The sequence below is a fragment of the Gelidibacter salicanalis genome, assembly GCF_007997285.1.
Classification (GTDB): Bacteria; Bacteroidota; Bacteroidia; order Flavobacteriales; family Flavobacteriaceae; genus Gelidibacter; species Gelidibacter salicanalis.
Map to the genome: position 1 here is coordinate 57,672 of NZ_VORX01000002.1, position 230,686 is coordinate 288,357.

The 230,686-nt window shown below is 38.7% G+C and carries 171 protein-coding genes, 2 tRNA genes and 1 pseudogene (2 of these 174 only partly in view); 134 read left to right on the forward strand and 40 right to left on the reverse strand.

Annotated features, from left to right (window positions below; translation table 11 throughout):
- The 4 genes from ES711_RS03490 to ES711_RS03505 all read left to right on the forward strand — a co-directional run.
- Positions 1-84, forward strand: the 3' end of a protein-coding gene (locus ES711_RS03490; protein WP_146890075.1) for a porin family protein. Its footprint begins 471 nt before the window's first position; 84 of the gene's 555 nt are visible here — the last part of the coding sequence; its start codon lies off the left edge, out of view; it ends in the stop codon at positions 82-84.
- A 282-nt stretch (positions 85-366) separates the two neighbouring features.
- Entirely contained in the window at positions 367-3,405 is a 3,039-nt protein-coding gene (locus tag ES711_RS03495; protein ID WP_146890077.1) for a leucine--tRNA ligase, read from the forward strand.
- A 232-nt stretch (positions 3,406-3,637) separates the two neighbouring features.
- On the forward strand, positions 3,638-4,345 hold the full coding sequence (locus ES711_RS03500; protein ID WP_246139112.1) for a zinc metallopeptidase: 708 nt from the start codon (positions 3,638-3,640) through the stop codon (positions 4,343-4,345).
- 100 nt (positions 4,346-4,445) lie between these two features.
- Positions 4,446-5,171 (forward strand): Bax inhibitor-1/YccA family protein, encoded by a 726-nt coding sequence (locus ES711_RS03505; RefSeq protein ID WP_146890080.1) that lies wholly within the window; start codon positions 4,446-4,448, stop codon positions 5,169-5,171.
- 165 nt (positions 5,172-5,336) lie between these two features.
- Here ES711_RS03505 and ES711_RS03510 read toward each other — a convergent pair whose 3' ends face one another.
- Together ES711_RS03510 and ES711_RS03515 are read right to left on the reverse strand one after the other, a co-directional pair.
- A complete protein-coding gene (locus ES711_RS03510) occupies positions 5,337-5,807 on the reverse strand; it encodes an Lrp/AsnC family transcriptional regulator (RefSeq protein WP_146890082.1) in 471 nt (156 codons plus the stop codon).
- Positions 5,808-5,878: 71 nt separating this feature from the next.
- Complete coding sequence (locus ES711_RS03515; RefSeq protein ID WP_146890085.1) at positions 5,879-7,243, reverse strand: saccharopine dehydrogenase family protein; 1,365 nt, start codon at positions 7,241-7,243, stop codon at positions 5,879-5,881.
- Positions 7,244-7,327: 84 nt separating this feature from the next.
- Between ES711_RS03515 and ES711_RS03520 the strand changes: the two genes are divergently transcribed.
- Both ES711_RS03520 and pckA read left to right on the forward strand, forming a co-directional pair.
- Complete coding sequence (locus tag ES711_RS03520) at positions 7,328-7,723, forward strand: DUF423 domain-containing protein (RefSeq protein ID WP_146890088.1); 396 nt, start codon at positions 7,328-7,330, stop codon at positions 7,721-7,723.
- A 61-nt stretch (positions 7,724-7,784) separates the two neighbouring features.
- Complete coding sequence (gene pckA, locus ES711_RS03525; protein ID WP_146890091.1) at positions 7,785-9,401, forward strand: phosphoenolpyruvate carboxykinase (ATP); 1,617 nt, start codon at positions 7,785-7,787, stop codon at positions 9,399-9,401.
- Between the two features lie 304 nt (positions 9,402-9,705).
- Here the strand turns inward: pckA and ES711_RS03530 are convergent, their stop codons facing one another.
- Together ES711_RS03530 and ES711_RS03535 are read right to left on the reverse strand one after the other, a co-directional pair.
- Positions 9,706-10,455 carry a uroporphyrinogen-III synthase gene (locus ES711_RS03530; protein ID WP_146890093.1) on the reverse strand — a complete coding sequence of 250 codons (750 nt, stop codon included), beginning with the start codon at positions 10,453-10,455 and terminating at the stop codon, positions 9,706-9,708.
- 15 nt (positions 10,456-10,470) lie between these two features.
- Positions 10,471-11,124: a DUF4271 domain-containing protein gene (locus ES711_RS03535; protein ID WP_146890096.1), complete on the reverse strand. Its 654-nt coding sequence runs from the start codon at positions 11,122-11,124 to the stop codon at positions 10,471-10,473.
- An 88-nt stretch (positions 11,125-11,212) separates the two neighbouring features.
- On the opposite strand from ES711_RS03535, the gene ES711_RS03540 reads away from it, so the two are divergent.
- The 3 genes from ES711_RS03540 to ES711_RS03550 all read left to right on the forward strand — a co-directional run bounded on the left by ES711_RS03540 (position 11,213) and on the right by ES711_RS03550 (position 13,798).
- Positions 11,213-11,935 (forward strand): polyprenol monophosphomannose synthase, encoded by a 723-nt coding sequence (locus tag ES711_RS03540; protein WP_146890099.1) that lies wholly within the window; start codon positions 11,213-11,215, stop codon positions 11,933-11,935.
- A 91-nt stretch (positions 11,936-12,026) separates the two neighbouring features.
- Positions 12,027-13,373 (forward strand): dihydroorotase, encoded by a 1,347-nt coding sequence (locus ES711_RS03545; protein ID WP_146890102.1) that lies wholly within the window; start codon positions 12,027-12,029, stop codon positions 13,371-13,373.
- The gene (locus tag ES711_RS03550; RefSeq protein WP_146890105.1) at positions 13,370-13,798 is read left to right on the forward strand and encodes a DUF4296 domain-containing protein; all 429 of its coding nucleotides are present in this window, start codon (positions 13,370-13,372) and stop codon (positions 13,796-13,798) included. Before ES711_RS03545 ends, ES711_RS03550 begins: the two co-directional genes overlap by 4 nt.
- On the opposite strand, the gene ES711_RS03555 is transcribed toward ES711_RS03550, so the two are convergent.
- Entirely contained in the window at positions 13,795-14,823 is a 1,029-nt protein-coding gene (locus tag ES711_RS03555; protein WP_146890108.1) for an NAD-dependent epimerase/dehydratase family protein, read from the reverse strand. The genes ES711_RS03550 and ES711_RS03555 overlap by 4 nt on opposite strands.
- Before the next feature lie 93 nt (positions 14,824-14,916).
- Here ES711_RS03555 and tyrS point away from each other — a divergent pair, with 93 nt between their 5' ends.
- Positions 14,917-16,227, forward strand: coding sequence for a tyrosine--tRNA ligase (tyrS, locus tag ES711_RS03560; RefSeq protein WP_146890111.1), 1,311 nt, complete (start codon positions 14,917-14,919; stop codon positions 16,225-16,227).
- A gap of 221 nt (positions 16,228-16,448) precedes the next feature.
- Here tyrS and ES711_RS03565 read toward each other — a convergent pair whose 3' ends face one another.
- Complete coding sequence (locus ES711_RS03565; RefSeq protein ID WP_146890114.1) at positions 16,449-17,429, reverse strand: LuxE/PaaK family acyltransferase; 981 nt, start codon at positions 17,427-17,429, stop codon at positions 16,449-16,451.
- Between the two features lie 76 nt (positions 17,430-17,505).
- Positions 17,506-17,838, reverse strand: a complete 333-nt coding sequence (locus tag ES711_RS03570) for a T9SS type A sorting domain-containing protein (RefSeq protein ID WP_146890117.1) — start codon at positions 17,836-17,838, stop codon at positions 17,506-17,508.
- Positions 17,839-18,040: 202 nt separating this feature from the next.
- On the opposite strand from ES711_RS03570, the gene ES711_RS03575 reads away from it, so the two are divergent.
- A complete protein-coding gene (locus ES711_RS03575) occupies positions 18,041-18,724 on the forward strand; it encodes a response regulator transcription factor (protein WP_146890120.1) in 684 nt (227 codons plus the stop codon).
- A complete protein-coding gene (locus ES711_RS03580; RefSeq protein ID WP_146890123.1) occupies positions 18,724-19,767 on the forward strand; it encodes a sensor histidine kinase in 1,044 nt (347 codons plus the stop codon). Before ES711_RS03575 ends, ES711_RS03580 begins: the two co-directional genes overlap by 1 nt.
- Here the strand turns inward: ES711_RS03580 and ES711_RS03585 are convergent.
- Positions 19,741-20,796, reverse strand: coding sequence for a glycosyltransferase (locus tag ES711_RS03585; RefSeq protein WP_146890126.1), 1,056 nt, complete (start codon positions 20,794-20,796; stop codon positions 19,741-19,743). The genes ES711_RS03580 and ES711_RS03585 overlap by 27 nt on opposite strands.
- A gap of 226 nt (positions 20,797-21,022) precedes the next feature.
- On the opposite strand from ES711_RS03585, the gene trmB reads away from it, so the two are divergent.
- The 7 genes from trmB (at position 21,023) to ES711_RS03620 (ending at position 25,863) form a co-directional block, all read left to right on the forward strand.
- The gene (gene trmB / locus ES711_RS03590; RefSeq protein WP_146890129.1) at positions 21,023-21,697 is read left to right on the forward strand and encodes a tRNA (guanosine(46)-N7)-methyltransferase TrmB; all 675 of its coding nucleotides are present in this window, start codon (positions 21,023-21,025) and stop codon (positions 21,695-21,697) included.
- A 2-nt stretch (positions 21,698-21,699) separates the two neighbouring features.
- Positions 21,700-22,329, forward strand: coding sequence for a LysE family translocator (locus ES711_RS03595; RefSeq protein ID WP_170245232.1), 630 nt, complete (start codon positions 21,700-21,702; stop codon positions 22,327-22,329).
- Positions 22,326-22,655, forward strand: a complete 330-nt coding sequence (locus ES711_RS03600; protein ID WP_146890132.1) for an MGMT family protein — start codon at positions 22,326-22,328, stop codon at positions 22,653-22,655. The genes ES711_RS03595 and ES711_RS03600 overlap by 4 nt, the downstream gene beginning before the upstream one ends.
- Before the next feature lie 227 nt (positions 22,656-22,882).
- A complete protein-coding gene (locus tag ES711_RS03605) occupies positions 22,883-24,019 on the forward strand; it encodes an Mrp/NBP35 family ATP-binding protein (RefSeq protein WP_146890135.1) in 1,137 nt (378 codons plus the stop codon).
- Between the two features lie 47 nt (positions 24,020-24,066).
- A complete protein-coding gene (locus ES711_RS03610) occupies positions 24,067-24,309 on the forward strand; it encodes a NifU family protein (protein ID WP_146890138.1) in 243 nt (80 codons plus the stop codon).
- Positions 24,310-24,466: 157 nt separating this feature from the next.
- On the forward strand, positions 24,467-25,528 hold the full coding sequence (locus tag ES711_RS03615) for an NAD(P)/FAD-dependent oxidoreductase (RefSeq protein WP_146890141.1): 1,062 nt from the start codon (positions 24,467-24,469) through the stop codon (positions 25,526-25,528).
- A 2-nt stretch (positions 25,529-25,530) separates the two neighbouring features.
- Entirely contained in the window at positions 25,531-25,863 is a 333-nt protein-coding gene (locus ES711_RS03620) for a 2Fe-2S iron-sulfur cluster-binding protein (protein WP_146890144.1), read from the forward strand.
- A gap of 128 nt (positions 25,864-25,991) precedes the next feature.
- On the opposite strand, the gene ES711_RS03625 is transcribed toward ES711_RS03620, so the two are convergent.
- The 4 genes from ES711_RS03625 to ES711_RS03640 form a co-directional block, all read right to left on the reverse strand.
- Positions 25,992-27,170, reverse strand: a complete 1,179-nt coding sequence (locus tag ES711_RS03625; protein ID WP_146890147.1) for an acyl-CoA dehydrogenase family protein — start codon at positions 27,168-27,170, stop codon at positions 25,992-25,994.
- Positions 27,171-27,236: 66 nt separating this feature from the next.
- Entirely contained in the window at positions 27,237-27,971 is a 735-nt protein-coding gene (locus ES711_RS03630) for a tRNA1(Val) (adenine(37)-N6)-methyltransferase (protein WP_146890150.1), read from the reverse strand.
- A gap of 27 nt (positions 27,972-27,998) precedes the next feature.
- Positions 27,999-28,526: a ribosome maturation factor RimM gene (rimM, locus tag ES711_RS03635; protein ID WP_146890153.1), complete on the reverse strand. Its 528-nt coding sequence runs from the start codon at positions 28,524-28,526 to the stop codon at positions 27,999-28,001.
- 205 nt (positions 28,527-28,731) lie between these two features.
- Complete coding sequence (locus ES711_RS03640; RefSeq protein ID WP_146890156.1) at positions 28,732-29,301, reverse strand: 30S ribosomal protein S16; 570 nt, start codon at positions 29,299-29,301, stop codon at positions 28,732-28,734.
- A gap of 632 nt (positions 29,302-29,933) precedes the next feature.
- Between ES711_RS03640 and dnaE the strand changes: the two genes are divergently transcribed.
- From dnaE to ES711_RS03665, 5 genes are all read left to right on the forward strand, one after another.
- On the forward strand, positions 29,934-34,322 hold the full coding sequence (gene dnaE, locus ES711_RS03645) for a DNA polymerase III subunit alpha (RefSeq protein ID WP_146890159.1): 4,389 nt from the start codon (positions 29,934-29,936) through the stop codon (positions 34,320-34,322).
- A 249-nt stretch (positions 34,323-34,571) separates the two neighbouring features.
- Positions 34,572-34,889, forward strand: a complete 318-nt coding sequence (gene trxA / locus ES711_RS03650) for a thioredoxin (RefSeq protein WP_146890162.1) — start codon at positions 34,572-34,574, stop codon at positions 34,887-34,889.
- Positions 34,890-35,054: 165 nt separating this feature from the next.
- A complete protein-coding gene (locus ES711_RS03655) occupies positions 35,055-35,600 on the forward strand; it encodes a ClpP family protease (RefSeq protein ID WP_146890165.1) in 546 nt (181 codons plus the stop codon).
- A 257-nt stretch (positions 35,601-35,857) separates the two neighbouring features.
- Complete coding sequence (locus ES711_RS03660) at positions 35,858-36,787, forward strand: DUF58 domain-containing protein (RefSeq protein WP_146890168.1); 930 nt, start codon at positions 35,858-35,860, stop codon at positions 36,785-36,787.
- 81 nt (positions 36,788-36,868) lie between these two features.
- Positions 36,869-36,942: transfer RNA gene (locus tag ES711_RS03665), tRNA-Asp, on the forward strand.
- Between the two features lie 333 nt (positions 36,943-37,275).
- On the opposite strand, the gene ES711_RS16545 is transcribed toward ES711_RS03665, so the two are convergent.
- On the reverse strand, positions 37,276-37,383 hold the full coding sequence (locus ES711_RS16545; protein WP_262713415.1) for a transposase: 108 nt from the start codon (positions 37,381-37,383) through the stop codon (positions 37,276-37,278).
- Between the two features lie 370 nt (positions 37,384-37,753).
- Between ES711_RS16545 and ES711_RS03675 the strand changes: the two genes are divergently transcribed.
- From ES711_RS03675 to ES711_RS03705, 7 genes are all read left to right on the forward strand, one after another.
- Positions 37,754-37,933 carry a hypothetical protein gene (locus ES711_RS03675; protein ID WP_146890171.1) on the forward strand — a complete coding sequence of 60 codons (180 nt, stop codon included), beginning with the start codon at positions 37,754-37,756 and terminating at the stop codon, positions 37,931-37,933.
- Positions 37,934-38,079: 146 nt separating this feature from the next.
- The gene (locus tag ES711_RS03680) at positions 38,080-40,110 is read left to right on the forward strand and encodes a tetratricopeptide repeat-containing sensor histidine kinase (RefSeq protein WP_146890174.1); all 2,031 of its coding nucleotides are present in this window, start codon (positions 38,080-38,082) and stop codon (positions 40,108-40,110) included.
- Positions 40,111-40,116: 6 nt separating this feature from the next.
- Positions 40,117-40,785 (forward strand): response regulator, encoded by a 669-nt coding sequence (locus tag ES711_RS03685; protein ID WP_146890177.1) that lies wholly within the window; start codon positions 40,117-40,119, stop codon positions 40,783-40,785.
- 431 nt (positions 40,786-41,216) lie between these two features.
- Entirely contained in the window at positions 41,217-41,579 is a 363-nt protein-coding gene (locus tag ES711_RS03690; RefSeq protein ID WP_146890179.1) for a BlaI/MecI/CopY family transcriptional regulator, read from the forward strand.
- A 2-nt stretch (positions 41,580-41,581) separates the two neighbouring features.
- Positions 41,582-44,251: a M56 family metallopeptidase gene (locus tag ES711_RS03695; RefSeq protein WP_146890182.1), complete on the forward strand. Its 2,670-nt coding sequence runs from the start codon at positions 41,582-41,584 to the stop codon at positions 44,249-44,251.
- An 11-nt stretch (positions 44,252-44,262) separates the two neighbouring features.
- Positions 44,263-45,399, forward strand: a complete 1,137-nt coding sequence (locus ES711_RS03700; protein WP_146890185.1) for a tetratricopeptide repeat protein — start codon at positions 44,263-44,265, stop codon at positions 45,397-45,399.
- A 97-nt stretch (positions 45,400-45,496) separates the two neighbouring features.
- Positions 45,497-45,970 carry a hypothetical protein gene (locus ES711_RS03705; protein WP_146890187.1) on the forward strand — a complete coding sequence of 158 codons (474 nt, stop codon included), beginning with the start codon at positions 45,497-45,499 and terminating at the stop codon, positions 45,968-45,970.
- Between the two features lie 22 nt (positions 45,971-45,992).
- Here the strand turns inward: ES711_RS03705 and ES711_RS03710 are convergent, their stop codons facing one another.
- Together ES711_RS03710 and ES711_RS03715 are read right to left on the reverse strand one after the other, a co-directional pair.
- The gene (locus tag ES711_RS03710) at positions 45,993-47,126 is read right to left on the reverse strand and encodes a glycosyltransferase family 2 protein (RefSeq protein ID WP_146890190.1); all 1,134 of its coding nucleotides are present in this window, start codon (positions 47,124-47,126) and stop codon (positions 45,993-45,995) included.
- Positions 47,123-48,091: a hypothetical protein gene (locus tag ES711_RS03715; protein WP_146890193.1), complete on the reverse strand. Its 969-nt coding sequence runs from the start codon at positions 48,089-48,091 to the stop codon at positions 47,123-47,125. Before ES711_RS03715 ends, ES711_RS03710 begins: the two co-directional genes overlap by 4 nt.
- Before the next feature lie 27 nt (positions 48,092-48,118).
- Here ES711_RS03715 and ES711_RS03720 point away from each other — a divergent pair, with 27 nt between their 5' ends.
- The 26 genes and pseudogenes from ES711_RS03720 to ES711_RS03840 all read left to right on the forward strand — a co-directional run bounded on the left by ES711_RS03720 (position 48,119) and on the right by ES711_RS03840 (position 74,809).
- The gene (locus tag ES711_RS03720; RefSeq protein ID WP_146890195.1) at positions 48,119-48,760 is read left to right on the forward strand and encodes an outer membrane beta-barrel protein; all 642 of its coding nucleotides are present in this window, start codon (positions 48,119-48,121) and stop codon (positions 48,758-48,760) included.
- Positions 48,761-49,315 carry a crossover junction endodeoxyribonuclease RuvC gene (ruvC, locus tag ES711_RS03725; RefSeq protein ID WP_146890198.1) on the forward strand — a complete coding sequence of 185 codons (555 nt, stop codon included), beginning with the start codon at positions 48,761-48,763 and terminating at the stop codon, positions 49,313-49,315.
- A 239-nt stretch (positions 49,316-49,554) separates the two neighbouring features.
- On the forward strand, positions 49,555-50,700 hold the full coding sequence (gene hemW / locus ES711_RS03730) for a radical SAM family heme chaperone HemW (protein ID WP_146890200.1): 1,146 nt from the start codon (positions 49,555-49,557) through the stop codon (positions 50,698-50,700).
- A complete protein-coding gene (locus tag ES711_RS03735; protein WP_146890203.1) occupies positions 50,697-51,446 on the forward strand; it encodes a cyclase family protein in 750 nt (249 codons plus the stop codon). Before hemW ends, ES711_RS03735 begins: the two co-directional genes overlap by 4 nt.
- Positions 51,447-51,676: 230 nt before the next feature.
- A complete protein-coding gene (locus ES711_RS03740) occupies positions 51,677-55,654 on the forward strand; it encodes a hybrid sensor histidine kinase/response regulator transcription factor (protein WP_146890206.1) in 3,978 nt (1,325 codons plus the stop codon).
- Between the two features lie 116 nt (positions 55,655-55,770).
- Positions 55,771-57,075, forward strand: a complete 1,305-nt coding sequence (locus ES711_RS03745) for an OmpA family protein (RefSeq protein ID WP_146890209.1) — start codon at positions 55,771-55,773, stop codon at positions 57,073-57,075.
- A 35-nt stretch (positions 57,076-57,110) separates the two neighbouring features.
- Complete coding sequence (locus ES711_RS03750) at positions 57,111-57,926, forward strand: DUF4412 domain-containing protein (protein ID WP_146890212.1); 816 nt, start codon at positions 57,111-57,113, stop codon at positions 57,924-57,926.
- Between the two features lie 92 nt (positions 57,927-58,018).
- Positions 58,019-58,312 carry a hypothetical protein gene (locus tag ES711_RS03755; RefSeq protein WP_146890215.1) on the forward strand — a complete coding sequence of 98 codons (294 nt, stop codon included), beginning with the start codon at positions 58,019-58,021 and terminating at the stop codon, positions 58,310-58,312.
- Positions 58,313-58,438: 126 nt separating this feature from the next.
- Positions 58,439-58,582: a hypothetical protein gene (locus ES711_RS16245; protein WP_170245233.1), complete on the forward strand. Its 144-nt coding sequence runs from the start codon at positions 58,439-58,441 to the stop codon at positions 58,580-58,582.
- 61 nt (positions 58,583-58,643) lie between these two features.
- Positions 58,644-59,072, forward strand: a complete 429-nt coding sequence (locus ES711_RS03760; protein WP_146890217.1) for a DUF3592 domain-containing protein — start codon at positions 58,644-58,646, stop codon at positions 59,070-59,072.
- A gap of 137 nt (positions 59,073-59,209) precedes the next feature.
- Positions 59,210-59,752 carry a hypothetical protein gene (locus ES711_RS03765; protein ID WP_146890220.1) on the forward strand — a complete coding sequence of 181 codons (543 nt, stop codon included), beginning with the start codon at positions 59,210-59,212 and terminating at the stop codon, positions 59,750-59,752.
- Between the two features lie 148 nt (positions 59,753-59,900).
- A complete protein-coding gene (locus tag ES711_RS03770; protein ID WP_146890223.1) occupies positions 59,901-60,161 on the forward strand; it encodes a hypothetical protein in 261 nt (86 codons plus the stop codon).
- Positions 60,162-60,195: 34 nt separating this feature from the next.
- Positions 60,196-60,537, forward strand: coding sequence for a hypothetical protein (locus tag ES711_RS03775; protein WP_146890224.1), 342 nt, complete (start codon positions 60,196-60,198; stop codon positions 60,535-60,537).
- Positions 60,538-60,584: 47 nt separating this feature from the next.
- Positions 60,585-61,313: a hypothetical protein gene (locus ES711_RS03780; RefSeq protein WP_146890227.1), complete on the forward strand. Its 729-nt coding sequence runs from the start codon at positions 60,585-60,587 to the stop codon at positions 61,311-61,313.
- A gap of 6 nt (positions 61,314-61,319) precedes the next feature.
- On the forward strand, positions 61,320-62,240 hold the full coding sequence (locus tag ES711_RS03785) for a hypothetical protein (RefSeq protein WP_146890230.1): 921 nt from the start codon (positions 61,320-61,322) through the stop codon (positions 62,238-62,240).
- Positions 62,241-62,325: 85 nt separating this feature from the next.
- Positions 62,326-62,688 (forward strand): MmcQ/YjbR family DNA-binding protein, encoded by a 363-nt coding sequence (locus ES711_RS03790; RefSeq protein WP_146890233.1) that lies wholly within the window; start codon positions 62,326-62,328, stop codon positions 62,686-62,688.
- 74 nt (positions 62,689-62,762) lie between these two features.
- Positions 62,763-63,341 (forward strand): PhnA domain-containing protein, encoded by a 579-nt coding sequence (locus ES711_RS03795; RefSeq protein ID WP_146890236.1) that lies wholly within the window; start codon positions 62,763-62,765, stop codon positions 63,339-63,341.
- 324 nt (positions 63,342-63,665) lie between these two features.
- Entirely contained in the window at positions 63,666-64,484 is an 819-nt protein-coding gene (locus tag ES711_RS03800; RefSeq protein WP_146890238.1) for a hypothetical protein, read from the forward strand.
- A 416-nt stretch (positions 64,485-64,900) separates the two neighbouring features.
- On the forward strand, positions 64,901-65,815 hold the full coding sequence (locus ES711_RS03805; RefSeq protein WP_146890241.1) for a dihydrodipicolinate synthase family protein: 915 nt from the start codon (positions 64,901-64,903) through the stop codon (positions 65,813-65,815).
- 92 nt (positions 65,816-65,907) lie between these two features.
- Positions 65,908-67,491 carry an aldehyde dehydrogenase (NADP(+)) gene (locus tag ES711_RS03810; protein ID WP_146890244.1) on the forward strand — a complete coding sequence of 528 codons (1,584 nt, stop codon included), beginning with the start codon at positions 65,908-65,910 and terminating at the stop codon, positions 67,489-67,491.
- A complete protein-coding gene (locus ES711_RS03815; protein WP_146890246.1) occupies positions 67,488-69,218 on the forward strand; it encodes a DUF885 domain-containing protein in 1,731 nt (576 codons plus the stop codon). Before ES711_RS03810 ends, ES711_RS03815 begins: the two co-directional genes overlap by 4 nt.
- A gap of 55 nt (positions 69,219-69,273) precedes the next feature.
- Positions 69,274-69,638, forward strand: a pseudogene (locus ES711_RS03820) (endonuclease domain-containing protein).
- A gap of 187 nt (positions 69,639-69,825) precedes the next feature.
- Positions 69,826-70,833: a 4-hydroxyproline epimerase gene (locus ES711_RS03825; protein ID WP_146890249.1), complete on the forward strand. Its 1,008-nt coding sequence runs from the start codon at positions 69,826-69,828 to the stop codon at positions 70,831-70,833.
- 10 nt (positions 70,834-70,843) lie between these two features.
- Entirely contained in the window at positions 70,844-73,099 is a 2,256-nt protein-coding gene (locus ES711_RS03830; protein ID WP_146890252.1) for a S9 family peptidase, read from the forward strand.
- A complete protein-coding gene (locus tag ES711_RS03835) occupies positions 73,100-74,347 on the forward strand; it encodes an NAD(P)/FAD-dependent oxidoreductase (RefSeq protein WP_146890255.1) in 1,248 nt (415 codons plus the stop codon).
- A 180-nt stretch (positions 74,348-74,527) separates the two neighbouring features.
- Positions 74,528-74,809, forward strand: coding sequence for an STAS domain-containing protein (locus ES711_RS03840; RefSeq protein ID WP_146890257.1), 282 nt, complete (start codon positions 74,528-74,530; stop codon positions 74,807-74,809).
- Here the strand turns inward: ES711_RS03840 and ES711_RS03845 are convergent, their stop codons facing one another.
- The 4 genes from ES711_RS03845 to ES711_RS03860 form a co-directional block, all read right to left on the reverse strand.
- Positions 74,810-75,256 (reverse strand): YybH family protein, encoded by a 447-nt coding sequence (locus tag ES711_RS03845; RefSeq protein ID WP_146890260.1) that lies wholly within the window; start codon positions 75,254-75,256, stop codon positions 74,810-74,812. It lies immediately after the preceding gene.
- A 42-nt stretch (positions 75,257-75,298) separates the two neighbouring features.
- Positions 75,299-76,399: a DUF4407 domain-containing protein gene (locus tag ES711_RS03850; RefSeq protein WP_146890263.1), complete on the reverse strand. Its 1,101-nt coding sequence runs from the start codon at positions 76,397-76,399 to the stop codon at positions 75,299-75,301.
- Between the two features lie 150 nt (positions 76,400-76,549).
- Positions 76,550-78,613: a M56 family metallopeptidase gene (locus tag ES711_RS03855; RefSeq protein WP_146890266.1), complete on the reverse strand. Its 2,064-nt coding sequence runs from the start codon at positions 78,611-78,613 to the stop codon at positions 76,550-76,552.
- Position 78,614: 1 nt separating this feature from the next.
- Positions 78,615-78,980, reverse strand: coding sequence for a BlaI/MecI/CopY family transcriptional regulator (locus ES711_RS03860; RefSeq protein ID WP_146890269.1), 366 nt, complete (start codon positions 78,978-78,980; stop codon positions 78,615-78,617).
- Between the two features lie 140 nt (positions 78,981-79,120).
- On the opposite strand from ES711_RS03860, the gene ES711_RS03870 reads away from it, so the two are divergent.
- Positions 79,121-79,759 carry a DUF6563 family protein gene (locus tag ES711_RS03870; protein WP_146890272.1) on the forward strand — a complete coding sequence of 213 codons (639 nt, stop codon included), beginning with the start codon at positions 79,121-79,123 and terminating at the stop codon, positions 79,757-79,759.
- A gap of 134 nt (positions 79,760-79,893) precedes the next feature.
- Here ES711_RS03870 and ES711_RS03875 read toward each other — a convergent pair whose 3' ends face one another.
- Positions 79,894-81,282 (reverse strand): dipeptidase, encoded by a 1,389-nt coding sequence (locus ES711_RS03875; protein ID WP_146890275.1) that lies wholly within the window; start codon positions 81,280-81,282, stop codon positions 79,894-79,896.
- Positions 81,283-81,441: 159 nt separating this feature from the next.
- On the opposite strand from ES711_RS03875, the gene ES711_RS03880 reads away from it, so the two are divergent.
- The 13 genes from ES711_RS03880 (at position 81,442) to ES711_RS03940 (ending at position 93,544) form a co-directional block, all read left to right on the forward strand.
- Positions 81,442-81,523 (forward strand) — tRNA-Leu (locus ES711_RS03880).
- Positions 81,524-82,154: 631 nt separating this feature from the next.
- Positions 82,155-84,458: an outer membrane beta-barrel protein gene (locus ES711_RS03885; RefSeq protein WP_146890278.1), complete on the forward strand. Its 2,304-nt coding sequence runs from the start codon at positions 82,155-82,157 to the stop codon at positions 84,456-84,458.
- A gap of 4 nt (positions 84,459-84,462) precedes the next feature.
- Positions 84,463-85,470: an OmpA family protein gene (locus ES711_RS03890; RefSeq protein ID WP_146890281.1), complete on the forward strand. Its 1,008-nt coding sequence runs from the start codon at positions 84,463-84,465 to the stop codon at positions 85,468-85,470.
- Between the two features lie 1,081 nt (positions 85,471-86,551).
- Entirely contained in the window at positions 86,552-88,357 is a 1,806-nt protein-coding gene (locus ES711_RS03895; protein ID WP_146890284.1) for a cbb3-type cytochrome c oxidase subunit I, read from the forward strand.
- Between the two features lie 13 nt (positions 88,358-88,370).
- Positions 88,371-89,381: a cbb3-type cytochrome c oxidase subunit II gene (locus ES711_RS03900; protein WP_146890287.1), complete on the forward strand. Its 1,011-nt coding sequence runs from the start codon at positions 88,371-88,373 to the stop codon at positions 89,379-89,381.
- 3 nt (positions 89,382-89,384) lie between these two features.
- Positions 89,385-89,654 (forward strand): hypothetical protein, encoded by a 270-nt coding sequence (locus ES711_RS03905; protein ID WP_146890290.1) that lies wholly within the window; start codon positions 89,385-89,387, stop codon positions 89,652-89,654.
- Positions 89,655-89,656: 2 nt separating this feature from the next.
- Entirely contained in the window at positions 89,657-90,079 is a 423-nt protein-coding gene (locus tag ES711_RS03910) for a cytochrome C (protein ID WP_146890293.1), read from the forward strand.
- 2 nt (positions 90,080-90,081) lie between these two features.
- A complete protein-coding gene (locus ES711_RS03915; protein WP_146890296.1) occupies positions 90,082-90,468 on the forward strand; it encodes a group III truncated hemoglobin in 387 nt (128 codons plus the stop codon).
- Between the two features lie 334 nt (positions 90,469-90,802).
- Complete coding sequence (locus tag ES711_RS03920; protein WP_146890299.1) at positions 90,803-91,147, forward strand: cupin domain-containing protein; 345 nt, start codon at positions 90,803-90,805, stop codon at positions 91,145-91,147.
- Positions 91,148-91,405: 258 nt separating this feature from the next.
- On the forward strand, positions 91,406-91,822 hold the full coding sequence (locus ES711_RS03925; RefSeq protein WP_146890302.1) for an OsmC family protein: 417 nt from the start codon (positions 91,406-91,408) through the stop codon (positions 91,820-91,822).
- 23 nt (positions 91,823-91,845) lie between these two features.
- On the forward strand, positions 91,846-92,487 hold the full coding sequence (locus ES711_RS16605) for a carboxymuconolactone decarboxylase family protein (protein WP_394344879.1): 642 nt from the start codon (positions 91,846-91,848) through the stop codon (positions 92,485-92,487).
- Between the two features lie 166 nt (positions 92,488-92,653).
- The gene (locus ES711_RS03935) at positions 92,654-92,980 is read left to right on the forward strand and encodes a 2Fe-2S iron-sulfur cluster-binding protein (RefSeq protein WP_146890305.1); all 327 of its coding nucleotides are present in this window, start codon (positions 92,654-92,656) and stop codon (positions 92,978-92,980) included.
- A gap of 102 nt (positions 92,981-93,082) precedes the next feature.
- The gene (locus tag ES711_RS03940; RefSeq protein WP_146890308.1) at positions 93,083-93,544 is read left to right on the forward strand and encodes a carboxymuconolactone decarboxylase family protein; all 462 of its coding nucleotides are present in this window, start codon (positions 93,083-93,085) and stop codon (positions 93,542-93,544) included.
- Between the two features lie 588 nt (positions 93,545-94,132).
- Here the strand turns inward: ES711_RS03940 and ES711_RS03945 are convergent.
- Positions 94,133-95,647 (reverse strand): catalase, encoded by a 1,515-nt coding sequence (locus tag ES711_RS03945; protein WP_146890311.1) that lies wholly within the window; start codon positions 95,645-95,647, stop codon positions 94,133-94,135.
- 368 nt (positions 95,648-96,015) lie between these two features.
- On the opposite strand from ES711_RS03945, the gene ES711_RS03950 reads away from it, so the two are divergent.
- The 5 genes from ES711_RS03950 to ES711_RS03970 all read left to right on the forward strand — a co-directional run bounded on the left by ES711_RS03950 (position 96,016) and on the right by ES711_RS03970 (position 104,129).
- Complete coding sequence (locus ES711_RS03950) at positions 96,016-99,270, forward strand: SusC/RagA family TonB-linked outer membrane protein (RefSeq protein WP_146890313.1); 3,255 nt, start codon at positions 96,016-96,018, stop codon at positions 99,268-99,270.
- Between the two features lie 10 nt (positions 99,271-99,280).
- The gene (locus ES711_RS03955; protein WP_146890316.1) at positions 99,281-100,789 is read left to right on the forward strand and encodes a RagB/SusD family nutrient uptake outer membrane protein; all 1,509 of its coding nucleotides are present in this window, start codon (positions 99,281-99,283) and stop codon (positions 100,787-100,789) included.
- A 319-nt stretch (positions 100,790-101,108) separates the two neighbouring features.
- A complete protein-coding gene (locus ES711_RS03960; RefSeq protein WP_146890319.1) occupies positions 101,109-102,014 on the forward strand; it encodes a dihydrodipicolinate synthase family protein in 906 nt (301 codons plus the stop codon).
- A 196-nt stretch (positions 102,015-102,210) separates the two neighbouring features.
- A complete protein-coding gene (locus ES711_RS03965) occupies positions 102,211-103,377 on the forward strand; it encodes a sialidase family protein (RefSeq protein WP_146890322.1) in 1,167 nt (388 codons plus the stop codon).
- A 293-nt stretch (positions 103,378-103,670) separates the two neighbouring features.
- Complete coding sequence (locus tag ES711_RS03970; protein ID WP_146890325.1) at positions 103,671-104,129, forward strand: YhcH/YjgK/YiaL family protein; 459 nt, start codon at positions 103,671-103,673, stop codon at positions 104,127-104,129.
- On the opposite strand, the gene ES711_RS03975 is transcribed toward ES711_RS03970, so the two are convergent.
- A complete protein-coding gene (locus ES711_RS03975; protein WP_146890327.1) occupies positions 104,110-104,829 on the reverse strand; it encodes a FadR/GntR family transcriptional regulator in 720 nt (239 codons plus the stop codon). The genes ES711_RS03970 and ES711_RS03975 overlap by 20 nt on opposite strands.
- A gap of 135 nt (positions 104,830-104,964) precedes the next feature.
- On the opposite strand from ES711_RS03975, the gene ES711_RS03980 reads away from it, so the two are divergent.
- The 11 genes from ES711_RS03980 (at position 104,965) to ES711_RS04030 (ending at position 121,242) form a co-directional block, all read left to right on the forward strand.
- Positions 104,965-106,137 (forward strand): AGE family epimerase/isomerase, encoded by a 1,173-nt coding sequence (locus ES711_RS03980; protein ID WP_146890330.1) that lies wholly within the window; start codon positions 104,965-104,967, stop codon positions 106,135-106,137.
- A complete protein-coding gene (locus ES711_RS03985; RefSeq protein ID WP_146890332.1) occupies positions 106,130-106,903 on the forward strand; it encodes a creatininase family protein in 774 nt (257 codons plus the stop codon). The genes ES711_RS03980 and ES711_RS03985 overlap by 8 nt, the downstream gene beginning before the upstream one ends.
- Positions 106,904-106,924: 21 nt before the next feature.
- A complete protein-coding gene (locus tag ES711_RS03990) occupies positions 106,925-108,052 on the forward strand; it encodes a sialidase family protein (RefSeq protein ID WP_146890335.1) in 1,128 nt (375 codons plus the stop codon).
- A gap of 26 nt (positions 108,053-108,078) precedes the next feature.
- Positions 108,079-108,444: a CidA/LrgA family protein gene (locus ES711_RS03995; protein ID WP_246139113.1), complete on the forward strand. Its 366-nt coding sequence runs from the start codon at positions 108,079-108,081 to the stop codon at positions 108,442-108,444.
- Positions 108,437-109,147 (forward strand): LrgB family protein, encoded by a 711-nt coding sequence (locus ES711_RS04000; RefSeq protein ID WP_146890338.1) that lies wholly within the window; start codon positions 108,437-108,439, stop codon positions 109,145-109,147. Before ES711_RS03995 ends, ES711_RS04000 begins: the two co-directional genes overlap by 8 nt.
- Before the next feature lie 22 nt (positions 109,148-109,169).
- On the forward strand, positions 109,170-111,251 hold the full coding sequence (locus ES711_RS04005; protein WP_170245234.1) for a GDSL-type esterase/lipase family protein: 2,082 nt from the start codon (positions 109,170-109,172) through the stop codon (positions 111,249-111,251).
- 15 nt (positions 111,252-111,266) lie between these two features.
- The gene (locus tag ES711_RS04010) at positions 111,267-112,454 is read left to right on the forward strand and encodes a glycoside hydrolase family 27 protein (RefSeq protein ID WP_146890342.1); all 1,188 of its coding nucleotides are present in this window, start codon (positions 111,267-111,269) and stop codon (positions 112,452-112,454) included.
- Between the two features lie 7 nt (positions 112,455-112,461).
- Entirely contained in the window at positions 112,462-114,774 is a 2,313-nt protein-coding gene (locus ES711_RS04015) for a family 20 glycosylhydrolase (RefSeq protein ID WP_146890345.1), read from the forward strand.
- 47 nt (positions 114,775-114,821) lie between these two features.
- Entirely contained in the window at positions 114,822-115,961 is a 1,140-nt protein-coding gene (locus ES711_RS04020; protein ID WP_170245235.1) for a sialate O-acetylesterase, read from the forward strand.
- Between the two features lie 203 nt (positions 115,962-116,164).
- Positions 116,165-119,287, forward strand: a complete 3,123-nt coding sequence (locus ES711_RS04025; RefSeq protein WP_146890373.1) for a SusC/RagA family TonB-linked outer membrane protein — start codon at positions 116,165-116,167, stop codon at positions 119,285-119,287.
- Between the two features lie 41 nt (positions 119,288-119,328).
- Positions 119,329-121,242: a SusD/RagB family nutrient-binding outer membrane lipoprotein gene (locus tag ES711_RS04030; RefSeq protein ID WP_146890375.1), complete on the forward strand. Its 1,914-nt coding sequence runs from the start codon at positions 119,329-119,331 to the stop codon at positions 121,240-121,242.
- A 196-nt stretch (positions 121,243-121,438) separates the two neighbouring features.
- Here ES711_RS04030 and ES711_RS04035 read toward each other — a convergent pair whose 3' ends face one another.
- Both ES711_RS04035 and ES711_RS04040 read right to left on the reverse strand, forming a co-directional pair.
- On the reverse strand, positions 121,439-122,149 hold the full coding sequence (locus ES711_RS04035) for a LytR/AlgR family response regulator transcription factor (RefSeq protein ID WP_146890378.1): 711 nt from the start codon (positions 122,147-122,149) through the stop codon (positions 121,439-121,441).
- A 39-nt stretch (positions 122,150-122,188) separates the two neighbouring features.
- On the reverse strand, positions 122,189-123,250 hold the full coding sequence (locus ES711_RS04040; RefSeq protein WP_146890381.1) for a sensor histidine kinase: 1,062 nt from the start codon (positions 123,248-123,250) through the stop codon (positions 122,189-122,191).
- A 282-nt stretch (positions 123,251-123,532) separates the two neighbouring features.
- On the opposite strand from ES711_RS04040, the gene ES711_RS04045 reads away from it, so the two are divergent.
- The 24 genes from ES711_RS04045 (at position 123,533) to ES711_RS04160 (ending at position 168,531) form a co-directional block, all read left to right on the forward strand.
- Positions 123,533-125,791, forward strand: coding sequence for a GH92 family glycosyl hydrolase (locus tag ES711_RS04045; protein WP_146890383.1), 2,259 nt, complete (start codon positions 123,533-123,535; stop codon positions 125,789-125,791).
- Positions 125,791-127,668 (forward strand): sodium:solute symporter family protein, encoded by a 1,878-nt coding sequence (locus ES711_RS04050; RefSeq protein WP_146890386.1) that lies wholly within the window; start codon positions 125,791-125,793, stop codon positions 127,666-127,668. The genes ES711_RS04045 and ES711_RS04050 overlap by 1 nt, the downstream gene beginning before the upstream one ends.
- A gap of 5 nt (positions 127,669-127,673) precedes the next feature.
- Positions 127,674-128,639, forward strand: a complete 966-nt coding sequence (locus ES711_RS04055; protein ID WP_146890388.1) for a glycoside hydrolase family 130 protein — start codon at positions 127,674-127,676, stop codon at positions 128,637-128,639.
- A gap of 11 nt (positions 128,640-128,650) precedes the next feature.
- On the forward strand, positions 128,651-129,721 hold the full coding sequence (locus tag ES711_RS04060) for a carbohydrate-binding family 9-like protein (RefSeq protein ID WP_146890390.1): 1,071 nt from the start codon (positions 128,651-128,653) through the stop codon (positions 129,719-129,721).
- A 150-nt stretch (positions 129,722-129,871) separates the two neighbouring features.
- Complete coding sequence (locus ES711_RS04065; RefSeq protein WP_146890392.1) at positions 129,872-131,485, forward strand: alpha-L-fucosidase; 1,614 nt, start codon at positions 129,872-129,874, stop codon at positions 131,483-131,485.
- A 66-nt stretch (positions 131,486-131,551) separates the two neighbouring features.
- The gene (locus ES711_RS04070) at positions 131,552-132,709 is read left to right on the forward strand and encodes a glycoside hydrolase family 18 protein (protein ID WP_146890395.1); all 1,158 of its coding nucleotides are present in this window, start codon (positions 131,552-131,554) and stop codon (positions 132,707-132,709) included.
- A 17-nt stretch (positions 132,710-132,726) separates the two neighbouring features.
- Complete coding sequence (locus tag ES711_RS04075; protein WP_146890398.1) at positions 132,727-133,848, forward strand: putative glycoside hydrolase; 1,122 nt, start codon at positions 132,727-132,729, stop codon at positions 133,846-133,848.
- Between the two features lie 10 nt (positions 133,849-133,858).
- On the forward strand, positions 133,859-135,172 hold the full coding sequence (locus tag ES711_RS04080) for a sugar MFS transporter (protein WP_146890401.1): 1,314 nt from the start codon (positions 133,859-133,861) through the stop codon (positions 135,170-135,172).
- Between the two features lie 66 nt (positions 135,173-135,238).
- Positions 135,239-137,485 carry a GH92 family glycosyl hydrolase gene (locus ES711_RS04085; RefSeq protein WP_146890403.1) on the forward strand — a complete coding sequence of 749 codons (2,247 nt, stop codon included), beginning with the start codon at positions 135,239-135,241 and terminating at the stop codon, positions 137,483-137,485.
- A gap of 11 nt (positions 137,486-137,496) precedes the next feature.
- Positions 137,497-138,522, forward strand: coding sequence for an isoaspartyl peptidase/L-asparaginase family protein (locus ES711_RS04090; RefSeq protein WP_146890406.1), 1,026 nt, complete (start codon positions 137,497-137,499; stop codon positions 138,520-138,522).
- Between the two features lie 20 nt (positions 138,523-138,542).
- Positions 138,543-140,873, forward strand: a complete 2,331-nt coding sequence (locus ES711_RS04095; RefSeq protein WP_146890408.1) for a glycoside hydrolase family 20 protein — start codon at positions 138,543-138,545, stop codon at positions 140,871-140,873.
- Between the two features lie 2 nt (positions 140,874-140,875).
- Positions 140,876-142,225 carry an alpha-L-fucosidase gene (locus ES711_RS04100; RefSeq protein ID WP_146890411.1) on the forward strand — a complete coding sequence of 450 codons (1,350 nt, stop codon included), beginning with the start codon at positions 140,876-140,878 and terminating at the stop codon, positions 142,223-142,225.
- A 164-nt stretch (positions 142,226-142,389) separates the two neighbouring features.
- Positions 142,390-144,723, forward strand: a complete 2,334-nt coding sequence (locus tag ES711_RS04105) for a GH92 family glycosyl hydrolase (protein ID WP_146890414.1) — start codon at positions 142,390-142,392, stop codon at positions 144,721-144,723.
- Positions 144,720-146,942, forward strand: coding sequence for a GH92 family glycosyl hydrolase (locus ES711_RS04110; RefSeq protein ID WP_146890416.1), 2,223 nt, complete (start codon positions 144,720-144,722; stop codon positions 146,940-146,942). Before ES711_RS04105 ends, ES711_RS04110 begins: the two co-directional genes overlap by 4 nt.
- A gap of 55 nt (positions 146,943-146,997) precedes the next feature.
- On the forward strand, positions 146,998-148,176 hold the full coding sequence (locus tag ES711_RS04115; RefSeq protein WP_146890419.1) for a PNGase F N-terminal domain-containing protein: 1,179 nt from the start codon (positions 146,998-147,000) through the stop codon (positions 148,174-148,176).
- 233 nt (positions 148,177-148,409) lie between these two features.
- A complete protein-coding gene (locus ES711_RS04120; RefSeq protein WP_146890421.1) occupies positions 148,410-151,523 on the forward strand; it encodes a SusC/RagA family TonB-linked outer membrane protein in 3,114 nt (1,037 codons plus the stop codon).
- Between the two features lie 12 nt (positions 151,524-151,535).
- Positions 151,536-153,275 (forward strand): RagB/SusD family nutrient uptake outer membrane protein, encoded by a 1,740-nt coding sequence (locus ES711_RS04125; RefSeq protein WP_146890424.1) that lies wholly within the window; start codon positions 151,536-151,538, stop codon positions 153,273-153,275.
- A 362-nt stretch (positions 153,276-153,637) separates the two neighbouring features.
- Positions 153,638-156,991: a glycoside hydrolase family 2 TIM barrel-domain containing protein gene (locus ES711_RS04130; protein WP_146890427.1), complete on the forward strand. Its 3,354-nt coding sequence runs from the start codon at positions 153,638-153,640 to the stop codon at positions 156,989-156,991.
- Positions 156,992-157,018: 27 nt separating this feature from the next.
- Positions 157,019-160,132, forward strand: a complete 3,114-nt coding sequence (locus ES711_RS04135) for a glycoside hydrolase family 2 TIM barrel-domain containing protein (RefSeq protein ID WP_146890429.1) — start codon at positions 157,019-157,021, stop codon at positions 160,130-160,132.
- 92 nt (positions 160,133-160,224) lie between these two features.
- Complete coding sequence (locus ES711_RS04140; protein WP_146890432.1) at positions 160,225-161,478, forward strand: glycoside hydrolase family 27 protein; 1,254 nt, start codon at positions 160,225-160,227, stop codon at positions 161,476-161,478.
- Between the two features lie 62 nt (positions 161,479-161,540).
- Positions 161,541-163,970: a DUF4982 domain-containing protein gene (locus ES711_RS04145; protein ID WP_146891511.1), complete on the forward strand. Its 2,430-nt coding sequence runs from the start codon at positions 161,541-161,543 to the stop codon at positions 163,968-163,970.
- A complete protein-coding gene (locus tag ES711_RS04150; RefSeq protein WP_211363048.1) occupies positions 163,967-165,547 on the forward strand; it encodes an arylsulfatase in 1,581 nt (526 codons plus the stop codon). The genes ES711_RS04145 and ES711_RS04150 overlap by 4 nt, the downstream gene beginning before the upstream one ends.
- Before the next feature lie 7 nt (positions 165,548-165,554).
- Positions 165,555-167,156 carry a sulfatase family protein gene (locus ES711_RS04155; protein WP_146890435.1) on the forward strand — a complete coding sequence of 534 codons (1,602 nt, stop codon included), beginning with the start codon at positions 165,555-165,557 and terminating at the stop codon, positions 167,154-167,156.
- Positions 167,157-167,700: 544 nt separating this feature from the next.
- Positions 167,701-168,531: a glycoside hydrolase family 16 protein gene (locus ES711_RS04160; protein ID WP_146890437.1), complete on the forward strand. Its 831-nt coding sequence runs from the start codon at positions 167,701-167,703 to the stop codon at positions 168,529-168,531.
- 62 nt (positions 168,532-168,593) lie between these two features.
- On the opposite strand, the gene ES711_RS04165 is transcribed toward ES711_RS04160, so the two are convergent.
- From ES711_RS04165 to ES711_RS04205, 9 genes are all read right to left on the reverse strand, one after another.
- Positions 168,594-169,193, reverse strand: coding sequence for a hypothetical protein (locus ES711_RS04165; RefSeq protein ID WP_146890440.1), 600 nt, complete (start codon positions 169,191-169,193; stop codon positions 168,594-168,596).
- Positions 169,194-169,263: 70 nt separating this feature from the next.
- A complete protein-coding gene (locus ES711_RS04170) occupies positions 169,264-169,566 on the reverse strand; it encodes a type II toxin-antitoxin system RelE/ParE family toxin (RefSeq protein ID WP_146890443.1) in 303 nt (100 codons plus the stop codon).
- The gene (locus ES711_RS04175; RefSeq protein ID WP_146890446.1) at positions 169,559-169,804 is read right to left on the reverse strand and encodes a type II toxin-antitoxin system ParD family antitoxin; all 246 of its coding nucleotides are present in this window, start codon (positions 169,802-169,804) and stop codon (positions 169,559-169,561) included. The genes ES711_RS04170 and ES711_RS04175 overlap by 8 nt, the downstream gene beginning before the upstream one ends.
- A 239-nt stretch (positions 169,805-170,043) precedes the next feature.
- Positions 170,044-172,275, reverse strand: a complete 2,232-nt coding sequence (locus ES711_RS04180; protein WP_146890449.1) for a beta-N-acetylglucosaminidase — start codon at positions 172,273-172,275, stop codon at positions 170,044-170,046.
- A gap of 30 nt (positions 172,276-172,305) precedes the next feature.
- Complete coding sequence (locus tag ES711_RS04185; protein ID WP_146890452.1) at positions 172,306-174,072, reverse strand: DUF4091 domain-containing protein; 1,767 nt, start codon at positions 174,070-174,072, stop codon at positions 172,306-172,308.
- 174 nt (positions 174,073-174,246) lie between these two features.
- Positions 174,247-176,544: a family 20 glycosylhydrolase gene (locus ES711_RS04190; protein ID WP_146890455.1), complete on the reverse strand. Its 2,298-nt coding sequence runs from the start codon at positions 176,542-176,544 to the stop codon at positions 174,247-174,249.
- A gap of 3 nt (positions 176,545-176,547) precedes the next feature.
- Complete coding sequence (locus ES711_RS04195) at positions 176,548-178,194, reverse strand: beta-N-acetylhexosaminidase (protein ID WP_146890458.1); 1,647 nt, start codon at positions 178,192-178,194, stop codon at positions 176,548-176,550.
- 180 nt (positions 178,195-178,374) lie between these two features.
- Positions 178,375-179,331, reverse strand: coding sequence for a M20/M25/M40 family metallo-hydrolase (locus ES711_RS04200; RefSeq protein WP_146890461.1), 957 nt, complete (start codon positions 179,329-179,331; stop codon positions 178,375-178,377).
- A gap of 8 nt (positions 179,332-179,339) precedes the next feature.
- Positions 179,340-181,427, reverse strand: coding sequence for an alpha-L-fucosidase (locus ES711_RS04205; protein WP_146890464.1), 2,088 nt, complete (start codon positions 181,425-181,427; stop codon positions 179,340-179,342).
- Between the two features lie 515 nt (positions 181,428-181,942).
- On the opposite strand from ES711_RS04205, the gene ES711_RS04210 reads away from it, so the two are divergent.
- On the forward strand, positions 181,943-184,552 hold the full coding sequence (locus ES711_RS04210; protein WP_146890466.1) for a sodium:solute symporter family transporter: 2,610 nt from the start codon (positions 181,943-181,945) through the stop codon (positions 184,550-184,552).
- Between the two features lie 13 nt (positions 184,553-184,565).
- Here the strand turns inward: ES711_RS04210 and ES711_RS04215 are convergent, their stop codons facing one another.
- Positions 184,566-185,351, reverse strand: a complete 786-nt coding sequence (locus ES711_RS04215; RefSeq protein ID WP_146890469.1) for an Fpg/Nei family DNA glycosylase — start codon at positions 185,349-185,351, stop codon at positions 184,566-184,568.
- A gap of 159 nt (positions 185,352-185,510) precedes the next feature.
- Between ES711_RS04215 and ES711_RS04220 the strand changes: the two genes are divergently transcribed.
- Positions 185,511-185,939, forward strand: a complete 429-nt coding sequence (locus tag ES711_RS04220; protein WP_146890472.1) for a GNAT family N-acetyltransferase — start codon at positions 185,511-185,513, stop codon at positions 185,937-185,939.
- Between the two features lie 25 nt (positions 185,940-185,964).
- Here the strand turns inward: ES711_RS04220 and ES711_RS04225 are convergent, their stop codons facing one another.
- A complete protein-coding gene (locus ES711_RS04225) occupies positions 185,965-189,939 on the reverse strand; it encodes an ATP-binding protein (RefSeq protein WP_170245236.1) in 3,975 nt (1,324 codons plus the stop codon).
- A 388-nt stretch (positions 189,940-190,327) separates the two neighbouring features.
- On the opposite strand from ES711_RS04225, the gene ES711_RS04230 reads away from it, so the two are divergent.
- The 11 genes from ES711_RS04230 (at position 190,328) to ES711_RS04280 (ending at position 205,429) form a co-directional block, all read left to right on the forward strand.
- Positions 190,328-191,689 carry a Gfo/Idh/MocA family protein gene (locus tag ES711_RS04230; protein WP_146890478.1) on the forward strand — a complete coding sequence of 454 codons (1,362 nt, stop codon included), beginning with the start codon at positions 190,328-190,330 and terminating at the stop codon, positions 191,687-191,689.
- A 39-nt stretch (positions 191,690-191,728) separates the two neighbouring features.
- Positions 191,729-194,812 carry a SusC/RagA family TonB-linked outer membrane protein gene (locus ES711_RS04235; protein WP_146890481.1) on the forward strand — a complete coding sequence of 1,028 codons (3,084 nt, stop codon included), beginning with the start codon at positions 191,729-191,731 and terminating at the stop codon, positions 194,810-194,812.
- 18 nt (positions 194,813-194,830) lie between these two features.
- Positions 194,831-196,588, forward strand: a complete 1,758-nt coding sequence (locus tag ES711_RS04240; protein WP_146890484.1) for a RagB/SusD family nutrient uptake outer membrane protein — start codon at positions 194,831-194,833, stop codon at positions 196,586-196,588.
- Positions 196,589-196,601: 13 nt separating this feature from the next.
- The gene (locus ES711_RS04245) at positions 196,602-197,288 is read left to right on the forward strand and encodes a DUF3823 domain-containing protein (RefSeq protein ID WP_146890487.1); all 687 of its coding nucleotides are present in this window, start codon (positions 196,602-196,604) and stop codon (positions 197,286-197,288) included.
- A 135-nt stretch (positions 197,289-197,423) separates the two neighbouring features.
- Positions 197,424-197,738: a hypothetical protein gene (locus ES711_RS04250; protein ID WP_146890490.1), complete on the forward strand. Its 315-nt coding sequence runs from the start codon at positions 197,424-197,426 to the stop codon at positions 197,736-197,738.
- A gap of 63 nt (positions 197,739-197,801) precedes the next feature.
- Positions 197,802-199,112, forward strand: coding sequence for a DUF3472 domain-containing protein (locus ES711_RS04255; protein WP_146890492.1), 1,311 nt, complete (start codon positions 197,802-197,804; stop codon positions 199,110-199,112).
- A 350-nt stretch (positions 199,113-199,462) separates the two neighbouring features.
- The gene (gene nhaA / locus ES711_RS04260) at positions 199,463-200,794 is read left to right on the forward strand and encodes a Na+/H+ antiporter NhaA (RefSeq protein WP_146890495.1); all 1,332 of its coding nucleotides are present in this window, start codon (positions 199,463-199,465) and stop codon (positions 200,792-200,794) included.
- A gap of 358 nt (positions 200,795-201,152) precedes the next feature.
- Complete coding sequence (gene acnA, locus ES711_RS04265) at positions 201,153-203,933, forward strand: aconitate hydratase AcnA (RefSeq protein WP_146890498.1); 2,781 nt, start codon at positions 201,153-201,155, stop codon at positions 203,931-203,933.
- Between the two features lie 53 nt (positions 203,934-203,986).
- Positions 203,987-204,331, forward strand: coding sequence for a cupin domain-containing protein (locus ES711_RS04270; RefSeq protein ID WP_146890500.1), 345 nt, complete (start codon positions 203,987-203,989; stop codon positions 204,329-204,331).
- 70 nt (positions 204,332-204,401) lie between these two features.
- Entirely contained in the window at positions 204,402-205,073 is a 672-nt protein-coding gene (locus ES711_RS04275; protein WP_146890503.1) for a ferredoxin reductase domain-containing protein, read from the forward strand.
- Positions 205,074-205,078: 5 nt separating this feature from the next.
- Entirely contained in the window at positions 205,079-205,429 is a 351-nt protein-coding gene (locus tag ES711_RS04280; protein ID WP_146890506.1) for a DUF488 domain-containing protein, read from the forward strand.
- A gap of 756 nt (positions 205,430-206,185) precedes the next feature.
- On the opposite strand, the gene ES711_RS04285 is transcribed toward ES711_RS04280, so the two are convergent.
- The 5 genes from ES711_RS04285 to ES711_RS04305 all read right to left on the reverse strand — a co-directional run bounded on the left by ES711_RS04285 (position 206,186) and on the right by ES711_RS04305 (position 214,967).
- Positions 206,186-209,047, reverse strand: a complete 2,862-nt coding sequence (locus ES711_RS04285; protein WP_146890509.1) for an alpha-amylase family glycosyl hydrolase — start codon at positions 209,045-209,047, stop codon at positions 206,186-206,188.
- 25 nt (positions 209,048-209,072) lie between these two features.
- Positions 209,073-209,267 (reverse strand): hypothetical protein, encoded by a 195-nt coding sequence (locus ES711_RS04290; RefSeq protein WP_146890511.1) that lies wholly within the window; start codon positions 209,265-209,267, stop codon positions 209,073-209,075.
- 94 nt (positions 209,268-209,361) lie between these two features.
- The gene (locus ES711_RS04295; protein WP_146890514.1) at positions 209,362-210,423 is read right to left on the reverse strand and encodes a SusE domain-containing protein; all 1,062 of its coding nucleotides are present in this window, start codon (positions 210,421-210,423) and stop codon (positions 209,362-209,364) included.
- Positions 210,424-210,436: 13 nt separating this feature from the next.
- On the reverse strand, positions 210,437-212,035 hold the full coding sequence (locus ES711_RS04300) for a RagB/SusD family nutrient uptake outer membrane protein (RefSeq protein WP_146890517.1): 1,599 nt from the start codon (positions 212,033-212,035) through the stop codon (positions 210,437-210,439).
- Between the two features lie 31 nt (positions 212,036-212,066).
- Positions 212,067-214,967, reverse strand: a complete 2,901-nt coding sequence (locus ES711_RS04305) for a SusC/RagA family TonB-linked outer membrane protein (RefSeq protein ID WP_146890520.1) — start codon at positions 214,965-214,967, stop codon at positions 212,067-212,069.
- 285 nt (positions 214,968-215,252) lie between these two features.
- On the opposite strand from ES711_RS04305, the gene ES711_RS04310 reads away from it, so the two are divergent.
- The 10 genes from ES711_RS04310 to ES711_RS04355 form a co-directional block, all read left to right on the forward strand.
- The gene (locus ES711_RS04310; protein ID WP_146890522.1) at positions 215,253-216,293 is read left to right on the forward strand and encodes a LacI family DNA-binding transcriptional regulator; all 1,041 of its coding nucleotides are present in this window, start codon (positions 215,253-215,255) and stop codon (positions 216,291-216,293) included.
- A 126-nt stretch (positions 216,294-216,419) separates the two neighbouring features.
- Entirely contained in the window at positions 216,420-217,787 is a 1,368-nt protein-coding gene (locus ES711_RS04315; RefSeq protein ID WP_146890525.1) for an MFS transporter, read from the forward strand.
- The gene (pgmB, locus tag ES711_RS04320) at positions 217,780-218,442 is read left to right on the forward strand and encodes a beta-phosphoglucomutase (protein WP_146890527.1); all 663 of its coding nucleotides are present in this window, start codon (positions 217,780-217,782) and stop codon (positions 218,440-218,442) included. Before ES711_RS04315 ends, pgmB begins: the two co-directional genes overlap by 8 nt.
- Positions 218,443-218,621: 179 nt before the next feature.
- Positions 218,622-220,928: a glycoside hydrolase family 65 protein gene (locus ES711_RS04325; RefSeq protein WP_146890530.1), complete on the forward strand. Its 2,307-nt coding sequence runs from the start codon at positions 218,622-218,624 to the stop codon at positions 220,926-220,928.
- 41 nt (positions 220,929-220,969) lie between these two features.
- Complete coding sequence (locus ES711_RS04330) at positions 220,970-222,820, forward strand: glycoside hydrolase family 13 protein (protein WP_146890533.1); 1,851 nt, start codon at positions 220,970-220,972, stop codon at positions 222,818-222,820.
- Between the two features lie 59 nt (positions 222,821-222,879).
- The gene (locus ES711_RS04335) at positions 222,880-223,857 is read left to right on the forward strand and encodes an alpha/beta hydrolase (RefSeq protein ID WP_146890536.1); all 978 of its coding nucleotides are present in this window, start codon (positions 222,880-222,882) and stop codon (positions 223,855-223,857) included.
- 144 nt (positions 223,858-224,001) lie between these two features.
- Positions 224,002-226,389 carry a glycoside hydrolase family 31 protein gene (locus ES711_RS04340; RefSeq protein WP_146890538.1) on the forward strand — a complete coding sequence of 796 codons (2,388 nt, stop codon included), beginning with the start codon at positions 224,002-224,004 and terminating at the stop codon, positions 226,387-226,389.
- A 5-nt stretch (positions 226,390-226,394) separates the two neighbouring features.
- The gene (locus ES711_RS04345; protein WP_146890541.1) at positions 226,395-228,275 is read left to right on the forward strand and encodes an alpha-amylase family glycosyl hydrolase; all 1,881 of its coding nucleotides are present in this window, start codon (positions 226,395-226,397) and stop codon (positions 228,273-228,275) included.
- Between the two features lie 2 nt (positions 228,276-228,277).
- Complete coding sequence (locus tag ES711_RS04350) at positions 228,278-229,951, forward strand: alpha-amylase family glycosyl hydrolase (protein WP_146890543.1); 1,674 nt, start codon at positions 228,278-228,280, stop codon at positions 229,949-229,951.
- Positions 229,952-230,651: 700 nt separating this feature from the next.
- A protein-coding gene (locus ES711_RS04355; protein WP_146890546.1) for a GAF domain-containing protein crosses the window boundary here: on the forward strand, positions 230,652-230,686 show its beginning. Its footprint extends 2,350 nt past the window's final position; 35 of the gene's 2,385 nt are visible here — the first part of the coding sequence; the start codon lies at positions 230,652-230,654; the stop codon falls past the right edge of the window.

The window sequence follows — 230,686 nt, forward strand, 5'->3', positions numbered from 1 at the left end:
ATACGTTACAATCTTGGAATTAATACTGTTTACGGCGATTTCAAGAATAGTGTAGTTCAGTTTTCTTTAGGATATAAATTATAATTAAAACATTATAATTATAGAGCGTGCTGAAAATTCAGGACGCTTTTTTTTGTTTGAATAGTTGTACACTGTTTAATAGGCAGTATGAGCTCTAATTCTTAAATTTGCGCCTCTAAATTGGTGTAAGTTGCAGCCTTATCTGTGGATAAGTAAACTTTACGGTCAATGCATAATTGCAATCAATTTTAGAGACTTAGGTGTTTTCTATAATTCTCCGGAAAATGAATCAGTTAACACTAGTGATGAAAAATAAATTAAATACCTGTATCTGTAGGCGTTCATATGAATTACAACTTCAACGAGATAGAAAAGAAATGGCAAGACCATTGGGCTAAACAACAAACCTTTAAAGCCAAAAACACGAGTGATCTTCCAAAGTATTATGTGCTAGACATGTTTCCGTACCCAAGTGGAGCCGGTTTGCATGTGGGGCACCCATTAGGCTATATTGCGAGCGATATTTATGCGCGTTACAAGCGGCACAAAGGGTTTAATGTGTTGCATCCGCAAGGTTATGACAGCTTTGGGTTGCCAGCAGAACAATACGCAATTCAGACAGGGCAGCATCCTGCAGTTACTACTGAAGAGAATATTAAAACCTATCGTCGTCAACTCGATCAAATTGGATTTTCATTTGATTGGAGCCGAGAGGTGAGAACTTCAGATCCGTCGTATTATAAATGGACCCAATGGATTTTTATTCAGCTGTTTGAATCTTGGTACAACATTGATTCTAACAGAGCGGAATCTATTGATACCTTAATCTCTGTATTCACTGCTGAAGGGAATGCCAAGGTCAATGCGGTCTGCGATGATGCTATCAGCCTGTTTTCGGCGGCAGATTGGAATTCATTTTCATCAAAAGAACAACAAGAAATCCTTTTAAAATACCGTTTGACCTATTTAGCGGAAACTGAAGTTAACTGGTGTCCCGCTTTAGGAACTGTTTTGGCCAATGATGAAATTGTCAATGGCGTTTCAGAACGTGGCGGTCATGCCGTCATGCGAAAGAAAATGACCCAATGGAGCATGCGTATTTCTGCTTATGCGGAGCGCTTACTAAAAGGTTTAGATCAGATTGACTGGACAGATTCCTTAAAAGAGAGCCAACGCAATTGGATAGGGAAATCTGTGGGAGCTACTGTAAAGTTTAAGGTTATTCCTAATGACACCGCGAGCGTTGAGGGGGAATTACATCAAATTCCAGTATTTACAACCCGACCGGACACCATTTTTGGAGTCAGTTTTATGACCTTGGCACCAGAGCATGATTTGGTTTCGCAAATTACTACGGACGACCACAAAGCGGAAGTAGAAGCCTATATCAAAGCTACAGCAAAACGTAGTGAACGCGATCGGATAGCTGATGTTAAAACCATTACAGGAGCGTTTACCGGAGCATATGCAGAGCATCCCTTTACAAAAGAACCAATTCCCGTATGGATTGGCGATTATGTGTTAGCTGGCTACGGAACAGGTGCAGTTATGTCAGTACCATGTGGTGATCAGCGAGACTACGACTTTGCAAAACATTTTAATATTCCGATACCTAATATTTTTGAAGGCATTGACATTTCTGAAGAAGCCTATGGCGCGAAGGACAACGTCATCATCGCTAATTCTGATTTTTTGAACGGATTGTCGTATAAAGAAGCCACTAAGAAAGCTATTGTAGCGCTTGAGAAATTAGAGCAAGGGGAAGGAAAAACCAACTACCGATTACGTGGTGCTGTATTTTCACGTCAGCGATATTGGGGAGAACCATTCCCAGTGTATTACGTTAACGACATGCCGCAAATGATTGCTAAAGAACATTTGCCGATTCGTTTGCCAGAAATAGAAAAATACTTGCCCACTGAAACAGGGGAGCCGCCGTTAGGTCGCGCTGATGTTTGGGCGTGGTGCACAGAAACCAACACTGTTGTTGCCAATACTAAAGTAAACAACACAACGATTTTTCCGTTGGAGTTGAACACGATGCCAGGTTGGGCAGGAAGTTCTTGGTATTTCTTCAGATATATGGATGCTCAAAACGATGCCGTTTTTGCAAGTGAAAATGCCTTAAACTATTGGGAAAGTGTTGATTTATATATTGGAGGAAGTGAGCACGCTACTGGCCATTTATTATATTCTCGTTTTTGGGTAAAATTCTTAAAAGACAGAGGGTTTGTCAAAATTGAAGAGCCTTTTAAAAAGCTAATCAATCAGGGGATGATTTTGGGGACGAGCGCTTTTATGTATCGATTGAGCTACATTTATATTAATGAATCTGAGATAGATGAAACAGGAACTGAATTTTTATTTAAATTAAAGAATATTTATATATCAAGTTCAGAATCTCTTAACAATAATGAGTTTCAATCAAATATCGATTATTTAGGAAAGTTAAAGAGTACACTCAAAGAAATTGCTGGATTATCGAATAACAATAATTTAGAAGACTTAACCATTATTCCTTTACCAATTCATGTGAAGGTACAATATGTAAACGCATCAAATGAATTAGACATCCCGGGCTTAAAAAATGACAGTGAATTTGGTGAAGATTATAAAAACGCCATTTTTATTAGTGATGATGGAGGAATTATTTCTTTAGATGGCGATTCATCTGACGTATTTAAAGTCTCTCGCGAAGTCGAAAAAATGTCCAAATCTAAATATAACGTGGTCAATCCAGATCAGATTGTAACCGATTATGGAGCGGATAGTCTGCGGTTATATGAGATGTTCCTGGGGCCATTAGAACAAGCAAAACCTTGGAATACTGCCGGCATTACCGGCGTACATGGGTTTCTGAAAAAACTATGGAAATTGTATATGGGCGAAGATGGCTTAAATATTACTGAGGCTACACCAACCAAAGACAATCTTAAGACCCTTCATAAAACCATTAAAAAAGTTGAGGAAGACATCGAAAGTTTTTCGTTCAACACTTCTGTTTCAACCTTTATGATTGCGGTAAATGAATTAATCGCTCAGAAATGCACAAGTAAGGAAATATTAGAACCATTTTTAGTGTTATTATCACCTTATGCGCCGCATATTACGGAGGAGTTATGGCATCAATTAGGACATCAGCATTCGATTTCTACCACACCTTTTCCAGAATTTGATGCTCAGCATTTGGTAGAAAGCAGTAAAAATTATCCCATTTCATTCAATGGAAAAATGAAATTCACTTTAGAGTTGCCCATGGAGATGCAAAAAGAGGATATCGAAAAAACCGTCATGGCCCATGAAAAAACGATTGCACATTTAGAGGGTAGAACTCCTAAAAAAGTAATCATCATTCCTGGAAAAATCGTGAATATTGTAGGTTAAAAAGCTTTTAAATTCTGGTCTTTTTCAAGAGGGAGTGGCTTCTGTTTTAGTATAAAAAACGGAAGCCGAGGTAGTTGGAATCCGAAACCAAAGTGCTTTCAAGCATCTAAATAAATAGCTTTATTTTTTTTCTGAAATAAGCTCAATATTTAAAAAATAACTGACAAAATTTCCGCAAGGGAAATTGGCGTACTTTTTGTTATCTTTAATTTAAATTTTAAAAAAAAATACTATGGGAGGAATAGGCATGGGGTATTGGATTTTGATTGGTGCAATCGCACTTATCAGCTGGTTGGTTAGCAATCAATTAAAAAAGAAATTCAAAAAATACTCGCAAGTTCAATTGAGAAATGGAATGAGCGGAAAAGAAATTGCTGAAAAAATGCTGGCTGACAATGGCATTACCGATGTGGAGGTTATCTCTGTAAAAGGACAACTTACGGATCATTACAATCCAGCTAATAAAACGGTTAATTTAAGTGAATCCGTATATATGCAGCGTAATGCGGCCGCGGCTGCTGTAGCTGCCCACGAATGTGGTCACGCAGTGCAGCATGCTGAAGCGTACAGCGCTTTAAAATTGCGTTCGGCATTGGTGCCAGTGGTGAGTGTAACTTCTGGGTTATCCCAGTGGTTGGTCATTGGTGGATTAGTGCTTGGTGCAGCTGCGGGTGCTGGTTTTGGTTATTATATCGCTATTGCCGGATTGGTGTTTATGAGCTTCGCAACGCTGTTCAGTTTTATCACCTTACCTGTAGAGTATGATGCAAGTAACAGAGCCTTGGCCTGGTTAAAAGGCAAAAACATGTTGACTCCAGAAGAGTATGCAGGGTCTGAAGATGCGCTTAAATGGGCTGCGAGAACTTATTTGGTTGCTGCCATTGGTGCTCTAGCATCATTGTTATATTGGGCAATGCAAGTTTTTGGAGGCAGAGACTAATCATTTCATACCATTATACATTTAAACCGGACACTCACTTTGTTGTTCGGTTTATTTTTTTGCCTATTTTTATCTCAATACAAACTTAACTTTTTAACTTATGGAACAACAGTCTTCTGAAACCAATTTGAGTCATTTGGATGCCAAATTATTGGTGCACACTTCTGATGCTGAACGGGTGGCCTTCTATAAAAAGACCTATGCACACGTAGCAGTTGGTGTTCTGGTTTTTATCATTTTTGAATATTTATTGTTGCAGAGTGAGACGGTAGTCAATTTTGCACTTTCTATGACTGAAGGTTACAAGTGGTTAATCATGTTAGGAGGTTTTATGTTTATCACCAGTTATGCTGAACGAATGACCATGAAATCTACGGACAAGAATAAGCAATATTTGGCCTTCGGACTCTATATTTTGGCGCAAGCCTTTATCTTTGTGCCCTTAATTTATATTGCCGCCTTTTATATGGACTCTGGTCCGGAGATTTTAAATCAGGCCGCTATTGTTACCTTAGCGTTATTTACGGGTTTATCTGCAGTTGTATTTGTGACTAAAAAAGATTTCTCATTTTTAAGAACAGGATTAACCGTCGGTTTCTTTATAGCCCTGGGACTAATTGTGGCGGGAATTTTATTTGGTTTCAATCTCGGATTGTGGTTTTCAGTAGGGATGTGTCTTCTGGCCGGTGGATCGATTCTATACCAAACTTCCAATTTAGTAAACAAGTACTCTACTGACGACTATATTCCTGCGGCATTAGGATTGTTTGCATCTTTAATGTTATTATTTTGGTATGTGCTTCAAATCTTTATGTCGAGAGATTAATTTGTTAATATAATGTCTATAAAAAAGAATGTGTCTCAATAGTTGTGCAACCTATCTGAGAGTTGAATATTTGAGAACTATTCTCGAACAGCTGTCCGAGACATGAATATAAAAAAAGCCGTTTCAATTAGTTTTGAGACGGCTTCTTTTCATTTATAGAAGTTACTATATCTGAATCTGTCGGTCAATTTGCTGATTTAAGGAAATAAACGTTTCTGTTCTTGAGACACCTGCAATAGATTGAATTTCCTTATTGAGCAAATGCATTAGATGTTCATTGTCTTTACATAGAATTTTAATTAGAATACTCCAATTTCCGGTAGTGTAATGGCATTCTAAAACTTCCGGAATTTTTTGTAATTGTTTTACCGCTTCAGGATTGCTCATGGCCTTATCTAGGTATATACCAACAAAAGCCATGGTAGTATAACCTAATACCTTTGGATTGATCACGAATTTTGATCCTGAGATCAATCCAGATTTTTCCAATTTTCTCAGGCGTTGATGAATAGCGGCACCAGAAATCCCCACGCTTCGCGCTATTTCCAAAATGGGTGTTCGCGCATCTTCCATTAAGGCCCGAAGGATCTTTTTATCAATCCCGTCAATTTGTATGTTTTGATTGACTATTTTCATGTCGATTATTCCCCACTGACGGGAATTTATTTACTTAATTAATGGGAGGTTGCAATCGCAATTTTTGGACCCTAAACATTTAATGGATTGTAACCCAAATATGGGACTTCTTTTTCAGTAAACTTGATGTCGAATGCTTCCAATTCTGAAAGGATCGGACCATAAACTTCTTTGGTGATTGGGATTTGGACACCAGGAGTGACAATCTTTCCATTTAAGATCGCCAAGGTGGCCATAGCAACCGGCAATCCCACGGTCTTAGCCATTGCGGTATAGGTCATATCTTCGCCTAAGGCTACCATAGTGGAATCAATTTGATGCATCTTGCCTTCTAATTCGTAGCCAAACTTGTGGTACATAACCAACATGTCCTTATCATGATCATGAAGCATCCAGCTGTCCATTAATATTTTTTGCAGGATTTCGGCAGGAGTAGCTTTTTTAAGGCCCACCATTTTGTTGCGATTAAAAATGTCCAACTCTTCAAATTTTTCCCAAATAATATCATCTTGATCAATTTTAAGGGACAATCTAAATTTCAATTCTACGGAATCTGTAGTGCTATATGGTAAAAATGCATTTACAAAGTCACGGTAGCTCATGTTTTCACTATCATCTATCGTGTAACTATCATCAGTCATGCCTAATTGCACAAAAACATTCCATGCTCTACTAAAACCAACGCGTCGCATGGTGCCTCTGTATAAGGTTTTTATGTGGTCTAATCCATAAACACTTTGGTACTTTAACGAATCTCTATTGGCATACGCCTCAAATCGGCCGTAGCCATCAACGTCTAAAAATTCAGTTCTTCTAAACAAGCGGTGGTAAGGAATGTATTTATAATTGCCTTCTTGAATAAATTTTGCAGCACTTCCTTGTCCGGCAACCACCACATTTCGCGGGTTCCAAGTAAATTTATAGTTCCATAGATTATTATCGCTTTCTGGCGCAACCAATCCACCCGCAAATGATTCAAATAATACCATTTTTCCGCCTTTAGCCCTAATACTATCAATAACCTTCATGGCGCTCATATGATCAATACCAGGATCTACCCCAATTTCATTCATAAACACCAAGCCTTTATTTTTAGCCGCTTGGTCAAGGTCTTCCATTTCCTTGCTGACGTAAGAAGCGGTAACCATATTTTTGCCGTACGTAATACAATCTTTAGCCACTTCAATGTGATATCTTGCCGGCAGCATAGATATTACAATGTCGGCATTTTCAATAGCACTCTGTCGGGATTGCTTATCAAAAACATCTAAGTTAATGGCATGGGCATGCTCGTGATTATTGATGAGTTTGTTTGCATTTTGGAGATTGATGTCTCCTATTATAATATGTAGATTTTCAGATTCTGATTTTTCTAATAAATATTTGATGAGGTATGAAGAAGATTTTCCTGAACCTATGACTAAAATTTTTCGCATAATGGGAATTCTTGAGTAGTTTTGTGTTTATTAACTACGAATTTACTAAATAACTCTTGGTTATTGAAGGCATAATTTAATTATATGAACAGAACAATTTTAATAACAGCTGCTGCTTTGGGGATCATTGCCATAGCACTGGGCGCCTTTGGGGCACACGGTTTAAAGCAATTGATTTCAGTTGAGGCGCAACAAACTTTTGAAACGGGAGTGCGCTACCAAATGTACCATGCTTTATTATTGTTATTTGTTGGTTCTACTACGCTTATAAAAGCGAAATCTAAAACCATAATTTATTATCTGGTTGTAGTGGGCGTATTGTTTTTCTCTGGATCTATCTATGGCCTGGCGACGATGGATGTTACAAATATCAACTTTAAAAGCATTGGATTTATTACCCCATTAGGTGGTTTATTATTGCTGACGGCTTGGGTAATAATGATGGTAGGATTTTTTAAGGAAAAACGTTATAATTCTTAAAAAGAAGTGCATACTTTAAAATAATTGCTAATTTTGTAGCCACAAACAACACAATATTATTATGGCCAATAACACCCAAACTACGAAATCGATTTCGTTAGATGATTACGGTATTAAAAATGCCGAAGTACATTACCAATTACATCCAGATCGTCTTCATGACATTGCTATTGCCAAAGGGCATGGCGTTGAAGCCTCTTCTGGCGCGTTGGCAGTCAACACCGGAGAATTTACAGGACGGTCGCCTCAGGATCGATTTATTGTAAAGGATGAGGTTACTAAAGACCGTGTATGGTGGGGAAATGTAAATATTGCATTTGATCCGGACGACTTTCAGAAATTGTACGATAAGGTGACGGAGTATCTGTCAGGGAAAGAGCTTTTTGTAAGGGATAGTTACGCTTGCGCGGACGAAAATTACAAATTAAATATTAGGGTAATTACAGAATATGCTTGGAGTAACCAGTTTGCATATAATATGTTTTTACGTCCAACCGAAAAAGAGTTGGAAAACTTTACACCAGAGTGGACTATTGTCAATGCTCCTGGATTTATGGCTGATCCTAAAGTGGATAAAACACGCCAACACAACTTTGCAATCCTTGATTTTACCAGAAAAATAGCCTTAATCGGCGGTACCGGTTATACAGGCGAAATTAAAAAAGGAATTTTTTCTGCGTTAAATTTTATTTTGCCTGTATTTAAAAACACCTTGCCAATGCACTGCAGTGCGAATATTGGTAAAGATGATGATACAGCTATTTTCTTCGGATTATCGGGTACAGGAAAAACCACCTTATCTGCAGATCCAGGCAGACGTCTTATTGGAGACGATGAACATGGCTGGACAAAAGAAAACACGGTCTTTAATTTTGAAGGAGGCTGTTATGCTAAAGTCATCAACCTTTGTGAAGAGAACGAACCAGATATTTTTAAAGCCATCAAAAAAGGTGCAATTTTAGAGAACGTTATCTTGCATGCAGACGGAAAAGTTGATTTTGACGATGTTTCTATCACCCAAAACACCCGTGTCAGTTACCCGTTAGATCATATTGAGAATACCGTTATGCCATCCATTGGCGACAATCCTAAAAATATTTTCTTTTTAACAGCAGATGCTTTTGGTGTTTTGCCTCCAATTTCTAAATTGACTCCAAGTCAGGCAGCCTACCATTTTATTTCTGGCTATACTGCTAAAGTTGCGGGTACGGAAGCTGGAGTTGTTGAACCTACACCAAATTTCTCAGCGTGTTTTGGCGCGCCATTTATGCCATTACATCCAGCAAAATATGCTGAAATGTTGAGTAGTAAAATACAGGATACAGGTGTTAATGTTTGGTTAGTAAATACCGGTTGGACTGGTGGGCCTTACGGTGTAGGGACACGTATGAAATTGAAATATACCCGAGCAATGATCAATGCGGTATTAAACGGTGATTTAAAAGATTATACGTATGAAGATTATCATATCCATTCCGTGTTTGGAGTAGCACAACCAAGATCCTGTCCGGGCGTTCCAACAGAAGTCTTGAGTCCAAGAACAACATGGAATGATGATCAGGCTTACTATACTACAGCTTTTAAACTAGCGAATTCGTTCCGAGAAAACTTTAAGAAATTTGAAAGTTTTGCGAGTGAAGAAATTAGAAGAGGTGGCCCACAACGTTACGCGTTTTAAAAACTTAGTTTAGGTATCATTAGTGTGCGGTAAATATATATTAATTAACAAGCTCCTTTAGATCAAGAGACATTAGTAGATTCGAAATGATATTTTACTTTTTAAAATCTTTTTCTACCAAGAGTGATTGGATCATTTGAATTTAAATGATCGTAGTTTGTCAGTTCGTTGCAAGCGAGTCTTTATTCTTTATTCTAACAGCGCAGCGATCTAGATTCTTTATTGGACAAAACTGTTTAGTTATATAGAAAAAGGCGATTCAATTTACTGAATCGCCTTTTTTATGTTTTAAAAAATTTAAGATTTATTTGCCTTTATTTACTTTCTCAATATATTTCTCCAAAGCCATAGTCATGGATGGCGTTTCAGGTGTAGGCGCTAAGATGTCAACACGTAAGCCGTGTTCTTCAACCGCCTTGGCCGTTGTATTCCCAAAAACAGCAATACGGGTGTCGTTTTGCTTAAAATCTGGAAAATTATGAAACAATGATTCAATTCCTGATGGACTAAAGAATACTAAAATATCGTAATATACATCCGCTAAATCAGAAAGATCACTAATGACGGTCTTATAAAAAACACCTTCCTTCCACTTAATATTTAAAGCATTAAGGGTAGCCGGAACTTCATCTTTTAATTTGTCAGTCGTCGGTAGCAGAAAGCTTTCGTCTTTATATTTTTTAATTAAAGGGGAAAGGTCTTCAAAATTACGTTTTCCAACATAAATCTTTCGTTTTCTATAGACAACGTATTTTTGCAGATAGAAAGCGACCGCTTCACTCTGACAAAAATATTTTAAAGTATCTGGTACTTTAAAGCGCATTTCGTCTGCCACTCTAAAAAAATGATCCACAGAATTTCTGCTGGTTAAAATAATGGCAGTATATTGTGTTAAATCTACTTTTTGGTGTCTGACGTCTTTGGCGGCAACACCTTCTACATGAATAAATGGGCGAAAGTCAATCTTTACTTTTTGCTTTTCTTGGAGATCGAAGTAAGGCGAATTTTCGATTTTAGGTTCAGGTTGTGACACTAAAATTGTTTTCACTTTCATAGGCTTGGGATGGTTTTAAGCTTTATATTCTACAATTATTTTATACAAAATCAGATAAGGCCCAATTTCAAGTGTGCAAAGATACAAAATAAAATAGAATATGTTGTTAATCACAGTCTTTTGATGATTTTTAAAAGACGTGATGAACCCTACTACAGAGATCACAATAAGAAGCAAAATAACTGCAATAATTAAGATTTTTGACGGCTGCAATGTGTACAATAACAACGCATTAATGGGGAGCAGGATCAATCCTGCAAAGTTTTTATAACTGATTTTTTGAAAGAGGTAAGCATCAATTATTTTGTCAATTTCAAACACACTTCCTATAAGTCGTTCTATTAAAATTTTGATGAGCGAAAGGGTGCCAACACCAAAAATAAACTTCAAAAACACCGCCAACTCAAAGGTTTTCGTAGCTTCCAAAGTGAGGTAAGAAAGGTAGGAAAATACTGAAATTGAAATTACCAGATTTAAAAATAGGAGCCCGTCAAAAACATCAATAAATTTTTGTTCCTTGGTATAAATCTTTAAATATTTTGAATTCCCAAATACACCGAGGAAATCTATAAACCGATTGGTGAAGGTGACCTTGGCAATGGTGATGAAAATCAATCCCAAAACCAAAAAAATGGTAAACCATTCGTAAGATATGACCTCTCTTAGCATGCCGCTAAATTATAAAGAATATTTTATCTGTTCATTTCAATAAAATTAATCTTTTAAAAAAACTTACTTTTGCTAAAATTTTTCTCTGATGAAAGACGCTGTTGTCATCATTCCAACATACAATGAAATTGAAAACATTGAAGCCATTATCATTGCGGTTTTTGCGCAAGATAAAGCCTTTGATGTGCTTGTGGTAGATGACAATTCGCCCGATTTAACCGCAGAAAAAGTAGAATCTTTACAAAAGGAATTCCCAGACCGTTTATTTTTGCTAAAACGGAAGACTAAGACTGGTTTAGGGACGGCCTATATTGACGGATTTAAATGGTGTTTGGCCAAAGATTATGCGTATATTTTTGAGATGGACGCTGACTTTTCCCATAATCCAGACGATTTAGTTAAACTTTATAAGGCCTGTGCCACAGATGGGGCTGATGTTGCAATTGGTTCGCGATACATTACAGGGGTGAATGTGGTCAATTGGCCCATGAACCGGATTCTGTTGTCTTATTTTGCCTCCAAGTATGTCCGATTTATTACCCAAATGGACATTCAGGACACTACAGCGGGGTTTGTATGTTATAAAAATAAAGTGTTGCAGACCATTGATTTGGATGCCATAAAATTTGTGGGCTACGCGTTTCAAATTGAAATGAAATTTAAGGCGCATTTAAAAGGGTTCAACATTGTAGAAATTCCCGTAATTTTCACAGATCGGGCAAAAGGAAAATCGAAAATGAGCAGTGGGATTATCTCAGAAGCCATTTTTGGAGTTATAAACATGAAATTTAAAAGCCTATTTGGCAAGTAATATGAAACGAGCATGCTAAAAAATTCACCACCCAAGGGAATGATTAATTGCGAACACCATGTGTCCGTTAAAAAACAATAGAAATAAACACATGAAAGCAAGAACGGTACTTATTAAAAATGCTAAAATTGTTAATGAAGGACACATCTTTGAAGGCGATATTTTAATTGAAGGCGAATTTATAAAAGAAATAGACACATCCATCAGCGCTAAAACGGCCGATGTTGTAGTGATAGATGTAGAAGGTAATTATGTGTTTCCTGGGGTTATTGATGATCAAGTGCATTTTAGAGAACCAGGTTTGACGCACAAAGCAACTATCGAATCTGAATCGAGAGCCGCTGTGGCAGGAGGCATCACTTCGTTTATTGAAATGCCCAATACGGTACCGCAAACCACAACTATTGAAAAGTTGGACGAAAAATTTGCTATTGCTGCAGAGTCGTCTTACGCCAACTATTCCTTTATGTTTGGAGGCACCAACACCAACCTGGACGAAGTCTTAAAAGTGGATTCTAAAAATGTGGCCGGTCTTAAATTATTCTTAGGCTCATCAACTGGAGATATGTTGGTGGATAATACAGAAGTTTTGGAAAAGATTTTTAGAAGTACAGATTTGTTAATCTCTGTGCATTGTGAAGATGAAGCCACCATTAAAAAGAACCTTGAAGCACATATTGAAAAATACGGAAATGATATTCCTATGGAATGCCATCCGGATATTAGAAGCGCTGAAGCTTGCTACATTTCATCGTCTAAAGCCATTGAATTAGCTAAGAAAACTGGCGCTCGTTTACATATATTTCATGTGTCCACCGCTAAGGAGACGAAACTGTTTAGTAATAAAATCCCTTTAAAGGACAAAAAAATCACTGCGGAAGTTTGTATTCACCATCTATGGTTCAGCGATGAAGATTACAAGAAAAAGGGAACTTTGATCAAATGGAATCCTGCAGTAAAAACGACTAAAGATCGTGACGCCTTGTGGAAAGCTTTGTTAGATGGTCGTATTGATGTGGTAGCTACGGATCACGCGCCACATACCTTAGAAGAAAAGAAAAACATTTACACGGAAGCTCCTTCTGGTGGGCCTTTGGTGCAACATGCTTTAGTGGCTATGATTGAAGCGTATCATCAAGGAAAAATCAGCTTAGAGAAAATTGCGGAAAAAATGTGTCATAACCCCGCCATGCTCTTTCAAGTAGAAAAAAGAGGCTATATAAAAAAAGGGTATTATGCTGATTTGGCCATTGTAGATATCAACAACCCTTGGACGGTTAAAAAGGATAACATTCTATACAAATGTGGCTGGTCTCCTTTTGAAAATATGCTTTTTAAATCGAGAATTACCCACACCTTTGTAAATGGTTCCCTAGTCTATAAAAATTTCAAGTTTATGAATATTAAAGCTGGGAAACGCTTAACTTTTAAAAGATGAAACACCTTTTCTACAGTTTAATTTTGGTCATGGTTTTGGGATGTAGTGGGATTGATAAGCCCAAAAAACCTAAGAATTTAATCAGCAAGGATAAAATGTCAGAAATCATGTATGACTTGTATATGTTGAATGCTGCCAAGGGAATCAATCGAAAAATATTAGAAGCTAACGGCATTATGCCCCTAGAGTACCTTTACAAAAAATACAGTATAGATAGTTTGCAATTTGCAGAAAGTAACACTTTCTACGCCTATGATTCTAAAGCTTATTCCGCTATTATAGAGAAAGTCAAAAAGAATTTAGAGAAACATAAAGATCTTTACGAAACAATGAACCTGGCTGAACAGAAAACCAAAGATTCGATTAATCTGGCGAATAAGAAAGCCAAGGATACACTTAAGGTTAAAGAGCCGACTTTACCTTAAGAAGTCGGTTTATTCAAATCGTCCAAATAGCGCATTGCGGTTTCTTTAATAGATATTTCCATAGGCTTAAACTCAAAACCCAGAGCGTTTTTCAATTTTGAAGCATCATATCTCGTAATATTCCGTGCACTTTTAGTCATATGTTTGGACAGTCTACGGCGTCTTCCGGTAAACAAACGGTGCAGCCAATCCAATCGCCAACCTACTGCCAGCATGGTATTTGTAGCCTTTTTTGACGGCGGTTTCACATTCAGTGCCAATGCCGTTTGCTGCAGGAATGCTTTAAATGATAAGTTTTCTGAAATGATAATAAACCTCTCATTTTTTATGTTGCTCTCCATCAGCAACAGCATCGCTTTTACCACATCATCCACATCTACATAACCAGTGACGCCGGTCGTAAAATAGGGCATGCCTTTATATACCTTGTTTATAAGGCTACTGCTGCCGCCGCTTTTCCAAAAACCTGGTCCTATAATGATTCCGGGGTTTAAGATTACGGCATCAACACCTTCTTGGGTGCCCCGCCAAACTTCAATTTCAGCACCATATTTTGTGATGGCATAAATGCTGTTATCATCATCCTGATTCCAATGCGTTTCTTCAGTAATTAGTTGTTCCGAATTTTGATGGTGGCCAATGGTAGCAATGGAGCTAACGTAACACAGTTTTTTAATCTGGTGAGAAATACAAAGGTTCACCACATTTGCAGTGCCTATAATATTAATTTTGCGGAGTTGAGGATATTTGTCAGGTTCAAAACTTACAAATGCGGCACAGTGGTATACATAATCCACATTTTTAAAAGCCTCTTCTAAAGCCGGAACGTCAGTGATGTCCGCTTCAATCCAATCAATCCTTTGGTAATACGATGCAACATCATCAGTGTAATATGAAAATACTTTTTTTACCAGGGCTAATTTCTCTTCCCTTCTGTAAATCGCTTTTACAGTGGCATTGGTTTCCAGTAATTTAAAAAGCAAATGTGAACCCACTAAACCTGTACCTCCTGTAACTAATATCATGTGACTAAATTAAAGAATTATTACATAATAATTCCTAATTCTCTAGTGATGTTTATCTTTGCAGCCTAGATTAAAAATTAATAAAAAGAACACATGACAAATGCATTTGTAGAAGATTTACGTTGGAGAGGAATGGTCCACGATATTATGCCCGGAACCGAAGAACAACTTAGTAAAGGGATGACAAGTGCTTATATTGGGTTTGATCCTACTTCAGATTCTTTGCATATTGGGAGTTTAGTTCCTATTATTCTGTTAGTTCATTTAGAAAAAGCGGGTCATAAACCGTATGCGCTCGTTGGTGGTGCTACAGGAATGATTGGTGATCCTTCTGGTAAGAGCGATGAACGTAATTTGCTTGATGAAGTAGCATTGGCTAAAAATGTTGCAGGAATTAAATCAGTATTGTCCCGATTCTTAAATTTTGATTCTACCGAAAAGAATGCACCACGGTTGGTGAATAATTATGATTGGATGAAAAATTTCTCTTTCATAGATTTCGCCAGAGATGTTGGTAAACGCATTACCGTTAACTACATGATGTCTAAAGACTCCGTAAAGAAACGGTTTTCAGGAGAAGAAGGGAGTGTTGGGATGTCTTTTACAGAATTTACTTATCAACTGATTCAAGGTTACGATTTTTACCATTTATACAAACATGAAAATGTCATCTTACAAATGGGTGGCAGTGACCAATGGGGAAACATCACCACCGGAACTGAATTAGTAAGACGTATGAATGTTGGTGAAGAAGCAAAAGCTTATGCTATGACCTGCCCGTTAATTACAAAGGCTGATGGTTCAAAATTCGGAAAAAGTGAAGGTGGCAATATTTGGTTAGATCCAGATAAAACATCAGTGTATAAATTCTACCAGTTTTGGTTGAATACAAGTGATGAAGATGCTGAAAAATACATTAAGATATTTACATTTTTAGATAAGGAGGCAATTGAGACCTTAATTGCTGAGCATCAAGATGCACCACACTTACGTAATTTACAAAAGCGTTTAGCTGAAGAAGTGACCACGTTTGTGCACTCAAAAGACGATTTTGAAAATGCTGAACGCGCCTCTAATATTTTATTTAGTAGCAGTTTTAAGCAAGATATAAAGACCTTAAACGAAACCATGTTTCTAGAGGTTTTTGAAGGGGTGCCACTTGCTGAAATTTCTAAGTCAGAATTTGAAGAAGGAGTTGACATGATTGCGGCGCTTGCTGCCAAAACCAATTTCCTAAATTCTAATGGTGAAGCCCGTCGTGCGTTAAAGGAGAATTCAATTTCAGTGAATAAGGAAAAAGTGGGAGAAGACCATATTCTATCTGCTGACGATCTTATAAATGGTAAATACATCATTTTAAATAAGGGCAAAAAAAACACTTACATTATTAAAGTAACGGCTTAATTACAATCAGCTAGCGCATTCAAATCGATTTTAAAAAGCTTCCAATAAAAAACGCCTGTCGAAGTAAACTTCGAACAGGCGTTAAAAAAACCAACCAATCAACTTAAAAACTTTTCTTCTTCAATTATAGAATACTTTTTCTGGTTTCCCAGAACGTCAGTTTTTTTAAGTATTGATTTAGTCGTCTGTACTTCAATAGCATTACAGACTTTAACATACATTTATAATACCATAAGGTTACATCCTCTAATGTCCGAATTATCGAAGCGTCCAATAATCTCAAATTGATTATCAGGTAATACTTTGCCTAAATCTTGTGTGGCGATGAAGGCGCAAGCATTGATATTTGCCAAATCAATGACGTTTATGCCACCGGTCTTGTTTTTTGGGAGAATGGTCAATGCATCTTCCGGGTCTCTGGTGATGATGCCCATCCATTTCGGGCATTCAAAAACGCCGTGACCTTTAGAATAGGCTTGGCTCAGCAATTCTGTCATCCCATATTCACTATGGATGGCGGATACGCCAAATCCTTGTTGTAAAATAGCGTGGAGCTCGGCTCTTACCAATTCTTTCCGGCGTCCTTTCATACCTCCGGTTTCCATTACAATGGTGTTTTTGAGTTGAAATTGATAGGCCTCCACAAGATCTAAAAGGGCGAATGAAACGCCAATAAGCAATACTTTCTGTCCTTGTGTATCTAAGGAAATCAAGACGTCTTTTAATTCTGCTAAATTGTCAAGATAAAATCCGCTTTCTGGATGTTGCGACTGTTTTATCATGTCATCAACCATATAAATTAGGGATGAACCTTCGCGTTCCAAATAGGAAGGCAACAGGGCTAACACCACGTAGTCTTCTATTGGTCCATAAAAATGGGAAAAAGCGCGCCTGAAACTCTCTTCGTATACGGAGAGGTTAGTAACCTGATGTTTACTAGTTAAGGTTCCTGTGGTTCCTGAGCTTGTAAAAATCCGTTCAATTGGAGCCACGCTGCTCAAGACATCGTGAGATTTAAAGAATTGTATGGGCAAAAATGGAATATCCTCCAGTGTGGTCACCTCACTTGGGTGTTTATAGAGCAAATCACAAAACGATCGGTATACTCGATTGTTTTCAAACTGATATCTGAACACTTCCAGACATGCGGAATCAAACTCAGCGGGTGTTTGAATATTAAAAATGGTCTCCATCCTAATCATGCTGCAAAAATATAGAAAATAAAAAAAGCGCTACTTAAATAAAGTAACGCTTTTCCAATATTATCGGTAGGAATGCTTAACGCACCACTAATTTTCGTGTAGCAGAGTTAGTGCCTTCCTGAATTTTTAAAATGTAAATGCCTGGAGTGAGTCTGGAAATATTCAGTTCCTTGCCAAACAGTGTATTGGAGACTATCTTTTTGCCTAAAACATCATAAATTTCCACCAGTTTGCTCAAGTTTTGCTTTGTGGTAATATAGATTTTGCCATTGCTGACCGGATTTGGATAAATCACCAAGTCTATTATTTCATTTGAAGTGACTATTTTAGACGGCAGCGATTGGGCTGAAACAGTTGCTCCAAATCCAAGGCTTAATGTCAAAACAAGAATAAAAAGGTAGTTTTTCATCACATAGAAATGTTTTTAATAAAAGTAATAAATTATTACAAAACCCGTACCAAAAACATATTAAACAATTTAAATTAGAAACTCGTGTGTCTACAGTATGTCTAGAGTGTATCCTCTGCGTTATGATACTGTTATGAATATCCTAGTTTTTTCATCTGTCTGTTAATAATCCTATCTTTACCATGTAAATATTATGATTCATATGAAGAAGAAGGACATAAAAATACTGTTGGTTGATGACGAGCCAGATATTTTAGAAATTATTGGTTACAATCTCTCCACGGAGGGGTATCAAATAATTACCGCAGAAAATGGTGTCCAAGCTGTTAAAAAGGCTAAAAAGGAGCGTCCGCATCTCATTATTTTGGATGTGATGATGCCTGAAATGGATGGCATTGAGGCCTGCGAGCAGATTCGGAAGATTCCAGAACTCAGCAATACCATCATTACATTTTTAACCGCAAGAGGAGAAGATTATTCACAGATGGCTGGTTTTGATGTTGGTGCTGATGATTATATTACCAAACCAATCAAACCAAAAGTGTTGACCAGTAAGGTGAAAGCGCTCTTGCGACGTGTGAAAGAAGAAGAAGATTCAGAAGCGATACTACAAATTGGCGGACTCATTATCAACCGTGAAGAGTATAAAATCACTAATAAAGGTGAGGAAATTGTGTTGCCCAGAAAAGAGTTCGAATTGTTATCTTTGTTAGCAACGAAGCCCAATAAGGTATTTAAACGCGAAGAAATCCTCGAGAAAGTTTGGGGGAATGAAGTCGTGGTGGGTGGACGCACCATTGATGTGCACATCCGAAAGCTCCGAGAGAAAATTGGCGACGACTGCTTTAAAACTGTTAAAGGGGTGGGCTATAAGTTTGTAGACTAATGAAAAAAGTCATCAAGAAATCTTACAAATTTGCGATTAAAACTGCATTTTACATCACCCTAGTCATCTCGGTGCTTATCGCAGCCGTGCTATTGGTGTCTAATGTGTTTCATGTTGGCATTGTATTAGGGTTTTCGGCATTTTGTTACATCACATCCTTTTTAATTATCCAATACCGGGTAGAACGGTTTATTTACAGACGCGTAAAGAAAATTTATGACGATTTGACACTGCTGGAGTCGGCCTCTTTGAGAAGACAACCCATCACTACAGATATGGCTACCCTAACCCAAGAGATTGACAAGTTTGCCAAAGATAAAAAGCTCGAAATTGAAACCCTTAAGGTGCGGGAAGAATACCGCAAGGAGTTTATAGGAAATGTCTCCCACGAATTGAAAACGCCATTATTTACCGTACAAGGTTATGTATTGACCTTGTTGGATGGGGCGATGAACAACGAGAAACTACGAGAACAATATTTAGAGAGAGCCAATAAAGGTGTGGAGCGTTTAATTTATATCGTTCAAGATTTAGATATGATTACCAAGTTGGAAGTAGGTGATTTAAGTTTGAATATTGAAACTTTTGATATTGTAGAGTTGGTGGCCAGTGTGTTTGATTTATTGGAAATGAAGTCGGCAAAGAAAAAAATCACTTTAACTTTTGACATGTTTTATGCTGATCCCATTATGGTGAAAGCCGATAAAGAACGCATCCGCCAAGTGTTGACCAATCTTGTGGTCAATTCCATTAAATACGGTCGGATTAAGGGGACTACTGAAATCAGCATCGAAAATTTAATAAAAAATAAGGTGATTGTGAGGGTTACAGATAATGGCGAAGGCATTGCAAAAGCTAATATTCCACGGCTTTTTGAGCGTTTTTACCGCATAGATAAAAGCGGGTCACGCAAGGAAGGTGGTTCAGGTTTGGGCTTAGCGATCGTGAAACACATCATTGAGGCCCACGATGAAAAAATTTATATTGAAAGTGAATTGAGCGTGGGAAGTGAATTTTCATTTACGCTCGAAAAGGCGAAATAATTCTGCAAAATTGGCTGTGTCATCCCTGCTTTTAAAACCTGCGTAGCGGTCTACTATTCCTAATTTATCTAAGGTGAACTCTTCTTGGCGGCAAAATGCCGCATAGTTATGTTGCAGCATGAGTTGTGCTAAATACATCTGTTCTGGTTGGCCCGGTGTGGGAATAAAAAAGGCTTTCTTCTCCAACTTTGCCAAATCCATGATTGTGGTGTATCCAGAACGTGCGACTATTAATTTGCTTACGTTGAGAGAATGTTCAAGCATGGGGGTCGTCATGTAATTGTAAATCGTGATATTTTTAATCGTGCGGCAAGTTTGTTCACTTTCTACAACGCCTCTCACAAAAAGAACTTTCCCATTATATTTTTCAAAGGCCGTGAGCAAAATCGTTTCTAAAATTTCACGTTGCGGTTCTGGTCCGGACAAAAGCACCATCACATCAAATTCATATGGAATGACTTGTTTCTCAAAACGGCTCAATGGCCCTAGGTAATGGATTTTAAAAATAGCGTTTTTAGCCTGTCCCATAATTCCGCTGAGCTGTGGCGCATCATTATAATCCGGAACCCAACACGCATCAAACTTCTTTATGATTCGCTGATGTAATCTCGTGCTGAGCCATGTGGTCGTGCCGCTTAAAACCTGCAATTGATGGGTTATAAATACCGAAGGAAATCCTTTATGATACATCCCAAATCGGTTATCAGAAATAATCCCGTCAATGTGATGGGTTTTTACAATCGTTTCTAATGCGCGTTTTTCTGCACTGATGGCTTTTATGATTTTGGGTCCATCTAACAGGAGTTTCAGCTTTAAGAAATTTCCGTTTTTGGTATAGGTAATATTATAGCTTGGCAATTCGATGGCCTCCAATTCTGGAAATTCTTTTTTTAAAAGGGCTAACGCGGCGCCATCGCTAGCCAGTATGGGCGTGTAATTACAGATTAAAAGTGACCTTATTATTGGGATGCATCGTGTGGCGTGACCCAATCCCCAGTTGAGAGGTGCAATTAATATCTTTTGTTTCATCTGCTACTAAGTCGGCAATCTTTTTCGAAATACTGAGTTGTCAGGAAGGCAAAGAATCTTAAGCAATCTGAAATAAAATTTCCTTTGAAAACTTCTGATAACATTCAAAGATAAGAATATAATGTCTTCCATATATTTCCTTAATTTTGCCAACTCTTAAAGAACGAGTGTTTTGAATAAAGTTCATGCTCGAAACCTTCAATAGAAAACCTGAAACAATTACAAAGTGGGAAGTAAAAATAAGCTCAAAAGATTTAGAGAAAATGAAACGTTTTCCAACGTTTATCAGCCAACACGAGATGAGTTGGTTACTAGTGAGTTTCCAATAAAAGGCAATTGGAATACAGATGTGTTTAAAAATGACCATCCGCTAGTGTTGGAACTTGGTTGTGGTAAGGGCGAGTATACTATTGAACTGGCCAAACGTTATCCTCATAAAAATTTCATCGGTATTGATATTAAAGGTGCACGATTTTGGAGAGGTGCAAAGACAGCGGTTGAAGACGGCATTCCTAATGCGGCCTTTTTAAGAACGCAAATAGAGCTTATTGATCATGCTTTTGGCGAACATGAAGTGGATGAAATTTGGATTACCTTTCCAGATCCGCAAATAAAATACAAGCGAACGAAACACCGTATGACCAATGCAGCGTTTTTAGAACGTTACAAATCCATCTTAAAACCTGAAGGTGTGGTGCATTTAAAAACGGACAGCGAATTTATGCATGGCTACACTTTAGGCTTGCTCCACGGGGCAGGGCACGAGGTGCTTTACGCCAATCACAATGTCTATAAGCAAGAAGGAAGCCCTGCTGAAGTTACTGAAATACAAACCTATTATGAAGGTCAGTACTTAGAAAAGAATAAAGCAATTACCTATATTAGGTTTAAAATCAAATAATTTTGAATATTACTGTCATATTTATTCTCGGGATGATCATCGCCCTTGTTGGTGTGATCCCTCCGGGATTACTGAATATGACTGCTGCAAAAATTAGTCTCAAAGAGGGTCATGTTAGAGGCATTATGTTTTCTATTGGTGTTTGTGTAATTGTTTTTGCTCAAACCTATATTGCCGCCATGTTTGCGCGGTATCTCACCTATCACCCAGATGTTGTCAAAGTGCTGCATCGGGTTGCATTGGTGATTTTTATACTGATTACGGTGTATTATTTACTGATTGCCAAAGCGACTTCCAAATCGGAAATTGATCGGGAATCCAAAAGTAAGCATAGCCGATTTTTCCACGGTATGTTTCTTTCTGCCATCAATGTATTCCCAATTCCCTATCAAGCTTATATGACCATCACCCTAGCCTCATTTGGATGGCTGGAATTTAATACCGGAATGATTATTTCGTATGTTTTTGGAGCAGTATGCGGCACTTTTGTAATGTTGTATATGTACATTTTCTTCTTCGATAAAATCAAAAATAAAAATTTGACCTCGCAACGGAATATGAACTACATTATCGGCTCCATCACGGGAATTATCGCCATTGTGACCTTAATCAATATTTTAAGGGAAATATGAAGCCGGAAACCCTAAACTTCTTTGATAAAGTTTATGCCGTAGCAAAGCAAATTCCTTTCGGACGCGTGACCAGCTATGGTGCCATTGCCAATTATTTAGGAGCAGCCAGAAGTGCGAGAATGGTAGGGTATGCCTTAATTGGTTCAGTCTCAAAGGATGTCCCTGCCCATCGTGTCGTAAATAGAAAAGGATTGTTGACCGGTAAACATCATTTTGAAGGTACAAATTTGATGCAGCAACTGTTAGAAAGTGAAGGGATTGTTGTAGAAGAAAATCAAGTGCAACAATTTGAGGCCGTATTTTGGGATCCACGCAAAGAGTTATAGGAATTCAAGCTTCTGAATTTTAGTAGTGTAGTGTCGTGTCAGTTTAGATATAATCGATAGAATTCCTCAATCTTCCCATTGAAATCTTCGCGCTTCTAACTTCCTTCTTCCATCTATATTAATTATATTTGCACTTTAGAATGATTCTTAATTAATATAATGAAAGCACTTCAAAACGAATTGAAATAGCGTTTTTTGAGCTTTCATTTTTTAGCATCTCAGAACACATGAAATTACACAAACAAGATATATATAAAGCGTTAGAAAGTATTACTGTTCCTGGTGAAGGTCAGAATATGGTAGAAAGCGGAGCGGTGAAAAACGTGGTTACTTTTGCTGACGAGGTTATTGTTGATATTACTATAAACAATCCGACACTTCAAGCTAAAAAGAAAACGGAAGTTGAAATCATGCGCGCCATTCATGAGAAGGTTTATGAAAAAGCCAAGATTACAGTTAATATTAAAGTGGATGCACCTGCAAAATCTTTAGCCAATAGCATCAAAGGGAAAGCCATTCCTGGCATTCAAAATATCGTGGCGGTTGCCTCTGGTAAAGGCGGTGTTGGGAAATCGACCGTAACTGCAAACTTGGCAGTGACTCTGTCTCAAATGGGGTTCAAAGTTGGTATTCTTGATGCCGATATATACGGGCCTTCGATTCCTATCATGTTTGATGTCGAAAAAGAGCGTCCTATGGCCGTCACTATTGAGGGGAAATCTAAAATGAAACCAGTTGAAAACTATGGGGTAAAGATTTTATCTATAGGGTTCTTTACACAACCTGACCAAGCGGTGGTTTGGCGTGGACCAATGGCTGCAAAAGCATTAAATCAAATGATATTTGATGCGCATTGGGGAGAATTGGACTTTATGTTGATCGATTTGCCACCAGGAACCGGAGATATTCACTTAAGTATCATGCAATCCTTGCCTATAACCGGAGCAGTCATTGTCAGTACACCTCAAAACGTCGCGCTAGCTGATGCTAAGAAGGGTGTTGCCATGTTTCAGCAGGAAAGCATTAATGTTCCTGTGTTAGGAATCATTGAAAATATGGCCTATTTTACCCCTGAAGAATTGCCAGAAAACAAATATTATATCTTTGGGAAAGAAGGTGCCAAACACTTGGCTGAAGACTTAAAAGTGCCCTTCTTAGGCGAAATTCCTTTGGTACAAAGTATTCGGGAGGCTGGGGATGTTGGTCGTCCTGCAGCCATGCAAACCGCGACACCGTTGCAAGCCGCTTTTGAAAAAATAACCCAAAATGTTGTGCAGGAAGTCGTGAGACGTAATGACGATTTGCCACCTACCGAAGCAATTAAAATTACTACAATGGCTGGTTGTTCAGCAGTAAAGAAATAAACGACAAAACTGAAATATAGTTTTGTTACTACCTTAAAATGATAAACATGACAACTGAAGAATTGAGATTAAATGTTGAAAAGGCACTTGATGAAATACGTCCTTTTCTTCAAAGTGATGGTGGCGATATTGCCTTGTTGTCCATTGAAAATGACAATCTGGTCAGAGTGCAGTTAGAAGGTGCTTGTGTAGGGTGTTCCGTCAACCAAATGACCTTAAAGTCGGGCGTTGAAATGACCATCAAAAAATACGCGCCACAAATTGAGCACGTCATCAATGTGGAAGCTTAATTTTTATCGTTTTATTGGATGAATTAAGGAGCTTCGCAGCAATCCGATTTAATACTCAATATGATTAATATCATATCATTTAAACCGCATTAATTGGATTTTTGTGTACTAAAATGAAGTTGAATTAAATGAGTTACCCATTTTTTGGGTCTATTATATGATTAAAACAGACATACTTATTATAGGTGCCGGACCAACAGGTTTGTTCGCTGTATTTGAAGCCGGATTATTAAAATTAAAATGCCATCTTATTGATGCCTTACCCCAAATTGGAGGGCAATGTTCAGAACTCTATCCTAAAAAACCAATTTACGATATTCCAGGGTTTCCTGAGATTTTGGCGGGGGACCTGACCAATAATCTCATGGAGCAATGTAAACAGTTTGAACCTGGATTTACCTTGGGAGAGCGTGCAGAAACAATTGAAAAACAAGACGACGGTAGTTTTATTGTGACGACGAACAAAGGCACCAAACACCAGGCGCCAGTAGTTGCAATTGCAGGTGGTTTAGGGAGTTTTGAACCGCGCAAGCCCTTAATTGACAACATTGGTTCTTTTGAGGACAAAGGTGTGGAGTATTTTATAAAGGATCCTGAAATGTATCGCGACAAACGTGTGGTGATTTCTGGTGGTGGCGATTCTGCTTTAGATTGGAGCATCTTTTTATCCAATATCGCTTCTGAGGTCACACTGATCCATCGTCGTAATGAATTTAGAGGGGCTTTAGATTCTGTGGACAAAGTTCAGGAACTTAAAAACCAAGGTAAAATAAATCTGATTACCCCAGCTGAAGTGATCAATATTGTAGGAGATCATAAAGTGGAAGCAGTGGTTGTGGCGCAATCTAAAAATATCGAAAAGGAATTTGAGGTGGCGTGTGATCACTTTATCCCATTGTTCGGATTGTCTCCTAAATTGGGACCTATTGGCAATTGGGGACTTGAAATAGAAAAGAATGCCATCGTGGTCAATAACGCTTTAGATTATCAAACAAATATTCCAGGGATCTTCGCCATTGGCGATGTGAACACTTATCCGGGGAAATTGAAATTGATTCTGTGCGGCTTTCATGAGGCAACCTTAATGTGCCAAGCGGCTTATCAGATTATCAATCCGGGTAAAAAATATGTGTTAAAATACACCACCGTTAGTGGAGTCAATGGATTTGATGGGACGCGTAAAGAAGCGCCAAAGCAAGTGGTTAAAGCAATCGATTAAAAATGGAACAAGATATTAGTATAAAAATCACGGATAGGGAGGGTGTTGTACATGCTATTGACGCACCTACCGATATGGCTATGAATCTCATGGAAGTGGTTAGAAGCTACGAACTCGCTCCTGAAGGCACTATCGGTGTTTGCGGCGGAATGGCCATGTGCGCTTCTTGCCAATGTTATGTGGTGAGTGATACCGTACTTCCAGAAATGCAAGATGATGAAGAAGCCATGCTGTCTGAAGCATTTTATGTAAAGGACAATTCTAGATTAGGCTGTCAAATTCAGATGACTCCTGAAATGCAGGGCTTAGAAGTGATATTGGCTCCTGAATCTTAGAGGAACTAGTTGAAGTTAGGACTTTCCTATTTTATATTGAAATAAAAAATGCTTCTCTGATGAGAAGCATTTTTAGTTTTATCCAAAGAGATTTTATTTAAATCAGCTAATTTCTAAGTTAACTACTTTTATTTAAAAGCGTTTAAGCCTGTAATATCCAATCCGGTAATTAATAAGTGGATGTCATGCGTACCTTCATAAGTAATCACACTTTCTAGATTCATAGAGTGGCGCATAATGCTGTATTCGCCAGTAATTCCCATCCCGCCTAACATCTGACGTGCATCACGTGCAATGGTGATCGCCATATCCACATTATTGCGTTTTGCCATGGAGATTTGGGCTGAGGTGGCAGTGCCGTTTTCTCTCATCACACCTAAGCGCCACGCTAATAATTGTGCTTTGGTGATTTCAGTAATCATTTCAGCCAATTTTTTTTGTTGCAATTGGAACTGGCCAATTGGTTTGCCAAATTGCATGCGTTCTTTACTGTATCTTAATGCTGTATCATAACAGTCCATCGCAGCGCCAATTGCTCCCCAAGCAATACCATAACGGGCAGAATCTAAGCAACCAAGTGGTGCGCCTAAGCCTGATTTGTTTGGCAATAAATTTTCTTTAGGAACTTTGACATTATCAAAAATGAGCTCGCCAGTTGACGAAGCTCTTAACGACCATTTGTTATGTGTTTCCGGAGTCGTAAAACCTTCCATACCGCGCTCTACAATTAAGCCGTGTATACGTCCTGATTCATCTTTAGCCCAAACTACAGCAACTTGACAAAACGGCGCATTGGAAATCCACATTTTTGCACCATTTAAAAGGTAATGGTCGCCCATGTCTTTAAAATTGGTAGTCATTCCCGCAGGGTTGCTGCCGTGGTCAGGCTCCGTTAGTCCAAAACTGCCCATCCATTCGCCACTAGCCAACTTTGGTAAGAATTTTTGACGTTGTGCTTCGTCACCGTATTTCCAAATTGGATACATCACTAAAGAAGATTGAACGGAGGCCGTGCTTCTTACGCCAGAATCGCCACGCTCAATTTCTTGCATGATCAATCCGTAAGAAATTTGGTCAAGTCCGGCACCACCATATTCTGCAGGAATATAAGGTCCGAAGGCCCCAATTTCAGCAAGTCCGTTGATGATTTGTTTTGGGAATTCTGCTTTTTGGGCATATTCCTCAATAATTGGCGATACTTCGCGTTTTACCCATTCTCTTGCGGCATCACGTACCAAACGATGTTCATCATTTAGTAACTCATCAATATTGTAATAATCTGGGGCTTGGAACAAATCTGGCTTCATGCTATTAAGTTTAATTTTAGTCAAACACAAAAGTAACGAAATCGTTATCAGTTGCCAATATTAAATTTACATTTTGAGATAGAAGTCCTCCGTTAGGGCAATATAATCTTCAGTGTACTGATGTCTGGCAGTTTCGATGATCAGTTCCTTAGGATGGACAGTCGATTCCTCGAACGAAAATTCGATTAAACTGCGTTTTATTTCGGAGTCCGGCGTCCCTTTCACTCTTAGAATTCGTTGCGGGTAGAGGTGTTCTTTAGAAGCCAGCACTATAAAATTTTTCTCTTCTGAAAATGGAATGATTACAGAAAATCGGCCTTGTTCAGAAAGTATTTTTGCCACACTTTCGATAAGCTGTCTAAAGGGCAGGGCATCAGCAAACCGAGCCATATCGCGTTGTTCATCATCGCTTTTGTAAGTATCGGTGTAAAATGGCGGATTGGATATAATCAAATCATAAGTGTCATCCATCCCAGACTCTTCATCCAATAAATCTTCTACAAATTCATCTAAAGCCGCATGGTAGCAAAACAAGCGGTCAGCCCAAGGCGACTGTTCAAAATTGTCTACACATTGCTCATAGGCTGCGTCATCAATTTCAATGGCATCAATGAGTTCAGCTGAGCTCCGCTGAGCCATCATTAACGCAAGAACGCCGGTGCCTGCGCCAATATCTAGTATAGAAAATGGATTCGCTTCCAGAGAAGTCCACGCGCCCAGTAACACCGCATCAGTACCAATCTTCATGGCACACCGGTTTTGATTAATTGTGAATTGTTTGAATTTGAAAGTCATTTCCATTGGTCTTTGTTCTTGGCTCTTGCAGTTCTATTGAAGATAAAGATCAATTAAACCTTCAGGCGTGTCTACCACAATTAATTTTTGTTCTTTATTCACCTTTTTGATAAAAGCATCGTTAAGCGGAATCAAGATTTCGATACCATCACAATCAATTTCAAATAGTGCTTGCGCCGTAGAATCATTCACAGATTTTACAATGCCCACCGTTCCAAAATTGACATCCTCAACGGTAAACCCTATAATTTCATGAAAATAAAATTTATTGCCTTCAAGTTTTGGAAGAAATTCTAGAGGCAGATAAATGTCAGATTTTAATAGCGCATCCGCATCCTGCTCCGTATCTACATCTTCAAATTTTATGCGGAGTAATTCTGATTTGTGCAACTGGGAAGATTCGATAAAAAAGGGTACCAAATTATTACGAAGCTCTACAAATACCGACTCCATATCTTCATAGATTTCCGGTTCATCCGTATCTAGTTTTATCAATAATTCTCCTTTAAAACTGTATTTTTTTACAATTTTACCAACGTAGAAACAGTCTTTTTTTAACATGGATCATTTATTTGTTAAGTCTTTCTTTTAATGCAAACAACAAAGTCCTTCTTATAAGAGAGACTGTGCAAAATTAATAATAAGTTCCCGCCAAAAGTCGGGATTTGTTTAATTACGCCTTCTTTTTTCTTCAAAAAAGAATGCTATTTCACAAAAAAACTCCGATAGGTCATATCGGAGTTTAAAAGTATAAAAAATAAATTCTTTATTCTTCTGTTTTTGTTTCAGCGTCATCAGCTGGAGCTTCTTCAGTAGTAGCTTCAACATCTGTTGCTTCTTCAGCAGGAGCATTTGCAGCCGCATCAGCAGCTTCCGCGTCAGCAACAAGCTTTGCAGCTTCAGCTTCACGCTTTGCATTTACTTCTTTTTCAGCCTCAAGAGCTTTAGCTTTAGCATCTGCTTGCACTTTTGCTAAACCGTCTTTCTTAGCGTTTACTTTGTTTGCTTTTTCATCTAACCAAGCTGCGAATTTCTCCTCTGCTTGCTCTTCAGTTAAAGCCCCTTTTCTGACACCACCTGCAAGATGATTTTTCAACATGGCACCCTTGTAAGACAAAATTGCTCTTGCCGTATCTGTAGGTTGTGCACCATTTTGAAGCCATTTCACAGCATCATCAACATTTAATTCAATGGTTGCTGGATTTGTGGTAGGATTGTAAGCACCGATTTTCTCTAAGTATTTACCATCTCTTTTTGATCGTGCATCAGCTGCAACAATCCAGAAATAAGGTTTCCCTTTCTTTCCGCGTCTTTGTAATCTAATTTTTACTGCCATAAATAATTAATTAGTGAGGTTCGCGACCTCTATTATTAATAAGAGCCTGCCCGACATAAACAATTTATGTCCTTCAGGCGGGCGCAAAGATACTATAAAATTTGTATTCTCGAATAGTTTATTGCAAATAATGAAGCCTTAATATGAGGTTTTCATCGTGGGTAGGTCTGGGTCCTTTATTCATACAGCGCGCTTTAAATTAATAGGTTAGCTGAGATGGGAGGTTGGCAATCCGTCTGTAATTGGTAATTCTAGAGGGGTTCATTGCGGAAGGTATAGTTGAAACATATGTTCTTTACCTAAATTGTGTAACTGTTTAACTTGAATTGTTGATGGTGTTAAGGCATCACATTTATTCAAACTGTTCATAACTTTCATTTCAAAAAGGCGTTAATTATATGTAATTTTAAAAACTTTTCATTCGAAAAAAATTATATTTTAAAATTTTGATATTCAGTTGTATCCGTTACAGTCCATGTAAATTTTTCAACTTGGCACTCCATACAATAAGGTTTAATTAGCCTTTACAGAAGCTACGTGTGCAAATATTATCAGATTGATTATAACTGTCAGATTTTACAGAAAGAAACGACCATACTATTTAATAATTCACAACTTACAGATTACACCGCATGTATTTAATTTTTGATACTGAAACCACAGGATTACCGAAACGTTGGGATGCACCCCTTAGTGATACTGACAATTGGCCAAGATGCATACAAATTGCTTGGCAATTGCATGATGACATGGGGAATTGTATAGAGCATCAAGATTATTTGGTAAAACCCGAAGGTTTTAATATTCCTTATGATGCGGAGAAAATCCATGGTATTTCCACTGAACTTGCACAGCAACAGGGGGTGTCGTTGGCGGAAGTCTTAGAGAAATTTAATGCCGCCTTGGCCAAAACCAAATTTGTGGTGGGTCAGAATGTTGGGTTTGACTTGAATATCATGGGCGCGGAATTTCACCGTGAAAATCTTGACAACATTTTGCAGGACCTTCCCGTTTTGGATACTTGTACAGAACATACCGCAAGTTTGTGTCAATTGCCAGGAGGGCGTTACGGTAAATTTAAATTGCCAACTTTAACGGAACTGCACCAATTTTTGTTCCATCAACCTTTTGCAGAAGCACATAATGCCACTGCCGATGTGGAAGCAACCACGCGTTGTTTCTTAGAATTGGTCAGACGTGAAGAATATACCGTTGAACAATTAGATGCACCGTCAGATTATTTCGAAAATTTCACTCGTGAAAATCCAGCAACCATTCAGCTAATTGGGTTAAAACATATCAATCTTAAGGCAGAAAGCGCTAAAATCAAAAAGCAGATTGAAGCCCTGCAAGAAGCAGATGAGCCGTCTAAAACGGAGATTGCTCAAAATATTAAAGAATTAAAAGAAGTTGAGTTCGCGCATTTGCACAACCATTCTCAATTTTCTGTGTTACAATCTACCATTAGTATTGCTGATTTAGTGGCAGCTGCGGCAAAGGAGAACATGCCGGCGGTAGCATTGACAGATCACGCCAATATGATGGGTGCTTTTCATTTTATGAAAGCGGTGAGTAACCATAATAGAGGGGTTGAAGTCCGGAATAAAACTGCTGAAGAACGGGGAGAAACGCCAAAAGAAAAAATTATTAAACCTGTTTTGGGCTGCGAGTTCTTTGTGTGTGAAGATCATAAGGATAAAAGCAGAAAAGACAACGGGTATCAAATTGTGTTACTCGCAAAAAATAAAAGAGGCTACCATAATTTAGCAAAACTGTCCTCTCATGCCTTTGTGGATGGATTTTACTATCTGCCACGTATCGATAGAAAGTTGATTCAACAGTACAAAGAAGATTTAATTGTACTCACGGGGAACCTTTACGGAGAGGTGCCGAGCAAGATTTTGAATGTTGGTGAGAATCAAGCAGAAGAAGCATTGCTTTGGTGGAAAGCCGAATTTGGCGACGATCTCTATATTGAGTTAATGCGCCATAACCAAGAGGATGAAAATCGGGTGAACCCGGTTTTAATCGATTTTGCCCGTAAACACGAGGTCAAGATGGTGGCTACCAACAATACCTATTATTGTAAGAAAGAAGACGCGAATGCGCACGATATTTTATTGTGTGTAAAAGACGGTGAAAAGCAAGCAACCCCAATAGGTCGTGGGCGTGGTTACCGTTACGGAATGCCTAATCAAGAGTACTATTTCAAGTCGTCTGAAGAGATGAAAAAACTCTTTAAGGACTTGCCGGATGCCATTTCTAATATTCAGGATGTGGTTGATAAGATTGAGCCTTTTGAATTGGCAAGAGATGTTTTATTACCTGCTTTTGATATTCCTGACGAATTTAAACATGAAGAAGATCTTCTTGATAAAGGGAAGCGCGGCGAAAACGCCTATTTGCGTCACCTGACCTATGAAGGCGCTAAAAAACGCTACCCAGAACTGACGGATGAGATTAAAGAACGTCTCGACTTCGAGTTAAGTGTAATTGAAAATACAGGCTATCCAGGATACTTCTTAATTGTTGAAGATTTTATACGGGAAGCCCGTAATATGGATGTGTCTGTAGGTCCCGGTCGTGGTTCAGCGGCGGGTTCCGTAGTAGCGTATTGTTTAAAGATTACCAATATTGATCCCCTAAAGTACAATTTGCTTTTTGAGCGTTTCCTTAATCCGGATCGTGTTAGTATGCCAGATATTGATATTGATTTTGATGATGAAGGCCGAAGTAGGGTTATGGACTACGTGATCAAAAAGTACGGCAGTAGCCAAGTAGCGCAAATTATCACCTATGGTACCATGGCGGCAAAGTCGTCTATTAGAGACACTGCTAGAGTTTTAGATTTGCCGCTTTTTGATGCGGATAGGATTGCAAAACTCATCCCAACCATGTCCAAGTTGGGCAAAATTTTCGGGTATGACGAAAAGCAGTTAAGTAAGGCATTTAGATCAGAAGATTTAGAAAAAGTAAACGAGCTCCTCAATATCGCTGAAGGTACTGGCTTAGAGTCGGAAACGGTTAATTTGGCGCGCATGCTGGAAGGTTCCGTACGTAATACGGGAATTCATGCCTGTGGAGTAATTATCACCCCAGATGATATTACAAAGTTTGTTCCGGTAGCAACGGCCAAAGATTCTGATTTATATGTGACCCAGTTCGATAACTCCGTGGTGGAGGATGCCGGCTTGCTGAAAATGGATTTCTTAGGTTTAAAAACATTGACCTTAATTAAGGATACGGTTAAAATCGTAAAGGCCAAGCACGATATTGTATTGGATCCGGATACCTTTCCTTTAGATGATGAACTCACTTACGAGCTTTTCCAGAAAGGGGAGACTGTAGGCGTTTTTCAGTACGAATCGCCGGGGATGCAAAAACACCTTAAGGAATTAAAACCAACAGTTTTTGAAGATTTAATTGCGATGAACGCGCTCTACCGTCCTGGACCGATGGAGTATATTCCGAGTTTTACAAGACGTAAACATGGCGACGAAGAGATTGAATATGACCTTCCTGCCATGGAAGAATATCTAAAGGAAACCTACGGAATTACGGTCTACCAAGAGCAAGTGATGTTGCTGTCCCAAAAATTAGCAGGGTTTACTAAGGGTGAGGCCGACGTTTTGCGTAAGGCCATGGGTAAAAAGCAAATTGCGGTTTTGGACAAGATGAAACCTCAATTTATTACCCAAGCAGCTGCAAAGGGACACGATGCCAAAAAATTAGAGAAAATTTGGAAAGACTGGGAAGCCTTTGCGAGTTATGCCTTTAATAAATCGCATTCCACCTGTTACGCATGGATTGCTTATCAAACGGCCTATTTAAAAGCGCATTACCCAGCAGAATATATGGCAGCGGTATTGAGTAATAATATGAACGACATCAAGCAGGTGACCTTTTTTATGGAGGAATGCAAGCGGATGAAGTTGAATGTATTGGGGCCAGATGTTAACGAGTCCTATTATAAGTTCTCAGTAAATAAAGATTATGCGGTCAGATTTGGAATGGGCGCCATTAAAGGTGTTGGCCAAGGCGCCGTGATGACCATAGTAGAAAATAGAAGAAAAGATGGGAATTATAAGTCGATTTTCGACTTTGCCAAACGTGTCGATTTGAGGGCTGCCAATAAAAAGGCTTTTGAAAACCTAGCTTTGGCGGGTGGGTTTGATTGCTTTACCGATACGCATAGAGCCCAGTATTTTCAGGATGAAGGGGATGGCATTACCTTTTTGGAAAAAGCGATTAAGTATGGCCATAAACATCAGGAAAATGAGAATTCTGCTCAAGTCAGTTTGTTTGGAGATGCAAGTGATGTTCAAATAGCCGAGCCTCTAGTGCCGCCCTGTGAAGAATGGGGCACCATGGAAAAATTAGCTCAAGAACGGGAAGTGGTCGGCATCTACATTTCCGGACATCCTTTGGACGATTTTAGGATTGAAATGAAAACTTTTTGCAACGCTGCTTTGGCCCATTTCACAAACTTGGAACCTTACGTGAACCGTGAAATGACCTTTGGCGGGGTGGTAACTAATGTGGAGCATCGGGTGAGCAAACAGGGTAAGGGCTGGGCGATGTTTACTATTGAAGATTATACAGACAGTTTTGAGTTCCGAATCTTTGGAGAAGAGTATTTGAGGTTTAGACATTTTCTGGTCAGAAGTTCGTTTGTGTACGTCAAAGTATATGTCAAGGAAGGGTGGACCAATAAGGATACCGGAAAGAAGAGTGAGCCGAGGTTGCAGTTTACCAGTTTCCAATTGCTCCACGACGTGATGGATACCTACGCTAAAAAATTATCCATTCAATTGGAAATAAAAGATTTGAAAGAAAGTAAAATTAAAGCACTCGATGACGTTTTGCGAATGCACGAAGGCAATCACGCGTTAAACTTTGTAGTTTACGACAATGAAGAAAAGATGAAATTGCATATGCCGAGTCGGAAACAGAAAGTAAAAATATCGCAAGAGTTATTGGACGAGTTGAATAATCAAAACGTATATTATAAACTGAATTAGGTAATTTAGTTAAACGTTACACAAGGGTTTGCAGTGGTATCCTATTTGGTGCACCCTTTGCAATTATAAGACCCGCTTTAATAGACGGGCAAGTAAGGCGGAAAGGCAAGTAAATGAACCCATTAGTTTATCATAAGCATCACACATCCAACGATAACCAAAACAAATGTTAAGCGTGTAAGGATTGCTGAAAATTTTGACTAATTTTGTATATTAAACTGAAGTAAAACAAATTAAAGCATAGAAAATATGGCATTAGAAATAACAGATGCAAACTTTGAAGAAATGGTTTTAAAAAGTGATAAACCAGTCATGGTAGATTTTTGGGCAGCTTGGTGCGGACCTTGCAGAATGGTTGGCCCGATCATTGACCAAATTAGTGAAGAGTATGAAGGTAAAGCTTTAGTTGGAAAAGTTGACGTAGATGCAAATCAAGAATTTGCTGCCAAGTATGGTGTGCGTAACATCCCAACAGTATTAGTATTCCAAAACGGAGAAGTTGTAGGAAGACAAGTAGGTGTAGCGCCAAAAAATGCTTACACTGATGCAATTGACGGACTTTTATAGATCGTTTTTTAACAGATTAAACATTTGTTGTAAAGGCCGGATTACTGAGGTAATAGTTTATACATGAATAGATTTCTGTTAGTCCGAATAGAATAATCAGATAAAATGATAAAAGGTTTGCTGTAATGGTAAACCTTTTTTTAATTTAGATAAAAAATTTAAACAATGAGCGATAAGAAGAAAATACAAGATGCTATTGACAGCAAATTGATAGAAGAACGTAAAGTGTTCCTCTGGGGACAAGTGGATGACAAATCAGCCAAACATGTTATTGACCGTTTGATGTATTTGGATGCCATCGATACTAAGGACATTCATTTATACATTAACAGTCCGGGAGGTTATGTCACTTCAGGATTTGCTATTTATGACTGTATGAAATCTTTAAAAAGTGAGGTGTCTACAATTTGCACTGGTTTTGCAGCTTCAATGGGATCCATTTTATTATCTGCAGGCGAAAAAGGAAAGCGTTTTATCCAACCTCACGCCCGTGTCATGATTCACCAGCCAAGTGGTGGTGCACGCGGACCGGCAAGTGATATTGAAATAACAGCTCAGGAAATTCTGAAAACGAAAGAATTAAGCGCGCGTTTATTAGCTGAAAACTGTGGGCAAACGGTGGAAAAAGTGATGAAAGACTTTAACCGCGACCATTGGATGGGTGCAGATGAATCTGTGGCTTATGGCATTGTCGACGAAATTTTGAAATAATATACATTGGAGTATTTATTCCGAAATGGACCATTTTAAATATATTTTGGGAATCTATAGGTGAAAATCAAAGATTCCTGATAAATTTTCAAATACCCTGCTCTTTGCAGGGTATTTAAAAACACTCGATTTGACATTTTTATCTTTCATTTGAAAATGCAGTAAAATAACTTCTGATTAATACCTAGCAGGTTGTTAACGCCACATCCATTCTTAATACTTAATACTAAAAGCAAAGCGGTCTAACATCTAATCCAATGAACTTACAGGCAGAACTCAATAAAACAGGAGGATTTAAAAACCTCGAACTCTTGGCCAAGCAGGTCGTGGAAGGTTTTATTGCGGGGATGCATAAGAGTCCGTTCCACGGCTTTTCGGCAGAATTTGCGGAACACAAAATCTATAATCAAGGCGAAAGTACCAAGCATATCGATTGGAAGCTCTATGCAAAAACGGATAGGCTTTATACCAAACGTTATGATGAGGAAACCAATTTGCGCTGCCATTTGATTATTGACAACAGCAGTTCTATGCATTATCCGGAAATGACCTCATTTTCGATCGCTAAGCTGAACAAAATTGCATTTGCAGTCCTAGCATCAGCAAGCCTAATGCACATCCTTAAAAAGCAGCGCGATGCGGTTGGGATGAGTATTTATAGTGATGCTTATGATTATTATGCACCAGAAAAGGGAAGTGAACGGCATCATCAGATGTTGTTGAGCGAATTAAGTAAAACCGTTGCTGAGAAACCACTACAAAAACAAACGGATACCTATACCTATTTACATCAGATTGCCGAAAAAATTCATAGAAGATCTTTGATATTCTTTTTTACGGATATGTTCCAAACAGGTACGGATGACAGCAAGCTTTTTGAAGCGCTACGGCATTTAAAGCATAAAAAACACGAAGTGGTGTTGTTTCATGTGTTTGATAAAGAAAAGGAAGTCACCTTCAGTTTTGATAATACGCCTAAAAAGTTTGTTGATGTGGAAACTGGAGCATTCATCAACATGTATCCTGAAACGATAAAAGAAGCTTACGAAGCGGCAGTAAGTTCTTATTTTGACACGCTACGTCTGAAATGTGGCCAATATCAAATAAAATATGTGGAGGCAGATATCAACAAAAATTTTGATAAGATCCTGACAACATACATGGTAGAGCGTGGGAAATTTAAGTGATGAAAAAATTATTTAAAAAATTGCATAAAACATTTGCGATATTGAAAATGCAGTGTATATTTGCACTCGCATTAACGCAACGGTCTGGTAGTTCAGTTGGTTAGAATGCCGCCCTGTCACGGCGGAGGTCGCGGGTTCGAGTCCCGTCCAGACCGCAATAATGCTAAGAAGCTCTAAAGAAATTTGGGGCTTTTTTTGGCGAGATTCCCATCGTCATGGGAACAATAAGAAGTTGTGTTGTTTTATCTAAATGAAAGTTTAGGTAAACGTAGTGATACCAGAGCAATTTGGTATTCCGATGAGAAGCTTTCCTTTTCTGTTTATAGCAGAATCGGGATGCTTTTTTGTTTTAGGGGTGGTTTTTGCTATTTTAGAAACTCTAAAAACGGATCAAGTCGAAAAGTTGTGGGATTTTAGGATTATGCATAAATTGTTGTTTGTCTACATAGAAAGAATTCTAAGTTCCTGACCCCTCTGATCCCGATAGCTCATGGGAGTGTCCTAAAAGCTTTTATTTTGGCATTAAACGATTCTGCAAAGGCATTGGTGCTTCTATTGTCAAAGTAGTTCAGTATGTTTTGATAATGGATTGAAATGGTTTCTTTTTTCCTTCCCTTTTTGAGACTATTTTAAATTTCTAAGTATTCGTTTCTCTAGTTTTCTTTCCTAAAATCCTTGCAATTTTAAACGCCCGTGCATTTTATCGAAAATATAGTATTTTTCTGTCATATATTTTTGTTAATAACTTTATAGCAATATATTTGCATTTCTGTAAGAGTTATCAATGAGCTTAAATACAGAGTTTTGATCCATTTTTCCTTGAGATTTTATTTTAAGATCTCAAATCTCCCTCAACAGTAGTGGTGTAACACCCCCAAATTAATAATCCATTCTTCCCTCGAATGGCATTTTTTATGCCCAATTATTAATATCAAAAACTGTAAATAACTCCTAAAATTAATTAAAATGAAAACTCTAAAAATCACTTTAGTACTCGCCTTATTTTTAACTGTTTCTAGCCAAACAGATAAGACACCTCAAAAAACTGACCTTCAGAAAGAAGTCAATACTCTAGATACCACAAAACCTTATTATGATTTGTTGGCGCACTCTAGAGATCAGTTTGTAGTTCCTACCAGAGGATAAACTTAATGATAATATTGAATAACAGCTCTTACTTTAAATGGTAAGAGCTTTTGTTGTTATAAACCTTGAATTTTCAATTAAATTGAGAAGAGATTCTATGGATTTAGAATATTTATTCTAAATTTAAAACCTAATCAACCTATCCCGTGTTTAGACTCCTAGCTCTTCTGCTACTATTTTATCTTCCATCTGTGTCTACTTATGCGCAAGACGTTCTAAAATCATCATCTTATAAACGTGTTTTAGAAGCTCGTAAGTTAGCTGAAAATAATTCGCTCTCTCTAGAAAATCGCCTTAAGTATGCTACTCTTGCGGCTGAGCTGTCAAAAAGATTGGAAGTGGATAGTCTTCTGGTAAATAGTAACAGAATTTTGTCTACGGCCTATTTGTATATGGGAGATTATGATGCATTCGCAAAAATCAATCATAATAATCTTACGATTTCCAAAAGAATTAAGGATACCTTGGTTATTGGTATCGCCAATCATAATCTTGGTTTCTATCATTCCACTAAAATGCAAAATGATAGTGCTTATTTTTACTATACCAATGCCATTGATACTTATGAGAAAATTGGTGAGGTTTCAAGAAAGATTGAGGCAATGGCTAACCTTTCCCTAATTCAATACATTGAGCGCGATTATTTTGGCAGTGAAGAATTATGTATTAGAGCGCTAAGGTCGTTAGATGACCTCCCAGGTGATGACACTAATTTTTCAATGCGTTGGATATTATATAATAGGTTAGGAAATATCTCCTTGGATTTAGGATATTATGATAAGTCTTTAGAATATCATGAAAAAGCGATCGCCGTAAGTAACAAAATGAAGGACGGAAGATCAAATTATTACAATTCAATCCACAATAAAGCTTTCGTACTGAGGAAATTGGGGAATACGTCAGAAGCATTAAAACTTTATAACCAAATTTTAGCCAATAAGGATTTATTTATTAATGACCCAAGTTTCTATCCATTGATTCTTGAAAATATTGCGTTTACAAAATTTGCTGCAAATGACAAGGATTACAAAGGCATAGAACAAATGTTTAAGCAAGCTTACCATTTGAGTGATAGTTTGGATGATGCCAGGACCAAATTGGCAGTAGCGATAGATTTTGCTAAATTCTATAAGGGGATGGAAAAAACGGAGCAGGCCTTACAATATGCGGAAGAGTCTTACGCAATAGCCAAAAGTATTTCCTCTAATGATATCTTATTGGAGTCTATGTTAATCCTTTCTGAACTAAAATCTGGAGAGGAAGCCAAGGCGTATTTGCATCAACATATTAGGTTGAGTGACAGCCTCTTAAATCATGAACGTGGCATCCGGAATAAATTTGCTCGGGTAAAATTTGAAACAGATCAAATAGAATTAGAAAATGAGCGGATGGCTACTGAAAAAATGTGGTGGATTATCAGCTCCATAGTGTTGCTTCTGACGTCCATAATGGTGTATATCATCATTACGCAACGGAACAAGAATAAGGAATTGAAATTCAGACAAGTGCAGCAACAAGTGAATGAAGAAATTTACAATCTCATGTTGTCCCAGCAGGACAAAGTTGATGGTGCGCGTGCGGAAGAAAAAAAGCGGATTTCCCAAGAGTTGCATGACGGGGTGTTGGGACGCTTGTTTGGCACCCGCTTAAGTTTAGATAGTTATAATTTTAACCAAGGGAAAGAAGCCGTGCAAGTCCGATCTAAGTACATTACTGAGCTCAAAACTATTGAAGATGACATCCGAAAAATATCACACGATTTAAATACGGATTTCGTATCTGGATCTGGTTTTATAGATATATTATCTGAACTGATTGACAACCAAACCCAAGCTTATCAAATGAACTGCGAATTTAATTTCACAGATGATATCAATTGGGAAGCTGTGTCCAATAAAACCAAAATCAATCTGTATAGAATGGTGCAGGAATCACTTCAGAATATTTATAAGCACGCCAAAGCAAAGCAGGTAAATATTAGTATGGCTCTTAAAAAAGCTGTAATTTGCGTATCCATTACTGATGACGGTATTGGCTTTGATGTACAAAAAAGCAAAAAAGGCATAGGCCTTAAGAACATTACTTCAAGAGTAAAAGAACTAAACGGAACAGTCCAATTTCAGTCAGAGATTCATAAAGGCACAACAACCCTAATAAAAATTCCCTATACAACTTAAAAAGCTATGCAACACATTCATATTTTAATGGTAGATGATCATCCTATTATTATTGAAGGTTACGAAAACACACTCATGGCCACCAAGCATGACGATCAAATTTTGCAAATAGAAACTGCAAACGATTGTGATACCGCCCAAGAACTGTTGCAACGCGCTTCTAATGAGAAACCTTATGATATTTGCTTTTTTGATATAAGTTTGCCCAGTTCAGCGGATGGGAAAATAACCTCTGGTGAAGATCTGGCCAAGTTGACCCGTGACCTGATGCCCAATGCCAAGGTGGTCATTTTGACCATGTTTAATGAATCGTATAGGGTGCACAACATCATAAAAGAAATCAACCCAGACGGCTTCTTGATTAAAAGCGATTTGACTTCAAGCGAATTGGCCGAGGCTTTTCAGCATATTTTAACTTCACCGCCCTATTATAGTAATACGGTGAGCAATTATCTTAAAAAATCCATTTCTACAGATATTTATGTAGATGATATCAACAGGAAAATTCTGCATTTGCTTTCCCAAGGTATTCGGACCATTACCTTGCGGGAACACATCAATTTATCGATGAGTGCCATTGAAAAACGCAAACGCCAACTCAAACTTTTGTTTTCTGTTGAAGATGGGAAAGATGAAACCTTGATTGAAGAAGCTAAAAAGATGGGCTTTCTGTAATATAGCGTGTTAAATGTCATCTTTTGTTGGGCTCAAGAAATTCGATTACCCCTCTGTGCGACTCAGTATTACGGTTTTGACGTATAAAGATTACGGATATCCCGTAACTTAAAGTCATTTCCTTTACTTAAATTTATCCAGTCAACAGCAATTAATTAATCCCTCTTAGTCCTTTTTTTGCCTTAATAGCATAAGACCCTCAACCTAATAACCGTCCACATTGGAGCGTTATTAGGTTTTCTTTTTTATATGAAAAATCCGTCTCTCATTTAAAATTTACAACTAAAAAATTAGTTAGAACTAATATTTTAGTTATATTAGCGTCAGGAAGTTAATGAGTTGCATAAATTCAACCCTTAATTTCTATATCTTTTAGTTCTAATTAAAACCCCTGCAATAAAGTTTGTCCACCGACAAGCGCAGTTATAAAAATGAAACAACTTACAAAAGCAGAAGAAGAGATTATGCATGTGCTCTGGCAATTAAAAAAAGCCAATGTAAAAGAGGTAATTGAGGAGTTGCCAGACCCAAAACCCGCCTATAACACCGTATCTACCATTGTGCGCATTTTAGAAAGTAAAAGTTTTGTAGATTATGAGAAGCAAGGCAAGGGGCATCTGTACTTCCCCATTGTTTCAAAAACGGAATATAGCAACCAGAGCATCACGATGTTGGTGGATAATTACTTTCAAGGATCGTTTAAAAGTATGGTGTCCTTTTTTGTGAAGAAGAATGACCTCAGCTTAAAGGAAATGGAATCCATCCTCAAGGAAATCAACTCTAAAGAAGATTAATTATGCTGCATTATATCTTACAGACCGTCGCGTTTCAGATGTTCTTCCTGATCATTTATGACCTCTTCTTAAAGAAGGAAACTTTTTTTAATTGGAATCGGGCCTATTTACTTGGTACTGCGCTATTATCTATGCTCTTGCCCTTTCTGAAATTCGAAAGTTTTAGAGCCATTGTTCCGGAACCGGCGGTGGTCAGATTGCCTGAAGTTATTATTGGCGACGTGTCATCCAACTTTAATGATGCCACCTTAATGATGCCGGCAGTGGAAATTTCTAATCAGGCCATGAGTTTCTCTTGGACGTATGTTTGGGGGCTTGGCATCCTATTGGCGACACTACTTTTAATCGTTAAGATTGTTAAAATCAGTAGGCTCTACTATCAAAATCCACAACGATGGGAGGGAGACGCATTAATTGTGTATCTATTAAATAGTACTGCAGCCTTTTCATTTTTTCACTACATCTTTCTAGGGACCGCAATTGAACCTGACAAAAAAGAACATATTGTACAGCATGAGCTTGTTCATGTTAAGGAGAAACACAGCATCGATTTGCTGATTTTGGAAGTTTTGCGCATCGTGTTTTGGTTTAATCCACTAGTGTATATGTACCAAAGTCGCGTATCTACCCTGCACGAATTTATTGCCGATGCCAAAGCTGTAAAATATAAAGGCAAATCAGCCTATTACCAAAGTCTGCTGTCTCAGGTTTTTGAGACTCAGCACATTTCCTTCATCAATCCCTTTTTCAAACAATCATTAATCAAAAAACGAATCGTCATGTTAAGCAAAACAAAATCAAAACAGATCCATCTTATTAAATACGCTCTTTTAATTCCGATGGTCATAGGCATGTTGTTGTATACTTCATCTTATGCAAGTGAAATTAAGGAAGTATTGCCTCTAGATCAAAATGATTTGGTAGTCCAGGAGACGCCATTTCCAGAACTTGTAAATCACTACTACAATGCTGTTAAAGACCTAAGCGAACTTCCAGAGGATTACTACAAGGCCTATAAAAATTATGGTGACATCGGAGAGGATTATATGCAGAGTAAGCAAGACGTTGCCAAAGCCCAAGCGCTTTTAAGATACAAGCACACCAAATTAATGGAGAAACAAAAGGTAAAAGGAAAACTTAGTGCCGATGAGGAACGTGATTTGGAATTTTATGGGCAAAAACAATACAACTATGAGGAGTATATAGCCTATAAAAAAACTCAAAAAGCGAAAGATGCTTGGGAGAATTCCGCAGGTAACGGAGAACTTCGTTTGGTTGTAGAGGATATAAATGATTTATCAGATGCAGAACAAAAGAAGCGGAAGCAAAAAATAGCTTCTATAGTTAACAGGAATGAATTGAAGGTGCTGAAAATTACAGATGGCAACACGACTACACTATTAGATGCCACTGATGCTGTAATACAAAAGACTAATCAAAATGTTGCTTCTGAAGATGTTGAAGTGCCTTTTGTAACTCTCGATGAAATCCCAATTTTTGCCGGTGCATCTAACACCGGATCAAAGGAAGCTAACATGCAAAATACACGAGATAGTATATCGACTTTTGTGGCTCGAAACTTTAATACGACTATTGCAGATGAACATAATTTAACAGGGAGACAACGTATTAGTGTCATCTTTAAAATAAATACACTAGGTAAAGTTGTCGATGTTTATGCAAGAGCGCCACATCCGGCTTTAGAAGCGGAAGCTATAAGAGTTATACAGTCTTTACCTGATTTTAAGCCAGGAAAATATAAAGGCAAAACGGTAACTGTGCCTTATAGTTTGCCTATCCTGTTTACACTTAAGGAAGATGAAAAAGATGTTAATGAAGTGGAGTCAGAGCGAATTATATATCCGGAAGGTGCTGAAGTGCCTTTTGCCCATGTAGACGAAGCGCCGTTTTTTCCAGCTTGTAGTGACACTAGCACTGAGAAAGAGCGAAAAACTTGCATCTCAAATGAAATAAGTCAATTTGTCAATAAAAATTTCAACATTAATTTGGCCGATGAATTGGGACTAAAAGGGAGACAACGTATCAGTGTGATTTTTAAAATTGGTAAAGACGGTGCAATAACAGATATAAAAGCGAGAGCGCCACACCCAGAATTGGAGAAAGAGGCAATCCGTGTGATAAAAGAATTACCTAAAATGACACCCGGAAAACACAATGGGAAAGCAGTAGTGGTGCCTTACAGTTTACCAATTTTATTCCAGGTTCAAAATGATGTGGGAGATAGTAATGACCTTGAAGAACTGCGCGAGATGCCTTCAAAAGAGTTGTTTGAAGTTCCTTATGCCGTAATTGAAGAACCGCCATATTTTCCATCATGTAACAGCATCCGTTCTAGGGAAGAGCGTAAGCAATGTACCTCAGATGAAATTAGTCAATTTGTCAACAAAAATTTTAATGTTAATCTAGCTGAGGATTTGGGTCTTGAAGGAAGACAACGTCTCATGGTGATATTTAAAATTGGTCAGGACGGCATTATTAGAGATATAAAAGCTAAAGGAACACACCCAGAGATGGAGAAAGAAGCGATTCGTGTCATTGGACTATTGCCAAAAATGAAACCGGGCAAACAAAGAGGGAAAGCGGTAATTGTACCTTATAGTTTACCAATTTTATTTCAAGTAAATGTAACCACACCTAAAGCTAAAAATTAAGTCATACCCCTATGCCCAAGGTTCTTAACTTATGTAGTGTGATGTTGCTCACGTGGTCGTTTCAGGCGCAAGACGTCAGTTTAAAACTTGCGGACAGTTTGTATGCACATGGCAATTATGCGCAGGCTATCACCGTCTTTAAGTCGTTTGAGCAGCAAGAGCATGTCTATGAAAAATTGGCCAAAGCCTACATGGCACTTGGTAATTACGACGAGGCTTTAAAAAATTATAAAAGTGCCTCGCAGACGTTTCCTGAGGATGCACTTCTTAAATATGATTACGCAAAATTACTGGCCCGAAACAAAAAGTTAAAAGCCGCTGAGGACCTATTTAACGCGTTGGTGTATCTAGACTATAAAAATCCAAATTACCATTATGAACTTGGATTGGTATTAGAACAGCAAGGAGATTCTACTGCCATGAATCGGTTTCAGTCTGCTTTTCAACTCGACTCTACCCATCAAAAAGCGATTCATAAAATTGCCAAGCAACTGTTAATCAAGCGCAATCATGAAAAATCACTGTATTATATTGATGTCGGATTGGCGAGTTATGCCAATAATCCAGAACTTATCAGTTTAAAAGCGCTCAATTTCTATTGGCAGCAGGAGTATAAAATCGCCATACAATGGTTTGAAAAGTTGTTGGCTTTAGGCGAGAATTCTCAATTTATTCACGAAAAACTAAGTTTCTGTTATGCCGAAAACCTACACTATGAAAACGCGATTCTTCATGCCAAGCAAGCTGTAAATTTTGATGTCAAGAACGCAACCAACCTTTATATTTTGGGCCAATTGTATGAAAAGGTAAACGATTTCGCGGCCGCAGAAAAATGGCTTACCGAGGCACTGCTGCTTTTAGATCAGCCGTTAAATGTAGAATATACCACCTTGGCAACGGTGTTGAATCAGCAGAAAAAATACAAGGAAGCCATAGCTGTGTTGCAAAAAGCAATCCTTGAGGATCCCAAAGATGATCGGGCAAATTTTTTCTTAGCCCGTACAAAGGACCAGTATTTTGCAGATCGGGATGCCAAAATTAAGGCCTATGAGGTGTTTAGAGAGCGCTTTCCTAAAAGTGTGTTTGTCCACTTCGCTGATAGCAGGTTACGGGAGCTTAGAGAAGAAAAATTCATGAATTCAGAATAGTTTTGGGGCTGCTTGCTAGAAAATGTATAACACAACCCGCCGAAGTGAATAAATTCACTAAAAATATTGTATTTTTCAGCTTCAGTAACATCATTAAATGAAGCCATTTTTACTTGTTTTCCTTATCCTACTGACGTCTTGTGATTCTTTTCAATCTAAAAAGGTGTCGACAGAACAACTTCTTGAAGAAGAGATGCAAGCCATCAATTGGAATGATGTAGATGACTATCCCACCTTTTCTGATTGTAATAGCGCAAACACTACGCAAGAAAAGAAAGCCTGCTTTGAAGGCTATCTGCACAATGTGTTGGCCTCACACTTAAGCAATCAGAAGATTGTTGTGACTGACGATGTTTCAGATACTGTGGTATTAAAAATTCACATCGATAAAAAAGGTCAGTTTTCCATCAAAACTATAGATATGGATTCGATGACGCAAGCACAGATTCCGCAATTGGATAGTATTTTAAGACATAGTTTTGATTCGCTTCCTAAAATTTATCCAGCCATCAAACGGAGTCAACAAGTGGCTACCGAATTTAGTTTGCCGGTTATTGTAAATATCAATTAGCCAATGTTATAATGTTAAGTATCTATTGACGATAGGCTCTATCCTTCCACTGATAACCTTTAAATACCGCAATAATGACTACATACACGCTAAATAACGGATAGCAGAAAGCGGCTACTGCATAATATTTGAGTTGCTTTTTTTGATCAAAAAATGCGGCCGCTTTATAAATGAGCAGTCCATCGATACAGGCTTTCACCAGAAAAATCGCGACGAGTACTTCCAATTTGAATTCACCAATCAGAACCAAGCACAGCCCAACGATGAGTAGTGCATTTTGTGCAAACACAATACTCCCCACAATTTTGCCAATTCTTGTATTGTAAGTCGTCGCCTTGGCCGCCCAACGTACTCTTTGATGAATTAACTCGGACACGGAACTTAGTGCTGAGGTCGTCACCACCGTGGAGGGATTTTTTAAATAATGGACGTATTCCGGGAAGTGTGTGGTTGCCTTTTCCAAAAGAAACACATCATCGCCACTCGCCACATCAGAATTGCCTTCAAAGCCATTAACCGAATTAAAAAGGTGTTGGGTATAGGCTAAATTGGCACCATTACATAAAAAGGGTTTTTGTATGCCAAAGCCTCCAATGGTGGCCCCTTGCAAACCTAATACATCCAATAATTGAAAATTTTCTAGAAATCCTTTTGGATTATGATAGGTTAAAGGCGCCACAATCATTCTCGGGTGTTGGTTTTGGATGTAGGCATCAAAACTGTCCAACCAGAAAATGGGGAGCACACTGTCGGCGTCGGTGGTTACAATCCATTCATTGGATGCCTGCGAAATGGCCAAAGTAATCGCATCTTTTTTGGGCGATTTTGTACGGCGTACCGTAGTAATTACCCTAATATGTGCTGTGCTGACCTCGTCCGATTTTAATAATTGCTTAATAAGGGCTAGAGAAGTATCTTCAGAATGGTCATCCACAAGTATCACTTCAAAGAGCGATTTAGGATAATTCAATTTCAAAATAGACGATAATAAAGCGGGCAGTTGCAGTGCTTCATTTCGAAACGGAATAACGATGGTAAAACGCGTTTTTGGAATTTCACGAGGCAAAACGTTAGTTTCTACACGTTCAAAACCCCAGCAGAAACTTCCAATCAGCAAAACATACAACGCGGTAATTATGAGACTAATGATCATCATGCTTCGCTCTTTGGTAATTTAAATTGAAGCACATGGTAACTGCCTATCAAACTCGGTAACACCACATTTAGAATCCACATTGCGGTTACCACAGTTAATACTACAGGTTGGGAAATGCCCAACATCCCAAAAATGGTGATGGCAATACCCCCTTTAACCACCACATCAAAAAGAAATATGGAAGGCACGATAGAAGCCAATAGATACATTGTGGAGATGGCGGACATAGTTTCCAAATAAGCCAGTTCACTCCCAATAAGAACGAGTAACAAATAAAATTGATGTGAAAAAATAAGATATCGCGCTACCGAAAAAGTACATGACTTTACCATTGTTTTTTTGGGAATATTGGTTATAAAATTGACCAGTCTTTGAAATGATTGAAAGTACTTTCTGAAGAGGTTGGCATTCATGATCCATACAATCAGAACACCTGTGACTAACATTCCCAGCCCCGCAATTGCCATGCTCTCATACTTAAAAATTGGTCGAAAATTTAAGCTAAAGTAAATAAGACCAAGGCCGCCAAATACTGATGTTACTAACATTTGTGCTGCGTTTCCCACCAAATTGAGCAACATAATTTGGCTGCGAAGAGAAGTTGGGTAATACATGGCCTTGGCACCGTATTCTCCGATGCGGTTAGGCGTCCATAAGGAGGCGGTAAGTGCCCCTAAACTTTGAGCCTTTGCTTTTTTAAAGGAGATTTTAGAGACCGCAGTTACTAAGGTTTGCCATTTTAAAATCTCAAAATACCAATTGAAATAACTTAAAAGCAACAAGAAAATTACAGAAATGAGTGATAATGAGGTGGAATTAGAGATAATTCGATAAAATGCAGAAAAACTGAAGGCTGAGTTATGAAATATTTTATGGTATATAAGATAAAATGCGCCAACAACTATTCCTATTTTTAAAAGTAGAAGTGAGAATTGCTTAGATTTGTAGGAGATAGCCGTTAACATGGCTACAAATTAAACGATATTTAGCTTATGGCAACTTATTTTAAAACACAAAACTTAATTTGGGTCTTAGCGTTAACCCTGTTGACCACCAGTTTGAGTACAGCACAGAGGGCTGAGGAAAGATGGAAACTTCAGGCCAGTTTAGGACTTAATAATCCTATTGATGTTGATGATCGTGATGGCTATTTTTCAGAATATGTCAATTTTCCCACAATTAATTTGGGCGTACAACACATGTTTTCAAACAATTTAGGGGCAAAGCTTGATTTAGGCTACAACAGATCGAAGTCGGCGGATAGATCTAAAGAATTTAAATTGAATTACACCCGCATCAACGCACAACTCGTTTATGATTTTAAAGACATCCTCAACTTTTTACCAGCTCCCATAGGTGCGGTAGGTCATGCGGGTCCGGGAATCAGTATGACCACACCTTTAGGCGCTGATACCAATAATACTTATACTTATCCAAATGTCTTGGGCGGATTGGAATTGCATTACAGAGTGTCAGAAACATTGTCGGTATTTGTAGATGGCTCTTATGCGCTCTCGCTTTCTGGAAAAGATAAATACAGGCCCGCTGTAGATGGCTATTCATTTAATGGCGATTTAATGTATGTGGCCATCGGGGTATCCGTATCTTTGAGCGGATGCAACTATTGTTATTAGATGACTAAAGAACGAATTATTTTAGGGATAGATCCAGGAACCACTATTATGGGTTTCGGACTGATAAAAGTGGTAGGTAAATCCATGTCATTCCTTCAGATGAATGAGCTCGACCTCAAAAAATACGACGATCATTATTTAAAGTTAAAACTGATTTTTGAGCGTACCATCGAGCTCATTGACACCCACCATCCCGATGAAATTGCCATTGAAGCGCCCTTTTTTGGTAAAAATGTACAAAGCATGCTGAAACTCGGCCGGGCGCAAGGTGTGGCGATGGCCGCTGGCTTAAGTCGGGAAATCCCCATCACCGAATATTCTCCAAAAAAGATAAAAATGGCCATTACCGGCAGCGGAAATGCGAGTAAAGAACAGGTTGCCAAAATGTTGCAAAGTGCCCTCGGATTAAAAACATTGCCTAAAAATCTTGATGCTACTGACGGATTGGCGGCAGCGGTTTGTCACCATTACAACGAAGGTCGTGTGGAAATCGGGAAAAATTATACCGGTTGGGACGCGTTTGTGAAACAGAATGAAAGTAGGGTTAAGAAATAGGCGGTTTCTGTTGTTTCAGGTTTCTGTTGTTTCAGGTTTTAGGTTGATATGTTTTTAAAACTTTGAGAGCGTTTAAGAGGTTGTTCTGAGTTCATTTTTTATTTTCGTTATTCGTTATTCGTTATTCGTTATTCGTTATTCGTTATTCGTTATTCGTTATTCGTTATTCGTTATTCGTTATTCGTTATTCGTTATTCGTTATTCGTTATTCGTTATTCGTTATTCGTTATTCAAATTAAATGTCCGGAATTTACATTCATATCCCTTTTTGCAAACAAGCCTGTCACTACTGCGATTTTCATTTTTCGACCTCTTTGAAGAAAAAGGACCTTTTAGTCAGTGCTCTGGTTAAAGAATTGGAATTGCGCAAAGGCGAATTTAAACATCAGGTCATCCAAACCATTTATTTTGGTGGTGGAACCCCTTCGTTATTGTCGATTGAAGAGTTAAGATTGTTGATTGAAGAAGTGTATAAGCATTACATAGTTGCCGCAAATCCTGAAATAACCCTGGAAGCCAATCCGGACGATTTATTAGATGATTCTTCCAAATCTATATTTAAGGCTTATAAAAGTATCGGCATCAACCGTCTCTCCATCGGCATTCAATCTTTTTTTGAAGAAGATTTAAAATTAATGAATCGCGCGCATAATTCAGAAGAAGCGAAAATATGTTTAGAAGAAGCGACTCAGTATTTTGATAATATTTCCATCGATTTAATCTACGGAATTCCCGGAATGACTAGTAAACGATGGCTTCAGAATATAGAAACTGCATTGGCATTTAATATTCCGCACATCTCTAGTTATGCCTTAACGGTAGAACCTAAAACGGCTTTGGATACCTTCATTAAAAAAGGCCTTATAAAAAACGTTGATGATGATTTGGCGCAAGAGCAATTCCATATTCTAATTGAAAAATTAGAAGCGGCGGGATTTATACATTATGAACTTTCTAATTTTGGAAAGCCGGGATATTTCAGTAGAAACAATTCGGCGTACTGGCAAGGAAAACGTTATTTAGGCATTGGTCCTTCAGCACATTCTTTTGATGGCGAACACCGTGGTTGGAATGTTCGGAACAATACGAAATACATCAATGCATTAGAGCAAAACGTTGTGCCTATTGAGACAGAAACCCTCTCCACAACTGACAAGTACAACGAGTATGTGATGACGGGCTTACGGACCATTTGGGGCGTTTCATTAGAAAAAGTGGAAACTGATTTTGGACTGGGCTACAAAAAATACCTTTTGGAGCAGTCACAAAAACATATTCTTGAACATTTATTGTATCTTGAGGATGACAAATTACTGGTCACCACCAAGGGTAAATTCCTGAGTGACGGTATTGCCTCTGATCTATTTAAAATTAATGCATCTTGAAAACAACCATTACCCACCATTCCAAAACATTCCAGATAGACCTGTCACAACCACTCGATATTTCCATTCCGCTGCGCGCGGAAAAGGACAACGTCAATGCGTGGTATATTGGGCCGCCTACGATTGAACCGGTAAAAAATGAAGATTGGATTGGAAGCGTCAAATCGGGGGCTGATGTCAATTTTAATAATATTTACTTTAATCCGCACGCACACGGCACGCACACAGAGTGCATTGGACACATCACCGAAGAATTCCACTCCATCAATAACAATTTAAAGCAGTTTATCTTTACGGCGGAATTGATATCTGTAGCTCCTGAAAATTATTTTAAGGATACGGTCATCTCTAAAAAACAAATTGAATCGTTGTTGAAAGGGCAAACTCCTGAAGCATTGGTCATCCGCACCCTGCCAAATACCAAAGACAAAAGAAGCAGGCAGTATTCTGAAAGCAATTGGACTTACCTAACGGAAGAAGCGATGGTGTTCCTCAGAGAATTAGGTGTTCAGCATGTGTTGATAGATTTACCAAGTGTAGACCGCGAGCACGATGGTGGAAAATTACTCGCGCACAAAGCCTTTTGGGATTATGATGGCGAACGTCGTATGCACTGTACTATAACCGAGTTCATCTATGTAAAGAATAAGATAAAGGATGGTAGTTATATGTTAAATCTACAAATTGCACCATTTGAGAATGATGCAACACCTAGTAAGCCGATACTTTATGAAGTTATAGGGTAAGTTGAATTGTCAATCTTCAAAGTTCATCGAGACTCATTTCGTAAGTAATCCGACGTGATTTAAAACAGTCTCCCTTACATGTAATTTTATTTTATAGTATATTTATATGTTAACCGACTCGTTTCTATGAGGATAGCTTGATTCTATATTGCTTTAATCGCTTAAATTTTGTTGACTAAATTAGTATTGATAGGCTAATACTTTATGCAAACTGGTGTGAATCACATCAAATGAATACGCCATTACATATAAAAAGGTTCCATACGTTTTGTGCTTATGTTATGGTATGCGCTTTTAGTGTAGTTCAGGTATTTGGCCAATCTCACGTTTCATTTAGGCAACTATCAGTTAATGATGGTCTTTCTCAAAATAGTGTGATCTCGGTTACGCAAGACAGTATTGGCTATTTGTGGTTAGCAACACAGGATGGTCTCAATAAGTTTGACGGTAATAAATTTGATGTTTATAAATCGCTTTTTGTAGATATTACCCGACCTAATTATAGTTATTTAGGGCAAGTATATACGGATAGAAGAGGTAATATTATTAGCATTCCTATTTCCAAAAAACCTCAGATTTATAATCGTCAGGAGCAGCGTTTTATGCCCTTTACTGATTTGGAAGATGTGAGTGTCGTCTTTCAGGATAGCAAAAACAGCTATTGGTTTGGCACTTATGAATCTGGCCTGTACAGAAAAGGCGAAAGCACTACACAATTGGTGCTTTCTGCCGAGAGGATCAAGACGGTTTTTTCTATCACCGAGGATGTTGATGGAACCATTTGGGTGTCGAGTCTCGGGAAAATTATGAGCATTGATTCTTCCGATAATAGATCAACATTTTATCCAGATAATAATCTCCAGTCAACCGTTAATTATAGCAAACTCATTAGTGATGCTCAAGGGACGCTTTGGCTAGGAACTTACGGTAACGGGTTGTGGCTTAAGCACCCTCATGAAAACACTTTTAAACGTGCAATTTTCCCTGAATCTGAGTTGGCTGCACTGCCTAATGATTTAAATATTTTGGCGATGCATTTGGATAAAAAAAACCGATTGTGGGTGGGCACTTTTGGGGATGGTCTTTATAAAATCAGATTAAGCACTAATGAAATTCTACATTATCAGGTGCGAAAACACAATCCGAGGGCCATTCATTACAATGATATATTGTGCATTTATGAAGATTATACAGGGACACTTTGGTTTGGGACCGATGGAGCCGGCGTTAGCTTTTACGATGAATATCTCGAAAAATTTAATTACACTAACAACAGTCAAACGCCAGAGGGTATCAATATTGACTTGGTTAGGGCAATAACAGTTGATGCGGAAAATAACGTTTGGATCGGTACCAGTGGAAAAGGATTATCCCGATACACGCCCAAAACAAATGCCTGGAAAACCTATACTGCATCCAAAAATGGATTGACCAGTAATAGGATTGTCAGTTTATTTTTGGATGATGATGAAGCGCTGTGGATTGGGACACAGGATGGAGGCTTAAATATTTTGGAACCTAATGGGCAACTGCAACACTATCACAAAAATTCTAAAATTCAAATGCCCTCAGAAACCATTTGGAGTATTGTTAAGGATGATGCACAACATATTTGGCTTTCAACCCGAGATCACGGACTTATATTATTTGATAAAAATCTAGGTGTTTTAAAGCAATTTGGCATTTCAAATGGCTTGCCAACCAATACGATTAGAATCACCATCCAAGGCGAGAAAGATCAACTTTTTATAGGCACGGAAGAGAATGGGTTGTATGCCCTAGATACCAAAACTGACAAGATTACCAATGTTTTAAAGGAATTTAAAGTTACCGATAAGAGTGGGTTTAACAAAATAAAATCACTCTACTTTGATGGGCAAAATCTATTATGGGTAGGTACAAATGGTGATGGTTTATTGCGGTTCGATTTTAAAAATAAAACATTTAAGAACTATACCAGCACAGACGGCTTGCCAAATAATGTCATTTATGCTATCCTCCCGGATGCAGCGCATAATTTGTGGCTCAGCTCTAATCGAGGGATCAGCATGATTGTGCCACCAAAAGATGTTAATAAGGCTCCGGAAATCGTAAACTATGACAATTATGATGGTTTGGCCACTGAATTTAATACAGGTGCCTATTTTAAAGCAACTGATAATACCCTCTATTTTGGAGGATTGGAAGGCTATTATTGGTTTAATCCCGCAGATATATTAAAGAACGAGGTGATCCCGAAAACGGTGATTACCGGATTTGAGGTTTATAATAAACCATTCCCTTTGGTAAAAAATACAAGATTAAATTACAAACAGAATACGGTAAGTTTTATTTTTTCGAGTTTACAGTTTTCTCTTCCAAAAAAGCACAATTATACCTATAAATTAGAAAACCATGACGAGGCTTGGATAGATTCTAAAAACGCTAATAGTGTCAGATACACGAATTTGCCTTCAGGAAATTATACATTTTTGGTAAAATCGAGCAATTATGATGGCGTATGGAATGAAACTCCTGAAAGTTTTTCCTTTACAATTTTAAGACCTTGGTATTTGAGCAACTGGATGTTTGTGTTTTACGCTTTATTTACTATGGGGTTGGTAGTATTAACTTACTATTATTTTAAATGGCGTTGGAAAATGACTTTAGACTTAAAACATGAGAAGGAGGAGTCTGTGCGGTTAAAGCGATTAGATGAATATAAAACGAAACTTTATACCAATTTAGCCCATGAATTTAGATCGCCTTTGACTCTGATTTCAGCACCGGTTAAAAAGCAATTGCTGAACAGTGAGTTAAACCCAGCCTCAAAAAATGATTTGCAATTAGTGGAGCGCAACACCAATCAGCTCTTGAATTTAGTGGATCAGCTTTTAGAATTATCGAAATTGGAATCCGGCAATCTGCGATTGAAAGTGAAGCAAAAAGATTTAGGTTTACATTTAAAATTACTTACGGAATCCTTTGAGTTTTTAGCTGAGCAACATGATTTACAACTCACAGCCTCCATACCTGATATTGGCGACGCTTGGTTTGATCCGGAGATTGTGGAGAAAATTGTGAATAATCTGTTTTCCAATGCTATTAAATACACGTCCAAAGGTGGAAACATTTCTTTTAAAGTTGAAATTGAAGATTCTAAGAAGGTGCATATGACCTTCATTAACGCGATTGACGGCATTGTTGAAGAAAACATATCGAAAATATTCAACCGATTTTACCAAATTAATGATACTTCAGAAGGGTCAGGGATAGGTCTCTCTTTGGTGAAAGAGCTCATTACCTTATCTCATGGTATCATTGAGGCGTCATATTTAGGCACTACTAAAATGAAGTTTGTGGTGAAGCTGCCAATTGTGCGAAGTGCATTTTTAGAAGCAGAAATTGATACTTCAACTTCTTATAAAGCTGAAATTCCAGCTATAGAAATAGAGGAGGCTAGCACTGACAATGGCTCAAAACCAATTGCTTTAATTGTAGATGATCATCGGGACATCAGAACATTTATTAAATCATTATTAGTACAAGACTTTAAAGTGATTGAGGCCAAAAACGGATTGGATGGCATAACAAAAGCCCTGAAAGTCATCCCTGACATCATCATTTCAGACGTGATGATGCCCGTAACCAATGGTTATGAATTGTGTAAAACTTTAAAACAGGACGAAAAAACTTCCCATATTCCCATTATTCTACTCACAGGAAAAATTGAAGAATCTGACGAAATATTAGGCTTAAACACAGGGGCTGACGATTATATCACCAAACCCTTTAATCCGCAAGCATTCCAAATTAAAGTCTATAATATTATTGAAAATAGAAATATACGACACAAACGCTACCAGCAAAATGATCAATTCAGGCCAAAAGAAATTGCCGTAACGTCAGCCGATGAGGTTTTTTTACAGAAAGTACAGTTGGTTTTAGACCAACATTTAAATGACCCTGAATTTAATGCGGAATCGTTTAGCAAATATGTGGGGATGAGCAGAATGCAATTGCATCGGAAAATGTTAGCCTTTACGGGACTTTCTACATCTAATTTTATACGATCGCAACGCTTAAAACAAGCAGCGGCTATATTACAATCTTCCCAATATACCATTAATGAAGTGGCCTATATGGTGGGTTTCAGTACGCCTTCTTACTTCATTAAATGTTTTAAAGAAACGTATGGTAAAACACCTCAGGAATACCAGCACCAATAGCATTCTGCTCTCATTTTAGTGGCCATGTTACAATAGTTCTACAACTTGTTACATATTACCTATCCATTCTATAATTACAACCTTAATTTTGTTTTAGCACTGATACACAGTGTGATATGAATTGTAAAATTAGGCGTTATGAAAACCAAATATGTCATCAAATCATTAGTCATTTTGTTGTTAGTATATCAATCTGCGCAAGCTCATGTCAAAAAAAAGTTGAGCTCCTATTAGATCAGATACCCACAGTACAAAAAACTGGAGCGGAAACCTCTCAAACTTCGGATTCCATTTATGTGGATGCAACTCGTAAAATGGACAACAATGCATCTTCTAACCGAAGTTATGATAAAGGAAAAAGCGGCACGGCTGCGGACGCTCTAAAACCGTCTAGTGTAAAACAAGAATTTGGAGTATATAGCAAGTTCACATTTATTCCGGGAAATAAGCTGATATTTTATGACGATTTTGAGAAGGATGCCATTGGCGATTTTCCCGCACATTGGGAAACTGGAGGCTCGGGGGAGGTTGTAAAAATTAGTGGCTCTGAAAATAAATGGCTGTCCATCGTAAGACGGTCTGGCTATTTACCGAGTATGGAACAAACGCTTCCTGAAAATTACACGATAGAGTTTGATTTGATTACCAATGGCTACACTAAAGATAGTAAAAGCAGTAAGCTCGCATTTCTATTCATTAGCAAAAAATCTTACGCCGGAGGCAGTGGCGGGACCTTAGCGGACGTGGAACTCTTATTATCCCGCAACGGTTTTAATGTGAGAAATGTTTCAAATTTTGGTGGTGAAGTTGCGGTGAGAGTGGCGAATAGTATCGATAGAGAATTTCCAGAATATTTAAATAACACGGTACATATATCTATGGCGGTTAATAAGAAGCGATTGCGGATGTGGGTAAATCAAGAAAAGTTGGTGGATTCTCCCAATTTGATTCAGGCCAACATTGGCAAATATTTTATTGTTGAAGCAATGGATGTTTTACCTGAGCAAGGACATTTTGTGGGAATTTCCAATTTTAGGATCGCTGAGTCTACTAACGATTTACGCTCGCAACTTTTAAAGGACGGAAAGTTTAGCACCACAGGCATTTATTTTGATACGGCGGCCGCTAAGGTTAAAAGACAATCCTACGGTTTACTGTCAGATATCGCTACTATACTTCGCGACAATTCTGAGGTCAGCTTAAAAATCGTGGGGCATACGGACAATCAGGGAGATGAAGCCTACAATCAAACCCTTTCAGAACAAAGAGCAGCAGCCATGAGAGATATCCTGGTCAACGAATTCGGAATTGCGGAAGTACGCTTGCAGTTCACTGGGAAAGGTGAATCTGACCCGCTAGCAGATAATGCTACTGAAAATGGAAAGGCAAATAATAGAAGGGTGGAATTTGTCAAAATTTAAAGTACAAAAATAAGAAATTTTAAAAACTAGAAATTATGAAAGCTAAATATGTATACACCACAATCGTCGTTTTTTTGTTAATGTTTCAATCTGCAGAAGCTCAATTTCTGAAAAAACTCAAGAAGCGAGTAGAACAAAAAGTCGAAAATGCGGTCATTGAGAAAACGGCCAATAAAGCTGCAGAAAAAGCAACAAAATCAATGGATAAGGTTTTTGAAGGCAATCCTTTGGGCGGTCTTGGCGGTGGAAAGAAGGGAGATCCATCGTTGGTTGCAGATACCTATGATTTTACATGGAAATATTCTCTAAAAATGAGTACCAAAGATGGAGAAATCGTTTTTGATTATTTTCTGAAACCTGGGGCAAGTTATTTCGGATTCACTTCAGCAATGATGACAGATATATTTACCGTGATGGATAATACAAAGAAAATTACTGCTATGTATATGAAGTCTGACAACAATAATAATATAGGCATGGTAACCCAAATGCCTGACGTTATTGATTTGGAGGATGTCAAGGATATATCGGCGGAATTCTCTTATGAATCCCTGCCTGATAAAACCGTCAACGGATTCCATTGTAAAGGCGTAAAAGCGACAAGTTCTGAATATGAAATGGTCATGTATTTTACGAATGAGGCAGAGGTGAGTTTTGACGATATCTACAGAAATAGTAATGCTAAAATTCCTATACAGCTCAAAGATTATTTTGATCCCAATGACAAGGTGCTCATGATATCCATGGATATGACTGACCTGAAAAGCAAAAAGAACAGTGCTACTATGGAGTGTATTGGATTGGAAGAAGTGAAATTCAGCATCCATAAGTCAGACTATAAATTTATGTAACAAAAGTCATCCTCTTTGCAATTTCTGAGGCCCTGTGATTGTAGCTAAATGATAAACTTCCTTAGCTCGAAATTTTGTAAAAAATCAAAATCATGAAACACCATATAAAAATTCTGATGTTTTTAGTTATCGTGTCTTGTCAAGAAAATAAAACTGTGATTCCTGAATCCATTGCATCTCATAAAGCTGCCGTTGCGTCCAATAAGTCGACTATAAATACTTCCGATAGCGAGGCTTCTGAAACAAAGTTAACTAAAGAGCAGTTCATAGATTTTTTTCCGAACCAAATTGATGATTATAAATTGATAGATGTATCCGTGTCCCTGGCCAGTGCGATGTATGTAATAGATAACAATTATAACGCTAGTATGACCTATAGTTTATAAGATGGGAATAGAAAAGGTTCGGCTAGAATCAGAAACTTTCACGATTCTTACAAGATTAAAGATTATGGTCCAAAAGGCACGGCGTATATTTATGAGGAACGTGACGGTTATAAAACCATTGCTTTTATGCAGCCTAAAATTAAACGTAATAACATTGGGTTTGTATATAACAACCGGTTTAGAATTGACATAGAAGGTGCCGCCAATGTAGCAACCTTATGGAAGTATGCAAAATCAGGAAATTTAGAACAGTTAGAAATTTATAAATAAAACGATAAGATTAAATTGATTGAAGACGACACTTCATAGGGTAATAACCAAATAAGATATCATGTTTACCAGCTTAACACAAATTCAAATTTCGGGGATATTGGCTTTGCTGGTGGCAACCCCCTTTTTGATAAAGTCTGTGCGCAATTTATACTTCACAACAATTTCCAAACAATGGCCAAAAATCAGTGGCACGATTAAAGAAGTGTCGGATTTTGGGGTCAAACACAGGTTGTTGTATGAATATACGGTAAATAGAGCTACTTATAAAAGTACAAACATCTGCTATACAAATACCAATTCGCCAAAGCACAAAAATGCTAGGGAATTTGAAAAGAGATATACTTTAAATCAAATTGTAGATGTTTTTTATAATCCCAATAAACCAAATCAAGCGGTTTTAGAGCCAGGAAGAAAAGATGATCTTGTTTTTGCTATTTTAATGTTGAGTGTACTATTTGTGGGAGGTTGGGTAGCTGTATTTCAGTAATTCTTTAATGAATGGAGCGATAGAACTTTCAAGCCGTAGGTACTATATAAAATGGACTAAACACGATTCTCGATTTACAACACAACAAACTAAAAGCATGTTTTATGAAAAATCTTCTGTTTTTATCAATTTGAATTGTGCTTTTTTCTTGCAAAGGAAATGGACAATCGACTGAAATTGGCCTAAAAAATAACGCAATTGAGGCTGATAGTAATGTTCCGTTTAGCGGAGATTACAATGATTTATTGACACTGGAATTGGCATCTCAAATTACCAGTTTCGATCCTGAACAAGCACAAAAGATGCACACCATGAAAGGCATGCTTGGTGAAATGCTACGATATTATTGGGAGAATGGCAGAGAAAGACATAGGGAAGCCTCTACGCCAAACAGGAAAAATACTAAAATGACAGCGACTGATCTTGTTCAGATAAAGTGGGTGGATGATGAAGCGGATATGGAATCTTTCTTAAATTTTATAGATCTCAAAGCGCATCCAGAATTAGTGGAAGTTAACGGCGTGGGTGACAACGCGTATTGGAATTCCAAAAAGCAGCTTCTAGAGGTGTATTATCATGGCGTTTCATTCACATTACAGGTCGATATGTCTAATGATGAAGCCGTGAATAAAGAAAAAACAATTGCATTGGCAAAACTAATGATAAGTGAAAAATTGTAGTGCTGTGTAGCATTCGTAAACAGATTATAAGGTATGACCTTCTCCCTTGGTGGATATTATCTCATAAAATCTAATATCAATCGCTATAACAACTGTCAAGTCATTAAGCATTCTAAATGAGCAAACTAAGTTTCTAAAATAAAAAATCATGAAAAATTTAATAAACCTAACGCTTGCAATATTGCTTTTAGCCTCTTGCAAGGACTCTCCAGAATCCTCATCCTCTAAAAATGCTAGAATAGTGGAAGGGGTTATGAACGAAGTCACCGGTAAGAATGATCATATTAATGAGACCTATGATGTATTGTTGGTGGATTTAAGGGCTAAAACACCATTAACTGAAAAACAATTACTAGAGGCATTTCCGAAAACAAATAAAAAAGCTAAGTATTGGTACGAATGGCGATGATAGCGATGGACCTAAAATTATTGGAAGGCAACTTGTGGCTGGAACTTTTGGGGATGGGACTGTAAGGAAGGAGGTTTTAGATGCTGCAGACGAAAAAGCCACCGGCGCGATAATTCCACTAAAAATGTTGCATCTCAATACGATAAAGTCAGAAATGAACAATACTATTCGCTATTCTAAAAAAGAGCGCAAAGGCATATTAACCTTTGGGACAGATCGCGATGCTGATACTAAAGCCGATTATCAAGCTGAACTTAGGTTTCTTTACGACAATCGTTTCTATGTCACCTTAGAAGGGAAAGCGATGGATGTGGAGCAACTGTGGAACTCCATAAATAGTAATGATTTGAATGGTTTTAAAGCATATAATACATAATAACTAAAAAAAAAAAGATTCACTAATCCTTAAAAAACAGAGAACCTATGAAAAATATACTTATACTTTTGACCTTATTTTCGATTCAAATGAGTATGGCACAGCCTCTTGTTAAAGTTGAAAATCACACCTTGAATGCTATGGATTTGGTCCTATTCTCTTTTGGCATGGATCAGCCTATTTCCATAGGTACCATTTCTAATACAGGCGAACTGCATTTTAATTTTCCAAAAGATTATAACTTTTTAACTGATGAGGTGACGGCAAATTATATGAATGATGCGGCTTATACCTTATTTTCTAAATGTGATAATTTTTATGACATGCTCTCTGAAGATGAAAATATAAAATCTGCTGTTGGAGGCTATATATCTTTAAGTTCAAAAGATAATCCATATGAGGGTCTGTTATTTATGGTTACAGATGAAAATATGGTGCCTTGGCTTGAGTCTGACGGTGCTATTGACGCGATTCTCGGATCCTATTTTGAATTGGTGTATGTGGAATCTGAGTTTAATTATCAGGGAGATTGTTCCGCTACAGTCACCTATACGGACGATGATCCCCTAGTGACCACATACAGTTATAATTTGCATTTAAATCCTGGCTTTAATTTTATTGAATATAAAATTGAAAGTGTCGAGGAGCAAAACATTCCAAGCATGTATGAAGAAAATAAAATTGATAAAATTAAGAAGCCTACTAAAATAGCTGTGTCTTCATCTCAGTCTTCTGCGCCTAATGCAAAGTGGATTGGCAAGTACTTTTATAATTAGATGCTTATGAAACCGTATAATCAAATTCTCGTCCTGTTGATGCTCATCCTAGGACACGCCACTATCGGTCAAACTCCGGAGCAACAAAAAATGATAGACAAAGCAACCAGAATGCGCGATAGTCTGATGGAATGTATCAATCTTGATGAGGTGATGCAGCAAGCTGAAGCTCAACAAAAAAGAATGGAGATGGATATAATTAAGACTGATAAAAGTAAGAATGCCAATGTTGTCACTGCAAAAAACAACGTGATATCTAGCACCAACAATAAAAAATTGGCCAACTGGAACCTTGGAGTTGCAGACCTCGTATTCAATCATGGCTACGATGTTAGAAAAGATAAAGTCAATTTTGTTAAGGTTGGACTTATAGAAGCCGATGGTACAATTGTGCTGAATCCGTCGGAAAGGGTGCCAGATTTAAAACCTTTAAATAACTTTAAAAACAGCAATATATTTTATGATATCCATAACCCGGATGTGTATCAGTATACCAATGGAGAGACCGGGTTTAAACTCAATTCATATCTGTTAGTGTACCAAGATGACCAAAAAATAGGAATGCTGACGATAGGAAATTCCGAGAAAGTAACCTTGAATTTAATAACTCCTGGGAACTTGTATTTTGGTGACGAAGGGTATATGATGTCATGGGTTTATGTGGAAAAAGACTGTGCCATAAAAGCTAGTGAAGACTGGAAAGGCGATTTAAGCAATACCAGTATACCATTAATTGTAGCAACCAATGTGAACTATGACTTAAATTTTAAAGCAGGTTGGAATTTGGTTAAAACGGAAGTTATCGGAACCTATCATTTTCCAGAGGCACCAGAAGAGGATCGGTCCCGTTATAAAAAACACAGACATACTAGTGTTGCTGCTATTCCCAAGGATGCCACGTATTTCTTTAGATCTTCGTCCTATTAATATTGATGCATTTAAGAACTACCTTAGTTCCATAAATTTATTAATTTTAAGCACGTTCAACCATTTAGTTTGAACTTATCCACATATGAACATTGAACAACTCCGTCACTATTGCCTGAACAAAAAAGCGGTCACCGAAGATTTTCCTTTTGATGCGGATACCCTGGTGTTTAAAGTGATGGGAAAGATGTACGCTTTAATCGGGTTGCGAAAATGGGAAGCAGGTGACAAATCCATTAATCTAAAATGTGATCCGGAGTATGCTGACGAATTGCGGGCAGCCTATGCCGCCATTCAACCTGGTTACCACATGAGCAAAAAACATTGGAACACCATCAACTTAACTTCAGATGAAGTCTCTCCAAAATTACTTTTCCAACTCATCGATCATTCTTACGATATGGTAGTTAAAGGGATGCCTAAAAAGTTGCAGGATTCTCTCCATTAAAAGAGTATGTTTGTAACAAATATTTTTTTCAACAATCAACAATCAACAATCAACAATCAACAATCAACAATCCCATGAGCGTTCTTCAAATGCTTCAAGATAGAAGCAACAATACTTGCGAACTGTGTGGTTCCAAAGAAAATTTATCACAATATACCATTCCACCATCATTGAATGAAAATGTAGCCAATGATGTTTTGGTTTGTAAAACCTGTCTCGACCAAATAGAAGGTACTGTTGACATGGACACTAACCATTGGCGTTGTTTAAATGACAGTATGTGGAATGAAAATGTGGCTGTGCAAATAATGGCTTGGCGCATGTTGCAGAGGATGCGTGCCGAAGGGTGGCCAAAAGATTTGGTAGACATGATGTATCTTGATGAGGAAGCATTAGCCTTAGCTCGGGCAACCGGTGAGCATGAAGATGAAGCTAACAAAATTATCCATCGTGATGTGAATGGTGTGGTTTTAGAGCATGGAGATTCTGTAGTCCTCATCAAAGATTTAAAAGTAAAAGGATCCAGCATGGTAGCAAAACAAGGTACAGCAGTGCGTAATATCCGTTTGGATCATGAAAATGCGGAATATATTGAAGGCCGAGTAGATGGACAAAACATTGTTATCATTACGAAATATGTAAAGAAGTCATAACACTTCAACCAATACTTACAAAGAAGCCGTTTCAAAACTAATTGAAACGGCTTTTTTTATGTTTTTCTATCGGACAGCTGTCCGAGAATAGTTCTCAAATATTCAACTCTCAGATAGGTTGTATACGTATTGAGACACATTCTTTTTTTTTTTTTTTTTCTTCTTCAATAAACCTGTAATTATCAACTAATTGAAGGTTTTTTTTTGTACATTTAACTCTCTCCACAACATGCCTATGCCTTTAAAATAAAGGCTCTTAACGATTGTCCTAAATCTTGGTTTTAAAATTTGTAATTAATTTAAATTAACCAAAATTCAATTATTATGAAAACAATTAATAGATTTTTCGTGGTTTTGGCAATAGCGCTATTACTCAGCAACACTTCAACTATTGCTCAAGAACAAACAAGGCCTGAATTTGTAACCATAACGACCATGCATTGGAATATGGACAATAAGGATTTTAAAATGGAGGATTGGAAAGCTGTAGAAAAGGAATTCTTAGATAAAATCACCATGAAGAATGAATATATAGCTGCTTCTTCTTTCTATTTACATCGCATGACGCCTGATAACACGGAGGTTGTATACGTTCAGTCCTATCCTTCTTGGGAGGCTATAGGTGAGGCAGCTAAAAGAAACGCCGAACTTGCTAAGACCGCTTGGCCAGATGAAAACGCTAGGAAAGCATTTTTTAAGAAAAGAGATGCCTATTATTCGCCAATGCATTCTGATGAAATTTATGCAACCATGCCCAACGCTAAAACAATGACCGCAAAACCAACCAAAGATATGATATGCTATGTAAGAAAAGGACATTTTGCATATGGTGAAGGTGCCGACGAGGAATTTGATGCCACTTCAAAAGAGTATTTTGATAATGTGACCAATAAAAATGAATTTGTCAAAGCCTATTATCCAATGGCGCATGCATGGGGTTCAGACCGTACAGAGTTCCTTGAGGCTTTTTTTTTCGATTCTATGGCTGATTTAGAGAGCATGTTCGATAGGGATACGGAATTATTTGAAGCCCATTGGAAGGATGAAGCTTCCCGAAAAAGTATGGGAGAAAAAGGGGCCAAATATTTTGATAATAGACATGGTGATTATATATACACCTATGTAGCAGGGCTTGCTAAATAAAATAAGAGCTTTCAAAACTTACAGACTTACTTTAATTAGTAAGTCTTTTTTTGTTTTTAAATTCTTCCGGACTTTATTACGTGACGGCTTTTAATTACCTGTTAAAGTTAGAGATATCATTGAAACTGGGCGCTTCAGCAATTGTAGAATCATTAGCTACTAACAAAAATCTGCTAGCATGTTCAAGTCGCAATTTATTTTGATTGAATTTTTTCCTGATGTTGCCTTCCATAAAATGCCCGTTTGGTTTTGGAATTTCAATTGGAAGGACTTTTACAACTCAGAAATAAGCAAATATTATTCGTTATGGTATCAAGTAAAGGTGAATATGATACTATAATATCAGTTTTGGATAAATCTCTATTGAATTTTTTAACCTCCGCCCTCTAAATTTACAGTATATAAAATTATAACTTATGAGCATTCAATGGAAGGGCATTATGCCAGCAGTCACAACCAAGTTCACTGATAACGATGAACTGGACTTAAAAAATTTCGAAATCAACATCAAAGCACAGTTGGATGCAGGTGTTCATGGTATTGTTCTGGGAGGAACTTTAGGTGAGGCGAGTACACTATCCGATCAAGAAAAACGAAAATTGACTACCGCCACGGTGGACATCGTTAAAGGCAAAGTTCCTGTGTTAATTAATATCGGAGAACAAACCACTACAAACGCCATTCTAGCTGCACAAAAAGCAGAGGAAGATGGCGCAAAAGGGTTGATGGTCTTGCCACCAATGCGTTATAAATCGGGAGATAGGGAGACTGTAGAGTACTTTAAAGCCATCGCCAATAATACGTCCTTACCTATTATGATTTACAATAATCCGGTAGACTATAAAATTGAAGTGACTTTGGATATGTTTGAAGAACTGCTAAAATGTGATAATATTGAAGCGGTGAAAGAGTCTACCCGGAATATTACCAATGTGACACGAATCAAAAATCGTTTTGGCGACCGACTTAAAATAATGACTGGTGTGGATACAATAGCCCTGGAAAGTTTGATTATGGGAGCCGATGGTTGGGTAGCTGGTTTGGTTTGCGCTTTTCCAGCAGAAACTGTAGCGATATACGAACTTCAAAAGGCAGGTAAAATTAAAGAAGCCATTGAAATTTTTCGTTGGTTCATGCCTTTATTGGAGTTGGATATTATCCCTACATTAGTACAAAACATAAAATTAGCGGAAGTATATACAAATTTAGGCACTGAAAATGTTCGGGCGCCACGCTTGCCATTAGAGGGTGATGAACGCCAACACGTGATAAAGACCATTGAAGACGCCTTAAAAAACAGACCTACTCTTCCAGATTATAAAAACTTATAGGATGCCTTATATAAAAGAGACGATAATAACACCACACATAAATATGGCATCGTAATAAGGGACATCAGGAATTAGGGCCAAAAAAAATAAGTATGATTACAGGAAAAAACTATATCGGAACGCAACACTCGGCCAAAGGCCATAAAACATATAAAACCTTCAATCCGCAGTTGAATCTCGAAAATGAATGGGATTTTTCAGAAGCTACATCAGAGGAAATTGACGCCGCTGTTGCCTTGGCTTCAGAAGCATTTGAAACCTATAAAACCATTTCAGGAGTTAAAAAGGCAGAATTCTTGAACAGCATTGCTGATGAAATATTAGCCTTGGGCGAAACGCTCATAGAAACCTATTGTGCCGAATCTGGTTTGCCATCAGGGAGAGCTATCGGTGAGCGTGGCAGAACGATGGGGCAGTTAAAATCATTTGCAACAGCATTGACTGAAGGGTCTTGGGTAGAAGCGACTATTGACACTGCGCAACCAGAACGTGAGCCTATGCCAAAATCGGACCTTAGAAAAATGCTAATTCCAATCGGCCCGGTGGTCGTGTTTGGAGCGAGCAACTTTCCACTGGCATTTTCAACTGCAGGCGGAGATACGGCCTCAGCATTAGCGTCCGGTTGTCCGGTCATCGTGAAATCACATCCTATGCATTCGGGCACAGGAGAGTTGGTAGCTTCCGCTATTTTAAAAGCTGCAGAAAAAACAGGCATGCCAAACGGTGTGTTCTCTAACCTTAATAGTAGTGGAATTGCCGTTGGAAAACAGCTGGTGCAACATCCAAACGTTAAAGCCGTTGGATTTACGGGCAGTTTTAAAGGGGGAAAATCATTATTTGATTTGGCAGCGCAACGCGAGGAACCTATTCCGGTATTTGCTGAAATGGGGACTGTCAACCCAGTAGTATTGCTTCCAGAAGCCTTAAAAACTAAAGGCGACTCTTTAGCTAAAACCTATGCGGGGTCTATAACTGTTGGGACAGGTCAATTTTGTACCAATCCCGGACTATTATTGGGAATTAAAAGTGACGCGCTATCAACTTTTATAGAGCAGCTCTCTGATGAAATTCTAAAAATTGAACCTTCATGTATGTTGCATCCCAACATCTATGACGCTTATAACAAAAATAAGAACTCAGCTATTTCTCAAAAAGGAATTAATGTTTCAGCCGATTATTCAACGGACACCCTTCCAAATTATGCCAAACAAACCGTAACTACTGTTGACGGCGCTACGTTTTTGAAGAATAGCACCTTACATCAAGAAGTATTTGGACCCTATTCCATTGTGGTGCAATGCGACAACATCAACCAATTAGAAGAAGTCATATTAAATTTGGAAGGTCAACTTACAGGAACCATCATGGCTAATACTACGGAGATTTCAAAGTATTCCAACATTACTTCAGCTTTGCAAAATAGAGTAGGGCGTATCATTTTCAACGGTGTACCCACTGGCGTTGAGGTCTGTCCGTCTATGATGCATGGTGGTCCGTTTCCCGCCTCTACGGACAGCAGATTTACTGCCATCGGCGTACATGCCATAAAACGTTGGGTAAGGCCTTTTAGTTATCAAGATTGGCCAAAACAGTTGCTGCCAGATGCCTTAAAGGATGATAATCCGTTGGGTATTATTCGTAATATTGATGGAATTCAAACTAAAAATAAATTATGAAAATATTAAAACCTTTGTTCATTGTAATGCTGTCACTTTTCGTAATGCCTTTTGGCCATTCTCAGAATGCGTCTAGCACCTTAGAAGAGTTGATTAAAACCTACGAACAGCACGAAGGATACGATAGGAAGCAGTTTCCTCTGGGTTTATATACCGAAGATTATTTTAAAGCAGAAGCAGATTTCGCCCAGCAAAATTTAACGAAATTATCTAAAATTGACACGTCACAATTGCCGGAAACCCAACGCATTTCTGCGGAACTGTTAGCGTTTGTCTTACAAGATCAAATTGATTATTACAAGTTTGAACACTTTTTAAATCCTTTACTTTCGGATTCCGGATTTCATAGTAGCTTAAATTATGGTGTGCGTCCGTTATCAAATTATGATCAAGTTAAATCCTATCTTAATAGTCTGAATTCCATTCCGGAGTTTGTCAATCAAAATTTAAAAAACATACGCTTAGGATTGCAAAAGGGCGTATCCCAACCTTTGGTGATTTTTAAAGGCTACGAATCTACCTATGATGAACATATTGTAGCAGATTATAAAGAGAGTTTTTTCTACTCACCCTTCAGAAATTTACCAAATGATTTAAGTCCAACCCAAAAGGATTCTGTATTAAAAGTGGCGCAGCTTGCAATAAAAACAAATGTAACCCCGCAATTTAAACGCATTAAAACGTTTTTTGAAACCGAATACTTTCCAAAAACAAGAACAACTCTAGGGGTATCTGAAACGCCAAACGGTAAAGAATTCTATCAAAATAGAATTAATTATTATACGACGAGTACCCAATACACGGCGGACGCCATTCATCAAATTGGCTTAAAGGAAGTGGCGCGTATTATATCAGAAATGGAGCAAATCATCAAGGAGCTCGATTTTAAAGGAAGCTTCGCCGATTTTTTCCAATTCCTCAGAACTGACAAACAATTTTATGCTGAAACTCCTGAGCAATTGCTTATGATTGCTCGCGATATGTCTAAACGTGCTGATGCGCAGTTACCACGGTTTTTCAAAACATTGCCGCGTAAACCTTATGGTGTTGCGCCAGTGCCAGATGCCATTGCACCAAAATATACGGGTGGCCGTTATATCGGAACGTCTAAAGAAAGTACGGAGCCTGGCTATTATTGGGTAAACACCTATGATCTGCCGAGCCGAACCTTATATACCTTACCTTCATTAACCGTGCATGAGGCCGTGCCAGGGCATCATTTACAAATGAGTTTAAACAACGAGTTGGGCGATAGTATTCCGCAGTTTAGAAAAGATTTATACCTGTCCGCTTATGGAGAAGGTTGGGGCTTATATTCTGAATTTTTAGCTGATGAAATGGGAATGTACACCACGCCGTATGAACAATTTGGAAAGTTGACTTACGAAATGTGGCGCGCTTGCAGATTGGTGGTGGATACTGGAATTCACGCCAAAGGCTGGACACGTGAGCAGGTTGTGGACTATATGTCTGCTAACACCGCCTTATCATTACATGAAATCAATACAGAAACCGATCGCTATATCTCTTGGCCAGGACAAGCGTTGTCTTATAAAATTGGCGAATTAAAAATAAGGGAATTACGCAAAAGAGCTGAGAAGGAGCTAGGTTCCAAGTTTGATATTAGAGATTTCCATGAAATTATATTAGAGCAAGGCACGGTCACTTTGTCGATAATGGAGGAGCGTGTTGATAATTACATTCGCAAAGTAAAAAAGCAAATCTGATCACTTCTCAACCTATTTTCCGATAAACTGGTTGAGAAAAAACAAAGGTGTTCGCATGGCAAATAAAATCATACCCTACCGATCAGATTTAAGAGAGCGTTCAAGATTTTTACGCAACAATGCGACACAGTCGGAGATTTTGCTTTGGAAGAAAATTAAGAATAAGGCTTACAGTGTACAGTTTCATAGACAAGTGCCAATGTTAGATTATATTGTTGATTTTATTGTCATGAAATTGGGTTAGCTATTGAAATAGATGGTGGAAGCCATGATCATAAATTTTTATATGATGCAAAAAGGCAAGGTCGATTGGAAGATGTAGGGGTGAGGTTTGTTAGGTTTTCCGATAAAGAAGTAAAACAAGATATGATGAATGTTTTACTTGCTTTAGAATGTGAAATTAAGCAATTATTAGGGTAAGTAACACCCACCTAAATCCTCCCTCAAGGGAGGACTTTTGAGTCGTTATATTACAGAAATATGTTCAAACTTCATTATAAAGAAGGGTTAGTTAGTAATTGAGTATGTATTTATATTATAAAATTTAATAAGAAGTCACAATCAATTCCCTCCTTGAGGAGGGCTAGGGAGGTGTAAGACACATTTTATGAAACACAAATTCATCTGCATTGACGCACACACTTGCGGAAACCCAGTAAGAGTTATTAAAGAAGGTGGCCCAGCACTCATCGGCAACACGATGAGTGAAAAGCGGCAACACTTTTTGAAAGAGTATGATTGGATACGAAAAGGTTTAATGTTTGAACCACGAGGTCATGACATGATGAGTGGTTCAATATTGTTTCCACCACACGATCCTGAAAATGATTTTGCCATTTTATTTATCGAAACCTCGGGATGCTTACCAATGTGTGGGCATGGCACTATTGGCACTATCACTATTGCTATAGAAGAAGGCTTAGTGCAACCCAAAACGCCAGGTAAAATTAAAATGGAAGCGCCTGCAGGATTAGTGGAAATTGAATACCAACAAACTGGAGCTAAGGTAGATTGGGTTAAATTGACCAATATAAAAAGTTATTTGGCTGCTGAAAATCTCACGGTCGAGTGCCCAGAATTAGGGATAATTACTTTTGATGTGGCCTATGGCGGAAATTTTTACGCCATAGTTGACCAGCAAGAAAATTTTTCTGGTGTTCAGGATTTTTCTGCGTCAAAACTTATCCAATATTCTCAAGTGGTAAGGCAGCGTATCAATGAAAAATATCCGAATCAATTTATTCATCCGGAAAATGATACAATACGGGATGTAACGCATATGCTCTGGACAGGAACACCTATTGATCCTAATTCGTCAGGTAGAAATGCGGTGTTTTATGGGGATAAAGCCATAGATAGAAGCCCATGTGGTACTGGAACATCGGCGCGTTTGGCACAATTATTTGCAAAAGGAAAGCTCGGTGTAGGTGAAGATTATATTCACGAAAGTTTCATTGGAAGTAAGTTCATAGGCCGTGTAGAAAAGGAAACGAAATTAGGTGGTAACTTGGCCATTATTCCGAGCATTAAAGGATGGGCTAAAATTTATGGACATAATACAATAACAATAGATTCTGAAGACGATCCATACGCTTTCGGATTTCAAGTGATTTAAAAATATGAGAATGAATAAGGTTTATTACGCACTCCTATTGCTGATGTTGTCAACACAACTTCAGGCGCAAAAATTGACTCATGAGGATTATAAAAGGGCCGTCAGTTTTATGCCCGATAATTTAAACAACAAAACAGTTTTTAATCTACATACTGACGTGCAGTGGTTTAAAGATAATTCTGGGATTTGGTTTGTTGAACATGGCAAAACCGGAAAAACGTATCAATCCATGGCTTTTAAAAACTATAGAGTCACCCCTTTATTTGATCACCATAAAGTAGCGCAAGCCTTATCAAAAGTTACACAGAAGGAGGTGGATGGAAATCAAATGGAACTTTCAAATATTGAAAGAACTAAAGCAGATCATCTCAGCTTCAATTTTGAATCTAAAACGTATTTACTGGATCTTAAAACGTATCAAATCCAACTCGAAAAAGCAGAAAAAAAGGAGGATAATGATTTGTTTGAAACCAAATCGCCAGACGGGAAATGGATTGCCTATTCTAAAGATTACAACTTGTTTATCAAATCGACCACCACTGATCAGGAATACCAATTGAGTCAGGATGGTGTAAAAGATTATGAATATGCCACCTATTACGGTTGGTATGATATAATTGAAGGTGAAAACGCTGAGCGTCCAAAGCGCTTTAAAGTGAATTGGTCTAAAGATTCCAAATGGATTTCCTCTGATGTTGTCGATTTTAGAACTGCCGAAAAAATGTATTTGTTAGACCACAGCATCGATACCCTTTATCGGTCAAAACTATTATCCTACTACAGAGGCTCACCTGGAGACACCACTATGGTGCATGTAAAACCCGTATTTTTTAATGTTGAAAGCAAAAAAGAGGTAAAAACCAGCTTACCAAAAGGGACACACATTAATTCAGTAGCTGTAGAGTGGTTGGAAAAATCAGGGCAGCTCTTGGCAGGATATTCTGAACGAGGCTATAAAAAGGAAATCTTAACACTTGTAGATCTCAATGCGCTAACAGAAGAAGTTCTTATTGAAGAAACAAGTGAAACTAATATTGACAATTTCTGGTTCAGGTCGTTTGAGAAAAAGCAAAAAGTAATCTTTTTATCTGAGCGTAGTGGTTGGCGACAACTCTATATGGTTGATAATGAGACGAAGGTTGTGACACCACTGACTAACGGGGATTATTACATCAATTCGGTTGTACATACCGATGAAGATAGCGAGGACATCTATTTTTTGGCTTCTGGAAAAGATGCGAACATGAATCCGTATCATGAACAACTGTATAAAGTAAATTTTAAGGGAACTATAAAGTTGTTGACCCCAGAAAATGCACACCATTCCATAGCGTTTGCGGAAGATGGGAAGCATTTTGTAGATAATTATTCCACAGTCAATAGTCCTACGGTAACGGTTTTGAGGGCGGCTAAAACTGGAAAAGTTGTGGCTAAACTCACATCAGCCAATGTTTCTAATGTTGTGGGTAAAGGTTGGAAAGCGCCTGAACCATTTCAGCTCATAGGTAAAGATGGTAAAACAACCATCTACGGCGCCATTTGGAAGCCTACAAATTTTGATGCTACCAAGTCCTATCCAATTATTGACCATAGTTATACGGGGCCACATACTCAAGTATTCCCAAAATCTTTCAATACCGCCTTTGCAAATCAGTCTTTGGCAGAACTCGGTTTTATCGTCATGATGGTGGATGGCTTAGGATCTTCAGGTCGATCGAAGGAATTCCACAACCATTCCTATAAAAATATGGGTAATAATCTTGAAGATCACGTGTTGGCAATTCAACAATTAGGCGAAACATTTTCATGGGTTGACACCAATCGCGTTGGCATTTTTGGCCATTCCGCTGGAGGTTATGACACTGGTAGAGCTATGCTCGCGTTTCCTGAGGTGTACAAAGTTGGAGTGGCGAGTTCAGCAGACCACGATTTTAGAATGGAAAAAGCATGGTGGCCTGAAATGTATCAGGGCTGGCCTGTTGATTCTACCTATCATGAAGTTTCCAACATCACCAATGCCAAAAATTTGCAAGGGAAATTATTATTAGTGCATGGTGGTATTGATGAGAACGTCAATCCTTCGGCAACGTTTAAATTAGCTGAAGCTTTAGTCAATGCTGATAAGGACTTCGATTTATTGATATTTCCAAGTCAGAGGCATGGGTATCAAGGAAAAGTCAGAAATTACTTCACCAAAAAACGTTGGAATTATTTTGTGGAGCATTTGAAGGGCGAGGAGCCAATTTGGGATTTTAAATGGGAATAAATGAGTAAGCAAGTTATAGTTATTGGTGGCGGAATTATAGGATTAAGTTGCGCCTATTACCTTCAAAAAGAAGGACACGAGGTCACGATCATTGACCAATCCAATATGGATGCCGGCGCATCTTACGTTAACGCGGGGTATTTGTCGCCCAGCCATATCATTCCATTATCTGCACCCGGCGTGATGTTAAAAGGCTTCAAGTGGATGTTCAATTCTGCAAGTCCGCTTTATATTAAGCCACGTCTGGATCCGGATTTTTTAAAGTGGACCTATGCGTTTAATAAGTCTTGTAATTCCAATCATGTCAAAAAGGCGATTCCAATGATCAGGGATTTAGCCGTGCTCAGTCAAGAATTGTACGCGGATATCAGACAACAAGAGCAGTTTACATCTCAATATCGAAAGGATGGGATATTGATGTTGTGTCAAACCGAAAAATCACTTGAAGAGGAACTCAAAACAGCGCATTTGGCTATTGATGAAGGCTTGGAAGTTACTGAAGTGACGCTGGCCGACTTAAAAGTATTGGAGCCAAACGTTACGTTGAATGTCATAGGCGGTACCCATTTTAAATGTGATGCACATACTACGCCCAATGAGTTTATGACCGAAATGAAGGCTTATTTGAAATTGAAAGGTGTCTTGTTTTATGCGAATGAAAAAGTTGAAGATGTAGAAGTCAGCAATCAGAAAATAATAGCGCTTATCACCAAATCGCATAGGTTTACCGCAGATGAATTTGTTTTGGCGGCTGGGTCATGGAGTGCCTTATTAAGTAAAAAGTTAGGTATCAACTTACTGTTGCAGGCGGGCAAAGGCTATCGAATTAATACCGAACGTCCGACGGGTATTAAAATGCCAGCCATTTTAACGGAATCTAAAGTGGCCGTAACCCCAATGAACGGCTTTACCCGTTTTGGAGGCACTATGGAAATTGCGGGTATCAATGATACCATCAATAAAACTCGAGTCGATGCCATTGCAAGAGCAGCAACCAAATACTACCCAGAGATTAGCTTAACTGAAGATGAAAAGGATGCTGCCGCTTCTGGGTTGCGTCCCGTCTCTCCCGACGGATTGGCCTATATTGGGAAATCCTTAAAATGCCCGAATTTAACTATAGCCGCAGGACATGCCATGATGGGGTGGAGTATGGCCACAGGAACCGGGAAATTGGTATCAGAATTAATTTCGGATAAAACCTTAAGTATGGATATCAGTCAATTCAGTCCGGATCGAAAATTTTAAGTAAGTAAAATCTTTGTTTATGGGCATATGTCGATAAAAAAGACACTCGAGATGTAATAGTCTAAGCAGAATGTTTTTAATCGAAAATATGACTATTGCTATGTTTTAATTCCCTATGTTTGATATGTTCCTTTTTGATTAATAGCGCATTACAATTACTAACTCTAAATTGACGCTATTATGGATTTACAAATTACGAATCACAACAACTTATTTCAAATTAAAGGCATCCTTAACAAGGACAATGTGCATGTGTTTAAAAGAGAATTTTTAAATATTTTTGACAGACAGCATGCCTTGATTCTGAACATTGAAGGGCTCACTAGTATTGATCGTTACGGTGTTAATGCGTTGGCACAATTGCATAATGAATGTCTTAAAAAGAAAAAAAATCTTTCTATTATTGGCATGGGCTGCGACGATTTATACGAACATTTTAAATCTGAAGAAAACGCCGCTTAATTAACAGGTCATATCCGCTATAATTTTCCATTGTCCATCTATGTATTTGAAGATGATGGTAAATATGCCGTTGGTATTGCCAATGCTGCGTTCTAAATGGAATTCACCAAAGACGATATAGGAATTCTTCTCAATTTTTGAAATGTCATTAATAACAAATTTAAGGGTGCCACTCTCAGCTTGAGTAGGGTACCCTTTTTTATAATTGGCCAAGGTTTTGTCCCAACCTGTGGTCAGTCCATCACTGCCGTAGAATTTTAAAGAATCATTCTTCCAATAGCCCTGCATAAATCCTTCCAAATCATGATTATTCCACGCTATTTCCTGATCGTCAAGCACTTGTTTTATGGCGGTTATGGCTTCTGTATCTGTAGGTGCATGCTGATTTTCAATTTGGGGTTTGCAAGAAAATAATAGTAATAATAAGCAAATATAGACGAGTTTCATTTTTTAATAATTTTAGTGGCTCTTAAATATACTGACTAATTTTTAAAGCGCGTTTTTTTGATGATTAAAAAAAACGTCGGCTTGTAGTTGCATGAGCGCTCTGGCTTTTTTGCGTTTGTATTGGTAGAGCTCATCTTCTTCGGCAATGTCATGATAAACTTTGTTGTTAATAGCCATATCGGTTTGTAAAAGCGTCTTACGTTCATTTACTTTTTGCTCTACCCAAGTTTTGATGGCGGTTTCAGCATCTTCTAATTTATAATCGTATTCTGCTTTAGGCGATAATAATTTTGCAAAAATAGGCGAGGTTTCAATGGCCAGGAACAAAAGGAAAATGAAAAGCGAAGGCAGCAACGGCAAGGTGTTTAAAGCGTTAACCCGAGCCATTAAACCATCAAAACCATCAATGATGGGTTGGGTGCTGGCTACTTTTGTGGAGTACTCAATATGCAATTGTACTAGCTGACTTTCAATTCCTGCTATTTTTTCAATGTTGCTTTGTTTTAACTGTTGTAATTCGGCCAAGGCGGCATCATGCTTATCACGTTTTTCTTTGTAAACAGGACCTTTCCCTAAACGTTGAGTGCCGGCAGTACCTTCTGCTTCTGTAATATAAGTGGTATAGAGGGCATTTACTTCCGCTTCTTTGGTCTCAATTTGCGATTGTAATGTGGCAATATCATTTTGTAAATCAGTCTGCGCTGGGGTGAATTGCTGGGCGATTTGAGCTTTATTAGCGAGTGTCAAATCGTTCTTCTGTTCTAACAATACTTGATTGATTTCCTTTTCAAAGATTTTCAACTCCAAGGGTTTAGAAATGACTACAGCAATAATGATGGCTAAAATGAGTCGTGGAGCAGCCTGAATCAATTCGTCAGTAAAACGACCCCTTTTTTTTATGGTAGAAACAATAAAACGATCCAGATTAAAAATGAGCAATCCCCAAATGAAACCAAAACCTATGGACATATAAGGGTTGTCAAATACGGTAAAGAGGGCGTAGCTGGCCGCAATGGTCGCCATTAGTGCGGTAAAGAAAACGGTAGCGCCAATACCTGCATATTTATTCTGTTCGCCGTTGGAACAATGGTCCAGAATATCAGTATCTGAGCCAGAGCACAGAATGAAGAATTTTTTTAACATAACGTGATTCGATTTTTGATTGACCCTTTGGATGCGCTCAGGACAGGTTGACTATTAGAACGTTAGAGTTAGGGTTTTGTTACACATTTCAACAAAAAAAAACCTGTAAAATTTGAAATTTACAGGTCTTTGCATTATATCTAAAAAAATTTAATCATTAATTATAATAGGATCTTTCGTGATATTCACTTTCGGTTGATTAGTATTGGACTGGGTTGTTGAAATGTTGAGGGAGATGTCGCTTTTCAAAATTCTGATTGCTTCGCCTGAAGTAACGGCTTTGCCTTCGTAGAAGAACAATGCGTTCTTTTTAGCCATATTTTCGATGTGAACTAACGGCGAAACTGGAGGCGGTGGCGGCGGAGGTGGCAGTAATTCTCTATCTTTATCAGTTAACTCACTTTTCAGTTTGTAATATATTTCTCCATTAGTTTTAATCAGCATAATATATGGTGAAATCGGATTAATTGGTTTGACTACTCTCGTTCTATCGGTTTTAGGCATTCTAAAATACATACCTCCCAAATCAGAAAATAGGTGGTCTATTGCTTTCTTTTCTTTTTCTGTTTTATGGATGTAATGGGGCTCTTCATTTATTAATTTTTCAAATAGGTCATATTTCTTTTTGTACTCATTAACAATTGATGACGTAATCTCCTTTCCGTATTGGTCATAGTATTTTGATTGATCACCTTTGTACGGATAGTAATGTCTCTTGTTATTTATAGTAATATACCAATCTTCTAAAAGCACTATTTTTTTATTTGTATTAGTTTTTAAAACTTTTGGAGCGTTTGGTGGCGGTGGCGGTGGCGGGAGATGATCTTGCACATCCGGAATTACCAATACTTCTACTTCCTTGCCCTCTTTTGTTTTATGCTTGTAGGTATAGTTTTGTTCGGCTTTATAATCTTGGACAGCTTTTTCATAAGATTTCAATTGTTCAGCTGTCGCATTTGGCGGTGGCGGAGCAGGTAAAGGCAACCGTTTTATTGTAGTACCTGCCGCAACTGGTGGTGGTGGTGGTGGTGGTGGCGGAAAATTAGGCATGGGTTCCGCATTGGCCTGTTGCTCCTTACTCATTTTATCATAGAGCACCCTAAGACGTTTAACGTCCTTAAGTCTTATGACAGTTTTGTTGGGAGGTTGGGAATTGATTTGTTTGGCCAGTTTATTGTATTCTGCAACTTCTTCAGCAGTTGCTTTTTGCTGAGGCGTTTCCGAATACATTTTTTGTTCTGACGTCTCGGAAAGACCCAATGACACCTTGTTTTGGGAAGTTTCTATAACAGTAGCTTCCTTGACAATTTCTTTTTTCTCACTAAATCCATAAAGTGTTAGTGCTAATAATGGTAAAAGCACAAGGCTTTTTAACCATACTTTTTGTTTTGTGGTGTGTGTTTTCATAACTGTAAATCGTTTTTTGATCTGTCCGAATGCATTGAAAAGCGTGATTTGCTTTCCAAACACCTTAAGGCGGATTGATGAATAATTGATGGCATTTGCCATCCCGATTGGTGTTGAAGCATTTGATGAGAATGCCAATAAAATGTGTTGGTAATTTGTGGCGTTGACGCCTTTGTTTAATACCGCCCGATCCGCTAAATACTCGTGGTTCATTTTTATGGAATGCTTGGTAAAATAAATAATAGGATTAAACCAGAAGATGACTTGCAGTAATTCTACAAATAATACATCAATACTGTGATTTTGGATGGCATGGGCTTCTTCGTGCCAAAACACTTCCTGTGGAATTTCTTTATTTTCAAATTTCTGTTTATTCAGAAATATGTATTTAAAAAAGGTGTGTGGTGTGATCATATCTGATAACAGCACATGAACAATATGATTTGATTTTTTTTTGGGATTACGGTTGATTTTAAAAATTATTTTAAAAAGATTCAGCAAGAATTTTATTCCAAACAACACTACGCCCAAACTATAAATACTCCATAAAATCAGAGGAAGATAATTTGTTTGTTCTATCTGAGGAACGTTTTGAATATAATGCACTGCGCCTTCATTAATCTCGGGCGTCGCGATGACCTCAATGTATTCCGTAAAGGTTACCAATGGAATGGTAAAGGCAAGCACTAAAGCGCCTAATAAATAGTAACGTTTAAACACATGCATATTTTCTTTCTCTAAGATATACTTATAGAAGACCATAAAGATGGCCAAACATGCGGCGGATTTTAGGAGATAGAATAACATGTTACTTTTTTTTGATTTCGCTATCGATGAGTTGTTTCAAATCTTCCAATTCCTCTTTTGTAAGATTGGTTTCCTTCGTAAAAAATGAAGCAAATTGAGTGGCGCTGTCGTTGAAAAAACTTTTGATCAGGCCGTTTACATGTTTGCTGAAATAGTCTTTCTTTTTTACCAATGGAAAATATTCTCTTGATTTTCCATAAAGTGTATAACCTACAAACTGTTTGTCATGCATCCGTTTTAATAATGTAGCCACTGTGGTTGGTGCTGGTTTCGGATCAGGATACGCTTCAAGAAGGTCTTTCATAAAGGCTTTTTCTAATTTCCAAAGATGATTCATCAAGTCTTCTTCTGTTTTTGTGAGTTGCATTGTTCTACAAGTTTAGAGGGTGTTCTACAAATGTAGAACAAAAAATGATTCCACCAAATTATTTTATGATTTTATTTCGTTGGAAACTCTATATTTGAAGTGTTTAACCCCTATAGGAGTCGGCTCCATCTCAAAAACATATGAAAAATTTAATTTTGATGATTGCATTAATCTGCTTTAATAATCACAGTAATGCGCAAATTAGTAGCTATCCTGAGGGCGTTTATATGGATCTTCAAGAGGTGTTGGACAAAGCACCCTCCAAAACTGCCAATGCCAAATTAGAACACAGAACCCCAGGGAAAATTAAAATGAATGGTGGTAATGATTACCAAATTAACCCCCTAGATAAGGATGTGAAAAGATCCTTCTTCTTAAAAGACGTTTTTGCCTATTCTGAAGGCACTGACCTTTATATAAATTGTTCTAAATACGAGTTGCAATATTGGTATAGTAAAGTAGAGGGAGAAAATGAAAACTTCTTCTTTTTCAAAGCAGGTATTCCTATGCATCCAAAAAAGTTTGGACTTGAGAATTCTGATGTCAATTACATGTTTGGCGGATTCGTTGGCGCGTTCGGTGCTGCCAAAAGAGCCCTTATTCGATTGCCTTATGTATTAGATAAACCTACGAAAGCGCCCATATTAGTGTCTCAAAAAAATATTAGAGACTATATAGGTGGTTCCCCTAGATTAGTTGAGGCTTATGATAAGGAGACGGAAAAGGATGCTGTTGAAATCATTTCCAAATATCTTTTGAAGTGGATAACTGAGCACTAGAGGTGTTGTAGATTAATGTGTTAAATAGGATATTGTCTTTTACTAACACACAAAAAAGCCACGAACTCATGATTATAAGTATAATAATCAAACGTTCGTGGCTTTGTTTTTTACCTGTCTAAAAATTTGGTTTCTTATTTAGAAAGCTCCGTAAAATATTTATAGAACAACGGAATGGTTGAAATGCCTTTTAAGTAATTCCAAATTCCAAAATGCTCATTAGGGGAGTGGATGGCATCACTGTCTAAGCCAAAGCCCATTAAAATCGTTTTACTCTTCAATTCTTGCTCAAAAAGTGCTACGATAGGAATACTACCACCACTACGTTGTGGAATCGGAGTCTTTCCAAAAGTCGCTTCATAAGCTTTTGATGCGGCCTGATAGCCAATGCTGTCAATTGGGGTGACATAGCCTTGTCCGCCGTGATGAGGTTTGACCAACACTTTTACACCTTCAGGAGCAATGCTTTCAAAATGGTGCTTGAATAATGCCGTGATTTCTTCCCAATCTTGGTTTGGCACCAATCGCATGGAGATTTTTGCAAACGCTTTACTGGCAATGACGGTTTTAGCGCCTTCACCCGTGTAGCCTCCCCAAATCCCGTTTACATCTAATGTTGGTCGGATAGAGTTACGCTCATTAGTAGTGTATCCTTTTTCGCCATAAACAGCGTCGATATCCAGCGATTTTTTATAATTTTCTAATGAAAATGGGGCTTTAGCCATTTGAGAGCGCTCTTCATCAGAGAGTTCTTCTACCTTATCGTAAAATCCGGGAATGGTGATATGGTTATTCTCATCATGCAAAGAGGCAATCATTTTGGTCAGTACGTTTATAGGGTTGGCAACTGCCCCACCGTATAAACCAGAATGTAAATCCCGTTTTGGACCTGTAACCTCCACTTCAACATAACTTAAACCTCTTAAGCCTGTTGTAATAGAAGGGGTGTCTTTAGAAATCATTCCGGTGTCCGAAATAAGGATAACATCATTTTTAAGTTTCTCTTGATTTTGCTTGACAAATTTTGCGAGGTTAACACTGCCAACTTCCTCTTCGCCTTCAATCATGAATTTCACATTACACGGTAATTGATCTGTCGAGGTCATAAATTCCATGGCTTTCACATGCATATACATCTGGCCTTTATCATCACAAGCACCACGTGCAAAAATGGCGCCTTCAGGGTGTATCTCTGTTTTTTTAATAACAGGTTCAAAAGGGGGAGACGTCCATAAACTAATAGGGTCTGCAGGTTGTACGTCATAATGACCGTATACTAAAACAGTAGGTAAATTTTTGTCAATTATTTTTTCACCATAAACAATAGGATAGCCTTCTGTTTCACAAATTTCAACATGGTCGCAACCTGCTTTTTCTAAACTTTTCTTAATAGCACTTGCGGTTTTAAGCACATCTTTTTTGAAAGCGGAATCCGCACTTACTGAAGGGATTTTAAGTAGTTCTATCAGTTCATTAATAAACCGATCTTTATTTTTCTCTACGTAACTATCTATGTTTTGCATATTTTAATATTTAGTTATTTGCATTGAAATGCAAGTTGTTTTTCAAGATATTCAAAAGTACAAAATTTGAAGTGAATTTTATGAGTCAAGTTATTTGTATATTCAAAGGAATGATTATATTTGCATCCCGATTCGGAAATTATTTGCCGAATATAAGTTGCAGGTGTGGTGGAATTGGTAGACACGCTAGACTTAGGATCTAGTGCCGCGAGGTGTGGGAGTTCGAGTCTCCCCACCTGTACAAAAATCAAAAGCTTCTCTTTTTAGAGAGGCTTTTTTGTTTTTGTGGGAATTGGTAAGCACGTCACGCTTTGGGCGTGATGCCGCGAGGTGTGGGAGTTCGAGTCTCCCCACCTGTACAAAAATCAAAAGCTTCTCTTTTTAGAGAGGCTTTTTTGTTTTTGTGGGAATTGGTAAGCACGTCACGCTTTAGGGCGTGATGCCGCGAGGTGTGGGAGTCCCAAGTCTCCCCACCTGTACAAAAATCAAAAGCTTCTCTTTTAGAGAGGCTTTTTTGTTTTTATGGGAATTGGTAAGCACGTCACGCTTTGGGCGTGATGCCGCGAGGTGTGGGAGTTCGAGTCTCTCTAACTGTATTTTATAACGGTAAAATTGTAATCACGAAACCTTTAAGAAATGATAGGTTTATTTTGTTCAGGTAAAACATTGATGAGATCAGATAATTCCTTGACACCATATCAATTATTCAAATAGTTTGTTGAAATATTGGCTTAAGTCATTGTTTAAGAGTGTTTTATTGTCTACTTTTAAGTATAGTTTAAACTATTACATTAGCAAAATGCATTCATTTGACGCTTATATTATGTGAAAAGTTAAAAGCGTTGACTTACTAATAATTAAAAACAAATGATATGAAGAAATTAATTATTATTTGTGCTTTGGCTCTCTTGGGAATAAATGTAGAGGCCCAGATGAAAGATGTGACAGTAACCTTACAACCTACTGCCAGCTATAACTGGTTTGACAAAAACACTGCTATTGAAAATGGTGTGATGTTTGGAGGACGAATAGGTTTCGGATTTGGAGAAGCAATTGAATTAAGAGGCGTTTACGAAATATCTAACGATCTTAATAATACCGTTGAAGGTTTTGATATTTTTTCAGATGATTTTGTAAATAATTTTAACTCCAGAAAAGTGGATATAGAACGTATAGGAGGTGAGTTCAAGGCTAACATTCCTACACGTGGTACCTTTGTTCCCTATCTGACCCTTGGAGCAGGAGTACAAAAACTGAAAGTTGATATTGCTGCAGTAGGTGCATCATCAAACGTGCAAAAATCTGAACAGATTTATGCTAACCTAGGTTTGGGTACACAAATTAAGCTCGGCAATAGATTATTTCTAAATTTAGAAGTAAAAAATACGGTCTTTAATATGAATCCAGCTTCTGTGCTATACCAGGAGGGGCAAGATCAAAGTACTATTGAAGGTTGGTTAAATGATAATAACAACTCGAGAATGTATAACTGGTCGGCACTGGCCGGATTACAACTGTATCTAGGAGGACGCAGTCCAGAAGAGTTTAGTGCATTGGATAGAGCTTATTATAGAAAGTTTTCTGGTGGATTAGGTGGTTTCAAATTAATTTTAGAACCAGGTGGAGCCTATGTTAATTTTGATAATGATTCCAATCTGTCAGACTCTTATTTTCTGGGTGGAAAAATTGGTTTTGATTTGAACCAATATGTAGGTATTAGAGGTTTTTATTATCAAGCTACCAAAGATGAAAAGATATCTACTGATTGGGACGATTTGGCCATGTATGGTGGTGAATTTATTGCAAAATTGAATGTTTCTCGAGGTTTGGTGCCTTACCTAACCGTTGGTGGTGGTTATTTAAACGCCTACAAAGGAAGCTATATTGGTAAAGATCAACTTACCGGTGCCTCTTCTGGCTATTTCGCCAAAGGTGGTTTAGGTTTAAATGTGCCTGTTGGTCGAAATGTTGAAATATATGGAGATGCAAGTATGTTATTTACTTCGGATCGTGCAAATAATGATCTGGAAAATACGATTGCACCAAGTGAGTTAAAACAACATACCATGTACACTGCAGGGATCCGTTTTCAGTTAGGTAAAAGAGGGGATGACACGGATGAGATTTTAGAGGATAAGATAGATCAAAGGGTTGAAGATAGAACTCAGGTGTATCAAAACCGAATTGATGAGCTAGAATCTGAACTGTCGGACGCCTATAAAAATAATGATACCAAGAAAGCGGTAGCAATCATCGAAGAGAAGAAAGCTTTAGAACGCGAACAGGACGGTCGTCAAGAACCTAAAACTACGCTTAGTAAAACTGCGAAGGACGTAAAAGGATCACGAGTTGAAATGACTCCAAAAGAACTTGAAGATTTGATTGAAAAAGTGATTAAAGGTGTGGATGAGGAATCTCGTAAACCACAAACGATTGATGATCGAATGGATCGTTTAGAAAGATTGTTACTTGAAATTAATACAGGAGCATATCGAGAAAATCTTTCACCGGCGCGTCAAGATGGTGCTTCTAAGCAAATCATGGACAAATTAAATGAGCTTGATAGCAAAATGGATAAAACCACAGACAAAGTCAATGCTCTGGGATTAAGCATGATGTTAGGAAACCAAAATCAAAACCAAGACAAAACTGTGATCATAAATCCAAGTCAACAGACTACACCTGCGCCTCAGATGACACGTCCATCAACTACTACAGTGGTAACGGATAAGGATGGTAATACGATCTTACAATCTGAACCTGCAAATACAGGTGTTGCAACAGGTTGGGTCGTAAATGAAGGTATGTCGGTCTTTACAGGTGTTGTTATAGCTGACGATGTGTCAATGATTATTGGTATAAGAGGCAACTATGCCTTTACTAATTCACCATTTAAGTTTATGCCAGACCTATACTTAGCTCCAGGTAAAAATACAGGGTTTGGAATAAACGCCAACGTAGTGATTCCTTTTATGGTAAACGCAGGCATAATTTTAGAGCCTTATATAGGCCTTGGCCTTGGGTATAATGATGCAGTGGGTGTAAGTACGTTTAGTCCCAACTTAGTTTTAGGTACTACTTTTAATGTATTTGGTGGCAAGTTGTTTGCAGATTATACCGCTCATAATTTTATCGATATACATAGAATATCTTTAGGATATAAATTAAAATTTTAGGAAGATGTTACAATTAAATACACATAAATTGAAAACACTAGTTCTTTCTGTATGTATATTATTTTCAGTGAGTCTTTTCGCCCAAAGCGAAAAGACTTCTGATACAAGTATTATTGTAATGACAGAAGCAGAACTTAGCTCTTTTTTAAGCACGGTAGCCGATGCTAGACGCGCGCAACTTCAAGAAAGGGAGAGCAGACGACAGAAACAAGATTTAGCCGAGTTGAGATTAAAATACCAACAGCGTTCAGGATTAGAGACGTCAGGAATGGATAATCGTGGTTATGATCAAATTTCTAATCAGCAAATTCTACAGGAACTACGCTATTTGAACCAAAGAATTGACAATCTCAGTTTTGGTAACAGAGCGTTGCCTTCTCAAAACAGAGATAACTCAACCATTATCATGCCTAGTAATGCTGCTCCTAGTTCATTTTATCCTTCTAATGATAGAAGCACGGCAACAATTATTCCTTCTAACAGTAATAAAATAAAAGAGTTACAAGATGAAATTGATTCTTTAAGAAATGTTGAAGCAAATAGGCTTCATATGGGAAGAGAAAATTCGTTCGCGGATAGCTTACATACGATGAAAGGAAGCTTGGATAATGTTAGGCGTCAGTTGGATAGTATAGAATCGAAAATGTCAACTTCTGATAAAATGGTTAAATCTGCCGAAAGGAATGAAAGTAAAACTTACTTCAAGCAACAAGTTTATTTCGAAAATAATTCAGAAATTTTGCGAGCTGAATATTTTCCATACATTCAAGATCTAATTCAAATCTTAATCAACTATCCCGAAGCAAAAGTTATGTTGGAAGGATGGGCAAGTCCGTTAGGTAAATCAGATTATAACAAACAACTTTCTATGCGCAGAGCTGAAGCGGTTGAAAAAGCTTTTAAAAATAATAGAGTGGATGCAAGTCGAATTATTGTCTCTTTTAGAGGAGAGGATAACATATCTTCTGAACAACATGCTCGACGTGTGGATATGTCTATTATTGTGAGATAGAATATTTACACAGCTCAAAGATCCATGACCATCAAATCTTATGTTGAATTTAAATTAATTTAAATTCAACATAAGATTTTTTGTTTTTAGGTGGTCACTTTGTCGCATGGCATTCTATTCAAGTTTTCTGAGCATTCTAAATTTTCAAGATGCCCCTCCGCCAAGTCAGAGAATGATATGTTACTATCAGAATGAGAAAAGTCTTTTTTAATCTGATTTGCAGAGGCGTCTTTAGATTTAAACTGAAGAGATAACAATGCTTTGATGACTCCTGTGAGTAAAGTTGATAATAAGCTATTGAAATGCTCCGAATTAGAATCAGGTTTTTTAACACTGAGGTTTGTCTTGTCCCATTCTTACAACTCTATAGTGCCCCATGAATAGGAATGTTGATCGACGGTTTCTGTGATGCGGATCGCAACAAGATTTACGCCTTCTTAATTGGGCTTTTTGCAAAGAACTAATTCTGAGTTTAAAAACAATAGTACCTGTTAAGTATGCGAAAGATAAATCAGGTAGAACATAGGTACAACCAATGCTGAAATCAACTGATATGAGATGCTATCAAAAAAAATAGAAATCATTAAAATCATTGATAATGAATGATTTTAATGTCGTTTATGCAGATGTAAGCCAGGCTTAGGATCTAGTCCCGCTAGGTGTGGGAGTTCGAGTCTCCCCACCTGAAAAAAATAAAAGCTTCTCTTTTCAGAGAGGATTTTTTTTTGTGTAAAACTTCTCTTTAATATTTTAAAATTGACCCCAACAGTGCTTTAATTCTATCAATTAAAAATAGCTTTGACAACTTAAGTATAATCACGGTTTTCTTATAATTAACCTCTTGAAATAGGATTTTAGTATCCACAATTGCAGTACTGGCAATGTTCGGCTTAATGCTATGTATTTCAGGCTGAAGGAATTATTTTTATACTTTATATCGGATAAATTTGTCTCCATTAATTTCCTAATGTATATTTGTGCTGCACTATAGGACTAAAATAATCTGCAACAGATTCATTCTTCAATTGTAATTAGTGGTGATTTTGACCCCTATAGTAGCCTCTTAAAAAAAATAGATTTTATGAAAAAAGGTAAGATCTTCATCTTGTTATTTTCTGTGATACTTCCGAATATTTTAAATGCTCAAGAAAAAATAAATACGGATAACTGGCTTTCCAGTCCTGGAATTATTGGCACTTTCGTACTCATTGCTATTGTGATGATTATAGCCATTGTCATCTTGTTTGTGAAATTAAACGGCTATATCGATTCTATGAAACGCCGTCAGATAAATTCTCAAAAATTGGCATTTGATGATGAGCTCATCGCTTTGGATGATGCGGATATTGATGCCATTTTAGAAAAACGAAAAGCTGCCCTTAAGTATAAATTAGGAGGAAACGAATTATCAGGCCATGCGTTGGCTAGTGACGATAAAGGCCTGATACAACGTATCGAAAATGATCCCAATAACGCCTATTTTGACGAGAAAAAGAAAACGTCGCTCAGCCTCGAAACCCCTTTAGAATTAAAGAAAATAATCATCTATTACATTGGCGCTGCCATCTTATGGCTTGTTTTGGGAACTTTAATTGGGCAATATCTCGGAATGAAGTTTGTGTGGCCTGAAATGGACCATCAGTCTTGGTTGAGTTTTGGCCGTTTGCGCCCGGTGCATACCAATATGGTGTTTTGGGGGTGGTCATCCTTGGCAATGATCGGTCTTGGGTATTTTGTTATTGCCAGAACTTCCAACACTAAAATTTATAATTACACCTGGGCTTGGACCGCTTGGGGCCTTATCAATACAACTATTGTATTGGGCAGTTTGTCCCTAATGGCGGGCATCAATAATGGGGGCGGCGAATATAGAGAATACATCTGGCCAATTATGCTCCTTTTTGCCATTGGCTTGGTGATGACCTTCATCAATTTTTACAAAACTGTAGCGACTCGCAAAATTTCAGAAATCTATATTTCGAACTGGTTTATCTTAGCTTCCCTCATTTGGACCATCGTCTTGGCTATTATTGGTTATTTGCCATTCTATCAGGATGGGTTGGGAGAAACGGTCATTCAGGGCTACTACATGCATCAGGGCGTTGGAATGTGGTTTATGACCTTTACATTGGGTTTGGTGTATTATTACTTGCCTTCGGCTTTAAACAAACCTATTTATTCCTATTCCTTAGGGGTTTTGGCTTTTTGGACACAAATGTTGTTCTATACCATGATCGGGACCCATCATTTTGTATTTAGTCCCTTGCCATGGTGGTTGCAGACCATTGCGATTGTCTTTAGTGCAGGTATGGTGATTCCGGTTGTAGCAGGGTCAACAAACTTTTTAATGACCATGAAGGGCAGTTGGAATCACATCTCTAAAAGTTATGTGCTCCCGTTCTTTTTAGTGGGAACTGTCTTTTATTTTGTGGGTTCTATGCAAGGGAGTGTACAGGCGTTTCGTTTTACAAATTTCGTCTGGCATTTTACCGATTTTAACGTGGCGCACTCCCATATGACCATGTATGGCATCATCGCCTTTTTCTTGTGGGCATGTATTTATGCCATTTTGCCAAAATTAACAGGAAGGGAACCCTCACAGGTTCTAGTAGGAGGGCATTTTTGGCTGGCATTTATAGGGTTGTTTGCTTACATGATTTCGCTAATGGCTGGAGGAACCTATAAAGGCTTAAGCTGGATTGAAGGAAATGCTTTTATAGAATCTGTCATTTTGATGAAACCGTATTGGGTGTGGCGTGCCGTTGGTGGGTCGCTCATGTTTGTCTCTCACTTGATATTTGCCTATAATTTCTATTATATGGTGAAGGGCTACGCTAATATGAAACCTTCTGTAAGCGCCAAAAAAATTGAAGAAATAACTGTTTAATACGATCTGAAACATGCTTAATTTTCATAAAGAACATAAAAATTTGGTGCTTACTGCAGGTGGTGTATTTATAGCCTTAAGTATTCTTATTGCCATAGTGCCCGCTTTCCAGATGCAGGGTACTGAACCTATTCCGGACGAAAAACCTTTAACCGCCGAAGAGCGGGAAGGTCTACACGTTTATGTTTCAGAAAACTGCATGGCTTGCCACACGCAGCAAGTCCGCAACATTGAAATGGACAATGTGTGGGGAAGTCGGCCGTCCATTCCCTCCGATTATTTTTACAGTAAAAAACGTATGGATGTGTGGCGCCAATCGCCTTCAGTGTTAGGCAGTGAGCGTACAGGACCGGATTTGACCAATATCGGAATCCGTCAGCCCAGTGAAGATTGGCATTTGCTCCATTTGTACAACCCTAGAGCGGTTGTTTCCGCCTCGGTTATGCCGTCCTATCCATGGTTGTTTAGAGAAGTAGATAGCGCTTCACTAAAAAAGTACGATAAAGTAGTTGCGGTACCTAAAGAATTATTTAATAAGCCTGGAAAAAAAATCGTAGCTTCCTACGATGCCTTGCGCTTAGTAGATTATTTAAAATATTTGAAACAGACGGAATTGCCGGGCGGGAATGTTAATGATTTTATTCCGGCACTGAAGAAAATTCAAGCCGAAAGAAGTGAAAGTCAACAAGCGGGTGGTCTGGATGGTGCTAAATTATATTCCCAAGTCTGCGCAGCTTGTCACCAAGACGGTGGTAAAGGGATCGTGGGTGCCTTTCCCTCGTTGGTAGGTAGCGCCATAGTCAATAATGCGGATGCTGAAAAACTGATCCGAGTGGTTATTCAGGGTTATGATGCCCGTACGGATTACGGTGTGATGCCTCCGTTTGGAGATCAACTTACGGATGAAGAAATTGCGGCCATTCTTACCCATGAAAGAAGTAGCTGGGGTAATGATGCAGCGCCTGTAACTGCAGATGATGTCGCCAAGGTGAGACAATATGTTGAGATGGAATTAAATAAATAAGAGATGAAAAAAGGAGCTTTAATTTTCGTATGGTTGTTTTTCTTAGGACAGGCGATGGCAGTGGCTTGCGATGTTTGTGAGAAAGATCAACCCAAAGGGTTTGAAAATATCACGCACGGGGCGGGACCTTCAGGAGACTTCGATTATTATATTATTTGGGGCGCTATAATTATCGTGGGGTTTACACTGTTTTATAGTCTGAAATATCTGATAAGACCTAAAGAGAATGATCCTGATCATATTAAGAATATTGTTAGAAACGAAGGATTTTAATTATGGAAGACAATAGGATCGTAACCGTATTTTTGGACGATGATATCAAACCGTTTGCATCATTTGCGCCGCCGGTCAAAATCGTTTTGGATACAACCAAAATTCCCGACGGAAAGCACACCCTAAAAATAGTAGCAAAATCTTCCAATAATGTGGAAGGCATTCGTGAAATTCCGTTTATTGTTCGTAATGGACCTGAGATTTCAGTGGTAGGTTTAAAAGCAAATGAAACGGTAGATAACCAAATCCCGATTACCATCAATGCTTACGGCAGTGAAACCTCCGATTTTTTCGTTATCCGCGGCTCTGAAACACCAAAAGCGATTCCCGCATGGGTTTGGGCATTATTGGTAATGGTGTTTGCCTTTGGACTCTTTTACATTATTATGTACTGGGATCCTGAACTCTATAAATCATTTTTTTAAGTATGGAACACGATATTTTTAGTCTTGAAGACGTCAAAACCTTAGTCAATACATTTTATGATAAAGTACGTGAAGATGAGTTGTTAGCGCCTATTTTTAATAAGGTCATTAAAGACCGTTGGCCCGCACACTTGGAAACCATGTACACATTTTGGCAAACCGTACTTCTAGGAGAACATACGTATACTGGGAGTCCGTTTCCGCCACACGCCAAATTACCAGTCTCCAAAGCGCATTTTGACCGCTGGTTGGAGCTGTTTTACAGCACCATAGACGAGCAGTTTGAAGGCGAAATTGCTGAGGAGGCCAAATGGCGCGCTTCAAAAATGGCAGAGATCTTCCAATTTAAAATTGACCGCTACCAACAATCTGTCTCTGGACATTTTTAATTGTCCTTCCCGATAACTTTTTAAACCGTAACGTTGAAACAGAAATGTTTTGTTTGATCTTTTAATTCGGATAGTTTTGTCCTAATTAAAATTGTTTGTATCTTTACTGAAGAACATAGAACATAGAACATAGAACATAGAACAAAGAACAAAGAACAAAGAACAAAGAACAAAGAACAATGAAAACTGAAAACTGAGGACTGAGGACTGAGGACTGAAAACTGAGGACTGAAAACTGAAAACTGAGGACTGAAAACTGAAAACTGAAAACTGAAAACTGAGTACTTAATTCTTAATACTCACTACTTAATACTTATTACTAAAAATCAAACACATGAAAACAGCATCATTAACCAACAACATTCAATACCACGAGACCAGACCTACCATTCAAGTATTATTAGAAACAGAAAATGGCAAGGAAATAAGAATCGCCTTTAAGAAAGATCAGGTGATGAAAGAGCACAAAACCCCATTTCCTATTGTAGTTGAAATTTTTGAGGGTAGTATCGATTTTGGAGTCAATGGCAGCGTGCATACTTTAAAAACTGGGGATCTTGTATCGCTTGAAGGTGGTGTGCCACACGATTTAACCGCTTTAAAAGACAGCATTGTACGGTTAAGTTTAAATAAAGCCGACAGCGCCAAACGCGTAGAAGATGTTGCAAAAAATTCCTAAGTCGAATTCTTAAAAACGATGGTGTTCTGTAAATCTAGATAGCCAATTAACAAACCTAGTTAAAGCAAGAGAGATTTGTATATTCTCGAAATGACAACTTGCAGAGAGGAATTTCTGTCCACCGAAAGTAATTCGCAGGCTTTAATTTTAATGATGACGTTGGTCGGTTAATAGCAGGCTAATCTTTATGCTAGAAGCGCAGCGGCCTTGATTCATCGGACGATAAGGTTAAACTATAAAAACTTAAAACATAAGACTATGAAACGTAAAGCACATGCCGTTTGGAACGGTTCACTAAAAAAAGGTGAAGGTCAATTAACCACCCCTAGTAAAGTTTTAAACCAGTCAAAATACTGTTTTAATTCCCGCTTTGGTGAAGGAAAAAGCACAAATCCTGACGAATTGTTGGCAGCGGCACACGCAGGCTGTTTTGCTATGGCCTTGAGTCTTATTTTAGGAAAGGAAGGTTATACGCCGACAGAACTCGATGTGTCTTCAGAAGTCACCATGGATGCGGATAAATTAGAACTTACGGGCTCTCATTTAATCTTAAAGGCAACTATCCCAAACATTACCGAAGCGAAGTTTATGGAATGTGCCACTGCGGCCAAAGAGAATTGTCCTATGAGTAAAGCACTGAGCTTCCCAATTACCATGGACGCATCACTGCAATAAGTCAATCTTAAAAAAATTTTATCATGAACAACCCAACAACATTAGCCAAGAAAAAAGCCGATTTGGCGCCCGCCCATATCGAAGCGTGGCGAAATTTTAGCCAAACCGTCTTTAAAGAAGGCGCTCTAGACGAAAAAACCAAGCAACTTATAGCGGTGGCGGTAGCTCACGTGACCCAATGTCCGTACTGCATTAAATCGCATACGCCCCAAGCCCTGCGTAAAGGTGCGAGCAAAGAAGAGATTATGGAGGCCATTTGGGTGGCAGCGGCGGGGCGAGCGAGTGGCGCATATACCCATGCTGCAATTGCTGTAGATGCCATGGATGGTTTGAACCAAGACGGTTTAGTGCCCCAATCAACTCCTGAAATGGCTAAGAAAAAAGCCGATTTGGTTCCGGAGACTGCAAATGCGTGGCGAAACTTTAGCAATACCGTATTTAAAACCGGGGCGCTCGATGAAAAAACCAAGCAGCTGATTGCGCTTGGCGTGGCCCACGTCACCCAATGTGCCAACTGTATAAAGGGCCACACTAAAATGGCAAAATTAAAAGGTGCCAGCAATGAGCAACTCATGGAAGCCATCTGGGTAGCCTCTGAAATGCGGGCTGGTGCGGCTTATGCGCATGCCTCTATTGCCATGGAAGCAATGGAGACCCATGGGTAGTAAAAATCCTTTTATAGCATTGATGGCAAACAATCTTGCTATTATAACAAAACTATAAAGAAGAAACTGTAGGGAAAGTTATCAATACCACATTCCAATATCCGCATGCTACAGTTCATGATGAACTGTAGCATATAAGAAAAAGAATCTAAACACCATTTAGCCTATGCGATCTGAGAATTATGACTTTACGTATATTGATGAGTTTTGTGAAGCACATAAAGTGGAATTTAAAGTCAATGACTATCATAGTTTAATGGAGTTGTTGTTCGATAAATGTATGGAAGATTGGGGCGACTGTAAGGGTCGGGCCTGGTGTGGCACTTGTCATATACAAATTCTTGAGGGCCAGCTTTCCCAAAATATGGATAGCGATGAAAAAGATACGCTTTCTAAAATTGAAGACACCCAAGAAAACAGTCGATTGGCCTGCCAGATTCCCATCAATGCTGAACTGCATAAGTTGGTTTTTAAAATTATGGAACGCACATAGGTATGAAATCCATTCTTTGAGGTCAATTATATTGGTTCAGGATAAAAGACCCACTCCTAAATAGTGTAAGCCAATTATAACAAAGTATAATCTAATGTATCCATGAAACAACGATTGAATTACCAAACGGTAGCTCCTGAAGCCTTAAAAGGAATGATGGAATTGGAGAAATATGTAGCTGGTTCAGGACTGGAACACAGTTTATACGAACTCGTCAAACTGCGTGCCTCGCAAATAAATGGCTGCGCTTATTGTATTGATATGCACAGCAAGGATGCGCGTAAAGCTGGTGAAACCGAGCAACGTTTGTACGCCCTGACGGCTTGGAAGGAAACGTCGTTTTACACGCCCCGGGAACGTGCTGCTTTAGCTTGGACTGAAGCCATGACACTGATTTCAAAAAACGATATGCCGGATGCATTGTATCAACAGCTAACCGAGCATTTTAGTGAAAAGGAACAGGTGGCATTGACCATGGCAATTGTGGCCATAAATGGTTGGAACCGATTGGCCATAGGTTTTCGGGTAAAGCCAGGCAGCTATAATCCGAGTAACACCCTATGATATTCAGAATAACATAAGAAGGATTTTAAAAAAAATAGGATGAGTAACTGGCGCAAGCAGTGGTCTTGGCTCTGCCATTACAGCAAGTTTTATTCAGAACGGAAAAAAAATTATGGGCTGGCGCGTAACACAAAACACTGAATTTCCTACATAAAGAATTACGAAATCAATTTACTCCGGTGTCCTTAGATATTTCGGGTTTTACCGCGGTGGACATATGGATCGACGAAACGATTTAAGAAAACAAAACGCACGATTTTGAAAATAGTAATTGATTGTCTTTAAACCATCGTAATGCTATAAATTGATTCATTAGAATAAAATGGATCTGTCATAAAATAAAACAAATATTTGTTTTTATTCAGCGTAAATCTGCGGGATAATTTTTCCTGACGCTTATGGTTGTTTCCCGCTGATTACGAGGATGTCTACAAATTTTCAATCCGCACCACAAAGTTGGGATCACCATAAATATGATTTTTTCCCCTAAAAAAAAAGATGTTAGTGGCTATCTTAGGTTGCCACTAACATCTTTTTAAGTTGAATATTCTTCCTGCCCTTATCTAACGGAATGCAGGTTCTAAAAACCTATCTGTGGGTAGGTTTTGGTGCCCATCTATCATACGGCGTCATGTCAAAATTAGATACCTCGTCCATAGATAGACCAAGGGCTCTTGCAACCCCTTCTCCGTATTCAGGATCGGCCTTATAGCAATTCCGGATATGACGAATCTGAATAAATTTTTCTGCACCGCCTACTTGAGCGGCCGTGTTGTTAAACAAGGCGTCTTCTTTTCCATCTGCTTTAATGATTCGGAACAAGTCGCCAGGTTGCGTGAAGTAATCTTCATCATCATCCCTAAAATTATGCGCATACGCATCGCCACTTAATTCCAATGGTGGTTCTTGTGCTTCCGGTTGCTCTTGCCATTCGCCATAGCTGTTGGGTTCATAATGCTTGGTCGCCCCATAATTTCCATCCACACGCATCGCCCCATCTCTATGGTAGGAATGGTATGGACAGGTAGGTTTATTTACCGGAATTTGATAATGGTTCACCCCTAATCTGTAACGTTGGGCATCACCGTATGAAAACAGTCTACCCTGCAACATCTTATCAGGAGAGAAGCCGATTCCCGGAACGATATTCGTCGGGTTAAAAGCCGCCTGTTCAACATCTTGAAAATAATTTTCTGGATTTCTGTTCAGCTCAAATTGTCCCACAGGAATCAATGGGAAGTCTTTTTTAGACCACACCTTGGTCAAATCGAACGGATGAAAACGGTAGGTCTTGGCCTGTTCTTCGGTCATTACCTGAATAAACATGTTCCATTTCGGGAAGTCATTAGACTCTATGGCATCAAAAAGATCTCTTTGTGACGATTCTCTGTCCATCCCTACAATCGCTTTAGCCTCTTCATCGGTCAAATTATCGATTCCTTGTTGGGTCACAAAGTGAAACTTGACCCAATGGCGTTCATTGTTCTGGTTAATTAGGCTGTAGGTGTGACTTCCAAACCCATGCATGTGTCGGTAGCCTTTAGGAATACCCCGATCACTCATAATAATGGTGACTTGATGTAGGGCTTCCGGAAGCAAGGTCCAAAAATCCCAATTGTTATTAGCACTTCTCAGGTTGGTTTTAGGATCGCGTTTAACGGCATGATTCAAGTCCGGGAATTTCATCGGGTCGCGAAAGAAAAATACTGGGGTATTATTTCCAACCAAATCCCAGATGCCTTCTTCCGTATAGAATTTTAGGGCAAAGCCGCGGATATCGCGTTCAGCATCTGCCGCGCCACGTTCTCCAGCAACAGTTGAGAAACGGCTAAACATTTCGGTTTTTTTACCGACTTCACTGAATATTTTCGCTTTAGTATATGGAGTAATGTCGTGCGTTACTGTAAAGGTTCCAAACGCACCAGAGCCCTTGGCGTGCATGCGTCGCTCAGGGATCACCTCCCGATCAAAGTTGGCCATTTTTTCTAAAAACCACGCATCTTGCATCAACATGGGGCCACGTGGGCCTGCAGTTTGTACATTCTGATTATCAGGAACCGGGGCCCCTGTCTGTCGTGTAAGTTTCGATTTTTTATCTTCCATACTGTTCTATTTTTAGAGGATTTGTTAAGCGATTGAAGTTACGATATTTCCTATACTTAAAAAAAAACTTAAATCATATTTGAAAAAGATTGGACAAAAATTGAATTTTCAAAGCAACGTAATCGATTCTACGTCCATTTGTAACCGGTGTTAAAAAATTGATTAAATTTTTATAATTACTTAGCCAAATTTTACAAAAGCACTGATTATGATGAGTATAACGAAAACAACACCTAGGTGTTTCGTTAAAATTTTCTTAAATAAATTCTTTGAGAAGTAAATATTAATTCATAACATTGCATTATGTATAACATAATACTTTCATACAAGACGGATTAACTTAACATCATTCATTAAAATTATTTAATATGAAAAAAAGACATTCCAATATCATTTATCTGATATTTACTTTGCTTTTTGCTTTGCCTTCCTTGAGTTTCGGACAGGAAAAAACAATTACAGGAACTATCGTTTCGGCCACAGATAACATTCCTTTAACGGGGGCTACTGTTATTGTAAAAGGAACGAGTACTGGAGCAGTCACCGATTTTGATGGTAACTTTACCATTGCAGCGTCTACAGGAGATGTTCTTGTATTTAGCTTTGTTGGGTTTCAGACCAAAGAAGCAACTGTCGGTAACCAGACGGTCATCAATATATCTCTAACGGAAGATACTGCCATGTTGGACGAAATCGTCATTACAGGATACGGAAAACAGAGCCGGTCTCAATTGACTACTTCGGTTTCAAAACTGGATACTAAAATTTTGGAAACCTCTACACGTTCTAACGTGGCTACGGCTTTACAAGGTACCATTGCTGGTTTAAGAGTAACCAATACCACAGGGCAGCCAGGTTCTACCCCGCAAATTGTATTGCGTGGAGGAACTAATTTTAACGGTACAGGATCGCCGCTCATTTTAATTGACGGGATTCCAGGCTCTTTTTATGCGCTGAACGCGGATGATATTGAGTCTATAGAAGTACTTAAGGATGCGGCTGCAACCGCTATTTATGGCGCAAGATCTGCAGATGGTGTTATTTTGGTAACGACTAAAACCGGTAAGGTTGGAAAATCTTCAATAAACTATAAGTATAAATATAGTATGAACGAAGAGCGAAACGATCAGAAATATCTTAACGCTGCACAGCACATCAATTACAACAGACAAGGGATTGCTTGGTACAGACAAGTTGCTGGTAATGCTGGTTCTTTTGGTGCTTTCTTAGATGGGAATAACGGTGCAGGAACAGGTAATAATACGACGAACGATCCTTTTACTACGCAGTTTCTATCGGCATCAAATAGCTATTTGTTAAATCAGCCAGGATGGAGTACTATTCCAGATATTTTAGATCCATCAAAAGAAATTTTATTTTATAACAATACAAGTGTTCCGGATCGTATTTATCAAAACAGTGCGTCTAAAGATCACTATTTGTCTTTTGACGGTGGTAACGAAAAAGGAACCTATTATTTAGGATTAGGGGCTTTAGACAATGACGGTTTGATCTTAGGATCTGGCTTTAAGAGATATTCAGGGAAATTTAGTGGCTCTTACAATATCAGCGACAAGTTTAAAGTGAACTCTAATATTTTGTATTCGCACTCTAATTTATCATTAAGTCCGTTGGGAGGTGATGATACTGTTTTTAGAAGATTCCAAGGTCAGGCACCAACGTCTAGAACATTTGATACGAATGCTGATGGTACGTTTTCAGATCAATTTGCGCCAGGACAAAACGAAGGTTTTGGAAATCCGTTATACTACCAAGATAAATTTGTTAGAAAAAATTTAGAACAACGCTTGTCAGCGTCTGTAGGAATCGATTGGGATATATTTGAAAATTTCACCTTTGCACTTAACGGTAGTCATTTTACAGTAAATAATCACGATGAAAGATTTAATAGAGCGTATAGAGTAGGAAGTACTTCCGGACCTTTACGCACAGGACGCGAGGCATCAGTTAGTTTAGAAAGAACGTTGAGAAATCAATTGACGGGAACCTTAAATTATATGAAGAAATTTGGAAATCATAATTTTAACGCGTTAGTAGGAGCTGAATACTATAAAGACAATTATTTTAATACTTCAGCAGGAACTCGAAACTCTCCAACTGATTTAATTGAAACCTTGAACGCTGGTGCAGAAGCCAATGGGATTCCATATAGTTTTGAAACAGAATATGTCATTGTATCAACATTCGGAAGATTGTTATATGATTATGATGATCGTTATTTAATGAGCTTCACCTATAGATATGATGGATCTTCAAGATTAGGTAATAATAAGTATGACTTTTTCCCAGGTGTTTCAATAGGTTGGAATGTACACAATGAACAAGGCTTTAAAGATTCTAATTTAAGTACTGTCATTTCGCGATTGAAACCAAGATTAAGTTATGGTGTAAATGGAAATCAAGATGTTTTAAGCAACTATGGAGTATATGGTTCTTATGGAGAGCAAGGTGTATATAATGGTCAGACCGGATATGCAAATTCTTCTTTGCCAACTTTAGACTTAGTTTGGGAAAAATCGACCACATTTAATGCCGGTTTGGACATCTCGTTTTTTGATAACAGACTTTCGTTTATTACAGATATTTACTCAAGAGATATTAAAGATAAGTTAGCCAACTTAACCTTGCCATATTACACAGGGTTTAGCAGTATTTTAACGAACAACGGAACCATTAGAAATAAAGGTTTTGAGTTGCAAGTTAATGGGGATATTATCCGCACTGCCGATTTAAGTTGGAATGTAGGAGCGACGTTTACCACCAATAAAAATTATGTGGTAAATCTTCCTAAAAATGACAACGATAGAAACAGACAAGGTGGAACACTGATATGGAATTCATCTACCGGTCAAGAAGAATGGGTTGGTGGTTTTCAAGAAGGGCAACGTTCAGGGCATGATTTAGTAGTTGCTTTTGAACAAGCAGGTATTTATAAGACACAAGCAGAGGCTGATGCTGACAATGCCATAACGGATAATTATGTACCGGGACCTAGCCGTAACAAACGTTGGGCTGGAGATGTTAAATGGGTAGATCAAAATGGCGATGGTGTGATTGATAACTTAGATAGAAAGATTATTGGACGCACAACACCTGATTTTATTGGAGGTATTACTACAAGTTTAAATTATAAAAACTTCAATCTCTTTGTAAAAACCGATTTCGCAACTGGACATTTGGTATGGAACCATATCAAAAATAAAGGTTATGGTCAAACCCAAGGAAATTTAGCACAACCTATTGAAGTAGCGGATTCTTGGACACCAACCAATACAGATACTGACTGGCCACGTTTTGTGTTTGTAAACGGATCAAAAAACGTCTGGAGAGCAGGAGAAGGTGTAGATGATTTGCAAAATTTTGGTAACGAGAAGTTCTGGGAAAAAGGCGATTATTTGGCATTGCGTGAAATAACGTTGAGTTATAACATCCCATCAAAATATTTTAAAGATGCAATTCAAAGATTCAGTGTTTATGTTACAGGATCTAACTTGCATTACTTTAAGAGTATGAGTGGCGATACGCCAGAGCAAGGTGGGGTTCAATACGGATCATTCCCTGTTCCAAAAACAATTACATTAGGTCTTAACGTAACATTTTAAATTTTAGAAGATGAAAAAATACATTTATATATTTTTAGCTGTAGTCGCTTTCACAGCTTGTGAAAGTGAACTTGAGTTGGAGAGTCCGAGTCAATTGACAGCACAAGGTTTCTGGGATACTGAAGAGGGAGCCAAAACCGCGCATACAGGATTGTATGCCAACCTAAGGTCATCAGCAGGTACGCTTTGGTTGTTAGGAGAAATGAGAAGTGATATCTGGGGAGGCCGTACATTTGAATCGCCATCCAATGAGAATTTGATTGAAAATAATATTACAATTGCCACAGCACCTTTTGGAGGTTGGGCAGGATTGTATACTCGAATTCATAGAGTTAATGATTTCTTATTAAATGCACCAAACGTTTCTTTTCTGGATGAAACTGAAAAAGAACACTTAATGGGTCAGGCCTACGGTTTGAGAGCATTATATTACTATACCTTACTTAAAACTTGGGGTGGTGTACCAATCATTCTAGAGCCATTATCAGAAGTCAATCCTGAAGGTATAAGCAGAGCAAGATCCTCTGAAGCTGAAGTGATGGCCTTGATTAAGTCCGATATTGCAGCCTCTTTAAATTCTTTCGGTACGGATAATAGCTACTGGGTGGGAAGTAAAAACTTCTGGTCAAAAGCGGCAACATTAACTTTAAAAGGTGATGTGTTTATCTGGTCTGGCAATTTGATGGGCGGTGGAAATGCTGATTTTACAGAAGCTAAATCGGCGTTAGAGCAAGTAGCAGCATTAGGGGTGAGTTTAGAACCCAATTTTAACAACCTTTGGGGTGTAGATAATGAAGATAATAATGAGTTTATTTTTGCTATTCAATACAAGCAAGATGAAGCGGAAACCTTTTACAACAGTTTAACGGGAAGAAGCACGGAAATTAACCCTCAGTTTAATGATGATGGTGGTTCTATGAGCGATTTTGTTATTGCCGGAGCAAACAGATATGGGCCTTCTGAAGAGACCTTGTTATTGTTAGATGACAATAAAGACAGCAGAAAAGATGCGACATTTATTAGATTGTATAAGGATAGCAATGGTGGTCTAGGGTATCCAACCTATACGGAGCCAAAATATTTTGGAGCTATTTATAATAAATTTTTAGGTAAGGTTGTGGGGTCTGAACGGATCTTTGAAAACGACGTACCCGTGTATAGATATGCAGATGTGGTCTTAATGTTAGCAGAAGCTAAAAACTTGTTAGGTGAAGATCCATCGGCAGAAATTAACCAAATTCGTGAAAGAGCTTACGGGACAGACTATAACCAAGCCGTCAACGGATATGTTAATGGCTCACAAACAGCTAACGCCAATGCGATTTTAAATGAGCGTTACAAAGAGTTTATTGGTGAAGGTAAAAGGTGGTGGGATTTAAGACGTGCTGGCAACAGCTTCGTTATTGATAACATCAGCTTTTTAAATCCAGGTGATGAGTTTAAATTACTGCTGCCTATCACGAATGACATGATTGGAAGAAACCCATTATTGGAACAGACCCCAGGATATACAAATTAGTATTTAATATTTTTTGAGTTAGCAGGAAAGGAGAGTTATGTTTAAAATCTTAACTCTCTTTTTATTAGTGAAACCCAAAACATAAAAGCGAAGCGCATTATGTTTTGTTGGTTGAACTAATCCCGCTTTTTAGCGGGATCTTGAACCCATGTCTACCGACAGGCAGGCAAAACACAAAAGCGAAGCGCGTTGTGTTTTGCTGGTTGTTCCGATAGCTATCGGGATAATCCCGCTTTTAGCGAAATTTTAGTAAATTTTGCCTAAAGCATTTATTAGTTTAGCAAACGTAAAAATAACCCAAAGCGATTGATTAAAAATAATGAAAATAAAAAATTTAATAGCAGCAACATACGCTCCCATGCACCAAGATGGTTCATTAAATACAAGTATTATTGGGGAGTATAGTAATTTCTTAATACGAAATAAAATCTCAGGAGTGTTCATGAACGGTTCTACGGGAGATTTCACATCTTTAACAAGCAATGAAAGAAAGGAGATAACAACGGCATGGTCAGAACATAAATCTGCTGATTTATATTTAATTGATCACGTAGGTGATTCTAGTTTGAAGGTCGCTAAAGACTTAGCCACGCATGCGGCAGATAAAGTTGATGCCATCGCAGTTTTAGCACCATTCTATTTCAGGTTAAACACCGTTGAGAAATTGATGCATTATTGCAAGGAGATAGCGGCATGTGCACCAAATTTGCCATTTTATTACTACCACATTCCTGTGTTGAGCGGCGCTAATTTAAATATGCTCGATTTTTTAAAAATAGCATCTAAGGAAATCCCGAATTTGGCAGGAATCAAGTTTACAAACAATAATCTTATTGACTACTTGCATTGTAAAAACTTTGAAGGTGGCAAATACAATATCCTTTTTGGTTTTGATGAAATTTTTCTATCAAGTTTGCCATTAGGCGCAGATGGTTGGGTAGGTAGTACTTATAATCATATGGCGCCACTATATTACACTATTAAAACCTTATTTGAAGAAGGTAAAATGACTGAAGCTGCAGCATTGCAAACTAAAGCGATTCGATTTGTGGAAATTTTAGATGGTTATGGCGGATTTAACGGTGTGGCTAAAGGGTATATGAAAACCTTTGGATTGGATTTCGGACCAAGCAGATTTCCACATGCTACCGTGTCAGACGACGTTTACACGGAGATTAAAGCTGAACTGGAAAACATCGGATTGTTAACGCTCTTAAGCAAGTAGTTTTAAGTGACGATTTTGAGTGAAACCAAGTTTTAAAGTGCATTTTAAACTTGGTTTCTTTTTTACCAACCCCGGAAGACGATAATGGATGATATAGATAGTCGGATGCGGGAAAAAAGATGAAACCAAGCCCTGACCTACATTTGTGAAGGTTATTGCGTAATGAATTACTATAAATTCTAAAAAACTAGTATTTATGAACAACCATTGGATGGATAAGTATCTTTTAGTTTTATGCTTGTTCTTTTTTTTAGGAGTTAAGGCCACTGAAGTTCCTTTAGACTCCATTCGTAAAACAACAGTTTTCAGTGCTGGAGATGATGAGATTGACTCCTATCGTATTCCTACGCTTACGACTAGCAAGACAGGAACTTTACTCCTTTTTGCCGAAGCTCGTAAAGTAAGCTCTACTGATAAAACCCCTACAGATATAGCTTTAAAGAGAAGTGAAGACAACGGCAAAAGTTGGTCCAAAATTCAACTCTTAACTAACAGCGGTGTGGATGCCTTTATGGATCCTGTGGCGTTGGTGGATAAGGTGACCGGAAGGATATTTCTTTTTACAACCTTATGGCCTTCAGAGGATCATAGCAAATTGAAAAACACGGCGTGGGTAATTATTTCCGATGACGATGGTTTAACTTGGAGTGCGCCTCGCGACATCACTAAAGAAATCGTTGCGCCTAATCATTACATCGGCGGATTTGGTCCAGGAGCAGGCCTTCAAATGCAAGGGAGTCGGTTTGAAAATAGGCTGATAGTGCCAACTAGACAAACTGATGGTAAAATCTCTAATAACAGGACAGTATATAGTGACGATCATGGAGAAACATGGCGCATTGGATCTAGCGCTCCAGATGGTGGTGAGTACCAAATAGCGGAATCGCCTTATAATATTTTGAGATACAATCTTAGAGCAGGTAAAGGTAAGCGAACAGTGTCCAAAAGTGAAGATGGTGGAGTTTCATGGAGTATTAGTCATATTGATTTTCGTTTACAATCGTCAGTTGATTATGGTGGCTGTCAAGGCAGTATGTTAGGAATAGATGCAATGCTTTTTTATGTAGGGCCAGCTGGGGGATTAGGTGGTGTCGATAATGAAGATCGTCAAAATCTGTTTATTTATCGTAGTTTGAATGGCGGTGAAACTTGGAAAGATGATCATTTATTATACGATAAATCAGCTGGATATAGCAGTATTACACAATTATTGGATGGGCGTCTTGCAATTGTCTTTGAGACTTCAGATACTAATGGTTTTCCAAAGATGACTCCCGGCAACCGCCCACCTGGGTGGATGCGTCTAGATGTTATTGTCTTGCCTAAGGACATAATTAATAAGGAGGTTTGGTTCAAACAGTAGTAACACTCTAACCATTATTGTTTTCAAAGTCTTTTATAATCGTACGATGGAAACTGAAATATGTGGATCTGGCTTCCATCACTTTTATTTTAATCATAGCGTACAAAAATATGAACCTCGGTAAAAATATGTTTTGTTGAGAATGAAATTCAATGATCAATTTAGAATTAGTGATCTATAGCTAAATTGATATTATTTTAGAATTTCAAGGTCAATAAAAATTACAAATAAGAACTGCCCCAAAAATTGAATTACGAGATTTAATTTCGTTGCATATAAATAAATATATTATTATGATACTTGACAAAATTGAAAACGCACACCTCTATCAAGGCATTAGCAAAGGGATTGATACGGCGTTAACCTATATAAAATCTACAAATTTTAGTGAACTGCCTGTAGGAAAGCACGAGATAGAAGACGATGCTGTTTTTGCTATTTTTAAGGCTTATCAAACTAAAGAAATTGCGGATCAATTGATGGAGTCACATCTTAAATATATTGATGTGCAATATGTAGTAGAGGGCGTGGAGCACATGGGGGTTACAACACGCACACATCAAGAGCCTAAAATAACATATAATGAGGAAGATGATTATATGCTGTTTGAAGAAGCTTATGATATCATTACGGTAAAAGAAGGCATGTTTGCCATCTTTTTCCCTGATGATATTCATATGCCAGAAATTACAATCGGCAATTCGTCAGATGTGAAAAAAGTAGTAATTAAGGTTAAAATTCAGAATTCTTAAGTACTCTTTCAAAATGCGGCTCTAAATGTAGGGCTAAGCCTTTTCTGAACTTCTTAATATCATTGGCCTGTAAATAATTTAACAGGTCACGATGTGTTATAAATTTTTTGGAATATTTATATGTTTTAGCATCTAATAATTTATAGTCATGGACATACTTAAATACTGGCAATAAAATATGTTGCACGCGTTTTAAGGTATTATTTCCAGACATTTCATATAATTTCCCATGAAACGCCACTTCATTTTGTAAACTAAATACATGAGCTTCCGGTTGGTTTTTTTCCATCCGTTCGACAATCTCTGTGAGTTCCACCAAATCAGCATCTGTCTTTCTTGCAAAGACCAAATCAACCATTCCCATTTCTAAAATCAGTCTAAGTTCAAAGATATCTTTTAAGGCGCGATCGCCTAATAAATTGGTTTCTATGACTTTTTCAAAATTCTTGATGAGATCCGGCTGGGAAAGCACCATGCCCTTATGCTTTTTTGAATCGATAATTCCAATGGTGCGGAGCCTTGTTAAAGCCTCTCTAATTACCGTTCTACTCACGCCAAGCGTTTCTGCAAACTCCATTTCTTTAGGTATCGAATCGCCAACTTTAAGATTATTATTCTTAATGTATTCTGTAATACTAATTTCTACCTTGTCAACTAAGGTTAAATTAGTTAAGGGTTTAAGAGCAATGCGATCCTTCATGATAATTTTAATTTGTGCAAATGTAGTTTATATATCTAAATTTGCTAAATTTGTATTATGTAATACATATTACACAAATATAATATTTTTTTAGACATTTAGTCACAACTTTTAATTTTCAATATCTATTCTGTTATGCAGCAGTCCGTTCTATACAAAAACACGCTTTTAAATGATATTATTCCTTTTTGGGAAAACAATTCGATTGACACGGAATGCGGGGGTTATTTTACCTGTTTAGACAAAAGCGGGAAGGTCTATGATACAGATAAATTTATGTGGTTGCAAGGCCGTCAAGCATGGACGTTTGCTATGCTTTACAATACTGTGGAAAAGAATGAAAAGTGGTTAGCCTTGGCGAAACACGGCATAGATTTTATTATTAAGCATGGTATGGATAGCGATGGTAATTTCTACTTTTCAACAACGCGAGAAGGGAACCCACTAGTGCAACCTTACAACATTTTTTCAGATTGTTTTGCCGCCATGGCATTTAGCCAATACGCAATCGCATCAGGAGATGATGAGATTAAACAACTCGCCAAACAAACCTACCTCAATATCCTCAAAAAGAAAGATAATCCTAAAGGGAGCTATGAGAAATCAACTGGTGAACGCCCTTTAAAAAGTTTTTCTTTACCGATGATTCTGTCCAATCTTGTCTTGGAGTTGGAAGGGGTTTTGGACGCAGAAGAAGTTGATAAAACTATTGATTTTAGTATTAACGAAGTCATGAACGTCTTTTTGGATAAAGATTCTGGGCTAATTTATGAGTTTGTAAAGCTTGACGGGACCCATGAAGATAGTTATAATGGACGCCTTCTCAATCCTGGCCACGGTATTGAAGCCATGTGGTTTATGATTGATATCGGGGTGAGACGCCAAGATAATCAGCTCATCGAGAAAGCTGCAGATACCATTGTACGCATTTTAGAATATAGTTGGGATAAAGAGCACGGCGGTATTTTATATTTTATGGATGCCCTCGGTAAGCCGCCACAGCAATTGGAGTGGGATCAGAAGTTATGGTGGGTACACTTGGAAGCTTTAGTAGCATTAGCCAAGGCATATGAACAAACAGGAAGGCCAGAGTTGAAAGAATGGTATGACAAAGTTCATGACTATGCATGGGGTCATTTTTCTGATCCTGATAATGGCGAATGGTACGGCTATCTTAATCGGCAGGGAGAAGTATTGCTAGAGTTGAAAGGTGGTAAATGGAAAGGCTGTTTCCATGTGCCTCGAGCAATGTATCAATGTTGGAAATCCTTTGAAAAAATAGAACAAAAAATAAATACTAATGGCTAAAATAATAAGACCCTATATTTTGGCGGAGTCCAATTGGAAGGCTGTTAAAGACACCAATTACACTGTAGCTATTTTGCCTTGGGGTGCAACCGAAGCGCATAACTACCATCTGCCGTATGCCACTGATAATTTTCAAGCAGAATATGTCACGATTGCCGCTGCAGAACAGGCTTGGCGTAAAGGCGCAAAAGTAGTCGTACTGCCTACTGTCCCTTTTGGTGTCAACACAGGTCAGATGGATATTACAATGTGCCTTAATATGAGTCCTAGCACGCAATATGCTGTGTTAAGAGATCTTGTCGAGGTGTTGGATGAGCAAAACATCCAAAAATTAGTTATTGTTAACGGTCACGGTGGCAATCATTTCAAACAAATGATTAGAGAGTTAAGTTTGGAGTTTCCAGAAGTATTTGTCTGTGCTCTCAATTGGTATCAAGCTGCTGATCCTAAGAATTATTTTAATGAACCAGGAGATCATGCTGGCGAATTGGAAACCTCGGCCATGTTGCATATAGCGCCGCATTTGGTCTTGCCATTGGAGGAAGCAGGTAGTGGCAGCGCAAAACAATTTAAAATTAAAGGCCTAAAAGAAGGTTGGGTGAGCTCACAGCGCCAATGGACCCAAGTCAGTGAAGACACAGGTGTTGGAAACCCCATACTTGCTACCGCAAAAAAAGGGAAAGCATATTTAGATCTAGTCGTTCAAAATATAGCCGAATTTCTTGAAGAATTGCATCATGCAGATGTCAACAATATGTACGAATAAATATTTTAAAACTCTATAATCATGAGAAAACTAATTGCCTTATTAATTCCAATGTTTCTTTTTAATTGCGGTGTGAAAACCCAAAATACGGCCACTACAGATGGTGCACCCGTGTTTCAAGATTTGTTCAACACATCAATGACTGAAGGTGTAGAGTGTTATCGTATTCCAGCAATTATCACCGCTCCAAATGGCGACGTTATTGCAGCAATTGATGAACGTGTGCCTGGCTGTGGCGACTTAAAATGGAGTAAGGATATCAACATTATTGTGAGACGTAGTGCTGATAATGGGAAAACTTGGTCTGCTATTGAAATGGCTGTAGATTTTCCGTATGGTCAATCGGCATCTGACCCGTCGCTAATTGTGGATCACGTAACTAATGACATATTTATGTTTTATAATTATATGAATTTAGATACGGAAAAGGACATCTATTATTTACATTATGTAAAAAGTTCCGACAATGGTAAAACATGGAGTAAACCCGTAGATATTACCTCGCAAATAGCGAAGCCCGAATGGCACAAAGATTTCAAATTTATTACCTCAGGACGGGGGATTCAAACCCGATCTGGCAAATTACTCCACACAATGGTGAATTTAAACAGCGGATTGCATGTGTTTGGAAGTGATGATCACGGGAAAACTTGGTATTTTATTGATACGCCAATTCAGCCTGCTGATGAGTCTAAAATCATAGAGCTTGTTGATGGTACGTTGATGATTAACGCTCGTGTTAATAAAGAAGGATTACGTTATGTACATACGTCAAAAGATGAAGGCAAGTCCTGGACAACAGTGGCTGCACCTGAATTGATTGATCCAGGTTGTAATGCCAGTATCATTAGGTATACCGCAATTGAAGATGGTTATAAAAAAAACAGACTTCTTTTTTCTAATGCCAAATCGGCAAAAGGTCGTGTAAATATGACGGTTCGTATTAGTTATGATGAAGGAAAAACGTGGTCAGAAGGGAAAACAATTTATGAGGGACCTTCAGCATATTCAGATATGACTATTCTTGAAAATGGCGATATTGGATTGTTCTTTGAGCAAGATGAATATACCAAGAATCCGTTTGTGAGTTTTTCACTAAATTGGTTGACTGATGGTGCAGATACCTACCAAAAACCTAATAAAAAATAACCTATTACCTTAAGCGATAAAAATTAATGAGCAAACTCAGTAGCCAATTACTAATGCTCAAAGGATTCCTGTGGATCTTCATATTTCTCGGACTCGGAGAATTAATCAATTACGCTCTTGATATTCCTATACCTGGAAACATCTTAGGCATGCTCTTAATTTTTATCGCTTTAAAATTAAACATCATTCAACTTAAAACTTTAAAACCAGCTTCAGACCTATTGTTGAAGTATATGGTTTTATTTTTTGTGCCTTATGGTGTAGGACTCATGTCTTATTATGATTTTATTGAATCGTATTGGGTCATCCTATCCGTTGCTGCTGTGTTTACCACGCTAATCACCTTATATATCACGGCTATTATTCAGCAGAAAATGGAGCGTCATGATTGAGCTTTATAAATTTTCAATATTTGGTATTGTCCTAACGCTCATCGCCTTTTTTGGTGCTTTAGCTCTAAGAGAAAAATTGAAATTTGTTCTTTTTAATCCTGTCCTGATTGCTAGTGCAGCTATTATTTTGGTCTTAGTACTGTCTGATATTAGTTTCGCTGATTATAATAAAGGCGGGAAGTATTTAAGCTTCTTTTTGAGTCCAGCAATAGTGGCACTTGGTGTGTTGTTTTTTGAGAAGTATAAGGTTATAAAACATAATATGTATCCGTTTATTATGGCGGTTTGCAGTGGTGGTATCATAAGTATCCTGTGTGTGTCTATATTAACAATTATAATGAATGCGCCTGAAGTGATTATTAAGTCTATAGTTCCATTATCCGTTACGACACCTATCGCCATTGAAATAACGAAAATGACCTATGGTATTCCGTCTATTACAGCCGGTGTAGTGATTGCCGTAGGGATTTTCGGAAATGCCATCGGACCTGGTTTCTTAAAATTTGTTGGTATTAAAAGCAAAACGGCCATAGGCACTGCTTTAGGGACCGCAGCGCACGGTATTGGGACTGCCCGAGCTATAGAAATTGGCCCCTTGCCTGGCGCTTATAGCGGATTGGCCATGTGTGTCAACGGGGTTTTGACCACGCTAATGGCACCGCATGTGGTGGTATGGATTATAAGCTATGTTTCTAGTAGTTAGTAAAAATATAATAAATAGTATAATGAAAGCTACATCAAAAAGTATTCACATAGTGTTTATTGCATTGTTATTCTCCTTGTCAATGATCTCCCAAACAGTTAAAGTGGCCTGTGTAGGTGATAGTGTTACCTACGGTAGCGGTATTGATAACCGAGAAGAATACTCATATCCGCAGCAACTGCAACAGTTATTAGGAGCTGCATATGAGGTGGAAAATTTTGGATATCCAGGAGCAACCATGTTAAAAAATGGCCATAAACCCTATTGGAACACTCCAGAATTTAAGAGCTCTCAGGAATTTAATCCTGACATTGTGATTATTCATTTAGGTTTGAATGATCAAGGCAATAACAATTGGCCAAATTACAAAGGCGAATTTGAACGGGACTATTTGGATATGATTGCGGAATATAAAAAACTGCCATCTAAACCGAAAATTTTCATTTGTAAAATGACCCCAACATTTTCGGGGCACCATTGGTTTGAAGAAGGCATGCGAGAAAGCTTTCAAGAGATTCAATCTAAAATAGAGAGCATCGCCAAAAAAGCAAATGTTGAATTTATCAATCTGCATGAACCTTTATACAGATTCCCTGAATACTTCCCTGATAATTTACACCCAACAAACGAGGGTGCGCAAATAATTTCAGATAAAGTATACAGTGCAATTACTGGTAATTATGGCGGACTAAAATTGCCAATCCTCTATGGCGAAAATATGGTTTTGCAACGGGATGAAACGATCAAATTTAATGGAACGGCCAATTTTAAGGATACTATTACGGTTCATTTTAATGATGAAATCAAAAAAGTAAAGGCTGATGCTCACGGCCTTTGGAAGGTTGAATTTCCGCCTTTGCCTGCAAGTGGGCCTTATCCGTTAAAATTTGCCACAGCTTCTAAGACTGTAAATATCCAAAAAGTATATGTCGGTGAAGTTTGGCTAGCGTCCGGTCAGTCCAATATGGGTTGGAAAGTCCGTGATACGGAAAGCGCTACAACCGTTTTAAAGGATTCCACCAACCCCAATGTGTTTTTGTTTTCCATGACGGATAAAATATTGTCTGGTGTAAAATTCACTGAAGAGCAACTTCAAAAAGCAAATGCCAATGCTTATTTCGAAAATTTTGGATGGTCAGCTGCAAACTCAGAAAATCTTGAAAACTTTTCAGCAGTGGCTTATGCTTTTGCTTATAATCTTCAGAAAAAACTAAAAGTTCCCGTGGGCATTATTAACAATGCTATCGGAGGGTCGCCCATTCAAAGTTGGATCAGTAGAGAATCTATGGAGAAAACCCATGAAACCGTTAATTTATTAAATGATACCCGCTTAAATCCGTTGGTGGATACATGGGTTGCGGGGCGCATTGAATTAAATATGCAAGATCAGCCTAAGTCTAAAATAAAAGCCAGACATCCGTACCAGCCTACAATGTTATTTGATGCCGGAATTATGCCGATTAGAGATTATACTATCAAAGGTGTTATATGGTATCAAGGGGAATCCAATGCCGAGCATGTGACATTACATTCCAACTTATTTAAAATGTTAGTAACCGATTGGCGCAATCATTTCAACAATCAAGAATTACCATTTTATTACGTGCAGTTGAGCAGTATAAATCGGCCCAATTGGGGAGAATTTAGAGATTCGCAACGCCGATTATTGGCTATTCCATATACCGGAATGGCAGTCAGTATGGATGTTGGGCATGAAACGGATGTGCATCCAAAAAAGAAATGGATTGTTGGAGAGCGCCTTTCTAAAATAGCGCTTCATAAAACTTATACTATGGAGATCCCTTCCTCTGGTCCATTATTAGACTACATCAACGTCAACAAGAATAGGTTGGAAATTCATTTTAAACACGGACAAGGTTTAAAAACTATAGGAAGTGCTAAAGTGAATGATATTTATATTGCAGGGGCGGACAAAAAATTTGTTTCCGCACAATCCAAGATCCGGAATGATATCTTGTACGTTTGGTCTCCAGAAATTGAAAATCCCCGCTTTGTAAATTATGGATATACCTCTTTTTCTGATGGGAATTTAGTTAATAGCGCGGGCTTACCAGCTTCCACGTTTTCAAATAATACCAATTAAACACTATTTATAACTATGAAAATAAAGTTTCTTTTAATCGTTTTAGTATTTGGTTTCGCTACCAAAAGTATCGCACAAAAATTTGAAAATTTAGCGCCAACACCGCCCATGGGTTGGAATAGCTGGAACAGTTTTGAATGTGAAGGAGTAAATGAAACCGTTATTAAAGAAATGGCTGATGCCATGGTTGAAAAAGGACTTAGGGCAGCTGGTTACGAATATATTGTTATTGACGATTGTTGGCAAATAGGTCGTGATGACAACGGTTATATCATTGTTGATAAGGATAAATTTCCATCAGGAATTAAAAGTTTGGCTGATTATGTTCATTCCAAAGGTTTAAAATTTGGGATCTATTCTGATGCGGGCACAAAAACCTGTGCAGGGCGTCCTGGAAGTAAAGGATTTGAAATGCAAGATGCAGAAACCTATGCCAAATGGGGGGTTGATTATTTAAAATACGATTGGTGCTTTACGGAAGGTCAAGAGGCCATAGCATCATATACTCTTATGAGAGATGCGCTATATAAAGCCGGCAGGCCTATTGTTTTTAGTTTGTGTGAATGGGGAGAAAACAAACCATGGGAATGGGGTAAAGAAGTTGGTCATTTATGGCGTACTACTTTAGATATAGATATGAATGGTCGCTATGATGGCAATATTTGGGGCAATTTGATAGGATGGTCAGACTTGGTGGATATGCAAGTTGGCTTGGAAAAATATGCAGGTCCTGGGCATTGGAATGATCCGGATATGTTGGCTGTTGGCAACAATGACATGCCAGAAAATGAAGCGAGAGCACATTTTAGCATGTGGAGTATGTTGGCAGCGCCGTTAATGGCTGGTAATGATTTACGAACAATGAATGCAACGGATCAGCATATTTTAACTCATAAAGGCTTATTAGAGGTTAATCAGGATGTGTTAGGAAAACAAGGATTTAAAATTGTCGATCTTGGGAATTTTGAAATTTGGCAAAAACCGCTTTCTAATGGCGACGTTGCCATTTGCTTCTTTAATCGAGACATCGCTACTAAAACCTATGAAGTAGATTGGACCAAAATCAATATAAAAGATTTTTCAGCAGAGGACGTATACCAAATTAAAGATTTGTGGGCAGATAAAATGATGGGCAATACGGGCGAAAAAATCGCAATTGAAGTACCATCACGTGACGTGATTGTCTACCGATTATCAAAATAAAACACTTATGAAGCTAATTAAAAATACCAAGTTTTATAATAGATTAGGTTACGTTATGGCATTGTGCTTCATGGTAACGTTCCACGGACATGCGGATGTATATCAAAACGGAGTTTTAGAGCAAAAATATCCCGTCATCCCTACGCCTCAGAAGATTCAATATGGGAAAAGTGAACTAAGCTTTAAAGCATTCCAAATTGTCAAAACTGATTTTATTGGTGAGTCCAATCAATTAAGAGCGTTTTTTGAAAATAATGGAATTTCAGAAGGCTCGGAGGGAATAAAAATTCAAATGATTCAGGAACATATTCCTGTTCATAACGCTGACGAAGCCTATAAAATACAAATCGATTCTGAAATTAAAATCTGGGCTACAACCGCCAAAGGCGCGTATTACGCTATAAAAACACTGCAACAAGTGTTCAGACAGCAAGGTAATTTTGGTGTTATCCCACAGTTGCAGATCACCGATTGGCCTGCGTTTAAAGTAAGAGGCTTTATGCACGATACGGGTAGAAATTTTCAATCGGTTGCCCAATTAAAAGAGCAGTTGGAAGTCTTGTCGCAATACAAGTACAACGTGTTCCATTGGCATTTAACAGATGATCCAGGATGGCGACTTGAGAGTAAGTTGTATCCGCAGTTGCAAAACGAAGACGCGACGTCGCGAGGGAAAGGAAAGTTCTATACCCAAGACGATTTTAAAGAGATTTTGGCCTTTTGTAAAGCACGGCATATTACCGTGATTCCGGAATTCGATATTCCAGGGCATTCGCGTGCTTTTAGAAACGCGATGGGTTTTGATAACATGAGAGATGAACGGGCGCTTCCAGCGTTACTAGACTTATTTGATGAATTGATGGACTTGGCAAGCGCTGAGGAGATGCCGTACATTCATATTGGTACGGATGAAGTGAGAAACAAAGAAGAATATGTTCCAGACGGGTTTGTCAAAACCATTATGGACCGTGTAAAATCTAAAAATAGGGAACTCATTGTTTGGAAAGAAGGTATTGAAATTGAAGAAGATTCCACTTCCATCAATCAACTTTGGGCGCAGCATACGCCACGTAAAGGACATCGTTTTATAGATTCTCGGGCCAATTACATCAATCATTTGGATCCTTTTGCGGGAATGGCGCGGTTATTTTTCCAACAGCCAACGCGGCAACCACAAGGCGATGCTTTAGCCTTGGGCGGTATTTTAGCAGCGTGGCCGGATAATAATGTAGCTGAGGAACGCGATATTTTAATTCAAAACCCGATTTATCCTTCCATGGTATTTTATGCTGATGCGATATGGAAAGGACGCGCAGAGAATAAATTAGAGTATTGGGCAAAGTTGCCGCCAGTCGGTTCAAAGGAACTGGAAGAATTTAAAGCGTTTGAAGACAAAGTCATCAGTCACCGAGACCTATTTTTTAAAAGAAAAGAATTTCAATACATACGTCAAACAAATTTTGAATGGAACCTTATTGGACCCATTACAACAGATGGTGATGTAAATTTAAGTTTCCCGATTGAAGATTCTTTGATTAATTCCTACAAAATAGACGAAAAAGAATATACATGGTCTCAACCTATCGTTGGTGGGACGACCCATTTTAAGCATTTTTTCGGATTTCCAGCAATAACAACCGAACAAACAGGAACCTTTTATGCTTACACAGAAATCTATTCGCCTGACGACCGGGTACAGGATTTCTGGGTAGGATTTCAAGGTTGGTCGCGGTCTGGTGGAAGACGTGTAGGGCCATTTCCTGATCAGGGGCAATGGCATACCACCAATCCTAAGATTTGGGTGAATGGAACAGAAATAGCACCGCCCGTTTGGAAGCAGCCTAATTTAGGTACCCGAACAGACGAAATCCCATTTATAGACGAAGATTATTTTTTTAGAGCACCCACAAAAATCGCCTTAAAAAAAGGCTGGAATAAAGTGCTGTTGAAAATTCCTCAAGATAAAAATTCATGGAAATGGATGTTCACCTGTGTGCCAATACATCTAGAAGACGGTGCGGTGAAAGAGGTGAAGGATTTAAAATTTAGAGCGGTTTTTAATACGGAGCCAAAGGTTTCCGTTACTGAATTCCCTAAAGATAATCAGCTCTATGCAAGAGATGCGATTAACAAGGCAACGATTACTGTTTCTGGAATTGCTGACAGCACCGTGGATAGCCTCATCGTAAAAGTGCATCGCGATAAGAATGTTGTTACGAGGGAGGCTTTTAAAGCCAATGGCGCGTTTTCAATTCCCCTAGAAATTGAAGCGCTAAAGCATAATTACACCGTTGAATTGTTTCAAAAAAAAAAGGACTAGAAACACTTATTAAACGAGCGACTCAGGTCACGGCCGGTGATGTTTATGTGCTACACGGACAATCGAATGCTTGGGCAATTGATTACGACAACGCTTATAACGATAACAATTTGCCAGCAGATGCCCAGTGGGTACGGACCATTGGGGCCATGCATGTGTACAATAAGCCCGCTATTTATCCAGAAGCTGAAAATACTGATTGGTATTTGGCTAGTGGTAAAGCTCCGGATATTCGTGGTGGCGTGCAACTTGTAGGCAACGGCATGGTGGGTGTGTTGGGATTGAATATTGGACTGAATTTAGTGGCTTCAGAAGACATCCCTATCGCCATTATTAATGGTGCAGGCGGAGGTGGGGCCATCTCAGCGTATCAAAAAACGACACCGTACAATTTGGATGATGCCTATGGCCGTTTACAGTACCGATTGGAAGCTTCGGGTTTAAAACATAACATAAAAGCATTCATCTGGAATCAAGGAGAAAGCAATGCAGACGACACTGTCATAGCTTATAAAAGCGCATTAAATCAATTGTTTGCTGATTTTAATACGGATTTTAGCTTTGAAAAATTTTATATCATTCAAACACCACCCGGATGCGCTGCTAAAAATGGTCACCAAAATGTTAGGGAGGCACAGCGGCAGTTTGCTGCAGCGCATACTGAGGTTAAAATAATGACGCGCCATGGTTTTCCTATAAACCCAATAACTGCTGACGGTAATTATTTCTTGTCAGATGGCTGTCATTACCACGCGCATGGTTATGAGGTGTTGGCAGATTGGATTTCAAATTTGGCGCAACATGATTTTTATAACGGAAGTAAAGATTATCAAGCGCCGCAATTGGTTCGTGTTACCAAAAGATCTGCTAAATCTATTAGCATCGAGTTTACCAAGCCGGTAACTGTGCAATCAGACTTAAAAGTTGGAGAAACCATCTATTCTGCAAAAGACAATCTCTTCGCCATTACCTCCAAAAAAAATATAAAAATTTTAGAAATACAAACGGATTCAGAAAGCTCAAAAAAAATTATACTACAGCTTGACCGACCTCTCAAAATTGGGGAAACCTTAACTTATATTTTAGACGACAATTACACCAATACCACAACACCTTATCGAGGGCCGTGGCTTGTTGATGCACAAACCGGTGTTGGTGTTGTAGGGTTCACTTCAACGATAAAATAAGTTTCGATTGTTAAATTATCATCCAGTGCGTTTTTTTATTAGCACATGTATAATAAATGCACTGTAATATTCGTATATTAATAATGCGTAAAAGTGCTATAATCTTACCAACTCCTCACTTAAAAGGTCATTAGTCGAAAATATTTACTAGTCTCTAATATTTTGCATTCATTTAATCTGTTAAATTAAACTTAAATAATATTATGACAAAAAAGGTACTTAATTTACTGTTGGTGTTAAGCGTTCTTTGCACTTATGGTATGCAAGCACAGACAACGGTAAAAGGTGTTGTTGTTGATGCGGCGAGCAGTTTGGGACTTCCGGGAGTTAGTGTGTTGGTAAAAGGCACATCCAAGGGAGTCACTACAGATTTTGATGGTAATTATAGTATTGAAGTATCCGATGCTATGAGCACTTTACAATTTTCTTATGTTGGGTTTACCACTCAAGAAATTGCAATCAATGGTCAAAGCACGATTAATGTTTCTTTAATAGAAGACGTTAGTCAGTTGGATGAGGTGGTTGTAACCGCCCTTGGTATTAAAAGAGAACGTAAATCTTTAGGATATGCCGTTCAAGAAGTTAAGGGAGAGGCTCTTACAGAATCGAGAGAAACTAACGTAGCCAATGCATTATCTGGTAAAATTTCAGGTATACAAGTTATTAAAGGAAGTAATGGTCCTGCTAGTTCTTCCAAAATTGTGCTTAGGGGTAATAGCTCGCTTACAGGTGATAACCAACCCTTGATTGTTGTGGATGGAATTCCTATGGACAACTTTACAGGTGCTGATAATACGGACTTTTTTAACCCATCTCAAGATATGGGTAATGGTTTGGGCGATTTAAACCCAGATGATATTGAAACTATGACCGTTTTAAAAGGCGCCTCGGCTGCTGCACTTTACGGTTCTCGTGCAGGTAATGGTGTCATTTTAATTACTACAAAAACTGGTAAAGCAAGAAAAGGTTTAGGAATTACATTCTCTGCAACCACTGGCTTTGAAAGATTATTTATAGAGCCTGAACTTCAAACTGATTTTGCTCAAGGTTCTGAGGGAATTTATAATAATCAATCTCGTTTAAGCTGGGGTCCTAAAATTACAGGACAATCCGTTGAAGACTGGAAAGGTGATCAAACAACTTTAAGAGCTTATGATAATCTTGGAAACTTCTATAAAGGCGGTTTTAATCAAACTTATAGTATTTCATTTCAACAACAATTAACTGAAGGGACGTCATTGTACAGTTCTGCTAATTATTTGGATGATGAGAGTAATGTTCCTGGAGCAACTTTAGAAAGATTAAACTTAACTACAAGAGCAGTTTCAAAATTTGGTGAAAATAAAAAATGGACTACGGATGTAAAAGTTCAATATATCAACACAAAAGCAGGAAACAGACCTTTAAACGGTAGTAATAATAATAATGCTTTCGGAACAATTGCGCAATTACCAGTATCACTAGACGTGTCACAATTTGAAAACACTACGGATGAATTTGGTAAAATGAGATGGTTCGTTCCTGAAAATGCTGAAAACCCATATTGGTCTGCCAAAAACAGGTTGAGTTCTGATGCAAGAGATCGTTTTTTGTTAAACGGGTCTATTAAATATGATATAACGGATTGGTTGAGTACTGAAGTAAAAGCTGGTGCCGATTTATATACCACTACTAACGAATCTAAATTGTACTCTGGTAGCCCAGGAAACAATACAGGTAGATATAGTTTTGGTAAAGACTCTTTTATAGAGAAAAACTTTAGTGTTTTGGTAATGGCTAGTCAAGATGATATTATTGGAAAGTTTGGTGGCTCAGCAACTCTAGGTGGAAATATTATGGGAAGAACTTCCAACAATATTAGTGGAAGCTCTGGAGAACTTGTGGTGCCTAATTTATTCTCATTGAATAATGGTGTCAATGCTGCAAGTGTTGGCCAAGGTTCTAGCGAAAGAAGAACAAATTCTATTTATGGAACATTCCAAATTAACTATGACGGATTCTTATTTGTAGATTTTACAGGTCGTAATGACTGGTCTTCTACATTGAGTAAAGAAAACAGATCCTTCTTTTATCCATCTATCAGCACATCATTCGTGTTTACTGAGATGTTAACAAAATCTGGTTCAGAATTACCAGGATGGCTAACTTTTGGTAAAATAAGAGCGTCTTATGCAACTGTAGGTAATGACCTTCCTCCGTACCAACTTTATAACAGTTATTTCATTGGTAATGATGCTAATGGGAATACTACAGCAGGTACCAACAACGTTCTTTTTAATCCTGATTTAAAAAGTGAGTTGATTAAATCTCAAGAAATTGGTTTTGAAGGTCGTTTTTTCAAAAACCGTTTAGGTTTGGATTTTGCATGGTACAAATCTAATGCTACCAACCAATTAATTCCTTTGCCGTTAGATCCATTAAGTGGGTATTCTGCCAAGATGGTTAATGCTGGGGATGTTCAAAACACTGGTATTGAATTAACTTTGAATGGAAGAATATTTGACAACTCAGAAGGTTTTAGCTGGGATGCAATTCTTAACTATTCCACAAATAAAAACACCATTGAAAGTTTAGCTGATGAGGTTACTCAATATAGATTAGGTGGTTATGATAACTTAGCTGTATTAGCAATTGAAAAAGGCGGTTACGGTGAAATTTGGGGAACAAAATTCTCAAGAGTACAAGATGAAACCAGTCCTAATTTCGGAAAAATAATTGTTGACGGCAATGGATTACCAACCGCATCTAGCGAGAAATTTAAATTAGGGAATCAACAACCTGATGCGATGATTGGTTTTACAAACAACTTTACGTATAAAAATCTGTCTTTCGGATTTATGATTGATGCACGTCTTGGAGGCGAGATATTCTCTGGTTCCAACCTTGCGCTTCAAGAATCAGGTAATGCTGCTGTAACTGTTGTTAACGGTGAAAGAGCGGATATTATAGTTGATGGTGTGGTAAGTGATGGTAGTGGTGGTTTTGTAGAAAATACTACAGGTGTTTCTCCGCAACTTTATTGGACAGCAATCACTAACAGATCTGGAAACTTAGGAATTAATGAGGCTAATATTTTTGATGCGACAAACGTGAGATTGCGAAATGTAAACCTTAAATATACGATTCCATCCACATGGTTAGGAAATTCAGGCATTCAAAACTTGAAAGTAGGACTTTCGGCAAATAATGTATGGATGATAAAAAACAACTTAAACGGTATTGATCCGGAGTCAGTTTTTGCAACCTCTACTAACGCAACAGGATTTGAATACCTTTCTCCTCCTACAACCAGTAGTGTGTTCTTAAACTTATCTTTAAGCTTCTAAAAAATACGTATCTTTAAGTAAAAAAAATTAATACAAAAGTTATGAGAAAAATATTAAAAAAAACAGGCCTAGTAGGAGGTGTGCTCTTAGCATTCCTATCCTGCTCTGAGTTTGAAGAAGTCAATATTGACCCAGTGGCAGCGGGTGCTGACCAAGTACAGATAGAATATTTTATTAATAGTTCTATAGGTGGTGCGCAACAGGATCCACATATTTCAGAACGTGTATTTGTTCTTTATTGGGACGATGCGGGCCATATGACCAGAGTTGGTACCTTATCTGAAGGCAGCGCTAATGATGGTTGGACAAGTGATTATTACAATGGCTATGTATCTAAATGGTTAAGAAATATCAACGCTGGTATAAACATTGCTGACGAGCAAATTGCTTCTGGTAGTTTTAGAGAGCATACTCCAAATCTTAGAGAGGTTGCTAGAATTTGGCGTGCCTATATCATGAGTGAAATGACGGACAATTTTGGACCTATTCCAGTAAGCGGCTTTAATGGTGAAAACCCTGAATATAATGACGTTCAGGAGGTGTATTACTACATGCTTAAAGAGCTAACGGAGGCTACTAAAGCACTGAATCTTGAGGTGTCAAATCCTGACAATGCATTGAAAAAATTAGATCCGGCTTATGGGTATGATTATGCAAAATGGAAAAAGTATGGTAATTCTTTAAGAATGCGTTTAGCGATGCGTTTATCAGAAGTAGATCCAGCGAAGGCTCAAGCCGAATTTGAAGCTGCTGTAGCTGATGACTTCATCAAAGTAGCAGACGATAATTTCTCTATTAAAGAAGAAGGCGGTTGGAGTGATTATACAGGGGTTATGACCAGAGAGTGGTGGGATCATGAAATATCTGCTACATTAAATAACTTAATGATTGGCTTAGGTGGTATTCCATCTGCTGATGTATTGTCGGCTGATAAACTTGGTTACATTAAGCCAGCAAATTATTTGGGTCTTAAATTTGAGAACCACTTTACATCGTTGACTAACGATCCTTCTGCAGGTTACTTTTTTGATGGATTGCATAAAACTATTGATCCTAGAGCCTATGATTTATATGTAATTCCTGGCGATTATAATGATCCAGAGTTTAATTCATATCCATCTTGGACTAATGGCGCTAAGACTACAAAAAGAAATTTAGTAGATGCTACTGATAATGTAGTGAAAGAAATTGATGCAGCATTTACTTGGAATGCTTACACCGGTGGTGATTGGGGAGAAAAAGGAGCTAAGAATAAAGTGTATGGTTTTACAGGAACTTTACCTCGTTTAGCTAATAAGTACAGAAATGGTACTAACGAAAGAATCTTCTTTGCGTCTTGGGAATCTCACTTCTTAATTGCCGAGGCAGCTGTTAGGGGCTGGGCAGTACCTTTAAGTGGCAAAGCAGCTTACGAACAAGGGATTGCTGAAAGTTTTGCATACAATGGCGTTACAGCTCAGTTAAGTGATTATTTAACTTCACAAGATTTTAGTAGAGTTGGTACTTCTGTGAGTTGGGACCACACCACTGAGCCACCATCAACAGTGGCTATGACTTACAAAGATGGGTATACAGGGGCGGCAGGAACCGTCAATGTTAAATATCCGGAAAATACAATCTATAAAAATGGGACTGTGAAAAATGACCTTTTGACAAAAATCATTACTCAAAAGTTTATTGCACAGACACCATGGTTACCGTTGGAAACTTGGAGTGACCATAGACGTTTAGGCTTACCATTTTTTGAGAATCCGGCCATTGAGAAAGAATTAACAAATCTTCCAGCTTTGAATACTGGTAATTATATGGGTAATAGCATCAACTTTTTTGGACAACGATTAAAATACCCTTCTAACTTCGGTAGCAATATCCCAGCTGGATATGCACAAGCAGTTGATAAATTAGGTGGACCTGATACAGTGTTTACCCCATTATGGTGGGCACAACAAAATTAAAACTTTAAAATTTTTCAATTATATTTTATGATAGTCGAAAAAAGGGAGAACTGTAACGGTTCTCCCTTTTTTATGTAAAAATAAGAATATAATTGAAGTTAGCTTTTGAAATTTTAGTCTAGATTTTTATTGCTTTACGATAGTCTTTGTTCTTGATTCTAACAGCGCAGCGTTCTTCAATCTTTTTATGACAAATTTAAATTGAAGAATTTAGAATCTTAGCTTTCACTTCGTCAATATATGAGCGGCCAATTCCGTATCGCATGCCGTCAATTTCAATACTGTTGCCTTCTACAGCGTCAATTTTACTGATAGAGATGGTGTATGATCTATGAATTCTGATAAAATCGGAGGCTGGCAATACGTCGGTAAAGTCCGCTAACGTACTGTGGATCATAAACCGACCGTTGGTAGTCGTGATCTTGAGATAATCTTTTTGACTTTCTATCACTAAAATCTCATCCAAAAACACTTTTTTCATCTTCTTCTTATCAATCTTAATAAAAACGAAGGGACGGGTAGGGCCTAAATCGGTTGGTGCCTGCTTAATATTTAACCGTCGGTACACCTTGTTCAACGCATTCATAAAACGGGGGAATTCAATTGGCTTCACCAAATAATCAAGCACATCTAAAGCGTAGGTTTCCACGGCGTAATCAGTATAAGCTGTCGTGATAATGATCAAAGGCGGTTCTTTTAAACTTTTAATAAAACTTAAGCCGTCTAAAATTGGCATGCCAATATCTAGGAAGATCACATCGACCTTATGATGCTTTAAAAAGTTTAAACCATCAATAGCGTTGTTGAAGGAATTCACCAATTCGATGTCTTCAATTTTTTGGAGATAATTTTTAATGACGTTAATCGCTAAAGGCTCATCATCAATAATTAAACATTGTATCTTCATAACCTACTATTTAAATTCCCATTTTATGCGCTCCTGTATTTATGCCGTAACCTTTATCTTAAGATGAATTGTAAATGTCTCTGCATCGCTTTTTATGGTGAGTTCATAATCCTCCTTATCATACCCTAAACTTAATCTTTTTTTTACGTTCTCTAAGCCAATGCCACTAGATTGATTCAACTCATGCGTCAAGGTATGCGCTGATGGTAGGGGATTGGTTATGGTGAAATAAAGAAAATCGCCTTCTACCACAAACTCAATATCCACATTTACCAAACCAATATTTTTACTCACACCGTGTTTAAAGGCGTTTTCAACAAAGGTGAGCAGCAAAATGGGCGCTATAGTCTTATCGTGGATATCTCCGGAAATGCACATCTGCACTTTTAACAAATCATCGTGCCTGATTTTTTCCAAATCGAGGTAATTCTGGATGCACATGATCTCATTTTCTAAAGACTGCCGTTCAGATTTTGTCTCGTACAATAGGTAGCGCATCAGTTCGGAAAGCCTTAAAATTATTTTAGATGTTTTGTTGGATTTTTCCAAAGCCAAAGAATGGATGTTATTCAGCGTATTAAAGAAAAAATGCGGAGAAATTTGCGATTTTAAGAACAGTAATTCAGTTTCTAATTGAGCCTTTTCAAGATCGGCTACACGTTTGTGTTCCTTTAAAAAATCTAAGGTAACTTTTATGGCGGTTACAAAGGTGATCACGTATAATTCGCCAATCATCATATCAATCACATAGTTGAGCGTCAGGTTGTTTATGGGATTTGGGCCTTCTGGCCACACTTCACTGCTAATTAAAAAATAAGTGAGATTGAATTTTGCCAGCACCATTAAAAAAATGGCCGAAAGAATCAAAATCACAAAAGGCACATACTTCTTTTTAAACAAAAACTTGGGCATCAAAAAGTAGATGTTAAAATAGCATAACGCAATATGGATTGGAAACCCAAGCAGGTTTGTTTTTAGTGAGTAGAGGTAATCATCAAAGTAACTTCCCCATCTAAAAGTGTTAAATAAAAAGTAAACAGACCAAAAAATAATATGGTGCCAAAACGAGATTCTGTAGAGTCTGTTGGATTTAATGTTCATTAAAAAAATCTTTTGTGATGTTCAGGAGAGTTAACGTGTCGTCCGTCTAATTTAATTTCAATTGTGGTTAAATTTATGAAAATTTATGGAGTGAATTCAGTTTGTTTTTTTTCTTTCGAAATAAATGATCAAAGGATTCTAAAGCCTGATGAACGCTGCAATTTGCATTTGTTTGATTTCATTTTGTATAAAGGCTTCAAAAAGAGTAGAACATCCCGCATTTTTTAGTCTTTATAATTCAGTAAAAGAAAACGATTGCACACGTTAGACAAAATGATACTTATGAAAAAAAGATACTTAATATTTTTATCCACACTTCTTTTGGTCAGTTGTAATGAACACGTTGAAAAGCCTGTAGAAGAAAAGCCAGAAGCTATCAGTTACGTCGATCCATTTATCGGCACGGGCGGTCATGGTCACACCTATCCTGGCGCAACCGTCCCTTTTGGCATGTTGCAAGTGAGTCCTGTAAATGGGATCAGCGATTGGGACTGGTGCTCAGGATACCACTATTCTGATGATACAGCCGTTGGGTTTAGCCATTTAAGTTTGAGCGGTACCGGAATCGGAGATTTGGCGGATATTATTTTTATGCCCATCAACAAAACGGTCGATTTAACTGCGAACCCTATCTCTCGAGACAGCATACCTTACAAATCAACATACAGTCACGACAATGAAAAAGCATCACCAGGCTATTACCAAGTCTACTTGGAGGATCATGATGTGAATGTTGAGTTGACGACTTCAAAAAGAACCGCGTATCATAAATACACGTTTAAGGAAGGTGATCAACAATCAGTAGTGATCGACCTTGGTTTCGCCATCAATTGGGACAAAGCTGTGGCTACCTCTCTAAAAGTTGAAGACCGATACACCATTAGCGGATACCGCCATAGTACAGGATGGGCACAGAATCAAAAGGTGTTTTTTGTAGCTAAATTTTCTAAACCTATTGCCGATTATAAACTCTATGTTGATGGTCAAGTGTTTGAAGATGGCGATCATGAAGGTGTGAAATCTTCCATTCAAGTAATCTTCGATGCTAATGAAAAAAGTCCTGAATTATTGGCAAAAGTAGCTTTATCATCAGTAAGCCTAGAGAACGCCAAAGACAATTTGGGGACATCCGGATTTGATTTTGATAAAACAAAAACAGCGGCTGAAAAACTATGGAATACAGCATTGGCCTCCTTTGAAGTGGAGACACCCACCGATTCTTTAAAAACTATTTTCTACACCGCATTATACCACACCCAATTGGCGCCTGTAACGTTCAGTGATAAAAATGGCCAGTTCCGAATGGAGAATGACAGCATTGTTGATGCGGACAATTACACCGCATACTCGACATTGTCACTCTGGGATACCTTTAGAGCGGAACATCCTTTGTTGACTATGATTGCACCAGATAGGGTGTCAGATATGGTCAATTCTATGTTGGCGTATTACGAAGTTAGAAACATTTTACCAGTCTGGACTTTATACGGCAATGAAACCAATACCATGACGGGTTACCATTCTATTCCGGTTATTGTAGAAGCTTATAAAAAAGGAATTCGAGGCTTTGATGCTGAACGCGCTTACGAAGCCATGAAAACCACCATGATGCAAGACGAGCGTGGCCTCGATTCATATAAAAAATACGGCTACATTCCCTACAGTTTGTTGGACGAATCCGTAACCATCACGTTAGAATATGCTTATGACGATTGGTGTGTGGCTGAAATGGCGAAAGCTTTAGGTAAAGATGAAGATTATAAATATTTCTCCGAGCGTTCTAAAGCCTACCAACATTTATTTGATAACGAGTCCGGATTTATGCGTGGAAAATCGGTTGCAGGAAATTCTTGGAACGAACCTTTTGATCCTAAACATTCCAACCACAGAGAGCAAACTGATTATACTGAAGGTAACGCTTGGCAACACAGTTGGTTTGTACCGCATGCCGTCGATAACCTTATTGAACTTCATGGTGGCAACGAAAAATTCACCAGCCGTTTAGAGCAATTGTTTACAGAGAGTTCTGAAATTACTGGCGATAATATTTCAGCTGATATTACAGGTCTTATAGGCCAATATGCCCACGGTAACGAACCGAGCCATCATATTGCCTATATGTTCAACCATGCGGATCAACCGTGGCGCACGCAATATTGGGCACGTCACATTATGGACACCCAATACAATACCACGCCAGACGGATTGAGTGGTAATGAAGATTGCGGACAGATGAGTGCATGGTATGTGTTGAGTTCGGTCGGTTTGTATCCTATGAATCCAGCGTCTGGAGACTATGAAATCGGAACCCCAATTTTTGACAAAGCAAGCATCAATCTGCCAAATAATAAAACCTTTGTGATTGAAGCGGAAAACGTATCTGATAAGAATTTCTACATTCAATCGGCCACATTAAATGGCAAACCATTCCATAAAACAGCAATTTCACATGCTGATATTTTAAAAGGAGGCACTTTGCGTTTTGTAATGGGCGCTGAACCTAACAAAAAATGGGGCACTTCAAAAACTAAAAACGACTAATGGGAATTATTGACGTATCTATAATTATCCTCTATATTGTTGTCACTTTGGCGGTAGGGATCTGGATTTCCAAACGCGCTTCTAAGGGCTTGGATTCCTACTTTCTTGGAGGAAAAAGTATCAAATGGTATTATTTAGGATTGAGTAATGGCTCGGGAATGTTTGATGTTTCCGGCACCGCATGGATGGTAGGGATTTTATTTCTCTACGGCGCCAAAAGCTTTATGTTCATGTGGATGTGGCCTATTTGGAATCAGATTTTCATCATGATTTTCTTGGCCGCATGGATTAGACGTTCTAACATTATGACAGGTTCTGAGTGGATATTAACCCGCTTTGGTGATGGAAAAGCAGGAAGGGCCTCACATTTAATTGTGGCTATTTTTGCGATTGTGGCGTCCATCGGATTTATCGCCTACTTTTTTGAAGGCGTGGGTAAATTTATGGGCATCATTTTGCCTTGGGATTTGACCCTGATGATGAACGACGGTGTGTTATTAACCTCTGATCAAAACTACGCCTTGATTATTATATTTCTCACCACTATTTATACCATTAAAGGGGGAATGTTTTCAGTTGTGGCGACAGAAGTATTACAGTACGGCATTATGGTCATTGCCGGAATTTTAATTGCTGGTTACGCGTTTATCACTGTTACGGACATTCAAATCAATGAAGTGATTTCTACCGAATGGTCAAGCATCATGTTTTCGAGTCAATTGGAAGGCTCATGGTCAGATAAGTATGCCGCTTTCAACGATTTAATTGATACTCAAGGTTATAAAATGTTTGGCGCTTTTATTGGCATGTCGCTTTTTAAAGGCTTTTTTGCCAGTATCGCAGGACCGACACCGAGTTATGATATGCAACGCATCCTGTCCACCCGATCAGTTAAGGAAGCCGCTTATATGAGTGGGTTTACCAACTTGGTGTTATTTATTCCACGCTATTTACTTATCGGTGGTATAGTGGTATTAGGACTCGTGTATTTGGCGCCTGATATGGCGGCTACGGGAAGTTTAACCGGTGCCGATTTAGAAGTGATTCTGCCAAAAGTGATTAATGAACACGTTCCCGTCGGGATTAAAGGCTTGCTGTTAGCTGGCCTTTTGGCCGCATTTATGTCCACATTCTCAGCCTTTGTCAATTCTGGTCCTGCCTATATCGTGAACGATATTTATAAGAAATATTTCAAACCAGTAGCTTCAGACAAGCATTATATCAAAGCGAGTCATATTGCCTCTTTCGCCATTGTGATTTTAGGGGTAACCATGGGCTTTTTTGCCGGATCCATCAACTCGATAACCCTCTGGATTACCAGTGCGCTCTATGGCGGCTATGTAGCAGCGAATTTCTTAAAATGGGTATGGTGGCGTTTTAATGGCTGGGGCTATTTCTGGGGAATGACCTCCGGATTGTTCGTGGCAACCTTACAGTTTTTATTAGACCAAAATAAAGGTAATTTTGAAACGGGAACGTGGTTATACGAAGTGTCCCAAATACCGGCCATTTATATGTTTCCGTTTATATTTGTAGTATCCTTATTAGGGTCGTTTTTGGGGACATTATTAACCCCGGCCACACCAATGGAGACTTTAAAGGCGTTTTATGGAAACGTTAAACCTTGGGGTTGGTGGAAACCTGTATATAAAGCCTTACAAAAGGATGATAGTGCGGCGACTCAAAATAAAGATTTTGTAAGTGATATGTTAAATTGTGTGGTGGGTGTCGTTTGGCAATCGAGTATGATTTTATTGCCGATCTATTTCCTGATCAGAGACTACCCAAAAGCGTGGACGGCGCTATTGGTGTTTGGAGTAACCTCGCTCATTTTAAAATTCACTTGGTTAGATAAAGTAAAAAAATATAAAGATTAAAGCAGATGAACTCAATTCCATGGCAAGATAAGCCTGACAACTGTAACGACGTGATGTGGCGTTATTCTGAAAACCCAATCATAAACCGATATGATATTCCAACTTCCAACAGTATTTTTAATAGTGCTGTAGTCCCTTTTGAAGATGGATTTGCTGGTGTTTTTAGATGTGATAACAAAGCGGTGCAAATGAATATTTTTGCTGGATTTAGCAAAAACGGTATTGATTGGGAAATCAATCATGAGCCAATTGTGATGCAAGCGGGAAATACTGAAATGATAGAATCCGACTATAAATATGACCCGCGCGTTGTGTTTATTGAAGATCGTTATTGGATTACCTGGTGCAACGGGTACCACGGGCCAACCATCGGTATTGCTTATACGTATGATTTTAAAGAATTTTTCCAATGTGAAAACGCCTTTTTACCTTTCAATAGAAACGGAGTTTTATTCCCTCAAAAAATAAACGGCAAATACGCTATGTTGAGTCGCCCTAGTGATAATGGCCATACGCCGTTTGGTGATATCTACATCAGCTACAGTCCGGATATGAAATATTGGGGGGAGCACCGTTGTGTGATGAAAGCAACGCCGTTTGTGGACAGTGCATGGCAGTGTACCAAAATTGGCGCAGGCCCAATTCCAATTTTAATAGATGAAGGTTGGTTAATGCTTTACCACGGGGTGATCAATACCTGTAACGGATTCCGTTATGCAATGGGTGCCGCTATTTTAGACGAACACCAACCAGATAAAGTAAAATACAGAACGCAACCTTATTTATTAGGACCTGCTGAACTTTATGAAACCACTGGCGATGTGCCTAATGTGGTATTCCCTTGTGCAGCCTTACACGATACCAAAGAAGATAAATTGGCGGTCTATTACGGTGCCGCAGATACTGTTGTGGCAATGGCCTTCGGGAAATTGAGCGAAGTGGTGCAATTCACAAAAGATAATAGTTTATAAAAACAACTCCTATGGATTTGAAATTTCGATATGCATTAGTATGCTTTTGGTGTCTGTCTTTGACTGCTTTTGCCCAAACAACTAACGGCAAAATGCCTAAGAGTTATATCGCCTATCACACAACAGATTCTATAACAATTGATGGAAAGGATGCTGATGCGTCTTGGGATAAAGTGGAATGGACTGATTTGTTTATTGATATTGAAGGGGTCAAAAAACCGACCTACAATACCCAAGCAAAAATGTTATGGGATAGTACTTATTTCTACATTTTAGCTAAAATGGAAGAGCCACACGTATGGGCAGATATTACAGAGCACGACGCGATTATCTTTCATAATAACGATTTTGAAGTATTTATCGACCCCACTGGCGATACCCATAATTATTATGAAATTGAGATCAACACCATCAACACCGTGTGGGATTTATTTGTGTCAAAACCTTATCGCGAAGATAATGTGGTGTTGAATGATTGGACGGCTACGGGAATGAAATCTGCTATATCCATTGACGGCACTTTAAATAATCCGAAGGATACTGATAAAGGATGGATGCTTGAAATAGCTATTCCGTGGAGCGTTTTCAAGAAAGCCTATTTTGAAGAAAATGTACCTAAAGACGACTTTTGGCGCGTGAATTTTTCTAGAGTCAATTGGGATTATCAACTAAATGACGGTGCTTACGGACGCAAGAAAGATGCGGAAGGCAATTACCTCCCGGAATACAATTGGGTATGGTCGCCACAAGGTGTCATTAACATGCACGAACCTGAACATTGGGGTTATGTCTATTTTTCTTCAAAAGAAGCTGGAGCAAAAGATACGTTTGAAATTCCAAATGACGAAAAAATCAAATGGGGATTGTATGAACTGTATCGCGCGCAAAAGAAACATTTTGAAACTCATGCAGCCTGGGCCACGTCATTAGATAGTTTGATGACCTCGCCAATAATCATTGAAGGCAAGACCATCACCCCTAAACTTGAAAACCATAGTTTCGGATGGACGATTTCAGTTAGGAGTCCGTTTTCAAATAAATTTTTGATTATAAAAGAGGATGGTAAATTTAAGATAAAATAAAAATAGAATAATAAAAGATTTAGCGGTTAGATAGACCTCACAGGTTTATAAAACCTGTGAGGTCTCGGCCACCCTCAAAGATACAAGAAGTTTATTTCTTATAATTAATTGTGCCACGTGCAGGACAAACTAAATTTAAAAATAACCCAGATGGAGTTCCATAAACACATTTTAATTTTATTCTTAATCGGATTTTTGAGCTTCCCTGCTCTTTCGCAAGACAAAGACTTGTCATGGGAAGAACTCAGTGCAACTTATGAATTCCCAGCGTGGTATACAGAAGCCAGATTCGGAATTTGGGTGCATTGGGGTGCGCAAACTGAACCTATGCAAGGAGGCGGATGGTATGCGAGACACATGTATATGGAAGATGTGAAGCATGAAAAATGGGGGAGAAACGCTTATGCCTTTCACAATAAAACCTATGGCCATCCATCTGAAATTGGGTATAAAGATGTGCTTAATGAGTGGAAAGCTGATAAGCTAGACACGGATGCGCTTGTTTCATATTTCAAAAGTGTTGGTGCCAAGTATTTTGTTGCCTTAGCCAATCATCATGATCATTTTGATAATTTTAATTCTACCTACCACCCTTGGAATTCCGTTAATTTGGGTCCAAAACGTGATATTATAAGAGAGTTTGAACAGTCATCTAAAAAGTACAACATGAGGTTTGGGGTGAGTTCACATGATGACCGCTTTTTGGGTTGGTGGGAACCTGCTTTTGGAGCGGACACTTCAGGACCTTATAAAGGTGTTCCTTACGATGGACATATGACCATTGAAGATGGCAAAAGCAAATGGTGGGAAGGCTTGGATCCAGCCGATTTATACGGATTGCCACCAGCACAACGGACACCTGAATACATTGAAGGGGTTAAGAAAAATTGGAAACTGCGTCACACTGAACTTGTTACAAAATACGATTTGGATTACTTGTGGTTTGATGGCTATAATTTCCCTTATGGCGATTATGGAAAGGCCGTGAGCACCACATATTTCAACAAAAAACGTGAGAGCAATGGGAAGATTGATGCGGTTTTAGCGGGTAAATTTAGCAGTGAACCCACAACCGTTAAAGATATTGAACGTGGTGGCGCTTCTGAAATATTAGCTTTTCCGTGGCAAGGGATCACGACACTGCGTACGTGGTTTTATAAAGAAGATGAAGGCGATCTGGACTATCGCCATAGCACCAGAACCGTTATCGAAACCTTGGCAGATTACAATAGTAAAAATGGGAACCTTGTGCTAAATGTGGAGCTGTTACGTGATGGCACCATTCCTACAACTCAAAAACTAATTTTGGATGACGTTGGCGCATGGATACGCCTTAACAGTGAAGCTGTTTACGCCAGCAAACCTTGGAAAGTATATGGAGATAATCTGGATTCTTATCTCAAGGTTTTAGAAAATAGTGCTATTGGAGAAGCAGATCTTGAGGCCTTAAAAAAGCAAAAGAGCGAGGAACATTTCAATGAAAGAACCCTCTCCAGTCCAGCTTATGGTAAAGATGAGGTGCGGTATACCACGAACGGAGATGTGCTGTATATGTTTGTACTTAATCCAGCAGAAGGGCAAATTGAATTGCCAACTTTAGGACTGAAATCACAACAGAAGCCTGGCAAGATAACTGCAATCGAAATGATTGGGAGTAACCAAAAAATCGAGTTTAAACAAGACAATACTAAACTAGTACTGACAGTGCCAGCAAATCGTCCTAATAATTTAACAACGGTATTTAGAATTAAAGGAGTTCTATAATGACGGATGATTTTAATTAACCGATTACAACTAAAGCCAATGGCATTTTTTTAAACCACAAAAGAGATGAGATTTATCAAATTTATATTCCTACTACCCCTGTTTTTTGCCTGCAACAATGCACCAGAAAAATCGGAATTGCCAGTTGAAGCGCAAGAAGTCTCCAAAAAGGATGCAGAACCTGTAGATATGAAAATCATCGGCTATGCGGCAGGATATGAAGATTACGATTTTTCAAAAATTGATGCCTCAAAACTGACCCACATCAACTTTGCCTTTGCCAATATTGTAGAAGGTAATGCGGCTTTTGAACTCGACACTGATGCTGCCAAAATTGAAACGCTAATCGGACTCAAACAACAAAATCCGGACTTAAAAGTATTGTATTCAGTAGGCGGTTGGGTTTGGTCTGATCAATTTTCAACAATGGCTGCGTATGAGGAGTCACGCAAAATATTTGCAGAAAGTTGTGTGGCATTGCTTAAAAAACATGAATTTGATGGGGTCGATCTCGATTGGGAATATCCAGGCCAACGCGCAGAAGACAACGTCTTCCGTCCGTCGGATAAAGATAATTTCACATTGCTTTTAAAAGCTATTCGAGAAGCACTCGATGTGCAAGGTGAAAAAGACAACACCCATTATTTATTGACTATCGCCACTGGCGCTGATCAAGCCTATATTGACAATACCAATTTAGGAGAGGCGCACGAATACCTCGATTTTATCAACGTGATGGGCTACGATTTTTATCAAGGTTGGATGTATCAAACCGGGCACCACGCCAATTTACACCCATCAGATAAGGAAAAATATGGCGGAAATAGTGGTGTTGAAGCCATTGAAAGACATATTGTAGCGGGCGTTCCCGTAAACAAACTCGTTTTGGGAATTCCGTTTTATGGCAGACAATGGGAAAAAGTAGCGCCTACGAAGGTTCCTTTATACGCTTCGGCTAATGAAGGTGGTTATATCATTTCTTACTGGCAAATTCTTGAGAAAATAAAATCTGGTAACTACGAAAAATTGTATGACGAATCGGCAAAAGCGTCTTACCTCTGGAGTGCTACCGATAAGGTGATGATCTCGTGGGAAACGCCGAAAGAAATCAAATTAAAAGCAGACTATATTAAAGAAAAAGGCTTGGGAGGCGCCATGTTTTGGGAGTATAGTTTAGATAAGGATCAAGAATTGTTGAATACGCTTTTTGAAAGCTTACATTAGTAGAAATAATTATTTGCATGCGGAGAATAACCACATATTTGTTTTTGTTTCTGATTGTCGTAGCACTTAGTGGTTGTAATCAAAAGGAGCGCAAACAGGAGACTGCAGCAAATGTGAAGTCCGCAGAACTGAAGGCTTTTAATTTTGGCACCTGGATCACTTCAAACAAAGCAACATCCAACGCAGATTATGCCGCTGAATTCAAACGGTATAAAGAAGGTGGTATAGATGAGTTGCTCATCAACACGGCTACAGACGTTGAAGAATTGGAGCGTTTGGTGGCTATAGCATCAAAAGAAGGTCTTAAGGTACACGCTTGGATGTGGGCGGTCAACCGACCAGGAGATACCATTGCCCAAAAACATCCGGAGTGGTATATGGTGAGCAGAGATGGCAAATCGTGCTATGACACCCAGCCTTACGTAAACTATTACCAATGGCTTTGCCCCACCAGAGAAGCGTCTCGGAACCATATTTTAAGTTTGGTAGAACGTATGGCCAAAGTGGAAGGCATTGAAAGTGTACATCTCGATTATATCCGATTCCCGGATATTTTCTTGCCCATAGGATTACTGCCTAAATACAACCTTACCCAAGATACTGAAATGGCGGAATACGATTTCTGTTATTGTGAAGCCTGTATCAGTGCTTTCGAAAAAATCCATCACAAAAATCCACTGGAAAGTAACAATACCGCGATTGACATGGAATGGAAGAATTTCCGGTTGAATGCCATTAGAAACTTGGTCAATGACGCTTACGAGATCGTCCATATAAACAACAAAAAACTGACTGCTGCTGTTTTTCCTTATCCAGAAATGGCTGACCATATGGTGCGCCAACGTTGGGATAAATGGAATATTGATGCCGTTTATCCGATGATTTACCACGGCTTTTACAACGAAGAAATCGACTGGATTGGTTATGCCACCAACCAAGGTGTCACCGATTTAGAATCTAAAAATGTCGGATTACATACGGGCGTTTTTCTGCCCCCATTTACATCTGCCGAAGAACTTAAAGTAGCCATTCAATATGCTAAGGATAACGGCGCCAAAGGCGTGACATTTTTTGACGGTCCACAATTAACAGATGCCTATTTACAGACTATTAAAGAAATAAAAGGAAGCTTTAACTAACACATAACCTATGTCCAACCAGAAATCATACCGATCCGCATTTATTTTATTGACCATCCTATTTTTCCTTTGGGGATTTATAACAGTGCTGGTCGATTCCCTAATTCCGCGATTGCGTGAACTGTTTACCTTAACTTATTTTCAGGCAGGACTGGTTCAATTCGCGTTTTTTGGAGCTTATTTTCTACTCTCCATCCCGGCAAGTTATATCCTTTCCAAAATTGGCTATAAAAAAGGAATCATCCTCGGATTATTGACCATGGCTTTGGGCTGTTTACTGTTTTATCCGGCCGCTTCCTATCGTGTGTTTGGCATATTTATGTTGGCGTATTTTATTCTCGCTGGTGGGATTACCATTCTGCAGGTAGCTGCAAATCCATTTGTCGCTGTTTTGGGTTCAGAGGATGGCGCATCGAGTAGATTAAATCTTTCTCAGGCTTTCAATTCCTTAGGAACTGCAATTGCTCCGGCTATTGGAGCGCTATTTATTTTGAGCGATGTGATAAAAACAAAAGATGAAATTGCAGTTTTGGATAGTTCTGCAAAAGAGGCCTACCTCTCCGCAGAAGCTGCAGCCGTGCAAACGCCATTTTTAGGCTTGGCACTTTTTATAGGACTGATCGCTGTGATATTTTTGTTTGCAAAATTACCTACCATGATTTCAGAAACGTCTACCGGAACGTATAAGGAAGCTCTAAAGAATAAAAAACTGATGCAAGGGGTTTTGGGTATTTTCTTTTACGTAGGTGCTGAGGTCGCTATTGGGAGTTATTTGGTCAACTACTTTTTAGATATGAATCTGGTTTCCGTTATTAAAGAATCGAGCTTGATGCGATCTATTGCTGAAACCATTTTAAATTCAGGTTTGGCAGATAAAGATGGTAAAGCTGTTGTGGGTGTTTTTGTAACTTTCTATTGGTCAGGAGCGATGATTGGAAGATTTGTTGGTGCTTATCTTACTAAAATTATGCAGCCAGGAAAAGTCTTGGCTATTTTCGCCATCATCTCCATCAGTTTGATTGTGCTATCAATCAGTACGGTTGGATTGGTGAGTATGTGGAGTATTTTGGCGGTTGGTTTATTCAATTCCATCATGTTCCCAACCATTTTTACGCTAGCTATCGACGGTATTGGACATTTAAAACCAAAAGCTTCAGGAATGCTGTGTACTGCTATTGTGGGTGGCGCCATAATTCCTCCAGTTTTCGGATTTTTAACCGATCACATAGCATTTAAAAACGCCATGATTTTTATTATACTGTGCTATGCGTATATTGTGTGGTTTGGGTATAAAAATGGCAAAGCGAAAGTTGTTGTTGTGTAGAAAGAAAAGAGAATAGAGAGAAGAGAATAGAGAGAAGAGAAAATAGAGAAGAGAGAATAGAGAGTCATGAGGAAAATTGCGGTTATAGGTCTTTTATGTATGGGGTTTTTGTGGCACTGCAAAGCACCTAAAGCTGTCGTGTCTCAAGAGAAATTAACCCAATATGTAAATCCGTTTATTGGCACGGATGGACCGGGAAACACGTATCCAGGTGCCACCGTACCGTTTGGGATGGTGCAGTTAAGTCCTGACATTGGTATCTCTGGTTGGGATCGGATTGCGGGTTATTTTTATCAGGATTCTATTATTTCCGGATTTTCTCACATGCACTTATCCGGTACTGGGGCTGGCGATCTTTACGATATATTGGTAATGCCAACTAACAGTCGTTTTGCTGAGCGCATTGAAGCCAACAGTTTCAAACCATTTTCAAGTTATTCTCACGATAAGGAAGCCGCATCTCCGGGTTATTATACGGTAGACTTGTTAGATTATGGTATTAAAGCGGAATTGACCGCCACTGAACGCACAGGAATTCATAAATACACCTTCCCAAAAGACGACAGTTCGCAGATTCATATCGATTTAGGCTACGCCTTAAATTGGGACAGTCCTACTGAAACTCATATCAATGTGGTTAATGAAACTACTATTGAAGGCTATCGGAAATCGACCGGGTGGGCAAGAGACCAACGGGTTTATTTTGTGATGCAACTTTCCAAACCTTTCAAAAACTATAAAGTTTATAAAAACGATTCGCTTAGTAATTCTCCAGTCACCGCTAAAAACACGAAAATCATTTTAGATTATAGTACAGAAGACGGAGAGGTCATCATTCTAAAAACGGGTGTGTCTTCTGCCAATCTTGAAGGCGCTTATAAATCTTTAGAAACTGAAGCACCACATTTTGATTTTGAAGCTCTAAGGCATCAAGCAGATCAGAAATGGCAAACGCAACTCCAAAAAATCAACATCAGCGTAGCCGACGAGTCTAAGAAACGGATTTTTTATACCATGCTGTACCAATCCATGTTGGCACCAACATTATTAAGTGATCCTAACGGGAACTACAAAGGCGCGAACGATTCCCTCATGAATGCGAAAGACTTTGATCGGTATGACACCTTTTCGTTGTGGGATACCTATCGTGCAGCACATCCCCTTTATACCATCGTACATCCTACACGCGTGTCAGATATGGTCAATTCCATGTTGGCTCATTACAAGGAAACAGGATTGTTGCCCGTTTGGTCCATGCAGGGCAATGAAACCAATATGATGATTGGTTACCATGCCGTGCCGGTGATTGTCGATGCCTATTTTAAAGGCATTAAAAATTTTGATGCTGATTTGGCCTATGAAGCCTGCGTTGCCAGTGCTACGGATGCGTCAAGAGAAATTGATAAATATATGGCCTTAGGCTATGTTCCTGTTGGCGAAGGTGGTGATGATTGGTCAGTATCCAAAACCTTGGAGTATGCTTATGACGATTGGTGCATTGCGCAATTCGCCAAAGCATTAGGGAAAACTGACGATTATAATACCTTTTTAAAACGTTCAGAAAACTGGCGAAACGTTTACGATAGCCAAAGCACCTTTATGCGTCCAAAATTGGAAGATGGTATTTTTATCGCTGATTTTAATCCTAAAGACTATTCCGCACATTTTTGCGAAAGTAATGCGTGGCAATATTTCTGGTCTGTGCAACATAACATTGAGGGTCTAGCCGAACGCGTTGGTGGCAATGAATTATTCGAAAGAAAACTGGATTCCATGTTTTCATTAAATCCGCTTCCTGACGATGTATTACCAATTTTCAGTACAGGAATGATTGGGCAATATGCGCACGGTAATGAACCGAGCCATCATGTGGCCTATTTGTATAACTACATCGAAAAACCTTGGAAAACACAAAAGTTAGTCCGCGAGATCATGGAAACCCAATACCAAAACGAGCCTAACGGCCATTGCGGAAATGAAGACTGTGGCCAAATGTCGTCTTGGTATGTGTTTAGCGCACTCGGATTTTATCCAGTAAATCCTGCACAAGGGGTCTATGCGTTCGGTTCGCCCTTATTCGATTCTGCCGTCCTGAATTTAGAAAACGGCAAGACCTTTACAGTAAGAGCCTTGGAAAATTCTAAAGACAATATTTACATTCAATCGATTTCCTTAAACGGTAAAACCCTACATCGAAATCACATAACACATAAAGAAATTATGGCCGGCGGCACGTTAGTGTTCAAAATGGGAGACACTCCTAATACAAACACGAACAATACCATGGCACCATCCTCAACACTATATCATTAAACACCTATGTTATGTCAGACAGAAGAGATTTTATAAAAAAAGCAGCCTTAGGCACTATCGGCATCAGTTCGGTATTGAGCTGTAATACTGCCAGTACTGCGATTATCCCCACAGTACAGCCAACTAAAAAAGCGGTAAAACCTTTAATAATTTCCACTTGGAACCACGGATTACCAGCTAACGACGAGACTTGGAAGCAACTAAAAAACGGCAAATCGGCCATAGATGCGATTGAAGCTGGAATGAGAATCCCTGAAGCAGATCCCAAAGTTAGAAGTGTGGGCTACGGCGGTTTTCCGGATCGGGAAGGAAAAGTCACTTTAGACGCGTGTATCATGGATCATAATAGCGATTGTGGTGCGGTGTCCTTTTTACAAGGCATTAAGCATCCCATTTCTGTGGCAAAAAACGTCATGCAAAATACACCGCATGTGATGCTTTCTGGAGATGGCGCCCTTCAATTTGCCTTGTCTGAAGGTTTTAAAGAAGAAAACCTCTTAACGGCAGAAGCAGAGGAAGATTGGAAAAAATGGATGGAAGAATCGAAGTATAAACCGGTCATCAATATGGAAAATCACGATACCATTTCCATGTTGGTTATTGATAAGGACGGCAATATTTCAGGTGGCTGTACCACTAGTGGAGCGGCTTGGAAAATGCACGGTCGTGTTGGCGATTCGCCAATTATTGGTGCAGGTTTGTTTTTGGATAATGAAGTGGGCGGTGCGGCCTCAACAGGATTGGGTGAAGCGGTCATACGAACTGCCGGCAGTGCCATGGTGGTCGAATTGATGCGCCAGGGTAAATCGCCTTTAGAGGCCTGTAAAGAGATTGTAGAACGCATTTATAACAAACACAAAAATCATAGAGATATGGAATATTTGCAGGTTGGTTTTATCGCTATTAACAAAAACGGCGAACACGCGGGCTACAGTTTGCGTTCCGGATTTAATTATGCGCTAACCGATGAAGCAGAAGGCAGCAGAATGGAAGATGCCACTTTTAAAATGTCTTGGGAAGAATGGAAAATTAATTGATCATATAAAATTTTAGAAAAATGAGTGTATTTAGAAAGCTAGTTGTTTTAGCATTAATTGCGATAACGTGGTCTTGTGAAGAAAAAAAGGTGAACAAAACGTTTACAGAAGAGGAGATCGCCGTTATTCCGAAACCTGCGCAACTAACCTTGGCGGAAGGGTCTTTTCAATTTGGTGATGACACAAAAATTGTCATTTCAGACGCAGCTCAAAAAGAGATGATTTCTGGATTTTTAAGCAAATTTAAAAATGCAGCGGGATGGGATTTAGAGGTGTCTGAAAAAGCGCCAAAAGCGGATTTTGTGAAATTGGTTGTGGATGAAAACTTAGAGGAAGAAGCCTATAAATTAGATGTTAATTCTGATCGCGTCATCATTTCTGCAAAAGGGAATGCTGGGTTTCTTTATGGACTGGAAACACTGAGACAATTACTTCCTGTAAGTATTGAAAGCGCTGATAAAATTGGTGATACAGCTTGGGTTATTCCAAACTTGATAATTACTGACCAACCACGTTATAAATACAGAGGTTTGATGTTGGATGTATCCCGTCATTTTTTCGAAATCGATTATTTAAAGGAAACCATTGATCGTTTGGCAATGCTTAAAATGAATGTCTTGCATTTGCACTTGGTGGATGATCAAGGGTGGAGAATCGAAATCAAAAAATACCCGAAATTGACCGAATTTGGGGCATGGAGAGTCGATCAAGAAGATAAGCATTGGGACGGGAGAGAAGAAACGTCTCCAGATGAAAAAGGAACTTATGGCGGTTTCTACACCCAAGATGAGTTAAAAGATTTAGTGGCCTATGCTGCGACTAAAAATGTGGAAATTATTCCTGAAATAGAAATGCCTGCGCACGTCACTTCAGCAATTGCGGCCTACCCAGAATTATCTTGTCATGAACGTCCGGTTGGTGTGCCTTCAGGAGGTGTTTGGCCAATTACGGATATTTATTGTGCAGGAAAAGAACATACTTTCGAATTTTTAGAGAATGTATTATTAGAAGTTATGGAGATTTTTCCATCTAAATACATTCATGTTGGTGGCGATGAAGCGACCAAAACCAATTGGGCAACCTGTCCACATTGTAAGCAACGCATGCAAACAGAAGGTTTAAAAAATGTTGAAGAATTACAGAGTTATTTCATCACACGTATGGAGCGTTTTATTAACAAAAATGGGAAACGTTTGATTGGATGGGATGAAATTTTAGAAGGCGGAATCGCACCTGAAGCAACGGTTATGAGTTGGAGAGGTGTTGCCGGCGGTGTTGAAGCAGCAAAACAAGGTCATGATGTGATCATGACGCCAGGTTCACATGCCTATTTTGACCATTATCAAGGCCCGCAAAACGAGGAGCCTTTAGCGTGGGGCGGTTATACGCCATTGAGTAAAGTGTACACGTTTGATCCATTAGTGGAAGGCATGACGGACGAGGAAGCAAAACATGTTTTAGGCGGGCAGGCCAATTTATGGTCAGAACAAATAAAAACTACAGACCATTCTGAGTATATGATTTTTCCGAGATTGGCTGCCTTATCTGAAACCTTATGGTCTCCAAAAAAGTCTCGTAATTGGGAAGATTTCTCTTCGCGTATTGAAACCATGTTTAAGCGTTATGATTTGATGGACATCAATTATGCAAAGAGTTCCTACTTAGTTATGGAAGATGTTAAAATTGATATGGAAACCAAAGAAGTTTCTGTAGAATTGAAAAATGAGTACACAGATGCAGATATTCGCTATACCTTAAATGATGCGAAACTAACGGACAATGCGACTAAATATACGGAGCCTTTAATCATCAATAAAACTACTGAAATTCATGCCTCACTTTTCAAGGATGATAAGCCGGTTGGCGTGCCTTTTAATACTACCGTCGAATTTCATAAAGCGGTTGGCAAAGATGTGACTTTTAAAGAGATTTATAATGAGCAATACCAGGGGGAAGGTAAATTTGGTATGGTAAATACTTTACGTGGTACTAAAAATTTCCACGATGGTCATTGGCAAGCCTGGTTGGCAAAAGGAATGGAAGCAGTGGTCGATTTGGGCGAAGAAATGCCAATCCATGAAGTGATTCTAGGAACATTAGAAAATCAAGGTCCTGGCATTTATTTCCCAACCGCGGTAAAGGTGTATGTATCTAATGATGGGAAAACCTATAAAGAAGTAGGCGTTGAAAAACGAGCTTTTGCTAAAAATCCGTCCTTCGATTTAAAAGATTTTAAAATAACTTTTGATGAACAATCTGTAAGATATGTAAAAGTGGTTGCTGAAAGTATGAAAACACTTCCAAACGGCGGTGATGTATGGTTATTTGTGGATGAAATTGTAATTAATTAGGAATGAGATATTTTAAAATTACAGCAGTATTATTTTTCTTAGTAGCCAATCACGTGGTGGCGCAAGAAAAACTTACCAAAGAAGAACGATTAGAGTGGTTTCAAGATGCTAAATTGGGTGTCTTTATCCATTGGGGCTACTATGGCGTAAAAGGCATTGGCGAATCGTGGTCCATGTATCACAAACGCATTTCTTATGACGATTATATGTCGCAAGGAAAAGAGTTTACAGCCAAAAATTACGATCCGGATGCTTGGGCAAAACTCTTTAAGAAGATAGGCGCACGTTATGCGGTATTGACTACCAAACATCATGATGGTGTCGCATTATGGGATACCAAATTCAGCCATTTAAATGTTGTGGAAAAAACGCCAGCTAAGCGCGATTTGGTTGGGCCTTATGTAGATGCACTGCGGGAAGAAGGTTTAAAGGTTGGCTTGTATTACTCGCTGATTGATTGGTCGCATCCTGATTATGATGTGGTGTTTCCACGTCCTGATACTCGTAAAAACTATCCTCAAAAAAATCAAAATCAATTGTCGCCATGGCAACGGTTTTTGAGATTTAATGATGGGCAGTTAAAAGAATTGAGTACCAGATACAATCCGGATTTATATTGGTTTGATGGCGATTGGGAAAAATCAAGTGAGCAATGGCGCGCAGAATCCTTGAAAGATTCCTTATTGGCTTGGAACCCAAAAGTGATTGTCAATTCCCGTTTGAAAACATACGGCGATTATAGTACGCCAGAACAAGGTGTGCCCGTAGTAAGGCCAGAAGGTGCTTGGGAGTTTTGCATGACTATAAACGATAATTGGGGGTATTTTCCATCGGATACCAACTACAAACCGGTATCGCAAATCATCAGAACTTTTGTTGAGGTGATTGCCACGGGAGGAAATTTATTATTGAATATCGGTCCAAAACCTGACGGGTCTATTGCCGAAGAGCAGTTAGTCCGTTTGGAAGCTTTAGGGGAATGGGTGAATAAACATGAATCGGCTATTTTTAGTAGTAAAGCAGGTTTGCCTTACGGGCACTTTTACGGCCCTACCTTATTGAGCAAAGACGACACCAAAATCTATTTGGCGTTATTTGACAATCCTAAAAACTACATTTCATTAAAAGGGATTCAGAACAAAGTGAAATCCATCAAAGTTGTGGGTAGTGGACAAGAATTGAGCTTTGAAAGAAATGGTGGTGCAGAATGGAATAATATTCCTGGAATCTTAAGAATTGAAATTCCTAAAGAGAAGAATTTAGATGCATATGTAACCCTGATTGAAGTAGAATTGGAAGATGCGTTGGTGTTGTATAGAGGGCATGGGAATGCTGTGGAGTTGAATAAGTAGAAATGAGATCGCTACGCTGTTAGAATTAAGTATTAAGAATTAAGACCGCTGCGCTTCTAGAAACAAGAATCAAGAGATGAGAGCCAAGAGTCAGGACTGATTCTGCTGGGTTTAAAGTGCGGATTTTAAAAGGTGATTGAGGTTTGAGCAAGAATAAATTTATAATGTCTAAACAAGTTTTTAAATATACTTACGTGCTGTTGCTAATTTTTGCGTGTGGTGCAATTAATGGCTACGCACAAAACAATACCTACATTGCTAGTAAGGATTTGGTCGATTTTGTGAATCCTTTAATGGGGACTGACTCGTCTTTCGATTTGTCCAATGGGAATACTTATCCCGCCATTGCCACCCCTTGGGGAATGAACTTCTGGACCCCAATGACTTCAAAAATGGGCGATGGCTGGACTTATAAATACCGTGAAAATAAAATCAGAGGCATCAAACAAACCCACCAACCGAGTCCGTGGGTGAATGATTATGTTGCGTTTTCGTTTATGGCCGTTACTGGCGATTTGAAATTTCAAGAAGATGAGCGCGAGTCTTGGTTTTCGCATAAAGCAGAAACGGTAACGCCTTATCACTACTCGGTGTATTTGGCGGATTTTGATGTGGTAGCTGAGGTAACACCAACGGAACGCGCAGCGCATTTTAAATTTACGTTTCCGGAATCGGACAGCTCCTATATCATCCTCGATGCGTTTAACAAAGGATCAATGGTGAAAATCATTCCTGAAGAACGCAAAATTATTGGCTATGCTAGAAACAATAGCGGAGGTGTGCCCGAGAATTTTCACAACTATTTTGTGGCCGAATTTGATAAGGATTTTGAAGTCAACCACACTTGGAAAGACGGATGGCAATTGGTTGAAAACACCACAGATAGCGAAGGTGATCACGTAGGTGCCATCATCGGATTTAAAACAAAAAAAGGCGAAGTGGTCCATGTAAAAGTGGCGTCATCCTTTATCAGTCCTGAACAAGCACAACTAAATCTGTCCAGAGAAATTGGGACAGATCCATTTGAAACGACCAAACAAGAGGCAAAGCATGCTTGGGAAACGGAATTGGGTAGAATACAAATTGAGGATGATAACATTGACAATCTCAGAACTTTTTATTCCTCTTTATACCGTGTGTTGCTATTCCCAAGAAAATTTTATGAGTTTGATGCTGATCATAAAGTGATGCATTATAGTCCGTATAATGGAAAAGTTTTACCGGGTTATATGTTTACGGACAATGGGTTTTGGGATACTTTTAGAGCTGTATTTCCATTTTTTAATATGATGTATCCTGAGCTCAACGGCAAAATAATGCAAGGTTTGGCAAATACCTATAAAGAGTCAGGATGGCTCCCAGAATGGGCAAGTCCCGGGCATCGCGATGTGATGATTGGTTCCAATTCGGCACCTATTATTGCCGACGCTTATTTAAAAGGCGCCCAAGGAATGGATGCTGAGGTGTTGTTGGAAGCTATCTTAAAAAACGCGACCGTGGCTGATGGACGTCCTGTGAATTCTGTGGGAAGGGCTGGCTTGACCTATTACAACACCTTAGGTTACGTGCCGTATGATGTGGATATCAATGAGAATGCTGCGAGAACTTTAGAATATGCTTACGCCGATTTTACCATTGCGCAAATGGCGGAGAAAATGGGAAAACCGAAGATTGCCAAAAAGTATTTCAAGCAATCGATGAATTACAAAAACTTGTTTGATCCGTCCACCAGTTGGATGCGCGGTAAAAACAAAGATGGTAGTTTCCAAAGCCCGTTTAATCCTTTAAAATGGGGCGATGCATTTACGGAAGGTAATAGTTTGCACTACACCTGGTCCGTTTTTCATGACATTCAAGGCTTGATTGATTTGATGGGCGGCAAGGAGCAATTTGTGGGTAATTTGGATGAGGTTTTTGATATGCCTCCAAAATTTGACGCGTCATACTATGGATTTACGATTCACGAAATCCGAGAAATGCAAATCGTCAACATGGGCAACTATGCGCACGGCAATCAACCCATCCAGCACATGATCTATTTGTACAATTATGCCAATCAACCCTACAAGGCTCAAGAGAAGGTTAGGGACGTTATGACGAAATTATATTCCGCGACGCCTGACGGTTATTGTGGCGATGAAGATAACGGACAAACATCGGCTTGGTATGTATTCAGTGCTTTGGGCTTTTATCCGGTAACCCCGGGCGTGGACGAATATGTTATTGGAAGTCCACTGTTCAATAAAGCGACCCTACATTTAGAAAACGGAAACACCTTTGAAATCAAATCCAACAACAATTCAGAATCGAATGTCTACATTCAAAATGCGGAATTGAATGGACAATCTTATAATAACACCTATCTAAAATTTGATGCCCTTCAAAATGGCGGTGTCTTAGAATTTAATATGGGTAACACTCCCAATACATCTTGGGGAACTGCAAATGAAAGTGTGCCATATTCCTTAAGCACGTCAAAAAACAAACCTAAAAAATGAAACAGTTTAGCTTATTAATTCTCTTAATTTTTTGTGGCACTTCTAGCCTCATGGCACAGGAGCCGGCGGATTATGTGAATCCGTTTATTGGCACTTCCAACTATGGCGCCACGTTTCCTGGGCCCATTGCGCCACGAGGCATGGCGAGTATCAGTCCGTTTAATGTGGCAGGACCGCAAAACACCTTGGAAAAGGACAGTCAGTGGTTGTCTAATCCGTATGTGAATGAAAATACATTTTTAACCGGTTTTAGCCACGTCAATTTGAGTGGTGTGGGCTGTCCAGATTTAGGAGTGCTATTGTTAATGCCAACCACGGGCGAATTAGAAACTAATCACCTGAACTACGGTTCTACGTACAAAAATGAAGTTTCAAAAGCTGGCTATTACAGCACGGAAATCGATAAATATAAAGTGAAAGCAGAGTTCACAGCGTCGACACGAGTAGGGGTGAGTAAATTTCATTTTCCAAAAGGTCAGGCGAATGTCTTATTGAATCTTGGATTAGGATTGACCAATGAGGAAGGTGCTATGGTGCAAGTCGTCTCATCAACGGAAATTGAAGGCATGCGTTCCGTTGGATCGTTCTGTTATAACAGTCCAGAAGCGGCATATCCGGTTTATTTTGTCGCTCAATTTTCAAAACCAGCCGATAATTTTGGCGTTTGGAAAAAACCTGCAACTTATGAGGGCGTTGAAGCACAATGGATGGGCTATAATGGCAAAACACGACTGATGGAGAAATCGACCAAAATGGTGGTTGGTGATAGTATTGGAAGCTATTTTACTTACAATTTTGAGAAAGCAGAAACCGTTACAGTTAACATCGGCGTGAGCTATGTCAGTATTGCCAATGCACGCGAGAACTTAGAAAAGGAAACCAATAACAAAACCTTTGAAGATGTTTATAAAGACACCTATAACGCATGGAATGAAACACTCTCTAGAATCAAAGTGGAAGGTGGTTCTGAAGATGATAAAACCGTTTTTTATACCGCTTTATACCACACCCAAATTCACCCGAATACTTTAAACGACGTCAACGGCGACTATCCTGAAATAAAAACAGGAAACATCGGAAATACTGATGGGACGCGCTATACCGTATTTTCTTTATGGGATACCTATCGTAATGTGCACCAATTGTTATCGCTCGTTTATCCGCAGCAGCAGAATAATATGATCCATAGTATGTTGGATATGTATGATGAAAATGGCTGGCTTCCAAAATGGGAATTAAATTCCACCGAAACCTTTACCATGGTGGGCGACCCAGCGAGTATTGTCATTGCGGACACCTATATGAAAGGTATTCGCGATTTTGATGTAGACAAGGCCTATGAAGCGATGCTAAAAAGTGCCGATCAGTTGGAAAACAACCCGCTGCGTCCAGGTTTGAAAGATTATATTGAAAAAGGATTTGTGACTACGGATCATGGTGGATCGGTTTCGACCACGCAAGAGTATAATGCTGCCGATAATGCCATCGCTCAATTGGCAAACGCACTTGGTAAAAAAGACGATAACAAGCGGTTTAAGAACCGCTCGTTATCGTATAAAAAATTGTTCGATAAAGATTTGAAAATGTTGCGTCCTAGACTACAAAACGGGGAATGGTACGAACCTTTTGATCCTTACGTTGGTGCTAATTTCTCTGAAAACATCGGATTTATTGAAGGTAATGCGTGGCAATATTCGTTCATGATACCGCATAATATTGATGGACTCATAAAGTTGATGGGCGGCGGTAAGGACTTCACAGATCAGTTGCAAAAGATATTTGACACGGAGCAATTTGATATGGCTAATGAACCGGGAATTGCTTATCCGTATCTATTTAATTATGTGAAAGGCGAAGAATATCGCAGTCAGCAAATGGTAGAAGATTTGGTTAGAAAACATTTCAAGAACAGTCCTGATGGCATCCCTGGAAATGATGATACCGGCACCATGTCTGCTTGGGTAGTCTATTCTATGATGGGCTTTTACCCAATCGCTCCTGGAGAACCTGTTTATACCATTACCAAAACGTTATTCGATAAAATCACCATTCAATTAGATTCCAAATATTACAAGAATAGTGAGTTGGTTATTGAAAAAGAAACCAATGGCAACGGTCGCATCGATCACATTTTAATCAATGGAAAAAAACATAAGGGATATTTTATTAGTCATGACGACTTGGTAAATGGAAACACAATGAAGGTCATTCTAAAATAAGTATCTCGCTTAAAAACATCCAATGCTAACAATTATAGACAAACACAATTTTAACATGAAATCAAACGTATTAATTTTTACATTTTTAGTATTTGCAATTTTCTCATCAAGCGCTCAAAAGCCTTCTACTTACCGGGTTTTTGAAAAGCAACCTCTCAATTTCGGAGGTGAAAAAGGCAGCGATGCTGAAACGGTGCGTTTAATGGACGGCCGTTTGGTATATAAAAAAGTAACGGTACCCACATTTGCTAAAGGCACGGATGTGAACATCAAATTGACGGTGCGTTCTAGCGGCGACCGTTGGGACAAGTCGGGGTCTGTCTTCGTGGTTTCTGATCGTGACAAACTTTCCATTTTGGACATTGCAGAAAAGGATGAAAAATTCCCGACAGATTCTTATGTAGATGAGAAATACGCTGGATTGGTACAGGGAAAAAGCTACGAGCCAGTTGTTGAATTGATGCGTTTCATGACGCCGTTTGGAGTGGGACATTACAGTGATAATAAAGTTAAGTATCGAAGACCTGTATATATCCCATCTTGGGAAAAGGAAGTAGTGTGGGAGCATGATATTACCGCTTTAGAAAGCTTGGTGACGGGCACGTTTTATGTAGGCGTGTGGATCGATTCGTGGACCGCTGAAGGCTACGATTTTGATCTGGAACTGAGTTATTCTGACAGAACACAACAAAAAGTTTCAGTACTGCCTATAGTGAATACCATTCCGTACGTTGGCGGACAGAAAACACCAGATAATTTCGCTCATAAAGATTTGGAGCAAACCATTCAACTGAAAAAGAATGCCAAAAACGTGAAATTGCATTACATCACTACCGGACACGGCGGGCATAGTGGTGGCGATGAATTCATCAAAATTAAAAACAGTGTCTATTTTAATAATACATTGGTTTTGGATACCATTCCATGGCGAGATGATTGTGCGTCCTTCCGACGATTCAATCCTACATCTGGCGTATGGATTAAAAAAGATTCGGCGTCCTACATCAGCCCAAAAACCAATAAATACGAAATAAAAGAAATTGAAGAACGCATTGCCTCTTCTGATTTGTCGAGATCTAACTGGTGCCCAGGCTCCTCAGTAGAACCTATGGTGGTGAGTTTAGGCGACTTAAAAGCGGGAGCGCACACGATTAAAATAAAAATTCCTGCAACGCCTGTGGACGGTGACAAGCTGAACCATTGGTTGGTATCGGCATATTTGACTTACGAATAAGCCTATAATTTTAGTTAAAAATGCTCTAATCAGCAGTTTATTACTTCGCGTAATGAGCTGCTGATTTTTTTTTAACGTTTTCAAAAATCAATCGACGTGCCTATCAAGTTGTGTGACGATTGAGAGCTGTCATTCGTCTAATTTCGGACATAATTTAACATAATTTTATATATTATTGTCTTATGTAAGACATAGTTCTTCATGGATAAAATAATAACTTAAAATTAATATTAATGATACAAAAAGGAAGTATGTTGCTGCTTGTGTTCTTTTTGTTCGGCTTCATGGCCGTTCAAGCGCAAGTGACAGTAAAAGGTACAGTCACTGATGCCACTAATGGTGATCCCGTACCGGGAGTTAACATTATGGAAAAAGGAACAAGCAAAGGGGTAATTACTGATTTTGACGGTAAATATTCTATTGACGTAAGTTCAAATGGTACTCTTCAATTTAGTTATGTTGGGTATGCCACTCAGTCTATCGCTGTTAATGGTAAACAAACCATTAATGTGGTTATGGAGGAACAGAGTGAAGGTTTAAATGAAGTAGTTGTTGTTGGTTACGGCACCCAGAAAAAGGGCAACCTTACCGGTGCAATAAGTACAATTGACGCTGAAGTTCTAGAAAACAGGCCTGTAAGCAACGTTATGCAAGCCATACAGGGTTCTGCACCAGGACTACAATTAAGCGTTGGTAACAGCGGAGGTTCACCAGGATCGAGCATGAATATTAGTATTCGTGGGGTTGGGAATTTACAAGGAACTGGAGCACCTTTAGTAATTGTAGATGATATTCCGCTTAACGATCCGTCAGGATTAAACAATATCAATCCAAATGATATTGAAAGTATTTCTGTATTAAAGGATGCTGCTTCATCAGCAATCTACGGCTCTCGTGCTGCATTTGGCGTTATCTTGGTTAAAACCAAGAGCGGTGCTGGCGTACAAGGTCATGAAATCACCTATTCTAATAACTATATCTATTCTTCTCCAACGAGAATCCCAGACATGATGAATTCTCTGGACTTTGCTAATTATTTCAACCTTGCCGCAACAAATGGTGGAGGAGCGCCAATATTTAATGATGATACTTTAGAACGTATCAAGGCTTATTTAGCTGATCCGATAAACACGCCGGTTACTGTGGCGAACCCAAATGGTACGCAGTGGCAACAATATACAGGATCTAATGCCAACACGAATTGGTTTGACGTGATGTATAAGGATCTTGTGATGCGTCAACAACATAATCTTAGTTTTTCAGGAAACGAAAAGAAACTTTCTTATAATGTTTCAGGTTCTTTCTTTGATGCGCCAGGGATTATGAATTTCGGAGATGACAGCTACCAAAGGTATACTTTGAACAGTAAAATTTCCAGTAAAATGAACGAATGGTTTACGGTGAATGCCAATGTCAGAATGGCTCGTGAAGATTTGGACAGACCAAGTTATGATCCGGGACTTTATCTGCATAATATTGCCAGACGTTGGCCAACCAACGGTGTTGTAATGCCAAATGGTAGTTACAGTGATGGTTCTGAAATTCCTTTCCTTTTGGATGGTGGAAGACGTATGTCAAAAGATTACAGTACCAATGCTAGTATTGATCTAATTTTTGAACCAATTGAAGATTTAAAGATAAAAACAAGTTTGTTATACCAACGTAATACTAACAATATCACTTCCCATTCTGCAAAAGTTGGTGTGATAGAACCTAATGGTCAGGAGCGTTTAATTCAACAAAACAATAGTTTTGTGAGATATGCTTATGAACGGAATTATATTTCTCCAAACCTTGTAGTGTCTTATGACAAATCTTTTAATGAGGCGCATAACTTTTCAGGATTGTTAGGTTTTCAACAAGAAGATACCGACTATAGTGCGGTTCAAGCTTCCAAAAATGATCTAATTACGGATAATGTACCTTCTATTTCTACAGCTGTTGGTGAAGATAATGTAGGTGATTCTCAAGGCTCTTTTGGAACACAAGGGTATTTTGGAAGACTCAATTACAACTATAAAGAGAAGTACCTTCTTGAAGTTAATGGACGCTATGATGCCTCTTCGAGATTTGCACCGGATAGCCGATGGAACTTTTTCCCATCCATTTCTGCTGGATACAACATTGCGAAAGAAGATTTTTGGCCAGTAGATGACATTAGTATGTTTAAAATCCGTTATTCTACAGGATCTATCGGGAACCAAAACGTTGCCAACTACCTCTACATCTCTCGTATGCCAATAAGAACCAACTTATGGTGGATAGGAAATGCAGGCAGACCAAACTATACGTTAACTCCTGGTCTTATTAGTCCAGATATTACTTGGGAAACTGTTAAAACTGATAATTATGGTTTGGATATAGCAGCGTTTAAGAATCGCTTACAAACCACATTTGAATATTTTATTCGTTCTACGGATGACATGTTTGGTCCAGCAGAGCGTTTGCCAAGTGTTTTAGGCACCTCAGCACCACAGGCTAACAATGCATCTTTAGAAACTAAAGGATTTGATTTCAGTATCACTTGGAAAGATAATATAGGAGAGGTTAATTATAACCTAGGCTTTATCCTATCTGACGCGGTGACAAAAGTAACTAAGTACCGTAATCCTAACAATTTATTAAACACCTACCGAGAAGGACAAACGCTTGGAGATATATGGGGATTTGAAACTGTAGGGTTATATCAAAGTCAAGATGAAATTGATAATGGTCCAGATCTAACCAGATTCTATGGTGGTCAATGGTTTCCAGGTGATGTACACTACAAAGATCTTAACGGTGATGGTTTTGTAGATTGGGGTAAATCTACTACAGACGATCCGGGAGATTTAACCGTGATTGGTAATTCAACACCGCGTTACCAATATTCATTTAATGGAGGTCTTGACTACAAAGGACTTGATTTTTCAATGTTCTGGCAAGGAATTGGTAAAAGAGATGTTTGGACAGGAGATGCTTACACCTTCGGAGCTGTAGGAAACCAATGGCAATCTGCCGGATTCCAAGAACATTTAAATTATTGGTCTGAAGATAACCCAAATGCATTTTTACCAAGACCAACATTTAGAAGTGCTTGGAGGAACCAAGAAGTTCAAACCAGATATTTGCAAAACGGCGCTTATGTAAGATTAAAGAATGTGACGCTTGGTTATAGCTTTTCTGAACTTGTACTCGAAAGATTACATCTTAAAAAACTTAGATTTTTTGTTACTGGAGAAAATTTGTTGACCATTACCAAAATGTCTTCCATTTTTGATCCAGAAGCTACTGGAGGTAGTTGGGGAAATGGTAAAATATACCCACTTCAAAAATCGTTCTCGATTGGTTTAAATATTCAATTTTAATAACATCATATTATGAAATATACAAAATTCATTGCATTAACATTAATACTTGCCTTTAGTTTGGGCTGTTCTGATGATATGCTGGACAAATTGCCTCAGGATGAAATTTCTCCAGAGGCCTATTGGAAAACTCCTAATGATCTCGCGCTGTTTTTAAATCAATTCTATACCTCCTTCCCTGTACATAATGGGTATAATGGTGGAATATTTGAGTTTGATAACAATAGTGATAATCTTGCCGATATTTTTGTAAACAACCGTTTAGTAGGTAGTACTACTAGTGTGCCAACGTCCGATGGTAATTGGGCTTATGGCTCCATCAGAGCGGTCAATTTTTATCTTGAAAACAGTGCCACTGCACAAGGAGATGCTGCATTAATCGATCATTATGATGGTGAAGCTTATTTTTTCAGAGCCATGTTTTACTACAACCTTCTTAAACGTTATGGAGGCGTACCATACATAGATAAAACGCTTACTACAAATTCGCCAGAATTGTATTCGCCAAGATTGGCCAGAAATGAGTTGGCCACCAAAATTATAGAAGACTTAGATATGGCTATCGCCAAATTGAAACCTAGAAGTTCAGCTGAGGCTTTTAGAGTTCATAAAGGTATTGCCTTATCTTTAAAATCGACGGTTGGACTTTATGAAGGAACTTGGGAGAAATACCATAACGGAACGGCATTTGCCGCACCGGTAAATGAAAGTGAAAAATTCCTTCAAATGGCAGTAGATGCGGCTGAAACCATTATCAATAATGGTGAATATACGCTCTACAATAACGGAACTTCAAAAACCTATTGGGATTTATTCAATAAGGTTGATTACTCTGGGGTTTCAGAAGTTATGTTTTGGAAAAAATATAGTGTTTCAGACGGTGTGAGCCATTATGTGGGGCATTACCTTCCACATACAGGTTCTGGTACTGGCGTAACAAAATCGTTAGTAGATTCGTATTTAGCTAGTGATGGACAACCTATAGGTGTGAGCCCTCTATACAGCAGCGCTCAGGAAAATAGTCTTACCAATATAGTAAAAAATAGAGACCCAAGACTTGCGCAAACCATTGCCACACCGGGAGATTTATTAACGGAAAATTCTGGAGTGCCAAATGAACTATTTACATTTCCAACCTTTAGAGGTAACAATGAAATTACTAATACCACCGGTTTTCAAATTTATAAAGGTGGAATTACTGATAATGCGCAACGTACAAATAGTTATACTGGTGCCATTATTTACAGATATGCTGAGGTACTTCTTAATTTTGCTGAAGCAAAGGCTGAACTAGGAACCTTAACTCAAGCTGATCTTGATAAGTCGATCAACTTACTTAGAGCACGTGTAGATATGCCAGCTCTTAATATTGCGCCTGTTCCAGATCCTAACAAAGCGTTTCCTGCATTGAGTGACATCATTAATGAAGTGAGAAGAGAGCGCAGAGTAGAATTGGCATTAGAAGGTAAACGTTTTGACGATTTGATGCGTTGGGCAGCAGCTGATGAACTAATTGTAGGAAAGCGTCTGCTAGGTTTTAAAATCATCGGAAGTGGAGCAATGGAAACTGAATTTTCAGATTTAATTGGAAATTCTATTCTCGTCAACTCACAAGGTTATATTGATCCTTATATGAACACCATTCCGACGGGATTTGGCTTTAACCTTGGTAGAGATTATTTATCGCCTATCCCTACAGAACAAATTGTTTTAAGTCAAGGAACTTTGGTTCAAAATCCAGGATGGGAATAGTGAGAACACACTAATATTTTAAAATAACATAGTGCAGTAGAGTAGTCCTAGTGTAAATCCCGCCCAAGTTAATTGGGTGGGATTTTTTATTCTATTGTGAGTCTAACTTCTCACAGTGCTAATATTAATGCAGTATTGACTGTTGCTGAGGTTTTACTCAATCGGTTGCGTAGAATTTTATGAATTCTCATCCCAGAAATCAGTATATTTTGCTTATTTTAGGCAATTAATTTGGCCCGCATTTTAGAACGTTGCCAATAGATTTTTTTCTTCTTGCAATTGTTGAATTTGCTGGGAAATTAATCTCATAAATAGGAAGTATCAATTCATATATTTTACACCCTACAACTAAACATTTCATCATGATTTTAAAAAAAAAGGCTTTAGTGGCATTGCAATTTGTTTTTGTATGCTTTGCTGTTTTAAACGCTAACGCGCAAGACAAGGATCCGATTAAAGATTACAAACATTTTATTGAAAACGAAGCGGTCATTAGCGATAATAAATTGGAAGCACATGCGTCATTTACCTCATTTACTTCTGAAAAAGATGCTTTAAACAACACGCCTCATTTTTATCAATCTTTAGATGGACTTTGGAAATTCAATTGGGTAAAAGATCCTAAAGATAGACCGACAACGTTTATGAATGTCAATGAGGATGTGTCTGGTTGGGATGATATTAAAGTGCCGTCCAACTGGGAAGTGGAAGGGTACGGCGTTCCTATTTATGTGAATCATCAATATGAGTTTTCTGATTATAAAGCCATGATTGCTGATGATATGAAGCTTGTAGATGGCATCTATCCTGCAAACCCAGGTAAAGTTCCTCACTCTTACAATCCAGTAGGATCTTATACACGAGACTTTACGATTCCTAATGATTGGGATGGAAAGGAAATCTTCTTGCAAATTGGCGCCATGAAATCAGGTGGTTTTGTATGGCTCAACGGTAAATACATTGGCTATTCTCAAGGCAGTAAATTACCTGCAGAATTCAATATTACGGCAGCCGCCAAACCAGGAAAAAATAAAATTGCTTTTCAAATCTTTAGATGGACCGATGGTTCCTATCTAGAAGCTCAAGATTTTTGGAGAATTAGCGGGATTGAGCGTAGCGTGTATGTGTACGCACAACCGAAATTACGTATTGAAGATTATGAAGTAGTGTCAGTTTTGGATGCTGCCTATAAGGATGGGGTTTTTGGACTTGATGTGAATCTTGACAACGCCAATTCTAAATCGGATAAAGGAAGTGTTTCTTATAAGATTTTAGATGCCGACTCAAAAACAGTGGCGTCAGAAACAAAATCATTTACAATTGACGGTGCAAAACAAAACGAACTGAGTTTTTCTGCAACCTTGCCAAACGTGAAGCAATGGAGTGCAGAACATCCTAACCTGTACACGCTTCTTATCGAAACTAAAGACAGAAAAGGCAATACGCTGGAAGTGACGACCTCTCGCATTGGATTTAGATCTGTTGAAATCAAGCAAGGTTTATTATTGGTTAATGGGCAACGCATCACTTTAAAAGGGGTGAATACTCAAGAAGCTAATCCTGAAACGGGACACGTGGTACCGGAGGAGTTGATCATGAAAGACATCAAACTCTGGAAAGAAAATAACATCAACGCTGTACGTTTAAGTCACTACCCGCAACAACGTCGTTTTTATGAGTTGTGTGATGAGTATGGTTTATATGTTGTTGATGAAGCTAATATTGAATCTCACGGCATGTACTACGGCGAACATTCCTTAGCTAAAAAGCCTAGTTGGGAAAACGCGCATGTCGATAGAATGGTACGTTTAGTGAAACGCGATAAAAACCATCCTTCTGTAATCATTTGGTCTATGGGGAATGAAGCTGGAAACGGTGTCAATTTCTTTAAAGGCTATGATGCAATGAAGGCAAACGATAAAACAAAACGCCCAGTACAATACGAGCGCCCATATAAAGATTACGACGGGAGTTTATGGGATATGGATACCAATACCGATATTATTGTTCCTCAATATCCGACGCCAGCGACCTTTGAAGCCGTCGGAAGAACCAAAACGGACCGACCTTATATTCCTAGTGAATATGCCCACGCGATGGGAAATAGCACCGGAAATTTCCAAGATTATTGGGATATTATTGAGCGTTATGACAACCTTCAAGGTGGATTCATCTGGGATTGGGTGGACCAATCGATTTGGAAAACAAACGAAAAAGGTGAGCGTTTCTACGCTTATGGCGGCGACTATGGCGAAAACATGCCAACAGACAATACGTTCTTAAATAACGGCATCGTATTCCCAGACCGTACACCGCAACCAGGATTATTTGAAGTGAAAAAGGCACACGAATTCATCAATTTCAGAGATCAAGGCATCAACCGTCATGATGAACTGCGAATCCTCGTAGAGAACTTATATGATTTTACTGATTTAAACCACTTCACTTTTACTGCTGAAATTAAAGCCGATGGAACCGTTTTAAAAACCATTCCAATTGAAGAGATTTCCGTAGAAACACACACTGGTAAATTGATCAGATTATCCCTAAAAGATGTTGATTACAAACCAAACACCCAGTATTTTCTAGAGATTTCAGCAAAAACCAAAGCGCCTTGGGGTATTCTTCCTAAAGGTCATGAAGTTGCGCACGAGCAATTTGCATTATCGCGTAAATACACCAAACAGAACACGTCATTGGATAACAAGGCGGCTTTAAATATTAAAGAATCAAAAGAGAATTTTGAAGTGTCTAACGCAGATGTAAAAGTCATTTTTGATAAAACAAAAGGGCAAATCACCTCTTATGTATACGAAGGAACCGAATTATTGAAAGATGGTAACGGTCCGAAACCGAATTTCTGGCGTGCACCAACGGACAATGATTTTGGTAGCCAAATGCAAGCCAAAAACATCGAATGGAAAAAAGCATCATTGTTTGCGAAAGTTGCCAAACTAACGTCTGCTAAAAATGATGATGGGAGTGTAAGCATTAATGTCACTTATAATTTACCAGGTGTTGACACAACGTTCGATTCAGAATACCATATTCTTGGGAACGGCGTAATAAAAATCAACAACACCTTACACGAAACGGATTATGAAGCCGACTTACCACGCCTAGGCATGCGTATGCAATTGCCAAAAGCCTATGAAAACATGACTTATTTTGGTCGAGGCCCATGGGAAAACTATCAAGATAGAAAAGCCTCTGCGTTTCTAGATGTCTACGAATCGAAAGTGAGAGATCAGTATGTGCCTTACGTGAGACCACAAGAAAATGGCTATAAAACAGACGTGCGTTGGTCAGCTTTTGCTGATGGAAACAACAACGGACTTTTAGTGGTTGCTAAAAATCAATTCCAAGGCTTGGGCATTAGTGCCTTGCACATGCCAAACGAAGATTTTGACACGACAGATGGGATTGCTTATAGTGGAAACGACAAGTTGGAAGAAGAATTTAGAACCGATGGTATTCCGCAAATTAATGCGTCTAAACACATCAACGATATTAAAGAACAGGATTTGGTGCAACTTAATATCGATTTAGCACAACGTGGTGTTGCCGGAGATAATAGCTGGGGCGGAAGACCACAGGAGGAATATTTAATCAAAGGGCAAGAAAAACAATCTTACAGTTTCTTTTTGATTCCTTTTAAGAATGGTACCAAAAAAGATTTTGTGGAATGGAGTAAGTTGTATTCCAACCAGAACTAATTGAAAAGACATTAAATTAATAAAGCAATGAAACAAATAAATCAACGCATCATCACAGCGTTCCTAACAGTATTGGGAACTTATGTGGGCATCGGCCAAACTCTGGACCCTGTTATTGAAAATCCTGATGTGATAGGCATTAACAAATTAGATGCACGAGCCACTTTCTTTCCGTATAGTTCTTTAGAATTAGCGAAAGAAAACGACCTTTCAAAAGCCGATAATTACATGCTTTTAAACGGGACTTGGCAATTTAATTACAGCGATACTCCAGAAACAAGACCAGCCGATTTCTATAAAGAAGATTTCGATACCGCAAACTGGAACACGATAAAAGTGCCATCCAACTGGGAAGTTGAAGGTTTTGGCGTTCCAATTTATGTGAACGCATCTTATCCATTTCAAAAAGGGCATTTAAATCCGCCAGACATTCCAGATGGCGACAATCCAGTAGGGTCTTATAAAAGAACCTTTGAGGTGCCGAGCAATTGGGATGGTAAGGATTTATTCATCCATTTTGGAGCTGTAAAATCGGCATTCTATATCTGGATTAACGGTAAAAAAGTGGGCTATAGTCAAGGTTCTAAACTTCCGGCAGAATTTAATGTGACCGATTTTGTAAAACCAGGACAGAACAGCATCGCTTTAGAAGTGTACCGTTGGAGTGATGGTAGCTATTTAGAATGTCAAGATTTCTGGAGAATTTCAGGAATTGAGCGTGATGTGTATGTATATGCACGGCCAAAAATTCAGTTGGTAGATTATTTTGCCAAAGCAGGATTGGAGAACAATTATACCGATGGTGTTTTTGATTTAGCGTTCGATGTAAAAAGTATCGATTCTAAAAAGCAAAAAGGAAGCGTTTCGGTAGAAATAACTAGAAATAACCAATCAATCTATAGTGCATCAACAGGATTTGAATTGACGCCAAACACGGCACAAACTTTCAGTTTCAAGAAAGTGATTCCGCAAGTAAAAACATGGTCAGCTGAAATTCCAAACCTATACCAATTAAACATCGTCATTAAAGATAGAAAAGGAAATGTTATTGAAGCTATTTCTCGAAAATTAGGCTTTAGAACTTCTGAAGTAAAAGATGGACAATATTTGGTAAATGGAAAACCAATTTTATTCAAAGGGGTTAACCGTCATGAGCACGATCCTAATACAGGCCACGTCATTTCTCGCGAAGACATGCTAAGGGATGTTCAAATCTTTAAAGAATACAACATCAACGCGGTGAGAACGGCACATTATCCTAATGATCCTTATTTTTATGAATTATGTGACGAATACGGGATTTATGTCATTGATGAGGCTAATATCGAATCGCACGGAATGGGTTACGCTTTAGACCAAACTTTAGCGAACAATCCAGCCTGGTTAAAGGCACATTTGGAGCGTGTTGGACGTATGGTGGAGCGTGATAAGAATCACCCATCTATCGTGATTTGGTCTTTAGGAAACGAAGCTGGAAATGGTTACAATTTCTATGAGTCTTATTTGTTGGCTAAAAAGATGGACGATACCAGACCAACGCAATACGAGCGTGCGGTACACGAATGGAATACAGATTTATATGTGCCAATGTACGAGACGCCTGCAGATATGGAAGCTTATGCTAAAGATCCTAGAAGAACCAAGCCTTATGTACAGTGCGAGTATGCACATGCTATGGGGAACAGTATGGGTGGTTTTAAAGAATATTGGGATTTATTTGAAAAGTACGATAAACTTCAAGGAGGATTTATTTGGGATTTTGTAGATCAGGGTCTGAAAATCGAAAAAAATGGCCGTGAGATTTTTGCTTATGGTGGCGATTTCGGTCCGGAAGGTACACCAAGTGATAATAACTTTTTGAACAATGGATTGGTACAACCAGACCGCACGCCTAACCCGCATATTCATGAAGTAGCACACATTCACCAAGACATTAAGTTCTATGAAAATGATTTGGCTAATGGTGTCATCGATCTTAAAAACTGGTATTTCTTCAGAGATTTATCCAACTATAAATTAACTTGGGAAGTACTAGCTAATGGCGAGGTTGTAGAATCAGGAACCATTGAGGATCTTGTGACGGCACCTCAAGCGAAGAAAGCTTTAAAAATCCCTTTCAAAACGACATTAAAAAAAGATGTTGAATATTTCTTAAACGTCGCTGCCCAATTAAAGGCAGACGAACCTTTATTGAAAGCAGGTTATGTGGTGGCCTATGAGCAATTCCAATTGCAAGAAGCTAATCTGTTAACTCCTGAAAAAGCAACTGCCGCAGTTAAATCGAAAACTGAAGGTGATGTAATTACCGTTACAGGAGAACATTTCACAGTAACGTTCAATCAAAAAGAAGGTACCTTAACGGATTATGTATACAAGACTAAAAGCTTGTTAGAAAAAGGCCCGCAAGTCAATTTCTGGCGTGCGCCAACCGATAATGATTACGGTGCAGGCACCCAAAGGAGTTATAAAGCATGGAAAGATGCTGGAACTTCAGGTAAGGTGACGACCGCTGTAAAACAAATCTCAAAATCTGAAGTAGAAATCACCTTTACCAGAGAGTTGTTTGATGGCGATGCAAAAGTTATCGCGAAATTTATGGTGGATGGAAACGGCGCTGTAAAAGTGACTAATGAGTTAAAAGCAATCCAAGGAAAACATCCAGATTTCTATAAATTTGGAAACAAATTGGTCTTGCCAGAAGCTTATAAAAACATTACGTTTTACGGAAAAGGTCCTTTTGAAGCCTATACGGATAGACAACATGCAGCCAAAGTTGGATTGTATAAACAAAGTATTGAGGAGCAATATTTCCCATACATCCGTCCGCAGGAAACAGGAAACAAACTAGACGTCCGTTGGATGGCACTTACTAAGGAAGATGGTTCAGGTCTTAAATTTTTAAGCGAAACACCAGTGTCTGTTTCTGCCCTTAATTTTGCGGAAGAAGATTTACATACCAATGATGAGCGCGTGCAACACCATGCAGGAGAAATTGATCCTCGTAAAGAAGTGTTCGTAAACATTGATGGTTTCCAACAAGGTTTGGGTAGCATTAACAGTTGGGGAAGATTGCCAATGGAGCAATACCGACTGCCGTATCAAGATTATTCGTATTCGTACTGGATGGTGCCAATTGAGTAATGATAGTGTAAGTATGCGTATGAAATAAGTACAACATATCGACCCTTTTCATTGTTGAAAGCGGTCGATATTTGTTTAAATATAGAAATAGAATGTATAAAATTTGTCTGTTGTTGTCGGTTCTCGTTTTGATGTCTTGTAAATCTCAAGAACGAACGGTGGTGCCTTTGACTTTAATTGAACATACGGCCCAAGCCATCAGCAAACCACAAACGCCCATTATGGGCTGGTCCAGCTGGAATAATTTTCATGTCGATATCAATGAAGAGGTCATCAAAGCCCAAGCCGATTTCATGGTTTCGACCGGAATGGCTGATGTGGGTTACGCTTATGTAAACATTGACGATGGCTTTTTTGGAGGTCGTGATGCTGAGGGCAATTTAATGGTACATCCCACACGATTTCCTAATGGGATGAAAGTTATTTCTGAGTATATCCATTCCAAAGGCTTAAAAGCAGGCATCTATTCGGATGCGGGAATCAATACGTGTGCTTCGCATTGGGATAAGGATACGATTGGAGTTGGCTCTGGACTGATGGGCCACGACAGAAAGGATTTAAAATTAATGCTCAACGACTGGAATTATGATTTCATTAAAGTTGATTGGTGTGGGGGTGATTGGTTAGGCTTGGATGAAGAAATTCGATACACCCAAATTGCCAATATCATCAAAGAAATTAAACCGAATACGGTATATAATATCTGCCGATGGGAATTTCCTGGCGAATGGGCGTTGCAAATTGCCGATTCTTGGCGAATTTCCGGCGATATCAGCAACGAATTCAGTTCCATCCTACACATCATCGATTTGAATGCTGACCTCTGGAAATACGCATCCCCAGGCCATGTCAACGATATGGACATGCTACAAGTAGGTCGCGGTATGAGTTATGAAGAAGATAAAACCCATTTTACCATGTGGTGCATGATGAATTCGCCACTTTTAGCGGGGAATGACTTGCGTTATATGACTCCAGAAACGATTGATATTCTTACCAATAAAGAACTGATTGCCCTCAATCAAGATCCGTTGGTGTACCAAGCACGCCGATTGGTAGATGATGGCGATATAGAAGTTTGGGCAAAACCGTTAATCTCTACGATGAGTGGGAAAGTGGCGGTGACTTTGTTAAACAGGTCCGACAAGCCAACAACCATGACATTCGATTTAGATACCGTTGGTTTAGATGCTTCAAAGGGCTATCATTACCGCGATTTATGGGCGAAACAGGATTATGAATCCACCACCAAAGAAGTATTAAGTTTTGAAGTGCCTGCACATGGTGTCGTAGTACTGTCACTAACTGGGACCTCAAAGCCATTTAATATTTTTCAGAATAAATAGAGCGTTCAAATCGTATGAAAACTATCAAAAGACACCTTGTTAACAGTACTACAGTTTTTAAAATGTCGGCGATCTGTGTGTTATTTGGAGTGCTCTGCTCAGGGACAATTCACGGTCAGGAGCGAACTGTGTTGACTTTAGAAAAGAATTGGAAATTTCATAAAGGCGATGTGGAAAATGCAACTTCAACATCTTTTGATGATTCCAAATGGGAAACCGTTACCGTGCCTCACGATTGGGCCATAAAAGGGCCTTTTGATAAAGAAATTGACAAGCAAACGGTGGCCATTGTTCAAAATGGAGAAGAAGTGGCTACAGAAAAAACTGGACGCACGGGAGCACTGCCATATATCGGAATTGGTTGGTACCGTAATCAGTTTGCCATTCCAAATTTTGATTCAGAAAAGAAAGTCATCCTCCTTTTTGAAGGCGCCATGAGCGAGCCTGAAATATTCCTAAATGGCCAAAAAATTGGAAGTTGGAACTATGGTTACAGCTATTTCTATTTTGACATCACCGAGCATATCCGTGCCAACCAAAAAAATATATTGGCGGTGAAACTGACTAATCGCGAGTTGTCCTCACGTTGGTATCCGGGTGCGGGATTGTATCGCAATGTGCGGGTCATTACTAAAAACAAGGAAAGTATTGATCAATGGGGAACCTTTATAACGACACCTTTTATAACTTCAGATCTAGCGAAAGTCAACATCAAAACAAAAGTGTCCGGTGAAAACCTAAAAATGGTAACCACCATCAAAGATGCCGACGGAAATACGGTGGCTGTCGATTCAACCCAAGCCATTTTTGGAGATGCCTTTGAACAGAATATCGCGGTTAACAATCCGCGGTTATGGAGTCCGGAAACGCCTTATTTATATTCGGCCACCTCTCAATTATATGTTGAAGACATCTTAAAAGATGAAATTTCTACACGATTCGGAATTCGAAAAATCAAATACGAAGCGGAAAAAGGTTTTAGCCTAAACGATTCGGTCATCAAATTTAAAGGCGTTTGTCTGCATCACGATTTAGGCCCAATTGGCACAGCAGTGAACACATCAGCTTTACGTCGCCAACTTCAAATTTTAAAGGATATGGGGGCGAACGCCATCCGTAGCGCACACAATATGCCGTCTTTGGAGCAACTCGAATTGTGTGATGAAATGGGCTTCATGTTTTTAGCCGAAAGTTTTGATGAATGGGCAAAACCGAAAGTCGACAACGGCTACCATCGCTATTTTGAATCCGATGCAGAAAAGGACATTGTAAACTTAGTACAGGCTACGCGCAACCACCCGAGTATTGTCATGTGGAGCTCCGGCAATGAAGTCCCTGATCAATGGGGCAGTGATGGTGCTAAACGTGCCAAATGGCTGCAGGATATTTTTCATCGTGAAGACCCAACCCGACCGGTAACGGTAGGTATGGATCAGGTACAAGCAACCATGGCTTCAGGTTTTGGTGCCGTATTGGACATCCCAGGCTTGAATTATCGGGTGAATTTATATGAAGACGCCTACAAAGCCTTTCCGCAAGGCATGATTTTAGGGTCAGAAACCGCCTCTACGGTAAGTTCTCGCGGTATTTATAAGTTTCCTGTAGTGGAAGCAAAAATGAAAATGTATGACGATTTACAGTCGTCATCCTACGATTTGGAAGCTTGCAGTTGGTCTAACATCCCTGATGAAGATTTTGTATTGCAGGATGATAAACCATGGGTGATTGGCGAATTTGTATGGACGGGTTTCGATTATCTAGGAGAACCAACGCCTTACGATACCAAATGGCCATCTAGAAGCTCCTATTTTGGGATTAATGATTTGGCAGGATTACCGAAAGATCGTTTTTATTTATACCGAAGCCGTTGGAATACAAAAGAGGAAACCCTTCACATGTTACCCCATTGGAATTGGGAAGGACGCGAAGGAGAAATCACCCCCGTTTTTGTGTACACCAATTATGATAGTGCTGAACTGTTTGTAAACGGTAAAAGCATGGGCATCCAAAGAAAATCTATGAATTCGCCAACCGCGCGCTACCGACTCATGTGGATGGATGTCAAATACGAACCGGGTACCATAAAAGTGGTCGCTTTTGATGCTGAAGGAAATCCCGTGGCAGAAAAGGAAACCCATACCGCAGGAACACCCTACAAATTAGTCTTAGAAGCCGATAGAACACAGTTAAGTGCTGATGGTAAAGATTTAGCTTTTGTCACCGTATCAGTGGTAGATAAAAACGGAGTTCCGTGTCCTAGCGCTACCAATCAATTAAAATTTAAAGTGAAAGGTGCAGGAAGCTATAAAGCTGCCGCCAATGGAGATGCGACGTCATTAGAAATGTTTCATCTGCCTACGATGAAATTGTTTAGTGGTAAATTGGTGGTGTTGGTGCAACCGGATGAAAGTCCTGGTAATATTACCTTAGAAGTTTCAGGAAAAGGATTGAAAACTGCAAAAATAAATTTAACGAGTTACAATAAATTATGATAAAAATAGGTCATAGTCTCGCAATTGTCATGGTTGTAGCATCCTTCTTCGGATGTAAAACTGTTGAGAAACAAGCATCTGAAAAACCTGCTCAAAAACCCAATATCATATACATCTTAGCGGACGACTTGGGCTACGGTGATTTAGGAGCTTACGGACAGACCAAAATAGAAACCCCAAACATCGATGCTTTGGCAAAAGAAGGCATCCTATTTACCCAGCATTATACCGCTGCTCCCGTTTGCGCACCGGCACGTGCGTCCTTGCTGACAGGTTTACATGGTGGCCATGCTAGCATCCGTGGTAATGACGAATGGGAAGAGCGTGGCGACGTTTGGAACTATCGCGCCATGTTAAAAGATTCTACCTTAGAAGGCCAACGGCCAATGCCAGAAAACACAACCACCATTGCTCAATTTTTAAAAGAAGCCAATTATAAAACGGCCATTGTCGGTAAATGGGGATTAGGAGCGCCACAAACCGAATCCATTCCAACAGAAATGGGCTTCGACTATTTTTTTGGATACAATTGCCAACGGCAAGCACATACCTACACCCCAGTGCATTTATATGAGAACGAACACCGTTATCATTTAAAAAACGATACAATTGCGCCACATTTTGGGTTGTTAAAAGAGAATGATCCTGTGGCTTTGGCTTCTTATGAAAAATACACACAACCCGATTATAGTCCAGACTTGATTTTTGATAAGATGATGAGTTTTATTGAGGAGAATAAAACGCAACCGTTTTTTATGTATTGGGCTAGTCCTATTCCGCATGTGCCCTTACAAGCCCCTAAAAAATGGGTAGATCATTATGTGAAGAAATTTGGAGATGAGGCGCCATATTATTTCAAAAAAGAAGTGGGCAGTTATTTCCCAACACGATACCCTCATGCTACTTATGCAGCGATGATATCTTATTTGGATGAAAATGTAGGGAAACTGGTTAAGTATTTAAAAGAAGAAGGGCTCTATGACAATACCTTGATTATTTTCACTTCAGATAATGGTCCCGCCAGTGATGGTGGTGCTGATCCGGAATTCTTCAATAGCGGTGGCTTGTTTGATGGCAATCGCGGCAAAGGCAAGGGTTATACGTACGAAGGCGGCATAAGAGTGCCAATGATTGCGACCTGGCCGGCTAAAATAAAAGCCGGAACTAAAAGCGATCATATTTCTGCATTTTATGATGTGATGCCTACCTTTAATGAGATAGCAAAGGTGCAAACTGATTACAAAACGGATGGTATTAGCTTTTATAACGCACTTACAAACTCTGGTAATCAACAAGAACATGAGTATTTGTTTTGGGAGTTTGCGGGTTATGAAGGACAGGTTGCCGTGAGAATGGGCAATTGGAAAATGGTCTGGAAAAACATTAAAAAAGGGAATAAGGACGTCGAATTATATGATTTAGATTCAGATATCCGTGAGGAAAACAATATCATGGATAAACATCCAGAGATGCTCAAAAAATTCCAGGACATCGTTAAAAAGGAACATGCAACACCTGAAAATAGTGCATTTACTATTGAAGGGATAGAATACATGCCAAATAAAAATAAACAATAGACCATTTATGAAACTATTCAAACTCGGCAGTCTTTTTATTTATACACTCCTCACTGTAGGATGTCAAAATAAAAATATCGTTAAAAAAGTGGAACAATCCCCTACACAACGACCTAACATCATTTTTATCATGTCTGATGATCATGCGTATCAAGCCATTAGTGCTTATGATAAAACCTTGATAAATACACCAAATATTGATCGTATTGCCAATGAAGGGATGCTTTTTACCAATGCCAGTGTCACCAATTCTATATGTGCACCGTCAAGGGCCGTAATTCTGACCGGAAAGCATAGCCATATTAATGGTAAAATTGACAACTTAAGTCATTTTGATACCACTAATGTAACCTTTCCACAAATCTTGCAAAAGGCGGGTTATCAAACAGCGATGTTCGGAAAACTGCATTTTGGGAATAATCCAAAAGGATTTGACGAATTCAAGATTTTACCAGGTCAGGGCGATTATTACAATCCGAAGTTTATTACCCAAAAAGGCGATACTATTATTGACGGCTATGTGACGGACATCACTACCGATTTGACTTTAGATTGGATGAAACACCGTAGAGATCCGAATAAACCATTTATGTTGATGTATTTGCACAAAGCGCCACACCGTGCGTGGTTACCGAGTGAAAAGTATTATAAAGAATACACCCAAAAGACCTTTCCATTGCCAGAAACCTTGTTTGATGATTATAAAACGAGAGGATCAGCTGCTAAATCGGCAGAGATGGGAATTTTAAAACACATGTCGCTCATCAACGATAATAAGCTCACGCCAGCTACGGTTAAAGAGCTGAACATTGAGCAATGGAGTCAACTCGGAGAAAGCTTATATACCTTGAATGCAGAGCAGCGCGCCAAGTGGGATGCAGTTTACGGACCGATAAATGAGGATTTCAAAAAACGTTACCCAACTATGAACGATTCCACCTTAACGGTTTGGAAATACCAGCGCTACTTACAGGATTATTTAGGAACCATCGCCTCTGTAGATGATAATGTTGGACGCGTGTTAGATTATTTAGATGAAGAACAATTGGCGGATAACACCATTGTGGTGTATACCTCTGATCAAGGGTTTTACTTAGGCGAACACGGTTGGTTTGACAAACGATTTATGTACAACGAATCGTTTAAAACACCGTTGTTAATTAAATGGCCAAATCAAATTAAACCAGGAATTACGGAAGATGAGATGGTGCAGAATCTAGATTTTGCCCAAACATTTCTTGAAGTTGCCGGTGTTACTGCTCCTGAAGACATGCAAGGAGAGAGTTTAGTGCCGCTTTTAACCGGTAATAAAGCCGTTTGGGATAGAGATGCCGTGTACTACCATTATTACGAATATCCTGCGGAACACGCCGTAAAAAGGCATTATGGGATTGCTACCAAAGACTATAAAATCATCCATTTTTACCATGATGTGAATGAATGGGAATTATATGATCGTTTAAATGATCCTAAAGAAGTTAATAACGTGATCAATGACCCGAAATATGCACAAGTTGTGACGCGAATGAAGCAAAAACTTCAGGAAACACGGAAGAAATATAAGGATTCTGAGGAGCTGGATTGGAAGTATATTGAGAGTTATAACTAGGAATAGAGAATAGAGAGAAGAGAATAGAGAGAATAGAGAAGAGAGAATAGAGAAGAGACAAGCGAATCTCGAATCACAAAATCTGAATCACAAATGTTGATGTGTTAATCACAATAACATTGACCTTTGTATTGTTTACTTAATTTTAATAATTAAGTACCATTTCAAATTCTCCTCCTAACAAGGAGGAGTGGATTCTGCTTCCGGAGAGAAGCAGAAGACGAGGTGGTTTCGGTGTAATTATAAGTGAGGTTGAATGCTGAATAGGGTTTAGAAAACAGAGAGAAGAGAGAATCTCGAATTCAAGAAACTTAAACGATAAATGTCCAAGTGTTAAGTACGGTATCAATGACCTTTATATTGTTCGCTAATTTCAGTGATTAAGTACCATCCTAAATTCTCCTCCTTTTAAAGGAGGAGTGGATTCTGATTCAGAAAAGAAGCAGAAGACGAGGTGGTTTTTAATGTGATTATAAATAAGTTGAAAAATCAAGACAGAATAAAGAAAAGAGAGAAAATAGAAATAGAAAATTAGATTTTAGAGATGATGAAAATGAATTCAGTATTGAGTCGGTTGGGATTGCTGTTACTTTTGTGCGCGGTGTTACAGTCGTGTTCGGTTAGTAAACCAATAATCGAAAACAATACTGAAGCGTATCAATTGGTGTTTGAAGACCAGTTTGATGGGACTGCTTATAATACCAAATTATGGACGAGTCTTCCCCAGCGAGAAGGTGGGTCTCCGTGGAACCGATACGTTATGGAGGATGCAGCGTTGGCGGAAGTCAAGGATGGAAATTTACACATCCGCGCGCGTTGGAATGAAGAGACTGATCTACCAGAAACTGGAGCAATACAAACCAAAGATAAATTCAGTTTTAAATACGGAAAGATAGAAGTGCGAGCGAAGTTTAACAGCGCTGAACAAGGCGGTTGGCCAGCCATATGGTTGATGCCACAAAATGATGTCTATGCTGGATGGCCTAATGGCGGCGAAATTGATATCATGGAACGCCTTAACAACGATAATTTTGTACATCAAGTTGTGCATCAATCGGACGGCAATGCCAAACACATTTCTAAAGGTAAAACGCCTTCAATCACCCTTACAGAGTACAATACGTATGGCATTGTAAAACGCCCCAATCGCATCGAGTTTTATGTGAACAATAAACTGACGATGGTGCACGAGCCCACAGGCGATTTCGAAAAACGCTGGCCATTTGAGACCGATTATTACATCATCTTAAACCATGCGAGTGCCGATAAAGGTCAATCCGGTATTGATTTCTGGCCGGGACTTGTAACCTCAACGGAAAACTTTCCACTTGAAATGGCTATTGATTATGTAAAGGTTTGGGAATTTAAAGATTAAATTGTTTTTATAAAAGTTTGATTATATTTTCCCTTAATCTCTGCTAAAAATGAAATCTTAAATCAGTCCATCACCGAAACATAATGCACTTCTTTTAATGTCTTGTCCGTTTGATCAAAAGTAAAGGTCACTTCAAAAGCGTCATGTTCTTCAATTGTAGCCTTGTAATTGGCGTCAATTTCTAAGGGAAACAGTTTTGTAAAACTATCTGCATCCATTCCTAAATGCATGCTATAATTGAGCTGTAGGCCTTCAGACTGTAATCGCATATAAGTTACGCGCTCGACATACTTATTTTTTAAAACTTCGATAACATCAGTGGCTGATGCAAATCGGATTAGAGAATCGCGTTCTTTATCAAAATGTTCTTCTCCAATAACCACATAACTGTTAGAATTGGCTCTCAAAAGGGAGTCGCTATTAGCATTATGCGGATTTTCATTTAAGATATAACTCTTATGGAATTGGATGGTATTTAAGCGTTGTTCTGTAACGTTCGTGTTTAGTGTTATGGGCGATTCTAAAAACAATTCCATGCGCTCTTCTTTAGTTAATTTTGGAAGTGTTTTTGAATTTCTGGTTTCTGCCTCATCATTGCAGGAACTTAATAGTATTGATGTCACTATAAAAAAAATGACATTACATTTATTAGAGAAATTCATAAAGAAAATTTATTTAGGATTTGAGCGTAGGTGACGACACTGAATTTTTAAATATTTTCGTGTGGGTTTTTTATTTTAAACGTTCCTTAATATCCATCCTCTGATGTAGAATCCTAACGATTTCAACAATTTGATTTTCCACTTTCCTGTAAAATATAAGATGCGATTTAATTTTCGTTATTTGATAGTTTTGTCGAGTGTTTTCTGCAGATTTTCCAATTTCATAATTGTCCGCAATAAATTCTATCTCACCAATTATTAACTCGTAATATCTGTCCGCTTGTTCTTTTGACCATTTGTGGAATGTATAAATCCAAATAGCGTTCAAATCATCAATCGCTTGTCGGCTTATACGATAGTTGTTTTTACGCATTGTGTTGGCGATGTAATTCCGTCAAATTTTCTTTAGGATCGAAGTTCACAACAAATCCACTTTGTTCTCCAACTTCAAGAGCTTTAATTAATTCTCTTTCCTTTTTCTCTTCCTGTTCTAATAATCGCAATGCTGAACGGATAACTTCACTGACAGACCCATATCTTCCCGAATTAACTTCTTCTTTAATGAAATCTTCAAAATGAGTTCCGAGTGATATTGATGTGTTTTTTCCCATTTTAATTAAAATTTAATTAAAAGTACCAAATCTTGGTAACGTGACCAAATTTTACATAAACGGTTTAAATAACGATCGCGTCTCTAAGATAGTAATTGTTTTCATAGGCTTCAGAAATCTAATACGTAATTAGTTAGTTAGAAATGGGGAGTTGAGGTATACCCCCAAAAAAAATAGGCAAAACAAGATATCTTGCTTTGCCTATAGTTTCACCTAAAATCAGAATTATTCTGATCAGATTATTTTAATTCTACTTTTAAATGATCAAGTTTTGCTTCTAGTGTTTTTGAAGCATTATTGCTAATTCTAATATACTTCACCTCACTATTAATAGTGCCTCTTACGGCATCATCCTTAACCTCTGTTTTCACAGAGGTCCAGTTGCTACCATTGGTAGATACTTCTAAGGCCAAGTGCTCATAACTAGTTGCTGGCGATAGTTTGTAGGCGATTGATTTTACTTGTGCGGCTTCCTTTAATTCAAATCCGAAGTAGGCTTTCGGTTCAAAACGAATCACTTCCAAAGGCACATTCATTCCTAAAGTTCGATCTTTTAGGGTCGCAGTTTGGTGTTTCAACTGCTCAACATTGGTGTAAAGTTTATGCGGATTGTAGTTGGCTACGACTTCTAAGTTTTTATCAAATGTTTTATTGTAAACTGCTGTTAAATGTGCAAAAGCCTCATCGATTAATGGTGTTACCACTAAACTGCCGGTTTTCACACCCGGTTGGTAAGGGTTTTGGTTGTCATTACGGTCATTGGTGTACATCTCTGCTTTCATAGCTTTAATGGCCTGGTAGCTACGTTCAAAATCTGTAGTGTTTTTTGATTGGAGTGCTTTATGCATATTCACCATGGCCAATCCTGATTGCCCTAACAATTTGAATTGTCTCAACCAAGGGCGCATTTCTTCCAAAAGCACTAGATTATCCGTACTGTTTAACAAAATATAAGACGCTTCTACCATCGCATTAAATTCGCTGGCAACAAGGTCGAGATTTGCAATGTTTTGATCGGCTTTCAAATGTTCCAAGAACGCCTCTGCCTCAGGTTTGAACTTCACCGATTCGTCGCGTCTGTATAAATGACCATTAGGACCTAAATCGCTGTTATGGTTTGCAAAAACCTCTAAAGCTGCTGCGCTTTCTGGCATCACTACTTTTAAGGCGTTTTGCCAGCTTTGTTCAGGTCGGTATCCTGCCATGTTCCAAGTATAGTCAGCCACGCCGTAAATCGCAATTTTGGAGGCTTCAGCATGTTCCATTGGGTTGGAAACAAAGCCAGATACATCTTTGGCAATGTCTTTAGTGTTGCCATATGCTGGACCTAATAATAAGTGGTCTCTCACATAATCAGACACTGGGAAATTCCACCAAATAAAGGCCTCACGCTGAATTTTGTTATTGATCCAGTCCATCGTTTCTTTATCAATGTCTGCCACCACACGGTTTCCTGTCCACATAATTCTGACTGAAGGATCTAATTCTTTGCCTAAAGTTTCTAGATAACTACCTTCAGGTTTCACCCAACTTTTATTATACTCGGTAGGGCACATGATTAAAGGCGTCACGTCTTTTTTAACCTTTACAAAATTGGTGTGCAAGTAATTTAAGAGGTTGGCTTGTTGACTTGGGTTAGTCCCTTCACCAGAAATATCGTCGAAAAACACAGCGTAAGAACGCACGCCTAAATCATACATCATTTCAAATTTACGGAGTAGGGCAGTTCGGTCTTCTTCAGTCCATTTTATGTCTTTACCAGGATGCACGGCCCATACAAAATCGACATGATTTAAAGCAGCTCTATCGATGAGTTTTTTAAGTTGCGCTGCTTCATCCTCAGGATAGGCTTTTCGCCAGTTTGGAGAGCTGTGGTAAGGATCATCCTTTGGACCATAAATGTAGGTGTTGAGTTTGTTTTCGCCATAAAAATCAATCTGACGCATACGGTGCTCAAAACTCCACGGCGCACCGTAAAAGCCTTCTACAACGCCACGTGCTGTCACGTCTGGATAATCGGTAATCTCACCTAAAGGCATTTGATCAGCTTGTAATAAAGCGATTATAGTTCTCACGCCGTAGTAGGTGCCACGCGCATCGTTGCCGATAACGGTAATAGCCTTGTCCGAACTATGGATGTAATAGCTTTCTGGCTTTTGAGGGACTTTTTTCAGAAGTTTTCTCGAGAATTTATCCTTACGTTCTCCGATGCTAATTGAAAATCCGTCCGAAGCGGTATTGTTACTCGTAAAGAATGTCGATAGTAAATGTTTCGTAGCAGGATCAGCATTTTTCTGCTCCACCTTAAAATGCGATGGGACAGACGTGTACTTTGAGACAGAAAGCTGCTGAGGTTGCGGGTTAACCACTAATTCTTGCGAAAACCCAAGGGTGCTGATTAGCAAATACGCGCTTAGAATAAGGATTTTAGTGGTGACCCGTTTTACGGTAAATTGTTTTAATGTTGTCATGTTGAATGTTATATAATTTGATTACTATTTTTATTTTTCGGCCAATTGATTGAGTTGCTCTTTAGCGTCTTCAAGCAGTCCTTCTAAATCTTCCGGTTTGGTATTTCTGTTGAACTTTGCGACGAGTTTATTTAATTCTTGAAGTTCTGCATCCATACCTCTGTTGGTAAAATCGTCTCTTAAAATTCTGATTTTTTCAGCATCAACAATACCTTCCCTTAATTTTTCAAAGCGGATGGAGCTTTTATTGTTAGGGTACACAATATAGGTATCGCCCGCAGGCCAGGTTATGAATCGGGAATCTTGCAATGGGTTTTTTGTCCAGCTGTTATAGCTCCAACGCAAAAAGCCGTCAAAATCGGCCGCCATGGCGTACCAGCCTATAAACGTTCCCTCGGCAGGAGGCGAAAAGGTAAAGGTATTTGGAAATGCGTCGGCACAGGACACATAAAAGGTGCTGATGTAGCCGTTAGCTTTTCGAATCGTTAAATCCTCAGCATCTACAGGGTGTCCAAAGGCAACGGACATGTCTTTTAAGTCGTCCGGATACAATTTATAGCTTTTATGATTGTCGGCAAACGACACACCAAATTCGGGAGCGTGCCCATTGAGCAATTCTAGCATGGCCTTCATTTCTTCTGGGCCGCGCTCGTCCATCGCAATTCTTTTAATGGTATTCCAGCCTTTCTCTTCCAAATGGGTCTTGAATTTGGCTAAAAACGGAATCCATAAGTCATTATATTCTGGGGTTCCCGGTGCTGCTTTCACCTTGATTTCTTTGTTTTCGGCTTCATCAAAATAGTAAAACTCGTTGCCCCAAGGCACCATGGAATAGCCACTTATTTGATTCTTGATGCCTAAATCCATCATCATTTGCACCCATTTATCAAAAATGGTGTAATCATAAGTCCAAGTGCCATCTGCTTTTTTGCGCCACTCAATCATCGCTTCAAATTGATCGTAAGTTTGTCCTCCCCACGGGCGTTTATTAAGGGTAACGGTAATGACTTTTTGTCCAGCATCGGCAAGACGTTTCATAATCGGTTTTAACAAATCAAAATGCGCATCAGACCACGGCTCCACGTCATGAAAACGTGCTACTGCGTAAGGATTTTGCCATAAATCTAAATGGAATTTCCAATCGGAAGCTGGTGGTAAAACCTTGTCAATAACGCGGATGGAAAATGCCATTGTTTTTGATGCTTGACCTTTAAGATCAATGGTGAATGTGCTCGTGTAAGTGCCCGGTTTGGCATCTTTCGGAATATCCATCGTCACCCAAATTGGTCGGGTTTCCTGTGCGTGAATCGCGAAAGAATTGACTGGCTCAAGTGCATCTGCAGCTAAAGAAGACGGAAAGTCTTCCGGTTTTCTATGGCCACAACCTTGATCGAAGACATCGGTTAATACATATTTTACAAAATTAATCGTTGCAATGCTTGATGGGAGTGTTGCTCCTGAATCCGACTTAAAATCTGAAATTTTGGTGTTGACTTCTGTTAAAGAATCATTGCTCCAAAGTACTAATTGCGCTGCCGTGCGTTCACCTTTCCAAGCAACACCTTCCCAAGTGGATTGTGGTTCAATTTTAGGGATTTCACTGCGTACAAATCGAATGTCCGTTGAGGACACTGAGGCTTGAAGCCCTTGAGGAACCGCCGACCAATTTTGATCCGTTGCTGGTGAAGGATCTTCAGGTTCTTGGTAGGTTTGTGCTATGGTGAAATCTTTTGTCTGCTGACAGCTAGAAGTCCAGATGACCGAAAAAATTAGCACTAATTTTATAAATAGTTTCATTGATTGATTATATTGTATTGATGAATTTGTGGAGATGGGGTTTTTGACACGAATTTCACGAATGTGCACTAATTTTTAATTTAGAGTTCACTTTATCATTCAACATAATATTATGAATTTCGAAACTTCCTAACTTTATATTAGTGTTAATTCGTGCAATTCGTGTCTAAAATTTTACTTCCCAATAACATCCCCGTTTAAAATTTTCTTATCGCCATTAGGCGCTGTATACCAAACGGTCAATTGTCCACCGCCAGTAGCTTCGTGGAATTTTACCGTAAGTGGATGCCATCCTTTTTTAAGGGCGACCATCCCATTCTTTTCTAAAGCAGAATGATTACCGCCATTATCCACCACAAATTTATCGCCGATGTATAACAAACTGCCATCATCAGATTTTGTAGCGAATTCATATAAACCGTCAGCTTCCGCATAGAAATAGCCTTTAAAAACCATAGAGACGTTTTCTTGACCGTCATGATCGGTAAAATTTAATTCGTTAACTACGATGTAGGTTGCTGATTTTGGCATGACGATATCATCAACCACTTTGAATTTCTTTACTGCCGCCCAACGGTTGATTGCTCCTTTTTCGGGAGTCACCTCTAAAGGCTCCAAATAGCTTTGCTTCTCTACAAGTGCTGAACGCTTTTCGCTGGCAATGTCACCTCTATAGGCAACAGTGTTTAAAGTAACGGTTTCTGAAAAACTTAAAGGCTCTGTGTATTTCTTAGAGGCTTTGGTTGGTATAGAACCATCGGTCGTATAATAGATCTCCATCCCATGTAATGGCGCTTCCAAAGTAATGGTTGCTGTATCTAAAAACGCTACTTTATCTTTCAATCCGGTGACTGCGGGAATGTGGTATTGAACGCCTAAAGCATCCAATCGGTCGTATTGAAGCGTCATCCGTTTTTGAAAATTATCGTGATCTTTTGCATCTTTTGAACTCCAAGCCGTTTCAGCCATCGCCAATAATCTTGGAAAGGCTTGGTATTCTAAACGCTTAAAATTAGGAATCATTTCTGACCATAAATTGGCTTGAATTCCTATGATATGTTTCGCTTGACCCTCGTTAAATGTTTCTGGGATTGGTTCGTAATTATAAACCTTTTCGAACGGCGTTACTTCATGTTTCGCATCAAAATAATATTCAAAACAAGGTGTCATGACGATATCATTTCCGTTATCAGCAGCTTTAGTGAGCATATCTGGGGCCCAATTGCGCCACCACATCATCGTGGTTTGATCAGAAACACCACCTTCTACAATTTCATCCCAACCCATCATACGCTTTCCTTTTGATTTAAGAAAAGCCTCAATATTATGATTGAAAAACGATTGCAATTCGTGTTCGTTCTTTAAATTGTTGTCCTTAATTGCTTTTTGACATAACGGACATTCTTTCCACGACTGGATATTTACCTCATCACCACCGATGTGGATGTATTCAGAAGGAAACAATTCGGCGATTTCTGAGAGAATGTTTTTTGTAAATTCATAGGTGCTTTCTTTTCCTAAACAGGCAGGACTTGAAAATAATTCGCCCCAACCAGCTTCTCCAGTACAGGCCAAAAATGGGTAATTATCAATGGCCGATTTAAAGTGGCCTGGCATATCAATCTCAGGAATCACCTCAATTTGACGCTCTGCCGCATAGGCAATAATCTCTTTAATTTGCTCTTGGGTATAGAATCCGCCATACATGCGTTGGCCATCACGGTCGTGATAATGTTGTTCGTCAATCGTAAAAGACGGATCTGTTTTGGCAAGTTTCTTACATTCTATATCGTGAGAACTTTCTATACGCCATGCCCCTTTTTCGGTCAATAAGGGGTACTTCTTTATTTCCACACGCCAACCTTGATCATCGGTTAAGTGCATATGGTAGGTGTTCAACTTATAAAGTGCCATATAGTCTAAAAAGGTTTTGACCTCATCCATACTGAAAAAATGACGGCTGAAATCCATTTGCATGCCGCGCCAAGCAAAACGAGGTTGGTCCGTTATATTGATGCTAGGAATGACCCAATCAGTAGCGTTACTGTCCGCTTTTTCAATGCTAGCTGGCAAGAGTTGGCGTATGGTTTGCACGGCGTAAAAATAACCCGCAGCATCACTCGCTTTTATGGTGATACTTTTTGGTGTCACTTCTAACGTATAGGTTTCACTTGCTAGGGTTTCGTCTTCAATAAATACCACGCCGTTTTCATCTTTGGTGTCAATGATGTTTAGCGGAAAACCTGCTGCCTTTTCAAATAAATCTGATAAGTATTTAGCGGCAGGCTTTTGACTGTCATCAGCAACAGAGATTTTGGTATCCTTTGAAAAGGTGTAGCTGCCTTCAGAAAGATATAGTGATGATGGTTTTGGAACTATGGAGATTTCATCTTCCGTAAAAGTTCTTGTTTTTTTGACTTGGCAGCTGCTCAAAATGACCAAGAGCAGGAGTATGGATGAAAAGTATTTCATGTCTTATTTTTTATCGGCTTTAGCTTTTTCTTCTGCTTCAAGCTTGTCAGAATCTTTAAAATAGTTGATGCCTAAAGTATCCCAATGTTGTTGCATTTTTTTAAGAGCGACTTTAAAGCTGTCGTAATCTTTGTTGACTAAGTTAGTCCAACCAACTTCAGCAAACGCAGCAATTCTAGGGAAGGCTTGGCGCTCTACATCAGCGTTGGTCGGTGTCCATTCGCTCCACATTTGGCAACCAGTACCATAAATATTGTCATGGTATTGTGCATCCAATCCTTCAGGAATCGGGTCAAATTCATAAGCCTTGCGTAAAGAAATAGAGTTGTGGCTATAATCTAAATAGGTGTTGTTGTGAATAGAATTGACAATGCTGTAGCCATTTTTAGCCGCTTCGGTCAGTAATGCTAAATCGCCTTTCCAAAAATGTACAATGGCGTTTTTGGCCAATTCAGTTTCAGCCTCTGCATCGTCTTTCTTTTCAGCAAAATCACCATGGATATTTTTACCTAAAATCTCATTCCATCCCATCATTCGGCGACCGTTACTTTCAATAAATTTAGAAACGTTATTGGTGAATTGAATCTGTAAATCGGCAGGTGATTTGATGTTGTGCGCTTTCATATACTTTTGAACCGAAGCAGATTTCTCCCAAACTTCGTAGCCTACTTCATCGCCACCAATATGGATGACTTCAGAAGGGAATAAATCAAACAATTCATTTAAAACATCTTGAATAAAGGTGATGACTTCTGGCTTAGTCACATCGTAATTGTCATACAAACGTCCAAAAGTAACTGGTACCTCAATCGCTTTTCCAGCAGTGCCTAACCAAGTATAAGACGCGATGGCAGCACTAGCGTGTCCTGGCATCTCAAATTCAGGCACCACATTAATATTACGAGCTGCAGCATAGGCTACAATATCTTTAATTTGTTCTTGAGTATAAAATCCGCCATGTGGCTCGCCTGAAGTCTTACCGCTTTTCCAAGTTTCGATTTCTGTGTCTTTACGGAACGCACCTACTTCAGTCAATTTTGGATATTTTTTAATTTCGATACGCCATCCAGCATCGTCCACCAAATGCCAGTGGAACGTGTTCATTTTTAACAATGCCATTTGATCGAGCATTTGTTTTACGAAGGCTTCACCATGAAAATAACGGGCTTCATCTAACATAAACGCACGCCATCTAAAACGCGGACTGTCCTTAACGGTTACTGAAGGCACCAAAACAGTATTGTTTTCAGTAGAAACCAATTGTTTTAAGGTCTGAACGCCGTAATAGTAACCTGCAGCAGCACTGGCCGCGATGTTGATGTTTTTTGGAGTGACGGTCAATTCATAAGCTTCTGGGCCTAGATTCGTATTGAGATCAAAAGTAATGGTCGCTTTTTTGGCGTCTGATGATTTCAAGTTTTCACCTAAAGTTTCCGTTAGATAAGCTTGAAGATCAGCAGCGGCAGTTTTCTGAAGATCATCCGATGCTGAGATACTTTGGTCAGCATTAAGCGTGAAAGAACCTTCCTGTAATTCCAACGAATTAGGTTGTGGCAGCACAGCAATTTCAGAAGCTTTAAAGGTTTTGGTTTGCGCGGTACAATTGGTTAATGTTAAGAGACCGATGAATGTGAGGAAAATAAATTTCATTAGTGAGAGTTTAGGTGTTTGATTATAATTGAATAGGCGTTAGCATGCTTGAAATTATAGGTGTTTAATTGTATAGATAGATTAAAAAAAACAATCTGAAAATATAGGAACTTAGATCATGTAATGAAAAACATTTCGACGGACGACTCTAATATTCATACGGAGGCGAACTTCCTTTCGTTAATCTTGCGAAATAAATTCCAGTTTATAATCCGTAGTGGCAATTTGCATTAAGGCTTGATAGATAAATTCGCTGACTTGCTGATGTCCCGGAATGTTGATCAAATCGGCCGTATCCTCAGGTCGGTGGTATTGTGGGTGCGCACCCGTATGAATTCCGAGAACAGACAAGTCCTTCTTAAAAAAGGAGACATGATCTGAGCCACCAACGGAGCCGGCATGAACAATAGGCGTTAACCCCACGGATTCGCCTAAATTCTGTAATAAGGACACGCCATCAGGAAAAGTTCCGGCACCATTCATATACACGTGCTTTTCTATATTTAAGCGGCCAACCATGTCCATGTTAATCATCAGTTTTATTTGAGACAAGGGCACTAAGGGATTGTCGACAAAATAGTTGCTTCCCAACAGGCCTTGTTCCTCAGCGCCAAAAGCAATAAAAATAACACTGCGTTTTAGTGCTGTTTTATTGGCGGCGATTTTCTCGGCGATTTCCAATAAGGCTGCGGTACCGCTGGCATTATCATCAGCACCGTAATGAATGGCCTTTTTCAGGTCAGATTTTGAAGATGGCCCGCCCATTCCTAAATGATCATAATGGGCGCCTAACACGATGTATTCATGTTTTAAAATGGGATCATTGCCCTCAAGAAAAGCAACTACATTTGACGTTTTAACCGGTCGTTTTTCAGGCCCACCTTTGGCCACCTGGAGGCGTGCTTTAAATTTTTGCTCATAACAGTTGCCTAACTTTTGAAGTCCTTGTTTTTTAAAATCCTTTTTGATGTACCTGACGACATCCCGACTCGCTTTGGTGCCAGGAAAGCGTCCCGCATTCTTTTCCGAAGCTAAAAATTCGATGTGATTTTTGAGTTCGCTTTCTGTAATGTCAGCTTGCGAAAATGTTGTGTAAGAACACAAGATTAAAACAGAGGAGAAGAGCAATTTATTCATGAAATCTATTATTTGGTGATGACTCCAATTTCAGCAATTATGGCTTTGTCGGCATTATTCATAATGGTAGTGGGTACTAATTTGATATAGCGCACAGCACTTGGGGCATCCAACATCACTTTTTGCTGAATAGGGTTGGCGATAATATTTGAAAACTCACCTTCCGATAGTTTTGTCCACTGTTCGCCATCTGTGCATCCGTAAAAACTGTAATGGGTAATGACCCCGGAAATCCATCGGCCTTGTGTAGGCGTATAGGTGAAGCCTTTTAGCGTAACCGTTTCTCCTAAATCGATTTTAGAGGTATTTAAAGTTTCTTTGCTGGCAGACCAATTGGTGAATGGGTTATCGTCAATGGCCTGTTCTGTTAGTGCTTCATTAGTTGCAGAGGAAACCTTCCAAAGAAGTTTGCTGAGGTCAAAAGTTTCGGTTAATACTTCACTCTGACGTTTCGTTTCAGGATCTACCGTAAAAGTTTTTAATGTCGTAGGTTGATCAATTTGTATCGGACTAGAATACAAAGACGAAGCAGTGGAAGGTTCCTCGCCATTAGTTGTATAGTACACTGCTAGTCCTTTTTCAGGAACTTCTAGGGTCACTTTACCTTGTTTGTCTCTGCTTATTTTAGGGGTATCCACAATTAACGGCGCATTGTAGACTGCAATATTTGAAATAAGCGGTGCAGCTTTGGAATCGGCAATCGTCAAGCGGATTTTTGTCGCTTCCACATCTGCGAGTCTCAAAATTCGCTTGTACCCAATGGTGGTTTGTTGGTCTATTGTTTTCCATGTGCCATCAACTTCAGCTTCTAAACTAAACTTTTTGACGCGTTGCCCTAAGGCAATGTATTCCTGAACTAGAAACCTATTAAACGGGGTTGGTTTTCCAAAATCGATGGTTACGGAGCCTTTTGTGGTGCCATCATCAGTAGTCCAATAGGTGTTTTTATTGCTATCTACTGTGTTGTCCGAATGGTATTTTTTAGAATTACCGCGATGGGTATCCGCTGTAGTTTTAGCCTGGAATGCTAAATTCTGTGCGAAATCCTGTTTCAGTTGCGCGGTTAATTTTTTAAGTTGTTTTTCATCATTTTCATGCACCAAGCCTCTACGGTCTACGGGTAGATTCAATAATAAGGTGCTGTTTTGACCGATAGATCGGTAATAGATGTCCAATAATTCTTTAAGCGTTTTTACTTTATCGTCTTCAGACTTGTGATAATACCAGTTCGGTCGAATGGACACATCGGCTTCTGCAGGCACCCAGTGCGTTCCGTTTTCCTGACCCATCGCATATTTGGTGCTGTAATTAGGCATGCCGCCATAGATTGAATCTCTTACAAGTGGCGACCAAGTCGTTTCGTAAGCATAACCGTGTTCGTTACCAACCCAGCGGGCATCCGGACCATTATCACTCCAGATAATAGCATTAGGTTGTAGTTTTCGGATGAGCTGATTTGTAGTGTCCCAATCGTAATAGTTTTCTTTATCAACGGTGCGCACTTCATTGGCACCTCCGTAATAGCCATCGCCACCATTGGCACCATCAAACCAAACTTCGAAAATATCACCGTAATTGGTCAATAGTTCTGTGAGCTGATTTCTAAAATAGTCAATGTATTCAGGTTTGCCGTAATCGGCGTGATTTCTATCCCAAGGTGAGAGATAGATTCCCATTTTAATTCCGTATTCTCTACATGCCTCTGCTAATTCCTTTACCACGTCACCTTTCCCATCTTTCCAAGGCGAGTTTTTTACAGAATATTCAGTGTATTTGGAAGGCCATAAGGTGAATCCGTCGTGATGTTTATTGGTTAAAATCAAACCTTTCATGCCTGCTTCTTTAGCAATTCTGGCCCATTGGCGAGGATCGAGCTCGGAGGGGTTAAACAATTCAGGCGATTTGTCACCATATCCCCATTCGACATCGGTAAAGGTGTTGATGCTAAAATGGATAAAGCCATAAAATTCCATTTCTTGCCATTCTAATTGTGGCGCCGTGGGAACAGGTCCTACCGCTTTTGGTGGTGCTACAGAAGCACACGATTGAAGGAGAACAATGAGCACTACTACTGTAAAATATTTAAAATGGACCATATCGGATTTTATATTTGTGAGGTTCTGTATAAATAAGTAATGCAATGATACCTGTGTGATATTTATAGTACCAGAAAGTATATATGTAAAAGGCTAAAGATAGTAATTATCGAAGATTGGTCATGCTATCGGGTGATGGAGTTGGTACTGGAATTCGTCAAAATAGGGGATTATTTAAGCAGTGCATCTCGCCAACTATGGCGGCTTCTTTATCAGATGCTAACAAAATTCGTTTATCTAATGGAAATTTAAGTTATAAATTGTGCCAACGTTAATTTATCTGAATAGAATTCATTGGATTAAAAGTTTAAAATATCGCACAGTAAAGCCTCAAAAATATTAATATGTAATACATAATACAATTAACGATATTTTATTAACTTAGCCAGGTTGTTTATGAGTTACTTATGTCAAATTGTAATGTTTTGAAGTCAAAATTAATCATTACGAATATGAATATGTTTAACGCTACTTACAACATACGAAGATTTTAATAGTAATGTAATAGTTCTCAAATGAAGAAATTTCAAAAAGCAGTCCTTACAATAGCAGTCCTGTTGACGTGTTTGCCATTATTTAGTCAGGAAATATCCAAATTCGAACGAACAGAATTGCCAGCGCTACCAGCAGTTAATAGTACTTCTGAATCTATTGGTTATGCTGGAATGTTGGGCGGTGCGCACAATGGTGTGATTTTGGCCGCAGGTGGTGCTAACTTTCCAGAAGGCAAACCTTGGGAAGGGGGCAATAAAGTATGGAGCAACGCTATTTTTATTTTAGAAAATGGGCAATGGCGACTCTCTAAAACACCATTACCGATGCCTATAGGCTACTCCGCTTCTGTAGCAACTAATGAAGGTGTGTTAAGTATTGGTGGTAATAATGAAAATGAGATTACGGATAAGGTATATTTACTGTCTTATAATAAGGGATCAAAAGAAATTGCAATAAAAGAGTATCCAAAGCTTCCTGAACCGTTGGCCTTTTCGTCAGCAGTGGTTGATGGCGATTATGTTTATGTCGTGGGTGGAAACACTGCGAATGGAAGTACGAATGCATTCTATAGACTGTCCTTAAAAGATAAAAAGAGTTGGGAGAAACTTAAAGACTATCCTGGGGCTGCACGCGCACTCCATACCACGGCTATTCAGGAAACACAAACTACCAAAAAATTATTTGTTATTGGTGGACGCCAGGAAATGCTAGGGCAAAAGTCTAACGCATTAACCAATTATTTGACATACGATTTTAAAAAGCAAACTTGGGCTGACGAAGGGGACTTGTTGATAAAAGATGCACCTAGAGTATTGATGGGGGCTTCGGCAGAAGTCATGGGCTCGATGCACATAATGGTTTATGGCGGTAGTGACGCTGTGCTTTTTGATGAGTTGGAGAATATTGGCCTGCAATTGCCAACTTCCTCCAATGACTCCCTTACCAATCAGCTAACTACAAGAAGAGATGATATTCTAAATAATCATCCAGGATTTTCTAATGAAATATTGGCTTACAATACCATTACCAAAAAGTGGTTTGTGTACGACACCCTCGATACTAAAATTCCAGTGACGGCACTGACCTTTAAAACCAATGAAGATTTTGTGATTGTTTCGGGAGAAGTGGCTCCAGGTGTCCGTACTTCAGGGGTGCAAAGCTTTAAAATAGCCGATGCTGCACATCCTTTTGGCGTCTTGAATTACAGTATTCTCGCTTTGTATTTATTGATTTCAGTGTTGATTGGGCTTTATTTTGCACGAAAACAAAAATCAACCGATGATTATTTTTCTGGTGGTGGACGTATCCCTTGGTGGGCATCCGGATTAAGTGTTTTTGGAACTTTATTGAGTGCTATCACGTTTATGGCAATTCCCGCAAAAGCATTTGTAACAGATTGGTCCTTCTTTTTTCTTAACATTACGGCCATCCTCATTACACCTCTGATTGCTTTTGTGTTTATTCCCTTTTTTAATAAATTAAAAATTAAAACTGCTTATGAATATCTTGAAGATCGGTTTAATTATGCAGCACGCGCTTTTGGAAGTTTATCATTTATATTATTCCAATTAGGCCGTATAGGGATTGTGTTGTTGTTGCCTTCTTTGGCGATCTCCATCGTAACGGGGATTCCGGTAGAGACCAGCATCCTCATTATGGGCGTGCTTTGCGTGTTTTACACGACATTTGGAGGGATTGAAGCGGTTATTTGGACCGATGTGATGCAGGTAGTCGTTCTGCTTGGTGGGAGTGTCTTGGCGGTTGCCTGGATCATGCTCCATACCGAAACATCTTTTGGAGAGATGATTACTTACGCTTCAGATCGTGATAAGTTTAATATCGCCAATATGAATTTTAATTTTACAGAATCGACATTTTGGGTGGTGTTTATCGGTGGACTCGCCTCGGCGATGGTGACCCAAGGCACGGACCAAACCATTGTGCAACGGTATTTGACCAGCTCCAGCGTAAAAGATTCGCAAAAAACATTGTATACCAATGCCGTGCTGACCTTGCCGGCTACCATCATCTTTTTTGGGATTGGGACTTTGCTGTTTATCTTTTATTCTGAAATGCCAGGAAAACTGTCGCCTGCCCTTTCTAATAACGATTCTATTTTTCCATGGTATATTGTTAGAGAATTACCGATGGGCGTTTCCGGATTATTGGTCGCCGGGATATTTTCTGCCGCTATGTCTAGCATCAGTAGTAGTTTAAATTCTGTTTCAACAGCCTATTGCAATGATTTTCACATGCATTTTAAACCTCAAGTCAATGACGTTAAACTCTTGAAAATAGCCCGAATTGTGACGGTTGTCACAGGTATTCTTGGAGTGCTGTTGGCACTTTGGATGGCCAGTTCAGAGATCAAATCACTTTGGGATCAGTTTTACCGTTTCTTAGGGCTTTTCACCGGCGGACTAGGAGGAATGTTCCTTTTGGGGATGCTTACCAAACGGGCCAATGCCACCGGCACCTTGATGGGCTTGGTGGTAAGTGCGTTGTTAATTTGGTATATTAGTGTGTTTACGGAAATTAACTTTTTAATGTACTCCTTCTTTGGGGTGGCCTCTTGTTTTACATTCGGCTATATATTCAGTTTGTTTTTTGGAAAACCTAAAGTGAGATAACAGATAATTAGAGCTAATGAAGCATCTGCCACTTTGGAGAGAAATATGTAGATCTCCCTCCGACCTTGATTTTTTGGATCTCCGCACTGGTGTGAAAACAGGGTTCGCCTTCTTTTCTACTGTGGATTAAGAAATCGTCCGGAAAATCAGGGTGATGGGCATCATTGGCAATGGCCACTTCTATGACTTTTTTCATGGCGTTGAAAACATGTTCAATGTCTTGAGTGCTCATGTCGGGCACTTTTTGCATCGGATGGATTTGCGCTTGGTATAAAATTTCATCCGCCATCCAATTCCCAATGCCAGCTACCACACTTTGATCCATGAGGACGGCTTTTATATAAGTTTTTCTGAGATTTAGAGAGGTTTTAAAATCCTCTAGACTTAAATCACGGGCGTCATCGCTTAAATTGCGTTCAGTTTTGTAGGTTTCTATAGAATCAATTAAATCCCACCACCCGAATTTCCGCTTGTTTTCAAATGCGAAGTAAAAGCCGTTTTCAAAGCTGAGCACGATATGTCCGAATTTTGGTCGGTCTTCCTTTTCCTTATAATAATTGGGTCTGCCAGTCATTCCGAAGTGTATCACCAGAGTTTTTTCACCAGAGGTTTTAATAAATAGATATTTTCCGATGCGTTGGGTTTCTGTGAATTCATTGCCGACCAGATATTTTTCAAATTCAGGTTTTGAAGTTTTGAGTAGTCGGTTATCACGACACTCGAAAGAGGTGATCGTCTTATGTAAGGCGGTGTTGTCAATATAAATTTTATATCCCTCAACTTCTGGTAATTCTGGCATACTGTTTAATTTTAGACCTAATTTAATTAAAAAACTTCGATGAGTCGTCTCGACTGAGCACTTACTTTCGTCTTTGAGATCGCCGATAATTTAGTATCTTCAGCCCATTTAAAATGAATCACTACACTACGAAAAAATTAAACCTCTAAATTTTAGCCTATGAAAATCTATAAACTCACTTTGGTAACGGATGAAGTAGTAGAGGCATTTGCCAATTTAATTCCGCAACTTGCTCCTGGCTGTCAACTGCCAACTAAAGGAGATTTAGAGGCTATCGTAAACTCTAATCAAACCCTGCTTTTTATGGCGGAGGAACATAATGAAATCTTAGGAACCATGACGCTCGTAGTAAATAAAATACCCACAGGCGATAAAGTGTGGATTGAGGATGTGGTGGTCGATAAATCCGCCAGGGGTAAAGGCGTTGGCGTAAAGCTGATTCAATTTTCAATTGATTACGCTAAAACTGAAAAGCTAATGAGCATCAACTTGACGTCTAGTCCTGAACGCATTGCTGCCAATCAGCTCTATCAGAAATTAGGGTTCGTTCAAAGAGAAACTAATGTTTATAGGTTAACCCTAAAATAATTTAGTTTCCTATGTCATTCTACAATTATGACTGTACTTGATGTTTGTTTAAATATTCGTCTACGCCCATTTTTTGGGCTTCATTTTTAAAGGCTATCGGATTTTTTTTGAAATGCTTTTTAAAGCATTTAGAGAAATATTTTGGATCATTAAAACCTGTTTTAAATGCCGTTTCAGAAACGGTATATCCATGTTTGGCAATGAGAACAGCAGCTTTCTTTAAACGTAGCAGTCTAACAAAATCCACTAGACTATGACCAGTTAAAGACTGACATTTTCTGTAAATGCTGGAATAGCTCATGTTTAGGGGGGCTACTAAATCGTCCATTTTAAAGTTGGAATCGTCCAATCGTAAATTGACATTCGCTACTAAGCTTTCAAGAAATTGTTCATCTTGAGATTTCTCGATAAAATCTTCCGGTCTTGAAATCACTTCCTTGCGATATTTAGAGATGATATACTCTCTAGAAATAATGATGTTTTGGATCTTTAACAAAAGCTCATTGGTGTTAAATGGCTTGTTAATATATTCTATAGCTCCCGCTTTTAAACCTTCAATTTTTGAAGTAGTTGAGTTTTTTGCAGTCATTAAAACGACCGGGATGTGTTTTGTGAGCGGATCTTCCTGAAGTTTCTTGCTCATGGCAATACCGTCCAATTCGGGCATCATTATATCGCTCAAAATAAGATCTGGAAGATTGCTTTTGGCGTAATAATACCCTTCGTTACCATTTTCAGCAAGAATAATGTTGTAGTGCTGTTCCAACAATTCCTTTAAAAACAATTGTAAATCTAAGGTGTCTTCAACAATAAGGATGGTCTTTTTTAGGGCATTAGGATCGCTGTTTTCAAGTAATTGCAGTTCCGCATCTGTCGCATTAGGAAAATACGACTCGTCTGTATCTAAGGTGATGCGTTCTGTGTCTGAATAGGCATCCTCATTAACCGGAAAGGTGATGGTAAAGGTCGTACCCATCGCTTCTGAAGATTCTACCTCAATGTTCCCTTTATGTAAATCAATCAGCTCTTTGGTAAGTGCCAACCCAATCCCCGTGCCTTTGTTTTTCTTACCGATATTGGATTGGTAAAAGAGTTCAAAAATCGATTCTAATTCCGCTTTTGGCACCCCTGATCCGGAATCCATCACTGAAATCTTCACCATCTTCTTCGAATCAATGGGCGCTACGGTCATCAGAATGTTTCCTTCTTTAGGAGTAAACTTAAAGGCATTGGATAGTAAATTATAAAGAATGTGTTCAATTTTGTCTCTATCGTACCATGTATCCGTTAGGTTTTTTGGGCAATTAACGGTAAAATCGATGTGCTTTTTTCGGGCGAGGTCATTAAATGATTGTCCGATAGCTTCAATGTGGTTGTATAAGTGGTTTTTCGTCACCATCAATCGCAATTGATCCAATTCTTTATTTCTGACCAAGGTTAATTCGTAGGCAATTTTAGAAAGCCTTTTGGTATTGTAGGCAATAATATTCAGCCGCTGTTTGAGTAATAAATTGCCGTCCTTCTCTGCTTTCACCACCATATCATCAATAGGGCCAGAAATTAAGGTGAGCGGTGTTTGAATCTCGTGCGACATTTTTGCAAAAAAGTTCAGTTTTAACTGATGCAAGTCCTGGTCGTTTTTATGATTTACTTTTTCTAAGTACAGTTTTTTTCTCAAACTCATCCAACGCTTTATCCCATAAATCAGTAACGAAAAAACAAGGAGGTAGAAGAGCCAGGCCAACAGTGAATTCCAAAATGGTTTTTCAATGGTTATTGCAATACTTTGGGTAGGTACATCCCACACATCATCTTTTGTGCCGGCTTTCACCTCAAAAGTGTAATCGCCCGCAGGGATGTTGGTATAGGTTGCGGAACGTTCCTGGTGACTCATAATCCAATCGTCATCAAATCCTTTCAGTCGGTAGGCATAGAAAAACTTAGGGTGTAAAATATTGTCTAAAGCCGCAAAACGAAAGGTAAAAGAAGACTGATTATGTTTTAAGTTCAGGGATTTTACGTTGGATATGCCCGTAGTGATCTGCTCTGGTAATAGCACCGCTGCTGGTTGATTCAATACTTCTATAGCATTGATTTGCAAATGGGCGTTAGAGGGCTTTTTATTTAAATCTTTGGGTTGAAAATAATTTAATCCTTTTAAACCACCAAAATATAATGTGCCATGGTGATCCTTAAATGCACTTCTTGACAAAAATATATTGTCTTGCAAGCCATCGGTGTGGTAATAGGTTTTAGTGATGGAATCTCTGGTGTTAAAGTTGACGATGCCGTCGTTGGAGCTGAGCCATAAATTATCATCGCCAGAGGCAATAACCGCAGCTAAATTCCGATTTTTGATGGCTTTAAAATGCTCAAAAGTTGTAAAAATGCTAGTGGCGGTGTCATATTTTAGAAGTTTTCCGGCGTCGTCTATAAGCCATAAACTGTTATAGGCACCTTCTGCAATAGACCGGATACCGGTAATTCTTTCTAAATTGGCATTACGGATTGATCTATCGCTAAATGTGGAGGCGTTCAACTCGTTTTTGTTTTCGTTGAATTGAAATAAGCCACCGCCCACAACACCTATCCAAACGCTACCATTTTGAGTTTCTATGATGCTTTGTACAATAAATCCAGATAAATTATTGTCATTGTTGGCAAAGGAGGCCAGTAGTTCGAAGTCGTCTGAATAGATGTTTAAGCACGTACTTGTACCTGCCCAAATGCGTCCTTTGCGATCTCTAAACAATGTTCTAACATCAAATGCCTTTTGATTTTTAACGTTAAACACTGGAACTTCACGAAAAGTTTTTGTTGCCGAATTATACACCCACATCCCGTTTTTATAGGTACCCACCCAAATGTTCCCCTTATTATCCTCCGTTATGGTTTGAATATAAAACCCCTTATTAGTTATTTCGTCATTAAAATACGAAGCTTCATCTGTAATTCCTTTATTATTAAAGTCAATTTTTGTGAGTCCAGCACCGTCAGTACCTACCCATAAAACATCGTCAGAAGCTTTATAAATACTCAAAATTCTAGTAGGAGTTTCACTTATTGAACCCTCATGGTAATAAATATTATTGTCTGTATTAGGTAAAACATTAAGGTTGCCGTAGTTGGGACTGACCCAAATATTATTGTGGTTGTCTTCATTTATGTGTAAAATAGTATTGCTACTCAATGAAAACTCATTTCGGGTCTGTTTGGTAAACAGGACCACCTCACCAGTTGTTAGATTTATTTTGTAAAGGCCCCCGCCATCAGTGCCTGCCCAAATAAAATCTTTACTGTCCATATATAAATCTAAAAAGAGTTCCCTTTTTATTTGGTCGATATTGCCTTTAAAAAATGCGTCTTGAATGAATTGTTTATTGGGAATATCGTAAACAAAGAGGCCTTTAGTTTCTGTACCAATCCAGAGCCTGTTGTATGCGTCAGTAGATAATATAATATGTTCAGGATAGTTATTAAAAGGGGCCACCAAATATTCTAGAGTTTGAGAACCTAAGGAATAAGACAGGACGTTGCCATTGCTAATACTTATAAAGATATTGTCGGGTGTCCCAATGGCCAAGTCTGAAATAGTAATACTTCTATCCTGTAATTGTGGAATGGAGACTTTACGCTCCATAGTAGTGTCATAGGTATATAAACTGCCTACTGCGGTTAAGAACCACAGTTTTTGATGTTTAACGGTCATAAGGCTCACGGTCTCATTTTTAAGGAGCGGCGTCATATCTTTAAACAAACGGGTGGCGCTATCGTATTTGGTCAGTAACCCGGAAAAAGAGAGGATCCAAATATTTTTAGACTCATCGCGAATAATATCTTTTATCGAAGTGTACGCCACACTTGTTGGGAAGATGTTTTTATTTGGTATGAGTTTATAGGCGTAACCATCATACGTATAAATATCTCCTTTTTGTATCATCCAAATCTTTCCGAAGTCATCCTGAATAGTCTTATTGACAGCAATAGTTTTGTTATCCACTGAAGGAGATATATGGATAAAATTAATGTGATTTTGAGACTGAACAGAAATAATTTTGCCCAGTGTAAGACAAAGGATTATTAGAACATTTTTATGTTTGAACATGCGCGATTGTTAAATTAAGGGCAAGAATTCGTAAGGTGTGAAATGTTAATGTTTTTAACGCTTTGAGTTTAATCTGTGGTAAAGATATTAATAATTCGTCAGCTATAAAGTGTTGTTAATGACCTTAATTAGATGGATAGGGAAAGGAATAGTCAAAAAGGAGTATTATTTAGGCTTTGTGTAAATTGTGTCTTATTATGCTGAAAATGTCGTCTGGATTATAGGATTAAAGTTCAATATTTGAAAACGTGATAATTTAACGAAATATTAACTATAAGATATTATGGGTTCAAGAAGAGACTTTGTTAAGAAAACCGCACTCGCCGGTGCTGGAATGTTCATGTTGCCAAATTTGTCATTCGGCGGCATTATGGGAGAAACCTCTGGTCAGAAATTAAAAATGGCCTTTATAGGTGTGGGACTTAGAGGTGTCAATCATCTAAACAACGCACTATTAAGAAAAGATACAGAAGTAATTGCCATTTGTGATGTGGATCCCGCACGGATTGAAGTCGCTTTAAAAATGATTAAGGATGCCGGTTTTCCTAAACCGCAAGTCTTCAGCAAATCAGATCAAGATTATCTAAACCTTTTGAATGTACAGGAAATTGAAGCTGTGGTAATCTCGACGCCATGGTTATGGCATACCCGTATGGCAGTAGATTCTATGAAGGCTGGAAAATATACCGGACTTGAAGTGTCTGCAGCTAATACGCTGGAAGAATGTTGGGATTTGGTGAATACGCATGAAGAGACAGGATCCCATTTAATGATTCTTGAAAACGTAAACTACCGTAGAGATGTCTTGGCGGTATTAAATATGGTCAAACAAAATGTATTTGGCGAGTTGGTACATTTTAGATGTGGCTATCAGCACGATTTACGTGGTGTTAAGTTCAACGATGGTAAAACAGCTTACGGTAAAGGTGTGGAATTTGGCGACAAAGGCATTTCAGAATCTAAATGGCGCACACAACATTCATTATTAAGAAATGGTGATGTGTATCCTACCCATGGGCTAGGCCCAATGGCGGTGATGTGCGATATCAATAGAGGGAATCGTCTGAGCTCATTAACCTCCCACGCTACCAAAGGGATTGGCTTACATAATTATATTGTAGAACATGGCGGCAGAGATCACCCAAACGCTAAATTAAAATTTAAGCAAGGCGATGTCATTACCACTACCGTGGAGACGGCCAATGGAGAAACCATTATCATTACTCATGATGTCAATTTACCAAGACCATATTCTTTAGGATTCAGAGTGCAAGGCGCTAACGGATTATGGGAAGATGATGGTAACCGTATTTATGTGGAAGGACAATCAAAACCACACCGCTGGGATGACGCAGAGGATTGGCTTAAAAAATATGACCATCCCTTGTGGAAGAAGCACGGTGAACTTGCCACTGGAGCAGGCCACGGAGGCATGGACTTTTTTGTGATGAATTCATTTATAGAATCGGCAAAAGACAAAATCGCACCACCAATGGATGCCTATGATGCTGCAGCGTGGAGTTGTATTACCCCACTATCAGAAGCGTCTATTGAAAACAACGGAGAACCTCAGGATATTCCAGATTTTACACGAGGCATGTGGGTAAAGCGCAAACCTTATAATTGGATTAAAGATACCTATTAACTTAATTAACTATGAATATTAACTAACAGAAATAATTTTATGAAAAAATTACTTTTTACCTTTTCATGTATGCTGCTGCCTTTAATTTTCTTTGGTCAAGGTCCACTTGAAATTTCAGGAACAGTGATTGATGTGGAGACAGGGATGCCAATCGCAGGAGCCAACGTCATTGCAAAAGGCACTTCAAACGGAACAATGACAGACTTTGACGGGAATTTTGATATAAATGTTCCTTCTAGCTCTACATTGGTCATCTCTTTTTTAGGATACACAACCCAAGAAATTGTGGTTACAAATTCAATCGTGCTTAACGTTAACTTAAAACCGGAAGCCGCGGGATTAGACGAAGTTATTGTTGTAGGGTATGGAACTCAACGAAAGGGAAGTGTTACTGCAGCAGTTTCTCAGGTGGATGGAGATATTGTGAAAAAAGCTCCAGTAGCAAACATTAGTAATGCACTTGCAGGAAGACTTCCCGGATTAAAAATTACACAACGTTCTGGAGAGCCAGGCTATGATGGAGCAGATATTAATTTGCGTGGGTTTGGTAATCCATTAATTATTGTTGATGGTGTTCCACGAGCTTTCACGTCGATTGATCCAAATACAATTGAAAGCATAAGTGTACTTAAAGATGCATCAGCTGCAGTTTACGGTGTTCGTGCTGCAAATGGTGTGCTATTAATTACTACAAAGACAGGAAAAATAGGGAAACCTAAAATTACTTTTAATACGTACTCCGGTTTCCAAAGCCCTACTCGTTATCCAGACCTTTTAAATGCTGCGGAATTTGCAGAGTTAACTGATGAATCACAGATTAACCAAGGTAGAGCCCCAGTATATGGTCAAGAAGAATTAGATAAATATCGTCAAAATGCTCCAGGATACGAGAGCACAAATTGGTACGATACTGTCATTAAGAATAATTCCCCTCAAAATTATTACAATTTGAATGTTTCAGGAGCTACTGAAGATGTCAAATATTTTATGTCTACAGGATATCTTTCTCAAGAAGGAATGTGGAAAAGTGGTGATACCAATTACGATAGGTTCAATATTTCATCGAATTTAGAAGCTAAGATTACTGATAATTTAACTGCTTCTATGAATATTTCTGCCAGATTAGAGACCAGAAATTTTCCAGGTGCTGGTGCAGGAACGTTAATGTCCGGAATTTTAAGAAATTATCCTACATATTCTCCTTATGCAGATGCTGAAGGAAAGTATTTTGGACTCACCAATCAAGCTCATCAAAACGTGGCCTTATTGATGAACAAAGATGTTTCTGGATATTCTGAAGATAAGCGTAAAGTATTTAACGGAAATCTCACTTTAAATTATGAATTCCCATGGGTAGAAGGCTTGTCAGCAAAAGTGCGTTATGCCTATGGAACTAATATAAGAAGGACAAAAGACTGGTCGCAAAAATATAATTTATATGGCTATAACGAAGCTAAAGATAGCTACGATGTGGTATATATAGGTAACCAGCCTTCTAGTTTACAGGAATCCTATAGTTCAGGATATTATGAAAATGGTCTTCCAGGTAATTACAATCAGTTTCAAGGGTCATTAAATTATGAAAACACATTTAATGAGAAGCATAAATTTAAAGGATTAATACTTTTTGAGACTTTAGAAAATGAAGGAGACGACTTTTATGCTTCTCGCGAATTCCTGTTGAACTTAGATTATTTATTTGCAGGGTTAGACGAAAATAAAAATAACGGTGGTAGTGCTTACGAATTAGCTTCCGCTGGTATCGTGGGAAGGGTCAACTATGAGTATGACGGAAAATACTTGTTCGAGGCAGGATTTAGATATGATGGGTCTTCAAAATTTCCGGCCGACAGCCGTTGGGGATTCTTTCCTTTTGCATCTGCAGGATGGAATTTAAGTAAAGAGGAATTTCTTGAGAATACACTTTCATTTTTCGATGATTTGAAAATTAGAGGTTCTTGGGGACAATTAGGCGATGACAGCGCAAGTTCCTTTCAATTTATAACTGGTTACAACTATCCGAGTGGAAATTATATTTTCGGCAACTCAGTAGTACCTGGTTTAAGCGACCGTGGATTAGCAAACCGAAATATCACATGGTTTGAAGCTACCACTACTGATGTCGGAATTGATGCAACGTTCTTTGATAGAAAAGTCGATTTTACATTTGACTGGTTTCATAGAAAGAGAACTGGACTGTTAGCGACAAGAGCGTCTTCACTTCCTGGTACATTTGGCGCAGCCTTACCTCAGGAAAATCTTAATATTGATAATACTCAAGGATTTGATTTTAGCATAGGTTATAAAACGACCATTGCAAATGACTTTAAATTGAATATTACTGGAAATTACGGTTATTCAAGATCAAAGGACGAGTATGTTGAAAGAGCAGATTTTGTGAATTCGTTAAATCAATGGCGTGGAGATAAAACTAATAGATGGAAGAATGTAACTTGGGGTTATACTGCTGTAGGTCAATTCCAATCTACAGATGAAATCAATAATTGGGCAATTCAAGATAATAAAGCAAACACTACGTTATTACCAGGAGATATTAAATATCTAGATTATAACGAAGATGGCATTATCAACAATGATGATATTAAGCCTATTGGAAAAGGTACTACTCCAGAAATTACTTATGGTTTAAACCTAGCTTTAGCATGGAAAGGAATTGATTTAAGTGCTCAGTTTCAAGGAGCCGCAAATTTTGTAGCGTATTATGATGGCGAATTCCAAAACCCATTTTATAATGGAGCAAACTCTTTGGCCGAGTTTAAAGACAGATGGCATCGTGAAGACCTTTATGACGTCAATAGTGCATGGATTCCTGGAAAATATCCTAGTACAGTTGCATCAGGCAATCCTAACAATACAAAATATTCAACATTTTGGTTGAAAGACGCGAGTTATCTAAGACTTAAAAACATTGAATTGGGTTATAATTTTGATGGTGACTTTCTAGAGAACATTGGGTTAGATCAATTTCGTGTATATCTTTCAGGATATAACTTAGTTACTTGGGACAGTGTTGACTTTATTGATCCGGAAGCCCCTACTGGACGTGGTACTTATTACCCACAGCAAAAGATTGTGAATCTTGGATTTAATCTCACTTTTTAATTTTAAAAATTTAAGAAAATGAATCGATACAAAATTATATTTCTACTATCAATCTTGGTGTTTACATCTTCTTGTGAAGATTACCTAGATAAAAGTCCCTTAAACGTCGTATCAGACAATGACGTTTGGATGGATCCTAATGCCATAGATGCTTATATGGTAAATCTGTATGAAAACATGCAGGTTGAAGATTTTAATTATGAAGTTATCGCGCAAGCAGGATTTCTTTCTACTGTTACTGATATAGCCGTAAGGTCATATGGGTGGGGAGGTCAGAACGATCCTATAGTGCCATCAAATGCCTACGGCTGGTGGGGCTATGGTAGTGTCAGAAAAGTAAATGTCTTCTTAGAGCAAATTGAATCTGCAAATGTGGATGAGAATTTAAAACAACGCTATTTAGCAGAAGGACATTTTATCCGTGCTTTTTACTACTTTTCTATGGTAAAACGTTATGGTGGCGTTCCAATTATAACTGAACCACAAGAATTTACAGGAGACAACATTTCTGAACTTCAAGTGCCAAGAGCAACTGAAAAAGAAGTTTATGATTTTGTAAGGTCAGAATTAAACTTAGCCATTGATGGTCTACCAGAAAGTTATGGCGCCACTGAAAAATATCGTGCAAGTAAATATACTGCTTTGGCTTTAATGTCTCGCGCTATGTTGTATGCAGGATCAATTGCTAAATATAGTGATGTTCAACTGAATGGTTTAGTAGGGATTTCAAAACAAGAAGCAGCTACCTACTTTCAATATTCTATGGAAGCTTCAGAAGAACTTATGAATGCAGGCTTTTCACTATACAATCAGTCTGGCAATAAGGCAGAAAATTTTCAAAATCTCTTTTTAAATGCGGATAATAATTCTGAAATCATTTTCGCCAAGGTATTTTCATCTCCAGACAAAACACATTCTTATGATTTCTTTAATGCACCTCAAAGTTTTAGAGTAGATTATGGTAACGCCATTAATCCTTCTTTATCTCTTGTTGAGGATTACGAATATATTGACGGACGTTCAGGTGAGTTGAAAGTAAAAGATGCCAGTGGCAATCCAATTCATTATGACAATCCTTATGAGCTGTTTGAAGGTAAAGACCCTCGCTTCTTTGCGACCATATTAGCACCTTTCTCTCCTTGGCAAGGTGGTGTTTTAGAAATACGTGCCGGCATTTTAGATAAGGGGCAATATATCACCTCCTCTAACCTTACTGATACTTATGGAAGTGGTTCAGAAGCAGTTACTATAGTTGGAAAGGATGGTCCATTAACTACATGGGATCCTACGAAGACAGGATTTTATGTTAAGAAATCTATGAATCCTACGGAGAGAGTAAATTACGGAAGATCAGAACAACCATGGATTGTATTTAGACTAGGAGAGATTCTGCTTAATCATGCTGAAGCTGCTTTAGAGTTAGGACAAAGTGAAAAGGCATTGGCGTCTATCAATCAAATTAGAGAACGTGCAGGAATCATAGCGTTAAACTCTGTAGATATTGACAAGGTCCGTCATGAAAGAAAGGTTGAACTTGCTTTTGAAAATCATCGTTTCTGGGACATCAGAAGATGGAGAACGGCAACTAGCCTATTAAACAATACGCAATTTAAAGCGTTATACCCATGGTTAAATTGGGGTACTAAAGATTATACATTTACGATAGTAGATGCACCTAAAAATACCCGTACGTTTTTAGAAAAGACGTATTACGAACCTATTCCTTATGGAGAAATAGAAAAGAATCCTAACCTTATTCAAAATCCTGGATATTAAAAAATAAAATAACATGAGAAAGATAATATATTTAGGGCTACTTTTTTTCGCAGTAGTAGCGTGTAGTGAAAATGATAATTATGATACTCCTGATAAAACCTTGGAAGGTGCGATTTTTGATCAGGAAACAGGAGACAGTATTTACTCACAAACCCCAAACGGATTACGTGTGAGGTTATATGATTTGAAATATGACAATCCGCAACCTATAGACTTTTGGGGGAAACAAGATGGTAGCTTCAAGAATACCAAGCTATTTGGAAACCAATACAAAGTGATTATCGATAATGGTGCTTTTTACCCAGTGGACACGATGTCTATAACCATCCCATTAAACAGTAATCTAAATGTAGATGTTTTGCCTATTTTGAGAATTAATGCAGTTTCTAAAGTTGCAGGTGCAGATGCCATTGTGGTAGAATATAATTTATCTGAAACGAAGCCTGAAGAAGGAAAAATTATGCGTAGAAGCATTTTAGTTAATTCTACACCATATGTAGATATTAATAACTTCATTAATGCTAATCCGTTTATAAATACGGAAAGTGTTTCAGATTCCTTACTGACCAACACGACATTTAGAGATACTATTAAAGGTCTGAAATCTAATTCGAGCTATTTTGTTCGAGTTGGTGCACGAACTGGGAATGTTGGAAATAGATACAATTATTCCAAAGTCATGGAACTCATTATTCCTTAAACAGAATTGTGTTTAAATGACAGTTTTTCAAGCCCCTCTTTAATTCTAAGTGGGGCTTTTGTTTTTAAGTTTCATACTTTTTCATTGTTATGATCTCACGTATCGGATGGCTTGCTATTTGAATGTTACAACAGAATGGTGGATAATGCAATTGCCTATATAAAGGCAAAAGGCTATCCTCAGCCAGAAATGAGCTTAGAATATATACACGAGCAAAGTTTGCGGGTGTTTCAAACTAAAGCAGCACTGAAGGTTGGTACTGCATCGGTTTCTAATACTACCATAACTATATCGGGTACGAGTAATGCAGTGGTCTATCAACAGGAACGTCATGGCGCCATCATTCATACTGCGGCGAGAGATAAATTTGACGTCGCATCCTATCAAAGTTCAGATAAATTATATGCGGTAGATTATAAAGGAGAACGCAAAGAGATTTCTGTACAGTAAATTTAATAAAACTAAGGAGGTTAATACTTTAGGTGGCACCTCTTCACTTAAAACAAAAATATTATGAAACTATACTTTTGGGCATTAACCTGCTTACTGATTTTTTCCTGTAAATCACAATATCCGGATGCGGAAAAATCAACTTCACAGCCGCTCAACCTCACCACAAAAATCCCCGCACAGCCAAACACTTGGATGGTGAATCGGGATGATAAGTCCTCAAAAACACCAAGTGAGGAATCAAAAGCATGGACGGATGTCAATCAGGTGATGCACACTTATTTTAAGACCGATAAAGCAGGAATATTGCACCTCGGACTGAACGCAAGCGTTCCCAATGGCATAACTAAGCTGAAAGTGACTTTAGGGGGGGAGGTCAGTACTATTGAACTATCCAATACTGAGGTTCAAACGATCCAAATTGGAGAGTTCGAGGTTAGTAAAGGATATCAGATGATCAAGATTGAAGCACTGGAGACATCGGGAACAGTGATTGCTAACATCAAGGAAATTTTAATCGGCGGTCCTGCCACCAAAGGCAAGGTTTATTATATTAAAGACGATGTGTACTTTGGCCGTCGCGGGCCTTCAGTGCATTTGTCGTATGAGCTGCCAAAAGAGAAAAAAGTCACTTGGTTTTATAATGAAATCAATGTGCCGGAAGGAGAAGACGTCATTGGTTCCTACTACATGGCCAACGGGTTCAAGGATGGCTATTTTGGGATCCAAGTCAATTCTGAAACGGAACGTCGCATTCTATTCTCCGTATGGAGTCCTTTTGATACCCAAGACCCTAAAGAAATTCCGGAGGATCATAAAATTATTTTACGAGGTAAGGGAGAGGGTGTGACCACGGGCGAATTTGGTAATGAGGGGTCCGGAGGACAGAGTTATAAAGTGTACAATTGGAAACCAAATACATCTTACAGGTTTTTGTTGAAAGGAGAGCCGGCAGAAAACAATTCCACTGATTATACCGCATATTTCTACGCTCCAGAAGAAGGAAAATGGAATTTAATTGCGAGTTTCAGAAGGCCACAAGGCAGTAGACACCTTCAAAACTTATATTCATTTTTAGAGAATTTTGTGACTGCTACTGGTCATATCTCCAGGCAGGCCAATTACAATAACCAATGGGTGTATACCGAAGATCAGGAATGGGTAGAGTTGACCACGGCTAAATTCACCGCGGATGCGACAGCAAGAAAAGAATCCCGTATGGATTATGCCGGTGGGGTTTCGGGCCATCAGTTTTTTATGAAAAATTGTGGCTTTTTTGATGACACCACTGCCATGGGTTCCACATTTACCCGTAAAGCCAATGGTAAAGCGCCACAGATAGATTTCTCAGCATTGGAGCTGCCAAAAAAATAAATTTTTTATTTGAGTTTGTTAATTAGCCAGAAGACCCTAAAAATTCGTTTTTCGGGTTTTTCTTTTGGTTATGGGATTGGTGATTCAGAATTTAGAAAAGTGTTTCCACGGGTTTTCTGTTTTTTACTTTTACTTTTGTTTTTCTAATTTTAAGTAAATTTGAGTATAAATTAACTCCTTTTCTGACTCAAAAGTGGAAAACGCTTTTAGAAGTTGGAAGGGAATGTTTTTATAATAGTTTGATTATTAACACACAAGAGCTATAAATTTGAATAAAATAAATTTAAAATTTTATTGATATAGACCATTTTTAATCGCAAATTGTACTTTGAATGTAATAGCATCCAGAAATGAGCAACCTAACCAAAAGCATAGAGACCTTTTTCAAAAAAGATTCCGCACCGGGCATCTTATTAATGATTGCTACCATTGGCGCATTAATCGTTGCGAATACACCCTTAAATCATTTTTACCATACGGTCATGCAGCTCAAGTTTGAGATGGGTTTTGAAAATGTTTATATCTCCAAAACCTTGCACCACTGGGTCAATGATGGGTTAATGGCACTGTTCTTTTTATTAGTGGGCCTCGAGATTAAAAGCGAATTAAAATTTGGTCGGCTAAACTCTTTTAAATCGGCAGTATTTCCAGTAGCCGCTGCCGTGAGTGGCGCTTTATTCCCTGCTATTATCTATTTTGCCTTCAACCAAAATACTGATTATGTAAAAGGTTGGGCCATCCCAATGGCTACGGATATTGCGTTTGTTATTGGTATTTTGGCCATGCTCGGCTCGCGTATGCCGTCTTGGGCAAAAGTGTTTATTACGACAATCGCTGTAGTGGATGATTTGATTGCCGTTTTGGTGATCGCATTTTTCTACACTGATGAAATTAATTTTAGCGCCTTAGGAATTGCTGGAGCGTGCACCGTTGTGCTACTCATTTTCAATTATAAAGGTGTCAATCGCTTAACGCCCTATCTTATTGTAGGCTTTGTGATGTGGTGGGCGGTGTTGACCTCCGGCATCCATGCGACCATTGCTGGGGTTATTTTGGCACTGACATTACCCTTACGTCAAGAATGGGAACTGGATAAAATTCGACGCTATGCATTGCGTGGATACCATTTGTTTAGAGAGGCTAAAGACCATACGCTTGCGATGACTAGTACTAAGGTGCACGATTATCTTGAACGCACCCAACGCGAAATGGAATCGCCATTAAAACGATTGGAGCGTAAATTACACGGGTTGGTGTACTTCTTTATTATGCCACTCTTCGCTTTTGTGAATGCCGGGATTATATTCGATTCGCAAATTCTTAATGAAGCCTTTCATATTCCTATTACTTGGGGCATCATCGTAGGATTATTGGTGGGGAAACCTGTGGGTATCATGTTGGCCATTTGGATCCTTCTAAAATTCTTCTATAAAAATATGCCGCAAACCCAAGAAATTTGGCGCTTGCTCTTCGGAATTTCCTTGCTTTGTGGAATCGGATTTACAATGTCATTGTTTATTGTCAACCTTTCTTTCGATAATCGGGTGATTCAGGAAGAGGCGAAAATTGGTATTTTAATTGCATCGCTTTTAAGTGGAATTTTGGGCTATCTGGTGCTGCGCAACGCGACAAGAAAACCAGAAGCTATTACGGAAGATAAAATGAGTAGGATGGGGTATTGATAACCTTGTCTATTTATTTCTTGTCAGAATAACCAGGGCTTCCACTTAGCCTACTTTTTTCCTTTTGTTTTATTTGAGCGGAACGCCGAGAGAGCCCGCGTGAAAAATTTCTTCAGTTTTGGGTGGCCATCCATTCGCATTGGACTAATCATTATATTTCTTGGGATATTTTTCGGAATCCGTCCTGAAATGCCTAACTTTATAGAAATCAAGACGCTAATTCCTTTTAAAATAGGTGCCCTATCGGTTTTAAATTACCATAGGTGCGCACAGTCATGTTTTATAGCAATTCGTTTTTGACAAATATTTATGCTATAAAGGCACTAAAACATATCATTCATCTTCAAATTTTAATCTTATGGAACAAGATATCTTTCACACCAAAAAGCAACTATCGGTAAACGGACAAACATATGATTATTACAGTCTTGAAGCGCTTTCCAATCAAGGTTACGACATCCATAAATTACCCTTTTCCATTAGAATACTTTTAGAAAATGCCGTGCGTAATTTTGACGGGTTTTCAGTCACTAAAGAAAATGTAGAAACCTTGTTGCATTGGAAGCCCAAAGGCTCTGACAAGGACATTCCATTTAAACCGGCGCGTGTGCTTATGCAAGATTTTACGGGCGTTCCTGCTGTGGTTGATATTGCCGCACTTAGGGCAGAAGTAGCTAGGAAAGGCAAAAATCCTGATCATATCAATCCCTTGGTGCCTGTCGATTTGGTTATTGACCATTCCGTACAAGTTGATTATTTTGGAACGGAATATTCCTATCAACGCAATATGGAAGAGGAATACAAACGGAACAAAGAACGTTACCAATTTTTAAAATGGGCCCAGCAGTCTTTTGATAATTTTAGCGTCGTTCCACCAGGAATGGGTATTTGCCATCAAATCAACTTAGAATATTTCTCGAAAGGGGTTATAGAACGCGATGGACAATTGTTTCCGGATACCGTAGTGGGGACCGATAGTCATACTCCCATGGTTAATGGGATAGGCGTTGTGGCTTGGGGTGTTGGTGGTATTGAAGCTGAAGCCGCCATACTAGGGCAACCTTTATATTTTATCATGCCTGAAGTGATTGGATTGCGATTGACTGGTAAATTACCTCTAGGATCCACGGCTACTGATTTGGTGTTGACCATCGCCAATATTTTAAGAAAACAAGGCGTGGTGGGAAAATTTGTTGAGGTGTTTGGACCCGGTTTAGACCATTTATCGGTGCCGGACAGAGCTACCATTGGCAACATGTCGCCTGAGTTTGGCTGCACCATTACCTATTTCCCAATTGACGATAAAACGCTCACCTATATGCGCGAAAGTAGTCGTACGGAAGAGCAGATCAATCTGGTAAAAACCTATTGTAAAGCGAACATGTTGTGGCGGGAAAATGAAGATCAAATTACTTATACTGAAGTTGTAGAATTGGATGTCTCTACCATAGAGCCTACAGTTGCCGGCCCTAAACGCCCTCAAGATAAAATTTTACTGAAGAATTTTAAACCGACGTTTATTGATTTATTGAGTTCCTCATTTGAGCGTGAATACATTGAGCATGAAGATCGTGAGTCAGTAATTAGATGGAAAAATGAAGGCGGCAATCAACCGACCTCTCCACCCAAGGAGATAACTGACGGAACCAAAATAGAAACCAAAGAAAAAAACGGCCTGAAAACGGTTTGGATTGATAAGGGCGAACAAAAATTTTCCTTGTCTGATGGCTCCGTGGTGATTGCTGCTATTACCTCATGTACCAACACCTCCAATCCGTTTGTGATGGTTGGGGCAGGATTGGTAGCTAAAAAAGCACGCCAAAAGGGTATTGATGTCAAACCATGGGTAAAAACTTCTTTAGCTCCAGGTTCTAAAGTGGTGACAGATTACCTAAAAAAAGCCGATTTATTAAAAGATTTGGAAGCCTTGCAGTTTCACTTGGTAGGTTACGGGTGTACCTCGTGCATCGGGAATTCAGGGCCATTGCCACCGGCTATTTCTAAAGCGGTTGATGATAATGACCTTGTGGTGTGTTCAGTGTTGTCGGGCAACCGAAATTTTGAGGCCCGTGTGCACTCGCAGGTAAAAATGAATTATTTAATGTCGCCAATGTTAGTAGTGGCCTTCGCCCTCGCCGGCCGTGTGGATATCAATCTGACCACTGATCCTATCAGTTATGATAAAAATCAACTTCCGGTGTATTTAAAAGATATCTGGCCAACGGATGATGAAATTAACGCCGTACTAAAAGACGTCTTAACGCCGAAAGATTTCGATAAAAATTATTCTGAAATCTTTGAGGGGAATGAGATTTGGAGAAATTTAGAAGTGCCAAAAGGCAAGCTTTACGAATGGGATCAAGAATCTACCTATATCCAGGAAATTCCGTTTTTTAAAGATATTTCTGAAACCGCGCCAGTATTAGAGAACATTACCAAAGCCAGAGCACTGTTAGTGTTGGGAGACAGTATTACGACCGATCATATTTCGCCGGCAGGCGCTTTTGATGAAGAGTCCGCAGCAGGAAAGTATTTACTCGTAAAAGGGGTGAAGAAAGAAGCGTTCAATTCATACGGAAGCCGACGTGGTAATGATGAAGTGATGGTGCGTGGGACTTTTGCCAACGTGCGTATCAAGAATAAGCTTGCCAAACAAGAAGGTGGTTACACGTCGTATTTACCAACCGGCGAAGAAATGAGTGTCTATGATGCAGCAATGAAATATCAAAAGGATAATACGCCTTTAGTAGTGTTGACGGGTAAAGAATACGGCAGTGGTTCCTCGAGGGATTGGGCGGCTAAAGGCACATTTTTATTAGGTATAAAAGCGGTTATAGCGGAAAGTTACGAGCGGATTCATAGAAGTAATTTAGTAGGGCTTGGTGTGTTGCCATTGCAATATGAAGCAGGTGATACCGCGGAAAAACTAGATTTGACAGGAACAGAAACTTTTACGATCTCTGGAATTGCGGAAGGCTTGACCCCTCATAAATCGGTGGACATTATCGCCGAAAAAGAAAACGGCGAGGTGATAACGTTTAAAGCCATTGCCCGTTTGGACTCCTTAATAGATATTGAATATTACCGTAATGGCGGTATTCTCCAATACGTGTTGCGTCAATTTTTGGATAAAGTATAAAAGTGATTTCAAAATTATAAATGTGATAAAAAATAAAAGAAGATAGACGATTTATGAAAACAGCCTCATTGACCCAACAAATTGAATATCATGACACAAAACCATCCATCCAAGTGTTGCTGGAAACTGAAAGTGGAAAGGAGATTAGGATAGTCTTTAAAAAAGACCAGGTGATGAAGAAACATAAAACCCCGTTTCCAATTGTGGTTGAAGTTTTTGAAGGTCAAATAAATTTTGGGGTTAATGAATTGAACTATACCCTAAGTAAAGGCGATTTAGTAGCCTTGGAAGGGAATGTGCCCCACGATTTAATGGCATTAGAAGACAGTATTGTGCGGTTAAGTTTAAGTAAAGCAGACTCTGCGCAACGGGTAAAAGATGTTGCGGATCGATCGTAATTGGTTTACATAAGCGATTTGGTACCTGAGATGCTTCGAGAGTTTTAACAAAGCGCAAAAAAAAGTGACTATGAAAAATCAAGTTGTACAAATAAAATCGATAGCATTTATCACTCATAATGTGTTGCATATCATAACAGAAAAGCCGGAGGGCATGAATTTTATTCCCGGTCAGGCTACTGAATTGTTTATAGATGAGCCGGGATGGGAAAATGAAGGCAGGCCCTTTACTTTTACTGGACTTCCCGACGAGGAGCATCTTGAGTTTATGATTAAAACCTACCCATCGCATAACGGTGTTACTAACAAATTGCGTTCCTTAAAGGCAGGAGATCAGGTAATCCTTAATGATGTGTTCGGTGCTATTTCTTATAAAGGCGAAGGCACCTTTATAGCTGGAGGGGCAGGAGTAACACCCTTTATTTCGATTTTAAGAGATCTAAAATCTAAGGACCAATTAGGAAACAACACACTAATTTTTGCGAATACGTCTAAGAGAGATATCATTCTCAAGGATGAATTTCAGCAGATGTTGGGGGCTAATTTTATCAATATTCTGTCAGAAGAAACGGTTGAAGGAATTGCTCATGGACGCATTACCGAGCAGTTTTTGAAAGATTGTGGACTTTCTTTTGATAAGCAATTTTACATCTGTGGGCCACCACCAATGATGGCAGCAGTAGAAGAACAGTTGTCACATTTAGATGTGAAAAAAGAACAGTTGGTAATGGAGGAATTCTAAGCGTCATGAAAACCATTAAAATTAAACGAATTTATGATGAGCCTACTAAAAGTGATGGGTATCGGGTTTTAGTAGATAGGATTTGGCCTCGCGGAATTTCCAAAGAAGACGCAAAATTGGACGATTGGCTGAAAGAGATTGCACCATCAACACCACTAAGAAAATGGTTTGACCATGATCCTGAAAAATTTGAAGTTTTTTCAGAGAAGTATAAACTTGAATTGAAAGACAAAACAGAAATCCTAACAGCTCTTATTGCCCAGAATAAAACAAAATCGATCAACTTATTGTACGGCGCAAAAGATACAGTTCATAATCAAGCGGTGGTTCTGAAAGAAGTTTTAGAAAATCTGTAATTGCTTTATAATTTTGAGCACCCATTTCCGTGTGAGCGCCTATGTCAGCTTGAGGCTTATGTCAGTTTGAGCGCCTATGTCAGTTTGAGCGCAGTCGAAAACCTAAAAAGTCCCGATGTTTAAATATTATGACTGCGCTCAATAGGACAGTCGTTATTAAGAAAAGCACAATTAGATAATTACCATCAGTAGCCCGCTTTATCGCAAATGCCATTTTAAGTTTATATGTCAGTTTGAGCGCCTATGTCAGTTTGAGCGCAGTCGAAAACCTAAAAAGTCCCGATGTTTAAATATTATGACTGCGCTCAATAGGACAGTCGTTATTAAAAAAATACAATTAGATAATTAAAATCAGTAGCCCGCTTTATCGCAAATGCCATTTTAAGTTTGTATGTCAATTTAAGTTTGTATGTCAGTTTGAGCGCAGTCGAAAACCTAAAAAGTCCCGATGTTTAAATATTATGACTGCGCTCAATAGGACAGTCGTTATTAAAAAAATACAATTAGATAATTACTATCAGTAGTCCGCTTTATCGCAAATGCCATTTTAAGTTTGTATGTCAATTTAAGTTTGTATGTCAGTTTGAGCGCAGTCGAAAACCTTGATAATGGAGGTTTGAACTATTTCGACTGCGCTCAATAGGACAGTCGTCATTTACAAAAGCACAATAGGCATTTGGATATATAATTTATACGAATAAAAAAAGCCTCTCCATTCAAGAGAAGCTTTTTTCAATTTATAAATGGTTTTAAGCTTTACATCTTAATCAATTTAGAGGTGGACACGTGTCCGTTTTGAGTTTGTATTTTAATGACATACATACTCTGCACTAAACCTGAAATATCAAATTCATATGTTGCGGTAAAGTTGCCTTTAAATGATTTTACATGTTTCCCCGTCAGATCATAAATATCCAAACTATAAATCTCCTTATTCATTTTAAAACTGCGGTGAGCAGGATTAGGATAAAGTGTCAAACGCATTTCATTTTCCACCTCATCTACATCTAAGCTATAATGTTTGTTACCAAAAATCTTAAATTGACCTGCCGCGATTGCGATGGTGGGTTGGTTATAGGTTGTCGCGCCAGTATCATCCATCAAATCATACCAAGTTTCGCCGGCCGGAATGGTGGTGTTCACAGTTTTTGAGGTCACATCAAAATTAGCTAAAACAATCACATTTTTCAGACTGCTGTTTGGTAAAGCATTATTAAAAATTTCAATCGAAGGCGTGAGCGTATTGGTATTGATTTTGTAATCGCCTTCAAAAACGTCTTCCGTAATTTTTAGCTTGATGAGTTGAGCCCAATCATTATAGATTTTACTTCTTGTGGTGTTGCCTAACCAATTTTGTGTCCATTGCGGTTGTGGTTTGGTGTCCAATATACAATCGCCATCAACTCCGCCAGGGACATTTACAGATCCATCATTACAAGTGAAAATAGAGTTTTGCATACCTAATTCGCCAAAGTGCCAGATCATTTTTGGTCCCGGAACGGTTAAGGTGACCGCACCCAAAGCGGACATTCGAGATAAGGCTACATTTAAATTTTTAACATCATGAGAACTGTTGGTACTATTGCCATACAACAAGTTTTTGTACATCAAACGTTCCTCATCGTGACTTTCAGCGTAACCAACTACGCGAGTGCCTTCAAATTGCGGCCGCGATTTGTGCCCAATGCCACTTATATCGTTGTCAGAATTGTAGCCCATAGTCAATTGGTTGTAAGGATTTGTCATTTTGCCCCACATCATGATGCCTTTGCCTTCACTATACTTGTAATTGGCCCATTCCTTTTCTTCATTTTCTGAACCTAAATGTTCAAAAATGACATAATGGTTGGGGTCAAGAGACCACGAATAATCGGCATAATCTTTTAAAATTGCCACACGATCCGCTTGGTAAGCGTTGGTGCAGTCTTCATCATTAGCAGTACAGTTTTGGGTAAAGCCTTTGGTTAAATCCCAACGGAAACCATCAATATTAAATTCTTTCACCCAATGGTTCACTACACGCTTTATATAGGCTTGGGTGAGCGTATTGGAATGGTCAAAATCTGAACCTACATTATAACTGTGTCGTGCCTCCGTATTAAAATACGGATTTTCAGTACTAGGGTCTCCCCAGCCATCACCATCAGCATCATTCATCCACATTCTGACCATGGGGTTTCTGCCAAAAGCGTGATTTAAAGCGACATCAAGAATAACAGCAATTCCGTTTTGATGACATAGGTCAATGAATTCTTTGAGTTTGTTTTCGGTGCCATAAAACTTGTCCAAAGCCATGTGAAACGACGTGTTGTAGCCCCAACTTTCATTGCCTTCAAACTCCATCACTGGTAATAATTGAATCGCATTAATGTTGAGGTTTTTAAAATAATCAATCTTGTCAATCAAATCTTGATAGTTGCGGTCCGAATCAAAATCTCTAACCAGCACTTCATAGATGATCAGGTCTTCCTTTTTTGGTTTCGTAAAATCTTTAACCTGCCAGTTGTAAGCTGTTTGACCGGTTTGCAAAACCGTGACCTCTCGCTCTTGGCCCACGGGATAAGATGGTAGGTTAGGGTAGCTGTTTGATGGAATATCGGGATCATCAAAAGGCGATAATACTAAAGTTGAAAATGGATCGGCAGTTATGACCATTTTAGGCGAATTTGGAGCCGGAGTTTTATCCACAATCCAATACTGATAGGTTTCAATTTCTTTAGGCGTTAATCCGGATAATTTCAGCCAAAATTTAGAATCGCGCGTTGGATCTTTTGTCATGGCATAGGCGGAAGTTGGCTCCCAATCATTAAAGCTCCCGGCCACATAAACAAAGTCTTTGCCAGGAGCATTGAGTACCAAAATGGCTTCCGTGCCATTTAAATAGGTAATCCCATCTTGATAATCAGTAGGCATAACTGCAGTGGTAGTGCCTGGATCTACCACAACGGAAAAGGTTTTTAAACTGATAGTACTGCCTTGAGAAACTTCTAATTGGTAGCTTGTGTTTTGGGTAATGTTAGTATGCGTAAAAACATAGGTTGAATTATCCGTTTTTGTATCTATAGTTGTCCCGTTGGCTTTTAGAATATAGTTGGCGTTACCTCCTGAGTTTTTAGCCGAAACCGTGAAGTTGCCACCAGAATTAATGATGGTAGTTGAGCCCTGAGCAGGTTGACTGAGTTCGACCTGAAAAGCGCCGACATTAAGCGTAATGTCTTGCGATTTTTTATCGCCAGTGCCATCTTTGGCTTTGATCAACAATCCGATACGGCCAATGAGAGTTCTATTAAAAAAGGAGGATGGTGTAAAAGCAATGCTATATGCATCCGTACTACTATTGTAGGTTAACTTTTGAGCTTCGCTAGAGGCTGTCCAAGCGCCATTAGTGGGAGCGTCTTGTTGATTACCCGAATCGGTGTCATAAGACCAGGCCCATAGATACAAGGCATTATTGGTGACACCCCAGGTGGCTTCATTAATGCTGTTGCCATTAAAGGTAATGGTCACATTTTGATTCTCCTCAAAAGATGAAGGCGTCACAGAGTAAGTCACATTTTGCTGTTGCGCGTATGCGAAAGAGCACAGAAATAATAAAAAGTAAAATGTAATTTTATGCATGCGGGTGGATTTTAAAAAAATAAGGCTATTCTGTACGAATAGCCTTATTAAAATGTGATGTTAATGCGTAAACTACTTCTAACGCATTCTTGAATTGTAATACCAAATTTTCAGCGCCAACTTTAATTAGCTTAGTGCTATTGCCGTCTCGGTATCTTGGGTCATAACAACTTACTTTTTTAAAATGGTCTTCTGTAATAGCATTGTGTTTGAATTTCATATGACTATTAAAAAGAGACATTTTTTATTTTTATTCTTCCGTAGGGAATAGTTCAAGCGTCATAAGAAGCTAGAACTATCCCGAAAGAATTATATTATAGTTCGGTTGGTTCAATGCTATACTCTAAAGTATTAAAGTTGGCAGTTACCAAATAATAGCCCGCAGTAACCTTAATGTTATTATCTGCATCTTGATCTAACACACCATCTACATCAGCATCGCCATAATCGCCACCCCAAGTATCGTTAAATCTAAATTTTAAATCGCCATCCTTCAACTGAACTAGAGTTTTAAAGCTATCAGTAGTAAAATCGTACTCAAGTTTAGTGTCAGGACCGTCCCAACCGTTTGGTGTTGCAGAACCTACTAAACCCCAGTAAAATTTCTCTAACTTATAAGAGTTGTCACTCCAATCAATCGTTACTTTATAGGTACCTGCTTTCACTTTAATGTTGTTGTTATCATCTTGATCTAAAACACCGTTTACATCAGCATCACCAAAATCACCACCCCAAGTATTATTCTCACGGATTTTCATTTCACCTTCTTTTAAAGTGACATACGCAACAATCACGTCATTTTCTTCAGTAGTATAGAACTTCGCGTCCGGACCATCCCAACCGTTTGGTGCCGCAGAACCTACAATTCCCCATGTGGTTTCAGCAACACGGTACTCAACTGCTTTCTCTTCTAATTTTACAGCAATCGTTTTGACATCAGAAAACACTTCTGCCCCACCATCGCCCACATAAGCGCGCATTCTTACAGCAAATGAACCCATATTTGGAGCAGGAGTTGTTGCGTCCGCATCCAATCCAGCTTCTTTAGCCACAGTCATCATTTGGCCAATAGTCATTGCAATATCGTTGGTGGTCGTAGTTCCTACTAATACTACGTCACTAAAGTCGCCTTTAATAGAGCGTTGTAAATCATAGGAAACATTTGTTGGAACACCAAAGTCAGCACTGGTCCACGTAAAACGTTCCCCAATATTAGCGCCGGTGGAGGCGGTTAAAACATATTCTGGTAATGTAGAATTAGTTAAAGTAAATCCGGCAGGTTCTTGAGCTACATAGATAACGTCATCTTCAGTGTCACAAGAATTTAGCCCAATCATGGCTAAAATAAATAAGCTTAATAGTTTAAAATTTTTCATGTGTTTATTGGTTTTAATATCCTTGATTTTGTTTTAAATTGGTGTTGATTCCTAAATCTGTAGCAGGCAAAGGCATCAAGTCTCTAAATGCTTCAGTGGTGCGTCCTTGGGCAACATTGCCTTTCCAAGGCCATAAACCTTGATCAGAGAATTGACCGAATCTGATTAAATCTGTTCTTCTGTGCGCTTCCCAGAATAACTCTCTTGAACGCTCAGCAAGTATGAAATCTAAATTCAAACTCGATTGGGTAATATTGCCACTTGTATTGCCATATGCTCTTTCACGCAATATGTTGATGTAGTTAACTGCATTTGTAGCAGAGCCTCCAGCGCCTCTAACAAACGCTTCAGCGTACATTAAATAAGCATCTGCCAGTCTAAACATCGGGAAATCAGTATCAGGAATATCTCCAGTAGGATCTGATCCTGCAACGCCGTTAACATCTACGTTTCTAAATTTCTCAACGGCATAACCGTTTGTGAAGTTGGAAATGTTAGCAATTTCTTTGGTTTGGCCATCAGTATAAAACAAAGCTCTTCCGTCAGCAGAATTGGCTTCCCCAGGGAATTTATCTACAAGTTTAGAAGTGGTTCGCAAACCAGCCCATCCGCCGTTGATACCGTAATCAGCAGGCACCATGCTGCCACCTACCGCTGCGTGGATAAAAAAGGTCATTCCACCAAAAGATTGGGTATTTAAACCATCAAATGTAATTGGAAAGATCACTTCTGACTGTGTGCCATTAGTATCATTATCTGCTAAAAATAAATGGTAGTATGGATTGTCTGCAATGCTGAAGCCTGATTCAATAATTTTAGAAGTATAGGTGACTACGTCACTATAGCGTGCAGTACCTGTATACACTTCAGCGTTGATATACAATTTAGAAAGCAACATCCAAACTGCAGCCTGATCCGCTCTTCCGTAATCATTTAATCTTGCGCCTGTAATCTCACCTTCAATAGCTAAAAGTTCAGACTCGATATAATCGAATAAATCTTGACGTTGAATCTGCTGAGGTAAAAAAGCTCCAATAGGATCGTCTTCCGTTACAAATGGTACATTACCAAATAAATCTAAAGCATGCCAGTAGGTCAAAGCTCTCATGAAACGTGCTTCAGCTCTGTATTTCTGAATATCACCACGGAGACTAGCTTCTGTGCTACGCGCATCTAATTTGGCGTCAGAAGTTTGACGTAAAAATTCGTTGGTCAATGCTACCTGGTAAAAGATTCTGCTGTACATGGTGCGGATAAATTCATTACCTGAGGTCCATGTTTGTGCGTGTAAATCTTTAATCGTACCATCATTCCATCCTATAACTGCTTCATCAGTAGTCAATTCTTGCATTGACCAGTATAAACGCATATAGTTGGAAAATCCTTCATCTAATCCTGATAAATCAGCATCTCCGGCAGGACCTTGTTGTCCACTTACGGAAAGGCCTGCATATAATTTCGCTAGAAAAGCTTTATAAGCTCCTGGCTCTTCAAAGGCTGCGTCTGCTGTAAGACGGTTGTCTTCAGGTTGCAAATCTAAATCACTTTCACACGACTGTGCAAAAAACACGAGCGTAAAGGCGATAAAGACTGTTTTGATTGTTTTTAACATAACAGTGTGTTTTATATGATTATTCATAATTTTAAAATGTAAAGTTTAATCCTAACACATAGGTTTTTGGTCTTGGATAGAAATTGTTGTCGATACCATTAGAAATCTCTGGATCTAAACCATCGTATTTAGTAATGGTGAATAAATTTGTAGCGGTCAATGACAATCTCAAATCTATTTTTTCACCAGGTACCAAGTACCCTAAAGACACGTTGTCCAATTTCACAAAATCAGCTCTTTCGATATAGTAATCAGAAAATAAATTCTGTTTTTGGAAATTGTTATCCAATACACTTGAATGTGCATTCACGTAATATTGTCCAGGAGCATCATTAACTGTAGTAACGTTTCCTCTATCTGAAGCTACGTTATTGTACATATAGTTACCTAAACTACCTCTAAACGTAAAACTAAAATCTAAATTTTTGTAGTTTAAAGTATTGGTAAAACCTAAATAGGCATCAGGTGACGCTTTCTTGTAAGCTTGTTTATCCGCTTCAGTAATTTGGTTGTCACCATTAACATCTACATAAGCCCCTTCTATTGGTTGTCCTGCAGTGTCATAAACTTGTCTAAAAACGTAGAATGTTGAAGGGTCTAAACCTTCTCTCCATAACTGGATGTTGTTACCCGTACCACCACTAATACCGCCTTGGGCGATAAAGAAATTAGGATCAGTGCCCAATGATAATTTGGTAATCTTGTTCTCTTGTAAAGTGACGTTAAAAGCCATGTCCCAGTTAAAATCCTCTGATTGTGCCAAAGCACCATTCAAGCTAAACTCGATACCTTTACTTAATACAGAACCTACATTGGTAGTTAATAAATCAGAAAGGTTAGAACCTGCTGCCGTTGGAATTGTAGCCAATAAATCAGTAGTTTCTCTGTAATAAGCATCAACCGTACCAGTTAAACGCTCATCAAATAAACCAAAATCTAAAGCGACGTTGTATTGAGACGTTTCTTCCCATTTTAAGTTTTCGTCAAATTCTTCCGGGCGTAAGGTGTTCACAAATTGAGGCACCCCGTTGATATATCCAAATTGAACACTCGCATCAGATCGTCCAGGCGTATACACCCCTAAATAACCATAGTTCTGTCCAATTTCTTGCTGACCTGTTTTACCCCAACCGGCTCTCAATTTTAAATTGGAGATCACTGAGTTTTGTAAAAAATCTTCATTGCTAATTTTCCAACCTGCAGAAACACCAGGGAAGGTGCTCCATCTGTTTTCCTCACCAAATCGGGAAGAACCATCACGTCTTACAGTTAAAGATAATAAGTATCGGTTAGCAATATCAAAACTTGCACGGGCAAAGTATGATTCTAAAGCATTTCTATTGATGATGGTAGCACGAGGTACAAGGCCTCCTGAAGTTTCAGTTTCACGACGGTCAGACTTGATGTAGAATTCTTGGTAAGAATGTCCTGCGGTCAAATCGACGTTTGTGTTAAGAGATGATAAGTTTTTCTTATAGTTAAAATAGAAATCTAACAACGTGTTTCTATTAAATCCTGTGTAAAAGTTCTGATAGTTAAAACTTCCTGGATTTGTTGGGCTCGCCAATCTGTATTCTTTTCCAGAAATTTCTGAATAGTCAAGACCAGCGTTAAGGTTGAATTTCAAACCGTCTAAGAAAGGCATGTTGTAATCCACATTAAAGTTGGAAATGTTACGCGTGTTACGAGCTCGGTTATTATTATTATCCAATGAGAACACCGGATTGACCAAGGCCAAATTCTGACCTACATATTGAAAATATGAGCCATCCTCATTATAAACACTGTGGGTTGGGTCATAGCCTATTGCCGCTCCAATTGCGCCTTTGTCCGCGTATTTATTGTCATCTAAAATTCCTTTTGTGGTTAAGGTTAATTTTAAATTGTTGTCAAACAAACGTTGTACTGCAGAAAGGTTTACAGAGTTGCGCTCGTATAAATCGCCAGTTAACACCCCTTGTTGCGATGTATGGTTGACATTGGCACGGAAATTAAAATTCTCAAAACCTTGAGATACCGTTACGTTATGAATGGCACCAACCGCCGTTTGATAAATTTGTTTTTGCCAATCTGTACTAGAATTGCCTAAAAGGTTTTCGTTAAAATTGGTATCAGCTTCAGCGATGGTTCTAAACTCACTTGCAGAAAGCACATCTACATAATCCGTAACCTGAGCTACGGAAGCTTTAAGATCATATTCTACCGTTAAGGGCGCGTTAGTCTTTCCTTTTTTGGTAGTGATTAAAATAACCCCGTTAGAAGCACGCGATCCGTAAATAGCAGTTGCAGAAGCATCTTTTAAAACCACGAAATCTTCAATGTCCGTCGGGTTAATGGCGTTTAATTGATTTCTCACGCCTTGTACCCCACGTTGATCTAATGGTAAACCATCAATAACAATTAATGGTGAATTGTTAGCAGATAAGGAAGCTCCACCTCTAATACGAATGTCAGAGCCGCCCCCTGGATCACCACCACTAGAAGTAATACGTACCCCGGCAGATTTACCAGCCAATAATTGTTCAGGTGATACAATAGCACCTTGGTTAAATTCTTTCTCACTTACTTTTTCTACAGACCCTGTGGCGTCTTGCTTGGTGGTAGAACCATATCCAATCAATACAATTTCATCCAACAAGGCTGTGTCCTCAATAAGTACTACGTTTAAAGATTGTTGTCCGGTATAATTAAATTCTTGCGGCTTGAAACCCACATAAGAAAATACAACAATATCACCATTTTTGGCGCTGATACTGTAGTTTCCATCCCAATCTGTCGTCGTTCCCGTCGTCGTTCCTTTAATTAAAATGTTCACGCCCGGCAAAGGTGCGCTAGCTTGATCTGTTACTGTCCCAGAAACAGTGGTTTGGGACCACATCACTGAGGGTACTAAGAATACCAAGAACAGCAGGCTATTTAAAAATGTTTTCATACACTATTTTTAAAGTTAATTGTTTTAAAAATTCACTTATATTTTCACTTCTTGGGTTAAATTTATACAAATTTTGTGTCAATAAGTGAAACGCCATTATCATATCACTAGCGAAAACGTTTGCGTGTTGACAACTTTTTTGAATTTGGCTGATTTTACCTAAAAATCTTCAAAAAAATATTGGTTTGATGGTAATTTCATATCTTTAAATTCTACGACTCAGAATGTGACCTGCACTACTTGTAAATAACAATAAAAACTTAATATTTTGACCCAGCCCTTATTATGAAGAAAAAAATTACTTTAAAACAAATTGCGAGAGAACTGGACGTGTCTATATCTACAGTGTCCAAAGCATTGCGAGATAGTGTAGAAATCAGTGAAGACACACGTCAAAAAGTAAAGGCGTTTGCCAAACTGTACAACTACCGGCCTAATAATATTGCTCTTAGTTTAAAGAATCGAAAAACGAAAACCATAGGCGTTATTATCCCAGAAATTGTACACCATTTCTTTTCTAAAGTGATTAGAGGTATTGAGCTGGTGGCCAATAAACGAGGGTATAACGTCATTGTTGGTTTGTCTAATGAATCGTTTGACAAAGAGGTAATCAATATGCAAATGTTGGCCAACGGCAGTATAGACGGATTTATTCTTTCCATTTCTAAAGAAACCTTACAACAACAAGATTATCACCATTTTAAAGAAACCATCAATCAGGGGATGCCCATTGTCATGTTTGATCGTATCGTGAATGAAATTGACTGCGATAAAGTGATTATTGACGATTCCAAAGGGTCTAAAAATGCGGTCACAAAGCTATTGTCCAACGGTTGCAAAAACGTTGCCATTATCACTACCAAAGATTACGTCAGCGTAGGAAAACTGAGGACTCAAGGCTATCTGGATGCTTTGGAAGATTTCAAAATGAGCCCTGAAACTGACTTAATTTTAAAAGTGGATGATGAATTGGTGTCTGAAGATCATCTGGAATCTTTAGAGCGGGAGATTGAAGGCCTGTTTAAACGAAACAAAGCGATAGACGGTGTTTTTGCCGTAAATGAGCTATACGCCATTATTGCTATGAAGGTGGCGCGGAATTTAGGAATGAGAATTCCGGAAGACATCCAATTTATTGGCTTTACGGACGGAGTGCTTTCCAAACACGCCACTCCAAGCTTAACGACAGTGAGTCAACACGGTCAACAAATGGGCGAGAAAGCAGCTGAACTCTTGATAAATAACTTGGAACGGGAGGATGAAGAGGAGCATTACAAAACCATCGTTATCGAAACAGAACTGATAGAAAGAAACTCCACCAAATAAATAATAGTGCAGATTTAAAAACTTTACTATCTTTGCCGCGTAATCAAAACTTTATTTTCACTTCTTACAAATAGGTTTTGATAAGTTTTATCGCTTGTCAATAGTATTAATTTAAACATACTATTAATGAAAAAGCGTACGCTAGGATTTTGGGAAATCTGGAACATGAGTTTCGGTTTTCTAGGAATCCAGATGGGTTTTGCCCTACAAAATGCTAATGCCAGCAGAATACTTCAAATTTTTGGCGCCGATGTGCACGAACTGTCATGGTTTTGGCTCATAGCTCCACTGATGGGTCTTATTGTGCAACCCATAATTGGGCATTATAGCGACAATACATGGACCCGATTTGGCCGACGGAAACCCTTTTTTCTATTAGGAGCGGTACTCGCTTCAATAGGAATGATATTTATTCCGCAAGCTGATTTTATGATCGCCATATTACCAGCCTTATGGGTTGGTGCGGGGATGCTCATGATTATGGATGCCTCCTTTAATATTGCCATGGAACCGTTCCGGGCCTTGGTGGCAGATAATCTTTCTGACGAACAAACTACTAAGGGCTTTAGCATCCAAACCGCTTTAATCGGTATTGGCGCTGTAATCGGATCGTGGCTCCCTTGGGTATTGACCAATTGGTTTGGTGTTGCTCAAACGTCTCCTGACGGATCAGTGCCTGCCAATCTTTTATGGTCGTTTATAATTGGCGCCGGAGTTTTAATCGGTTCAATATTGGTGACCATTTTTACCACCAAAGAATATTCTCCTGAAGAGTTACAGCAATTTGAAGACGCGAAAGCGCAACACAAAATAGTTGCTGATGATGGCATCGTTCACAAAGCAAAACTATCGGACATTTTTGAAGATTTCAAGAAAATGCCAGAAACGATGCGCCAATTAAGTTGGGTGCAATTCTTTTCGTGGTTTGCCTTATTCGGTATGTGGGTATTTGCAGTACCAGCAATCGCTCAACATATCTACGGATTACCTTCAACAGATTCCAGCAGTGAAACCTACCAAGAAGCAGGTAACTGGGTGGGCATTTTATTTGGAGTGTATAACGGAGTCTCCGCTATTTTTGCCTTTCTATTACCGGCAATCGCCAAGAAATTTTCCAGAAAAACAACGCATGCATACTCTCTTTTTATTGGAGGGATAGGCTTACTGTCCATCTATTTTATGCCTAATGAAGATTGGTTGATATTATCTATGGTGTTTATTGGTATTGCCTGGGCCAGTATCCTCGCCATGCCTTACGCCATGTTAGCGGGGTCTATCACGCCTAAAAAAATGGGCGTGTATATGGGAATATTCAATTTCTTCATTGTAATGCCACAAATCATCAATGGAATTATTGGTGGGCCGTTAGTAAAGTACGCCTATAATAACGAAGCTATTTATGCTATTATGGTGAGTGGCGTGAGTTTTATTATCGCCGGATTTTTAGCATTTAAAATTAACGACAAAAAAGATTTGACTTTAAAGCATGACTAAAAAAGCATTTATATTCGATTTGGACGGTGTTATTGTAGATACCGCAAAATATCACTTTCTGGCATGGAAAAAATTAGCTAACGGAATTGGTGTCGATTTTACCCACGAGCAAAATGAACAGTTGAAAGGCGTCAGCAGAATCAAATCTTTAGAGAAGATTCTAGCTTGGGGTAATAAAACCATCAGTGAAGCTGAATTTACAAGACTCATGGGACTTAAAAATGAAGATTACTTAACGTATATCGACACGATGGACGAACAAGAAATTCTTCCCGATGTTACAAAAACCTTAGATTTTTTAAGAGCGGCAGAACAACACATTGCCTTAGGTTCCGCAAGTAAAAATGCGCGAATGATTTTAGAAAAAGTCAATATTCTCTCAAAATTTGATGTCATTGTAGATGGCAATGATGTGACCAAAGCAAAACCAGATCCGGAAGTATTCTTAAAATCGGCAGAACAATTACAGGTAGCACCTAAAGATTGTATCGTTTTTGAAGATGCCGTTGCCGGAATTCAAGCAGCCAATGCTGCTGGTATGGTATCCATCGGGATTGGCGATAAAGTAACGCTTCACAAAGCCGATTTTGTCTTTGCTGGTTTTCAGGAGATGGATGCTGAGTTTTTGAATAATTTGATAACTAGTACAAAGTAGTTAGTAGTAAGTATTAAGTAGAAAGTCGTAAAAAATAACAGAGAACTTCATTGTGGTGCTTGAAAAATAATGGCGTCAAATGTGGTTAAAACATAAACACAAAGAATTTTATAGAGATGCTGACACGCATACTAAAAGCGAAGCGGTCTTAATTCTAAATTCTCATATCTATTAAAAAAATGAATCAAGATTATATACAACCAAACAATTGGTCCATTATAGAAGAAGGCTTTGATGCTGAACGTGTCAAATCTTCTGAAAGTATTTTCAGTATTGGGAATGGTGCCATGGGGCAACGTGCCAATTTTGAAGAGCAGTATTCAGGAAGCACTTTTCAGGGCAGTTATATTGCCGGTGTCTATTATCCAGACAAAACCCGAGTGGGGTGGTGGAAAAACGGCTATCCGGAATATTTTGCCAAGGTGCTCAACGCTCCAAATTGGATTGGCATCAACGTTACCGTTAATGGCGAGGCATTAGATTTAGCAACTTGTAAAGAGGTCAGAAACTTTAGAAGGGAACTCAACATGCAAGAAGGTTGGTTGTCCAGAACTTTTGAAGTAACCCTTCAAAATGGAATCGCGCTTAAGGTAGATGCTAAGCGTTTTTTAAGTATTGATATGGATGAAGTTGGCGTTATTCAATATCATGTGACGGCGTTAAATAGTGCTGCGGACATAACTTTTGAACCGTATTTAGATGCCGGAATCACTAATGAAGATAGCAATTGGGATGATAAATTCTGGAATACGCTAAGTGTTACTTCTGAAGGCTCACAAGCATTCATTTTATCGCATACCATGAAAACGAAATTTCATGTGTGTACTGCAATGCAAACCGAATTGTCGTTGAACGGAAAGGTTTTAAATGAAACGCCATCGGTTTCAAAATCTGAGCATAACATATCTTTTTCACACACTGCAAAGGTTGCCAAAGGAGAAACGCTTACCATGACCAAGTTTGGTGGGTATACGGTAGACAGAAATCACGATAAAAACGATTTGGTTTCGGTTGCTCAAAAAACTCTAGCTAAAGCTGCGGCGCTTGGTTTTGATCAAATGTTGGCGCAACAAAAGGAGGCGTGGGCTGAAATTTGGAAAATGTCGGATATTACCATTGATGGCGATGTGAAAGCACAACAAGGCATCCGATTTAACATCATGCAATTGAATCATACCTATTTAGGGAAAGATGCTCGTTTGAATATTGGTCCGAAAGGCTTTACCGGCGAAAAATACGGCGGTAGTACCTATTGGGATACGGAGGCCTATTGTATTCCGTTTTATATGGCGACGAAAGATCAAAAAGTGGCACGTAATTTATTAGAATACCGCTACCATCACTTAGAGAAAGCCATTGAAAATGCAGAAAAACTCGGATTTAAAAACGGGGCTGCGCTTTATCCAATGGTGACCATGAATGGGGAAGAATGCCATAACGAGTGGGAAATAACCTTTGAAGAAATCCACCGTAATGGCGCGATTGCCTTTGCAATTTTCAATTACCATCGTTTTACGGGCGACTTCAGTTACATCTCAGAAAAAGGCTTGGAAGTGCTTATCGCCATCGCTCGTTTTTGGAAGCAACGCGCAACATTTTCGACACTTAGAAACAAGTATGTCATTTTAGGTGTTACGGGTCCTAATGAATATGAAAACAACATCAACAATAATTTTTATACCAATTATATCGCACAGTGGTGTCTGAATTACACTTTAGAAACCATTTCTAAGATGAAGGAAGGCTATGCTGCTGATTTGATTCGCGTTATAAAAAAGGTGAAATTAACCGAAGAAGAAATGTCTGATTGGGATCAAGTGGCTAACAACATGTATTATCCGTATTCAGAGGAGCATGATGTGTACTTGCAACAGGATGGATTTTTGGATAAAGAATTGATTACCGTAAAAGATTTACCAAAATCAGAACGTCCAATCAATCAAAAATGGTCTTGGGACCGCATTTTACGTTCGCCTTACATCAAACAAGCCGATACATTACAAGGATTTTATTTCTTTGAAGATCAATTCTCCACAGAAGAATTGGAACGTCACTTCGATTTTTACGAACCTTTTACCGTTCATGAAAGTTCGTTATCGCCTTGTGTACATAGTATTCAAGCGGCTAAATTGGGCAGAATGGAACAAGCCTATCAATTTTACTTAAGAACCTCCCGATTGGATTTGGATGATTACAATCATGAAGTAGAAGAAGGATTGCACATTACCTCAATGGCGGGTACTTGGATGAGTATTGTTGAAGGATTTGGCGGGATGCGGGTTATTGATAATAAATTATCGTTTGAACCTAAAATCCCTGAGCAATGGGAGGCCTACTCGTTCAAAATTAATTTCAGAAATCAAATTCTTAAAATTAGTGTCTCCAAAAATGAAACGTCTTTTGAGTTAGAAGGTGATAAGTCTATGACGATTCTTATCAACGGAAAAGAAATATCAGTGAAACCACAGGAGGTATTGACGGTGTAAACCAATCAGAGTTCAGTAAATAGTTTAAAATTGAGAAGGACATGAAGAATTTAATAGCCATTTTAATGGTATTTTTAAGCATGACAGTTTTTGCACAAGTAGAGAAAATTGAACCGCCATTTTGGTGGGCAGGGATGCAGCATTCTGAAGTGCAATTAATGTTGTACGGTAAGGACATCGCTCAATATGAGGTGGCGTTTTCAAACACGATTCAAATTACGGATGTGGTTAAAACCGAAAATCCGAACTACTTGTTCGTTACTATCAACACCAAAAATGTTGCTACGGGCACTTATGAGTTACAATTTTTAAAGGATAAAAAAATCGTCGGTAAGCAATCCTATGATTTAAAAACCCGCCGGGACAATTCGGCTGCCAGAAAAGGTTTTGATTCGAGTGATTTGATCTATTTGCTGATGCCAGATCGCTTCGCTAATGGAAATTCGGATAACGACAGTACTGATGATACTATTGAAGAGGTTAACAGAGCAGAGCTTTCGGGACGACATGGTGGCGACATTCAGGGCATTATCAACCATTTGGATTATTTGGATGAGTTAGGTGTTACCGCACTTTGGAGTACGCCATTGTTGGAAGATAATGAGCCTATTTTGTCGTACCACACCTATGCGCAAAGTGATTATTATAAAATCGATCCGCGTTACGGTAGCAATGACGATTACAAACGATTGGCTTCAGAAATGCACGAGCGCGATATGAAGCTCATTATGGATTATGTAACTAACCATTGGGGTAGCAAACATTGGATGATTCAAGATTTGCCAACCAAAGATTGGATTCACTATTGGGATTCAGGCGAAGACGGATTTCAACGCAGCAGCTACAGAATGACCACGCAGTTTGATTCCAATGCCTCTGAAGCCGACAAAGAAGCGTGTATGAACGGGTGGTTTGATACGACCATGCCTGATATCAATCAGAGTAACCCGTTAGTGCTGAATTATTTAATTCAAAACGCAATATGGTGGGTTGAATTTGCTGATTTAGACGGATTCCGCGTGGATACCTATTCGTATAATGACAAAGAAGGCATCGCAAAATGGACCAAAGCCATAATGGACGAATATCCTAATTTCAATATTGCCGGCGAGGTTTGGATGCACAATCAGGCGCAAATGGCCTATTGGCAAAAGGATAGTAAAATTGGCGCTATAGACAATTACAATTCGCATTTGCCAACCGTTATGGACTTTACGCTTCATGATGCGCTTATAGTGATGTTTTCTGAACATGAGCAAGGATGGGATAAGGGCATGTTAAGAGCCTATGAGAATTTTGCTAACGATTTTCTATATCCCGACATCAATAATATTCTTGTATTTGCTGGAAATCATGATACCAATCGGATCAATGATATTTATAAAGCAGATTTGAATACCTATAAAATGATCATGACCATGGTTGCTACGGTCAGAGGCATTCCGCAGGTATATTATGGTGATGAATTGGGCACGGGCGGTAATAAAGATTTGAAAGGCGATGGAGATATCCGTCACGATTTTCCAGGAGGATGGAAAGGTGATCAGATCAATGCATTTACCGCAGAAGGAAGAACGCCGGGCCAAACTGCATTTTTTGAATTTTCAAAGAAAATTTTCAATTGGAGAAAATCGAATTCGGCTATCCACATCGGAAAAACTATGCAGTTTGTACCGGAGAACAATGTGTTTGTCTATTTTAGATATACAGATGATGAACGTGTGATGGTAGTGATCAATAACAATCCGGAAACGCAAACCTTAAAGCTGAATCGTTTTAAGGAAATGATCACATCGCATAAATCAGGAAGAGATATTATTTCAGAACAACAAATTTCTTTAGAAAACACCTTGCTGGTTGCTGGTAAAACCGCAATGATTATCGAATTTTAAACAGTTTATTTTCTCCATTTTATTGAATGCCTTATGCAGATGGAGATTCAATTATAACTATGAAAAAAAGCATTTATATACTGATCGTTTTCGCCGTTCTGGTGTCTTGCAATACCCCGGCTAAAAAAGCTAAAATAACACCTGCGGACACGTCAAAAGTGGTAACAGAAACTATCGAAGGCAATTTTGCAGGCGGTACTTTACTGCGGATTGATGACTTTCCATCCAATTATATTCCGCCGAGAAAAGTGGACATTTGGTTGCCAAAGGACTATTCTGAGAGTAAAAAATATGCCGTTTTGTATATGCACGACGGGCAGATGTTATTTGATAGTAATATCACTTGGAATAATGAAGAATGGAAGGTGGATGAGGTCTCTGCTAAATTGATGACCGATAGCATTACTAAGGATTTTATTGTGGTGGCACCGTTTAATATTAACGAGTTACGCCACAGCGAATACTTTCCTCAAAAACCATTTGAATCGCTTTCCAGATCGGTTCAGGATTCACTATTTGAAGAAGCACGATTGAACAATTTTAAATTGGATTCGGTTACTTCCAATAATTATTTAGGCTTTCTGGTGCATGAATTGAAGCCTTATGTAGATGCCAATTATTCGGTGTTGACCGATAGAGAAAACACAGTAGTAGCAGGTTCCAGTATGGGCGGCTTGATTTCGATGTACGCCGTTTGCGAGTATCCAGAAATTTTTGGAGGGGCCGCGTGCTTGTCCACCCATTGGCCGGGCGGGAATCCTAACGACAGTGATGTGTTGGCCGATACATTTTTTGAATACATGGAAGACCATGTGCCATCTTCAAAAACTCACAGATTTTATTTTGATTACGGCACAGAAACTATGGATAAATTCTATCCTAAATACGCGCCAACCGTCGACAGGATATTTAAGGATAAAGGATACGATACTTCCAATTTTAAGAATTTAAAGTTTGAAGGCGGTGAACATACCGAAGTCTCCTGGCAAAAACGACTGCACATTCCATTAACGTTTTTGTTAAAGAAGACTGAGTAAATTCAGATTTGAAGACCTCACAGGTTTTAAAAACCTGTGAGGTCTAGTTTAAAAAAAAATCACCCAAATTCCTTCCCTTATTTAAAGGGAAGGTAAATTTAATTCCCGTTAAGGAATTAAAGAAGGAAGGGTAAAACATATCAAATGAAACACTACATTTTAATAGCATTTCTTCTCACCATCACGCTCGGATTCTCCCAAAACCACAACCGGACTTTTCAATCCATCGCTTACAAAAACAACGTTTTGAAGATTAAAGTGAACGATGGCGTTTATAAAATTACCCCGTTTAGTGAGCATATCATGGAGACTACTTTTATTCCAGAAGGAGAAGTTTACAATGCCCAGTCGCATGCGGTGGTTTTAGAGCCAAAACCAATACAAGCTAAGTTGCTTAATGTTGGGGAATCGTATCAATTACGAACAGAAGGGATTACGGTAAATATCCAAAAACAACCGTTCCAAATCGCATACAGTTATAAAGGAAAACCCGTCATTTCTGAGAAAAAAGGCTATGTTAAAAATGATAGTTTAGAAACTATTCAATTCAATCTGACCAAGGATGAAGTTCTCTATGGTGGTGGTGCACGTGCTTTAGGCATGAATCGCCGTGGCCACCGATTGGAGCTTTATAACCGTGCACACTATGGTTATGAAACCCATTCGGAATTGATGAATTACACCATGCCAATTGTAATGTCCTCCAATACGTATATGGTCCATTTTGATAATGCACCTATCGGATTTTTAGATTTGGACAGCAACAAGGACAATACCTTAACTTATGAAACGATTTCGGGTAGAAAGACCTATCAGGTAATTGTTGGCGATACGTGGACCAATTTGATCGATAATTATACGGACTTAACAGGGAAACAGCCACTGCCGCCTCGTTGGGCTTTAGGTAATTTTTCCAGCCGATTTGGTTACCATTCGCAAAAAGAAGTAGAAGCCACTGTTCAAAAATTTAGAGACGAACAAATTCCGTTAGATGCCATCATCATCGATATTTTTTGGTTTGGAAAGGATATTCAAGGCCATATGGGGAATTTAGAATTTTTAAAAGATTCTTTTCCAAATCCCACCCAAATGATCAAAAATTTAAAATCTGATCATGTGAACACAATATTGGTTTCAGAACCTTTTGTACTGACCACGTCGAAACGTTGGGAAGAAGCCGTTGAAAAAGAAGTTTTGGCCACAGATTCAGTGGGCAAACCGTTTACTTACGATTTTTATTTCGGAAATACAGGACTGATCGATATCTACAATCCGAAAGGAAAAACTTGGTTTTGGGATATTTATAAAGGTCTGGCCGATATGGGGGTGACCGGCATTTGGGGCGATTTGGGCGAACCTGAAGTTCATCCTTCAGACTTATTTCACGCCACAGGAACTGCCGATGAGGTCCATAATACTTACGGCCACGATTGGGCAAGATTGATTGCAGAAGGTTATAAAGCCGATTTTCCTAACCAACGTCCTTTTATTTTAATGCGTGCTGGCTATTCTGGCTCCCAGCGTTTTGGTATGATTCCGTGGTCAGGCGATGTCAACAGAACTTGGGGCGGTTTACAAAGTCAACCGGAAATTGCTCTTCAAATGGGTATGCAAGGCTTAGGCTATATGCATTCTGACTTGGGCGGATTTGCGGGCAATCTCCAAGATCCTGAACTCTATACACGTTGGTTGCAATACGGCGTTTTCCAACCTATCTACCGTCCGCATGCGCAAGAAGATGTGCCTGCAGAACCTATTTTTTGGGATGAGCACACCAAAGCTTTGGCTAAAAAGGCGATAGAATTACGCTATAAACTACTGCCCTATAATTACCACTTGAGCTTTCAAAATCATAAAAATGGCACCCCATTAATGCGACCATTGTTTTTTGAAGAATCAGATAATCAAAATTTAGTTGATTATTCAGTAACCTATTTGTGGGGAGATGACCTGCTGATTTCTCCTGTTTTGAAAGCGGGTCAAACATCTCAAGAAGTGTACTTTCCTAAAGGTAGCAATTGGTTTGATTTTTATACGGATGCCATTTTTAAAGGAGGGATAACAAAAACCGTTGCGCTTAACACTGCTTCCATTCCGACATTCGTTCGTGGTGGTGCTTTTTTGTCAATGGCAAAACCAATGCAAAGCACTGCGGAGTATGACGCCACCAATTTAGAGGTGCATTACTATTTTGATGCTGAAGTTGAACAGAGTGATCGTGAAATGTATAATGATAACGGAGTAGCACCCAACACTTACAAAGGCGACGCTTATGAAATTGTAAAATTTGAATCGGCGTTTAAAAACGACATCTTAAAATTGTCTTTGAAAACGGAAGTAATGACCAATTATGATTCCAAAACGAAAAACGTGGAACTGATAGTTCATAACCTACAAAAGCAACCGAGATATCTAAAAATCAACGGCAAAAAAGTAAAGATTAATTGGGACGCAAACCTAAAAACAATTGTGGTGCCATTCGATCTAGATCCAACACAACCTATAGAAATAAAAATTAAACTTAAAAAATAGCCGGCATGAACTCCGTTAAATTACTCATTAGTATACTTTTTATCGCCCTAAGTTTTGGCTGTAGGGAGCAAACCATTCAAAAGAAAGAACCCAACGTGAACATGCCTGAAGTAAAAAATAAAGAGGTGGTTTATCAGGTTTTTACGCGTCTTTTCGGTAACACAAATACCACCAATAAACCGTGGGGAACGCTTAAAGAGAATGGCGTAGGAAAATTTAATGATTTTACTGATTTGGCGCTTAAGGAAATCAAAGATTTGGGTGTCACCCATATTTGGTATACTGGCGTGCCGCATCATGACGTTATTACAGACTACACCGCATTTGGTATATCGAATGATGATCCTGACGTAGTTAAAGGTCGCGCAGGTTCACCTTACGCTGTAAAAGATTATTATAATGTCAATCCTGATTTGGCAGTGAATCCTGAGAACAGATTACAAGAATTTGAAGCCTTGATTTCACGCACACATAGCGCTGGTCTTAAGGTTTTAATTGACATTGTGCCTAACCACGTTGCCAGAAATTACGAAGGTTTGACCAATCCAGAAGGGGTTAGAGATTTTGGTGCGGATGATGATGCATCAGTAATATATCAGGTAAATAATAATTTTTATTACAATCCGGGTGAGCGTTTTAAAGTGCCCATATGGAAAGATGCTTACCAGCCACTTGGTGGTGAAAAACATCCATTATCAGATGGTGAATTTGCTGAAAATCCCGCACTGTGGACTGGTAATGGTGCTAGAGCATCGCAGCCAGATATGAATGATTGGTATGAAACCGTAAAAATTAACTACGGCGTTTCCCCTGATGGTAAACATGATTTTGACAGTTTACCTGAGGATTATCATAACCAAGATTACAAGGCCCATTTTCAATTTTGGCAAGGGAGAAAGGTGCCAAACTCGTGGATGAAATTCAAGGATATTGCTTTGTATTGGGTTGAAAAAGGTGTCGATGGGTTTAGATATGATATGGCTGAAATGGTGCCTGTAGAGTTTTGGAGCTATTTAAACTCGGCTATAAAAATGAAAAATCCTAACGCTTTTTTATTGGCTGAAGTGTATCAACCGCATTTGTACAGAGCGTATATCAAAAAGGGTAAAATGGATTATTTATATGATAAAGTTCAGCTTTATGATACGATTAAGAGCATAATGCAAGGTCCGGGTAAAACAGATCATATTCCGCCAATTCAAGAAGAATTAGCAGATATTGAGCACCACATGCTTCACTTTTTGGAAAATCATGACGAGCAGCGTATTGCAAGTCCTGATTTTGCTGGGAATGCACTTAAAGGAAAACCTGCCATGGTAGTGTCAACTACTATTAGTACCGCTCCAACTTTGGTGTATTTTGGACAAGAACTTGGTGAACCAGGGGCGGAAAATGCAGGCTATGGTAAGCCATCGCGGACGTCTATTTTTGATTATATTGGCGTGCCAAGCTACCAGCGTTGGGTAAATAATAAAGCATTTGATGGCGGACAGTCTACTGATGCTGAAAAGTCATTGCGCGATTTTTATAAACGTTTGCTCAATTTCACCATCAACAGCCCTGCGTTGGCTGCAAATTATCAAGATTTACACACCTATAACCGTCAAAACACTGAAAACTATACCGATAAAACCTTAGCATTTGCCCGTTGGAGTCCTGAGGAAAAATTAATTGTGGTTTCAAATTTTGATGCTGATACGGAACAAGCATTTGAATTAAAAGTTCCTGCTGACCTCATTAAAGCTTGGAACTTAGAGGACGGCAAGTATCAATTTACGGACGGACTGTATAAGACTTATACATCGGAGCTGCATGTAAGTCAGGGCGAAGGCCGTATTAATATTCTACTAAAACCTCTAGAATCATTTATCTTAAAATTACAATAATCATGAAATCGTGTATAAGTTTTTTTATAATACTATTTTGCTTTTTCGGATGTAAAGAAGAAAGAAAGGATATGGCAAACACTACAGATCAAAATGCTACAATCAACACCCCATTTGTTTGGGAAGGCGCCAACTTATATTTTTTACTGACCGATCGGTTTCATAATGGCGATAGTTCGAACGATGTAAATTTTGATCGGACACAGGAAGCCGGGAAGTTGAGAGGATTTGAAGGTGGCGACTTAAAAGGCATCACCCAAAAAATTGAAGAAGGTTATTTTTCGGACCTTGGTGTCAATGCCATTTGGATGACGCCTATCGTGGAGCAAATCCACGGTGGTACTGATGAAGGTACGGGTGTTACCTACGGATTTCACGGGTATTGGACCAAAGATTGGACGGCAATTGATCCTAATTTTGGAACAAACGAAGATTTAAAGGCTTTGGTAGATGCGGCGCATAGTAAAGGAATTCGGGTGGTGTTGGACGCGGTAATTAATCATACCGGGCCTGTCACGTCTGTAGATTCTGTTTGGCCAGACGAATGGGTGCGTACAGATCCCACATGCGATTATAGCTCGTACGATGCAACAATTTCCTGTACGCTAGTTAAAAATTTGCCCGACATCAAAACGGAAAGTAATGACCACGTGGAGTTGCCCCCACAACTTGTGGAAAAATGGAAAGCAGAAGGACGTTATGATCAAGAGGTAGCAGAATTGGATGCGTTTTTTGAACGTACTGGGCATCCTAGAGCGCCACGATTTTATATCATGAAATGGCTTACGGATTATATTACGGAATTTGGTATTGATGGCTATCGCGTAGATACTGTTAAGCATACTGAGGAATCTGTTTGGCAAGAATTTAAAGTAGAATGTGATTATGCCTTTAATCAATGGAAAGCCAATAATCCAGAAGCGGTATTAGATGCCAATGCTTTTTATTTGGTTGGGGAAGTTTATGGCTATGGCGTATCCTCTGGAAAAGCTTATGAATTAGGCGGAAAACACATCAATTATTTTGATAAGGCTTTCAACAGTTTGATTAATTTTGAGTTCAAATATGATGCAGGGCAATTAAGCTATGAACAACTATTTAAGAAATATACGGATGCTCTTCAAAGTCCTTTAAAAGGGTATGGTATCTTGAATTACTTATCGTCTCATGATGATGGTCAACCGTTTGATGCCAACAGAGAAAAGCCTTTTGAAACCGCTACCAAGTTGTTATTAGCGCCGGGAACAACACAAGTGTATTATGGTGATGAATCTGCAAGATCTATGGTGATAGAAGGTACGGTTGGAGATGCGACCTTACGTTCATTTATGAATTGGGAAAGTATCAATACTGAAGATCAAACAAAAAATGTTTTAGAACATTGGCAGAAATTGGGACAGTTCAGAAGAAATCACCCTGCTATTGGTGCAGGTGTCCATCAAATGATCAGCGAAAGTCCTTATGTTTTCAGCAGAAGGTATCAGAAAGATGATTTTGAAGATGTCGTTGTAGTAGGACTTGATTTGATTATAGGAACAAAAACCTTAGACGTTTCGGGTGTATTTGACGAAGGTGCAACAGTGTATGATGCGTATTCTAACCAAAAGGCAAAAGTGATTGACGGTCGCGTTCAAATAGATTCAGCATATGACATTGTCTTATTAGAATCGAAATAACTCGCCTTGTCAGTTCGAGTGTTTTCAAATCTGTCGCGGGAGCGACAGATTTAAAAATGTATCGAGAACCGCAGTGTTTCAAAATTTGTCGCGGTGGCGAGAGCCTATAAAATGTCTCGAAAACCGCAGTGTTTTCATAATGGGATAATCGAAGATTATATAATAACTATCGGGAGATATTAAGAACCTTAAATCAAAATTTTCAAATTTTTGCACGCTTCTCGATACTATTTTCAATCACTACCGTGCTTGAAAATCACTCGAAGTGACAATGTGCATCGCTTGTCAGTTCGAGTGTTTTAAATACTGTCGCGCTAGCGTCAGCATTTAAAATGTATCGAGAACCGCAGTGTTTTAAAAATTGCTGAGTTAGCGAGAGCCTTTAAAATGTATCGAGAACCGCAGTGTTTTAAAAATTGTCGCGGTGGCGAGAGCCTAAAAATGTATCGAGAACCGCAGTGTTTCTGAATTTTCATCGATATTGTACTAAGAACCTTGCATCACTAAATTTTTAGTTTTTGCACGCTTCTCGATACAATTTTCAATCACTACCGTGCTTGAAAATCACTCGAAGTGACATTTCCAATCCCAAAAGATTTCTTCTTAAAAAAAACTAGAATCGTGACGACGATCTTAATCGTCACGATTCTTTTTTTATACCCTATTCAAAAAATCGTAAATTTGAATATATTGATACCCTATGACAAATATTAATGCGCATATTGAATTGCCACT

Bases quoted from the DNA above. Each gene is read 5' to 3' on its own strand.
- ES711_RS03585 (WP_146890126.1), bottom strand. From the start codon at position 20,796: ATGAAACAAAAGATATTAATTGCACCTCTCAACTGGGGATTGGGTCAC.
- ruvC (WP_146890198.1), top strand. From the start codon at position 48,761: ATGACTAAAGAACGAATTATTTTAGGGATAGATCCAGGAACCACTATT.
- ES711_RS03850 (WP_146890263.1), bottom strand. From the start codon at position 76,399: ATGTTAAAAAAATTCTTCATTCTGTGCTCTGGCTCAGATACTGATATT.
- dnaE (WP_146890159.1), top strand. From the start codon at position 29,934: ATGTATTTAATTTTTGATACTGAAACCACAGGATTACCGAAACGTTGG.
- ES711_RS03910 (WP_146890293.1), top strand. From the start codon at position 89,657: ATGGAAGACAATAGGATCGTAACCGTATTTTTGGACGATGATATCAAA.
- ES711_RS03925 (WP_146890302.1), top strand. From the start codon at position 91,406: ATGAAACGTAAAGCACATGCCGTTTGGAACGGTTCACTAAAAAAAGGT.
- ES711_RS04210 (WP_146890466.1), top strand. From the start codon at position 181,943: ATGAAGAAATTTCAAAAAGCAGTCCTTACAATAGCAGTCCTGTTGACG.
- ES711_RS04115 (WP_146890419.1), top strand. From the start codon at position 146,998: ATGAAATCAAACGTATTAATTTTTACATTTTTAGTATTTGCAATTTTC.
- ES711_RS04065 (WP_146890392.1), top strand. From the start codon at position 129,872: ATGGAGTTCCATAAACACATTTTAATTTTATTCTTAATCGGATTTTTG.
- ES711_RS03615 (WP_146890141.1), top strand. From the start codon at position 24,467: ATGATTAAAACAGACATACTTATTATAGGTGCCGGACCAACAGGTTTG.
- ES711_RS04035 (WP_146890378.1), bottom strand. From the start codon at position 122,149: ATGAAGATACAATGTTTAATTATTGATGATGAGCCTTTAGCGATTAAC.
- ES711_RS04235 (WP_146890481.1), top strand. From the start codon at position 191,729: ATGAAAAAATTACTTTTTACCTTTTCATGTATGCTGCTGCCTTTAATT.
- ES711_RS03510 (WP_146890082.1), bottom strand. From the start codon at position 5,807: ATGAAAATAGTCAATCAAAACATACAAATTGACGGGATTGATAAAAAG.
- acnA (WP_146890498.1), top strand. From the start codon at position 201,153: ATGGAACAAGATATCTTTCACACCAAAAAGCAACTATCGGTAAACGGA.
- ES711_RS03875 (WP_146890275.1), bottom strand. From the start codon at position 81,282: ATGCAAAACATAGATAGTTACGTAGAGAAAAATAAAGATCGGTTTATT.
- ES711_RS03495 (WP_146890077.1), top strand. From the start codon at position 367: ATGAATTACAACTTCAACGAGATAGAAAAGAAATGGCAAGACCATTGG.
- ES711_RS03790 (WP_146890233.1), top strand. From the start codon at position 62,326: ATGAACATTGAACAACTCCGTCACTATTGCCTGAACAAAAAAGCGGTC.
- ES711_RS04130 (WP_146890427.1), top strand. From the start codon at position 153,638: ATGATTTTAAAAAAAAAGGCTTTAGTGGCATTGCAATTTGTTTTTGTA.
- ES711_RS04050 (WP_146890386.1), top strand. From the start codon at position 125,791: ATGGGAATTATTGACGTATCTATAATTATCCTCTATATTGTTGTCACT.
- ES711_RS04185 (WP_146890452.1), bottom strand. From the start codon at position 174,072: ATGAAACTATTTATAAAATTAGTGCTAATTTTTTCGGTCATCTGGACT.
- ES711_RS04140 (WP_146890432.1), top strand. From the start codon at position 160,225: ATGTATAAAATTTGTCTGTTGTTGTCGGTTCTCGTTTTGATGTCTTGT.
- nhaA (WP_146890495.1), top strand. From the start codon at position 199,463: ATGAGCAACCTAACCAAAAGCATAGAGACCTTTTTCAAAAAAGATTCC.
- ES711_RS03885 (WP_146890278.1), top strand. From the start codon at position 82,155: ATGAAGAAATTAATTATTATTTGTGCTTTGGCTCTCTTGGGAATAAAT.
- ES711_RS03505 (WP_146890080.1), top strand. From the start codon at position 4,446: ATGGAACAACAGTCTTCTGAAACCAATTTGAGTCATTTGGATGCCAAA.
- ES711_RS04240 (WP_146890484.1), top strand. From the start codon at position 194,831: ATGAATCGATACAAAATTATATTTCTACTATCAATCTTGGTGTTTACA.
- ES711_RS03745 (WP_146890209.1), top strand. From the start codon at position 55,771: ATGAATTGTAAAATTAGGCGTTATGAAAACCAAATATGTCATCAAATC.
- ES711_RS04085 (WP_146890403.1), top strand. From the start codon at position 135,239: ATGAGGAAAATTGCGGTTATAGGTCTTTTATGTATGGGGTTTTTGTGG.
- ES711_RS04040 (WP_146890381.1), bottom strand. From the start codon at position 123,250: ATGAACATTAAATCCAACAGACTCTACAGAATCTCGTTTTGGCACCAT.
- ES711_RS03945 (WP_146890311.1), bottom strand. From the start codon at position 95,647: ATGGAAGATAAAAAATCGAAACTTACACGACAGACAGGGGCCCCGGTT.
- ES711_RS04315 (WP_146890525.1), top strand. From the start codon at position 216,420: ATGAAAAAGCGTACGCTAGGATTTTGGGAAATCTGGAACATGAGTTTC.
- ES711_RS04145 (WP_146891511.1), top strand. From the start codon at position 161,541: ATGTCGGCGATCTGTGTGTTATTTGGAGTGCTCTGCTCAGGGACAATT.
- ES711_RS03660 (WP_146890168.1), top strand. From the start codon at position 35,858: ATGAACTTACAGGCAGAACTCAATAAAACAGGAGGATTTAAAAACCTC.
- tyrS (WP_146890111.1), top strand. From the start codon at position 14,917: ATGACAAATGCATTTGTAGAAGATTTACGTTGGAGAGGAATGGTCCAC.
- ES711_RS04275 (WP_146890503.1), top strand. From the start codon at position 204,402: ATGAAAAATCAAGTTGTACAAATAAAATCGATAGCATTTATCACTCAT.
- ES711_RS03600 (WP_146890132.1), top strand. From the start codon at position 22,326: ATGAAGCCGGAAACCCTAAACTTCTTTGATAAAGTTTATGCCGTAGCA.
- ES711_RS03980 (WP_146890330.1), top strand. From the start codon at position 104,965: ATGCAGCAGTCCGTTCTATACAAAAACACGCTTTTAAATGATATTATT.
- ES711_RS03935 (WP_146890305.1), top strand. From the start codon at position 92,654: ATGCGATCTGAGAATTATGACTTTACGTATATTGATGAGTTTTGTGAA.
- ES711_RS03830 (WP_146890252.1), top strand. From the start codon at position 70,844: ATGAATAAGGTTTATTACGCACTCCTATTGCTGATGTTGTCAACACAA.
- ES711_RS04120 (WP_146890421.1), top strand. From the start codon at position 148,410: ATGATACAAAAAGGAAGTATGTTGCTGCTTGTGTTCTTTTTGTTCGGC.
- ES711_RS04105 (WP_146890414.1), top strand. From the start codon at position 142,390: ATGTCTAAACAAGTTTTTAAATATACTTACGTGCTGTTGCTAATTTTT.
- ES711_RS03620 (WP_146890144.1), top strand. From the start codon at position 25,531: ATGGAACAAGATATTAGTATAAAAATCACGGATAGGGAGGGTGTTGTA.
- ES711_RS04195 (WP_146890458.1), bottom strand. From the start codon at position 178,194: ATGAAATTTATTTTCCTCACATTCATCGGTCTCTTAACATTAACCAAT.
- ES711_RS03625 (WP_146890147.1), bottom strand. From the start codon at position 27,170: ATGAAGCCAGATTTGTTCCAAGCCCCAGATTATTACAATATTGATGAG.
- hemW (WP_146890200.1), top strand. From the start codon at position 49,555: ATGTCCGGAATTTACATTCATATCCCTTTTTGCAAACAAGCCTGTCAC.
- ES711_RS03740 (WP_146890206.1), top strand. From the start codon at position 51,677: ATGAATACGCCATTACATATAAAAAGGTTCCATACGTTTTGTGCTTAT.
- ES711_RS04325 (WP_146890530.1), top strand. From the start codon at position 218,622: ATGAATCAAGATTATATACAACCAAACAATTGGTCCATTATAGAAGAA.
- ES711_RS03810 (WP_146890244.1), top strand. From the start codon at position 65,908: ATGATTACAGGAAAAAACTATATCGGAACGCAACACTCGGCCAAAGGC.
- ES711_RS04215 (WP_146890469.1), bottom strand. From the start codon at position 185,351: ATGCCAGAATTACCAGAAGTTGAGGGATATAAAATTTATATTGACAAC.
- ES711_RS04310 (WP_146890522.1), top strand. From the start codon at position 215,253: ATGAAGAAAAAAATTACTTTAAAACAAATTGCGAGAGAACTGGACGTG.
- ES711_RS04230 (WP_146890478.1), top strand. From the start codon at position 190,328: ATGGGTTCAAGAAGAGACTTTGTTAAGAAAACCGCACTCGCCGGTGCT.
- ES711_RS03550 (WP_146890105.1), top strand. From the start codon at position 13,370: ATGAAACACCTTTTCTACAGTTTAATTTTGGTCATGGTTTTGGGATGT.
- ES711_RS04340 (WP_146890538.1), top strand. From the start codon at position 224,002: ATGAAACACTACATTTTAATAGCATTTCTTCTCACCATCACGCTCGGA.
- ES711_RS04075 (WP_146890398.1), top strand. From the start codon at position 132,727: ATGCGGAGAATAACCACATATTTGTTTTTGTTTCTGATTGTCGTAGCA.
- ES711_RS04290 (WP_146890511.1), bottom strand. From the start codon at position 209,267: ATGAAATTCAAACACAATGCTATTACAGAAGACCATTTTAAAAAAGTA.
- ES711_RS03575 (WP_146890120.1), top strand. From the start codon at position 18,041: ATGAAGAAGAAGGACATAAAAATACTGTTGGTTGATGACGAGCCAGAT.
- ES711_RS16245 (WP_170245233.1), top strand. From the start codon at position 58,439: ATGCAGCCTAAAATTAAACGTAATAACATTGGGTTTGTATATAACAAC.
- ES711_RS03940 (WP_146890308.1), top strand. From the start codon at position 93,083: ATGAAACAACGATTGAATTACCAAACGGTAGCTCCTGAAGCCTTAAAA.
- ES711_RS04220 (WP_146890472.1), top strand. From the start codon at position 185,511: ATGAAAATCTATAAACTCACTTTGGTAACGGATGAAGTAGTAGAGGCA.
- ES711_RS03845 (WP_146890260.1), bottom strand. From the start codon at position 75,256: ATGAAACTCGTCTATATTTGCTTATTATTACTATTATTTTCTTGCAAA.
- ES711_RS03715 (WP_146890193.1), bottom strand. From the start codon at position 48,091: ATGTTAACGGCTATCTCCTACAAATCTAAGCAATTCTCACTTCTACTT.
- ES711_RS04080 (WP_146890401.1), top strand. From the start codon at position 133,859: ATGTCCAACCAGAAATCATACCGATCCGCATTTATTTTATTGACCATC.
- ES711_RS03565 (WP_146890114.1), bottom strand. From the start codon at position 17,429: ATGATTAGGATGGAGACCATTTTTAATATTCAAACACCCGCTGAGTTT.
- ES711_RS03900 (WP_146890287.1), top strand. From the start codon at position 88,371: ATGCTTAATTTTCATAAAGAACATAAAAATTTGGTGCTTACTGCAGGT.
- ES711_RS03690 (WP_146890179.1), top strand. From the start codon at position 41,217: ATGAAACAACTTACAAAAGCAGAAGAAGAGATTATGCATGTGCTCTGG.
- ES711_RS03750 (WP_146890212.1), top strand. From the start codon at position 57,111: ATGAAAGCTAAATATGTATACACCACAATCGTCGTTTTTTTGTTAATG.
- ES711_RS04010 (WP_146890342.1), top strand. From the start codon at position 111,267: ATGAAAATAAAGTTTCTTTTAATCGTTTTAGTATTTGGTTTCGCTACC.
- ES711_RS04270 (WP_146890500.1), top strand. From the start codon at position 203,987: ATGAAAACAGCCTCATTGACCCAACAAATTGAATATCATGACACAAAA.
- ES711_RS04300 (WP_146890517.1), bottom strand. From the start codon at position 212,035: ATGTTAAAAACAATCAAAACAGTCTTTATCGCCTTTACGCTCGTGTTT.
- ES711_RS04190 (WP_146890455.1), bottom strand. From the start codon at position 176,544: ATGAAATACTTTTCATCCATACTCCTGCTCTTGGTCATTTTGAGCAGC.
- ES711_RS04330 (WP_146890533.1), top strand. From the start codon at position 220,970: ATGAAGAATTTAATAGCCATTTTAATGGTATTTTTAAGCATGACAGTT.
- ES711_RS03955 (WP_146890316.1), top strand. From the start codon at position 99,281: ATGAAAAAATACATTTATATATTTTTAGCTGTAGTCGCTTTCACAGCT.
- ES711_RS03760 (WP_146890217.1), top strand. From the start codon at position 58,644: ATGTTTACCAGCTTAACACAAATTCAAATTTCGGGGATATTGGCTTTG.
- ES711_RS03655 (WP_146890165.1), top strand. From the start codon at position 35,055: ATGAGCGATAAGAAGAAAATACAAGATGCTATTGACAGCAAATTGATA.
- ES711_RS03700 (WP_146890185.1), top strand. From the start codon at position 44,263: ATGCCCAAGGTTCTTAACTTATGTAGTGTGATGTTGCTCACGTGGTCG.
- ES711_RS04165 (WP_146890440.1), bottom strand. From the start codon at position 169,193: ATGAATTTCTCTAATAAATGTAATGTCATTTTTTTTATAGTGACATCA.
- ES711_RS03630 (WP_146890150.1), bottom strand. From the start codon at position 27,971: ATGGAAATGACTTTCAAATTCAAACAATTCACAATTAATCAAAACCGG.
- ES711_RS03540 (WP_146890099.1), top strand. From the start codon at position 11,213: ATGAAAGACGCTGTTGTCATCATTCCAACATACAATGAAATTGAAAAC.
- ES711_RS03970 (WP_146890325.1), top strand. From the start codon at position 103,671: ATGATACTTGACAAAATTGAAAACGCACACCTCTATCAAGGCATTAGC.
- ES711_RS03520 (WP_146890088.1), top strand. From the start codon at position 7,328: ATGAACAGAACAATTTTAATAACAGCTGCTGCTTTGGGGATCATTGCC.
- ES711_RS04100 (WP_146890411.1), top strand. From the start codon at position 140,876: ATGAGATATTTTAAAATTACAGCAGTATTATTTTTCTTAGTAGCCAAT.
- ES711_RS04055 (WP_146890388.1), top strand. From the start codon at position 127,674: ATGAACTCAATTCCATGGCAAGATAAGCCTGACAACTGTAACGACGTG.
- ES711_RS04245 (WP_146890487.1), top strand. From the start codon at position 196,602: ATGAGAAAGATAATATATTTAGGGCTACTTTTTTTCGCAGTAGTAGCG.
- ES711_RS04150 (WP_211363048.1), top strand. From the start codon at position 163,967: ATGATAAAAATAGGTCATAGTCTCGCAATTGTCATGGTTGTAGCATCC.
- ES711_RS03545 (WP_146890102.1), top strand. From the start codon at position 12,027: ATGAAAGCAAGAACGGTACTTATTAAAAATGCTAAAATTGTTAATGAA.
- ES711_RS04125 (WP_146890424.1), top strand. From the start codon at position 151,536: ATGAAATATACAAAATTCATTGCATTAACATTAATACTTGCCTTTAGT.
- ES711_RS03975 (WP_146890327.1), bottom strand. From the start codon at position 104,829: ATGAAGGATCGCATTGCTCTTAAACCCTTAACTAATTTAACCTTAGTT.
- ES711_RS04160 (WP_146890437.1), top strand. From the start codon at position 167,701: ATGATGAAAATGAATTCAGTATTGAGTCGGTTGGGATTGCTGTTACTT.
- ES711_RS03870 (WP_146890272.1), top strand. From the start codon at position 79,121: ATGAAAAATTTAATTTTGATGATTGCATTAATCTGCTTTAATAATCAC.
- ES711_RS04180 (WP_146890449.1), bottom strand. From the start codon at position 172,275: ATGACAACATTAAAACAATTTACCGTAAAACGGGTCACCACTAAAATC.
- ES711_RS04170 (WP_146890443.1), bottom strand. From the start codon at position 169,566: ATGCGTAAAAACAACTATCGTATAAGCCGACAAGCGATTGATGATTTG.
- ES711_RS04155 (WP_146890435.1), top strand. From the start codon at position 165,555: ATGAAACTATTCAAACTCGGCAGTCTTTTTATTTATACACTCCTCACT.
- ES711_RS03610 (WP_146890138.1), top strand. From the start codon at position 24,067: ATGACAACTGAAGAATTGAGATTAAATGTTGAAAAGGCACTTGATGAA.
- ES711_RS03890 (WP_146890281.1), top strand. From the start codon at position 84,463: ATGTTACAATTAAATACACATAAATTGAAAACACTAGTTCTTTCTGTA.
- ES711_RS03915 (WP_146890296.1), top strand. From the start codon at position 90,082: ATGGAACACGATATTTTTAGTCTTGAAGACGTCAAAACCTTAGTCAAT.
- ES711_RS03960 (WP_146890319.1), top strand. From the start codon at position 101,109: ATGAAAATAAAAAATTTAATAGCAGCAACATACGCTCCCATGCACCAA.
- ES711_RS03800 (WP_146890238.1), top strand. From the start codon at position 63,666: ATGAAAACAATTAATAGATTTTTCGTGGTTTTGGCAATAGCGCTATTA.
- rimM (WP_146890153.1), bottom strand. From the start codon at position 28,526: ATGTTAAAAAAAGACTGTTTCTACGTTGGTAAAATTGTAAAAAAATAC.
- ES711_RS03860 (WP_146890269.1), bottom strand. From the start codon at position 78,980: ATGCAACTCACAAAAACAGAAGAAGACTTGATGAATCATCTTTGGAAA.
- ES711_RS04350 (WP_146890543.1), top strand. From the start codon at position 228,278: ATGAAATCGTGTATAAGTTTTTTTATAATACTATTTTGCTTTTTCGGA.
- ES711_RS03685 (WP_146890177.1), top strand. From the start codon at position 40,117: ATGCAACACATTCATATTTTAATGGTAGATGATCATCCTATTATTATT.
- ES711_RS03675 (WP_146890171.1), top strand. From the start codon at position 37,754: ATGAAAACTCTAAAAATCACTTTAGTACTCGCCTTATTTTTAACTGTT.
- ES711_RS04060 (WP_146890390.1), top strand. From the start codon at position 128,651: ATGGATTTGAAATTTCGATATGCATTAGTATGCTTTTGGTGTCTGTCT.
- ES711_RS04025 (WP_146890373.1), top strand. From the start codon at position 116,165: ATGACAAAAAAGGTACTTAATTTACTGTTGGTGTTAAGCGTTCTTTGC.
- trxA (WP_146890162.1), top strand. From the start codon at position 34,572: ATGGCATTAGAAATAACAGATGCAAACTTTGAAGAAATGGTTTTAAAA.
- ES711_RS03500 (WP_246139112.1), top strand. From the start codon at position 3,638: ATGGGAGGAATAGGCATGGGGTATTGGATTTTGATTGGTGCAATCGCA.
- ES711_RS04200 (WP_146890461.1), bottom strand. From the start codon at position 179,331: ATGAATAAATTGCTCTTCTCCTCTGTTTTAATCTTGTGTTCTTACACA.
- ES711_RS04135 (WP_146890429.1), top strand. From the start codon at position 157,019: ATGAAACAAATAAATCAACGCATCATCACAGCGTTCCTAACAGTATTG.
- ES711_RS04005 (WP_170245234.1), top strand. From the start codon at position 109,170: ATGAAAGCTACATCAAAAAGTATTCACATAGTGTTTATTGCATTGTTA.
- ES711_RS03905 (WP_146890290.1), top strand. From the start codon at position 89,385: ATGAAAAAAGGAGCTTTAATTTTCGTATGGTTGTTTTTCTTAGGACAG.
- ES711_RS04255 (WP_146890492.1), top strand. From the start codon at position 197,802: ATGAAACTATACTTTTGGGCATTAACCTGCTTACTGATTTTTTCCTGT.
- ES711_RS03855 (WP_146890266.1), bottom strand. From the start codon at position 78,613: ATGTTATTCTATCTCCTAAAATCCGCCGCATGTTTGGCCATCTTTATG.
- ES711_RS03835 (WP_146890255.1), top strand. From the start codon at position 73,100: ATGAGTAAGCAAGTTATAGTTATTGGTGGCGGAATTATAGGATTAAGT.
- ES711_RS03965 (WP_146890322.1), top strand. From the start codon at position 102,211: ATGAACAACCATTGGATGGATAAGTATCTTTTAGTTTTATGCTTGTTC.
- ES711_RS04305 (WP_146890520.1), bottom strand. From the start codon at position 214,967: ATGAAAACATTTTTAAATAGCCTGCTGTTCTTGGTATTCTTAGTACCC.
- ES711_RS03720 (WP_146890195.1), top strand. From the start codon at position 48,119: ATGGCAACTTATTTTAAAACACAAAACTTAATTTGGGTCTTAGCGTTA.
- ES711_RS03705 (WP_146890187.1), top strand. From the start codon at position 45,497: ATGAAGCCATTTTTACTTGTTTTCCTTATCCTACTGACGTCTTGTGAT.
- ES711_RS04000 (WP_146890338.1), top strand. From the start codon at position 108,437: ATGATTGAGCTTTATAAATTTTCAATATTTGGTATTGTCCTAACGCTC.
- ES711_RS04285 (WP_146890509.1), bottom strand. From the start codon at position 209,047: ATGCATAAAATTACATTTTACTTTTTATTATTTCTGTGCTCTTTCGCA.
- ES711_RS03840 (WP_146890257.1), top strand. From the start codon at position 74,528: ATGGATTTACAAATTACGAATCACAACAACTTATTTCAAATTAAAGGC.
- ES711_RS03710 (WP_146890190.1), bottom strand. From the start codon at position 47,126: ATGATGATCATTAGTCTCATAATTACCGCGTTGTATGTTTTGCTGATT.
- ES711_RS03695 (WP_146890182.1), top strand. From the start codon at position 41,582: ATGCTGCATTATATCTTACAGACCGTCGCGTTTCAGATGTTCTTCCTG.
- ES711_RS03995 (WP_246139113.1), top strand. From the start codon at position 108,079: ATGAGCAAACTCAGTAGCCAATTACTAATGCTCAAAGGATTCCTGTGG.
- ES711_RS03640 (WP_146890156.1), bottom strand. From the start codon at position 29,301: ATGGCAGTAAAAATTAGATTACAAAGACGCGGAAAGAAAGGGAAACCT.
- ES711_RS03990 (WP_146890335.1), top strand. From the start codon at position 106,925: ATGAGAAAACTAATTGCCTTATTAATTCCAATGTTTCTTTTTAATTGC.
- ES711_RS03530 (WP_146890093.1), bottom strand. From the start codon at position 10,455: ATGAAAGTGAAAACAATTTTAGTGTCACAACCTGAACCTAAAATCGAA.
- ES711_RS03785 (WP_146890230.1), top strand. From the start codon at position 61,320: ATGAAACCGTATAATCAAATTCTCGTCCTGTTGATGCTCATCCTAGGA.
- ES711_RS04030 (WP_146890375.1), top strand. From the start codon at position 119,329: ATGAGAAAAATATTAAAAAAAACAGGCCTAGTAGGAGGTGTGCTCTTA.
- ES711_RS03805 (WP_146890241.1), top strand. From the start codon at position 64,901: ATGAGCATTCAATGGAAGGGCATTATGCCAGCAGTCACAACCAAGTTC.
- ES711_RS03780 (WP_146890227.1), top strand. From the start codon at position 60,585: ATGAAAAATATACTTATACTTTTGACCTTATTTTCGATTCAAATGAGT.
- ES711_RS04335 (WP_146890536.1), top strand. From the start codon at position 222,880: ATGAAAAAAAGCATTTATATACTGATCGTTTTCGCCGTTCTGGTGTCT.
- ES711_RS03950 (WP_146890313.1), top strand. From the start codon at position 96,016: ATGAAAAAAAGACATTCCAATATCATTTATCTGATATTTACTTTGCTT.
- ES711_RS04015 (WP_146890345.1), top strand. From the start codon at position 112,462: ATGAAGCTAATTAAAAATACCAAGTTTTATAATAGATTAGGTTACGTT.
- ES711_RS03535 (WP_146890096.1), bottom strand. From the start codon at position 11,124: ATGCTAAGAGAGGTCATATCTTACGAATGGTTTACCATTTTTTTGGTT.
- ES711_RS04280 (WP_146890506.1), top strand. From the start codon at position 205,079: ATGAAAACCATTAAAATTAAACGAATTTATGATGAGCCTACTAAAAGT.
- ES711_RS04110 (WP_146890416.1), top strand. From the start codon at position 144,720: ATGAAACAGTTTAGCTTATTAATTCTCTTAATTTTTTGTGGCACTTCT.
- ES711_RS03515 (WP_146890085.1), bottom strand. From the start codon at position 7,243: ATGCGAAAAATTTTAGTCATAGGTTCAGGAAAATCTTCTTCATACCTC.
- ES711_RS04345 (WP_146890541.1), top strand. From the start codon at position 226,395: ATGAACTCCGTTAAATTACTCATTAGTATACTTTTTATCGCCCTAAGT.
- ES711_RS03570 (WP_146890117.1), bottom strand. From the start codon at position 17,838: ATGAAAAACTACCTTTTTATTCTTGTTTTGACATTAAGCCTTGGATTT.
- ES711_RS03580 (WP_146890123.1), top strand. From the start codon at position 18,724: ATGAAAAAAGTCATCAAGAAATCTTACAAATTTGCGATTAAAACTGCA.
- ES711_RS03755 (WP_146890215.1), top strand. From the start codon at position 58,019: ATGAAACACCATATAAAAATTCTGATGTTTTTAGTTATCGTGTCTTGT.
- ES711_RS04175 (WP_146890446.1), bottom strand. From the start codon at position 169,804: ATGGGAAAAAACACATCAATATCACTCGGAACTCATTTTGAAGATTTC.
- ES711_RS03770 (WP_146890223.1), top strand. From the start codon at position 59,901: ATGAAAAATTTAATAAACCTAACGCTTGCAATATTGCTTTTAGCCTCT.
- ES711_RS04250 (WP_146890490.1), top strand. From the start codon at position 197,424: ATGGTGGATAATGCAATTGCCTATATAAAGGCAAAAGGCTATCCTCAG.
- pgmB (WP_146890527.1), top strand. From the start codon at position 217,780: ATGACTAAAAAAGCATTTATATTCGATTTGGACGGTGTTATTGTAGAT.
- ES711_RS04095 (WP_146890408.1), top strand. From the start codon at position 138,543: ATGAGTGTATTTAGAAAGCTAGTTGTTTTAGCATTAATTGCGATAACG.
- ES711_RS03795 (WP_146890236.1), top strand. From the start codon at position 62,763: ATGAGCGTTCTTCAAATGCTTCAAGATAGAAGCAACAATACTTGCGAA.
- ES711_RS16605 (WP_394344879.1), top strand. From the start codon at position 91,846: ATGAACAACCCAACAACATTAGCCAAGAAAAAAGCCGATTTGGCGCCC.
- ES711_RS04295 (WP_146890514.1), bottom strand. From the start codon at position 210,423: ATGAAAAATTTTAAACTATTAAGCTTATTTATTTTAGCCATGATTGGG.
- ES711_RS04070 (WP_146890395.1), top strand. From the start codon at position 131,552: ATGAGATTTATCAAATTTATATTCCTACTACCCCTGTTTTTTGCCTGC.
- pckA (WP_146890091.1), top strand. From the start codon at position 7,785: ATGGCCAATAACACCCAAACTACGAAATCGATTTCGTTAGATGATTAC.
- ES711_RS04045 (WP_146890383.1), top strand. From the start codon at position 123,533: ATGAAAAAAAGATACTTAATATTTTTATCCACACTTCTTTTGGTCAGT.
- ES711_RS03605 (WP_146890135.1), top strand. From the start codon at position 22,883: ATGAAATTACACAAACAAGATATATATAAAGCGTTAGAAAGTATTACT.
- ES711_RS03815 (WP_146890246.1), top strand. From the start codon at position 67,488: ATGAAAATATTAAAACCTTTGTTCATTGTAATGCTGTCACTTTTCGTA.
- ES711_RS04090 (WP_146890406.1), top strand. From the start codon at position 137,497: ATGTCAGACAGAAGAGATTTTATAAAAAAAGCAGCCTTAGGCACTATC.
- ES711_RS03895 (WP_146890284.1), top strand. From the start codon at position 86,552: ATGAAAAAAGGTAAGATCTTCATCTTGTTATTTTCTGTGATACTTCCG.
- ES711_RS03825 (WP_146890249.1), top strand. From the start codon at position 69,826: ATGAAACACAAATTCATCTGCATTGACGCACACACTTGCGGAAACCCA.
- ES711_RS03985 (WP_146890332.1), top strand. From the start codon at position 106,130: ATGGCTAAAATAATAAGACCCTATATTTTGGCGGAGTCCAATTGGAAG.
- ES711_RS03920 (WP_146890299.1), top strand. From the start codon at position 90,803: ATGAAAACAGCATCATTAACCAACAACATTCAATACCACGAGACCAGA.
- ES711_RS03555 (WP_146890108.1), bottom strand. From the start codon at position 14,823: ATGATATTAGTTACAGGAGGTACAGGTTTAGTGGGTTCACATTTGCTT.
- ES711_RS04205 (WP_146890464.1), bottom strand. From the start codon at position 181,427: ATGGTCCATTTTAAATATTTTACAGTAGTAGTGCTCATTGTTCTCCTT.